Consider the following 230686-nt stretch of genomic DNA (forward strand, 5'->3'; position numbering starts at 1 on the left):
CCGGAGACGACCACTGTCACTCAACAGCCGGGTGATGCTGTTTGTCGCGATGGCTATCGGTTTCAGTTTACTGATGATCGGTTATCTCGTGCTGAATGAAGTAGAGCGCCATTTTGCTGAACAGGATGCCGACGAGTTGGTGGTGATTACTCGTGCTGTTGAAGACGCTCTACAATCGGCGAAAGATCAGGACTCGGCACCGGAGGGCGCCCTTGCGCGAGCTGTTTCTGGTCACCATGGTGTCTACTTTCAAGTGTGGGATGATGCGGGACGTTTGGTCTATGGTCCTGAGGAGGGTGGACCTTCGCCACAAGAAAACACCTATTCTCCTGTGAGCCGTATTCAGGTAGACAATCTTTATACCTGGCAAACTGATGGCAAAACCTACCGTGGCACTATCACGCATACCCGCATTGAAGACCAGAATTATCGCATCGTTGCTGCTATCGATATGGATTTCCATATCCACTTTCTGGAAAATTTTCGGCGCAGTTTGTGGATGATTATGGTGCTGGCAGGCGCGGTGACTCTCTTGGCGGCCTGGTATGGCGTGCACCAGGGGCACGCGCCCTTGCGCGAGCTGAGTGCGACAATGAGTGATATTCAGGCGGATCGCCTTCATGTGCGTCTAGACCCTAACACCGTTCCCCGGGAACTGCAAAACCTTGTCTGTTCCTTTAATCATATGATTGGCCGCTTGGAAGACAGCTTCGTTCGACTATCCTATTTCTCCGCCGATATTGCCCATGAATTGCGCACGCCTTTGACCAACCTGATCACCCAGACCCAGGTGGGTTTGGGTAAGTCCAGAAGCCTGGAAGAATATCGCGAACTGCTCTACTCGAATCTTGAAGAACAGGAGCGCCTGACCAAAATGGTCAACGACATGCTCTGGCTGGCCCAGAGCGAACACGGCCTGCTCAAGCCTGTCTGGGAACCGCTGGATCTGGCTCGGGAAGTGCGCGAGCTGTTCGATTTTTTCGAGGCCCTGGCGGAGGAAAAGCACATCCAATTGGTGTTGGAAGGAAAGGCACCGATTATACAAGGTGACCGCGCTATGCTGCGTCGCGCATTGTCCAATCTGCTGTCCAATGCAATACGCCACACACCAGTGGGAAGAAGTGTGCTGATCCGTCTGGATTCATCGGGCGAGGGTAGGGCGTTACTCAGCGTACAGAATCCGGGGCCAGAAATTCCAGCCGAGCATTTGCTCAGGATTTTCGACCGGTTTTACCGGGTCGATCCTTCCCGGCAACGCCAAAGCGAAGGTGCTGGCTTGGGGCTGGCTATCGTCAAGTCCATAGTCGAGGCCCATGAAGGAAACATCGCGGTGATCTCCGAACGCGGCGTCACGCGCTTCACGATCAGTTTACCCAGCATGGCTGATGTAGAGGTGAGTGCTACGGGAGAAAGTGATGAGTCAATTGACCATCGGTAAACTGGCACAAGCAGCTCGGGTCAGTGTCGAAACTATTCGTTATTACGAACGCCTCGGGCTTATCGAACAGCCGCTAAAGCCAGCTTAAGGATACCGCACCAACCCAAAAGCCACTCTGAAGCGGGTCTTCTTCATGAAATGAGCCCAAGAGCTAGGATCCACTTTGTAAGAAATCGATAATCTGTTGGCGCCTAGAGAATCGCATTGTCCGGCGTCGCCGTGAAGATCAGGATGATCATGCTGGTGTATCTCAACCAGTCCAATGTACAAACGCAAGAGGAGTGCGATGCGTGAGGTTGCTCCGACAGAAGATACGCACCGTAATGCCATTCTGCACGGCCCCGGACTGCGGGTACGACTGGTTATGAGAGCAGCTCAATGGAGGCAGAAGGATATCCCGTGTGCCGACAGGAGCCGTGTTGTCAGGAATGCCAACAAACCAGTCACACACTTGACTCTATAGCTACCATAGGGATTACCATTGAGACTAATTATCATTAGCAACAAATCAAATTGAGATCCCATTAATGCAGGAACACTGGATATACCGTTTTATAAGCCCGAAGCTATTTGTTTTGAATGTCTCAGTACTGCTGCTGGGCTTATCGTGTTTGCTTCCAGCGACCAGTCAGGCCGAGATGAGTGATGACGGCTCGGCTCAGATGCGTCAATTGGCACAGCTGGCCGAATACATTGCTGTGGATTACGTGGAAGCCGTCAGGGATGGGCAGGTAGTCAATGACGGTGAGTATCAGGAAATGCTGGAGTTCTCCCAGCTCATTGTGACGAATATTTCTGAGATTCAAGATAAATCAGCCGACGCTGGCGACCTGACAGGCCAGGCCAAGGCTTTACAGGCAGCCATCCAGAACAAACAGGCTATTGAAACAATTCGGCAAATGAGCGGCAGCCTGCGGGGTACGTTGTTGGCACTGATGCCGCAGTCGTCCCTGCCGGATCATCTGTTGTCGAAAGCGACCGTCAAAGGGTTGTATGAGAGCCAGTGCGCTTCTTGCCATGGCGCAGCCGGTGGGGGCGATGGTGTGATGGCCGAACAGCTGGAGCCCGCTCCAACCGATTTCACCAGCAAAGAGCGAGCCTTGAACCGGTCACTTCTGGGCCTGTACGACGCCATATCCAATGGCATAGCCGATACCGCAATGCCGGCATTTACCCAACTGACGGAAGAGCAACGCTGGTCGCTGGCGTTCCACGTCGGCGGATTGGCATTTCAATCCGGCGCTGAGGTTACAGGCGAGGCACCTGGCGTCACCTTGTCACAGATGGTTAACCACACGCCGGCGCAACTCGCTGCAGAACACCCGGATATGACGCAGAAGGGGATCGAACGGCTGCGCGCAAAGCCAGAACTGTTATTCCAGGAATCGACCAATCCTCTGAAAATCACCCGCGACCAACTGCTGCTAGCACAAGAGGCACACCAGCGCGGCGATTATCAGACAGCACAAGCACTGGCGGTCAGCGCTTATCTGGATGGCTTTGAATTGGTCGAAAACAGCCTGGATGCGCAGGATAAAGCACTCCGCCAGACGCTCGAAGCCGATATGATGGCGATAAGACAATTATTGAAGCAGGCACAGCCCCCGGGCGAGGTGGAAAGCGCTGTGGGCCGGACGCTGGCAAGGTTGGATGATGCGGATCGATTGCTTTCGGAATCTACCTTGTCCAATGCGACCCTGTTCAGTGCCAGCTTGGTGATCCTGTTGCGGGAGGGGCTTGAAGCCCTGCTCGTGGTCATTGCCCTGGTTACTGTGCTGGTGCGAACCGGTCGGCGTGACGGACTTCGGTATGTGCATTTGGGTTGGGTAACGGCATTGGTGGCCGGAGTTGCGACCTGGGCTGCCGCGCAGTCCCTGGTCAGTATCAGCGGTGCCAGTCGCGAAGTCATGGAAGGTGTTGCGGCCCTATTGGCGGCGGTCGTGTTGCTCTATGTCGGCATCTGGATGCACAGTAAAACCCATGCTACCCAGTGGCAGGCCTATATCCAGCAGCACATCAACTCCCACCTGACTGCGGGTACCCTGTGGGGCCTTGCGCTGCTGGCATTTATTGCGGTTTATCGTGAAGTCTTTGAAACGGTCTTGTTTTATCAGGCGCTGCTGACCCAGGCTGCAGCCGCTCAATATTCATCCGTATTCAGCGGCTTTGTAGCCGGTACTGCTTTCTTGGCCGTATTGGCCTGGTTGCTGGTGCGTTATTCAGTGAAATTACCCATTGCCAGATTCTTTTCCGTCACCACCTACCTGTTGCTGGCCCTGGCGTTTATCCTCATGGGTAAGGCGATGTCGGCACTTCAGGAAGCGGACCTTATCGGTATTACCCCATTGCCTGTCAGTTTTGAATTCGATTGGGTCGGCGTCAAATCCACCTGGCAGGGGATCCTGGCGCAATTGTCGGTACTGGTGGTTTTCCTGGTCTTTCTGGGGTTGGCGAGAAGGCAGCGGAAAAATGCCCCTGTTGCAGAACGTTCAGGAGAGTTTTTGGAACCGGGTGTCACCCGCTCGAAACCGGAGTAGCCGACAAATTCCGCAATATGCCGCACTGCTCGACTGTCCGACGGTTTGAACAGCTGCGGCGCAGCATTCTCAGTTGCTCGTTCAGTTTGGTGAGTTCCTGGATACGCGCCTCCACCTGCTCGATATGCCTATCCATCATCCGATTCACATCATCACATTGCGCGCCTGGAGAACGGTTTAAAGCCAAAAGCTGCCGGATCTCCGGCAAACTGAGATCCAGGCTGCGACAGTGTTTGATGAACAGCAATTGCTCAACGGCAGCTTCATCGTACAGGCGAAAATTGCCTTCACTCCGTTCAGCAGAGGCAATCAAATGTTCCTTTTCATAATGCCGGATGGTTTGCACGGAGCAGCCAGTCACTTTCGACAGTTCGCCGATTTTCATTTATTCAATCTCTGCGCTTGACTCTATAGTTAATATAGAGTTTAAGCTGTACGTCGTGAATAGTACAAGGGCTTTTTATGACAAACACATGCCGCGACAATTGTCATAGTGACGCGATGAAGAACACTCCCCAGACTGCTGAAGTACACGATGCTACTCATGGCGGCTTTGTCAGTGAGTATCTTGTCCCCAAGATGGACTGCCCTTCTGAAGAAGGCATGATCCGTATGGCGTTGGACAGTGTGGAACCTAAAATCGCATTGGAATTCGATGCCCCCGAGAGAAAGGTGCGGGTCTTTCATGGGGACAACGCTGACGCCATTGAGGAGCGAATGCGCGCACTCGGCTTGGGTGCGACGTTGGAAAGCACAATGCCTGTCGCCAGAGATGACCTCGCCCGAGCACAGGCGTCCGCAAAACAGGAGGCACAAACAGAAGCTGGCATTCTCAAGTGGCTACTTGCCATCAACGGCATCATGTTCGTCATTGAAATCACTGTCGGCTGGTGGGCGCAATCCACTGGCTTGATCGCGGATTCGTTGGACATGTTTGCGGATGCCGCCGTTTACGGCGTGGCGCTGTATGCCGTAGGGCACAGTGTGCGGGTGAAGCTGCGCGCAGCCCATTTTTCCGGCTGGCTTCAGATCATTCTTGCCCTAGGCGCTTTGGGCGAGGTGGTAAGGCGATTAGTATTTGGTAGTGAACCGGTTTCCACTTTGATGATGAGCTTCGGGCTTGTTGCCTTGGCGGCCAATGTGACCTGTCTGCTGTTGATTGCCAGGAGCCGGGATAGCGGCGCACATATGAAAGCCAGTTGGATATTCTCTGCCAATGACGTAATTGCGAATCTAGGTGTCATCCTAGCCGGTGGATTGGTAGCCTGGACTGGCTCACGTTATCCCGACTTGGTGATTGGCCTGATCATCGGTTTGATTGTGCTGAATGGTGCACGCCGTATTTTGCAGCTCAAGTCCTGAATAAGAAAAGGTGATGAAGAGTCCACGATCCACCTATATTCCTGCTTTGAAGTATCATGCTCTAACCCGTTATTACGACTGGGTGGCTTCCTTGACTACGCGAGAGAAAATTTTCAAAACGGCGTTGGTCAATCAAGCTGCTCCGTTAGCGGGGAAACACTTACTGGATGTGGGCTGCGGCACGGGAACCCTAACTCAAATGTTTGCCGAAAGAGAACCGTCGCTGACTATTACTGGTCTGGATGCAGACTCTGGAGCACTCGAACTAGCCAAAACCAAGTTTGCTTCAATGGATCAGCGTGTGAGTTTGTGGCAGGGTTTCGCACAAGATATGCCCTTCGAAACAGCGACGTTTGACGTTGCAGTGTCGAGCTTGTTTTTTCACCACTTGACACGACTGCAGAAGCTCGATGTCTTAAAGCAAATCCATCGGGTCCTTAAACCTGGTGGCAGTTTACTCGTTGCTGATTGGGGAAAGCCTTCGTCATCGATTCAGCGAATGCTATTTCTGCTGGTTCAGTGCCTTGATGGTTTTGAAACCACACGAGACAATGTCAAGGGTGTGTTACCCTTTTTGATAGAGGAAGCGGGCTTTGTTGTGGTTGGTAGTAAAGATTGTGTAGCAACGCCTTTAGGTACTATCCAGTTCATTCAGGCGAAAGCACATTTAACATGAATAAGCATTTTAACAGTGGGTTTTCAGATACTCGCCATGTCAGGTTAGTTCGGCTGATACAGGATTTTGCGCGCCTTAACCCAAAATGCTAACATATTCCACTTATTCCATTGTCATTGGGTTTATATTCGGTTTATGAGTCGAAAAGCACTGTCTTATCTGCTGTTAGTCTTGATTGCATTGCAATCAGTGACAGCTATGGCAGATGTGCATCCCGTTGATTATTCAGACTCCGTCCAGTTTTCCTCTGATTTCACCGATGGCTCATCATCGGGAATACTGGATAGCTCGATCGCTGATCCCGCAGAGCAAAATACCCCGCCTGACGACCTGTTTCATTGTCATCACCATGGCTGCCATTGCCGTGTCTATTTATCCGGCAACCTGACTCACTCAAACTTTTTGCACAAACTTTCGTTGCACAACGACTATCATGCCATCATCCCCGAGGCCCCATCCTCGTCGCTGTACCGCCCTCCAATCGCCTGATTTTACTGATTAAGTTTTTCCTGTGTTGCCGTTATCGCTGCAATGCGCGGTTTGAATTATCTTAAATAAGTAGGATCTACCACATGTTACCAATACGTTCTGCGCCTGGTTCTGGCGCATGGGAGCGGCGGAATATCAGAAACCGCTGCATTCTGTTCAGTTTACTATTTTTTATTTTTTCTTCGGGGCTTAATGCGGCTCCTGGTGACCTAACAATCACGCTGACCAATGCAGTGCAGCGTTCCTTGTCGCAAAACCCTTCTCTAAACATTTTTCCCTACCGCTATGCCGCCCTTCAAGGTCAGGCAGAAACGGCCCGGTTACGGCCGGCGTATGAGCTGGGTTTTGATGCTGAAAATGTTGGTGGCACTGGGGATTTCAGCGGCGCAGATAGTGCTGAGCTAACCATTGCGCTGTCTTCAGTCATCGAAATGGGGGATAAGCGCGCGGCACGGCAAGGCGTGGTATCCCACAGTCGGTCGGTGCTCAATGCCAGCCGACAGGTGGAATCCCTGGCCTTATTGGGCGAAGTCACCCGTCGCTATGTCGATGTGCTGGCCGCACAGGAGCAGGTCACCCTGGCTGCTGAGGCCGCTCAATTGGCAAACGAGAGCTTACACATTGTGAAAAAGCGGGCTACGGCGGGGGCGACACCCGAGGCGGAGGTCAAACGGGCACAGGCCGCTGCCGAGCAAGCGAAGCTCGCTTTGCTTTCGGAGCAGCAACGGCTGGCTTATTTGAAAGTGTCGTTGTCTGCTCTATGGGGAGTGACTACACCTGACTTTGCCAGGGTGCGAGGTGATTTATTCCAGTTTGACGAGGACGTCGCCTTTGAGATGCTATACGCCAAAGTGGAAAAAAATCCGGCGATCGAAATATTCGCAGCAGAGTCCCGCCTCAAAGAAGCGGAATTACGCCTTGCCCAAACCCAATCCAGCGCCGATATCAGTTGGTCGGTGGGTGTTCGTCGAATGCAGGAAACCGATGACACCGCATTGGTGGCAGGCTTCAGCATGCCGTTGTTTTCCGGCCAACGAAATACCGGCGCTGTGTCGACTGCGCTGGCCGAAAAAAATCAGGTGTTCGCAGAGCGCGACGTAATGCTGCTGGATTTACACACTCAGCTGTTCCGCGCCTATCACAACCGCAAACAAGCCATTGTCGCGGTAAAAGCACTCCGTACCGCCATCATTCCCGCCCTTGAGCAGGCCCTGGTAGACACTCAGGTGGCCTATCAACGCGGTCGCTACGGGTATCTCGACTATGTCAGCGCGCGGCAGGAATTATTGAGCGCCAGGCGTACCCAGATCGAAGCGGCGGCAGCCGCTTTAACCTATGGCGCAGAAATTGAGCAACTGACAGCAGAGCCCCTGGCCTTGACTCAGTATGGCGAAGACAACACATTTTCAGGATCATCACGATGAAATTAAAAACTCATTTTAACAAACCCATCACCCATCTTCTTGGCTGTTGCTTCCTTATCGCGCTGCTATCCGGGCAAGCGCTTGCCGAAACAGGTCGCGGAGAGGAAGCAGAGCACGGCGAAGAAGGCCACATTGAACTGACTCAGCAGCAGATACAACATTCGGGCATTACGCTGGCAACCGTGACTTCTGGCACCATCCGCGATGTATTGCCGGTATACGGCGTCGTCGCCACCAACGCAGAGCGCGTACAATCAGTGACCGCACGCTTTGACGGTGTTATTCGGGAAGTTAAAAAAAGTGTTGGTGATCCGGTTCGTAAGGGCGAAACCCTGTTGACCGTAGAAGCCAACGAAAGCCTGAAAACCTATTCGATAGTTTCGGCACTCAATGGCGTTATTACACAGCGCAACGCTAACCCTGGCGAACAAACCAGCGATGCCCCGCTATTGGAGCTGAAGGATTTTTCCACGGTCTGGGTAGAGCTGTCGATTTTTCCAAAGGATGTTGCTCAGGTTCAATCAGGGCAGAAAGTTCGCATTCTCAGCCTCGATTCGAGCCAAACCGCAGAGGGAAATATCATCTATATTGCGCCACTTGGCCAAGGTAGCAATCAGGCCATTACGGCGCGCGTTTTGATCGACAACCCAAACGGCACCTGGAAACCGGGTCTGTTTGTCAACGCACAAATCACCCGCGCCGAAATTAATACTCCCGTGGTGATTCGCAACGAAGCCCTGCAAATCGTCGACGACAATCCCGTTGTTTTTGTTCGGGGAAAGGAGGGTTTTGAACCACGCACGGTAACCTTGGGACGCACCGACGGCGAGCTAAGCGAAGTGGTGTCCGGCCTGTCCGCAGATGAAGTGTATGTCAGCAACAACAGTTTTATTTTGAAAGCGGAATTGGGTAAAGGGGAGGTTGGCGATGATGATTAATCACTTCCTGAAAGACATTCTGCATTCCATCGGCCGGAACAGCATTTTCATTGCCGCTCATCGAAGGAGTGTCTGATGATCGATAAACTGATTCAATTTTCCATCGCACGCCGTTGGCTGGTTATGTTTCTGGTGCTGGTAACTGGTGCCCTGGGTGTCTGGAACTATCAGCACCTACCCATCGACGCGGTACCCGATATCACCAATGTCCAGGTGCAAATCAATACCGAAGCTCCCGGCTACTCACCGCTGGAAGTGGAGCAACGCATTACGTACTTGGTGGAACTGGCGATCACAGGGCTGCCCCACGTGGAGAGTACACGTTCGGTATCACGCTATGCTCTGTCCCAAGTGACCGTGGTGTTTGAAAAAGGCACGGACATTTACTTTGCCCGCAATCTTATCAACGAGCGCTTGCAGCAGGCAAAAAGCGAGATGCCTTCAGGAATCGGTCCGGTGATGGGGCCCGTTGCCACAGGACTCGGTGAAATCTTTCACTATGCAGTGCATGCGAAACCGGGCACCTTGCAAGAAAATGGTGAGCCCTATGATGCGACGGCCTTACGTACCTTACAGGATTGGGTGATCCGTCCGCAGTTACGCCTGGTTCCCGGCGTCACCGAAGTCAATACCATTGGCGGCTTCGAGAAGCAGTTCCACATCACGCCGGAACCTTCAAGACTGCTGGCCTACCAGCTCAGCTTTGATGATTTAGTAGCGGCACTGGAGAAAAACAACGCTAATATCGGTGCTGGCTATATTGAAAAAAATGGTGAGCAATATTTAATCCGCGCCCCCGGACAGGTGGCTGACATTCCTGCGATCGAAAAAATCATCGTCGCTCGTCGAGCCGGGTTACCCATTACCGTGGCTGATGTGGCCGAGGTCGGATTCGGCAAAGAGTTGCGCACAGGTGCCGCTACTCGCGATGGTGAGGAGACTGTATTGGGTACCGCCGTCATGCTGCTGGGAGGTAATAGTCGGACGGTTTCCCAGGATGTGTCGGCCAAGTTGTTGGAGATCAATAAGACGCTGCCCGAGGGCGTAATTGCAGAGCCGGTTTATAACCGTACGGTACTGGTTGATAAAACCATTGCCACGGTGCAGGCCAATCTGGCCGAAGGGGCGGTATTGGTTGTCGTCGTACTTTTGGTCATGCTGGGCAACGTCCGGGCGGCCTTACTCACAGCAATGGTGATCCCATTGTCGATGTTGATGTTGATGACGGGCATGGTGCAAACCAAGGTCAGCGCCAATCTGATGAGTTTGGGCGCACTCGATTTTGGTTTGATTGTGGATGGGGCGGTGATCATTGTCGAAAACTGTATCTTGCGCTTGGCTGGGCGACAGCATCATCTTGGGCGAACCTTAAAACTGGATGAGCGTTTTCAAACGGTGTTTGCGGCCACCCGCGAGGTTTTTGCGCCGAGTTTGATCAGCGTGTTAGTGGTAATTTTGGTGAACTTACCCATCCTGGCTTTGACGGGCGTGGAAGGCAAAATGTTTACGCCCATGGCTATGGCGGTGATCATGGCCTTGCTGTCTGCACTGGTGCTGTCACTCACCTTTGTGCCTGCGGCCGTCGCGCTGTTTATGACGGGGCATATCGAGGAGAAGGACAATTTTATTGTTCGCCACTCCAAACGGTTTTACGCCCCGGTTTTGGCGTGGGCGCTAAAGTTTCGCGTTCTCGTATTGTCTGCGGCCCTGATCTTTGTGGTTTTGGTCGGCGCACTGGCCACGCGGATGGGGACGGAATTTATCCCTAATCTGGATGAGGGCGATATTGCCGTCCAGGCACTGCGAATACCCGGCACCAGTCTCACTCAATCCCTGGATATGCAGTTTCAACTGGAAAAAGCGGTTCTGGAAATCCCTGAAGTCAAAACCTACTTCGCGCGCGTCGGCACGGCCGAAGTTGCCAGTGACCCCATGGGGCCCAACATTTCCGATGGCTATGTCATGCTCAGGGATCGCAGTGAATGGCCCGATCCTGATAAAACCAAAGCGCAGCTGTTGGAAGAAATTGGTGAGAAACTGACGTTGTTGCCGGGAAATGCCTATGAGATCAGCCAGCCGATCCAACTGCGCTTCAATGAATTGATTTCTGGTGTGCGATCAGACCTCGGGATCAAGGTGTTCGGCGATGATTTGGACCAGCTGCTTAAATCGGGCAGCGAAATCGCAGCGGTATTGAACGGTATTGAGGGCGCCGAAGAGGTTAAGGTCGAGCAGGTGTCCGGCTTGCCTATTCTGTCCATTAATGCCGACCGTTCAGCCATGTATCGCTATGGCTTGAATGTCGCCGATGTGCAGGACGTAGTCGCCGCCGCCACGGGTGGTGAGGAAGCCGGCCTGATCTTTGAGGGTGATCAACGTTTCTCGATAGTGGTGCGGGTAGCCGAACGCGTAAGGGGAGATTTGCGCGCGTTGGAACGTTTGCCCATACCGCTGCCAGACGGCGGCTACGTGCCACTGCGGGAAGTGGCTAGTCTCACGCTGGCCCCTGGACCTAATCAGATCTCTCGTGAAAACGGCAAGCGGCGGTTGGTAGTCAGCGCCAATGTTCGCGGTCGTGATTTGGGTGGCTTTGTGGCCGAAGTTCAGGACAAAGTTGCGCAACAGGTGAAATTGCCTCCCGGCTATTGGCTGGAGTACGGAGGTACTTTTGAGCAACTGCAATCGGCCTCGCAGCGGTTGAGCCTGCTTGTCCCCGTCACTTTGGTGATGATTTTTGCATTGCTGATGATGACCTTTGGTTCGGCAAAAGATGCGGCATTAGTCTTCAGTGGCGTACCGCTGGCGCTGACTGGTGGCGTTATCGCCTTGTGGTTGCGAGATATCCCTTTATCCATCACCGCTGGCGTTGGGTTTATTACTTTGTGCGGTGTATCGGTGCTGACGGGGGTCATGATGGTGTCGGCATTTCGGGATGAGCTCAGTCGCGGAGAATCAGTCGAGCAGGCGATTCTGGGCGGCGCCATGTTGAGATTGCGGCCGATATTGATGGTCGCTCTGGTGGCCGCATTAGGTTTCCTGCCGATGGCACTCAATACCAGTACTGGAGCCGAAGTCCAGAGGCCACTGGCCACGGTCGTTATCGGCGGCATTATCTCTTCCACGTTACTTACGCTATTGGTGCTTCCCGGATTGTATCGACTGGCCTGGCGAAGGCCAAAAGCGATTGATGACAATGGCGACACGATAGCTCAGTAACGCCTTCTGGATTGCGGCATAGAACCCTTTGTCGCGATCCCTCTGATAGCAAAAACGACACTTTTTGGGAGTATTTACATGAAACAAATTACCGCGTTTATTCACCATGTTCGATCAGCCGATGTCATTGAAGCACTGCGTGACGCAGGCTACAAAAACATATCGCTGCTCGACATCAAGGGGACCTTAAAGCCTTTAGGCGAGCAGGAGCTGGCGTATTCGTCCGAAGCTGGTGTGGTTATCTCGGAAGTGCAGTTATCACTGGTTTGTGAGGACAACCAGATGGAAGAGGTGACATCCATCATTCGCAAAACCGGGAAAATCGGACCCAACATATCCGGTTGGGTATACGTCACCCCTGTCGAGCAAGCGTTGCCTATTGGAGGAAAAGAAAATTAACTTCATGGCGAACTCCAACCGGACAAACACCTTTTGTGGTTGGCTAGGTCTTTCCGGTTTGATATTACTGATGGATCAGGCAAGTAAGTGTGCCGTTGAGCGTACGATAGAGTACGCAGAGCGAGTGGAGATTAACTCAGTTCTTAATATCGTGCACATGATGAACCCTGGCGCTGCATTCAGCTTGCTAGCTGATGCTGGTGGCTGGCAACGCTATTTCTTTATTGCATTAGCATCTGGCGTATCAGTTTGGTTGGTTTGGACAATGCGGCAGTGTCCAAACCGGCTTGAAGCGGCGAGCTATTCGTTGGTGCTTGGTGGTGCATTGGGCAACATGGTTGATCGTGTATGGCGAGGATCGGTAGTGGACTTTCTTGATTTTCACTGGAGCAATTCTCATTGGCCAGCATTCAATCTGGCTGATACAGCGATATTCATAGGGGTATGTATTTTGATTGTTGGTACCATAGGCCGTAGAAATGATCCAGCCCATGATGGGTGAGATAGCAGCAACCGTAATAACAACGAAGAAATGAGGTAAGTAGGAACACGTTCCATCATGAAATAGTGGAGCGTGTGGTTTCATCTATTAACTTCGAAATAGTCTCCGCTCTCGCCGGTGCTTGCGGAGAACATCTCTCTTAACCATGCCCATAGGTGTGGGCATTCTTGTGCATGTGGTCCGGGTGTTCGAATTCCAGTGTCGAATGACGTATGTTGAATTCCTGCGCCAGAGCCTGTTTTATCCTGTACTTGATATTCTCAAGCTGATCCCATGCACTTTCCTCGATAATCACATGAGCCTCCAGCGAGGCATCGTGTTCGCCCATCTGCCAAAAATGCACATGGTGAAGGTCGATAACGCCTTCGATGTTGGACAGGGCAACAATGACGGCATCGGTATCGATGTCCACCGGGCTACCCAACATGAGTGTTCTGATGGTACCGCCGATTTCTGTCAGACCCAGGTAGAGAATGTAGCCCGCGATGCCGATGGTGATGGCAGGATCAACCCAGCGCATGTCGAAGAGTAAAATAAGGGTTCCGCCAATGACCACGGCGACCGACGCCAGTGCATCCGACAGATTGTGAAGAAACAGTGCGCGGATATTGATGCTGTCTTTCTGCATCGAATAGGTAAGCAACGCTGTCAAGGCGTCCACGGCCAGAGCGATACCTCCAAGCCCGACGACCCACCAGCCCTTTACCTCTGGAGGATCGATTATCCGCATGCCACCTTCGTAAATCAGGTAGAACCCGATAATGATCAAGGTAGTGTAATTGATGAGGGCTGCAACGATTTCAATGCGTCCGTAGCCAAAGGTCATCCTTGCGTCAGCCGGGCGGCGCGCAATTTTTTGCGCTAAGAACGCGATGACGAGTGATGCCATGTCAGAGAAGTTATGTAAAGCGTCGGCGATAAGGGCGAGACTGCCGGCAAAGATACCGCCCCCAATCTGAGCCAGGGTCAGGATCCCGTTCGCCCAGATGGCGATGGCAACGCGTTTATCCTTGATCTCGGGGGCCATATGCACATGGTCGTGGCTCATTTGGTTAACCACGTTTGGTGTCTATGTATAAAAAAGCATCTGCTGTATTCGGCTTACTCTGTGCCTGGTCGCCTGTGCCTTGGCGACTTTGTGGATTTTGGGCCATTGGCTACTCATCCTTTTTGACAGTTTTCAGGAATTCCGCAAGGCTGTCTTCGGCCGCTTTTTTGTTCGGGAATGGCCCGATATTTTGACCTTCACGGGTTAAAAAATACCAGTCACTGTTGATGGCGTGGATACGATGTGTTCGAAAGTGTGGAGCTTCCTTCGGGTCATCTTTTCGTTGCTTGGGTGGATCACTCATAATCTTGTCCTGTCGTCATAACCCTGCACAGTAAAGCCATCCAAAACGGCTTGAACTGACTGTACAAGGTCATGAGCCACAGCTCCTGTTGGAGATGAATCATCAGGCGCAGAGGGAGCGAAAGCTGAAATGGAACCCCCGCTCGCCTGAAGAGGGCGGGTTTTTTTCTCAGACAACCGTATCGTCCTCGGCACCGTCTTCAATCCGGATTGCACGATTGACATCGCTGATAAAAATACGACCATCGCCGCGCAGTCCGGTATGCGCCTCGCTTTTCAGTACCCGTACGACCTCGTCCACGTACTGATCGTGACAGACGATTTCCACTTTCACGTGCTTGACAAAATCCCCCGCGCCATCGATCGGGTTGGCGGCGCTGGTATTGACTTTGCTGCGGCCGAAGCCGACAACGTGGGCGACGCTCATGCCGGTGACGCCCTGCACACGGTGCAGGGCCAGGGTCACGGCTTCCAGTTTGTGGTGTTTGATATAGGCTTTGATCTCTTGCATGACAATCACTCCGGGTTAATGGGATTCGCTCATATCAGCGGGTTTGTCGGCAAACCAGTGATACAGGGCGGGTATAACCAATAGGGTCAGGATGGTGGCGGTCACCAGGCCGCCGACCACGACGGTGGCCAGTGGTCGCTGCACTTCGCTGCCGGTGCCGGTGGCGAACAGCAGCGGGAACAGCCCCAGGGCAGTAGTGACGGCGGTCATGATCACCGCCCGCAGCCTTGCGCAGGCCGCCCGCACACTGGCTTCGGCAATGGAGACCCCGTCCTTGACCAGTTCATTCAGGTAACTCACCAACACCAGGCCATTTTCCAGGGCGATACCAAACAGGGCGATAAATCCTACTGAAGCCGGCACCGAGAGGCTCTGACCACTCAGCCAGAGGGCGACGATACCGCCCACCAGCGCCAACGGGATATTGAGCATGATCAGCAGGGCGTTGCGCAGGGATCTGAAGTTGACAAACAGCATCAGGAACACCAGCGCCAGGGTAATGGGCACAACGATCATCAGACGTTTGTTGGCCTGCTGCTGGAGTTCGAACTGCCCACCCCATTTGAGAAAATAGCCCGGCGGCAAATCCACTTGCTGCTTGATAGCGGCATCGGCCTCGGCCACGAAGGAACCGATGTCCCGGTCGCGGACATTGGTCTGGATGGTGATAAAGCGCTGATTGTTTTCCCGGGTGATCTGGCGCGGCCCCACCACTTCCTCAATGGCTGCCAGTTCCTCCAGGGGAATGCGCTGCCCGGCGGCGTTCTTGATAATGAGCTGCCCGATGACATCGGCCCGGTTGCGCGCGGGCTCTTCAAGGCGCACATAGATATCAAAGCGGCGGATGCCCTCGAACACCTGTCCGGCCTCGCTGCCGCCCACGGCGACGCTCAGGGTGCGCTGCACGTCGCTGACATTGAGGCCATAACGGGCAATAGCCTCCCGGTTCAACGAAATGCGCAATTGCGGCGTACCGCCGATTTGGTCGCGTTGAACATCCTGAGCGCCCTGCACGGTGCGCATCACCTTTTCTATAGCCTGTGCTTTCTCGACCAGCACATCCAGGTCATCGCCAAACAGCTTGGCGGCCAGTTCGGCCTTGGTGCCGGTGAGCAGTTCATCCACAGCGGCAGCAATGGGCTGGGTGAAGTTGAATTGCGCGCCGGGGAAATCCGCGAATTTCTCGCTCATGGCCGCATACAAGCCATCCAGCGTCTCCGCGCTTTGCCATTGGTCCTGGGGCTTGAGAGCGACAAAAATCTCCGCGTTGTTCACCGGATCGGCGTGGGCGCCGACTTCACCCCGACCAATGCGCGACACCACCTGGGTGACCTCCGGAAACGCTGCCATCAATTGCCGCTCGAATACGCCAATCGTCGTCTCGGCTTTTTCCAGCGAAATGGACGGCGCCATGGTGGCGCGGATCAGCAAATCCCCTTCATTAAAGCGGGGCACAAATTCCGAGCCCAGCCGCGGGGCGACAGCAACGCCGATGAGCAGGACCACTGCCGCTAGGGTCACGGCAATCCAGCGGCGTGCCACCATGGCCTCCACCAGAGGTTGGTAGCCTTTTAGCAGCAAACTGACAATGTCCTTGCGAGGTTTGTCGGGGTCTGTCTCGGGGCGCTTCATCAGCAGGGAGGAGGCCACCGGTGCCACGATCAGGGCAAAGAACAGGGATCCGAGCATGGCCACCGCTACGGTATAGGCCAGTGGCCGGAAGGTCGCCCCTTCCACCCCCTGCAAGGTGAACAGCGGCAGGAACACAATGATGATGATGCTGATGGCAAACAGAATCGGGCGCGCCACTGACTGGCAGGCCCGCGCCACCAGGTGCAGGCGCGATTCGTCCGGGGAGGATTCGCGCAACATTCGGTCGATATTCTCCACCACGACCACCGCACCATCCACCATCATGCCGATGGCGATGGCAATCCCGCCCAGCGACATCAGGTTGGCGGAGATGTCGAAGAATTTCATGGCGAGAAAGGTGAAGCCGACGGAGAACGGAATCGACAGCGCCACCACCAGGCTAGGTCTGAACCCGCCCATAAACGCCAACAGCACCAGCGCCACCAGAATAATGCCTTGCAGTAGTGCATTGATAACGGTACTGACAGCCGCCTTGACCAGGGTCGCCTGGTCATAATAGGGCTGCACCTCGATACCTTCCGGCAGGTTGGCATTGATGGTGGCCAGCTCCTCCTTGACGGCGCCGATCACCTGGGAGGTATTGCTGCCAATGAGCTTCAATACCATGCCCACGACCACTTCGCCTTCGCCGTCCTTGCTGGTGAGCCCGCGGCGGATTTCACCGCCGATGTCCAGTTCGCCCAACTGGTGCAGGTAGACGGGTGTACCGTCGATGGTTTTCACCACAATGTTGCGCAGGGCTTCAAGATCCGTGGCCAGACCCACCGATCGCACGATGTACTCCTCATCGTTTTTGACGATGAACTGGGCCCCGGCGTTGGCATTGTTGGCCTCGATGCGCTCCTTGATGTCGGGCAGCGACACGTCGTAGCGGATCAGCGCGTCGGGGTCGATACGCACCTGGAACTGCTTGACCTCACCGCCGATGGAAAGAACTTCGGTAACGCCCTTTACCGTCTGCAGGTTGAACTTGACGATCCAGTCCTGGATCTCCCGCAACTCGGTGTTGCTGTATTGCCCGCTGGTGTCCTCCAGCACGTAGAACAGAATCTGGCCGAGTCCTGTCGTGATGGGGCCCATCACCGGTTCGCCGAAACCGTCGGGAATAGCCTCCCGGGCCACCTGTAGTCGTTCCCCCACCAGCTGGCGGGCGAAGTAAATATCGGTGCCATCCTCGAAGTAGATATTGACCACCGACAAGCCGAAGTTGGAGATCGACCGCACATGATCCAGTTGCGGCAGGCCATTCATGGCGCTTTCGATGGGGTAGGTGACGTATTTCTCCACCTCCTCCGGCGCCAGGCCTTCGGTTTCCACAAAGACCTGCACCAACGCCGGTGAAATATCCGGGTAGGCGTCAACCGGCAGGGTGCGATAGGCGAAGTAACCGCCGATAAGCATCGCCAGAGAGATCACGACCACTAACAGTCGGTTCTCCAGCGCAAAACGAATAAGAGTATGCATACTGTGCTCCCGCGATTAGTGGTTGTGACCGGATTCGAATTCACTTTTCTGTAGCTGGGCCTTGAGCACGAAGCCACCCTTGGCGACATAGCGTTCACCCGCGTCGAGGCCCGCCAATATCTCCACCGCGTCGCTGTCACCGCGACCGAGCTTGGCCGGACGGGGTTCCCAGCTGCCGTCGTGCTGAACGAATATTGTGGGTTGGCCCTCCAGGTCGATAACGGCGGTTCTAGGTGCCACCACCTCTGCAGGAAATTCTCCCAGGGTAATCTGGCCTTCAATGAACATTCCCGGCTTCCAATCATTGTCAGGATTGGCCAGGAAGACCCGCGCCAGGCCTGTGCGGGTGGCCTCGTCTACCAGCGGCGCCACATAGTCCAGGCTGGTCTCCACGGGTGCAGGGCCATGGCTGGTAGTGATTCGCACCGGCTGTCCGGTTTTTACCAGCGGCACCTGCTTGGGATAGAGGGCAATATCCACCCACAGGGTGGACAGGTTCGCGACCACAAAAGCGGTATCGTCGGGCGCCAGGTGTTCTCCCAGGGTGACGTGGCGTTTGATAACCACGCCGTCGATCAGGGATTTCAGCTGAAAGCGAGACAGGGTCTCGGAGCTCTCGGCCACGGCGAGCACATCGCCGGCCTTGACCCGGTCACCGGTTTTTGCCTGTACCTCGACGATCTTTGCCGCAAAGCGGGGCGTGATATGGGCCACGGCCTCCTCGTTGAGTTTCACCTCGCCGGGCAGCGAGACCTGTTGGCGAATCACACCGGCTTCAGCAGTGTCGATTTCACCACCAAAGTCCCGTAGCAGGTCGGCGCTAAAAGTCAGCTCGGGCTCTTCGTCTTCATGGCCTTCATGACCGGCTTCTTCGGCATGGTCGCCTTCATCTTCAGCGTGATCTTCCCCGGCATGTTCCTCTTCCGAGTGTTGCTTTTCATCTGCGTGCTGAGCGCCTTCTTCGGTGTGAGCGCCTTGATCTGATGGGGCGGCGATTGCGCTTTGAGATGCCATGGCAGCAAGCAGCAAGCCGCCCATTAAATAATTCAGTAACTTGTTCATTGTGATTCATCCTGTGGCGAAAGAGACGCTTTATCATCGATGCTGTCCAGCGTGGGCAGGCGCAGATTGGACCGGAAATCATTGGCCGCGCCGGTGGGGTAGAGTGACTGACGCTCCCCCGTGAGCGGCTGGCCGGTCAAGGTCTCCAGGGTGATAAGGGTTTGGTGAAAATCGGTGGCGGCGGCAACGGCCTCGGTTTCGAAGGACAGCAGCTGGCGCCGGGCTTCCACCAGTTCCAGATAGGAAAAACGCCCGTCGCCGTAGCCTTCCTGAATCAGCGCCAATGCCTGCTGTGCCTCGGGCAGTATCTGTTCACGCAGCAGGGTAACCCGCTCACGGGCCTGTTCCAGTTGGGCGAAGGCATTGCGCAGTTCCGTGAAAACCTTCACCCGGGTGGCTTTCTCTTCGAGATCCAGTTTCGCCAGATCCTCCCGCGCGGCCCTGATGTCGCCCTGGTTGCGGTTAGAGACGCCAAGAGGCATGGAAAACGAAAAAACCACACCCGTATCGCCGGTTCCCTCGACCCGTCTGATGCCCGCGCCGACTTCGATGTCCTGCCGGCCCCGGGCAATGGCTAGGTCCAGTTCGGCCTGGCGCAGTCTTTCCAGGGTTATAAACTGTTGCAGCTGCGGGGCCCGCTCCAGTTGGAGTTGGACGCTGGCAAACTCAGGCGTCGGCGCTAACGCGAAGAGTTCGGCCTCTACATCACCAAAATCCGCCGAGGTTTCGCCCCACAGGCTCGCCAGGCGCCGCTTGGCATTGCCAAGGCGCACGGTGAGATTGCTCACCGCCAGCTTGGCCTGCATCAGATCCGTGCGGGCACGGCTCAGTTCGGCCCGGCTGGCGCTGCCAGCGTCAAACCGCCTTTGGGCGACGTTTTCTGCGGCGCTGGTAAAGTCCACGACTTGCCGGGCAAAGGCCAGCAGGCGCTGGGTTTGCGCCACTTCCAGGTAACGGCTGGCCGCCGCCGACAGTGCGTCGAGGCGGGCCAGTTCGTAATCGCGCTCGAGGGTTTGGCGACGCCACTGGCCGACATCCCGGCGCAGAGGGCGCTTGCCGCCCATCTCAATGACCTGGCTAAGCGCCAGGGTGGTTTCCATGGCGTCGGTGCCCGAGAACTCGCCGTTACCGGCGATATTTTCGACATCGAGGGAGACCTGTGGATTGGGTCGGAACCCGGCCTGGAGGGCCCGCGCCTCGGCCGCGCGAATATCGTAGGGATACATCGCCAATTCGGGGTTATCACTGAGGACCCGGGCGAAGGCCTCGGGTAGGGTCAGTGTTGCCGGGTCGCGGTCAGCGGCCTGGATAAGCCCAGATAAGCTTACCAGCGCGCCGCAAATTAGCAGGCGCGTTGTCCGGATTATCAGGCTTCGGCCTGAATCCGGGGACAAACGGAATAGCATGAACATGAATTACCTCACGTAAAGATTTTTGAAAAATCCTGGCGCCGGTCAATTGACCGGAAAGTGAGGTTAGGCTATGGGCGGACGGAGGATCGCAGCGATGGAGGGAGAGGGGTGGTCGACGGTATAGCGTAGTGTGACCTGGTTAGATGAGGCAGTCGGCAGCGTGGGCAGCGGCATGGACAGCAGCATATGAGAGCCATGGCAATGGCAGGAGTGGCAATGGCCGGGCGGTGTGTTGTGGTCTGATCCCGGTGACGGGTCTGTCGCTTGGGTTGAACCGTCTCCCCCGGACATATCCGCCAACTCATGGGGTTGGTGATCCGAATGGATGGGCAATACATCAGCGGCGATGGATAGTGATTGCACTACCATCAAGACCGCAAACAGTATTAGCGTCCAGTTTTTTGCCATTCGGTTATCTAGCGACTCGGTTAGAAGGAGATCCGAAGTCTAACATAAGTCAAGGTTCGATCAACTCAGGCCATTGTCCGAAATAGAGTTTCGCCAGCTGGGGGGGTAGGTTGCCCAAAGGCTGGTCTCGTTTTTTTTGGTTTGGACCTTGTACATCGCATCCGACTAGTTGCGACGATCTTTTTGTCATGTGTTCCATCATTTGGTAGCTGTATCAAACCCCTCGTGGAGGGAACCGATCAGCGGGCAGGTGACATTGTCCTTCTGGGTGCAGCACTCCTCGACGAGTTGGTCGAGCACGCCTTCAATTTGCTGAAGACTGCGGATCTTGTCTCGCACGTTGCCCAGCTTGCGCTCGCCCAGTGCTTTGGCCTCGTCGCAATGGGTGCCGTCTTCGAGTTTCAGCAGTTCTCCGATTTCCTCCAGACTGAATCCCAGCCATCGCGCCCTGCGGATGAATCGAAGCCGTGCCAGCGCGTCCTCGTCGTAGCGGCGAATCCCGCCTAAGGGCTTCTCAGGCTCTGTCATCAGCCCCAGCCGCTGGTAGTAGCGAATAGTTTCGACGTTTATCTCTGCGGCCTTGGCCAGACTGCCGATGGTCATGGATGTGTTTTGAGAACCGGACACGTTGCTTGACTCCGTAGTCGACTACGGAGATAAGCTTGCCACAGTGGTGAATAAAACAACAGGAGGTTTGCCCATGCCTGAATCCAAACCGGGACGCGGTTCGTTGCTTGCCGGGGGTGTCGCAGCCTTGCTGGCCTCTGCCTGTTGCCTGGTACCGTTGGTGTTGGTGGTGCTGGGGTTTTCCGGCGCCTGGATCGGTAATTTAACCGCATTGGAACCCTATCGTCCCTGGTTTCTGGGCGCTGCCCTGGTGGCCATGGTGTTGGCCTGGCGCCAGATATACCGGCCCACCAGGGCTTGTGAACCCGGCGATGTGTGCGCTGCACCCAGGGTGCATGGCGTTTACAAAGCCGCCTTCTGGTTCGTAGCGTTACTGATCGCCATCGCTGCGGTGTTCCCCTATGTCCTACCCCTGTTTTACTGAGAGGTCCGCAACATGAAAAAGTCCTTACTTGTAAGTTCACTGTTTGCCCTGTTCAGTCTACCCCTCTGGGGCGCGGAGCAGACCGTCACGCTGGATGTGCCCGGTATGACCTGCGCCGCCTGCCCGATCACCGTAATGACTGCGCTCAAGCGGGTTGACGGTGTCAGGCAGGTCGATGTCAGCTTCGAGCAGCGCGAAGCCAGGGTCACCTTCGAGGACACGCAAACCTCCGTTACAGAGTTGACGGAGGCCACGGCCAATGCCGGTTATCCATCTACCCTCAAACAAAGCTCGGCAGATCAGAAGTAATGAGATTGTAGGGTAATTTTCGGATAGGAAACCGTCATGAGTGAAGCGCAAGCGATTCACATTGCTGTCATCGGTACCGGCGGTGCCGCCATGGCCGCGGCACTGAAAGCGACGGAACGCGGCGCCCGGGTAACCGTGATCGAGCGAGCCACCCTTGGTGGCACCTGCGTGAATACCGGTTGCGTGCCATCCAAGACGATGATCCGAGCGGCGAAGATCGCGCACTTGCGACGCCAAAGTCCCTTTGACGAGGGCATTGATGTCTGGGCGCCAACTGTGGATCGTGGCAAATTGCTGGAACAACAGCAGGGATTGGTGGAAGCACTGCGCGAGGCCAAGTATGCCAGTATTCTACGTGACAACCCGGCCATTACCCTGATCCAGGGAACAGCGCAATTCGTGACGGCCAATGCGCTCGACGTCACCACCACGGAGGGCGAAGTGCGGCGGATCAAATTTGATCGGGCATTTATCGGCACGGGTGCGCGGCCGGCGATCCCACCCATTGCGGGGTTGGCCGATACGCCGTACCTGACTTCCACCTCCGCCTTGTCGCTATCCATCATCCCAGAGCGCCTGCTGGTGATCGGGGGATCAGCGGTGGCATTGGAGCTTGCCCAGGCCTTTGCGCGGCTGGGCAGTCATGTAACCATCCTGGCGCGTAGCCGGTTGCTATCCCGTGACGATCCGGCTGTAGGCGATGTTATTCGGAAGGCCTTTGAGCAGGAAGGCATTCGGGTATTGCTGCGGACCCAGGCCAGCCGGGTCGATTACGCCGATGGAGAGTTCATACTGGATACCAATGCCGGGGAATTGCGAGCAGAGCAGTTGTTGATCGCCACCGGACGCACACCCAATACCGAACGGTTGGGTCTGGAACAGATTGGCGTGAAGACAGTGCGTGGCGCGATTCAGGTGGATGGGCGAATGCAAACCAACGTGCCAGGCATCTATGCGGCGGGCGATTGCACCGATCACCCCCAGTTCGTCTATGTGGCCGCCGCCGGGGGCAGCCGGGCCGGGGTCAACATGAGCGGCGGCGACGCTCTGCTTGACCTCAGCGCCATGCCGGCGGTGATTTTTACCGATCCGCAGGTGGCGACCGTTGGCTTGACGGAAGAACAGGCGACCACGCAGGGGTTGCAGGTCGATACTCGCGTGCTCAGTTTGGACAGCGTGCCGCGCGCCTTGGTGAATTTCGACACCCAAGGCTTTATCAAAATGGTGGCCGAACAGGATTCAGGCCGCTTGCTGGGAGTGCAGGCAGTTGCCGCCGAGGCTGGAGAACTGATCCAGACGGCAGTAATGGTGATGCGGGCCAATATGACCGTGCAGGAAATGGCTGAAGAGCTGTTTCCCTACCTGACCATGGTGGAAGGGCTCAAGCTCTGCGCCCAGACTTTTACCACGGATGTGACTCAATTGTCCTGTTGCGCCGGGTAAGGCTGCGTTCCCGGCTCAGTCGGCATTCCTGATCAGGCGCGGCAGCCAGCGCAGATATGCGACCATGCCGAACAACTCGACCAGGGATTGGAAGACGATGACAACGATGGCGGCACGCCAGGGCTCCGGCAGTGACAGCGCCAGCGGCAGCATGACGAAGGAGTTGCGGGTACCAAAGCTGAAGGTGAGGGTACGGCCGATAGTGGGCGTGAACCCGAATAGCTCACTGAGCCCCTTGCCGATAATGGCGGCGGCAATCAGGTAAAGCACAAAAACCACAAGCGCCGACCACAGCAGGGCGCCACTGTCGATCACCAGGCTGACCTGGGAGCCGGCAATCAGAAACACCACCAGTGCCAGCAACGGCACGGGCAGCCACCCAAGCCAGTCCACCAGTGTTTGCGCGCGCGGGTGCTTTTCCGTCAACTGTTCGGTTAACCAGGCCAGGATCAGTGGGGTGACAATCAATCCGAAGAAGGCTGGCAGCAAGTGGCTGCCGACCGCCAGCTCAATGGCGATATTGCCCATGAAAAGCCAGATATAAACGGGTAGCAAAATGAGCTGCACAATCAGCAGTACCAGCAGCACGCCGAGACGAATAGCGGGATCATCCGGTATCAGCCACAACAGAAGACCAACGACCACCGGTATCAGGATAAAATTGCCCGTCAGCAAAGCGGCCAGAAAGCGGCGATCACGAAATGCCGACCTGAGATGTATCAGTGGTACCTGAGTGAAAGTGGTATACAGAAGAACACCTAGGGCCGGCCAAAGCAACACTTCCCAATGACGGGTCTGCTCTGGTGACATCCAGCCGATGGCCATGCCGACCAGGATGGCAACCAGATAAATCCAGACCTGATATCGCTCCAGTTGTTCGCGCATTTAAAGCTGTTCCTGCTGTTTTTCGAGGGCACGATAGTATCATTGGTGCGCAATGAGCTCCCGGGACACGCCCTAAGGGCTTCGGCAGACTCATCGAAAGGACTGAAATCTCTTTAGGCGGTGTCGGGAGAGATACGGTAAAATGGCCAGTGCCAGCATTTCACCTTTTTGCCGGCTAGTAGAGGGGAGGGTGTCCCTAAAGGGTTGTTGGTTTTTCCCCAGTTTGGCAGGTTCTGACCCTGTTGAGCGGGGTCACGGATGTAAGGTTAGTAGAACCTAAAGAAGCTGGTCAATTGCTCATGGACATACTGAGATATTTCGAGAGGGTAGAAAGCTATAGTCTTTAGCTTTGGTAATAGGTGTGGTGTAGCTTGAAATGTTTATTAGAAGGCATGCTTTAGATTTCTTCACATTACTCAGATTTGTATCCCAGTTGTATCCCAGAATTTCTATCTAGGTTGTGGGGTATAAAATAATCCGTTGCGTTTATGTAAGGGGGGGATGGTACCAGAGGCCGGACTCGAACCGGCACACCATTGCTGGCGGGAGATTTTGAATCTCCTGTGTCTACCAATTTCACCACTCTGGCACTGCTTAGATTTTACTATTTTCCCTTGGGATACAAAATCGCTTGAGAATTTTGAATCCCCTGTGTCTACCAATTTCACCACTCCGGCAGAGAGTGCGGGTGCCGCAGGGCAGCCCGTGGAGAGGGCGCGATTATAGCAACCCGCGCTGTTCCTGCAATGATTTTCCTTAACCTTCAGGCGGTTTGCGGGTAGACTTCGCCCGGCTTGTGCGGATTGACGCGCGGGCATGGGTGGCGCCTCCGGGGCCGACATTCTGAGTATCGAAGGAGAAAAGAGCATGGCAATGAAATTGGTCAAGAAGACGGACGAGTACAGCATTTTCCAGCGTGGTGACGAGCGCTACGCAGTGAAAGATGCCAACCGCAAGCCGGTCAACGGCGAGGAAAAAGTGCGGATTCTGTCTGCTGAAGGCCTGGTGAAAGCGCCGGCACCGAAGCCGGTGGAAGCACCCGCAGAGGAAGCAACCGAAGAAGCGACCGAGGAAGCGACTGCCGAGGCAGACGCACCCGCGGCGGAAGGCGATGCCGAAGCCTGAGCGTCCACTCGGAGCAGGGAGCCGGCTTGAGGCCGGCTTTTTTTTCGATGCAACTTGACGAATTCCACTACGCACTGCCACCGGAGCTGATCGCCCAGTATCCGCTGCAGGACCGCAGCGCGAGCCGCTTGCTGGCGCTTGACGGCGCTTCCGGGGCCACGCGTCACCTGGCGTTTACGGATGTGCCCGGCTGCCTGCAGCCCGGTGACCTGCTGGTATTCAATAATACGCGGGTGATTCCGGCGCGGCTCTGGGGGCAGAAAGCTACCGGAGGCCGGGTGGAAATACTCATCGAGCGTGTTACCGGTGAGCATACGGCGCTGGCCCATATTCGCAGCAGCAAGTCGCCCAGGCCCGGGGGGGTGATCCACCTTTCCGCCCAGCCCGGTGAGGCCCCCGGCCCACTGCAGCTTACGGTAACCGGACGGGACGGGGCTCTGTTCAAGCTGTTATCGCCGCCGGGCGTTCCGCTGCACGCCATACTGGCAGATATCGGCCATATGCCCTTGCCGCCCTATATAGAGAGGGCCGATGAGGTCGCCGACCAGGAGCGCTATCAGACAGTTTACGCGGAGCGCGCCGGTGCCGTTGCCGCGCCCACGGCGGGCCTGCACTTTACGCAGGCTCTGCTTGAGCAGCTTGACGCCGCGGGTATCGAGCGCGGCACGGTCACGCTGCATGTGGGGGCCGGCACGTTTCAGCCGGTAAGAGTCGACAACATCCGCGACCATCACATGCACGCCGAGTACCTGGAAGTGGATGCCGACTTGTGCGCTGCGGTGGAGGCGACCCGCGCCCGCGGCGGCCGCGTGGTGGCGGTGGGCACAACAGCGGTACGTTCGCTGGAGTCTGCCGCCTGCGGTCACGGCCGGGTGGCACCGCAAACCGGCGACACCCAAATCTTCATTTATCCCGGTTACCGCTTTCAGGTCGTTGACGCCATGATCACCAACTTTCATTTGCCGGAGTCGACGCTGTTGATGCTGGTCAGCGCTTTTTCCGGCCGCGAGGCGATTCTCGCCGCCTACCGCGAGGCGATTGAGCAGCGCTACCGGTTTTTCAGTTACGGGGATGCCATGTTCCTGACGCCTCAGCCCGATGCCGTGGGGCCACGATGAGCCGCGAGTGCCATATGCAGTTTGAACAGCTGGGCACCGATGGCGCAGCGCGCCGCGGGCGTCTCACCTTCCCGCGTGGCACCGTGGAAACACCGGCATTCATGCCGGTGGGCACTTACGGTACCGTCAAGGGCATGCTGCCGCGCGATATTCACGCGGTGGGCGCCGAGATCATTCTGGGCAACACGTTTCACCTCTGGCTGCGGCCGGGCACCGACATCATTGAGCAGCACGGTGACCTGCACGACTTCATGGGCTGGAATGGGCCCATCCTCACGGATTCAGGCGGCTTCCAGGTGTTCAGTCTGGGCGCCATGCGCAAGATTTCCGAGCAGGGGGTGCGTTTTCAGTCGCCGGTGGACGGATCCAAAGTGTTTCTCGATCCGGAAACCTCGATGGCCATCCAGCGCAAGCTGGGTTCCGATATTGTGATGATCTTTGACGAGTGCACACCGTATCCGGCAACGGAGGCGGAGGCGCGTGCGTCCATGGAGCTCTCCTTACGCTGGGCGCAGCGCAGCCGCGCCGCACATGGCGCTAGCGCAGCTGCCCTGTTCGGCATTGTTCAGGGGGGGATGTACGAGAGCCTGCGCGCCGAATCCCTGGCCGGGCTGGAGGCCATCGGTTTCGACGGTTACGCCATCGGCGGGCTTTCGGTCGGGGAACCCAAGGAGGATATGATCGCGGTGCTTGAGGCCCTGCAGTACAGCCTGCCGGCGCATAAACCGCGGTACCTCATGGGTGTGGGCACACCCTCCGACTTGCTGCAGGGCGTGCTACGCGGCGTGGACATGTTTGACTGCGTGATGCCCACCCGCAACGCACGCAACGGTTTCATTTTCACCTCCCGGGGTGTGCTCAAGCTGCGCAATGCGCGGCACAAAACCAGCACCTTGCCGCTGGATGAGCACTGCGATTGCTACACCTGCCAGAACTTTTCCCGCGCCTACCTGCACCACCTCGACAAGTGCAATGAGATACTCGGCTCGCAGCTCAACACCCTGCACAATTTGCGGTATTACCAGAACCACATGGCCGGCATTCGCGCCGCAATTGAGCAGGGCCGGCTGGCGGAGTTTGCAGCTGACTTTTACGCGGGGCAGGCCGAGGGTGTTTAGTTCGTGAGCACGTCCGCGCAGCTGTTTGAGCGGTTGCGGCAGGCCTTGCCCATGCTGCGCGCGCCCTGGGCCGGCAGTGGGCGTCAGGCGGGCGTGCTGGTGGCGCTGACCGACGAGGAGAATCCCCGTGTGCTGCTGGGCAGGCGCGCCCTGCATTTGCCTCTGCACCCGGGTGAAATCGCTTTTCCCGGTGGCAAGCGGGAAGTGCACGATGCCGGCCCCTGGGATACCGCCCTGCGCGAGGCCTTCGAGGAGGTGGCGTGCCCGCCGGAAGCGGTGTGCCCTCTGGGGGAGTTGCCGCCCCTGCTCACGCGCAGCGGTTATACCATTCATCCCTGTGTGGCGATAATTCCTGCCTCGCTGACACTGCGCGCGGACCCCGGTGAAGTTGCCGAGCTGATATTGCCGCGGCTGGATTGTTTTACCAACCCTGCAGGCTGGCACGTACGCTATATGAACGAACCCACCAGCGGTCAGGCATTGCCGGTGCCACATTTTCGCCTGCCGCATGATACGGTATGGGGCACATCGGCCCGCGCACTGTTGCTACTGGTCAACCTGGGCCTGCAGGCAGAGCTGGATGTGTCGGCATTCAAGGAGAATTTGGAATGAAGTACAGCCTCGATGGGCAGTCGGTAACGCTGGTAGGCGCCGGGCACTTTATTGCGCCCAATGCGGCCGTTATTGGTGATGTCACCCTGCACGAGAACAGCAGTGTGTGGTTTAGCTGTGTGCTGCGCGGTGACGCGGAGCGCATTGAAGTGGGCGCCGGCAGCAACATTCAGGACGGCGCCGTGCTACACGCGGACCCGGGATTCCCGACGGTCGTCGGCGCCAACGTTACCGTTGGCCACAAGGCCATGCTGCACGGTTGCACGATCGGCGATGGGGCGCTGGTGGGTATCGGTGCTATCGTGCTCAACGGGGCGAAAGTGGGGCGGAACTGCCTGATAGGCGCGGGAGCGCTGGTAACGGAAGGTATGGAAATACCGGATGGCAGCTTGGTACTGGGTGCGCCGGCGAAAGTGAAACGGCAGTTTTCCGCCGACGAGCAGGCGGCGGTGGGCCTCAATGCCGAACATTATGTGCAGAATGCGGCGCGTTTCCTGCGCGGCCTGCAGGAGCAGGCGTGATGGCGCAGGACGAACCCGCGTCGCCCTGCATTTCGGTCTGTTTGCTGGATGAGAACGACATTTGCCTGGGCTGCTATCGCAGCGCCGATGAAATTACCGACTGGTTCATGGCCAGCCCGCAGCAGAAGCGCGACATGCTGCTGCGCGCTGCAGACCGGCGTCTGGCGGACGATAAGCCGCAGTTGCGCTAGTCAGTCAATGTCGGGTTTTGCCTTTGGCGTCAACGGCTGAAGCGAGCACCGACTGCACCACGTTGCCCTGCAACTCCAGAATCTCCAGCCGGTAACCGGCGATCGCCAGACAGGCGTTGCCGGCAGGGAATGACTCCAGGTATTCCAGAATCAGACCACTCAGGGTCTTGGGTCCGTCGGTGGGCAGGTCCCAGTCCAGCGCCTTGTTGACGTCGCGCAGGTTGGCGTTGCCCGCAATGATATAGCTGCCGTCGCGTTGGGCGAAAATGCTGTCCCCGGTGTCGCTCATGCGCGATGTGAATTCGCCGACGATCTCTTCGAGAATATCTTCCAGGGCGACAATGCCCATCACTTCGCCGTATTCGTCCACCACAATCGCCAGGCGCAGCTTGTTCTTCTGGAAGTGCAGCAATTGCGTGTGCAGGGGCGTACTTTCGGGGATGAAGTAGGAGTCGTCCATTTCCCGCTCCAGGGCACCCCGGTCCAGACCGTGCTTGTCGATCACCCGGCTGAGGTTGCGCAGGTGCAGCACGCCGACAATATTGTTGATGTCGTCGCGCCATACGGGGAGGCGGGTGTGCGTGGAGGCCTGCAGGCAACGCAGGATCTCGTCGTCGCTGTCGTCGAGGTCGATGCCGTAGACGTCATTGCGCGGCACCATCACATCATCGACCGAGACCTCCTCCAGATCGAGAATGTTCAGCAGCATGCCGCGGTGGCGCGGCGGAATCAGCGCACCCGCCTCGGTGACGATGGTACGCAATTCCTCGGAGGACACATGCTCTTCTTTGGCGGCCCCCGCGTCGACTCCGAGCAGGCGCAGCAGGCCATTGGTCACACCGTTCACCAGCCACACTACCGGGTACATGGCCTTCATCAGGGGCAGCAGAATGACGCTGGCAGGGAAGGCGACGCGTTCCGGGTAGAGCGCGGCGATGGTCTTGGGCGTGATTTCGGCGAACACCAGTATCACCAGGGTCAGGCAGATGGTGGCGATGGCGATGCCGGCGTCGCCCCACAGGCGTATGGCGATAACCGTGGCGATAGCCGAGGCAAGGATGTTGACCAGATTGTTGCCGATCAGGATCAGGCCGATCAGGCGATCAGGTCGTTCCAGCAATTTGCTGGCACGACGCGCGCCGCGATGCCTCTGTTTCCTGAGGTGCTTCAGCCGGTAACGGTTGAGGGACATCATGCCGGTTTCCGAGCTGGAAAAGAAACCAGACAAAAGAATGAGAACAACCAGAATGGAGGACAGGAGACCCAGCGGGGCTTCGTTCAAAGCGGGGGCGAACCTTTGGCGTGAGCGGACTGATCATCTTGAAGAAAAAGACAGTTCGGGGCAACCCCTGTGGTTCATTGAGCCGGCACGGGGATTATCCGCGTTGCAGGAGCAGTTCCAGAACCAGTTTGGAGCCGAGAAAAGCCAGCATCAGCAGCAGGAAGCCGCCAATGGTGAAGCGCGCTGCGGTCTGGCTGCGCCAGCCGAGTTGGTAGCGGCCCCAGAGAAGCGTGGAGTAGATGACCCAGGCGACCAGCGTCAGCACGGTTTTGTGCACCAGGTGCTGGGCAAAGAAATCGTCGACGAAGAGGAAACCGGTGGCAATGGCCACGGTGAGTAGTACAACCCCCATCCACACCAGCTCAAAAAGCATGGTTTCCATGAGTTGCAGCGGTGGCAGGAAACTGACGATGCCGGTGGCGCGGTGCTGTTTCAGTTGCCGGTCCTGTATCGCGACCAGTACGGCCTGCACCGCGGCGAGGGTCAGCACCGCATAGGCCAGAATGGAGGACGCAATATGCAGCAGCAGGCCGTGGCCGAGTGCCTCGGGTGTGCTGCCGGTCTGCGGTGCAAAGGCCGAAATCAGCACTGTGGAGGCGGACAGGGGCAGCAGCACAATCAGCAGATTCTGCAGCGGCCAGCGCACCAGCCAGGAGATGCAGGCAAGGTTGATGACAAACGAGATCAGCGCGAGGATGCGGTAGAGGCCCAGGTGCACGCTGTGCTCGTCGAAAATGCTCGACCACGCCACCAGGGCGTGGCAGACCAGCGCAATGGCGCCCAGCGCGATGACCGAGGTGCTGAGGCGCGGCTTGCGCTGCAGGATGTGCATCAGGTGCAGCCCCGCGGCTGCCAGGTAGAGCAGCGCGGCAGCAATGGCGAGCAGTGGCAGTGGCATGGTTGGGGCTTGGACCCGGGTGGCGTATACTGCGCTCCTTTGTACCGATTTGTCCGGCCATTGGCAATAGTGGCCGCTTGCTGCCGAGAGTTCCGCTGATGTTCGAGAGTCTGTCCGATCGCCTGTCCCAGAGTTTGCGCGCCATTACTGGCAAGGCGCGCCTGACCGAGGACAACATTCAGGAAACGCTGCGCGAAGTGCGCATGGCGCTGCTGGAAGCTGACGTTGCGCTGCCCGTGGTCAAGGATTTTGTTGAGGCGGTGAAGCAACGCGCGCTGGGGCAGGAGGTCAGCAAGAGCCTGAGTCCGGGCCAGGCGTTCCTGCGCATCGTGCAGGCAGAGCTGGAAGCGGTGATGGGCACCGCCAACGAAGGGCTGAACCTCGCCACGCAGCCGCCGGCAATCATTCTGATGGCCGGCCTGCAGGGGGCGGGCAAGACCACTTCGGTCGCCAAGCTGGCGCGTCTGCTCAAGGAGCGCGACAAGAAATCGGTCACCGTGGTGAGCGCCGACGTGTATCGCCCGGCGGCGATCAAGCAGCTGGAGACCCTGGCGGCGGAGGTCGGTGTCGACTTCTTTCCCAGCGAGGCTCAGCAGGCGCCGGTGGACATCGCTCGCGCCGCCATGGAGCATGCCCGCATCCGTTTCAGCGATGTGCTGATTGTGGATACCGCGGGCCGCCTGGCGGTCGACGAGGCCATGATGGCCGAGATCGCTGAACTGCACAGGGTAACGCAGCCGGTGGAAACCCTGTTCGTGGTCGACGCCATGACCGGGCAGGATGCGGCCAACACGGCGAAGGCGTTTGGCGAGGCGCTGCCACTCACGGGCGTGATTCTGACCAAAGTCGATGCAGACACCCGTGGTGGCGCCGCGCTGTCGGTGCGCACCATCACCGGCAAGCCGATCAAGTTCCTGGGGGTGGGTGAGAAAACCCAGGCGTTGGACCCCTTCCACCCGGACCGGTTGGCATCGCGTATTCTCGGCATGGGCGATGTGCTCTCGCTGATCGAGGAGGCGGAGCAGAAGGTCGACAAGCAGAAAGCCGAGCGGCTCGCGCGCAAGGTGAAGAAGGGCGGTCGTTTCGACCTGGAAGATTTCCGCGATCAGCTGCAGCAGATGAACAACATGGGCGGCATCACCGGCATGCTCGACAAATTGCCGGGTATGGGCAACATGGCCCAGATGGCGCAGCAGAACCTCGACATGAAGATGTTTGCGCGCATGGAGGCCATGATCAACTCCATGACGGTGAAGGAGCGGCGCAACCCGGACCTGATTGCGGGTTCGCGCAAGCGCCGCATCTGCCTGGGTTCGGGCACCCAGGTGCAGGACCTCAATCGCCTGCTCAAGCAGCACAAGCAAATGCAGAAAATGATGAAAAAGATGAAGGGTGGCGGCATGGAGCGCATGATGCGCGGCCTCGGTGGCATGATGCCGCCGGGCGGCGGCGGTGGGGGCGGCTTCCCCTTCCGGTAAGCCCGCAGAATCCTTGAAAAATTCCGCTGTGCGGGGCTTTCAAAACCTGCCGAAGTTCCGTATGATACGCCACCTTTGCGGCCGTAGTGCCGGTGTTTGTCGTGGATGAGGCGGCAGGTTAGCCGCAGATCCCGACTCATTTTCAGGAAATTACGGAATATGGTAACAATTCGTCTTTCTCGTGGTGGTGCCAAGAAGCGCCCTTTCTATCATCTGACGGTGACCGACAGCCGCAAGTCACGCGACGGTCGTTTCATCGAGCGCGTGGGCTTCTTCAACCCGGTCGCCCGTGGTCAGGAAGTGCGTCTCAATGTCGACGCCGAGCGTGTGGCGTTCTGGCAGAGCCAGGGTGCGCAGCTGTCCGAGCGCGTGGCCAAGCTGGTCAAGGAAGCGGGCGCAGCAGCAGCGGCCTGAGCCAGCGTCGCCGGGCATGAGTGAGGCCGCTGAGCGCCTGGTCATCGGCCGTATAACCGGCTGTTATGGCATCAAGGGCTGGGTACGGATTCACTCATACACTGAGCCGATGGAGAATTTCCTCGAGTTCAGCGGGTTCAAGGTGCAGCGGCGCGGCGCGTATGAAACCATCGAGTTCGATGGCGGGCGCAGGCAGGGCAAGGGGCTGGTGGCTCATATTCGCGGTGTTGATGATCGCGATCTTGCCGAGAGCTTCCAGGGGTTGGAGGTGAGCGTAGCCAGCAACGCGTTGCCCGAGCTCGAAGATGGCGATTACTACTGGCACCAGCTGCAGGGTTTGCAGGTGTGGTGTCATACGGATAACGGACAGGTGTTGCTCGGCGCAGTCGACTACCTGATCGAGACCGGAGCAAACGATGTGCTGGTGGTGAAGCCCTGTGAGGGCAGTATCGACCAGCGGGAACGGCTCATTCCCTGGCTGCCCGGCACTACGGTGCGGCAGGTGGACGAGGAGTCGGGACGGATCGAGGTGGACTGGTTCCCGGAAGATTAGGAGCTGTTCACAGGAGGCGGGTGGCACACATGCATATTGCTTTGGTGAGCCTGTTTCCGGAGATGTTCAACGCGGTCAGCGAGCACGGTATCACCGGGCGCGCGGTGCAGCAGGGGCTGGTGGGCCTGAGCCACAGCAACCCCAGGGACTTCACCGAAGACCGCCACCGCACGGTGGACGATCGCCCGTTTGGCGGCGGCCCCGGCATGGTGATGAAAGTGGCGCCTCTCGAGCAGGCGATTCGCGCTGCCAGGGCGCAGGCGAAGCAGCCAGCGCGGGTGATTTATCTGTCTCCCCAGGGGCGCAGGTTTGATCATCGCAAGGCGGTCAGCCTGGCGCGGGAGTCCGCCCTGGTGTTGATTGCGGGGCGCTATGAAGGCGTTGACGAGCGCCTGATTGAGCGCGAGGTCGACGAGGAGTTATCCATCGGCGATTACGTGCTCTCCGGTGGCGAGCTGGCGGCCATGGTAGTCATGGACGCGGTGATCCGGCAGTTGCCGGGTGTGTTGGGCCACGCGCTGTCGGCGCAGGAGGATTCCTTCGCCGACGGACTGCTGGATTGCCCGCATTACACCCGCCCGGAGAACTACCGGGAGCAGGCGGTACCGGAGGTTTTGTTGAGCGGCGATCACGAACGGATTCGTCGCTGGCGTCTCAAGCAGGCGCTGGGTCGCACGCTGGAGCGGCGCCCGGATCTGCTCGAGGGCAGGGCCCTGACGGCCGAGGAACAGGAATTGCTGGCACTGTACTGCCAGGAACGGGATTTGAGTTGATTCGCTAGCTGTGAAGCTACGCACGGTAAATGACAGGAGCGCACCATGAGCACCAACAAGATTATCTCTCAGCTTGACGCTGAACAGATGCAAAAAGATCTGCCCGAGTTCAGCCCCGGTGACACGGTGGTGGTGCAGGTAAAAGTGAAGGAAGGCAACCGCGAGCGTCTGCAGGCGTTCGAGGGCGTGTGCATCGCCAAGCGCAGCCGCGGCCTGAACTCTGCCTTCACCGTGCGCAAGATCTCCCACGGTGTGGGCGTCGAGCGTACCTTCCAGGCTTACAGCCCCCTGGTGGACAGTGTGACCGTCAAGCGTCGCGGTGACGTGCGTCAGGCCAAGCTGTACTACCTGCGCGAACTGTCCGGTAAAGCGGCTCGTATCAAGGAAAAGCTGACAGCCAAATAAGGCGTGCAAGCAGCAGCGAAAGCGGCCCACCTGGCCGCTTTTTTTGTGCCTGCGTATCCGGCAGTTCTGTGCCGTGGCAAACGGTGCTAGGCTAGCGGCCCATGCGTGCCCAGCCTGATTCACTCGACCCAGCCATTGAGCAATACCTCGATGCGCTGTGGTTGGAGAAAGGCCTGAGTGGCAATACCCTGGACGCCTACCGCCGTGACCTCGGGCACTATCAGCAGTGGCTTGCGGGCCGCAAGGCGAGGCTCCTCGAAGCCGATCGCGTCGACTTGCAGGCCTACCTCGCCGCACGCCTCGGCAAGGGGCAATCACCGCGGTCGACAGCGCGTTTCATGTCCTGCGCGCGCGGATTCTATCGCTACCTGCTGCGCGAAGGGCGCCTCGACGCGGACCCGACACTGGATATCGACAGTCCGCAGCTGGGGCGCCCGTTGCCCAAGTCGTTGTCGGAACAGGATGTGGAGCGCCTGTTGGCGGCGCCGGATACCGGTGATGCCCTGGAGTTTCGCGACCGCGCCATGCTGGAGCTGCTTTATGCCTGCGGTTTGCGGGTGTCGGAGCTGACCGGGTTACAGCTGGTGCAGATCAGCCTGAACCAGGGCGTGCTACGGGTATTTGGCAAGGGCAGCAAGGAGCGGCTGGTACCCATGGGGGAGGAAGCGTTGAGCTGGTTACAGCGTTTTCTGGTGGGCCCGCGGCAGGAACTGCTCAGGGGTGTGCCCAGCGAGGCCGTGTTTCCCAGCCGTCGCGGCAGTATGATGACTCGCCAAGCCTTCTGGTATCGTATTAAAATCTACGCGCGGCGTGCCGGGATCAGTAAACCGCTATCGCCGCACACGCTGCGTCACGCGTTTGCCACGCACCTGCTGAACCACGGCGCAGACCTGCGTGTGGTGCAGATGTTGCTGGGGCACAGCGACCTGACCACAACCCAGATTTACACCCACGTCGCCCGGCAGCGCATGCAGGAACTGCACGCCCGGCATCACCCGCGCGGGTGAACAAGCCGTGTGGAACTTGTCATAAGCGGTGTGTTCCAAACTGCCGCGGCACCACGAACTCCGGCGGCAGAGGCCGCCCGTAACCGAGGAATGTTCATGATCAACCGAGTCCTAACTGTTCTGCTGGCCTGCCTGTTTGCGGGTGCTGTTGTGTCCGCCAGAGCTGCCGACCCCGTGCCTGCGGACGTAGCGGACTCCCTGCGCCAGATGCTGGAAAGCCCGGCCGATGGGCTCAAGGTGGCGACGATTGAACCCAGTGAAATCGAGGGCATGTACGCGGTACAGCTGGTCGACGGTCCGCTGGTTTACGCCAACCGTACGGGTCAGTTCTTTATTGTGGGCGACCTGTTCACGGTGGGGCCTGCGGGTTATGTGAACCTCGCGGAAAAGCGCCGTGATGGCGAACGCGCCGAGCGGCTCGCAACGCTCTCGCCCGCCGACATGATCATATTCCCGGCCAAGGGGGAAACGCGGTCCCATATCACGGTGTTCACCGATGTCACTTGTTTCTACTGCCAGAAGCTGCACCGCGAAGTGCCGGAACTGAACAAGCGCGGCGTGGAGGTGCGCTACCTCGCCTACCCGCGTTCCGGGCTGGCCTCCGAGGGGTATCGCAAGCTGGCAACGGCGTGGTGTGCAAACGACCGCGCCGATGCCCTCACGCGTCTGAAAAACGGCGAGTCAGTCACCGAGAACGTGTGTCAGGGTTCACCTGTGGCTGACCAGTACCAGCTCGGCCAGTCGATGGGCGTGCGCGGTACGCCGGCCATTATCACGGCCAGCGGCCAGATGATTCCCGGTTACCAGCCGGCGGACGAGCTGATGGGTACGCTCGGCCTGCAATAGCGCGCAGCCGGCGTGTTTAGCCGGCTCCCTCCGTTGACAGCCACGGGTGTACTCAGTACTGTTTGCCACCTTTTTAGTTTGCAGCCCGTAATGGGCTGCCCAACCGAGTCCCTGTGCAGTGGAAGACCAGTTTCAGCGCATTCAGCGCTTGCCCCCCTATGTGTTCAACATTATCGGTGAACTGAAGCAGCAGGCGCGTGCGGCAGGTGAAGACATCATTGATTTCGGTATGGGCAATCCCGATCAGCCAACGCCTTCGCACATCGTCGACAAGCTGGTAGAAACAGCGCGCCGCGGCGACACCCACCGCTATTCCCAGTCCAAGGGCATACCGCGCCTGCGCAAGGCTATCTGCGACTGGTATCAGCGCCGCTACGACGTGACGCTGGACCCGAGCACCGAGGCGATTGTTACCCTGGGGTCCAAAGAGGGCCTGGCACACCTGGCGCTCGCCACCACGGGCCCGGGCGATGCGATTCTGGTGCCGAATCCAGCTTATCCCATCCACCCCTACGGTTTCGTGATCTCGGGCGCGGATATCCGCCACGTGCCGATGGGCGACGAAAACAGTTTCTTCGACGAGCTGGAGAACGCCATCCGCAACAGCTGGCCACGGCCCAAGATGCTGGTGCTGAGTTTTCCCTCCAACCCTACCGGGCAGGTGGTGGAGCTGGAGTTTTTTGAGCGTGTTATCGCTGTTGCCCGTGAACACCAGATCTGGGTGGTGCAGGACCTCGCCTACGCCGATCTCTGCTACGACGGCTACGTCGCGCCGTCGATTCTGCAGGTAGAGGGCGCACGAGAAGTGGCGGTGGAATTCTTCAGTATGTCCAAGAGTTACAACATGCCGGGTTGGCGGGTGGGCTTCTGCTGCGGCAACAAGCAGTTGGTCGGTGCGCTGGGGCGCATGAAGTCCTACCTCGACTATGGGATGTTCACGCCCATCCAGGTGGCGGCGATTGCGGCGCTGGAGGGTGACCAGACCTGTGTGCAGGAAATCACTGCCATGTATAAAGCGCGCCGTGATGTGCTGTGCAGCGGCCTCAATGCACTGGGTTGGCCGGTCACGCCGCCCCGGGCGACCATGTTTGTCTGGGCACGCATTCCTGACTTCTATCAGGCTATGGGGTCGCTGGAATTCAGCAAGAAGCTGTTGCAGGAGGCGCAGGTGGCGGTGTCGCCGGGCGTCGGTTTTGGTGAATACGGTGAGGGCTACGTACGTTTTGGCCTGATTGAAAATGAACACCGCACGCGTCAGGCCCTGCGTAATATCAAGCGCATGTTTCGCGCCGATGGCCACGTGGGAACGGTGTGACGATGCATCATGAAGGAACAGGGGGAACTCCAGTGCAACCCGTGAGAATCGGAATCTGCGGCCTGGGTACAGTAGGCGGCGGCACCTTCAACCTGCTGCAGGAAAACGCCGAGGCGATCGCTGCGCGCGCGCAGGCGCCTCTGGCCGTTGTGCACATTGGTGCGCGGCGCGACAATCCTGCCTGCGATACCGGCAGTGTGCGAGTCAGCCGGGACATTTTCGATGTTGTGGCCGACCCGGACGTTGACGTGCTGGTGGAATTGATCGGCGGCACGACGGTTGCCCGTGAGCTGGTGGAAGCGGCCATCCGCGCCGGCAAGCACGTGGTAACGGCCAACAAGGCGCTCATCGCCGAACACGGCAATGCGCTGTTTGCGCTGGCGGCGGAGCACAACGTTGCAGTGCGCTATGAAGCCGCGGTTGCCGGTGGTATCCCTATCATCAAGGCGCTGCGCGAGGGCCTGGCGGGCAACCATATCGAGTGGCTGGCAGGCATCATCAACGGTACGGGCAACTTCATTCTCAGCGAGATGCGCGAGCACCGTCGGGAGTTTTCCGATGTGCTGGCGGAGGCGCAGGCCCTGGGTTACGCCGAGGCAGACCCTACCTTCGATGTGGAGGGCATTGATGCCGCGCACAAACTGGTGATTCTTGCCTCCATTGCCTTCGGCATCCCGCTGCAGTTTGCGTCCGTGTACACCGAGGGCATTACGCGCCTCACGCCCCAGGATCTGGATTACGCCGAAGAGCTGGGGTATCGGGTGAAGCACCTGGGTATTGCCAAACAGGGGCCGAGCGGGGTGGAGTTACGCGTGCACCCCACGCTGATTCCCGAAGACCGTCTGCTGGCCAACGTCAATGGTGTCAAAAACGCCGTGTTGGTCGAGGGCAGCGCGGTCGGCCCCACGCTCTATTATGGTGCGGGTGCGGGCGGCAAACCCACCGCGTCGGCAGTCGTGGCGGATCTGGTGGATCTGGCGCGCGACCTCAGCGCCGGCCAGGTGAGTCGGGTACCGTCCCTGTCGTTCTCCAATGAAACGCTGCGCGATCTGCCGATTGTGCCGATGGCCGAAGTGGAAACACCCTGGTACCTGCGTATGGAGGCGGAGGACCGCACCGGCGTGTTGTCGCGCATCGCGACCATCTTCAGCGACCACGGTATAAGCATCGAGGCCCTGATCCAGAAGGCGCCGGCGGCGGGGCAGGCGACGGTCCCGCTGATCGTGCTGACCAATCGCGCGGCACAGGGCCGCGTGGACGCGGCCGTGGCAGAAATCGAGGCGCTGGACACGATCACCGGTCAGGTGGTCAGGATCCGGGTCGAGCCGCTGGACGGCTAACAGGAGCGAACATGCAATACATCAGCACCCGGGGCCAGGCCCCCGCCCTGAACTTCGAAGAGGTCCTGCTGACCGGTCTGGCCTCTGATGGCGGCCTGTACGTGCCGGCAACACTGCCGAGGTTCAGCCGCGACGAGATCGCCGCCATGGCGGGCATGGACTATCCGCAGCTGGCGCAGCGCATCATCGAACCGTTCGTGGGTGACTGCATTACACGCGAGGATCTGCGCGAGATTATCGCCGATACCTACGCGGTGTTTCGCCATGGTGCAGTCGCCCCGCTGGTGCAGATTGGCCACAATCAATGGGTGCTGGAACTGTTCCACGGGCCCACGCTGGCTTTCAAGGACTTCGCGCTGCAGCTGCTGGGGCGCCTGCTGGACTACGTGCTGGAACGTCGCCACCAAAAAGTGGTGATCATGGGGGCAACCTCCGGAGACACCGGTTCCGCGGCTATCGAAGGCTGCAAACGCTGCAAGAATATCGACATTTTCATCCTGCACCCGCACGACCGCGTATCCGAAGTGCAGCGGCGGCAGATGACCACGGTGGTGGGTGACAACATTCACAACATCGCCGTGCAGGGCAACTTCGATGACTGCCAGGCCATGGTCAAGGCCAGTTTCGGTGACCGCATTTTCCTGCCGGAAGACCGCCACCTGGTGGCCGTCAACTCGATCAACTGGGCGCGCATCATGGCGCAGATCGTGTATTACTTCTATGCAGCGGTTGCCTTGGGCGGTCCGGCGCGGCCCGTGGCGTTTTCGGTGCCGACGGGCAACTTCGGTGATATTTTTGCCGGCTACCTGGCCCACCAGATGGGCCTGCCTGTTGCGCAGCTGATCATCGCCACCAACCGCAACGACGTGCTGCACCGGGTGATGACCACCGCCACCTACGGCCGGCAGTCGCTGGAGCACACCCTGTCGCCAAGTATGGATATCACCGTATCCAGCAATTTCGAACGCCTGCTGTTTGATTTGTACGACCGTGATGGCGCTACCGTGGCTGCCATGATGCGAGACTTCGATCGCGGCGATATACATTTCTCGGATACCGCGATGCAGCGCGCCCGCGCCCTGTTTTCCAGCTATCGTGTGCCCGACGAGGAAACCTGTGCGCAAATTGCCGCCGTGTGGCAGGATTCCGAGTATCTGCTCGACCCGCACAGCGCGATCGGGGTGAAGGCAGCGCTGGCCTCGGGCATCGGTGACGGCATTCCGGTGGTGACTCTCGCCACTGCGCACCCGGCCAAGTTCCCACAGGCGATTCAGCGCGCGGTGGTGGGTTGTGAACCACCTTTGCCGTTGCATCTCTCTGACCTGTTTGACCGCACAGAGCGCTTTGAAGTGCTGCCCTGCGACCTGGCCGCCGTGCAGGCCTTCATGGCGAACAACCTCGGCGCCTGAGCGCCCACCGGATGATTCGACGGGTTGTTCGCCGCGCGCCGGAAGCGGTGCCGCTGCTCTCCTCGGGTGAATTGTCGCCGCTGTTGGCGCGGGTGTACGCCAACCGCGGCGTCAGGCAATCTGCCGAGTTGCAGATGTCCCTGCGGGAGCTGCTGCCACCGGACACGCTGACGGGAGCCGACGCGGCAGCGCACCTGCTGGCCGACGCGCTCGCCACCGGACGGCGACTACTGGTCATCGGTGATTTCGACGCTGACGGCGCAACCAGCACGGCACTGGCACTCGGCGCGTTGCGCGCGCTCGGTGCCGCGCATGTTGACTATCTGGTACCCAACCGTTTCGAGTACGGTTACGGCCTCACTCCCGAAATCGTAGCGCTCGCGGCGGACCGACAGCCGGACCTGATCATCACCGTGGACAATGGCATTGCCAGCATTGACGGCGTGCTGGCGGCGCGCGCGCTGGGTATTGCCACGCTGGTCACCGATCATCACCTGGCAGGCAGCGAGCTGCCGGCCGCAGAGGTCATCGTCAATCCGAACCAGCCGGGTTGTAGCTTCGCCAGCAAGGCACTGGCCGGCGTTGGCGTGATCTTCTACGTCATGCTGGCGCTGCGCGCCGAGCTGCGCCGTCGCGGCTGGTTTCAACAACAGGCGCTGCCCGAACCGAACCTGGCCGAGTATCTGGACCTGGTGGCGCTGGGCACCGTGGCCGATGTGGTGCCACTGGATCGCAACAACCGTATTCTGGTGGCCGCGGGGTTGCAGCGTATTCGACGCGGCCAGGCGCGTCCGGGCGTTCTCGCCCTGCTGGAGGTGGCCGGCCGCGACCCCGGCAATGCCGTGGCCTCAGACCTGGGTTTCACGGTGGGGCCGCGTCTCAATGCCGCCGGACGGCTGGATGACATGTCTATCGGCATCGAATGCCTGCTGGCGCCCGGTCGAGCGGTTGCCAATGACTATGCGGGCCGCTTGCAGCGCTTGAATGAAGAGCGCCGCAGCATAGAACAGGGCATGCAGGAGGAAGCGCTGGCACTGTTGGAGGGCCTGGGGCCTATGTCCCATGAGGGCGATGTGCCGGCGGGCATTACGCTTTATGAACCCGGCTGGCACCAGGGTGTGATTGGGATTCTCGCCTCGCGAGTGAAGGAGCGCCTGCACCGGCCGACTGTGGTGTTTGCCGACGCCGGCGCCGGTAGCGACGACCTGAAGGGGTCCGCGCGGTCGATTCAGGGCATACATGTACGCGATGTCCTGGATGCCATCGCAACGCGCCATCCGGGACTGCTCACCCGCTTTGGCGGCCACGCCATGGCCGCCGGCCTCACCTTGCCACGGGCTCACTATGCCGCTTTCGCGGCGGCTTTCGTGGCGGAAGTTGAGCGACACGGGCGCGACCTCGACCTGGAGGCGGTGTTGGAGTCCGATGGCGAACTCGACGCGGCGGAGTTTGATCTTTCGCTCGCTGAAACCCTGCGCCTGGGTGGGCCCTGGGGGCAGCACTTTCCGGAACCGCTGTTCGATGGCCGGTTCCGTATCGTGCAGCAACGGCTGGTGGGGGGTAAACACCTCAAGCTGGTGCTTGGCCGGCCGGGGTCGAGCGACGTATTCGACGCCATCGCCTTCAACGTGGACCTGGACCTGTGGCCGGACGAGAGCAGGGAATGGGTGCATGCCGCTTTCCGGCTGGATGTAAACGCCTTCCGCGGGCGGCGTACCTTGCAGCTCATGATCGAGCAGCTGGAGGCGCTGTAGCCTGTTTTTCCTCGCTACGGTACACTGCGCGCCTTTTCCCGCAGGACTCGCTCACCATGTTAGAGATCAACCCGCTGTTACAGACCCTCAAGGATATCGAGGCACGCACCGCCGTGCTGAGGGGGTATCTTTGACTTCGATACCCGCAAGGAGCGTCTCGCCGAAGTAGAGCTGGAGCTCGCCGAACCCAGCGTATGGGACAAGCCTGAGCGCGCGCAGGAGCTGGGCCGTGAGCGCGCCGCGCTGGAGAAAATCGTCTCCACCATTGAACACCTTGACGGTGCTACCGGTGATGCCGCCGACCTGCTGGAACTGGCAGCGGTGGAAGATGACGAGGGAACGGTCGCCGAAGTGCGTGCCGATATCGAAGCGCTGGTTAAACAGTTGGAGCAGCTGGAGTTCCGGCGCATGTTCTCCGGCGAAATGGACCCCAACAACGCCTACCTGGATGTCCAGTCCGGCTCTGGCGGCACGGAGGCTCAGGACTGGGCGGAAATACTGCTGCGCATGTACCTGCGCTGGGGCGAAGCGAGCGGCTTCAAAACCGACCTGATCGAAGTGTCGGCCGGGGAAGTGGCCGGCATCAAGAGCGCGACGATTCATTTTGAGGGTGAGTACGCCTTCGGCTGGTTGCGCACGGAAACCGGTGTGCACCGTCTGGTGCGCAAATCACCCTTCGATTCCGGCAACCGGCGGCACACGTCATTCGTGTCGGTATTCGTGGCGCCTGAAATCGATGACGATATCGAAATCGATATCAACCCCGCGGACTTGCGCGTCGATACCTACCGCTCCAGCGGCGCGGGTGGTCAGCACGTGAACAAGACCGATTCCGCCGTCCGTATCACGCACAACCCGAGCGGTGTTGTGGTGTCCTGCCAGACCGAGCGCTCGCAGCACCAGAACCGGGACCGGGCGATGAAGATGTTGCGCGCCAAACTGTACGAGCTGGAGATGCACAAGCGCAGCGAGGCCAAGCAGGCCACCGAAGACAGCAAGGCCGATATCGGCTGGGGCAGCCAGATCCGCTCCTACGTACTGGACCAGTCGCGTATCAAGGACTTGCGCACCGGCGTGGAGACGAGCAATACCCAGGCTGTGCTGGACGGGGATATCGATCTGTTTATCGAAGCCTCATTGAAGAAAGGGCTGTAGGACACCATTATGAAAGAGCAGGATCAGGCCGTGCGCGGCCCGGACGAGGAGAACAAGCTGGTCGCCGAGCGGCGCGGCAAGCTGCGACAGCTGCGCACGCAGCGCAACGCCTTCCCCAACGATTTCCGGCGCACGGGCTGGGCGGCTGACCTGCAGCGCGAATACGGCGCGAGCAGCAAGGAGCAGCTCGAAGAGGACGACCAGCGCTTCGCTGTTGCCGGGCGTTTGATTCGCAACCGCGGCGCGTTTCTGCTGATTCAGGATGGCTCCGGCCAGATCCAGCTGTACCTCAACCGCAAGGGCCTCGACGAGGCGACCCTGGCCGAGATCAAGAGCTGGGACCTGGGGGATATCGTCTGTGCCGAAGGGCCCGTGCACAAGTCGGGCAAGGGCGACCTGTACATCAACATGAACAGCGCGCGCCTGCTGACCAAGGCCCTGCGCCCGCTGCCGGACAAATACCACGGCCTGTCAGACCAGGAGCTGCGCTACCGTCAGCGTTATGTGGACCTGATTGTGAACGCCGAGTCCCGCGCCGTGTTTACCCTGCGTTCGCGCATTGTGCGCTTCATCCGCGACTACATGGACGGGCGCGGTTTCATGGAGGTGGAAACCCCCATGATGCAGGTGATTCCGGGCGGTGCCGCGGCCAAGCCCTTCGTCACCCATCACAATGCGCTGGACCTGGATATGTACCTGCGTATCGCACCAGAGCTGTACCTCAAGCGCCTGGTGGTGGGCGGGTTCGAGCAGGTGTATGAAATCAATCGCAACTTCCGCAATGAAGGGCTGTCGACCCGGCACAACCCTGAATTCACCATGCTCGAGTTCTACTGGGCCTACGCCGACTACCGCGATGCCATGGACCTCACCGAGGACATGCTGCGGCAGCTCACGGCCAGCGTGCTGGGTGATACGCGGGTGGTCTACCAGGGCTCGGAGTACGACTTCTCGCGGCCCTTCCAGCGCATGACGGTGTTCGACGCCATTCTCAGCCACAACCCCGGTATGCACGCCGAAGCGCTGGCGGATGAGCATGGTGCGCGCGCCATTGCCGAGGAACTGGGTATCCCGCTCAAGCCGAGCTGGGGGCTGGGCAAGGTGCAAATCGAGATCTTCGAGAAAACCGTTGAGCACCGGCTGGACCAGCCGACCTTTATCACCGCTTATCCCACCGAGGTCTCGCCGCTTGCCCGGCGCAGCGATGCCGACCCCTTCGTCACCGATCGCTTCGAGTTTTTCGTCGGCGGACGCGAGATCGCCAATGGCTTTTCGGAACTGAATGACGCCGAGGACCAGGCGGAACGTTTCCGCGCCCAGGTCGCAGAGAAAGATGCCGGTGATGAAGAGGCCATGCATTACGATGCGGATTACATTCGGGCACTGGAGTACGGCATGCCACCAACCGCGGGTGAAGGTATCGGCATTGATCGGCTGGTCATGCTGCTGACCGATGCGCCTTCCATTCGCGATGTATTGCTGTTTCCGCACCTGCGCCCGGAATGAGGCCAGCCCTACCTGCCTGCGCCTTAGCGGTGTTCATGCCGCGGTGTTACACTGATGCCCTGAGGCTCAGTGCGAGGGTATTCCCGTGAGTAATCTGCCGGCGTCGCTGTTGTTGGCGAGTGTAATGCTTGGCTTAGCGGCCTGCGCCACCGTGCCGGAAGCGGCCGATCCGCCGCAGCAGGCGCCAGTGGCTGAGACCGGCGTGGCGGCGGCCCCCGCCCCGGAGCTCACCCTGAACCTGCCCTCCCAGTCCGAGTGTGCCTGTGCCACGCCCGCCAGCCGCGATTACACTTTTCTTGAGCGGGGCTATCGTGCCTTGAGTGAAGGGGACGCCGTTGCCGCGCTGCAGCATTTCCAGCGCTACAAGCGGCTGGAGGTGGAGCCCGCCGCGCAGTGGGAGGCGGATATCGCCATTGCCTATCTGGGTATGCTGCCTGATAGCCCGTTCTACGACCATGACGCGGCTGAGGCGACCTTCCGCAGGCTGGTGGCGCAGCTCACCGCGGAAATGCAGGTGCACCCTACCGCGCTGCTCATGCGCGACTCACTGGCCGCTTTCGCGCTGCTCAACCGGCACATCTCCGATCTGGAAAGCAGCAACGCTACGCTGCGTGAAGATCTGCAGAAACGCGAGGAGGCTATCAAGCGTTTGCGTGAGCTGACGCTGGGGCCTTCGCGGGCAGTTCAACCGTAAACGCAGAGCCCACACCGGGCGTGCTTTCCACGCTGATATGCCCGCCCATCAGCTCGCAGTACTCCCGGCAAATCGCCAGCCCCAGCCCCGTGCCGCCATAATTGGCACTGATAGCATTTTCGGCCTGCACGAAGGCATCGAATATACGCGCCTGCTGCGCGGCGTCCATGCCGATGCCGGTATCGCGCACCGTAAACTGCCACCAGTCCTGCCCATCGCGGTGGGAGGGCGCCGCCGTGAGGTGCACGTCCCCATTGCGGGTGAACTTGCAGGCGTTGCTCAGCAGGTTGAGGAAGATTTGCCGGAAGCGGGTGGCGTCGTTATGCAGTGGTGGCAGGGTGGTCCAGTCCGGCACATACAAGCGATTGTGGCGGTCGCGTAGCAGCGGGGTCATGGCATCGCACACCTGCTGCAGGATATCGCCTGTCGCGAAGGTCTCCAGATGCAGGGTCATCTTCCCGGTTTCGATTTTCGACAGGTCGAGAATGTCGTTGATCAGGGCCAGTAGCTGGCGCCCTGAGCGTACGATTTTCTCCAGGTCGCTGTGGAACTGCTCGCGGTCCACCTCGCCGGGGTCCCCCAGCTCATCCTGCAACATTTCGCTGTAGCCAATAATAGCGTTGAGTGGTGTGCGCAACTCATGGCTGACATTGGCGAGGAAGCGGCTCTTGGCCGCGTTGGCATCGTCGGCGTCGTCCTTGGCCTGACGTACATCCTCGATGGCCCGGCGCAACTTGTCTGACATGTCGTTGAAGGCCTTCGCCAGGTCGCCCAGTTCGCCGCGGTCGTCGAAGTCATCGATGCGGTAGTCCAGGTCTCCCATGCCGAGGCGCTGGGTGCCGCGCTTGAGCCGCTTCAGGGAGCGCTTGGTGTAGCGCAGCAGGAAGAAGCCGAGTAACGCGGTGAGAAAAATGGTGGCGATAAAACCGATTACCGTAATGCGGTCGGTGAGGGCAATGGTGCGATCGATAATGGTAGAGCGCTGTGCGGCGATAAACGCCTGGCGCTGCTCCAGCTGGCGCAGGTGCTCAAGCGTTTCCACGAAGGGTAGCGGGTCGTCGATATCGCTATCGAAATCGGGGTTGTTGAAGTTGCGATAGAAGGCCAGCCAGCTGTCCAGCAGGTAGCGGCTGGCCTGTTGCAGGCGCTCATACTGGGGCCGTGTGACTTCGCTGGTCAGTGCGCCGAGTTCGCTGAGTTTGCTGTCGATGGTGGCGATATCCGTTTCCGCATCCACCAGTTCTTCGCTGTCCAGCATGTCGCCGGTGGTTTCGCGCAGGGTTTCCAGCACCAGAATCTGCTGGCGCTGGTTTTCCAGCAACTGTGCCGCATCTGTCGACAGCTGTGCCGCGGTGACCGAACTGCGGTAGGCGAGCATGCTCTCCTGCCGCGCATAACTCCCCCAGAAATGTGTTCCCACGTTGATCGAGAACAGCACGAGGATGGTGCAGAGGGAAAGCGTGAGGCGGCGACGCAGACTCATGCGGGCAACAACCGGCGGATTTTGCTCAGCAGGTCGGGGAAGTCGATCGGCTTGGTCGCGTAGTCATCGCAGCCCGCGGCCAGGGCGCTTTGTCGGTCGGTCTCCATGGCGTGCGCGGTCAGGGCGATGATGGGGATATCCTTGAGCGCCGGGTTCTGGCGTGCCGCGCGGCAGGCACTCCAGCCGTCCATCACCGGCAGGTTCATATCCATCAGCACCAGCGCGGGTTGTGCGCTGGCCATAAGCTGCAGGGCCTGCACGCCATCGGCGGCGGTGATCACGCTGAGCCCGGCGCGGGTCAGCCGCCGGCTCAGCATCTCACAGTTGATTTCATTGTCTTCAACCAGCAGGATCGGCGCCTGTTCAGCCATCACGGTATTCCTCGATGCGGTGCACCAACACAGTCTGGTCCAGGCCGCGGGCCTCCAGCTCGCGGCGGTCGCTCAGCGTGTAGCGGCCGCTAAGCTTGACCGCGGTGCTGTCTGATATGAGTATTTCGCCGCCCCGGCAATGGTCTTCAATGCGCGAGGTGACATTCATGGGGTGGCCGACAAAGCCGTATTTGCTGCGCCGCTCGGAGCCGATGTTGCCGGCGATCACCGCGCCGGTATTGAGGGCGATGCCGGTGGCGAGAGCGGGCAGGCCGGCGGCAGCGTTGTCGGCGTTGATGCCCTGCATGGCGGCCTGCATGGCCAGGGCACAGCGGACCGCGCGGTCGGCGTCGTCATCGCGCCGTTGGGGGGCGCCGAATACCGCCAGAATGGCATCGCCGATGAACTCATCGATGGTGCCGTTGTGCGCCATGATGATGTCCGTCATGGCGCCGAGGTAGCGATTCAGCATGGCGACCACTTCTGCCGGGCCGAGGTGCTCACTGAGGCTGGTAAAACCGCGAATATCCGACATCATGATGGTCACTTCGCGCAGGTCGCCGCCCAGCTCCAGGCCCTCCGGGCGCTCCAGAATGTCGGTGACGATCTCATCGGACAGGTAGCGCCCGAAGGTGGCGCGGATGAATTTCTCATTGCGTTCAAGCTGCTGCCGGTACTGCTCCTCACGGTCGTGCCAGCGTTTGCGCTCAATGCCCGCCTTGATCCGCGCCTGCAGCAGTACCGGGTTGAAGGGCTTGAACAGGTAGTCGTCGGCGCCGGCCTCGATGCAGGCAATGATGCCGTCCATGTCTTGGCTGCCCGATATGACGATAACCGGTGTGGCGCGCCAGTCGGGGTTGGCTTTGATGCGCCGCAACACTTCGCGGCCGTCCATGTCGGGCATCATCAGGTCGAGGAGTACGACGTCGACATCCGATTCCGCCAGCGCGCGCAGCGCCTCGGCACCGCTGGCGGCGGTCACCACCAGATGGCCGGAGCGGGACAGGTAGCGGGCCACCAGCTCGCGGTTTTCCGCCAGGTCGTCCACGGCAAGTATGAAGCCGGGTTCTGCCGCCATGGCCGGTGCGCGTTGCGCCGCAATTCCGCTGGCTGCGCCCACGCTGGCGTTCTCGGTCGCTTTCAGGAGCCGCGTGAGGCTGTCGTTCAGCGCCGGCTGTTGCGCACCGATATCCTCCTGCAGCATTTCCGCATAGCCGCGCATGGCAGAGATGGTGTTCATCAGGTCGTGGTGGGTGCTTGGCGCTGCCAGCTGTTCTTCCAACGTGATGGCCAGGCTGAAAATACGCTGCAGATCCTCCAGCGCGGAGGGCGGCATGTCCTCACCACTGGCGCTGGCGAGCGCGCGCAGGTCGGTAACAGCGCCGCGCACAAGGTGGCTCCAGAGGTCGGGCGAGTCTGTGCTGTTGTTGCTCACGTGGCGCGGGTTCCAGGTCGCATAGTGGCCTGCAGTATAGCGATGCGCGGATTAGTGTGGAAATCAGACTTTCATTCGTTATATAAGAAGGGCGGGGTGTGTCGGTACCGTGTAGTAATTGCCCTGACAGGTGTGTTTGCCGTGACACTTGAGGTAGTATGTGGTCATGGCTTCAGGGACAGGCTTTGCATGAGGCAGGAATAACAAGCATGTTGCAGCAAGTAGAAATATTTCAGGGGCTCTCGCGAGAGGAACTGGACGCACTGGCCAGCAGCAGTACCAGCCGGTCATTTCCGAAGAATACTGTCGTGATCCACGAAAATGATCCGGCGGATTCGCTGTTCGTGATCGAAAGCGGCAAGGTCAAGGTCTACTGCAGCGACAAGAATGGCAAAGAGTTCATCATGAACACCCAGGGCGCCGGCGATTATTTTGGTGAACTGGCGCTGCTTGATGACTCACTGCGGTCGGCGTCTGTGCGCACAGTAGAGAAGTGCTCCTTCTGCATCATCTTCAAAGAAGACTTCAACCGCGTGCTTGATGAGCACCCGAGTATTGCGCGCAAGCTCATCAGCAACCTGGCCCAGCGTGTGCGCAAACTCACCGCCGACGTCAAGAGCCTGGCCCTGCAGGATGTGTATGGCCGCGTCGCCAATGTGCTGATGGACCTGTCCGAAGAGCGCGGCGATGGCACCCTGTTCATTCCGGAAAAACTCACCCAGCAGGATATTGCGGATCGGGTGGGGGCTTCACGGGAGATGGTGGCGCGCATTCTGAAGGACCTCACCATCGGCGAATACATTCGTTTCGAAGGCCGCCACATCATCATCAACACCCGGCTTCCCGCCAAGTACTGAACTCGCTGGCGTTACCGCTTCGCGAGTACCTGCAGCCGCAACTCGCCCCGCGCCAGCCGGGCGTCCAGTTGAGAGCCCTCCTGCACCTTGGTTGCATCGCGCACAACAGCGCCGTGTTCGTCACGCAGAATACTGTAGCCACGGCTCAGGGTGGCCAGCGGGCTGACTGAATCCAGCAATTGGGAGAGGTGGCCGAGGCGTGACGCCGCGCCGCGCAGCTGCTGGTGCACCCCGCGCTGCAGCCGCTGCTCCAGCTGCGTCACCTGATTATTCAATGTGTGCAGGCGCGCTTCGGGTGAGCGCGCCCGGATGCGGTGCTCCAGCACGGCCAGCCGCCCGTGTTGCTCGCGCAAATGCCCGCGTTGGGCCCGCAGCAGGCGCTGTTCCACCTCGTCCAGCCGTTGCGCTTGTTCACGCAGCAGCTGGCCCGGGTGGCGCAGGCGCTGCCGCAGGTGATGCAGGTCGCGCTCGGCCCGCTCCAGGCGCAGGCGCATGCGCCCGGCCATGGCTTGTTCCAGTCGATCCAGCAGCGCGGCGCGCTCGCGCTGGTCGGGGCTCAACAGCTCCGCCGCGGCAGAGGGTGTGGGGGCGCGCTGGTCCGCCACCATATCGGCGATGCTGATATCGACTTCGTGGCCCACTGCGCTCACCACGGGCAGCGCGCTGGCGGCAATGGCCCGCGCAACCACTTCTTCATTGAATGCCCACAGATCCTCCAGCGAACCGCCGCCGCGGGTCACCAGCAGGGCGTCGAAGTGCGCCTCGCCCGCCGCCTGCCAGCGATTGGCGCGCGCCAGGGCGGCGGCAATCTCACCGGCCGCGGCCTCTCCCTGCACCGCCACCGGCAGCAGCAGAACCCGCATACCGGGGCAGCGCCGTCGCAGCACGGTGAGCACGTCGTGAATGGCGGCGCCGGTGGCCGAGGTAATCACGCCCAGCGTGCGTACCTCTTCGGGCAGGGCACGCTTGCGTTCTGCCGCAAACAATCCTTCGGCCTGCAGCTTATCGCGCAGGCGCTCGAATGCCGCCTGCAGCGCGCCTGCTCCCGCGTGCTCCAGGTGCTCCACAATCAGCTGGAATTCGCCGCGACCCTCATACAGCGAAACCCTGCAGCGCAGCCGGATGGCCATACCATTGGCGGGTTTTACCCGCATGTGCTGGTTGCGATTGCGGAACATGGCGCAGCGCACCTGGGCGCCGCTGTCCTTGAGGGAGAAATACCAGTGGCCTGAGGAGGGGGCGGCGAAATTGCTGATTTCGCCTTCAACCCACACGTAGTCAAAGTGGCTTTCCAGCAGGCGCCGCGCTTCCCGGTTCAGCTGGCCAACGGTCAGCGTGGGCGGATTGCCGGAAGTAGGGTGTTGCAGCACGGACTTTGGTTTACCTGTAGTGGCCAGAAGATTTATAATTGCATGTTTAGCTGCTACCCGCCAGCCGGAGATTCCCATGTTGCGTATCGCCCAGGAAGCCCTCACTTTCGATGACGTATTGCTGCTGCCCGGGTACTCCGATGTCATCCCCAGTGATGTGTCGTTGCGTACCCGGCTCACCCGCGGCATCGAGCTGAATATACCGCTGGTGTCGGCGGCCATGGACACAGTGACCGAAGCGCGCCTGGCCATTGCCCTGGCGCAGGAAGGCGGCATCGGCATTATCCACAAGAGTATGACTATTGCGGAGCAGGCCGAGCAGGTGCGCCGCGTGAAGAAGTTCGAGAGCGGCGTGGTCAAGGATCCTATCACCATCCAGCAGAACGCCTCGCTGGCGGAGCTGCGGGAGCTGACCAACGCGCACGGCTTCTCCGGGGTACCCGTGCTCAATGGCAAGGACCTTGTGGGTATCGTGACGCGCCGAGATACCCGCTTCGAGTCCGACCCCACCAAATCGGTGTCCGAGCTGATGACGCCCAAGGACAAACTGGTCACGGTTCGCGAGGGGGCCAGCTCCGAACAGGTCCAGCGCCTGCTGCACCACCACCGTATCGAGAAGATTCTCGTGGTCAACGAGCACTTTGACCTGCGTGGCATGATCACGGTCAAGGATTTCGACAAGGCCGAGAGCTTCCCCATGGCCTGCAAGGACTCCTACGGGCAATTGCGGGTCGGCGCCTCCGTGGGTACCAGCCCCGATACCGGCGATCGCGTTGCGGCGTTGATGCGGGCGGGGGTTGATGTGTTGGTGGTGGACACCGCGCACGGCCATTCGCACAACGTGATCGAGCGCGTGCGCCAGATCAAGGCCGATTACCCGTCGGTGCAGGTGATTGGTGGCAATATCGCCACTGCCGCCGCCGCGCTGGCACTCGCGCAGGCAGGTGCCGACGGGGTGAAGGTGGGCATCGGCCCGGGCTCCATTTGCACCACGCGCATTGTGACCGGCACCGGGGTGCCGCAAATCAGCGCCATTTCCAATGTGGTTGCGGCACTGGCGGAGCACGATGTGCCTGTGATTGCCGATGGCGGTATCCGGTTCTCTGGCGACATCGCCAAAGCGCTGGTGGCCGGTGCCCACGCGGTGATGATGGGCAGCATGTTCGCCGGCACGGAAGAGGCGCCGGGTGAGGTGGAGCTTTACCAGGGGCGTACGTACAAGGCGTACCGCGGCATGGGCTCACTGGGCGCCATGTCGCGCACCCAGGGGTCCTCCGACCGCTACTTCCAGGATGCCGGCAAAGGTGCGGAGAAGCTCGTGCCGGAAGGTATCGAGGGCCGCGTACCCTACAAGGGCCCGGTGTCCGCGATTATTCACCAGTTGATGGGCGGTGTGCGTTCCGCCATGGGCTACACCGGCAGCCCCACCATCGACGACATGCGCACCCGCCCCGAGTTTGTGCGGGTGACTGCCGCAGGCATGTCGGAAAGCCACGTGCACGACGTCTCGATCACCAAGGAAGCGCCGAATTACCCGGTGCGCTAGGGCCCAACCGCAATGACAGCAGATATTCACGCCAGCCGGATCCTCATCCTGGATTTCGGGTCCCAGTACACCCAGCTGATTGCGCGTCGCGTGCGGGAGGTGGGTGTATACAGCGAAATCCGCGCCTTCGACATGAGCGAAAGCGAGATCCGCGAGTTTGCGCCCAGCGGCGTCATCCTGTCCGGCGGCCCGGAATCGGTGCCCTCCCCGGGCTCGCCGCGGGCGCCGGCATGCGTGTTCGAGCTGGGTGTGCCGGTGTTGGGCATCTGCTACGGCATGCAGACCATGGCCGAGCAGTTTGGCGGGCAGGTGAGCGCCTCGCCGACCAGTGAGTTTGGCTACGCACAGATTCGCCTGGTGACCCAGGCAGGCCTGTTTCACGACATCCGGGATCACTTCGACAGCGCCGGTAACAGCCTGCTGGATGTGTGGATGAGCCACGGCGACAAGGTCATTGAGTTACCACCGGACTTCGAACTGGTGGCGGCCACCGACAGTTGCCCGATTGCCGGCATGGCACACCGCAGCAAGCCGTTCTACGGCATCCAATTTCACCCGGAAGTGACCCATACCCTGCAGGGCAAGCGCATATTCGAGCACTTCGTGCTGGAGCTGTGTGGTTGCGCAGCGCTGTGGACGCCGGCCAATATTGTCGATGATGCGATCGCGCGCGTGCGGGATACCGTGGGCAGTGGCAAGGTACTGCTGGGCCTGTCGGGTGGTGTGGATTCCTCGGTCGTGGCGGCGCTGTTGCACCGCGCCATCGGCGACCAGTTAACCTGTGTGTTTGTCGACAATGGTCTCCTGCGCCTGAACGAAGGCGACCAGGTTATGGAGATGTTTGCGCGCAACATGGGCGTGAAAGTCATCCGCGTGAATGCGGAGGACCTGTTCCTCGGCAAGCTTGCCGGCGAGGCGGATCCGGAGGCCAAGCGCAAGATCATCGGTAACACCTTTATCGAGGTGTTCGACGATGAGGCTACCAAGCTCAAGGATGTGAACTGGCTGGCCCAGGGCACTATCTACCCAGACGTGATTGAATCTGCCGGTGCGAAAACCGGTAAGGCTCATGTGATCAAGTCACACCACAACGTAGGTGGCCTTCCGGACGACATGGCGATGGAGCTGGTGGAGCCCCTGCGTGAGTTGTTCAAGGATGAAGTGCGACGCATTGGCTTGGAACTAGGCCTGCCTTACGACATGGTCTACCGTCACCCCTTCCCGGGCCCCGGCCTCGGCGTGCGGATTCTGGGCGAAGTGAAAAAGGAATACGCCGAGCTGCTGCGCCGCGCCGATGCCATTTTTATTGAAGAGCTGCACCGCGCGGACTGGTACCACAAAACCAGCCAGGCCTTTGCCGTGTTCCTGCCGGTGAAATCCGTGGGCGTGGTGGGGGATGGTCGCCGCTATGAATGGGTGATTGCCCTGCGTGCAGTGGAAACCGTGGATTTCATGACAGCGCGCTGGGCGCATTTGCCCTATGAGTTGCTGGAGACCGTGTCCAACCGGATTATCAATGAGATATCCGGGGTTTCGCGGGTGACCTACGATGTGAGCAGCAAGCCGCCGGCGACGATTGAGTGGGAGTGACCGGCACGTAAAGGCAATGTCTGGCACTGGTTGGCATCTGCGGGTAGAGAGTTCACCTGTTTGCCAGATCAGCTCGCCATCGGTTGCGCGTTGCGAGGCAGCAATTGACGCTGTAATAGCTTTTGGTTTTCTTGCCTTTTATACCAAGTCATCTATGCTGACTTTCAGCACATTGGCATTAGCTCTATATGCATCTACGCGATCTTCACGCTTGGCCGGTCTCAATCTACGCGATGTACGGCTGTGACAGCCCTGTAGCATCATCCAGCATTTCAGCCTTTTCGATTAATGCCCGGTAGTCGGCAATTGGTGCCTCTGCATACTCAGGCACGCCATTGCTCTCAATGATTTGTATGCTCATTTGTAGATACCTCCAAGTGGGTCAACATCCAACACAAGAACCGTGACCTGCTCGCTTTCAATTCGGTTATTGAGTGATTTGGGAACCGAGTCTTTTCTCGCCAACACCGCCCCCGGCAAATGCGCTATGCTGAGACGATGGCACCCCGGGGGAGCAGTCATGGAAACAGGCAAGACCCTGCGCGGCGGCGCCCATCTGGTATTTGATGCCGTCGACGGCGTTACCCATATCGTCGAGGGCATGTACCGCAACATCGCCGCTGGGGCATGGCCCCTGGGCGAGGCCCCGGAGGGCTCCGCGCCGGGGATTGCCGGTTTTGTGCATCGCGCCATCCGCAAGGTCAACGGGGTCTCCCGCAGCGGCCTCGATATCGCCTTGCGACGGTTTTCGTCGCAGCTGGACAGCCTGGCACCGCCGGGTCCCAACCGCGAGGCGATCATCGCCGCGCTGAATGGTGTCTGCGGCGATCACCTGGCGCGAACCGGCAATCCGCTGGCCATTCCAATGCGGTTGCGGGTCGGCCTGCCCGGGCAGGGCGACTGCAGCGGAAAACCGGGCGGTCGGCTGCTGATCGCCGTCCACGGCCTGAGCATGAACGACCGGGAGTGGACCTGGCAGAATCACAACCACATTGAGACCCTGGCCCGCCAGCAGGGCTTCACCCCGGTCTATGTCACCTACAACTCGGGGAAACATATTTCTTGGAACGGGCGGGAGCTGTCCGCGGCGCTCGCCGCATTGGTGGCCAGCTGGCCCGGACCGGTGCAGTCCATTACCTTCGTGGGTTTCAGCATGGGCGGGCTGGTGGCGCGCAGTGCCATGCACGTGGCGCAAGAGGAAGCACAGGGCTGGCTGGAACGGGTCGACAAGGCCGTGTACATCGGCACACCGCACCATGGCGCGGTGATGGAACGGGGTGGTTTCTGGCTGCAGAAAATACTCACCTACAGCCCCTATACCGCGCCATTTGCGCTACTTGGCAGAATTCGTAGCGACGGCATTACCGATCTGCGTCACGGCAACCTGCGCGACGACGACTGGCAACATCACGACGCACACAGCGACAACGCCGACTACCGGGTCCCCACGCCGCTGCCGCGGAACATCGAGCACTTTGCCATCGCCGCAACCCTGTCAAAAAAATCCGGGGAGCGAGCTGGCCGATTGCTGGGCGACGGCCTCGTACATCCCTCGAGCGCAACGGGGAGGCACGGCAACCCACAGTACGATCTTGCCCTGGAACCCGACCACACGCAGATTCTCTATGACCTCAGTCACCTGGCAATGCTGCGCGATCCACGGGTCACGGACCAGCTGACGGCATGGCTGGGCAAGGTGCACTAGCGTCCTGCCCCCGACCAGAGCACGGCGTGCGGTGAAAACACCAATGGACACTGAGAATCAGGTCCGGATTCGCTGCCTGCTGCCCCTCGATAGGGGTCTGGCGCTATTTCTGGCAGCGTGATTGCCTGACCGTCATTTACTTGGCACTCTATATCCATTGGTAACTGGCGCAAGGGGGGGCCATGCTTCAGCGTATCAAGCACTTCATGAACACAGTGTCCACCAACTGGTCCGGCGATCCTGCGGCTCGGGGAGCGGCAAAGATGACCGCCGGCGCAGTCCTGGTCGCCGAGGGGCTGTTCGGCACCATCCGCGGCGTGACCGATGGCCGCAATGGCAAAAAGGGCGGGCTGTTCGGCGGCATTTTCGGCGTTGTCTTCGGGCTCATGTTCATGGGCGCCGGCAACCTGACGGCACCGGATGAATTGACCGATGGGGTGGAAACGCAAGGCACCATTGTCGAGGTGGAAGAGGGCCGAAACAGCGACGGCGAGACGATGTATGCGCCTCGCTACCGCTATACCGTGGATGGGCAGGAATACCAGTTCACCTCGTCGGTACGCTCCAGCGGCCGCCCCACCATCGGCAAATCGGTGGACATCCTCTATTCCGCAAGCAATCCTGCCAATGCCTATCGTACCGACGGAATCGACGGCAAGTTTCACCTGATATTCGTTGGCGCAGGGGGCATGGTGGTACTGTTGTCACTGTTCAGTCTGCTGGTGAGTGTGGCGCTGATCGTCTTCGGTGTCTGGCTATTCATCGGCGGCCGGCGCGACCGGCGTGAGGCGGGGGCCAGCAGCGGATTTTTCTCCGACCTGATCTCTCTGGCGCAGCGTGCGCGCGCAGGGGCAGTGGATATCGAGCAGACCGCAGCCGGCCAAAAAGGCACCGGCCAAGGCGGGGCGAGCCTGCTTGAAACGGCTTCGGTTGCGACAAATGCCGCGTCGGCTCCGGCTGGAGCCGCGGCGAAGGCCAATGATGCGGCCAGTGTCTCAGCCGCTCCGCCCGACGCCGCCATGCGGCACAATGCGCCACCACCCACCGCTCCTCCCGAGGGCTGGTATCCCGACCCCGAACAGTCGGGCAGGTTGCGCTGGTGGGACGGTGTTCAGTGGACAGCGCACAGGAGGGATGCGTAGTGCCTCGTTGCGCCCGTTGCCAAGAAGCCGCACTTGGCGTTCAGAAGTTGACATTCCAACATTCTCCGGCTGACTAGATACTCAAATCAATTCCAAACTGTTTGACTACCTGTGCAAAAAGCCAGAAACAAATAGCTGTAGTTAGTGCGCTGGCCACTAAAGCGCCCCAGAATCCGAAGCGCGATAGTAACGACGGAAAGACCAGAAACATAGGGAGCGTAGGAACCACATACCAGAATGTGTACCAGGCGTGGTTGGAGACTTTCTCAGTTGAGCCGGTTTCGACCTGAAGCCAGATCAGCGCAAGAATGGTGACCAGGGGCAAGGCGGCGACTAGTGCGCCCAGCTTATCACTGCGTCTCGCGATTTCTGAAACCAGAACAACGACAAATGCTGTCGTTAAATATTTAGTGACCAGCCAGCCCATTCCCATCGCGTACCCCTGTAATTCCCCCACTTTTAACCGTCCGTTTGAGTAGAGGGTTATGCAGCCTGTAGCAGCCGGGCTGGAGGTATCCCTCCGGTTGAATCGCTCAATACAGGCGCAGGTAGATGGCGCTCGTGAGTGGTGTGGCCAAATGCATGCCCATAAACAAGGGCAGGCTCTCGTTGCCTGGCGACGCCATACTGACTTGACTCCAACATCTGTGGTGCCGAAGTCTCGTACCATGAAGCAATCAGTGCTGGCCGGGAACATCTATTCTGAGCAATGGAGTACATTTTTGCATCTTGCATCTTGCATCTTGCGCAATACGCAATACGCAATACGCAATATTTCTATACATTAACCGCGAACTCAGAAGGAAAACTGGGAATTGATCAAGAGCATCAGGCACAAAGGGCTGAACAAATTCTTCAACAGCGGTGGCAACGATACCCGGGGCATTAATTCTGACCATGCGGACAAGTGACGCGACCAGATGGCCGCCTTGGACTCCGCTAAGGACATTGCGGATATGGATCTACCGGGGTGGCGCCTGCACCCTTTAAAGGGGAAGGATAAAGGTCGGCACGCTATCTAGGTCAGCGGCAACTGGCGAATGACTTTCGAGTTTGAGAACGGCGATGCGTTTGTCGTGGATTATGAGGATTATCACTGATGGCTAAAATTACAGTACACCCAGGCGGTTTCATCAAGCGTAACTATATAGATGAGCTGGGCCTCACGGCCACCGAATTGGCGGATGCGCTGGAAGTGTCAGAGTCCGCCTTGAGCCGTCTGGTTCATGAAAAGATCGACTTGTCGCCGGCCCTGGCGGTGAAGGTGAGCAAGGTGCTGGGGCGCTCGGCGGAGAGTTGGATGGCGATGCAAACCAATCACACACTGGCAAGATGTCAGGCTGAATTGGAGCAATGGACACCGACCAAGCAGGTGACTGCTGAAGGCCTGGTTGCTGTAAAAGGCGGCAAGTCAAAAGCCAGGCGCAAGGCTGCGGCGAAGACAGCGACGGCCTAGCGAACTGCTGTCCATGACGAGGCGTAAAATAGCATGGCTCAGGGTTCGAATCCCTCGCTCTCCGCCATACCCCTCTGATTTTATTGAATTAATTTCTTTTTTCTGCCGCCATGGGACCATTTTCGGACCACACGCTCAGTAATTCCCAATCGCTCCGACACAAATTGCGCCAACCCGGTCGCATCTGCGGAGATCCACTTGCCGTAATGGTCATCGACCAAGCGCGTACTGGTATGACACCGGTCCGGCGTCGCGGCTCCACAGGCTGTCCTTGGCGTGGCCGATGGTAGTTAGCCAGGAAGGGCCTTGGTTGTCGGTGTCAGGCTAGCAGTGAGCTGCCAGAACACCCCGTACCGTGTCTTTATCAAGCTCCGAACCAAAGACCAAGCTGATTGGCTGGGCGATTCGGGGACAGCCGTATCGAGGGTTGCGGCGGGGATTCAAAAACAGCGAGCAAAAGCCGAGAAGGGCACGATCCTGTGTTGATAGATTGGGTACTCTTTGTCTGGACCGTCTGTGGATGATCAGATGTTGTTTTAGAATCAGGTTTTCAGCAATGACTGTTCGGCTGCCGCGTGGCCGCAGCAGCTTAGCCAGAGTGATGAGCATTTGAACACGTAGGTAAATGACGTCTCTCATGTCGTCTGAGCGGAATAGTGATCGGTGAAAGCGGCAAAAGCTAACCTTCTGATACTATTGTTGAATTTGTATTTCGCCATGCACAGGCATCAAAAATAGCATCAAATGGTGTAGAATTCGATGATGTGTGTCTAGCATCGGAGAAGAAATGATGAGAACCACAGTTACTATCGACGACCAGTTAATGTCCGAGGCACAGCGGATTACCGGGGTAGTTGAAAAAGCGGCCCTGGTACGCGAAGGTCTCAAGGCTCTTATCGAGCGTGAAAGTTCGCGTCGACTAGCGAAGCTAGGCGCTACTGATCCGGAACTAAAGTCTGTGCCCCGTAGACGTACATGATTTTAGTCGATACATCGGTCTGGATTGACCATCTGCGGTCTGGCGATAAAATGCTGGCGCACTTGCTGGAGAATACTCAAGTACTAGCCCACCCATTCGTTATCGGTGAGTTGGCCTGTGGTAATTTGAGTAATCGAGCGGAAGTTCTAGCGTTGCTGGCGGATCTTCCGAAGGTGGCGACGGCGACAGATGAGGAAGTATTATTTTTTATTGAACAACACCAATTGATGGGGCGCGGAGTAGGGTATATAGATGCGCACCTGCTTTCGTCAACGTTTCTGGGCGTTCCAGCAAAAATTTGGACGCGGGATAAGCGGTTGGCGGCACTTGCCGTCGAATTGGATAAGGCTTATCGGTAGTGGCCAGCAGGTCGGAAAAAATTTGGCACTCAATAGCATGTCGCTATTCCAGTGATCGTTGCTCGAGAATGGCTGTGTCAGATATCACCATGACGTAGCAGCCTGGATTTTGGGACCACCATGGGACCACCCTCACGCCTTTTGATGCCCCCTAATGCCGCGCTCATTTTTTAGCTCTCTGATTTACAAGGCATTAGGAGGCATGGCGAGGCGTAAAATAGCATGGCTCAGGGTTCGAATCCCTCGGTGCCAGAGGGTTGGTAGGTGATCCAGGGGTAATAGTTTAGAGAAATATCTGAGCATGGTATTTGTCATAGTGTCGCCGTCTATCAGGAAAGTAAGTCATTGAATACAAGAGATAAAAAGTGTTCGTTGATAATAGAGTGGGAGGAACCGGCACTGCCAGGGAATGTCTGGCACTGGCTGGCAACAGCAGGCATTTCACCTTGTATCTGATTATTCGACCAGCTAGAAAATAAGTGATGATATCCATCTCCTTGTGCGGGATACCGATAATATCAATGCCTTCACCTCCAATCAGATAGAAGACAACATGCTCGCCCTGTGGAAAGCTGTAATAGCCTTCAGCCACATCGGTGCGGTGTTTGCCCAGTTGCGGGCTCTCGGCTAAACAGCCAAAGCGTTTTTCGAGTGCTTTCAGGTAAGTATTACGTTGGCGTTTACCCTATTGCCGCTCTATATATCGGTTGATGTTTCTCAAGTCATCCTGAGCCCTCGGGGTGACTCTTAATCCGGGCATCAGGCTTCGTTATCCAGACCGTTGATCAGTGTGTCCATTGTGAAATTATCTATGAACTCACTGGCTCTGGCTCTGGCCTGGTCAGCGCCCTGGGCCAAATGACTTCGTAATGCGTCAAGTTTGCTTTTGCGCTCTTCCATTGCGCGCAGGGCATCCCGGACAACTTCACTGGCGGAGCCGTAACGCCCTACTGGCAATCTCATTCTTGATGTAAACTTCCCAGTGCTCGCCAAGGCTAAGACTTGTCGTTGCCATATCGCTCTCCGGGTATTCATAATTAGCAGATATGAATATATCAACCTGGGAAGAGAGGCAACCGGCGTTAATTCGTCAGTTTTTCGAGTGATTGGGAAAAACTACTGAGCATGGTATTACCGTGTGCATCAACTATTAACGGAGTCAAAGACAAAAATCTAGAAGAGGAGTTTGACGTGTCAACATTATTCCCCCCAAAATTTGCAGCAATTGCATTAGCTATTTTTTCTATCACAACATTTTCGTTGAGTGCATTTGCCGTCAATCCGCAGTGTTATAAAAAGATTGAAGGCATTTCACTGGACCAAAGCATTGGGGAGATTACGAATACGCTGCAGCAATTAGGGCTTCACGACATTACCTGTAAGCAAAGATCGAAGATGCCTTGTGCCGCCCAAAAAAGGCAAATGCTGACTTATGCTACAAATGACCAAGGTTTTCTGCATAAGGTTGGCGATAAGGCCGCCAAACTGACATTTGACAAGGCCGGTAATCCAAGAACATTTTCTTATAGATACTACACAGAAGCGCCTGCCTCTTTACAAGCCTATGACGAAAGCAGAAGCTGGGAAGGTTGGACATATAAAGATACTATCAAAGCGCGTATTAACGAATATTGCAAAAACACGCAACCTGAAGGTATGAGGGTCGGATGTAAATATAGTAGCGCACTTTCGATTGATGTCATTATTGGCGACCCGCGTAGTAAAGATTGCATGTATAAATTCGAAGCTGTTTATAGCGCTCCAAGAGGAAAATCTCAGGCACCGGCCGCGCACGAAATCAGGGAAACAATAACGCTTGTCAAATAGGTGGCGTGGTGATGCACAATCTTAAAATACGTGTATGTAAGTTTTTTTGCTGCTGACCAACCGGCCGTTTTAGCGCGACGAGTTCGCCTGCAAACCAGTCACGCTTTGCGATCCAGCTCGCGATCGCACACCGGAAGGGGCGTGAAAGGGTTTTCGACTTTTAAGGGCCAGATTGCCGGGAGCTTGGTTGATAATCTGGTTAGCCGGCACCCTGCATCGTTCGCACTGCTTCCGTGGTGAGTGCCTCTCCACCAATGCCCCAGCTACCACTATCGATTTCCACTATATTGACCCAGGTGACGCTGCGTAGTGCCTTACCCTCAATGCTCACCATCACGTCGGTAATTTTCTCGATGATCTCGCGCTTGTGCCCTTCGTTGAAAACATCCTTTATGACCTGTACTTGTACTAGCGGCATGGTAGCTCTCCTTTGCATGCGTTCTGATTGAATCCCGAGCGTAATCACTGCTCTGGGTCGACAAACAGTCACTGAGTGCGCCGCCGCTGCGAGCTCGCCGCCTACGGCCATACGGTGACCAAACTAGGTGGCGTCGAGTAGAACATCGCCAGGGCATTGAGCTCACTTCGAAGATAACGACTCCAGCTGCGGGCGCATCAAGTCCCAAGATGGCGCGGAATTTGATGAGCATAGACAGAAGGATTTCCAACGGATGGAAGCGAGATCCGGTGGTCACGTCGAAGTCCAGATCGGCGTGGTAAACCCGGTGCAAGCGTCACAGGGGCGGCACCGCGTACATGAGCCGACCCGCAGGTCGGGACGACACAGCAGACGGGCCGTTCCCGTGAGCACGGCTGTGGGATGCGCTTGTGCAGGGTCTGGCTCTTGTGTAACTTTCGCCCCTTTAGAATCCTCCCCACGAGACAAGAATAGCGCCCCTCCATGACAGATACCCAGACCAGCAAGATCGATGACCTGACAAGCCGGTTCAGGGAGCTTCACCGACTTAATCTGGGTCATTATGATTCCTATGCGAAGCTCTACTCTGACTACCTGAGAACAGGTACACGTTTTTTTGACATGCCTACCGGTATCGTTAGTCGCATCAGTGACGGGCAGTACGTCATCCTCGCCGTCGAACCCGAAACCATGAATCTCGCTTCCGGCGATGCCATGGCGCTGGGCGATACCTATTGCTCTGTGGTCGTCGACAGGGATATGACTGTGGCAGTGTCCCACGCCGGACTGGACGCCGCACTGTGCGGGCATCCGGCCTACAGGGAGATGCAACTGGAGGCGTATCTTGCGACCCCTATCCGGGTTAACGGAGAGATCTACGGAACCTTGAATTTCTCCTCGCCCCAAGCGCGCAAATTCCCCTTTGACGAAACTGACGTCGAACTCGTTGAATTGATGGCCGGTCGGATCGGCCAGATCATCGAACAGGACCAGCTGGACCGTGAGCGACAGACTGCCATATGCCAACTGCGTGAGAATACAGAGCTGTTCGAGAGTGCGTTCGAGCATGCTGCGATCGGCATGGCCCTGGTAAGCCTGGAAGGCCGCTGGCTGCGTGTCAACAATGCGGCTATTGAACTTCTGGGGTACAGCGAAACCGAACTGCTTACCAATGACTTCCAGACACTCACCCACCCGGATGATCTCGACAAAGATCTGGGATTGCTGCGTGAAATGCTGTCGGGGGAACGCGACACCTATCGTATGGAAAAGCGATACTTTCACAAGAACCGGCAGGAAATCTGTGCTCTGTTGAGTGTTTCCATGGTCCGCGACGAAAACGGCAAGCCGGAGTATTTTGTTTCCCAGATTCAGGACATCAGCGCCCAGAAGCGTGCCGAGGCCGAGTTACAGCAACGACAGAAACAGCTGGAAGCGCTGAATGACCGTCTGGAGCAGCTATCCACAACGGACCCTCTGACCCAACTCAACAATCGACGCGCGCTGGAGGAGCGATTGCATGAAGAGTTGTCCCGCAGCAAGCGAACCGGGGATCCGCTATCGCTGTTGATCGTCGATGTGGACCACTTCAAACGCTATAACGATACCCATGGCCACCCGGAAGGCGATCAGGCCCTGCGCGCACTCGCCGCCGCTCTCAGTGACGTTTCGCGGACGAACGACACCGTCGCTCGACTGGGCGGGGAAGAGTTTGTGCTGCTATTACCACATACCGATGCCAGCGGGTGTTGCGCCGTGGCAAGGCGACTGGCACAGCTGGTCAGTCGCCTGGAAGGTTTGCGGGTAGCCATAACGGTGAGCACCGGCGGGGTAACGCTGGTGCCTGATATCGGGTCGATTCGCATACCCACAGCGGATGCCCTGATGAGGCGGGCAGACAAGGCATTGTACAGGGCCAAGCAAGAAGGCAGAAATCGCCATTGCCAGGCGCCTTAGCGGCCCCTCGCCGGCGTCGTCAGTGCAGCGCTATGGAGTACCCCCTGTTCTGGGGCGCGCCAGTTAGCCGTGATATTCTGCGCGGAAATTTGCATACAGGAGGGCGGGCCTTGCTCAAGTGTGAAATTATGGAACCCAATGGTAGTGCCGATGCGGCGGTGATATGGCTGCATGGGTTAGGGGCCAGCGGTCACGATTTCGTTCCGGTGGTGCCCCATCTGGGATTACCGAACGGTCACGGTGTACGTTTTGTTTTCCCGCATGCCCCTGAGATACCCATTACAATCAATGGTGGAATGGTGATGCCGGCGTGGTACGACATATTCGCCATGTCGATAGAGCGCGAGATTGACCTGGAGCAGATAGAATCATCGTCCGCTTCCGTTCGGGAATTGATTCAGCGAGAACTGGATGCAGGTATCGCGAGTGAGCGGATCGTGCTTGCCGGTTTCAGTCAGGGAGGTGCTGTCGCCTATCATACGGCGCTGTCCTATGCACAACCGCTGGGCGGATTACTGGCGCTGTCTACCTACTTCGCCACCGCCAGAGAGGTGAGCCTCTCGGACGCAAACAAGGCGCTGCCCATTGAGATTTTCCATGGCACCCGGGATCCCATGGTGCCGGAAACAATGGGCCACACCGCGAGCCAGATCCTGCAAAGCATGGGCTTCGCTCCAAGGTACCGCAGCTATCCCATGCAACACGAAGTGTGCATGGAAGAAATTGAGGATATCGGGCGCAGCCTCAGTGAGTGGTTGCAGCGGGTATAAGCAGCATTGCAACGACTCAGGTCTGAGTTGCGTGAGTCGAGGCGAAAGCCCGTTGGCACCGAGCCCGCTGACTATGCCGGATGCAGTTTATGGCATTACCAGCAAGTCACACTCCAGCTCGTCAAGCACCTTTTCGGCGGCATTGTTGTTCAACATTGCCGAAAGACCTGAGCGGGCCGATGTGCCCATCACCACCATACCCGCGTTGATTTCGCTGGCCGTTTTGATAATGGCGTCGTGCGGCTCATCCATCACGATGTGCACGCGCTCAGCCGGCACGTCGCAGGCGCGTATCAAGGAGCCCCTGTCAGGACGGGTCGCGAGGTCTTTGTAGGCGCTGATATAATGCACTTCGGTGTCAGTCTGTTCGAAAAACTCCCGGCACATATCCAGTATCTTCTGGTTCAGCGTGCGATAGGCGTCTTGATCACCGCGCGTATCCAGGGCAGCCAGAATGATGTCCGCCTTGTTGCTCCCATCGCCCTTGACCAGCAGTACCGGACAACTGCACTCACGTATGAGCGTCCAGTCCGATGTCCTCTTCAGACGGCGCTGTGCGGTAGAGTGCCGGTGGGAGGATTTCACCACGCCATCCACGTTGTGCCGCTCGGCGGCGTTGACTACTGCACGATACCAGTCTTTCTGCCACTCAACCTCAATGGCTACGGGTATGCCCTTATCTCGCAGTGGTTGAACGGCGGCCGTCAAAACATGCTCTTGTCCGGCAATTCGCTTTTCAATCTCGGCGTCCTGGCCTTCACCTCGCGGTAGTTCCCCGTGAATGCAGCAGTACACCCGCAGTTCGGTATCGGTATTTTCGGCAATGTCGATCATTCGTGACAGTGCGGGCTGCTGTTCTTGTGTGGGGTCATATACGACAAGATAGTGGGTGGTACTCATGTGAAACCTCGCTTTCTCCAACCGGGTGTATTGAGGTCATCAGCGCGCCTTTTTGCTGGTTTATCGACAGCGTGTGACCAGATTGCGGAGCGGTTTCGAGGGCCCGAACCTGAACACAGGGAGGCTGCCAAGGTGCCCGCTCGCCAATCGTTACTGTTTTCGCACAGGCGGCGGCGAGTGTCATCAATAGATTGAAAATGAATGCGGTTTAGGCGACATAGGTCAATTCAGGCAGGCATTGACTGTGTTCAGATGCGCACACTTCGGGCCTCGCCCTACCGTAAACCGTATTCGAGTCAGGAATCATGATGAAAATGTGTCATTTGCGCAGTCGACGTGCCCAGTCGCGCGTCCGGCGGTCTGTTGTCTGCAGTAGTGTGGTTCGAACTGTGGTGGGTAGTCTGTTGGCGCTCATCCTTGTGGCATGCAGCGCCCTTGCCACTGCCGCCGAATCCACTATCGGAGGGTTCACACGGCACCCGGTAGGGTACCTGGCCCTGGCTATTTTTACAGTCGCCTATATCTTCGTTATGCTCGAAGAGAAGCTGCACTTGCGCAAGTGTAAACCGGTGCTGCTGGCCGCAGGCCTTATCTGGTTCCTCGTGGCAGGCTTTGCGGCGCTGAAAGGCGATACGGAAAGCGCCAATGCCGCCCTTCAGCACAACCTGCTGGAATACTCAGAGCTGTTGTTGTTTCTGCTGGTGGCGATGACCTATATCAACGCCATGGAGGAGCGCCAGTTATTCGATGCGCTCCGCAGCTGGCTGGTCAGCAAAGGGTTCAGTTACTTGAGTCTTTTCTGGATTACTGGCGTGCTGGCATTCTTTATATCCCCCGTGGCTGACAACCTCACAACCGCCCTGCTGATGTGCGCGGTGCTGCTGAAGGTGGGGGAAAAGAGCCCGCGTTTCATCAGCCTGGGTTGCATCAACATCGTGATTGCGGCCAATGCAGGCGGCGCCTTTTCGCCATTCGGCGACATTACCACGCTTATGGTGTGGCAAAAGGGCATGATTGAATTCACCGAGTTCTTCAGGCTGTTCATTCCGTCCGCCGTTAATTTTCTGGTACCGGCCGTGATAATGAGCTTTGCCATCCCCCGGGAGCCACCGCAGGACGCGATCGAGCCAATCGTCATGAAACGGGGCGCCCGCCGGACCGTGGCGCTTTTTCTTCTCACGATTACCACCGCCGTAGTGGGGCACAACTTCCTGCATCTTCCGGCCGTGGTCGGCATGATGATGGGCCTCGCCTACCTTCAGTTGCTGGGCTACTACCTGCGCCTCAGTTTCAAGCGCGGTGTTGCAAAAGAGCGGGCATGGGCTGAGGCACAGAAGAACACACGTTTGCTGGAGAGGCTCGACAAGGCCGTGCCGTTCGACGTGTTCAATCCGATGGCCCGGACCGAATGGGACACACTTCTGTTCTTCTACGGCGTAGTGCTTAGCGTAGGTGGCCTTGGCTATATCGGCTACCTCGCTGAGGTGTCGCAAGTTCTCTACACGGGTTGGAGCATAACCGGAGCCAATGTTGCGGTCGGTATTATCTCGGCCGTTGTAGACAATATTCCGGTGATGTTTGCAGTTCTTTCCATGGAGCCTGAAATGTCTCATGGGCAGTGGCTGCTGGTTACGCTCACGGCAGGTGTCGGTGGCTCCATGTTGTCGATCGGTTCAGCGGCGGGTGTTGCGCTGATGGGGCAGGCGCGGGGATATTACACCCTTGTGTCGCACCTGCGTTGGACACCCGTTATCGTGGTCGGCTATGTCGCCGCGATAGCAGCGCATATGTGGCTGAATGCAGAACTCTTCTAAGAAACGTGCTTTTTGTACCAGTTGGCCTTCGCGATTCGAACGCGAATTTTGTAGAATAGGGTCCGGAGGTGCAAGTCAATGAAATCCGTGGATGAAAGCCAACGTCTCAGGGAACTGCTTTTGTATCGCGTTATGGATACGTCTGCCGAGAGAGTTTTTGATAGCCTGACAGAGATAGCGTCGACAATCTGTGAGGCGCCCATCAGTCTCATCAGTTTGGTGGATGACTCTCGCCAGTGGTTTAAGTCCCGCGTGGGCCTTTCTGCGACAGAAACTCCTCGTGAGCATGCATTCTGCGCTCATGCACTCGACAGGCGTGACCTTCTTGTTGTTGAAGATGCAACTCAGGACGAGCGCTTCCGCAACAATCCACTTGTGGTTAATGACCCGGGTATTCGCTTCTATGCCGGTGCGCCGCTTGAAATGGCGAGCGGGGCTACGCTTGGAACGTTATGCGTTATTGATCGCGTACCGCGCCAATTGACGGACGTGCAGCGGCGGTCTCTGGAAGTCCTGCGCGACGCCGTGGTTGCTCAGCTCGAACTGCGCCGCTACCGAATTGAGATGCAGTCTTTGCAGTCACTTGTCCCGATTTGTGCCTGGTGTCGTGAAGTCAGGGTGAGTGATTCCTCCTCGCCCGAGAGCTGGGTGCCTCTTCACGATTTCGTCGCCGACGCAACACCTGTGACGCACACCATCTGTCCTGCGTGCAGCAAACGTGAGAGTGGAGTAACGCCTTAGGTCGCCGCAATGCAGAAACTGATTCCGCAGCTTAGCTGCTGGCACTCTGTCGCCTTATAAAGGCGTTATCCGGGATCAAGCCTTCATGAGCAAAGTTTCGCAAACGCTGCAGCAAGTAGTCCGAAACTACCACTCCAGCCCTTACAAGCAGAACATCGTCGATGTTGTAGATGTCATGCGCTAGCTCAGCGCCCTCAGGCAGCACGTCCAGGCTCACGTTTGTGATGGTTTGATGTTCTTCATCTTCCTCGTTGACTGTCTCAAGTGCCGCAAGCACTTTCCCATCAAAATGGCTCGTGTTTGCTCTGAGCATCTCAAGGACCTGGGCGCCTTCATGTCCCTGGGAGAAGAGCATCTCCTGCTCATTGATCAGCCGGAGAATCCTCGCACCCAGTGGAATTGCTGCGCCATGAATCCGTTGGTGTTCAGGGTAGCCGGATCCGTCGAAATTCTTGTACTGCAGCGCAATGGCTTCTGCGACACAATCCAGCCGCGGGACTTGCCTGACGAGGTTGGCGCCAACATCGACCTGGTTGTGAATATGCGCCATATCGCTTTCCAGGGGGGCGGCGCCCTGGGTTATCCTGCTCATCACATCCTGGGGTAAAGACAACATGCCTATATTGCCCAGCAGGGCGGCTGTTTCTGCTTCCCAGGTGTCGGTAATTCCAAGAGCCTGACATATCCTGGTTGCAATTCGTCGCCGCTCAGTAGCTCGGCCAAACACGACTGGGTTAGCCATTGCCAGGACTTCAACGAGAATACTGACGCTGCCATTCACGGTATTCTCGAGGAGTACGCGCTCGGCCCTATCAATTTCGAACTTGCGTTCAGCATCCCTCATGGCTTTCTTGAGCTCGGAAAGAGAAATCGGCTTGGTAAGCAGCTTGAACACGTCCGCCTCGTTAACCGCCGCGATAGCTGTGTCCTTGCTCGCATATCCGGTCAGCATCATCCGCACTGAGTGTGGGGACAGTTCCTTCAGTTTCTTCAGGAAATCCAACCCGTCGATTTCAGGCATGTTGAGGTCGCTTGTGACCACGGAAAAGCTGTCGTCCTCGCGCAATATGTCGAACGCTTCAGCTGCGCTTGTTGCAGTAACGACCTCACTTTCTGCGGCGAATACGTTGCGATAGAAAACCAGCAAACTTTCTTCATCGTCAACAAACAGTAGTTTTGTCTTCATTGTTCTGAAACCTGTAGGTAGTGGATCTAGTGCCAACAACAGCGGGTTGCTGATCAATCTGTCTTTTGGTTGTCGAGCACATCACGCAACCGTTTAGCCAAATCACAGCGTCTATAAGGTTTTGCAAGGATTTCCACCGCCCCGGGAGCGATGAAAAACTTTGGGGCTGTCCTAGATAACTAGCCCATTTCGTTCCTAACCCATTGAGTTAACTGCTTTAATTGGCTCTTTGGGTCACTGTTATTAAATCGCCACTCACACTCCTTCAAAAACAAGGGAAAATGCTCCCGTGGCACCCCGTTGAATCGGCGTAAATGACGCTTCGCTTGATTCCAGAAATTCTCTATACCGTTTATATGATTCTGCTTATCTGCAAACAGCTCACTATGGTTAATACGGTAGTGCTTAAACTCTGAGACATCCAGAGCGTTGTAGCTACGGAATGTGTCAGTGTAAACAATGCTATCTGGCTTCACCTTTTGCCTGATAATCGGTAGTAATGTGTCGGCTTTGGCGTTGGGTATAACAACCGTGTAAACCTTGCCATGCCGCTTTAACAGGCCAAATACGGGTACTTTGCCTAACGCGCCTCGACCCCGTTTACCTTTACGCCTGCCACCAAAATAACTCTCGTCTGCTTCCACCTCACCTTCCAGTAATTCCAGATGTTCACTGTGTTCATAAATGAGTTGTCGCAGGCGATGAAAATAGTAGCTGGCTGTCGTTTTGTTAACCCCAACCAACTGGGCTGCCGTTCGTGCTGTTGTCCCCGCAACAAACAGCTCAATTAAACGTGATTGTTTGTACCAACTCAGCCTGCTCTTTCTCATCCAGCCATCCTAGATAATCTCTGTTATCTAGGACAGCCCCAAAACTTTTCCGTATAACCGGAGGTGAGAAGCACCTTGATGCCCGGCCTCTCTCGCTGCGCGATCTCGGCCAGTCGGTCACCGCCCATGCCTCCTGGCATTACCATATCCGAGAACACCGCATTTATATCCGGGTCGTCGTTCAGCATGGCGAGAGCCTCCTCGCCGGATCTTGCACTCCGTACGCGGTAGCCCATGGATGTAATCAGATTGATTGCGTGCTCTCTGACCAGATCGTCGTCTTCAACAATCAGAATGCACTCGTCACCACTCGTTGCAATGTCGTTCTGGTCTTCAAGTGACTCCGGCAGTGTCATACTGCTTGTGGCTCGTGGTACGTATAGGGATATGGTTGTTCCTTTTCCGGGCTCTGAGTCGATGGTGATGTGACCGCCTGTCTGCTTGATGAACCCGTACACCATGCTCAGCCCCAGCCCGCTGCCCTTGCCAACGATTTTGGTGGTAAAGAAGGGCTCGAAAACCTTGCTTATTACCTCCTCATGCATGCCTGAGCCCGTATCGGCGACGGAGATTTTCACGTAGCAACCACTCGTCACCTCCTTGTTCAGACGTGCGTATTCCTCGTCGAGCACCTCGTTGGACGTTTCGATTGTGATTCTGCCTTCCCCCTGAATGGAGTCTCTCGCGTTGACCACGAGGTTTAGCAGGGCGGACTCGAGCTGTGCGGGGTCGGCGTTAGCAAGCCAAAGGTCATCATGCGTTACGATTTCTAGCTGGATGTTCTCCTCAACGGAGCGGCGCAGGAGCATGTTCATGGAGCCGAGCATGTCTTCAACGCTTATGACCTGAGGCTCCAGAGGTTGTTTTCGAGCAAACGCGAGAAGTCTTGCAACCATCTCGCTACCACGCTCTGCCGCAGAGACAATCATTTCCGCGAATGCGCAGGACTGATGGTCCTCCTTTTCCTGCAGGTATTCCACGAGGAGCTCAGAGTTGCCGAGTATCACCGTCAGCAGATTATTGAAGTCATGAGCGACACCGCCAGTGAGCTGGCCAACTGCTTCAAGCTTTTGTGATTGGCGTAGATGCGCGGCGAGTTCATTTCGCTCTGTCAGGTCCGCCATGCTGATAAGTGCTCTGATTGGCTCTCCGTCCGCATTGCGAATAAGGTAGCCGCGATCAACGACTGATAGCCATTTATCGTTCGAGCCCTTGAACCGGTAGTCGCATTTCCAGCGAGTCTGTTCGTCTGAAAGGAATTCGTGGTAGCTGGACAGTACCCGATCCTTATCGTCGCAGTGAATGCGTGCTATCCATTCCGCTTCGCGAGTCAGGTCACCTGTTTTGAGTCCCATCAATTTCACGCCCTGTTCGTTCCACCAGACGATGTCCGAAACCAGATCCACGTCTCTTACAACGTCCTGGGTGGCAGAGGCCAGCATTTGAAAACGCTCTTCACTCTTTCGAAGCGTTTCTTCAGCCTCCTTACGGTCGGAGATGTCACGCTGCACAGAGACAAAGTGAGTGTAGTGTCCGGAATCGTCCGCCAGCGGCACTATGTCCATTTCAAACCACAGAGGCGATCCAGACTTCGTATAGTTAATGATCTCGCTGCGCACTGGGGAAAAATTCTCAAGTGCACGGCGAATGCGACGGAGCTCCGCGCGGTCCGATAGCTCTCCCTGCAGTATCCGTGGCGTACTTCCAAGAACTTCTTCGCGTGTATACCCGGTTATCCGTGCAAAAGCGTCGTTGACGTAAAGTATTCTTGGACCGGCCGGCGCATCGATAGGATTTGCTTCCGTAATCAGGAGAACATCATTGATCCGCGACGTTGCTGCCTCGAGCAATCGCAGCGTTTCAATATTTGCGTGTTCCTGTGTGACGTCTCGGAAGTGTATGGCCATGCCATCGTCGATTGCGTGTGCTGAGCCGGCAATCCAAATTCCGATTGGATCCAGATATTCCTGAAAGCAGATCGGAGCATCGTTTTCTGAAGAAGCTTCCAGCTTGCGCCTTAGCCTGGATTCCTGCGAGACTGGAATAGCATCCCACAGGTGTTTGCCGACGTAGCTCTCGCTGACGTTGCCGAACAATTGTGTGAAGTCGGAATTTACGAAAGTCAGCCGATGCCCGTGATCGATGGTCAGGAAGACCGTGTCCATACCGTCTACGATCTTTCTGAGCCTGCGAGCCGCACGTACTTCTTTCTCGCTTTGCGCCTGGGAAGAAATTTGTGAAGGCGCGCCGGCATGTGTTTCAGGTGGTAGGCGCCGGGCCCATGCTTCGACCCAGGCGGGAATATGGTCGCCCTCCATCGGCTTCGCTATGTGATAGCCTTGCACGAGATTGCAGTTCAACCCGCTGACAAACTCCATTGCTTTCTGGTCTTCAACGCCTTCGGCGGTTGTCTGTAATCCGAGGTTTTTGCCAAGTTCGATAACGGATTGCACAACCATTCTCGCTTCCGCAGACCGCCCGGAAGCAATGACAAATGATTTGTCGACCTTGATTTCGGAAAAGGGCAAACGGACAAGCTGCGCCATTGAGGAGTAGCCAGTCCCGAAGTCATCCATGGAGAGAAGAAACCCCTTCATGCGCAGGCGTGTCATAAGCTCCAGCGAAGTCGTTGGGTCCTCCATGGCGCTGGTTTCGGTTAACTCAAGGATGACACGCGATGTTGAAACACCGGCTTTGGCGCAGTGCGCCGCGAGTCTGTCAGCGAAGTCTATATCGCGCAGGTTCCTGGCTGATATATTGATGGAGATTCGCACATCGCCACCGCACTGATCCCACAGTTGCTCGTGGGATTTGTACCAGGCTAGCGCGTTTGTGAAGATATAACCTGTCAGATGGTCCATCAGGTGACATTCTTCGGCGACATGAAGGAATCGGTCCGGCAGTAGTGGGCCATAGGTTGGATGGCGCCAGCGGACGAGTGTTTCGAAACCCCTGATATTCCCGGATTTGCAGTCGATCTTGGGCTGGTAGACCAGGAAGAACTCGCGGTTGCGAATGCCGTCCACGATATCACGGTGTTTTATCGGTAGTCCTTGATCTACCGCTTTGCTCTCCAGCATGGCGCCCTGACTTGTTCTATTCGTTAGCAGCGCATTGAGCTGCTCCTTTCGATAGGGCTTCGTCAATTTTCCAATGATGCGCAGGCCATGTTCTTCTGCCGCAAGCGCGGCGGCATCAAGCAGGCGCTCATCGAGGCCGCTTACGAGAATGACCTTTGCCTCGCAACTCACTTCGGGGAGTCGTCGCAGCACTTCCACGCCGTCCATACCCGGCATTATCAAGTCAATGGCGACATACTCTGGACCATCACGCTCAATAGCGTGAAGGAATTCACTCGCTTGTGTAAAAACTTTCGCTGAGAGTCCAGATGCATCCGCCAGACGCGCGAGGGTCAAGGCGACATCCCGGTCATCATCGAGTATGAAAATGTACTCGTGGGGATCACCGACATCGATCACTCGCCCGGCTTCGCAATTGTCAACCGGGTCAAAGTAATTGTGCTCATGCAAACTGTTCATTTCTCCATCACCATTTACGCAAAAGGTGCATGTTTGCGACCTCGTCCAGAGACTTCCCGCAACCGCCGTTTGCCGCTTGTGTGGGCGTTGCTGTTCATGGCGGTTGGGTTCAACGGCCCCGATCGGTACTGTGTTACCGCGCCCGGGTCGCTCCTTTGATGACCGGAGTGGTTCGGGCGGCCCTGTAAGATGCTGCACAGGTTGCGGAGAGCGACCCTGTAGCATTATTTTTGGATGAGGATCGCTCGGAGTAAGGCTCGCAACTCAGCGATGAGCAAGAAATACAGGCACGATTGGAGCGCGCGGACGGTTGAAGGCGGCGAACCCAGTTTCTAGTAAGCCAGGTCAGGGCCCTGTTGTGGCGTCCGACGACACTCTAGTACGTATCAGGAATACTAGTTTTTTTTGCAATCGCTCGATATCAGGGATTCCCTGAATTTCTCCGGCGCTCACCTGTCCGTCCGTAGTCGAGGTCAGCTATCGATCAAGCCCACGCGTATGCTGTGGCGAGTAAGTTCCGCGACAGAGCGTAGCTCAAGTTTGTCCATAATATGCTTTCGGTGGGATTCTATGGTTTTAGCGCTCAGATGTAGCTGCTCGGCGATCTCCCGCGTTGGGTGGCCCAGTGCAATGAGCCTCAGTACCTGCTCCTCACGCGTACTCAGTCTGGCCTGTTCGTTGCGCGCGGTGAGCTTCGACTCGAGGCGCCGGCACATGAATGTTTTTCCCGAAAAAACCGTGTGGATTGCATCTCGCAGCTCCTCAATGGCAGCTTCCTTGAGCAGATAGGCACGCGCCCCCGCGTCGAATGCCTGCCGGACGAAGTGTGTTTGTGAGTGCATGGATACAACAATAACCGCGGGTTTCGAGGATAGCCGTTGGGTTTCCTTTATGGCTGTTAACCCGTGTATCTTGGGTAACTGGAGGTCGATCACCAGGATGTCCGGGTTGGTGCGCCGGGTCTCTGTGATGGCGGATTCTCCGTTTGCGGCCTCAGCAACCACCTTGAAGCCATCAACCGAGTGTAGGTAGGCCACAATCGCACTCCGCAACATTTGATGGTCGTCGGCCACTACGATGGTAATATCTTTCATTCGACAGCCTCGTTGTGTAATGGCGTGTTCATCGTGACTTCCGTGCCGCCTTCAATCGGCGCACGTATCTCCAGGCGACCACCAAGACTTTCCAGTGTATTTTCACAACTCAGTAAACCGTAGCCTCTCGCTGCTTTTCGATTGCGGAGCGAATCGATGTTGAGGCCGCGCCCGTTGTCGCGGATGGTAATGCACAAGCTGCTTCCGTTGTGTTCAACTTCCAGCTCTACTGTAGACGCTTCTGCGTGCTTGACCACGTTCACCAGAATTTCACGAGTACACCGAAACAAGCTGGAAGCATGATCCCTGTCAAGGCTGGGCGGGGTATCACATTTGAATACCGCGTCAATCTCATACTCAGACATCAACTCCTGGAGTAGTTCCTGCAGAGAGTTCTGGAAGCTTCCACCCTGATGCACGGATGAAGCAACCCCTGACGTAATCGACCGGGTAGTTTCAATAGCCTGGTCCAGGATGTCTTTCATTTCCTCCAGCATGCCAGTGTGGGAAAGATCTTTGGTCAGTTTTGACTCAAGCAGATCCAGCTTGATCCGCGACAGAGCCAGATTCTGCCCGAGGTTATCGTGAACCAGGCGCGCGGTTTCGGCACGAAACTCATCTTCTTTTCTGTTGGCACGAACGGCGAGCTCTCTGAGCTGTAGCCTTCCACGTTCAATCTCTTTCAGGCGTGAGCTTCTGTCGTCAGTGCTGGCGCCAAGAATCAGGCTTGCAGCGGTATTGACCAGAAGATAGAGGCAAAGCCCGGCGGCGAACTCCTGCGAGGATACAGCAGAAAAATACACGGTTTCATTCAACGCGCCTACACTGGCAAAAGTCGCTACGACGACGTTGCAAACCGCTGCAAAAACGGAGCCGAACCTTGCGGCCGCCCAGAACAGGCCCGGCGTAACAAGGTAGATGCTCGCCGGATGTGTTGTGATCTCGAATACAAACACGGCGGCGGATATACCGATTATGAATACGGCGAGAGCGAACGCTTCGACATATCGCCGGGGTGGCGCGATCCGACCTGAAAAGAAAAGCCAGGCCGACACGACAGCGGGAGTGACGATAATTATGCCGGAGGCTTGTACTAATGCCCATTGCGCGAAATCTACCGGGAAATCTGCTGTTGTATTTGCTGTGCGCATCAAGGCCGGCGCAACCGCGAAAACGGTTGGCAGCAGAAGGCCTGCGACAAGTACAAAATATGTCGCGCGCCTGAGGGCTGTTTGTGTATGCGAACAATAGTGCCTCAGTAGTGCCGCACCAACGAGCCCCTCGAGCGTTTTTGACGCGGCAATAACCAGCGCCATCGAAAGTGGCGACGCGTAGACGATGAATTCCACTCCCAGCTGAACGCAGAAAATGGCCGGAACGAGCACCCACCACTCGCGTTTCGAGGCGAGTAGCAGTCCTGCCCAGTAAACACCCGCTGCGAGATACATGAACGGGAGGTCGTTTCGCAGGGAGTATATGCCAAGAACGATCGCTGCCAATATGGCATAGCCAGCTGCGGTTAACGCCACAAAATGCCAGCGGATTTTTTCCTGTGCGGATTCGTCAGGAAGCCAGTCGAGGACGCAGGGAAATTCCTGCTGGTCGACGAAAGCTTCGGGTATCACTCTTGCCATAACGCGCCTCCAGCGGAATTACGCAATGGTTCCCCGGCCCACCTGGTTCCCTGCTCGCGCACTTCTTCAGTGCCAGCTGCGGGCTTTCAGCTACCTTCAGGTTCACTGTTGTTTTGCGCGCTGCTCTTGCTATCGGTACAGCTTGCGACACGATTTTTGCCGTCTTTTTTTGCCTGATACAGCGCCTTGTCTGCGAGGCCCAAAAGCTCTGCTTCAGTAACGTCCGTATCAGCTTGCGCCGTACCTGCGCTACAGGTTACGTGCAGCGTCTCGCCGGACGCCAACGTGAACTGGTGTTCGCGCAGCGCGGTGATGAAGCGATCGACGGCGAGAAGTCCCTGGGTTTCATCACACTCAGGCATGACAATGATGAACTCCTCGCCACCGAAGCGCCCTATGGTATCGGAGTCGCGGCTCAAAGTGTTCAACAGGGCGCCCACTCCGCGCAATACATCGTCGCCTGCCAAGTGGCCGTGGGTATCATTGACAACCTTGAAATCATCAATATCAATCATGGCAACCGTCAAGGGTATATCATAGCGTTCCGCGCGCTTTAGCTCCTCGCGCAGCGTATCGAGTGCATAGCTGCGACGGAATGTGCCGGTCAAAGGGTCTGCGACCGCGAGTGCTTCCAGCTGCGCGGTACGCTCTTTTACTTTCTCCTCCAGCCTGATATTCGCTTCAAGAATATCTTCACGCGCTACACGCAGTTCTTCATTGGCCGCGACGAGGCGGGCACGGCTGGGAATGTTGATTGCAATGGGCAGCAAACGCCAGGCTACGATAGCGGTGATGGCCGACACCACGCCAGTCGATATCTTTGCCAGGCCCTCGATAAAGTAGTACCCATGCCAGACATTGATTAGTGAGATCAGGTGCGTTACGCCGCAGAGGAAGATGAAGGCAGCAAACATGAGGAAGACGCGGTCAAAAGTGAGATCTTCACGTTTTCTCACCAGCCTGATCAGTACTGCGGGAATGGCGAAATAGGCAAGCGTGGTGAGTGTGTCGCCACCCACGTGAAGAAACAGCAGATCCCACCGCCAAAGCAGACAATGGCCGTGGGGCATCAGGCTGCCGTCAAGCACGCGTTGCAGCAATTCCATTTGACTACTCCCGGATCTTTTGTCGAACCATATACGCGAAGGGTTCAGCCGTGCGGTCGATTCCAGCGGGCACACGGGCTTCCCATCGTGCGTAACCCTTAACTCCAAAATAGCACGGCACAGGTGAATTGCGAGAAATGAAGACTGTGAAATGCTTTCGCTTGCGCATGGCATCTGCGGCGCTGGTCACGCGTTCACGCCGTTTGCGAATTTCTGCTAGCATGCGCCTCTCCTTCTTGAGAGATTCATCGTTTAAATGAACCACTCCTGGCCAATTTATTACAAGAATACTGGATGCCTCACCATGCCTGACAGTTCGCCGTTATTACGCCGTGTGTATGTATTCCTTCACCGAGTGTTAAGGGTGTCGGCACCCCTGTTACTCGCTGCGTGCACGGATGGCAACGACGCGGTCTTCGAGCCTGGGCCCTATGCAGATGAGGCTCTGTGGCTCTGCAAACCGGGGATTGCTCAAGACCGTTGTCTGGAGCTCGACCAGACCATTACGTATGTCTACGAAGATGGCAACAGGGCAGTGTTTCAGCACGAACCCGTGGTCGATGCACCGTTTGATTGCTTCTACGTGTACCCCACGGTCGACTTGAGGGAGGAGCCGGGCAATACGCTGGATCTCACCGACGACGCGCTCATGCTGCGCCCGCTCTACAACCAGGCAGCACGCTTCACGGAGTTGTGTAACGTGTATGCACCGAAATACCGGCAAATGACCATTGGAAGCTATGGGGTAGAGAACGCGTTTGAAAGTGAGTATTTTGCGTTGGGGTATGCCGATATCGAGGAGGCGTTTGACCAGTACCTGCTGGAGAACCCGTCGCGCAACTTCGTGCTCATGGGGCACTCGCAGGGCTCCCATGTTCTGCTTCGACTACTGGAAAATCGTTTCGAAAATGATGCAGCGCTGCGCTCACGGCTCATCTCTGCTCTGGTGGTGGGGCCAACCGGCGCGCTTGACGTGCCCGCAGGCGAACTTGTTGGCGGCACGTTCCAGAACCTGCCGCTGTGCAACCACGCCACAGACACAGGCTGCATTGTCGCCTTCGATAGTGCCGCGGCGGGGGGGGAGCGGCCTGCTCCGTCGTCCCCCAGGCCTTGTGTGAATCCATCGGTTCTGGCTGGCGAGCCGGGTATAGCGGCAAACACAATCTACAACGATGAAGAGGGCATCCCGTTCCCGGAAGGTGTGGAAACGAACTGGATTGGCTACCCCGGGCTATACAGCATGTCCTGCGAAGCCGACGGATTTCTGGGTATCGACACCGCACCCGGTCGATCCACTCCGTTCACGCCCCAGCTGATACAGGCGTTTCTCGGCTCCAGCACCCTGCACCTGGCAGACTATACCTTTGCAATCGGCGACCTGCTGCGGCTGGTCGAGGTACAGGCGGATAATCACTAAGCGGTTTTTCGATGTACCCTGGATGAGTTCCTCGGCACCAAGCAGCACAATATCCATGCTCGCGGTGGGAATGGAAGCGACAATGCTTCGAGAAATCGCACATCGTAGCGGTTATTCAAAGGGTGCGGTCGCTCGCCTTCAGCTGATCGATAATGCGCTGGTCTCTCGCGTACACATCGCGGCGGAACACCACGTCATTGCCTACCGCGAACGCGGTGAAGTAAACGAGGTACACCGGCACGGGTTCTTTCAGGTACGCGGTGACGGTCTCGCCGGATTCGAACAAACGGTCCATCTCGGGTAGGTAACGGCTCTTGTCGTGTTGCAGCACCCATTCGATCAGCTTGCGTGGCTCGGCTAGGCGGATACAGCCGGAGGAAAATGTGCGCTCCGTTTTGTTAAACAGGGCTTTGTCTGGCGTATCGTGTAAATACACACTGTGCTGATTGGGCAACATGAATTTCACTTTCCCCAGCGCATTCTTGTCACCCGGGAGCTGGCGCAAGCTGAACTGTCCGGGGCGCACGCTTTGCCAGTCGACGTCACTCACCGGGACAAACGCTTCGCTGCCCGCCAGTCGCGCTTCATATCCTGCCGCTGCCAATGGTGCCGGATCCTGGCGTAACAGTGGCAGCTTGTCTTTCACAGCAATGCTGTACGGCACATTCCAGTAGGGGAAAAACACCAGATACTGCATTTCCTCGGTGAAGATGGGGGTTTCGCGATACGGTCGGCCAACAATGATGTCCATGGCCAGCGCTTCGCTGTTGTTCTCAATGACGCGCATCTGAAATGCTGCGATATTCACCCGGATGTACGTGGAGGGAGTGTCTCTTGGCAGCCATCGCCAGCGTTCGAGATTGGCATCCAGGCGCTCAATCCAGGAAAAACGCGTCGCATTGAGAACCTGCAGTGTGGCGGCGCCGACGATTCCATCGGCTTCCAGCCCCGCCGCGCGCTGGAAAGTGGCAACGGACTGTTGCAGCGCTTCGTCAAACGTACCGGAGTGTGCGCCTGGCCCCAATAGCCGTGCCTGCAGCTGCTCCACGCGCGCCCCGGTCGCGCCGCGCTTGAGGGCGGGGCCCGCCTCTACGGTTTCGCTGTTGGTGTCGTCTGCCGCTGCGAGAGTGGCCCGCTTCTCCACCAGTGCCCAGTATTCAGGGGTTTGCGGCCACAGTGCGTGCAGCACACTCGCCAGGTCGCCGCCTTCTTCAAGCAGAGTGTGTAGCACGGTAACGGGATCAATGGACTCTCGTTCAAGGTACCACTCGTCATCCACTTCCTCGACGGCTCCGCGATAGCGGTCCCGTACCTGTGACAGGAAAGCATCGGTAAAGAGCAGCTCCAGCATCGGCTCTGGCACCGTGCCTGAGGTGATCTCTGCGTAGTGATAGTGATCGAGGGGCAGACCGTGCTCGCTGGAGCGTGCAATCTCTTTTGCCAGATCGGTGCGCAGGGCGGCGAGCGGCCCATCGGCGAACCAGAGGAATTGATGGTGGTGCGCGCCGTAGACCGTGACAATTTCCGTCATGTTACGCAGTGGGCCCGGCTCACCGGCCCGGCCCGCTTCGCTCAGGCGTTCGACCTCCATGCGCAGGTCATCAGCGCCCTGTGCAAATGCGGACTGTGCGCTGCCAATTAGGCACAGAGTGAGCAATAGGAGAGTGCTTGAAATGACCGGAAATCGTGTTCTCATGGGGTGACGTTATCACACTCCGACGCCGGGGCAGGGGCAAAGGACGCCGGGCAGGCGCGCAACCGGTAGCAGCGAGCGGGCCTGCACAGTTTCCTGTTCTCGGCCATTGCTCGCCGTTCAGCCCGCATGCCTCTGCACGACCCTGGTGTTGTCCGTGAGCCCTGATGCAGGGTAGAGCACAATGCTGTCACCGGCTTCAAGACCATCTACTACTTCAGCGATGATGCCATTAGTGCGGCCGATAGTGACCGGCGTCAGTCGCGTTTTGCCATTGCTGACCTTGAATACGGCCCAGTCCGAAGCGCTGCGGAACAGCGCACTCGCTGGCACGGTCAACGCCGAGTTGTCCTCCCATATGATGATCCGCACCTCGACCCGGTAGCCGTGTCCCAGTGCTTTCCGCGCTTCTGCCGGGTCAGTGAAGCGAATAATGGTGTTGACGCGCTGCTCTTCGACGCCGAGCGCGGAGAACTTGGTAAAACCCAGAGGGTCGATACGCTCGACCACGCCGTTCAGGGTTGTCGGCCCACCCCAGTCTTCCAGAATCACACGGTCCCCGGGCGATACCTTCACGGCATCTGTAGAGAGCAATTCAACGACCACCTCCAGGTCACTTTCGATGTTGCCGATTTCAAGAATGGCCGTCCCTGCCGGCAGGGTGGTTTCACTCTCCTGCAGCACGCGCAATACACGGCCGGTTGCCGGCGCGTACAGCGGAATGGTTTCGCGTGCTGTGACCATCGCATTGCCCGGAGCCTCACCACCCTGAAAGCTGATGAGGCTCGCGCGCGCATTGGCAAGCTGTGCTTCACGCATGGCAATGGTGGCCTCGGCTGTGCCCAATTGCGCCTCGGCTGTGCGCGCCTCGCGCACAGCGCGATCCAGTTCCGCTTCACTGACCATGGCTTCACCGCGCAGACGCCGAATGCGTTGCAGATCGGTTCTGGCAAGATCGCTGTCGGCAGCGGCCTTGTTCAATTCGGCGCGCGCAAGGCGTAATGCAGCTTCCGCTGCAGTGACTTCGGTTCGCGCCTGCTCCCGCGTGCGCGCGTTGAGTGATTCCGGGTTGCTAGGCAACATTTGTGCGACGATGGTTTCGTTGTGTATGACCTCATCCCCGGGCAGTACTTCCACTCGTTGCAGGCGACCGGCCAGCGGCGTCGAGAGTACGTACGCATCGTGGACCCGGGTACGGCCTTCTTCGTCGATAGTGACCCGCATGGTGCCCCGTATGACTTCCCCCATATCCACCATTACGGGGCGCGGCCAGAAAGCAAACGCCAGCGCCAACACCAGTACGGTAGCTGTTGTCAGGCTGATGACGGTTCTGGAGTGCTTTCTGGTCATGGCTCTATTCTCTCGCTTTGAGCGCGGATGTGATGTCGCCTGTATCAATATCCCGCTTCACCAGCCAGCCCGAAAGGGTTGCTGCTGACAGCACCGCGAGCGCGGCTGCGCCGTAGCCGGCTGCGGGAACCTGTGCAGGAATCTGGTAGAGGTCGGTACTAAACCCGGCTGCAACGGCAAACGAGAGGTGGTAGCCGAGTACGGAACCAACGGGCAAAGCGATCAATGTGACCACCGCGAGTTCGCCCAGCAGCACGAAGGCGACCTCGTTGCGGGAAAAGCCAATCACTCGCAAGCTAGCCAGATCTCGCGCACGTTCTGCGTAGGCGATGCGTGCGGCGTTGTAGACGATACCGAAGGTGATGATTCCGGCGACGGCCAGCATGATATAACGCATTGAACCTGCACCCTCATCCATCTGCTCCTGCAGTGCGCCCTTAGCGTCCTGCTTGAGGCTGACCCCTGCGACTGTGGGCATATCCTTCAGTGTGCTGTAAACCGTATTCTGCTGCGCGCTGTCGATACGCAAATAGGCGCCGGACATGCGGTTGGGTTCTCCCAGGGCGCGGTTGAGCGATTCCATATCCATATAGGCTGGCGCACCGAGCAGGGTTTGTGCAATGCCGGCAACGGGAATCTCCAGGGTTGGTCGTCGGCCCTCACGTACCGCAATCGTCAATACGTCACCGGCCCTGACGTTGAGAATGTTCGCCAGCGGCTCTGCCAGAATAACGCCACCGGGTTGCAAGTGAATCGTGTTCATTGAGCGGTCCACGGCTCGATAGAGCCTCGGATCGGGCGGCAAACCGCTGATGGCACCGAGGTGCCGTGCCCGACCGTACTGTAAAACGGCAGATACATAACGTATGGGCTGCACATCTACCACGCCCGCAATATTGCCCAGGTTGGTGACGTTCGTGGTGGACAGTGGCTCATTGAATGTGACGCTGACATCGCTCTGGTCTACCACATTGAAAGTCAAATCAATGGCCTGGTTGAAACCACTCATGATACCTACCATGGCGACCGAAAGCCCCATGCCAGCGGCGATGCCGGCAACGGCGCCGGCCATGCGGCCAGGCTGCCGAGTCAGGCGTCGAACCACCATCCGGCTGGGCTGGTCAAGCGTGGATTGTATCGAGCGTGCCAGCTTACCGAGTGGCTTGTAATGAGGCGGGGCGGGAGGCTGCATGGCCGAGGCGGGTGTCAGGCTGAAAACGCGGCGCAGCACCAGCAAACCGCCGGCAGAGGCCGCGCCCACGCTCACGGTGAAGCCAGTGATGAATGATCCTGGCTCAAGCTGGAAAATCAGAAAGGGAAACTTGAAATACAGCAGGTAGACGTCAACCAGTGCCCGGCCAGCCAGAATGCCCAGCAGACAACCTACAATCGCGCCGCCCGCGGCGATCGCCAGTATCAGTTTGAAATAGTGTATGCCTGTTTCAAGGTTGGTATAGCCAAACGCTTTTATCAGGCCGATCTGACCGCGCTCAGCCTCTACCATGCGCGATACGACGATGTAGAGCAGGAACGCTGCGACCGCAAGAAAAATAGGAGGAACCGCGGCCCCTGTAGCTCGCAGGCCCGCTATTTCTTCAGTGACAAAGCGGTTGGATGTGTGGTCCTCCAGACAGTAGGCACCGAATCCCCCATAGGGATCAAGCAGGCGATCCACAGCATCAATGACTCGCCTGGTTTGACCGTCGCGTCCTATGGACAGCAGTGCTTCGTTAAAAGCGCCATCCAGGTCGTACGCTGCAGCGAGGGATTGCGTGCTCATCCAGATCACAGCATAGCGCGCATCATCGGACATCAGCTCGCCGGGCGCGGTGGTGTACAGGAACTCCGGGGCTTGCGCCAGACCCACGATACGCAGCGTGTGTCGCGCCCCATTCATTGTCACGTCAAGGGGTTCGCCCGGCTGCAGCCCGTGCGCGTCGGCGAAGCCCTTGAGCAGCATCACCTCATCAAGGCGCTCTCTGGCCGGAGCGCGTCCGGCACTCAGGTAGAAGTCGTTCAGGCGGGGTGTGTGGAACTCCGGGATGGAGATAGCCTGTGCGCGCAACGGTATTTCCAGCCCGGGAAGGTCAATAAGCGCGTGCCCCGTAATACGCCCCTCTACAGTGCTTACGCCCGGAATGGCTGCCAGTTCCGCCAGCAGGTGTTGGGGCGCTCGTTTTACCGGGGCGAAGATGTCGGCGAGACGGTAGCGTTCGTAATAGGCACGGCGCGTTTCCTCCAGAGACGTAATCAGCCCCGACATCATCACCAGCAACAGCACACCCACAGCAATAACTGCGCCTATCGCCATCGCCTGCCCCTTGATGCGCCAGAGGTCCCTGAACAGCTTGCGATCCAGTGGACTCATGCGTGCGCTACCACTCGATGTCCTGCGGATCGCGCTTGTTGCTGTTGACGCGGACCTCCCGGATCTGGCCGTCAGCGAAATAGATGACCCGGTCGGCCATGGCAGCTGTGGCCGCGGCATGTGTCACAATCAATACGGTCGCACCCAGTGCCTCATTGACATTTTTAAGGACCTGCAGCACGGCGCGACCTGTGGTGCTGTCCAGGGCACCGGTGGGCTCATCGCAAAACAGCACATTGGGTTGCTTGGCCACTGCGCGCGCGATGGCTACGCGCTGTTGTTCACCTCCGGAGAGCTGGCTCGGGAAACTGTCACCGCGCTTGCCCAGCCCCACCAGTTCCAGGGCGTCGGCGGGATTCATCGGGCTGGCAGCGATTTCCGTCACCAGTTCGATGTTTTCGTAAGCCGTCAGGCTGGGCATGAGGTTGTAGAACTGAAACACGAAGCCCACATGGTCGCGACGATAGCGGGTGAGCTGTGCATCGGTCATCGTTGAGAGGTTCTGCTCCTGAAACATCACGTCGCCGTCGCTTGCCCGGTCAAGACCGCCGAGAATGTTCAGTAGCGTCGACTTGCCGCTACCGGAGGGCCCCAGCAGCACGACCAGTTCACCGGCTGGAATCTCGACATCAACGCCACGCAGGGCGTGCACCTGGGCCGCTCCCTCGCCATACACTTTTGTCAGCGCTCGTGTAGTGAAAGCCTTTAGCGGCCCATTGTTCCCTGTTTGGCACATGGCGTTCGGTTCTGGGGTCTGGGGTCTGGGGTTTGGGAAAGCACGGTGGCCTGGTTGCTAGCCCGTCAGGGGGGGCGCTGAAAACCATGGTAGCCCGAAACACGTGAATGCACTAATGCTGTACCAGGGAAGAACTGGCAGGAGCTTCTCCAGCCCCGCAGTCTGCGCATGTGAGGATCAATCCACCGTGTTGCGTTGCTGCTGGTGTACAAAATTTCGCTTGGATAGCAGTGACGCAACGATGACGCCCAGCGTGACGATGGCAATCATGAGCGTGGAGAGCGCGTTGATCTCCGGGCTGACGCCGAGGCGCACCGCGGAGAAAATCTTGATGGGGAGCGTGGTCGCGGATGGACCGGTAGTGAACGATGCGATCACCAGGTCGTCCAGCGACAGGGTGAAGGCGAGCAACCATCCCGAGATCACTGCGGGCGCAATAATGGGTAAGGTGACGAGCCGGAACGCCCCCCAGGGTGAGCAGCCGAGGTCCAGCGCGGCTTCTTCCAGTGAGCGGTCAAAGGCCACCAGGCGGGAAGAGACGACTACCGACACATAGCACATGGAAAATGTGGTGTGGGCGAGCACAATCGTCAGTACGCCGCGCTCCAGCCCAATACCGATAAACAGTAACAACAGCGACAGGCCTGTGATTACCTCTGGCATCACCAAAGGCGCGTAAATCATGCCGGAAAAAAGGGTTCTACCCAGAAAGCGTCCGCCCCGTACCAGCGCGTATGCCGCCAGTGTTCCCAGTACAGTGGCAAGGGTGGAAGAGAAGACGGCGACTTTGAACGTTACCCACGCGGCGTCCAGAAATGCCTGGTTGTTCAGCAGCTCTCCATACCATTTGGTAGAGAAACCGGTCCACACGGTGACCAGGCGGCTCTCATTGAAGCTGTACACCACCAGTATGACCATGGGTAAGTAGAGAAAGGCGAAGCCCAGGGTCAATGAGGTGATGTTGAACCCGCTCAGGCGCATCAGCTCTCTGCCTCCTGTTGTTTCTGCTGGTTTTGCTGAAACAGCACAATCGGAATGATCAGGATCAGCACAAGCACCACAGCAACGGCGGAAGCCACTGGCCAGTCGCGGTTATTGAAGAACTCTTCCCACAACACCTTGCCGATCATCAATGTGCCTGAGCCACCCAGCAGTGAAGGGATCACAAATTCACCCAGCGTGGGAATGAACACCAGGAAGCAGCCGGCAACAATGCCATTGCGTGACAAGGGCACGGTAACCAGCCAGAACGCTTTGGCGCGGGAACAGCCAAGGTCCTCGGCGGCCTCTATCAGCGAATTGTCGAGTCGGTGCAGGGCGGCGTAAATGGGCAGAATCATGAACGGGATATAGGTGTAGACAATACCGATATACACGGCAATTTTCGTATTAAGGAGAATCAGCGGTTCGCTGATCACGCCCAGGCCCAACAGCAATTGGTTCAGGTAGCCTTCCTGGCTGAGAATACCCATCCAGGAATACACCCTGATCAGGAAACTGGTCCAGAAGGGCAGAATCACCAACATCATGAGGGTGGCGCGCCATTGCTCCGGCGTGCGCGCCATGGCGTAGGCAATGGGATAGCCAATCAGCAGCGTCAGCAGAGTGGATGTAGCGGCAATCTTCAGGCTGGAGAGATACGCTTTCCAGTACAGGTCATCTGTAGTGAGAAACGTGAAATTCTCAAAGTCCAGTTGCGACAGGAAAGCACCTATCCCTTCATTCCAGCTGAACTGGGGCAGGTAGGGTGGACGTGCCATGGCCACGTCGGAAAGCGATATCTTGAGGACAATGGCAAAAGGTACGAGGAACAGGCCGAGGAGCCACAGGTAGGGTATGAGGGCGACAACGACTCTCTTCATCACGCTTCCAGTAACACGCCTGCATTGGCCGCCCAGGACAGCCAGACCTGGTCATCCCAGGTAAATCCCCGGTTTTCGATACGTCGTGTATTGGCGGCTTGCGCTTTGAGTATACGCCCCCCGGCCACCTCAACATGATAGGTACTGATATTGCCCAGATAGGCGATATCATGAACCCTGCCCTGAATGGTGTTCTCCGCACCCGCAGGAGGCTCAGCTGAAATATGCATCTTCTCGGGTCGGATGGCCAGAAAGACCTTCTGGGCGGTAGCGAAGGGCTGCTCTGATGACGCCACAAGCGGTGCAAAACCCTCGGCCCAGTGCAGCTTGTAACAGGTGGGGCCGCAGGGGTGGACGGCACCTTCAATGATGTTCACATCCCCGATGAAGTCAGCGACGTAAACGCAATTGGGTGCCTCGTAAATTGCCGAAGGGGTCGCCACTTGAATCAGCTCGCCTTCGTCCATTACTGCAACGCGGCTCGCCACCGTCATGGCTTCCTCCTGGTCATGAGTGACGATGACGAAAGTTGTGCCGGTTTTTTCCTGAATATCCATCAGCTCGAACTGGGTATCCTGGCGCAGTTTTTTGTCCAGCGCCCCCATCGGTTCATCGAGCAGTAGCAGTCTGGGCGCTTTCGCCAAACTTCTGGCCAGCGCCACACGCTGACGCTGGCCACCCGAAATCTGGTGCGGTTTGCGCCGCGCGAAGCGTTCCAGTCTGGTGAGTTTGAGCATTTCCTCCACACGCGCGCGAAGTGCGTCCTTCGGCATCGCCGCGCGCCGCAGGCCAAAGGCAATGTTGTCCCACACGTTGAGGTGCGGAAACAGAGCGTAGGACTGGAACATCATATTCACGGCGCGCTTGTTGGGAGGGACTGGCACAATATCCTGCCCCGCCAGTTCTATCTGCCCGGAGCTGGGGTCTTCAAACCCCGCGAGCATGCGCATCATCGTGGTCTTACCGCAGCCGGAAGGGCCCAGCAGCGCGAAAAACTCGTGTTCGTAAATGTCGAGCGTCAGGTTGCGTACGGCTGTGAAATCGCCGAATTGCTTGGTGACGTTGCTGAACCGGATCAGAGGTTTCGCAGTTGGATCGTCCCAGGGTGCAAAAACGGTTTGTAGCACGGTGCCCTCGTCAGCGAATGGCAAAAGCCGGCGCGTTGCCACGTGCCGGCGTGCAGGGCCTGATCAAGTACCCGACTTGACCCGGGTCCACAGGCGCGTGACCGTCCGCTGTACCTTGGCAGGGTAGGGCGTCGTGATATAGAGATTCTCCAGCGTCGCGGCATCCGGGTATATAGCGGTATCGTCTATCACGTCGGGCACCAGGAACGCCTGGCTGGCGAGATTGCCGTTGGCATAGAACACGTAGTTCGAAGCCTGCGCCATGTTCTCTGCGTCCATGATGAAGTTGAGGAATGTGTGCGCGCCCTCCGGGTTGGGGGCGTCCACGGGAATCGCCATCTGGTCGAACCACATCAAGGCGCCTTCGCTGGGGGCGTGATAGACGATCTCTACGCCGGCATCAGCTTCTGCGGCACGGTCGCGAGCCTGGAGAATGTCGCCGGACCAGCCAAAGGCAACGCAGATGTCGCCGTTGGCGAGTGCATTGATATATTCGGAACTGTGGAATTTCTGCACATGGGGCCGAACCGCCATCAGCAGTGGTTCGACCTTGGCGATCACTTCCGGGTCATGGCTATCCGGGTCCTCGCCGATATAGGCGAGCGCAGCGGGAATCACCTCGGCGGGCGCATCCAGAAAGTGCACGCCACAGGAGGCGAGTCGCGCCATGTTTTCCGGCTTGAAAATGAGATCCAGGGAGTTGATGGGGGCGTCCTCACCCAGTACCTCCGCAACCCTTTTCACATTCACTCCCAGGCCTGTGGTTCCCCACATGTAATTCACAGAGTATTCGTTACCGGGGTCGTAGCGTGCCGTGCGCTTTTCGATAACGTCCCACAGGTTCGCGCTGTTGGTCAGTTTTGTCGGGTCCAGTTTCTGGAAGGCGCCTACGGCAATCTGGCGTTGCAGAAATGTACCCGACGGTACGACCACGTCGTACCCCGATCCGCCCGCCAACATTTTGGTTTCCAGCACTTCGTTGGAGTCGAAGACATCGTAGATGAGTTTCAGCCCGGTCTCTTCCTCGAACTTGGCCAAGAGCTCCTCGTCAATGTAGTCGGACCAGTTGTAAACACGAACCTCGTCGGCTGCTGTGACTGCTGTCGCAAGGGCGAACAGGCAGGCGGCGCCCAGTATCTTGCCTTTCATGTTTGATGCTCCGGAAGGTGGGATCGCCCGAGTATCTACCGGTCTTTGCGATTTGATCAAGTGTTTCCGCTGTTCCAGAGTTTGTTTTATTTCTGCTTCGCTCCATTGCCGGCCACACGAGGAAACGAAACAGTCGGGTCGCGCACCATGCCTGTGCACACGTTACGGCGCGCCGCACGAATTTGATGCGTTGAATCAGTGCCGATCGAGAGCAGGCTGCGGGTGAAAACAAGGTGGAGCGTGGTCAACCTCTGCACTTTCAGGGCTTCTGGCGTGTTTTTCGGTAGATTGGCATAAAACTCGCAATGTATTTTCCACGGGTCGGGCTTCGCAGGCTGATGCCCGACGACCGCGAGTTCCGGGACGACCCGGACGGCCCACCCGCCGCTGACCGTGTCTGGACGACCAGATGATTTCTGTGGACAGGCGAGGTTGTCTCTATGTCAGTGACACCGAACACCCATCAAGCATTCCAGTCGCTACCGGTCGTGAACATCGCGGGCTTGAGCTCTGCCAGCGTAAACAGCCGCATGCGAGCAGCACAGGAACTCGGAAATGCCGCGCGCGCTGCCGGCTTTCTGTACATAACGGGCCACGGAATCGCTCCTGAGATCATTCAGCGTTTCCGCCAGCGCGCGGCCGAGTTCTTCGCCCAGAGCCAGGCCGTCAAGATGGCGAGTTATATCGGACATTCCCGCAATCACAGCGGCTATGTACCTGAGGGTGAAGAACAGCTCTATGGCACCGCGTTGCCAGATCGCAAGGAAGCCTACGATCTGAACTACGATATGCTCGAACCCGCTCATGAGCGCCCGATGCTGGGACCAAACCAGTGGCCAGATATGCCCGGTTTCAAGCCTGACGTGCAGGCTTATTACAACGCGGCCTTTGCACTGGGAAAGCGCCTTTTTCGCGGGTTTGCTTTGGCTCTTGGGCTGCCGGAAGACCGCTTTACCCGCCTCGTCACGAGGCCACCTACACAACTGCGCCTCATTCATTATCCCCATGATCCATGCCCGGACGCTGCAGCGGCCGGCATCGGCGCCCATACAGACTACGAGTGTTTCACGATTCTGTTGCCGACGGCGCCGGGTCTGGAAGTCATGAACGGCGCGGGGCAATGGATCGACGTGCCGCTGCGTGAGAATGCATTCGTCATCAACATAGGCGATATGTTGGAAATACTCAGCAATGGCGAGTTGATCGCCACTGCACACCGGGTGCGGAAGGTGGCTGAAGAGCGCTATGCGTTCCCGATGTTCTGCAACGTCGATTACGACGTGGAGATCAGGCCCCTGCCGGAGCTGTTGCATGCAGGAAGTCCTCCGCGCTACGCGCCGCAAATTTGCGGTGAACACCTGTTTGCACAAACTGCACAGACCTTCGCCTACTTGAAGCGGCGTCTCGAGACCGGCGAGCTTGTGCTGCCCAAAGGCAGCCTCGGCCTGTCCAGCTTTGGTCCCAAAGTGCGAGCGCAGCCATGACACTGGCAGAGTTGCTTGAGAAATACCCACGGGAGCCCTCCAGCGGCGTACCGGACTGGATGCTGGGCTGTTTTCGCCGACGTTGCATAAGCTTTGCCAACGGCGAGTCGGACGAGCAGACCATCGTGTACTGGTTCCAGAGTCGGAATTTCACCATCGACCTGCGTCTGCCGCGGTTGCAGGAGCAGGTGCGTGCCGCACCGCTGGGGCAATACAGTAAACGCGAAATTGCGGCTCGAGCGAACTACGAGGGCTGGCGGGCACCGTGTGTATGGAGCGGTGAAGAGATGGAATGGCATCCCGGCGAGTCATTGCAGGTGACCGACCGGTGGCCCGAACCTGCTGAACTCAAGAGGATCGGCAACTGCATGATCGAGTTTGCCCCCAGTGGTGCCTATGTCGAGGATTGGCGGCTGCAGCCGTCGGCACCCGGGCCATTTTTGGGCCTGCAGCTGTTGCAGGAGTACGACGAGGGTATCGGTCGGTGGTCAACCCGTGGCGGCGGATTGATCATATGCGGCGACCATGCGGCACAGGTGTTGGGTCGGCCAGCCAGCATTCCCGCAGGCGCGGCAACCTTGCAGGAACGTGCGGTAGGCGCGCTGGGTGATACGCAGACGTTGCGCGCGCTACTCGATTTCGAGACCTCGGTTGCTGTCGGTTCTGTCGCCGGTGGGTACACGGTGGTTCACAGCACCTGCCCCGAGCGCAGAGGGCAACCACTCCTCGAGTCAGGCACGTTTGCCTGGGCGCAGGACAGCGAAGAGCTTGAGCATGAGTTTTACCACGATGGACGGCGGTGCCTGCGACGCTACGCGGTTGATGTGATTGACCCACAGCGGAGCTTTTCCGTCAAAACCGCGGCCAATCCCGCATCCGATAACTGGTTTGCGCGCGAGTCAGCCACACTCCGGCGCTATGCTGAGGTTCTTGTATGACCCGCTACAGGGCACGCGCTGCCGGTTTTCTGCCGTTGGCACTGGCAGGCGACAGGCTCCCTGAACGCTGGAGAGGCACCCATGCAATGCTGGTGCCGGCGGGCCCGGAGTGGGTGGCGCTGGACTATGCCGCGGTCATGGCCAGCCGAGGTCAGATCCAGCATCTTTTTGGCCCCGCAGACAGCTGGCCGGCAGAGACAATGAGCCTGGAAGAGGATCGTGCCGACCTCATCTGGCATGAGCAGGAATTTGTGACGCAGCGCTCGTTTGCTTATCACCTCCTCACCCACGATGGCAGCGACTGCCTGGGCTGCCTGTATCTGTACCCCACGGCGAGCCAGGATCACGATGCAGAAGCCTACCTCTGGACACACGCCACCCTGCCTGCAGATGAGGCCTCCCGGATTGAGGATGAGGTGGTTGCCTGGGTAGACCGGGATTGGCCGTTTCGTGCGGTGGCGTGGCCCGGGAGGTTCATCGCGTTTGATGCCTGGGCAGAGGCCGGCATACCCAATTACTACGCGAGCACCCGTATGGCGGCAGTTCCGCCTGTCAGCGGCGCTTGATTCTTGTTGTACACATCCCCTCGAGGAGATCGACCATGAAACGAATCTATCGCTCAATCGCAGTACCGCTGTTAACAGCCACGCTCTGCTTCTCGGCAGGATGGGCACAAGCCGAGGAGCGGCGCACACAGTTTTCCCTCGCCTGGTCCATCTACGTAGGGTTCATGCCCTGGGCCTATATGGACGAGGCTGGCATCATGGACAAGTGGGCAAAGAAGTACGGTATTGAAGTGGATCTCGTGCAGATCAACGACTATATCGAGGCTATCAACATGTACACGGTGGGTGAGTTCGACGGCGCAACCATGACCAACATGGATATGCTGACAATCCCTTCCGCTTCCGGTGTTGACACCACGGCGCTGATTACCGGCGATTTTTCCAACGGCAATGATGCGGTTGTGCTGAAGGGCCGCGACAGCATGCAGGACATCAAGGGCATGGAGGTTTATCTACTGGAACTCTCCGTATCCCACTACGCCCTCGCTCGCGCACTGGAGATGGCTGGTCTCAGCGAGCGCGACGTCACGCTGATCAATACATCGGACGCCGATATCGCCACCACGTTCAAAAACAGCGAGGTGCAGGCTGTCACCCTCTGGAATCCACAGCTACAAATGGCCATGCAGGAACCCAATGCGGTAAAGGTGTTTGATTCCAGCCAGATTCCCGGTGAGATTCTTGACGTGATGGGCGTCAATTCGGCAACGCTGAAGAAATACCCCGAACTCGGTAAGGCGGTAACCGGCGCGTGGTTCGAGACGGTGGGCATCATGCTGGGTGACACACCACAGGCAATCGAAGCGAAAACCTATATGGGTGAGAATTCGGGCACGGACCTCGAAGGGTATGAAATGCAGTTGGCCGCCACCCACATGTTCAAGACGCCGCAGGACAAGCTGGACTACCTGACCACGACGCGCGTGCGTGAGACCATGGACTTCGTGACGCAGTTCACCTTCAAGCACGGTTTGCTGGGTGCGGGCGCGGCGTCCCCCGATGTTATCGGCATTGAATTGCCGGACGGTTCTATCTGGGGCAACGAGGCCAACGTGAAGATGCGTTTTGACCACCAGTTTGTACGCATGGCGGCGGAAGGTACGCTGTAGAGTCGTACGCACCAGTGCCGGCTACACGGTCGGCACTGGTTCCTCGCTGCGCGATCCCTCCAGCATGGCGGCTACCAGCACCATGACGCCACCAACGATTTCAAACAACTGTAGTTGTGTTTGCATGATGATTGCAGTGGATGCCACCGCGACCACGAGCTCGGCAACGATGATAATGGAAGATCGCCCGGCATCCATTTGAGTGACGCCCCACTGAGTCCCGGCGGTAATCAACGTCAGCCAGAGGCCTCCATAGACCACCGCCCAGACCGCTGCCTGGGGGGAGGGCAGGCTGGCCGCGGATACGACAAGCAGGGAAGAAATGCCGATCATGGCGGTACAGCCGATGAACATGGCGGCTACCTTGCTCATCACCGGTATGTCCTGGGTGAAGCGAAACAGGATGTTGGTGGCGGCAAGCCCCATGCCGGAGCCCAGTGCGAGCAGGTCGATCCAGGTGATGCCTGTCCATGAGGTATGCGCGACATCCAGTATGATGAATGCGCCGGACAAACACAGCACAACGGCGAGCAGGCGCACGGCATCCACTCGCTCACCGAGGAACAGACGTCCACCCAGTACACTCCATACCGGTAACAGGTAGAAGAGAATCATCACGCGGATAACGTCGCCGTGATAGATGGCTGTCTGGAACGAGGCATTGGCAAAGCCGCCGGCCAGTGCAACCAGTGCCATCAGTTGCAACTTGTGTTGCCATTGGCGGCGTTGCCGATAGAGCCATGGCAGCAACAGCAGGGCCCCCGCACCGAATGCGATGAACACCAGGTGCAAGCCGTCCAGGCCCTGGTCGCTGAGCGCCTTGATTGGCAGCCATGTCAGGCCCCACCCAGCTGAACTGAGGAAAAGCACCAGTGCGGCAAATCGCGTATTCATGCAGAGATCGTTACCGAAGTCATGGAAAAGAAGCAGGCCTGAGCGCTCAACGGAACAATCTCGTCCACAGAGCCTGCAAGGGGGTGATCGTCGCCACCAGCAAGGCGCCGGCAAGCAGGCCAAAGCAACCGTCAGCCAAGGTGTTTACAAGCACCTGAGCAACACCGGTAAAGCCCTCTGTGTACGCCATGATGGCGGCGTGCACCGGCGGCAGCCCGTGCGTGAGAATGCCGCCGCCAACCAGGAACATGGCGGTGGTGCCGAGTACCGAGAGTGTGCGCATCAGGTGCGGTGCAAGCCAGAGAATGCCGTGGCCGGTTTTTTGCGCCAGCGCGCTCTCGCGTCCACTTAAATACAGGCCGCCGTCATCCAGTTTGACGATGCCGGCTACAAGCCCGTATACGCCAACCGTTATCATGATGGCGACGACAGAGAGCACCAGGAATTGCATGCCGATGGCCTCGGCAGCGACCGTTCCCAGGGTAATCGCAATGATTTCCGCGGACAGAATGAAGTCGGTGCGAATCGCGCCTTTGATCTTCTTTTGCTCAACCGCGCGCAAGTCTACCTGCGGATCTTTCAGGGCGGCGCGCAGGGCTTGCGCGTGCGCCTCTTGCTCATTGCGGTGCAGAAAGCGGTGCGCGATTTTTTCGAAGCCCTCGAAACAGAGGAATGCACCGCCCAGCATCAGCAGCGGCGTAATCAGCCACGGCGCGAAAAAACTGATTGCCACTGCTGCAGGCACGAGAATGGCTTTGTTGACCAGTGACCCCTTGGCCACGGCCCATACCACGGGCAATTCACGTGCGGGCCGAACACCGGCCACCTGTTGCGCATTCAGCGCGAGGTCATCTCCCAGCACCCCGGCGGTTTTTTTGGTCGCCGTTTTGGTCATCAGGGAAACATCGTCCAGGATCGTGGCGATGTCATCGATCAGCGCGAGCAGACTGCTTCCGGCCATGGTGCACGGCCTCCCCGGCCCAACGATAAGATCAGGTGCCCAGTCTAGCGGAAATCGCTACCTGCAGAAATGCATCAGTGTTGTGAAAGTGGCCGGCCTAGCGATTCCCGGAGAGGATTTCACGCCCCTTAAGCCAGACCCTGAGCTCTGCCTCTGGCATCGGGCGTGCATATAAATACCCCTGCACAATATCGCAGCCGAGCGCACGCAGCATCTCCAGTGTCGCTTCGTCTTCCACGCCTTCCGCAACCACATCGAGGCCGAAGAGGTGACCAATATCAATAATGATCCTGACCAGGTTCTGATCCTGGGTGTCTTCCAGCAGGCGTATAACAAAAGAGCGGTCAATCTTGATTTCGGTCGCCGGAATCTCCTTGAAATACGATAGCGATGAAAAGCCGGTGCCGAAGTCGTCAATCGACAGCCCGAGGCCGAGCTCCCGCAGCTGTGCGAGGTTATCGAACCCTGCTTCCTTGTCCTCGATCACGGCGCCCTCGGTGATTTCCACCGTGATCGTGGCAGGATCCGCCCCCCAGATGGCGAGTGCACTCTGCATCATGTTAGGCAGGTCGGGGTTGCTGACCAGGTCCGCGGACAGGTTGATGGCCAGTGGTAGCGAAAAATCATCCCGCCACTCACGTTGGTAACGCAGGGCGCGGTTCACCACCCAGCGGGTCAGTTCGTAGCTGCGCCCGGACGCATAGGCCAGCGCGACCAGTTCCTCCGGCGGCACGAAACCGTGGTCGGGAAGCTGCCAGCGGATCAGTGCCTCGGCGCCGAAGACCTTGCCGCTGCGCAGGTCTATCTTGGGCTGGAAATACAATTCAAAGGCGTTGTCGTAGAGAGCCTCTGCAAAGCGTTGCTCCAGGGGCATGCTTGTCTGGTTTGCGATGGGCTCCTGAATCGCTTCGTCAATTTGCAGCAACTTGCCCTGACGTGTCTGTACCAGGCTGCTTTCGGCACGCGCCAGCATGGCGAGCGCACCTTGTGCTGTCGCTCGGGTAACTGCGAGACCCAGGCGCAATTCGACCGGCAGGATGTCGTCGTCGATATTGAGCGACTCCTCAAGCGTGCGCTGCACACGGTTGACCGCCAGGGCGATAAAGGCCGGGTTTGCGAGTCGGGGCAGCAGGAAGGCGTACGTCTTGTTGGATATCCGGTAGACGTTGTCGGGCAGTTTGCTGAGGTCCTGCAACTGTGTGTAGGCCTCCAGCAGGAGGTGGTCGCCGATGGCATAGCCGTGGCGGTGGTTGATAACGCGCAGGTTGCTCAGGTCCACGAGCAGCAGCCCGGCGTGTTCCCCGTGCTCACCGGACAGCGCAATCGCCGCGTCCAGTGCGGCGATGAACAGGTGCCTCTCAACGACCGGTGGCGTAGATGTCACAACAGGCCCGCTAGAGGTGAATGCTGTTCATGTCGATGCCATAGGCGCCAGGCTCCAGGCTGTTGACAATATCCAGGGGTTGCCCGCTGCTATCTTCCGTTTCATGCAGCAGGTCCACCATGCGTATGCTGTTCAGGGGTTGCTTGTCGGCATCCAGCACCACCATGATGCGGGGGCGCAAGCGGCGCGTGCGGTACTCAGCGACCACGACAGCCACTTCACCGGAGGACAGCTCGATGAGTGTGCCTGCGGGGTAGATGCCAACCGCCTGGATAAACTCTTCAACCAGTTCCGCCTGGAAATCGATATCCTTCACGTCGTACAGCATCTTGATGGCGGCGGAAGGGGACGTTGCGCGGGCGTAGCTGCGATGACTGGTGATCGCATCGTAGCAATCCACGATGCCTGCGATGCGGGCGAATATCGGAATGTCGTCGCCGGCAAGGCCTTGCGGATAGCCGGAACCGTTGTGGCGTTCATGATGATGCGCCACCATGGCCAACACGTCGGTATTCATGAGGCCGGTTTCGGCCATCATATCCACGCCATGGCGCACGTGCTCGCGCAGCGCGTTGAGCTCCTCGGTGCTCAGTGCGTGGTCGCTGTGCAACAGCGCCGGGTCTACGCGCAGTTTGCCCACGTCGAACAGCAGGCCGCCTATCGCCAGCGAGCGCAGGTCGGAACGTGGCAGGCCCAACTGGCGACCCAGCGCCACGCCCCAGATGGATGCGCCGAGAGAGTGTTGGTAGGTGTACTTGTCCTGTTCTTTGAGACGCGCGAGCCAGATGCAGGCGTCCGGATTGCGCGAAATACTGTCGATCATCGGCTCAACGGAGCGCTTCACGCGCACCACATCAACTGCGGCACCGTCACGCGCGTTCTGGAACACCTCCTCCAGCCCCTGCGAAAGCTGGTGTACGGCGTCCTCCGCGCGCGGGTATTCCTCTGCCCACTCGGCGCTATCGGTGTAGTTGACCAGGCGCCGCGTGGGAAACATGGCCTCCCGCGAGAGCCGTGGCCGCTGCACGCGCCGTTTGCGCTGCAGGGCGTAATCGACGTGTCGGCTTTTTTCGATGTCGACGAACACGTACTGACAGTGGCGTCGTAGCCCACGAATGTCCTCTTCCGAGGTGATGCGAAAGCCCTGCAGGATAAACGGGGTTTCCAGCCATGGCCGATCAAGGCCCGAGACGTACATGCCCGGCTTCAGGTCGGCAACCATTACTTTAACGACTTCTATCATTACGCTCGCAGATCAATCGGGTTGTTTTTTATCCTAGTACGGCGCCGTTTCCGTTGCTACGCGCACGATGCCGGAAGCTCCCCGTAGTTTAGCCTGCCATCCCTCCATGGTGGTGCAGTGGTTTACTTATCGGCCCGATCATGGCGCTTGGGCGCCCTCGCCGCAAGTCGAATTCCATCGGCGAATTTCATTTTTTGGTACGTTGCTACATCACCAGCAGTGTTGCGAGAAACAGCATCAGGCCCATTCCGAGTACGTCGGTAAAGGTGGTGAGAAAAATGCTGCTGGCCATCGCGGGGTCGGCGCCGAAGCGGCGCAGGGTGAGCGGCACGACAACCCCGAAAATACCGCTGCCGACACAGGCGCCCACCATGGCCACAAGGATGACCAGTGCCAGCAAGGCAGGGTGTTCGGTGCCGGTGCTGGCTGCGTAGACCCACATGGCGGCGGCCGCGACTACGCCTACGCACAGTCCGTTGAGCGCTCCGAGGGTGATTTCCTTGCGCAGCAGGTTGCGCACGGGATAGTCGGCAAGCTCCCCCAGGGTGAGGCCGCGCAGGGTGATCGCCAGCGCCTGGCAACCGGTATTGCCGCTCTGGCCCGCCAGCACGGGCAGGAAGGCTGCCAGCGCAACAATACGCGTAATGGTGTCCTCGAACATGCCGACAACGAATGCGGCCGCAAATGCGGTCAGCAGGTTCACCTGCAGCCAGGGGTGGCGCATTTTGAATGCCTGCCATATCGGGGTATGGGTGCGTTCCTCCCTGTCCACACCGACCATGCTGCCGGTCTGCGCGCTGATTTCCGTGGCCAGGTGTTCAAACAGCCGCCAGCCCATGACCAGGCCGAGCAGAGTGCCCTCGTCCGAGACCACCGGGTACAGGCGGTGGCGCCGGTTCAGCGCGGACTGCATGGCTTCGCTCATGGAGGTATCCGGGCGGAACGCAAACGGCGACGCCGTCATAACTTCCTGCAGTGTTTGGCCGGGTCGCGACAGTAACAGATCGCGCATGGCGACAACGCCAATCAGGCGCTGTTCGCTATCGACCACATAGAGGTAGGTAATGCCACCCTCGGGCAGCGCGTGCACCAGATAGTCGAGCGCCCCGGCAACGGTGGTTTCCGGGCCGAGAAAGCCAACGGCGGGTTCCATCAGCATTTCCACATTGCCGTGCAGGCCCGCGGCGAGGGCCTGGGGCTCGGTTGCTGCTGTCGGGCCGGGAGGTGCACTGGGCGTGGTCTCTGGCGCAGTTCTGTCATCGTTCATGTCAGGCAGCCTCTCGGGTAGGTGTGGTGTTCCGGTGGGTTGAGGACAGGGAGAGTGTAAGCGTTTTCTCACCGGCGTGTATGCACAGGGGCTTGGGTGCGCGGCGGGCCATGCAGCTGGCCAACGAAAAACCCCCGCGGCAGGCGGGGGTCGGCAGGCAGCGCAAAGGCTGCGCAGGCGGGAAGGGCGGGCGTTAGGCCCGCCGGTTCAGGTATCAGGCAACGCGCTTGCGGAACTCCAGTTCCGGGAAGCCGGCGTCGACAGACTCGCGCATCTTGTCGTAGTAGACGTTGGCGCCACCGAAATAGATCAATACACGCGGAGCCTTATCCTCCAGGTTGGCGCCCATCATCCAGGAGTTCACCTTGTCGCCCTGGGCCATCAAGGTCTGCTCATGGATCTCGGCGGTATGCGCAGTCCAGGCGTCTTCGGCATCGGGGCGGGGTTCGAAGACGTCATAGCCTTCCTTCTCCATCTTCTCGATGCAGTCCTTGATCCAGATGGCGTTCTGCTCGATAGAGGTGGGCAGGTTGGCAAACGGCGCCTGGGGCCCGGTGACCACAAACATGTTGGGGAAGTCGGCGACGCACACGCCCATGATCGATTTCGATACCTTCTGCCACTTCTCACGCAGCGTCTGGCCGCTCTCCCCACGGATGGGGAAGGCTTCCAGTGCGCCGGTGTAGGCCTTGAAGCCCGTGGCCAGCACGATGATGTCGAACTCGTGGTGCCCCTGGCTTGTGGTGACACCGGTTTCCGTGATTTCGACAATCGGTTCGCGCTCGGCAATGTCGACCAGGTGCACGTTGTCCCGGCTGTAGGCTTCGAGGTAGCCATGGTCCAGCGGTGGGCGCTTGGCAAACAGTGGGTATTCGCCGGGTTTAGGCACCAGGATATCGGCCACCTCCGGGTCTTCAATACGTTCCCGCATTTTGTTGATGATGAATTCGGAGGCCCACAGGTTGGCGTCCGGATCGCCCAGCAGGTCTTCAAAGGTTTCGAATACCCAGCGGAAGCTGCCGGTCCATTTTTCCTCGAATATCCGCTGGCGTTCCTCCGGCGACGTTTCCACGGCCAGACGGCCCTCGGCGGTGTCGAAGGCCATGCCGAAAATGTGGTTGCGGCACTTGGCCACGATTTCGTCGTAGTTTTCCTTGATTTCCTTCTCCCACTCCGGGGTCATCGGGCGCTGCATGGCGGGGAGGATGAAGTTGGGAGTGCGGTGGAACACGGTCACGCTTTTCGCGGTTTGCGCCATGACCGGGAGCATCTGCACCGTGGTGGCACCGGCACCGATGATGCCCACGCGCTTGCCTGCGTAGTCGAGCCCTTCGGGCCAGCGTGACGAGTGGAAAAGCGGCCCCTTGAAACTGTCCATGCCCTTGATTTTCGGAATCACGGGCTCGGAAATCATGCCCATACCGCTGATGAAGTACTTGCAGGTAAATGTCTCACCGCTGCCGGTGGTCACTTGCCACAGGCCGCTGTCTTTCTGGTAGGCGGCTTCGACGATTTCGGTGTTGAGCTGAATGTGCGGCCACATGTCGCACTTGTCGGCCACGAAACGCATGTAGTCGTGCGTTTCTTTCCAGTCGGGATAGCGGCGCGTCCACGACCACTCCTGCAGCAATTCCTTGGAAAACGTAAGGCAGTAGTAATAGCTTTCGCTGTCGGTCATGGCGCCAGGGTAGCGGTTCCAGGTCCAGGTGCCGCCAATGTCGGACGCGCGGTCGAATACGCGAATGGAGAGGCCTGCCTCCCGCAGATAGTGAATCAGTGCGAGACCGGCAAAGCCGGCACCAACCGCAATGGCGTCAAAATCAGGTTGCTGCTGGGTGCTCATAGCTGTGTTCCTCATCTTATAAAAATAATAGCGCTTAATGTAGCCGGTTGTTCCGCGCTGCCGCCAGTGCCCTGTCACGGTTAACAGTGGCGTGCCTGACGGGCGCGCCGCGGGCGTCAGTCTGCCCTGGCGCGCGCCGGAACAGTATACTTGCTAGATGCAAACAATCAAGTTGCCCGCGACAGGTTATTGATCGCCATGAACACGGTCGCCGTGAATTCGGTCGCCGTGAATTCGGTCGCCATGAATGTGGTCGCCGTGAACACGGCAATACTGTGATAGGGGGGCGTCGCAGCGCCTTGGAAGGGTTGCGCTGTGGCCCTGCTCAGCGCTGGGCCGGGTCCTGTGCGGCCAGCAGCACGGTCCACGGGCGCCCCACCAGGCCAGACAGGTCAGTCAAGTCTGCCTCTGCCATCACGCGCGCCAGCCCGGCGCTGTCCAGCTGCACCACGGAACGGCCGCCGCCGGGAAACTCCAGCTGTACGGCACAAGCGGCCTCGCCGTCGTGGGTGGGCGTGAGCTGCACGGCGCGCACGCGGGCGAGCGTATCACTCACGCAGCGGGTGGGCCGGTAAACACGATATCGGAACAGGTCAGCATGGCAGGCGCGGGTCGAAAAACCAGATAGAGGTTCCAGCTTTGCAAATCGGCGACGGCCTCTTCCAGCGGGCGCTCGGGAAATTCGCGGCGCGCAATGCTCTGCAGGTCCTCGCCTTCACGCGGGTAGGTCCAGGGTCTTACTGGTGTGATGGTTGTATTCATGTTCTGGCTCCTGGGGCGTTTCAAGCTGCGACCTGGCGGCGACCGGCCACGAGCTGGCCGGGACGGGCCTGGGTGTAACCGCCCGCAGCGGCGTAGGTCGTGACGCCGTTGACAAACACCTGCTCTACACCAATGGCGTGTCGCAGGTAGCGGTAGCCTTCACCCGGCAGGTCCTCAACGGCGATCTCCGGGCCGCGGTCAATGCGTTCGGGGTCGAAGAGCACCAGGTCGGCAGCCTGCCCGGGGCGTATGCGTCCACGATCGCTGAGCCCCCAGTTGTCCGCGATCTGGCCGGTCAGTTTATACACGGCCTGCTCCAGCGTCAGCGCGCCGGCGTCACGGACGAAACGGCTGAACAGGTACCCGGTGTCGCCATAAGTTGCGAAGCGCGTGACGTGGGCGCCGCCATCGCCCGAGCCGATTTGTACCAGCGGGTCACTGATTGGCCCGGAGATGCGCGAAATATTGTCGTGGCCCACGGAGACCGCGCTGAAGCGCGTTCGCAGCTGTTCCTCTACTGCGAGGTCGAGCATAAGCTCCACCGGGTCGCAACCGCGCTCCTCGGCGATATCCTTGAGGCGCCTGCCCTCCAGAGCCTTGTTGCCAGGCAGGTGGCAGCGGCTGACCAGAAAGTCAGGGAAATGCACCTCCATGGCGATCGGATGCATGCCATCGTAGGCCTCATCCACCAGTTGCCGCCGTATCTCGGGGTCCTGGAAGTCGCGCAGCGTTTCTCCGGCGGGTTTCAGGATGGTCGCCCACCATGTGGGGCGCGAGCTGAAAACCGAGGTGGGGACATCGAACTCGAAACTGACATCAATCGGCCGGGTTTGCATTTGTGGTACCACTCGCGCACCGTTTGCGACCTGCAATCGCACCCGGTCCAGCGCCCGGGGTACCAGGTCGGGGGTGGCGTTGGAGTCGAACAGCGGCGAGAACGTTACGGTAATGCTGTGGCGCCGCGATAGATCGCCCAGAATGTCAATCCGGGTGCACAACAAGTCCGGGTCCCAGAACTCCGGCACCACCTGCATCACGGCGCCATATTCACCGAGTACCGCGCACAGCGCATCCAATTCTTCCGGTGCGGCCAGGCGGCAGGGTACCGGGCGATGTTCGTGGTCGATGTCCACCCAGCTTGTGCTCAGGCCGATGGCACCTGCGTCCAGGCATTGTCGCAACAGCTGCTGCATGCCTTCGATCTCCTCCGCGCTGGCGCAGCGCTCACGCGCCGCATCACCCATCACCCACAGGCGCAGCATGCTGTGGCCGGCCAGTGTGGCCACATTGATACCCAGGTTATCCCGAAAGGTGGCGAGGTACTCTGCGAAGGTCTCCCAGTTCCATTGCATGCCGGCGTCAAACGCGGCTGCGGGCATTTCCTCGATCTGGCGGAACACGGCGCCCACGAATGCGCGGTGCTCGGCGCGCACCGGCGCCATGGTCAGCGAACAGTTGCCGTTGATCACCGTGGTAACGCCATGCTCCAGGGAGGGCGTGGCCAACCCGTCCCAGGTGATCTGCGCATCGAAATGGGTGTGAGAATCGATGAAGCCGGGAGCAAGGGCGCGCCCCTGTGCATCAATTACGGTGGCGGCGTCGCCGTCCAGTCGTGTGCCCACGGCCATGATCTTGCCGTCCTGCACGGCAACATCGCCGCGATACGCGGGGCTGCCGCTGCCGTCGCAGACGAGGGCGTTGGTTATTTTCAGCTGGTACATACAAGGGCCTCCTTGGGGGCTGAAAACTGTAGGCTGCGCGCATCGCGGCGACCATATCAAATAGCCCAGACTACATGGACGATTGCCCTGATATCCGTGATTGCACGATCCTGGTCCATGCGGGTTCCCCTCGCCTGTGGCGTGGGTGCGGGTTAGGATGAGCGCTGGCAATGGCAGGAGGGTCAAGCCCCCGTGACGGATGATGCTGGTATCGCGCCCGATGCACTGGTGTCACTCGCCCGTGCTCTGGTGGCTGCCCTGCTGTCGGAGGATGCGGAGCTCGCTTTCGTCGAGGAAACGCGTCAGTTTGTTGATCAGCTGGGTGATACGCTCACCCTGCCGGTAACGGAAATGATCAGCATAGACCAGCTGGACCAGTCGGCGCGCCGTGAGTTGCTGGACGTCACCCTGGCCGAGCTGGGCCTGACCCTTGATACCCTGGACTGGCAGGCCGAACCGGTGCTTGCCCGTGATTTCCAGAATCGTATCTGGTCGCATCTTTACCAGCGTTTTCTTACCGCGCACCAGGTTGTGAGCAGCCACATTGAGCTGCCCGCGGCGCCCGCCGAGGAATACCCGCGTCCGCTGTTCAGCCCACCGGACTCCTGGTTGTTGCTGTTCGCGGAGCGCGGCGCCTGTCGCCTGCTGCACGCGGGTGGGGAGATTGTGCTGGGGAGCAATGGCCCGGCCCTGTTGCTGTTGCCGCCGGAGTCCGACGTTGTGCTACAGCGCATTTCCGGCGCGGGCAGCTGCAGTGTGTTCAGCAGCGCATTCTTTCCCCCGCAGCGCTGGATGCCGTGGTTGCTGGAGGACGACACTGTCACGCCGCCGCAACCGCTGCAGGTTTCCGAGCCGCGTATCGCGGGTTATTTTGCGGAATCGTTTCGCCGCATTATCGATATTGCGCACGCTGGCGGCCGGCAGGGCAGGGCCTTGCACCTTAATCTGCTCGAGCACATGCTCCTGTTGCGCGAAGAACTGGTGCCCCGCGACGATACAACCCGCCTCGACCGTCGTGTCCTGGCGGCGCGGGATTTCCTGTTGGCCCACTATCAGGAAAAAACCACCGTGGAGCAGGTTGCCAGGGCAGCGGGTGCCGCGCCCTCTACACTCACGGCCCTGTTCAAAAGCCAGATGGGTGAGAACATCATGCGCTGGCGGGACCAGCTGCGTATGGGACGCGCGCGCGAGCTTTTGCAGGGTACTGAATTGCCGATCAAGGTGATCGCCGCGGAAGTGGGGTATGACGACCCAATGTTCTTTTCGCGCCGTTTCAAGCAATTGACGGGATGGTCGCCGTCCCAGCTGCGCGGGGGCAGCAACCGGTGAACCTGCGCCGAGGTGCAGGAAATAGTGCAGCCTCTCCGGCTTATCCTCCATTCCACATCGCCGCACGCTGTTCTTCAATGGAGGCAATAACGACAACAGCAACACCTTCAGGGACTTCGCATGACCGACGTACCGAGTTACACAGCCAATCAACGCCTGCTGGACCCGCGCCGGCTCGGCACCACAACCATGCTCAGCAGCACCTCCAAATACCTCAACCACCCGCGTCTGCGGCACTGGGTGGCGGTGGAGTCGCTGCGCCGCAACGGTCCGGATATGGATCATTACGGTGGGCCGCTGGAGATCATTGATATCTTCCGCGAGCTGGACGATGTCGACGAGATCAATAGGCTTTTCAAAGAGGCCCGGGCACGCGACAGTGCGCTCGATGCCTGGTTTGAAGCGCGTTTCCTCATCCCGCATGATTTGCAGGCACTCGCGGAGCTGCCCGAAGGCACGCTGGGCCGCGAGTATCAGAAAATGCTGGCCGAGCAGGGTCTGCAGGCGGACTTCCTGCCCTTCGAAAGCACGGCCACGGATTACGACTACTTCCATCGCCGTCACAGCCAGACCCACGATATAGAGCACCTGGTGATAGGCTACCGCTACGACCCGTTGGGAGAGTTTGCCCTGATCGCCGCGCGTACAACCAACCTGCTCAAGGCACTGGGGCAGGAACTGGGCGAGCACCTCTCGGTGGTCTCCACCCTGTTGGTGGCAACCGGCATGTCGCGTTTCGGCTGCCATTACCCGCACCTGCTGCCTTCATTGTACAAGGCGCTGGGGGAGGGCAATCGTATCGGGGAGGCATTGAACACACCCCTGTTCATGCCTCGCTATGAGGACATGTTCGAGTGGCCGCTCGAAGACGTACGCGAGCATTTCGGCGTGGTACACGGTCCTGAGTTCGAAGACACCATGTGGTCGCTGGGGGAGTATTTCGACGCAGCGTGAAGCGCCGCGGCCGCGCTGCGCACGGTAAACCACCGTGCGCGGTTTGTTGTGCGCCGTCGTTGTGCAATAATCTTGCCGCCTTTCCTGCTGCGATAATAATGATGATGCGATCTCTTCTGCGGTTTCCGTTTGTGGTTTTCCCGTTCCTGCTGCCTGCCCAGTCCGCCTGGGCGGCGGACATCAGCGCCGCCAACACCGCGTGGATGTTGACGGCCACGGCACTTGTTCTGTTTATGACACTCCCCGGGCTGTCGCTGTTCTACGGTGGCCTGGTGCGGGTGCGCAACGTGCTGTCTGTTTTGATGCAGTGCTTTGCCCTCACGGCCTTGATGTCGCTGCTCTGGTTTGTCGCCGGTTATTCACTGGCGTTTGGTTCATCCGGCGTGGAGCAGGGGCCGTGGCTTGGTGACCTGGGAAACCTGTTTCTGGCCGCCGTATCCATGGAGAGTAATTCGGGTGATATTCCCGAGTCGCTTTTTGTCATGTTCCAAATGACCTTTGCGGTAATTACCCCGGCGTTGATCGTCGGCGGGTTTGCGGAACGCATACGGTTTTCTGCCATGCTGGTGTTCAGTGCCGCCTGGATGCTGCTGGTTTACGCACCGGTTTGTCACTGGGTGTGGGGCGGTGGCTGGCTCGGTTCCATGGGGCTGCAGGATTTTGCCGGTGGCACTGTGGTGCATATCACGGCGGCGGTGGCGGCGCTGGTTGCCGCGCTGATGTTGGGGCCGCGCCGCGGTTTTGGCAGTGTTGCCATGCCGCCGCACAACCTGACCATGACCGTGACCGGTGCAGGCATGCTCTGGGTAGGCTGGTTCGGCTTCAATGCCGGCTCCGCGGTGGCCGCCGACGGCAGCGCCGCCATGGCGATGCTGGTGACCCATTTGTCGGCCGCCTGTGGCTCACTGGCGTGGATGACCATGGAGTGGATCCGCCACGGCAAGCCTTCGGTGCTGGGTATCGTCACCGGTATGGTAGCGGGCCTCGGCACTATCACGCCGGCCTCGGGTTCGGTCGGCCCGGCCGCTGCGGTGGTCATCGGCCTGAGTGCCGGTATCATCTGTTATTATGCCACCCTCACCCTGAAGAACCGGCTGAAAATTGACGACAGCCTCGACGTATTCCCGGTCCACGGGGTGGGTGGCATTCTGGGTACCTTGCTGGCGGGTGTTTTCTGTTCGCCCAATCTGGGTATATTCAGCGGCAACGGTTTCTCCGAGGGCATCAGTTCCATCGGCGGTCAGTTGGCGGTGCAGGCCACCGGCGTTGTGGCGACGTTCGCTTACACGGCAATTGTGAGTTATATCCTGTTCAAGCTCGTAGACCGGGTTATTGGCCTGCGGGTCGACGCGGAGCAGGAAACCGTGGGCCTCGACCTCGTGCTGCATGACGAACGCGGCTACGATCTGTAGCTGAGCACCAGCCGGACTGCGGCCCTTGTCGCAGCCCGGCTGGCGCACACATCAGGTCCTCTGCGGGGTAAGGTGTTGCAAAAGGAAGGCCGTTTCGTCGCGGGCAACCTCGCTGAACAGTGGTTCCACATACACGCCGAAGTGCCCGCAGTCGTAACTGGCAATCTCCGCATTGGGGGCCAGCGCCGCGGCCTCGCGAATGGTCGCAGGTGAGATGAAAGCGTCGCGTTCCGCGATGGTGTAATGAATTGGGCAGCGAATATTCCCCGCCTGCTTCCCCGGCTTGTAGCTTGCCAGTTGAAACACAAAACGTGCCGCCACACGGTTGCGCCAGCCTGAGTCCGCTGGCGTGATGCTGGCGATGCCGGCGGCGGCGCCGGGCGAGGTCATGGCGGCATCGTCGTCGGGGTCGCCGATGGCCTGAATGTAGTGCGGCGAGAGCCCGAGGGCGCCGCGCAGGCTGTCCTTCAGCGCCGCGTAAAGTAGCCCGAGGGTTTTTTGCAGGGGCACTTTCTGCTGTGGCTTTTCGGCCCAGCAGAAGGGGATCTGTGCGACCACGGCAGCGATGCGGTGGTCGCGGGCAGCCACCGCCTGTACGTGAGCGCCGCCGAACGAGGTGCCCCACAGCCCGATTCTCTCCGGATCTATGCCCGGTTGCTGGCGCAAGGTGGCCACCGCCGCGTCCCAGTCCTGCAACTGGTGTTTGACACTGAGCAGCTGCCGCGGCTCGCCGGCGCTGGCACCGAAATGGCGGTAGTCAAACAGCAATACCGCGATACCCGCCGCAGCGAAGGCTTCGGCGTAGGCGTCCAGGCGCTGGTCGCGCACGGCGGTAAAACCGTGTGCCATCACCACCCCGGGCGCCGGCCCGGTAGTGTCGGGGCGATAGAACCAGGCAGCGCAGCTGTCGTCGCCGCTGTTGAATGTCAGGTCGCTGCGCGTGAAGGTACTCATGCCGCGCGCGCCTTTTCTGCAGTGGCGTCCACCAGCGTCGCTGGCGGCTGGCCGCTCTGGCGTCGTTTCATGCCGGCCTCTATTTCCTTGTCCAGCCGTCCCACGTAATGATCAAAGTGCAGCTGAATGGTGTGCCGTGGGCTGGGGTAGTAGTCCCGCAGATAGAAGGCTTCATCCGCCGCAATCATGGCCTCCATCTCATTTTCGGAGGGCGGGGCGTAGTCGCCTTTCAGGTAGGGCACGACCCAGCGCGCCTGTTGCTCCGCAAAATTGACCAGGGTGGGTAGCGACTGCGCCAGGCCCATATAGATCAGGTTGGGTACACCGGGTATCAGCATCCGCTTGAACAGGCGCGGTGGCTGGTTGTCCTCGCTGGCCGTGAACTGCGGCTGGTCAAAGAAGGGGAAGCTGATTTTGTAGCCGGTGCACCAGACGATCACGTCGAATTCGTCGCTGCTGCCATCGGTGAAGTGGACGGTGTGGCCATCCAGTCGCTCAATGCCCGGGCGCGCATTGATGTCGCCAGAGCCGGCACGCTGCAGGAATTCGCCCGAGACCGTGCCATGGGCTTCCCAGGGCTGGTAGGTGGGCTGTGGCAGACCGTAGTCGCGGGGATTGCCAATCTGCTGCTTGACCACGCGGCTCATCAGCCAGTGCTGGATCTTGCGCGGCACCCAGGCGGGAAGCATGTTCTTGTCACCGGGCTTGCCGTTGATGTACTTGGGAAACACCCATACGCCGCGGCGCATGGAAATGTGCAGGGTGCTGGCCATGTAACGCATCGACAACTCTGAGGCGATATCCATCGCCGAGTTCCCGGAGCCCACCACCAGCACGCGTTTGTCGCGCATATCGATAGGATCGAAGGGCGTATTGTAGCTGTGGGCGTGGATTTGCTCGCCGGCGAAGTGGCCGGGATAAGCGGGTTCCGGCCAGCGCGGGTCCCAGTGATGACCGTTGGCTACCAGCAGCACATCGTAGCGGCGAGTTTCGCCGTCGCTTGTGGTGACCGACCAGTGGCCATCGGCTTCCCGGTGCGCCCGCTCGACGCGCGTGTTGAAGGTGATGGTGTCGCGCAGGCCGAAATGATCTGTGTAGTCGTTAAGGTAATCGAAAATCTCGCTGTGGTGCGGGTAGTCCGGCCAGTTTTCCGGCACCGGGTATTCCTGCATACCCATGCGAAACTTTGACGTATCGATATGCAGACTCTGGTAGCAGGCCGACATACCGTTGGGGTTGCGGTAGTACCAATTGCCCCCGATATTGTCAGATGCCTCGAAGCAGTCATAGGCTATGCCTCCTTCCTTGAGGCGCTTGATGGTGGTGATTCCGCTGGGGCCGGCGCCAATCACACAGCACAATGGGCCGCTGTTATCGGTGGGGCGAAAACCGTTGCTCATGTTACTTTCTCCGTGGGTTTGGCGACCGCTTAGGGCCGGCTGGATTGTCGGGTTGACTGCTGTCGAGCAGATGCTCCAGCGCCGGTTTGAAGTCACCCAGCACCTGCGGCAGTGGGTTTTCTGCCAGTGCCTGCTGTAGCTGGGGCAAGCTATGCGCCGGTTGGCTTGCCAGGAACTGGTTGAGCAGTGTCTGGTGCCCCCCTGCGCGGGCTGCGGCCCTCAGGTAATTGCCGCTGACCGCGGCGCCCAGCGCCAGCTGGTTAACGCTGTAGTAGAGCTCGAGTGCCCTGCCGGGGGAAAACCCGCGCCGGCCAAGCACGGTTATCAGTTGTTCCAGGTAGCGCGCTTCGATGTCACCGAACACTCCACCCTGCATGATCTGGCTGAGCAGCTCTGGCCAGTCGAGGGCGGTCTGGCAGGTGCTGCGGGCATGTTCGCGCAGAATGTCCTGCCAGGATTGGCCGCGATCGATAATGGGCTGCAGTTGCCCCTTGCGCTCCGTAACCAGGCGCAACAGGTGTTCTCTTCCCTCCACATAGCCATAGAGTGTTGCTACGCCAACCTTCAGGTGGCGGGCAACCGTCGCCATGTCGAGGTTGCCGGGCGCTATGGCGCAGGCCGTGTCGACGATAGCCTCCAGCGTCAAGCTGCGCGGCCTTCCGCGGCGTGGTGAGCTGGCATTTCTGGGTGAGGCGTTCATGCAGGGAATATTATCGAACTGGTTTCGGAAAAGAAATTGGCGGCGCAGGCTCGCGGTTCAGTGTGTTGGGCGAACCGGCCCTGTTTGCGCTTGCGTGGCGTTCCTGTGCTAGGGTTGGGCCCGTTGCTGATGAAAAGCGAGGTCAGGTTTTGCTCAACAGGCTGCAACGCGCGCTGGGACTGCAGACCATCCCGGCGGTGTTCTTCACCTCTGCCGCTGTGGCCGCCCTGTTTGTGGCGTTGGCGATTCCCTTTGATGCAGAGGTGGGTCAGGGTTTTGGCGCCGTTACCGCCTGGGTGGCACGCCATTTGGGCTGGTTCTACATTCTGTCTGTGAGCGTGCTGCTGGCGTTCCTCATTTTTCTCGCGGTCAGCCGCTACGGCACTATTCGCCTGGGCAGTGACGACGCCTGCCCTGACTATTCCAATCTTACCTGGTTCACCATGCTCTTTGCCGCGGGGATTGGCACCATCCTCATGTTCTGGGGCGTAGCGGAGCCGATATCGCATTTTGCCCAGCCGCCGTTTTCCGGTGTGGAGCCCGAAAGCGAGCGTGCAGCGCGTGATGCAATGACCGTGGCGATGTACCACTTCGGCCTGCACACCTGGACCATCTTCGCCCTGCCGGGGTTGGCAATTGGCTACTTCGCCTACCGGCATGATCTGCCGATGCGCATCAGCAGCCTGTTCTACCCGCTGCTGGGGGAGCGCATCTACGGCCCCCTGGGTGCCGCCGTGGACGTTGTCGCGGTGCTGGGCACGCTGTTTGGTGTGGCGACTTCGCTGGGCCTGGGCACACTGCAGTTGAACAGTGGTCTCGCCTATCTGTTTCAGGTGCCCAAGACGGGTTGGGTACAGGTGGCGATCATTGCCTGTATCACCGGTGTTGCAGCCACTTCGGTGGCGCTGGGCCTGGACAAGGGCATAAGGCGGCTTTCGCAGGCTAATATTGTGCTGTCGATTGTGTTGATTGTCTTTGTTGCCGTTGTCGGGCCGACCGTTTTTATTGCCGAGGGTATGGTGCAGACGCTGGGTGATTACCTGGATGCCTTGCCCTGGCTGGCATTCTGGACCCAGGCGTTTTCGGAGTCGGATTGGCAGCGGCAGTGGACACTCTTCTATTGGGCCTGGACCATCTCGTGGGCGCCTTACGTCGGTATCTTCATCGCGCGCATTTCCCGTGGCCGTACCATCCGCGAATTTGTTGCGGGGGTGTTGCTGGCGCCCACGCTGTTCACGCTGGTGTGGTTTGGGGTATTTGGCCTGGCGGCAATCGATGTTGCCATGAGCGGCAAGGTGGAGCTGGCAGCACAGGTGCAGGATGATCCTTCGGTAGCGATCTTTGCTTTTCTCTCCGTGTTTCCGCTTGCAGAACTTGCGTCGGCCCTGAGTGTGATCATTATCATTATTTTCTTCACCACTTCGTCGGACTCGGCTTCGCTGGTCATTGATCTGCTGACGCGTCGCGACGATCAACCGTCGCTGGTCCGCCAGCGGGTATTCTGGGCCCTGGCACAGGGTGGCATTGCCGGCACGCTGCTGCTTGCGGGAGGGCTGGAAGCTTTGCAGAACGTGATTACCGCTCTGGGCCTGCCGTTCTGTGTGTTGTTGATTTTCATGGCGCTTTCACTACTGCGCGCGCTGCATGCTGATTACCGCGGCTACAGCGTGGGTGAACTGGTCTACGGAAGGGCCTATCCGCAGGTCGACGCAGCGCCGTCATCGCAGCAGGAGAAGGACGATGTACCGTAATATTCTATTGGCTATTGATGTGGAGGATGAGGAAGAGGCAGAGCGCGCGCTGCGCGAGGGGAGTCGGTTGCTGGCTGAGGGTGGCAGCCTGCATCTGGCAACCGTGTTCGACCCCGGTGGCGCCAGCTTTTTCCCCCACGTGGCGGCCGACGCCTCGGAAGATATTGAGCAGCGCGCCCGCGACAGCTTGAGTGCCCTGGCAGAGAAACACCTGGCCTTCAACTCGGGTGCCACGTTGCACGTATTGGCGGGTAGCCCCGGAGAAAAGCTGGTAGCGCTGGCAGCCAGCATCGAAGCGGATTTGATACTGCTGGTGTCACGGGGAGCGGGTGGTCGCTGGCCGCTGCGGCGGGCTACGGTGGAGTGCGTCGCGGTCAGCGCACCCTGTGCCGTGTTGGTGTTGCCGGCGCCAGTGAAGGAGCCCCAGGAGGGCGGTGAATCCTGAGCGGGCTTGCCGTTGGGGCTGGAGGCCAGCTCACGGGGCGTTCATAATGCGCGGCTGGCAGCGATGCAACGAGTGAATATATGGGAGTCGGCGGCAAACTGGATGCCCGGTTCGAGCAGGCGCTCGCGCTACATCAGGCAGGTGATTTGCAGGAGGCGCAGAAGCGCTACCGGCAGATTCTGCGCAAAAACCCCAGGCACGCGCACGCGGTTCACCTGCTGGGCTTGATTGAGCTGCAGTGCGGCCGAGCCGGAGAGGCGGTGCGGCAAATTGACCGGGCAATTGCCATGAATGCCGCCAACCCGGCGTTTCATTCCAACCGGGCCAATGCCCTGCAGCAGCTCGGTGAGTGGGAGGCAGCGGTGTCCGGCTACGATGCGGCGCTCAAACTCAAGCCCGACTATGCCGAAGCCGTGTTCAATCGCGCCAGCGCGCTGCAGAAACTGGGTCAATACGGCGACGCACTCGCCGGGTTCAAACGTGCCGCCGCCATGGCCCCCCGCGATGCCGATATCGTCATTGGCCAGGCGGCTGTGCTTCAGGCTCTCGGCCGTCACGCGGAGGCACTGGCCGCCGTGGAGCGTGCTCTGTTGCTGAACCCCGGGTCAGCCAGTGTCTGGTGTCATCGCGGCAATATACTGCACGTTCTGGGCGAACCTGAGGCCGCCGAGTCGAGTTTCGGGCGGGCGCTGGCATTTCAGCCTGATTTGGCCGTGGCGCATGCCAATCGAGGTCACTTGCATCAGGAAATGGGCGATTTTCCCGCGGCCATCAACGACTACCAACGCGCGCTGGCGGCAGGCACTGCGGGGTCCGAATTCGAGTATCTGCGCGGCGCCGTGTTGCAGGCGCGCCTCAGCCTCTGTGACTGGGAGGGCATTGAGGAGGACATCGGGAAATTGCTGCGGGATGTGGCAGACGGGCAGCTGGCGAGTGCGCCGTTTCCACTGCTCACGCTTACCGATGATCCCGGCCTGCAATGCCGTCTCGCCAGCGCGTGGTGCGCGCAGCGCATACGCGCTCGGTCCGCTGCGGAGTTCCTGCCGCCACCGGGCCCGGGCGAACGTATACGTCTCGGGTATTTCTCGGCGGATTTTCGCGCCCATGCCACGGCCTACTTGATTGCCGGGCTGTTTGAGGCGCACGACCGCCAGCGTTTTGAACTGATCGCGTTTTCCTACGGGCCGCCCGTGCAGGACGCCATGCGCAACCGCCTGGAGGCGGCGTTTGATCAGTTCCTGGATGTGCGCGAGCTGGGTGACGAAGGGATTGCCCGTCGCGCCCGCGAACTGGGCGTCGATGTGGCCATCGACCTCAAGGGCTACACCCGCGACCAGCGCGTGGATATCTTTGCCTGGCGGGCGGCGCCGGTGCAGGTGAGTTACCTTGGCTATCCGGGCACGCTGGGTTGTCCTCATATCGACTATCTTGTGGCGGATTCCGTGTTGATACCCGCCGCCCTGCGCCCCCACTACACCGAGCGCATCGTCTACATGCCCGAAAGTTACCAGTGCAATGACAGCCAGCGGCCGGTCGCGCAGGCAACCGCAGCGCGCGAGGACCTGGGCTTGCCAGCGGATGCACTGGTGTTTGCCGCCTTCAATACTCTTTTCAAGCTGACCCCTCAAGTGTTTCACGCCTGGGTAAGGATTCTCGAGGCCGTTCCGGGGAGTGTGCTCTGGTTGCTCGAAGGCCCCGCCGAGGCAAGGGTCAACCTGCAGCGTGAGGCGCAGCGCGCCGGGCTCGACCCGTCACGGCTGGTGTTTGCGCCACGGGTGCCGCTGGCGGAACATCTGGCCCGGCACCGCGCTGCCGATCTGTTTCTCGATACATTTCCCTGCAACGCCCACACCACCGCCAGCGATGCCCTGTGGATGGGGCTCCCGCTGGTGACGTGCAGCGGGCAAAGCTTTGCCAGCCGCGTGGCCGCCAGCCTCCTGCAGGCCGTGGGCCTGCCCGAGCTGATTACCACGGGCATGGACGAGTACACGGCCCTGGCCATCGCGCTGGCAGGCGATGCCCCGCGCCGCGATCGGCTGCGCACAACACTGGCTGACGCGCGCCACAAGGCCGCCTTGTTCGACGCGACGACCTGCGCGCGTCATCTCGAGCAGGCCTACACACGCATGGTGGACCTGCGGCGCCGCGGCGCCACGCCAGAGGATATTTACCTTGAGTCGTAAGAAAGCAAAGGCAGCCCTGCCACCGGCACTTCAGGCCCGCTACCGCGAGGCAGTGTCGCTGCACCAGGCCGGCCAGCCTGCGCGCGCCAGCGCGCTCTACGCCGAGGTGCTCAAGGTCAGGCCGCGTCACTTCGACAGCCTGCACCTGCGTGGCGTAGCGGCATTGCAGCTGGGCGATACCGAGCGCGGTATCGGCTGGCTGGAAGCGGCTATCAAAGTCGACGGGAGTGTGGCGCCGGCGCACTTCAATCTGGGCAATGCGCGCCTCGGTGTGGGCCAGCTGGAGGCCGCCATCGGCTGTTTTGACCGCGCCCTGGCGCTGAAGCCGGATTACGCGCAGGCCTGGATCAACCGCGGCAACGCATTACTCGACCTGCGCCGATTGCCGCAGGCGCTGGATAGCTACGACCGCGCGTTGGCGTGCAAGGCGGATTACGTCGATGCCTGGTACAACCGCGGCAACGCACTGCTTGATCTCGGTCGTCCGGCAGATGCGCTGGCGAGCTATGACCGTGCGCTGGCTCTGGATGCGGGCCACAGCCAGGCCTGGTGCAATCGTGGTAAAGCGCTCGCCGACCGGCAGGCGTTGAGCGCCGCGGCGGAAAGCTATGCCCGTGCGCTGGCCCTGCGGCCCGGCTATCCTTTCCTTTTTGGCACCTGGTTACACACCTGCATGAAAGTGTGCGACTGGGCCGCATATACCGAGAGCGCCGCGCGCCTGCAGCAGGGTATTGTGGCGGGTGACGCAGTGTCACCCCCTTTTCCCGTCCTGGCCGTGCTCGACTCACCCGCGCTGCAACAGCAGGCGGCGGCGTGTTACGCGCAGGCACGCTACCCGCGCTCTGCCGCGCTGGGTGAGTTTTCGGCGCCTGCTCCTGATGGGCGCATACGCGTGGGCTACTACTCTGCGGATTTTCGCGAACACGCCACCACGCATCTGTTGCTGGAGACGCTGGAGTCTCACGATGCGGCGCGTTTCGAGTGCTACGGCTTCGGGTTTGGCCCCGTCGCCACGGACGCCATGAGCGAACGAATTACCGGGGCGTTCCACCGTTTCATTGATGTCAACGACATGACCGACCTGCAGGTGGCGGCGCTTTCGCGAGAGTGGGGCATTGATATCGCCGTGGACCTCAAGGGCTATACCCGCGACTCCCGTCCCGGGCTCTTCGCAGCGGGATGCGCGCCCGTGCAGGTAAACTACCTCGGTTACCCCGGTACCATGGCGTCGGGTTATCACGACTACATTCTCGCTGATGCAACGGTTATTCCCCCGGCTCACCGTGCCTGGTATACCGAACAGGTTGTCTACCTCCCAGGCTGCTATCAGGCCAACGACTCCCGCCGCGCGCTGGTGGCTGATACGGCTGACCGCATGGCGCAGGGGCTGCCGCAACACGGTTTTGTATTCTGTTGTTTTAACAACAACTACAAGATACTGCCGACCACTTTTGCCTGCTGGATGCGCATCCTGCAGGCGGTGGAGGGCAGTGTGTTGTGGTTGCTCGAGGACAACAGCGCGGCCTCTGCACAGCTGCGAGAGGCCGCGCATGGTCATGGCGTGGACCCGGAGCGGCTGGTGTTCGCACCACGAACAGATCCCGCTGCACATTTGGCGCGCCACGGCGCTGCGGACCTGTTTCTCGATACCTGGCCCTGCAACGCACACACCACGGCCAGCGATGCGCTCTGGGCCGGACTGCCCCTGCTGACCTTGCAGGGTGAGTCATTTGCCGGGCGCGTAGCAGCCAGCTTGCTGCGCGCGCTGCAACTGCCGGAATTGATCGCCACGACCGTGGAGGATTACGAACAGTGCGCCATTGCCATGGCCGGCAATCCCGCCGGCCTCGCCCGCTTACGCGAGCGACTGATCAGTCAGAAGGGCCAGAGCGCGCTGTTTGACGGGCGCGCCATGGCACGCAATCTGGAAGCAGCCTATGGTGCGATGTATGAACGCCACCGCGCCGGGCTTGCGCCAACGCCTCTGGCGGTAGACGCGCAGGGGCACTGTGAGCCCGTGGCTGGGGGCGCCGATGCCAATGCATGAACATCAGCACTGGATGGAGCAGGCGCTGTTACTGGCGGATCGCGCTGCGGAGAAGGGCGAGGTGCCCGTGGGCGCGCTGGTTGTGCGCGACGGACACGTCCTCGGGCGCGGCTGGAACCGCGTGATTGGCGATGCTGACCCCACCGCCCACGCGGAAATTATTGCCCTGCGCGACGCGGCAGGCACCGAGGGCAACTACCGTCTGCCGGGCGCGACGCTCTACGTCACGCTGGAACCCTGCAGCATGTGCGCCGGTGCGCTGGTGCATGCGCGCATTGCGTTGCTGGTGTTTGCCGCCCGCGAGCCACGAGCCGGTGTTGTCTGTAGCCAGTGTGCGCTGCTGGAGTCACCCTGGTACAACCACCGGGTGACCTGGGAGGAGGGTGTGCTCGCCGAGGAGTCCAGCCGTCGTCTACAGGCGTTTTTCCGCGCCCGGCGCTCATAGCGCCAGAAAACGCTCCCCGCGCAACGCCGTCGGCAGGAAGTTCATCGGGTCCAGCGGCTGACCAGGCTGGTTGGCCGACATGTCTTTCCACTGCAGGATACTGTAGTAGTGGCGGATATTCTGCACGAAGCTCGCCGCTTCGCCGCCCCGCGCATAGCCGTAGCGCGTGGTGCGATAGTGCTCGCGCTTCTGCAGCAGGGGCAGGGTCTCGAGCACATCACTCCACAGATGCGGATCGCCGCCGCGTTGCTCGGTGAGCACTCTCGCGTCTTCCAGATGCGCGAGGCCGATATTATAGGCGGCCAGAGCGAGCCAGGTGCGGTCGGGTTCGCTGATGTCTGCGGGCAGGCGTCGGCGGATATTTTTCAGGTAGCGCGCTCCGCCGCGCAGGCTCTGTAGCGGGTCCAGCCGGTCCTTCACGCCCATTTCCCGCGCCGTCGGGCGGGTGAGCATCATCATGCCGCGCACACCCGTCGGTGACGTAGCCTCCGGGTCCCAGTGCGACTCCTGATAGGCGATCGCCGCCAGCAGGTGCCAGTCGAGCTTGTACTCTTCGGCTACCTGTCGAATCAGGTCCGCATAGGCGGGCAACTTGCTGCGGATATTGCGTGCGAACACGTGTGACCCCACACGAGACAGCACGGTGTTGTGCCCGAAATGCTGCTCGCGCAGTTGCTCCAGGCGTCCATCCTCCTGTAACTCGGCCAGAAAGGCATCGGCGCGGTCAACCAGGGCGTTGTAGTCATCACCCGGTGGGAAGTACCACACCATGTCCTGTTCGCTGCCAAGGTTGAAGGCGACATCCAGGCGCGAGTACAGGCTTTGCTGCATGCGGAACTCGTTGGAGTCGATGACCGCAATGTCTGCCGAGCCGCTGTCGACCCGCTCCAGCAGTTCCATGGTGTCGGCACCGCGCACGGCTTCCCAGCTCAGTTCGGGCCAGGCCGCCGACTGCAGGTCACGCAGGGTCTGTTCGTGGCTGCTGCCGGCGAGCACGATCAGGTGCAGTCCCTCGATATCGTCCAGTCCCGACGGTTTGCGCTTGCCCGTGCGGTACACCACCCGGGGCACCAGGCTGGCGTAGGGCATGGAGTGATTGAACTGTGCACTGCGCGCGTCGGTAAGGCTGAGGCCGGCAGCGGCGATGTGGGCTTCACGGCGCTGCAAGCGGCGAAAAATGCCACTCAGGCTATAGGCGGTATCCATCTGCAGGCTGACTCCGAGTTCATCGGCGAACAGCTGGGCCAGGTCGTGCTCAAATCCGGCGGCGCCTCCCTTGTCGAGGTAGAACGTGGTGGGGCTGTTGCGGCTCACCACGACCAGCTCGCCATCGACAAGCACCTGTCGCAGCGCGTCGCCGCGCGAGCAGCCGGCGAGCAGGGCGAGGGCGACGAGGCCCATGAGCAACAGGGGTCGGTGCGGGGTCATGGCTGGATTCTAGCGCCATGTTGGCCGGGCGAATAGCGCCGGGAAACTCTACAAAGCATAGACATGGGTCGGATCCGGGGTGACTGCGGGGCTTTATCACTCATTCAGGGTATTTGAACCCGGCGGCTTCAGGGTAATCTAGGGGAAATTCGAAGAAGTCGGAGAAACGCCATGACCCTGCCCGCTACCCCGCTGACCCACCGCCCGCCACTGCGTGCCCAGGATATCTACGACCGTGTGCTGGCGCTGGGCGATATGCTGCGTAAAAACGCTCCGCAGGCGCGCGAGCAACGGATGGTGCCGCAAGAGAATATCGACGCCCTGCGCGACGCGGGCTTTTTCCTCGCCTTGCAGCCGCGCAAGTGGGGCGGTCACGAAGTGGACCCGCAGGACTTTTTCCGCATGCACCTGGCGATTGCCGAGAATTGCATGTCCACGGCCTGGGCGTCCGGTATTGTTGCGGTGCACGCGTTCCAGATCGCGCTGATGGATGAACGTGCCCAGACCGATGTCTGGGGCGAGGACGTACATGTGCGCGCGTCGTCATCCTACGCCCCCATGGGCAAGGTCACCGCCGTGGACGGGGGCTTCCGCTTCAGCGGTCGCTGGGGCTGGAGCAGTGGCAGTGACCACTGCACCTGGGCGCTGCTGGGTGGCATCGATCCTGAAGGGGGCTTCCGTACCTTCCTGGTGCCGCGTACTGACTATCGCATCGAAGACACCTGGCACGTGATGGGCCTGCAGGGCACGGGCTCCAAGGATATCGTGGTGGAGGATGCGTTTGTGCCCGAGTACCGCACACACAAGGCGGTGGATGGCTTCCTCGGCACCAACCCCGGTGTCAATGCGGACAGCGCGCCATTGTATCGTCTGCCCTGGGCCCAGCTGTTTGTGCGTGTGGTCTCCACACCGGCGATCGGCGCAGCCCGCGACGCGCTCGACCTGTATCGTCAGATGGTGGTGGGCAAGGCCAGCGGTGACGTGACCAAGCTCGCCGCAGACACCGGCACCCAGGAACGGATTGCCGCCGCAATCACCAGCATCGATGAAATGGAGGCGATCCTGTTCCGCAACTTCGATCGCATGATGGCCCAGGTGACAGCCGGGGAGGAAGTGCCGGTGTTGGAGCGCATCAAGTACCGTTATCAGGCATCGCTGGTTATCGAGCGCTGTATGGCCGTGATCGACAGCCTGTTTTCCTCGGCTGGTGGCAGCTCGGTGTTCCTCGGCAGTGAAATCCAGCAACGCTTCCTCGATATCCACACCGCGCGGGCCCACGTGGCCAACAACCCCACGTCGTTCGGCCGCAATCTTGGCGCCGTACTGCTGGGTGCCGACAGCACGGACTTCTTCGTCTAGCGGGCGTCGGCACTGGCGCAGGGAGTGAATTTACCCGCCGATTGGCGGTGACTCCCTGCGGGCTAATCCCGTACAATGGCGGGCTTTCAGAAAGCCTCTCCCGGAGCCCGCCCCAGCATGCTGATATTGCGTGGAACCTCGGCCCTGTCCCCTTTCCGCCGGGACAAGCTGACGCAGAAACTAGCCGCCATCGACCCTGCCATTCGCCTGCATGGCGGTTACTTTGTCCACTTCGCACAGCTTGGCGATGAGCTTTCCCCTGAACGTGAAGCACTGCTGAAACAACTACTCGGTGAGGTGCCGGAAACCCCTGCGGCGCCGCAACAGGGCGAGTTGCTGCTGGTGGTGCCCCGCCCGGGAACCATTTCACCCTGGTCGAGCAAGGCCACGGACATTGCCCACAATTGCGGCTTTGCCGAGCTGCGCCGGCTGGAGCGCGGTGTTGCCTGGTACCTGACCCTGCCGGCGGGGTTGCCGGCGGCCAGCCACACTGCGGTGCAGGCATTGCTGCACGACCGCATGACGGAAAGCGTGCTGCCCAGCCTGGAGGCGGCCAGCGCCCTGTTCCGCGAGCAGTCGCCGGCCGCGTTGTCAACGGTGGATATCCTGCAGGGTGGCCGCGCAGCGCTGGAGACCGCCGATGCCAACCTCGGGCTCGCCCTCGCGGATGACGAAATCGACTATCTGGTACAGGCGTTTACCGGCCTAGGCCGCAACCCCAGTGATGTCGAGCTGATGATGTTTGCGCAGGCCAACTCCGAGCACTGTCGCCACAAGATCTTCAATGCCAGCTGGACGATTGACGGGGTAGAGCAGGATCACTCGCTGTTCGGCATGATTCGCAATACCTATGCCTGCGGCGGCGAGGGCGTACTTTCCGCCTATTCCGATAACGCCGCGGTCGTGGCCGGCCATCACGCGGGGCGCTTCTACCCGGACCCGCAAACGGCGGAATACGGTTTTTCCCAGGAACCTGTGCACCTCCTGATGAAGGTGGAGACGCACAATCACCCCACAGCGATTGCACCGTTCCCGGGCGCCGGCACTGGCGCCGGTGGCGAAATTCGCGACGAAGGCGCGGTGGGGCGCGGATCCAAGCCGAAGGTAGGGCTGACCGGTTTTTCCGTGTCCAACCTGCAAATCCCGGGGTATATCCAGCCCTGGGAGTCGGATTACGGCAAACCCACGCGCATTGTGTCAGCGCTGGACATCATGCTGGAAGGCCCCATCGGTGGCGCCGCCTTCAACAATGAATTCGGCCGTCCCAATCTCTGCGGCTACTTTCGCAGCTTCGAGCTGGATGTGCCCGGTGTGTCCGGCGTTGAGCGGCGCGGATACCACAAGCCCATCATGATCGCGGGTGGCTACGGCAACATCCGGGAAGAGCACGTGCAGAAGGGTGACTTCGCCCCCGGAGCGCAACTGATTGTGCTCGGCGGCCCGGCCATGCTGATTGGTCTGGGTGGCGGCGCAGCTTCCTCCATGGCCAGCGGTGCCAGTGCAGAGGACCTCGACTTCGCTTCGGTACAGCGCCAGAACCCGGAAATGGAGCGCCGCTGTCAGGAAGTGATCGACCGTTGCTGGCAGCTGGGCGCTGAAAACCCGATCGCCTTTATCCACGATGTGGGGGCAGGCGGCCTGTCCAACGCGCTGCCCGAGCTGGTCAAGGATGGCGGCCGCGGTGGCCGCTTTGCGCTGCGCAACGTGCCCAACGATGAGCCCGGCATGGCGCCACTCGAGATCTGGAGTAACGAGTCACAGGAGCGCTACGTACTGGCGGTTGAGCCGGCACAGCTGCAGCGCTTTGAGGATATCTGCCGGCGCGAGCGCTGCCCCTATGCGGTGGTTGGTGAGGCCACGGCGGAGCAACACCTGACGCTGGAAGACAGCCATTTCGGCAATGCGCCGGTGGATCTGCCCATGTCTGTACTCTTTGGCAAACCGCCGAAAATGCAGCGCGAGGTGACCCGACACCCGTTGTCGCTGCCGCCCCTGACCCTGGATATGCCCGTGCGCGAAGCGGTGGAGCGTGTGCTGCAACTGCCGGCGGTGGCGAGTAAACAGTTCCTCATTACCATTGGCGACCGCACAGTGACCGGTATGGTGGCGCGCGATCAGATGGTGGGCCCCTGGCAGGTGCCCGTGGCGGACTGCGCGGTCACGACGGTGTCCTATGACAGCGTGTTGGGCGAAGCCATGGCCATGGGCGAACGCAGCCCGCTGGCACTGGTGGACGGGCCGGCGTCCGGACGCATGGCGATCGCTGAAGCCATCACCAACCTGTGTGCGGCGCCCGTGGCGGCACTGGCGGATATCCGTCTCTCCGCCAACTGGATGTGTGCTGCCGGTTACGGTCGTGAAGACGAAGTGCTGTTCGACACGGTGCGCGCCGTGGGTATGGAGCTGTGCCCCGCACTGGGTATTACGATCCCGGTGGGCAAGGACTCGATGTCCATGCGCACCACCTGGCAGGCGGACGGCGAGCAGCGCGCAGTCACGGCGCCGGTGTCACTGGTGGTGTCCGCTTTTGCGCCGGTCACTGACGTGCGTCTTGCCCTGACCCCGGAATTGTCGACCGACGCCGATGCTGAACTGTGGCTGCTGGACCTGGGCCGCGGTGCGGGCCGTCTCGGAGGGTCCGCGCTGGCACAGGTCTACGGCCAGGTGGGTGAGGATGTTCCGGACATCGACCGGCCCGCGGATCTGGCGGCGTTTTTTGCGCTGGTGCAGGCGTTGCTGCAGGCCGGCAAACTGCTCGCCTATCACGATCGCTCTGACGGCGGTCTTCTCACCACGGTGCTGGAAATGGCCTTTGCGGGCCGCTGCGGCCTGGAGCTGGACCTCGCGTTCCTTGCCGGCACGCCGCTGCAGCAGTTGTTTGCCGAAGAGGCGGGCGCTGTGCTGCAGGTTGCGGCCGGGCACGTGGCGGCGCTGCGCAAGCAGGCTGCAGCGCTGGGCCTGGCGGATTGCCTGTTCCCGCTGGGGCGCGCGGTGCCGGGCGAGCGGGTGGTGATACGTTCCGCGGGGGATGTGGTGCTGGATGATCAGCGCAGCCGTCTGCAGGCGGTGTGGGCCCGCACCAGCTTCGAGATTGCCCGATTGCGCGATAACCCGGAGTGCGCGGAGGAAGAGTATCAGCGCGTGCTGGAGGAAGACCCGGGGCTGTCTGCGCACGCCACGTTCGATCCCGCCGAGGACATCGCGGCGCCCTACATCAATCGTGGGCTGCGGCCGCGCGTGGCGATTCTGCGCGAGCAGGGCGTCAACGGGCACGTCGAGATGGCGGCGGCCTTTCACCGGGCGGGTTTCACGCCGGTCGATGTGCACATGAGTGATCTGTTGGCGGGCAGGCGTGAGCTCGCCGAATTCAAGGGGCTGGCAGCCTGTGGCGGCTTCTCTTATGGCGATGTGCTGGGCGCCGGCGCCGGCTGGGCCAAGAGCATTCTCTTCAACAGCGCGCTGCGCGACCAGTTCGCCGCGTTCTTCGCGCGGGAAGACAGTTTCACCCTGGGTGTGTGTAACGGCTGCCAGATGGTTTCGGCGCTTGCGGAGCTGATTCCCGGCGCAGGCCATTGGCCGCGTTTTGTGCGTAATCGCTCCGAGCAGTTCGAGGCCCGCCTGGCGCTGGTGCGGGTGGAAGAGAGCCCCTCGGTGTTGCTCGCTGGCATGGCGGGCTCGCACCTGCCCATCGCTGTGGCCCATGGCGAGGGGCGCGCCGAATTCGCGCGGGCCGAGGGCGCAACGCAGTGTGACGCCGGGGGTGCTATCGCCCTGCGTTATCTGGAGAACGACCTGTCCGTGGCGCAGCGCTACCCCGCCAACCCCAATGGTTCGCCGCTGGGCATTGCGGGCCTGGCCAGTCTCGACGGGCGCGCAACGATCATGATGCCGCACCCGGAGCGGGTGTACCGGAGTGTGCAGCACTCGTGGGCACCAGCAGGTTGGGGTGAAGATGCGCCCTGGCTGCGCTTGTTCCGCAACGCCCGTCACTGGGTCGGCTGACGCGGCCCCTTGTGACCCCCCTTTGATTCCTTATAATGACCGACTTTCCATTCCCGGCAAGGGTGCGCGACGAGCGCACCGGCCGAGGCCCGGTCTCCTGTTAGAGCCTGATTATGTTGAATAAGTATCCATTGTGGAAATATCTCCTGGTGCTGGCGGTGCTGGCGATCGGCTTGCTCTATGCCGCACCCAACCTGTACGCGCCGGACCCGGCCCTGCAGATCACGGGGGAGAGCAGCGCCCAGATCATCGACGAGCGCACGCTCAGCCGCGTCACCGGCGCGCTGGAGGAGGCCGGCATTGAGCATTTTGGCGAAGTTATTGATCCGGGCGGCCGCAACGCGCTGGTGCGCCTCGGCGATGCGGAGCAGCAACTTATTGCGCAGGCGAGAGTGCAGCGCGCCCTGGGCGATGGCTTCATTGTGGCACTGAACCTGGCGCCGACCACGCCTGAATGGCTCAGCGACCTGGGCGGTCAGCCCATGAAGCTGGGTCTGGATTTGAGCGGCGGCGTGCACTTCAAGCTGGAGGTGGATGTGGATGCCGCGATGGAGCGGCGGCAGGAATTCTACGAAACCGCCATTCGCCGCGCACTGCGTGACGAGCGGATCCGGGGCATCGTCGGGCGTGAGGGAGATTTGTCGGTCACGGCGCGCCTGCGCAGCGAAGAAGACCGCGAGAGCGCGCGTACACTCATCGCTGATAATCACCCTGAACTGCTGCTGGAGCGCGGCGGGGAAGGCGAGAGCTGGACCATCACCGCTTCCATGACCGAGCAGATGCGCACGGAAATCGCCAATTACGCGGTGTCGCAGAACCTGACCACGCTGCGCAACCGGGTCAACGAACTGGGTGTGTCGGAGCCGCTGGTACAGCGCCAGGGCCAGAGTCGCATCGTGGTGGAACTGCCCGGCATTCAGGACACCGCGGAAGCGAAGCGGATTCTGGGCACGGTGGCAAATCTGGAATTCCGGCTGGTGGCGAACCTGGATGCGCCGGAGTCGGAAAAGCAGCGCTTTGAATACCGCAGCGAAGACCGCGCCGGCTCCTTCGAGTGGCTGGAGCGCGACATCATCATTACCGGTGAGCGCGTGGCGAACGCCCAGGCCAGCTTCGACGAGAATGGCCGCCCCAACGTGCAGATCAGCCTCGATGGCGAGGGTGGCACGCTGATGTCCCGTGCCACGCGCAACAACGTCAAGCGGCGCATGGGTGTGCTGTTTATCGAACGCAAGTTCCGCACCCGCTACGAGCTGCAGGAGGATGGCAGCGAGAAAGCCGTGCAGATCCCCTACGACGAACGCAAGTTGCTTACCGCACCGGTGATTCAGTCTGCGCTCGGCGCCCAGTTCCAGATTACCGGGCTGGACAGCCCGCTGGAGGCTTCCGAGCTGGCCCTGATGCTGCGCGCCGGGGCGCTTGCGGCGCCGATCTCCTTTGTCGAGGAGCGCACGGTGGGCCCTTCGCTGGGCGCCGAGAACATCCGCCTGGGTGTGAAGTCGGTGCAGTTCGGCCTGGCACTGGTGGTGTTGTTCATGATTCTCTATTACCGCGTGTTCGGTGTTATTGCCGTGGTCGCCCTCGCCGCCAACCTTATATTGCTGGTGGCATTCATGTCGCTGATCGGCGCCACACTCACCTTGCCCGGCATTGCGGGTATCGTGCTCACGGTGGGTATGGCGGTGGATGCCAACGTGCTTATCTTCTCGCGAATACGTGAGGAATTGCGCGATGGGCGCTCGCCGCAGATGGCCATTCACTCGGGCTACGATGCCGCGCTGTCGACCATTCTCGACGCCAACATCACCACACTGATCGTGGCGGTTATTCTCTATGCAGTGGGCACCGGTCCGGTCAAGGGCTTTGCGGTCACGCTGTCGGTGGGCATTGTCACGTCGATGTTCACGGCCATCGTCGGTACGCGGGCGCTGGTGAACCTGTACTACGGTGGGCGCAAGGTGAGAACCCTGTCCATCGGGGGAGTTTGAGTATGAAAGTGATCAACTTCATGGGCCAGCGCAAGCTCGCTATGGCCGTCTCCGCGGTGCTGCTGCTGACCGCGATTTTCAGTCTCTCCACGCGGCAGCTGAGCTGGGGGCTGGACTTTACCGGCGGCACCCTGGTTGAGGTGCACTACAGTGAATCTGCCGATCTGAAGGCGATCCGCTCCACCCTTGACGGTGGCGGCTATGCCGGCTCCATTGTGGTCAGCTTTGGTACCGACCGCGATGTGCTGATTCGCCTGCCCCAGGGGCATGCCGACACCGACGGCACCGCATTGGTGCGGCTGCTGGAGGATACCTTTGAGGGGACCGTCGAATTGCGGCGCATTGAGTTTGTCGGCCCGCAGGTTGGCGACGAGCTGCGTGAGCAGGGTGGCCTCGCCATGCTCATGGCGCTGGGCATGGTCATGCTGTATATCGGTTTTCGCTTCCAGTTCAAGTTCGCTGTGGGCGCGGTGGCGGCACTGGCGCACGACGTCATCATCACGCTCGGCTTTTTTTCCATCATTGGCCTGGAGTTTGACCTCACGGTACTGGCGGCGCTGCTGGCGGTGATCGGCTACTCGCTGAACGACACCATCGTGGTGTCGGACCGGATTCGCGAGAACTTCCGCAAGCTGCGCAAGTCCGACCCGCTGGAGGTCATCAATATTTCCCTGTCGGAAACCCTGGGGCGCACGCTGGTCACCTCGTTGACCACGCTGCTGGTGCTGGTTTGCCTGGCGCTGCTCGGCGGCGAGATGATCAAGGGTTTCGCTATCGCCCTGTTGGTGGGCGTGGTGATCGGTACCTATTCTTCGGTATACGTTGCCGCGAGTGTGCTGGTGCTGATGGGAGTGAGCAAGGAAGACCTGATGCTGCCAGTGAAGGAAGGGGCGGAACAGGACGACCTGATGCCCTAGCGGTGCTCGCCTGCCGGGGCGTATGAAGCGCCCCGGTTATGCCAGCGATCATCGACACGCGGGGTGCCCACGAGGCAGTGACAGCGGTGCTGCCGCTGACCGGTGGTTTCTTATTTGCCCAGCAGGGGCCTGGTCGTTTGCAGCACGGCCTTGAAGCACTTCGGATTGCCGCAGACGATGTTGCCGGACTCCAGGTAGTTATCGGAGCCATTGATATCGGCGACCAGACCACCGGCTTCCCGCACCAGCAGGGCGCCCGCCGCCATGTCCCATTGCGCCAGGCCAATTTCCCAGAACGCATCCAAACGGCCGGCGGCCACATAGGCCAGGTCCAGTGATGCTGCGCCTGCCCGGCGAATACCCGCACACTGGCCGGCAAGCACTTCCAGGCTCTTGCTGTAGGCGCCCAGGTGCTGGTCGCAATGGTCCTTGAAGGGTATGCCTGTACCGAGTAGCGCGCCGTCCAGGGACGTGCGGCTGCTGACGCGGATGCGGCGGCCATTGAGCTGTGCGCCGCGGCCGCGGGAGGCGGTGAACTCTTCGCGGCGTACCGGGTCCACAATGACCGCGTGTTCCAGCTTGCCACGATACAGGCAGGCGATCGACACCGCGTAGTGCGGTATGCCGCGCAGGAAATTGGTGGTGCCGTCCAGCGGGTCAATCACCCAGCGGTATTCGGCGTTTTCGTCGCCGCTGAGGCCGCTCTCTTCACCCAGAATGGCGTGCTCGGGGTAGGCCTTGCGCAGGTGATAGATGATTTCGCGCTCGGCGTTGCGGTCCACGTCCGACACGAAGTCGTTGACGTTTTTCTCCTGCACATCAATCCGCTCGAGTTCGTCGGAGGCACGGACGATCTGTTCGCCGGCCTTGCGCGCGGCGCGCAGCGCGATTGTGACCATCGGTTGCATAGCGGTTTCCTGGGAGTGCGTGTTTTGGGGCGCGCGATTATAACAGCACATCAGGGCCTGATCCTACCGGCAATCTGCTACACTTGCGCGCTTTTACAGGCAGCGCGTGTGCGCATGATTGGGCCATGAATCTCGACAACATTCGTATCGTGCTGGTGAACACGTCGCATCCGGGCAACATCGGCGGTGTGGCCCGGGCGATGAAAAACATGGGGCTTTCGCGGTTAGTGCTGGTAGAGCCGCGCCAGTACCCGGATGAGCAGGCCACCTGGCGGGCAGCCGGTGCGCTGGACGTGCTGGAAGCGGCGGTGGTGTACCCAACACTGGATGAAGCCATTGCCGACTGCCAGTTCGTGGTGGGCACCAGCGCCCGTGAACGGCGCATACCCTGGCCTTTGCTGGACCCCCGGCGTTGTGCCGAGCAGGTTGCGGCTCGCGCGGGCGACGAGCAGGTTGCGTTGCTGTTCGGGCGTGAGGACCGTGGGCTGACCAACGACGAGCTGCAGCGCTGCAACCTGCACCTGCACATTCCGTCTGATCCGGCCTACAGCTCGCTGAACCTGGCGATGGCGGTGCAGATTGTCTGCTACGAACTGCGCATGCTGCACCTGGCAGGCAGCCTGCCCGCGGTCGCCGAGGACCAGTGGGACGCCCCGTTCAGTACCGCGCAAAACATGGAGCGCTTCTACGAGCACCTGGAAGAAACGCTGGTGGGTATCGGTTTCCTCGACCCCGCCGCACCCCGGCAGTTGATGGTGCGCCTGCGGCGGCTGTACGGACGCGTGCGGCTGGACGAAATGGAGCTGAACATCCTCCGCGGCATCCTCACCGAGACCCAGAAATACCTGCCTGATGCCGGCAGCGACCCCGGGCGCAGTGGCACGGACGGCGCCGCGGACAAAAGTTGATCAATTTGGTGGGTTATTGCATACTCGGCGCTTTACGCTATCGGGTATGGTCATGCGGCTGACAACCAAGGGACGCTATGCAGTGACGGCAATGCTGGATCTGGCTCTCCACGGACAGCAGGGGCCGGTAAGCCTCGCGGAAATTTCCGGCCGCCAGGCGATCTCACTTTCGTATCTGGAACAGTTGTTCGCGCGCCTGCGCCGGCGCGACCTGGTGAGTAGTGTGCGCGGCCCGGGCGGCGGCTATCGGCTGGGCCGTGAAAGTGAAGCGATTTATGTCGCGCAGATCATCGATGCGGTCGATGAGGCCGTCGACGCCACCGGCTGTGGCGGCAAGGCCGACTGCCAGCAGGGCGAGGTCTGCCTCACGCATCACCTGTGGCAGGACCTGAGCGACCAGATTCACGGCTTCCTCAGCCAGATCAGCCTGGCGACCCTGGTGGAGCGCCGCGAAGTGCGCCACATTTCCTCCCGGCAGGACGCCCGCGCGCGCGTGAACCCGGAGAGCCTGGTCGCCCTGCGGGAACTGTAATCCCGGCGTTGGCCCCTGGATGACCATGCAAGCACCTCTTTACTTCGATTATCTTGCCTCGACCCCGGTAGACCCGCGGGTTGCCGAGGCGATGGCTGGCTGCCTGACCCTGGAAGGCAATTTCGGTAATCCCGCTTCGCGCTCCCATGTTTACGGTTGGCGTGCCGAACAGGCGGTGGAGCAGGCACGGCGCGATCTCGCGGACCTGATCCACGCCGACCCGCGCGAGCTGGTATGGACGTCCGGTGCCACCGAGTCGGACAACCTGGCTATCAAGGGGGCTGCCGCACTGGCCGCCGACCGCCGTCATCTGGTGACCTCCCGCATTGAGCACAAGGCGGTGATTGACACCTGTGCCTGGCTGGAGCAACAGGGCTGGGAGGTGACCTGGCTGACGCCGGGGCCGGATGGCTTGACCAGCCCGGAGAGCGTGGCCGCTGCGGTGCGCCCCGACACGCTCATGGTAAGCATCATGCACGCCAACAATGAGCTGGGCACTGTCAACGACATCGCCGCCATCGGCGCCTGCGTGCGCGAGAACGGGGCGTTGTTTCATGTCGATGCGGCGCAGAGTGTGGGCAAAATCCCCCTCGATATGCGACAGCTGCCGGTTGATCTGCTGTCTATGTCGGCGCATAAATTCTATGGCCCCAAGGGCATCGGCGCGCTGTATGTCCGGCGCCAGCCAAGGGTGCAACTGCAGGCCCAGATCCACGGCGGCGGGCACGAGCGGGGCATGCGCTCAGGTACCCTGGCGACACATCAGATCGTCGGCATGGGCGAAGCGGCGCGCCTGGCCGCCGCCGAGCTGGCGGCGGAGAGCGAGCGTCTGCTTGCGCTGCGCGAGCGCCTGTGGCGCGGTGTGGCAGCCATTGGCGGCGTGCTGCTGAACGGCCACCCTGAGCGGCGCCTGCCGGGTGCCCTCAGCGTGAGTGTGGAGGGCGTGGAGGGTGAAACCCTGTTGATGGCCCTGCGCGAACTGGCGTTGTCCAGCGGCTCCGCCTGCAATTCCGAGAGCGTGGAGCCCTCCTACGTATTGCGTGCTATCGGTGTGCCGGATTCCCTGGCGCACAGCACCCTGCGCCTGTGCTGTGGCCGGTTTACCACCGGGGAGGATGTCGACCACGCCATCGCCCACCTGCAGGACGTTATCGGTCGCCTGCGTCAGCGCGTTTAGCGCGTGAAACCGGGCCGTAAAGCCCGTATAATTGCGCGGTTTTCACCTTGGGGCCCGCTGCCCCGAATCATTTTCTGGAATCTTTGGAGAAAGTCAGATGGCTGTTGAGCGTACCTTGTCTATCGTGAAGCCCGATGCTGTGGCAAAAAACGTAATTGGGCAGATTTATTCACGGTTCGAGTCCGCGGGCCTGCGCGTGGTTGCGGCAAAAATGCTGCGCCTGAGCGATGCCGTTGCCGGTGGTTTCTACGCCGAGCACAGCGAGCGTCCTTTCTTCCCCGCGCTGATCGAGTTCATGACCTCCGGCCCGGTCATGGTGCAGGTGCTGGAAGGCGAGAACGCCATTGCCCGCAACCGGGAGTTGATGGGTGCCACCAACCCGAAAGATGCGGACGCGGGCACCATTCGTGCCGACTTCGCCGAGTCCATCGATGCCAACGCCGTGCACGGTTCTGACTCCCCGGCAGCAGCCGAGCGGGAAATTGCCTATTTCTTCGCCGCCAGCGACCTCTGCGGTCGCGGCTGAGAACAGGCTGCAGGCCGGCTCATCATGAACGCCACCGTTATCGCCTCGTCTGACGCCCCCGGCAGGGTCAACCTGCTGGGCATGACGCAGTTGCAGCTGGAGCAATTCTTCCTTGATCTGGGGGAGAAGAAGTTCCGCGCGCAGCAGGTGATGAAATGGATACATCACGCGGGTGTTATCGACATCGAGGCGATGTCGAACCTGGGCAAGGCGCTGCGCGAAAAGCTGCAGCGGGTGGCCGAGGTGCGCCCGCCGGAGATTGTCAGCCAGCTGGATTCGGCCGACGGCACCCGTAAATGGGCGATTCGGGTGGGCGGTGGTGGCCTGGTAGAAGCCGTGCTGATTCCCGAAGGGGGCCGCGCCACGCTCTGTGTTTCGTCGCAGGTGGGTTGCAGCCTTGACTGCAGCTTCTGCTCCACGGGCAAGCAGGGCTTCGAGCGAGACCTCACCGCGGCAGAAATCATCGGCCAGGTATGGCTGGCCATAAAGTCCTACGATGCATTCCAGGCTGGCAACCGCCGCGTGGTCACCAATGTGGTCATGATGGGTATGGGCGAGCCCCTGCTGAATTTCGACAACGTGGTGGCGTCGATGGACCTGATGATGTCGGACCTCGGTTACGGTATCTCCAAGCGTCGCGTCACCCTGAGCACCTCTGGTGTGGTGCCGGCGCTGGACCGTCTGGCCAAAGTCAGCGAGGCGTCCCTGGCGATCTCTTTGCATGCCCCCAATGATGCGCTGCGCAACCAGCTGGTGCCCATCAATCGCAAGTACCCGATAGCAGAGCTGCTGCGCAGCGCGCGCGACTATATCGACGCGCAGGCCGACAGCAAACGCGTGGTGACTGTCGAGTACACCCTGATTGCCGGGGTCAACGACCAGCTCGAGCATGCGCGCGAATTGGCCCTGTTGCTGGCGGACTTCCCCTGCAAGGTCAATCTGATTCCCTTCAACAGCTTCCCCCAGTCGGATTATCAGCGCCCCAGCGGTAACGCGGTGTCGCGATTCTGGCAGGTGTTGGTAGATGCTGGGTACATTGTTACGGTGCGCACTACCCGTGGCGATGATATTGCAGCGGCCTGCGGCCAGTTGGTCGGGCAGGTTGTGGATCGCACCCGGCGCAGCGAGCGCTACCGGGCGGCCGGACAGGCCGCGGAGGTTGAAGCACGATGACAACGTTACCCCGGCGGGCCACCCGTCCGCTGCGCTTCACCTGGCTGCTGGCCGCATTGCTGCTTACCGGTTGTGTCACCACCACAGACAGCGTGTACACCAATCCGCCTTCCCCGGAAGACGCGCTGGAACGCCGGGTATCGCTGGCGCGCCAGTACATCGGCGAGCGCGATTGGGAGAATGCCAAGCGCAACCTGTCCCAGGCGGTGAAAATCGATGACCGCAATGCGGAGGTCTACGAGGCGTTTGCGCTGGTTTACCAGAGCACCGGCGAGAAGGAGCTGGCAGAGGAGAGCTTCGAAAAAGCCATTCGCCTGCAGCGCGATTTTTCCCGTGCGCGCAACAACTATGCCGCCTTCCTGTTTTCCGAGCAGCGCTATGCGGATGCCGAGAAGCAGCTGGATTATGTGGTAAAAGACACACTGTACAGCGCCCGGCCGCTGGCATTCGTGAACCTCGGCCTGTGCCAGTTGCAGCTGGGCAAGCGTCTGCAGGCGGAGGAATCCTTCAGTCGCGCCCTGTCGATGGATCGCGTCAACACGATTGCCTTACTGGAACTGGCGATTCTGAAGTACGAAGACGGCGACTATCGCGCTGCGGAACGTTACTACGGCACCTATCGCACGGCGGTGCGGCCACAAAGCCCGCGCGGCTTCTGGCTGGGCGTACGTCTTGCACGGGCCACGGGCGACAAAGACGGCGAAAGCAGCTATGCACTCGCCTTGAGCAGCCTGTACCCGCAGTCTCCCGAATTCCAGGAATACCAGCGGACGCTGAACAGTGGGCAGTAAGGAAACGCTCGAGCCAGCCCCCGTAGTACTGGCGCCCGGCGCACTGTTGCAGGCGGCGCGGCAGGCTCGCGGCTGGACGCCCGCCGAGGTCGCGGATCGCCTGCACTGGCTGCCGGAGGTTGTAGGCCTGCTGGAGCGGGATGCCTACGACCGCCTGCGCCGTCCTGCCTTTGCCCGTGGCTATATCGGCGCCTACGCGCGCCTGTTGGGCCTGAACGAAACGGACGTGCTCGCCGGCTTTGATCTGCACAGCCCCGATGCGGTGGCGCGCTCCGCAGGCCAGTGTCCGCGTCGGCTGCGCCCCCTGCAGCGCACCGGCGTGGGCATTGTTATTGGCCTCGCGGTGCTGGCGCTCCTGATTCTGGGTTTGTGGTGGACGCAGGTCGGCCACGCCGCCACCCATCACCTGTCTGGAGGATAAGCCCATGCACAAGCCTTCTCCCATTACCCGTCGCGTCAGCCGCCAGATCATGGTCGGCTCTGTGCCGGTGGGCGGTGATGCACCGATCAGTGTGCAGAGCATGACCAACACGGAAACCTGCGACGTCGACGCAACGGTGGCGCAGATTGTGGCGATTCAGGATGCCGGTGCAGACATCGTGCGCGTGTCGGTGCCGAGTATGGACGCCGCGGAAGCCTTTCGCGCTATCCGCGCCCGGGTCGATGTCCCGCTGGTGGCGGACATCCACTTTGATCACAAGATTGCGCTGAAAGTCGCGGAGTACGGTGTTGATTGCCTGCGTATCAACCCGGGCAACATCGGCAGCGACAAGAAAGTCCGAGCGGTCATCGACTGCGCCCGCGACAAAGGCATACCGATTCGTATCGGCGTCAACGCCGGGTCACTGGGCAAGGAACTGCAGCGCAAATACGGCGAGCCCACGGCCGAAGCGCTGGTTGAGTCCGCGTTGCATCACGTGGACATACTCGACCGCTTCAACTACCCGGACTTCAAGGTCAGCGTGAAGGCCTCGGAGGTGTTTATGGCGGTGGCTGCCTACCGCCTGCTGGCAAAGCAGATCGATCAGCCGCTGCACCTGGGTATCACCGAAGCCGGTGGATTGCGCGGTGGCACCGTGAAATCGGCGGTGGGCCTGGGCATGCTGTTGATGGACGGTATCGGCGACACCATCCGGGTGTCACTGGCCGCAGACCCGGTGGAAGAGGTCAAGGTCGGTTTTGAGATACTGAAAAGCCTCAAGCTGCGCGCCAATGGCATCAACTTCATTGCCTGCCCCAGCTGTTCGCGGCAGAACTTTGATGTCATCGCCACCATGAATACGCTGGAGCAGCGTCTGGAAGATATTCGCACGCCGATGGATGTGGCCGTGATCGGCTGTATCGTCAACGGGCCGGGTGAGGCGCGCGAGGCGGATGTGGGCCTCACCGGCGCCAGCCCCAGTAACCTGATTTATGTCGACGGCAAGCCGGATCACAAGGTCAGCAACCTGGACTTTGTGGACCATCTGGAGCAGGTCATTCGCCAGCGGGCCGCCTCTCTGGAAACCCAGCGGGCCGCCGCCGATGCGCAGTTGATCGCGCGATCCAAATAATGAATTTGCAGGAGCACAGGTGACAACGATTCGAGCCATCCGGGGGATGAACGACATTCTCCCGGATGAAACTGACCGCTGGCAGTATCTTGAGCGTACCGTGGCAGAGGTGCTGGCGAGCTATGGTTACGGTGAAATCCGTATGCCCATCGTCGAGCAGACGGCGCTGTTTCGCCGCTCTATCGGCGAAGTGACGGACATCGTCGAGAAGGAAATGTACAGCTTCGACGACCGCAATGGTGAAAGCCTCACCCTGCGGCCCGAAGGCACTGCCGGCTGTGTGCGCGCGGCAATTCAGAACAGCCTGTTGGGCACGGTCCAGCGGCTCTGGTATAGCGGCCCCATGTTTCGTTACGAGCGCCCGCAAAAGGGGCGCCAGCGGCAGTTCCACCAGATTGGAGCGGAAGTGTTCGGTGTGCCAACGCCGGACATCGACGCCGAGCTGATTCTTATGACCGCGCGCCTCTGGCGTGCCCTGGGCATCAATGAGCACGTGGAGTTGCAGCTGAACTCCATCGGCAGCAGCGCCGATCGCCAGGCGTTTCGCGCGGCGCTGGTGAGCTATCTGTCCGAGCATCAGGCGGATCTGGATGAAGACAGCCAGCGCAGGCTGCTGACCAACCCGTTGCGCATTCTGGATAGCAAGCACCCGGGTACCCGCGCCCTGCTGCAGCAGGCCCCGGTACTGACGGACTACCTGGACGATGAATCGAAGGCGGATTTCGCCCGCGTGTGCGAACTTCTGGATGCGGCGTCTGTCTCCTATGTCGTCAATCCCTCGCTGGTGCGCGGGCTGGACTACTACAACAGGACAGTGTTCGAATGGGTGACTGACAGGCTGGGTGCGCAGGGCACCGTGTGTGCCGGCGGTCGCTACGATGGCTTGGTACAGCAACTCGGTGGCAAGCCCGTCCCCGGCATCGGTTTTGCCATGGGCAAGGAGCGTCTGGTGCTGCTGCTGGAAGCCCTGGAGGCGTTGCCGGCAGCCCTGCCTGCGGCTGACGTGTACGTGGTCAACTCCGGGGGACGCGCGGAAATCGCGGCGTTTGCTGCACTCGAGAGCCTGCGCAGTGCGCTGCCCGGGCTGCGCATCGTGCAGCATACTGGCGGTGGCAGTTTCCGCAGCCAACTGAAAAAAGCCGACAAGAGCGGTGCCCGCTGGGCGCTGATCTGGGGCGACGATGAAGTGGCCGCTGCCACGGTCACCGTCAAGCCGCTGCGCGAGCAGGGCGAAGAGCAGGCGACGCTGCCCCTGGCAGATGTGCCCGCGTTCCTCTTGCGCAGTCGTACCCCCGACACCACAACGGAAGGAAGCTAGATCGTGGAACAATATCGTACAGAAGAAGAACAGGTAGAAGCACTGCGGCGCTGGTGGGACGAGAATGGCCGCTCCACCCTGGTCGCGATTGTGCTGGTGCTGGCGGGGACCTTCGCCTGGCAGGGCTGGCAGCGTTACGACGCGCAGCGTACGGCGAGTGCATCGGACCTGTATCAGCAAATGCTGGAGGCTGCCGCGCTGGCGCAGGAGGGTGCGGCGACGGCGGCACCGGTGTCGCAGCTGGCCACACAGCTGCGCAGGGACTTCGCCGGCACCAGCTATGCCCAGTTTGCGGCGCTGCACCAGGCGCGCGTCGCGGTAATCGCCGGGGATCTTGAGGCTGCCGAAGCGGATTTGCGCTGGGTGTTGGGCAAGGCTGATGGTGGCAGTGAGACCGCGCTGGTCGCGCAGTTGCGCCTGGCCCGGGTGGTTGCGGCGCAGGGCAATGTGGAGCAGGCGCTGGCACTGCTGGCGCCGGAAGCAATGGGCAAGCACCAGGCCGCTGCCGCTATGGCGCGGGGCGATGTGCTTGCCGGGGCCGGGCGTGCGGAAGAGGCGCTCGCCGCCTACCGCGAAGCGCAGGCGCTGGTGCAGACCTATCCCGCGCAGCTCAACCTGGAAACCCTGGCCGCCAAGCTGCAAAGCCTGGCCGCCGCTACGGCAGGGGATGACGCATGAGGGTTGCCGTAACACGCTGGAGTGTCTTGCTGCTTTGTATGCTGGCGCTGGGAGGCTGCAGCACTATCAAAGGCTGGTTCGAGATTGACGATGACGAAGATCCGCGCCAGCCCGTGGAGCTGGAAAAATTCGAACAAACGGTAAAAGCCAAGCGGCTCTGGTCCACCGGCGTGGGTGATGGGCAGGGCGACGGACTGTACCGAATCGAGCCGGTAATCGGTGACGGGCGCATTTATGCGGCGTCTGCCGATGGCGAAGTGAAGGCGCTGGACGTTACCAATGGTAGGCGCGTGTGGGATGCGGACCTGGAGCTGCCGGTTTCCGGCGGCGTGGGCCTGTACGAAAACAGCCTTTTTCTCGGGGCCAGCGACGGCTTTGTCATTCGCCTCGACGCCAGCAACGGTGACCTGGTCTGGCGCGCAGCGGTGACCGGCGAAGTGCTGGCCCCACCGCAGGGCAACGGCAAGGTGGTGGTTGCGCAGACCTACGACGGCAAGTTGCACGGCCTGGATTTCGCCACCGGTGAGCGGCTGTGGACGTACGACAGCAACATGCCGGTGCTGACCATTCGCGGCACCAGCACGCCCATTCTGCAGGGCAACCGCGTTATCGCCGGTTTCTCCAATGGCCGCGTAGTCGGCTTCGAGGCGGCGACCGGTGCGGTGGAGTGGGAGGCCCGGGTAGCCATTCCGCAGGGCCGTTCGGAGATCGAACGTATTGTCGATGTGGACGGTAGCATGGCGCTGCTCGGCAACGAGCTGTTTGCCTCCAGTTACCAGGGCTTTGTGGTGTCCATCGACATCAACACCGGGCGCAAGCTCTGGGAGCGCCCGGTTTCCTCGGTGTCCGGTGTTTCACAGGGGTTTGGCAACGTCTACGCCTCGGATGAAGACGGCACGGTCATAGCCTTCCTGCGCACCGGCCAGGGCCAGCGCTGGACCCAGGATGCGCTGGGCTGGCGCGGGCTCGGCCGGCCAGTACCGGTGAGCAGTTACCTGGCCGTGGCGGACTTCGAAGGCTACGTGCATCTGCTGTCCCAGGTGGATGGCAGTTTTGTGGGTCGCTTCCGGCCCGACAGCGATGGCGTGCGCGCCGACATGCTGAGTGACGGCAACGTGCTCTACGTGTTCGGTAACAGCGGCGATCTGCAAGCTTACGAACTCAGCTCCACCTCCAGGTAACCACGATGATTCCCGTAATTGCCCTGGTCGGCCGTCCCAATGTGGGCAAGTCGACCCTGTTCAACCAGCTCACCCGCAGCCGCGATGCGCTGGTCGCCGACCTTGCCGGGCTCACACGGGATCGCAAATATGGTGAGGCACGCATTGGTTCACGGCCTTTCATGGTCATCGACACCGGGGGTATCAGCGGCGATGAAATGGGCATCGAGGCGCAAATGGCCGGGCAGTCCCTGCTCGCCATTGAGGAATCCGACGCGGTGCTGTTCCTGGTTGATGCGCGGGAAGGCCTGAACCCGGCGGACCAGGCATTGGCCCGCCACCTGCGCCAGCGCAACAAGGCCTTCCACGTTATCGTCAACAAGATCGACGGTCTCAATGAGGACGTTGTGCTGGGTGACTTCTACGCCCTGGGTGTAGAGCAACTGCATGGCATTGCGGCGTCCCATGGCCGCGGTGTGCGTCAGATGATCGATGACGTGCTCGCCACGTTCCCGGAGGATACTGAAGAAGACGCGGCCGAGGTGGATCGTCGCGACAGCATTCGTGTCGCCATTGTCGGGCGGCCCAACGTGGGCAAGTCGACACTGGTCAATCGCTTGCTGGGGGAAGAGCGCGTGGTCGTTTACGACCAGCCGGGCACCACCCGCGACAGCGTGTATATCGATTACGAGCGTGATGGCCAGCGCTACACGCTTATCGACACGGCGGGCGTGCGGCGGCGCAAGAATGTGCGTGAGACGGTAGAGAAGTTCTCCATCGTCAAAACCCTCAAGGCGATTGATGACGCGCACGTGGTATTGCTGGTCATGGATGCGCACGAGGGCATTGTCGATCAGGACCTGCACCTGCTCGGTCACTGTATCGAGGCGGGCCGCGGCCTGGTGTTGACGGTGAACAAGTGGGACGGTATCGAAACCCACCAGCGGGACTGGATTCGCAATGAGCTCAGCCGGCGGCTGATATTTGCCGACTACGCCGATACCCATTTCATTTCTGCGCTGCATGGCACGGGGGTGGGGCACCTGTACAAGTCCATCCTCGGTGCGCACAGCTCGGCCACGCGCAAGCTGAACACCAATCAGCTGACACGCATTCTTGAAGGGGCCGTGTTTGACCATGCGCCACCGATGGTGAACGGTCGTCGCATCAAGCTGCGCTACGCCCACCCGGGTGGGCAGAACCCTCCGCTGATCGTGATACACGGCAACCAGACCGGTAGTGTGCCCAACAGTTACCAGCGCTACCTGGAAAAGGTGTTTCGTCGCGAGCTCAAGCTGAGCGGCACGCCCGTGCGCATTGAATTTCGCACCGGTGACAACCCGTTTGCGGACAAGCGCAACCAGCTTACGCAGCGTCAGGTGCAGCGCAAGCGGCGCCTGATGGCCCACGTGAAAAAGAACGAGAAGAAGAAAAAACGCTGACGCGGATGCCATGGGTAAACCGGATCTGGACAACCGTGCGACCATAGAAGGATTTGTCGACCGGTTCTATGCCCGGGTGCTTGCCGACCCCCGGCTTGCCCCCATTTTCCTTGACGTGGCGCAGATTGACCTAGACGTGCACTTGCCGCACATCAAGGACTACTGGTGCAAGCTGCTGCTCGGCGAGCAGCGCTATCGCCGCCACACCATGGCCATTCACCGCCGCCTGCATGCCAGGCAGCCGCTGCAGGCCGATGACTTCCAGCGCTGGCTGGCGTTATTTATTGCCACGGTGGATGCGGGTTATGCAGGGCCCCGTGCGCAGCGTGCCAAGCGTGTGGCGGCAGCCATCGCCGGTAATATGCAGCAGGGGCTCGATCCGGGCTGAACCCGGGTTCGGGCAGACTTGCGGTTTCCGGATTTGGTGTTATAGTTATGTATAACACTATAGCATTGAGGCGAAAGCCATGTTCACCCTGACTCCTGCTCGCTACCCCCGGCTGCATGCGTTGACCGCTCTGTGCAGGCCCAGCGCGGTGTTCAGCTTTTGCCTGCTGCTGGTTGCGCCGGCGCTGGTCAGTGCCGGGCAGGACCCGGACGTGCTGCGGGTCACCGGGTTCGATGTCCGCAACGTGGAAGTACAGGGTGGCGTTGATGTGGAGATCAGTCAGGGCGCCACCGCCGAGTTGCTGTTGCGGGGTAGCCCTGCCAGCTTGAGCCCCGAGCCTTTTCATGTGCGCGGTCAAACGCTGGTGCTGGGGGCAGCGGCGGGCAGCGGGAAGAGCGCGGGTGGTGTCGCGTTCAAACTGACCCTGCCGACACTGGATTCACTGCTGATCAGCGGGTCCGGCGATGTCTTTGTGCGCCCGTTGGAGGTTGCCAACTTTTCGTTGCGTGTGAATGGCAGCGGGGACGCGCATCTTTTTGCCCTGCACGCTGACACGGCGCGGATTGACATGCGTGGTGCGGGCGACGTACAGGTCGCTGAGCTCTCAGTGCAGGAGCTGCATCTGCGTTTGTCCGGTGCCGGCGACATTCAACTGGGGTCAGTGCAAACCGAATCATTGCAGGCGGTTCTCAATGGCGCGGGAGATATCGCGGTAGCCGATGCGGGGCGCAGCGCGGCGCTAGCCGTCACCGTGGTAGGCTCCGGCGATGTCAATTTCGCCGCGTTGGTGATGGACGAGGCGAACGTCACTGTGGTCGGGTCGGGCAGCGTGCGGCTGGGGCCCAGCGTGCGGCTGCAGGCCACCATCATGGGGAGCGGCGACATCACCTATGTCGGTGAGCCGGAAATTGACCAGAACGTGATTGGCTCCGGCCAGCTGCAGCAGGATTGAGCCGGTGCAGTGGCACGACGAGCAGCCCATCTACCGACAACTGCGCGACCTCGTTGTGGAGCGCATCCTGGACGGCTCGTTCGTGGAGGGCGAGGCCGTGCCGTCCGTGCGACAGGTGGCGAGCGACTATCGCATCAATCACCTCACGGTGGGCAAGGCCTACCAGGAGCTCGTGGAAACGGGCCTTTTGGAAAAGCGCCGTGGGCTGGGGATGTACGTGACCGTCGGCGCCCGGGCGGCACTGACCGCCGATGAGCAGGCACGCTTTTTCGCCAGGGAGTTGCCGGCATTTGTCGAGCGGGTGCGCAACCTGGGATTGGATGTTGAGCAGGTGGCCACGCGCCTGCTGCAAGAAGGAGAGGGGAAATGAGGAGTGTTGTAGAGGCCCGGGGGCTGCAGCGCCGGTTCGGCCAGCAGCAGGCGCTCGCCGGGGTCGACCTGCAGTTGGAGGCGGGTTCGGTGCTGGGTTTGATCGGGCCCAATGGCGCAGGGAAAACAACACTGCTGCGCTCGCTGTTGGGGCTCACCCGCTGCGAGGGCGAGCTGACGGTGCTAGGGGTGGACCCGCGGCGAGATCACGCGAGGCTGATGCAGGACGCCTGTTTTATCGCCGACACCGCAGTCCTGCCGCGCTGGATGCGGGTGGATGAACTGTTGGATTACACCGACGGTGTTCACTCACGCTTCAACCGGGCGCATGCCGTACGCCTGCTGGCGGGCACGGAGGTCGGTCTGCGGCGGCGTATCGGTGAACTCTCCAAGGGCATGACCGTGCAGCTGCACCTGGCGTTGGTCATGGCCATTGATGCACGGTTGTTGATTCTCGATGAGCCCACGCTGGGCCTGGATATCCTTTTCCGCAAACAGTTTTTCGAACAACTGCTGAACGATTACTTCGACGAGGAGCGCACCATCATCATCTCCACCCATCAGGTGGAGGAGGTGGAGAATATTCTTACCCACGTTATGTTCATGAACCGTGGGCGCGGTTTGCTCTGCGACTCCATGCTGGCATTGGAAGAGCGCTACGTGGAATTGCGTGCGGTCGGCGAGGCTGCTACCCGGGCGGCAGGTATCCCGCATCTTGGCCAGCGGCCTTTACTCGGCGGCAAGGCGCTCATTTATGAGGATGTGAACAGGGACTTGCTCGCGCCGTTGGGTGATTTGCGCACGCCGGCGCTGGCGGACCTGTTTGTGGCGAAGGTGGCTGAGGACAATGGGCATGAGTGATAGCAAAAGCCAACGCTGGTTCTCACTGGTGCAGCGCGAACTGCGCGAATACCGGGTTTCACTGGTCTGGACGCCGCTGGCGACTGCGGCACTGCTCTCGCTGTTGATGTTGGCAGGGCTGTTTGTCGCCAATCAGTTCAGTTATCTCGGCGAGGTTGTGCTCGATGCGATCACCCAGACGCCGGATACCGACGGCTTGAACCTGAATGTGCAGGTGTCTATCGACGAGAACGGCAATCGGGTAACGGAAATTGTCACGCAGAGCACGGAGGCCAACCCCTCTGCCGCTGAACCGCTGCGCCGCGACTATCAAGTCGCGCCGGCACCGGAGCTGGCGGACGAGCACTTCTGGCAGTTTTCCTCCGACTGGCGCTTCAACCCGGCCGCCCCCGGTGATGCGGCAGGTGACGCGCCTGACCCACCGTCCGACCCGATAGCCAGCCTGCATCCACTGCTCTACGGTATTCACGCCATCATGCTGCTGGTGCTGCTGCTGGTCACTGTGAACTATCTGCAGGGCTGCCTGTTTGTCGACCGCAAAGACCGCAGCATCCTGTTCTGGAAATCCATGCCGGTATCGGCCTGGGACGAGGTGCTGGCCAAGCTGTCGGTGGCATTGCTGGTGGCGCCCGCGCTGTTCATTGTGGCCTCCGTGCTGACGCAGTGGGCCATGTTGCTGGTCGCGCTGGTACTCTCCTCCCGGGTGCAGGTGGATGCGCTGGGCGTGGTGCTGGCGAACGTGCAGATCGGGCGTCTGTTGCTGGATCAGGTGCTCGGCTGGCTGGCCAGCGCGCTCTGGGTGCTGCCGCTCTATGCCTGGATCATGCTCGCCTCTGCCGGGGCGCGCCGTTCACCCGCACTGCTCGCCGCAACCCCTCTGGTGGTACTGGCCTTGCTCGAGGCGGTCCTGCTGGGCTCGCAGTTCTTTGTCGAAACGGTCTGGGCGCGTGTGCCCGCACTGGCGCCCGAGGGTGCCAGTGGCGGGTATTTCCTGCGAATTTTGCCCTGGCAGGGTGGCGGGTTGCTCGCCGTGGTTGCCGGCCTGCTGGTTGCCGGCCTGTTGCTGTGGGCCTGTGTGTGGCTGCGTCGCAACCGCTGGGAGTTGTGATCATGGTGCACTACGAATTCATGCAATGAATAGTAAAAATACTTTCTATTTATTTCAATTATGGGTGGCTGATGGCTAAGATGCGCTGCATACCCACTTCGCAAGACAGAGGCCAGCCATGTCAGACTACCTGAAAGACGTTGAATCCTTCGCTGCACTGCGCGCCGCGCAGGGTGGCACCTGGGACAATATTCACCCCGAGTACGCCGCGCGCATGAAGCACCAGAACCGCTTCCGCACCGGCCTGGACATTGCGCGCTACACGGCGGGCATCATGCGTCGCGACATGGCCGAGTACGATGCCGACAGCAGCCAGTACACGCAATCGCTGGGTTGCTGGCATGGCTTTATCGGTCAGCAGAAGCTGATTGCCATCAAGAAGCACCACGGCACTACCAACAAGCGCTACCTGTACCTGTCCGGCTGGATGATTGCTGCGCTGCGCAGTGAATTCGGGCCGCTGCCCGACCAGTCCATGCACGAGAAGACGTCTGTGCCGGCGCTGATTGAAGAGCTCTACACCTTCCTGCGCCAGGCAGATGCGCGCGAGCTCGGTCACCTCTACCACGACCTCGACGCGGCGCGTGCCGCCGGTGACGAGGTGCGGGAAAAGGCACTGGTACAGGCCATCGACAACTACGAAACACACGTGGTACCGATCATCGCCGACATCGACGCGGGCTTCGGTAACGAAGAGGCCACCTACCTGCTGGCCAAGCGGATGATCGAGGCGGGCGCTTGTGCCATCCAGATCGAAAACCAGGTGTCCGATGCCAAGCAGTGTGGACACCAGGACGGCAAGGTGACGGTGCCCCACGAAGACTTCCTCGCCAAGATCAACGCCGTGCGTTACGCCTTCCTCGAACTGGGTGTCGACGACGGTGTCATCGTGGCCCGCACCGACTCACTGGGTGCTGGCCTCACGCAGAAAATCCCTGTGTCTCGCGACCCGGGCGACCTCGCACACAAGTACAACGCCTTCCTGCAAACGGACGTTGTAGAGAGTGCCGAAGACGTGCGTGAAGGCGACGTCATCATCAAGCAGGACGGCAAGCTGGTGCGTCCGGTGCGCCTGCCCAATGGCCTCTACCGTTTCAAGGACGGCACCGGCGAGGCACGCTGCATACTCGACTGCATCACCAGCCTGCAAAGTGGCGCTGACCTGCTCTGGATCGAGACGGAAAAGCCGCACGTGGGCCAGATCGGTGCCATGGTGGACGAGATCCGCAAGGTCATCCCCAACGCCAAGCTGGTGTACAACAACTCTCCGTCCTTCAACTGGACGCTGAACTTCCGCCAGCAGGTGTTCGATGCCTGGACTACCGAGGGCAAGGATGTGTCGGCTTACCAGCGCGACAAACTGATGAGCGCCGAATACGACGCCACGGACCTGGGCCAGGAAGCGGATCGCCGCATCCAGACCTTCCAGGCAGACGCGGCGCGTGAAGCGGGGATTTTCCACCACCTCATCACGCTGCCCACCTACCACACGGCGGCGCTGTCTACCGACAACCTGGCCAAGGGGTACTTCGGAGAAGAGGGCATGCTGGCCTACGTGGAGGGTGTACAGCGCAAGGAAATCCGCCAGGGCATCGCCTGCGTCAAGCACCAGGACATGGCCGGCTCCAACATGGGTGACGACCACAAGGAGTATTTTGCCGGTGAAGCCGCGCTCAAGGCCGGTGGCAAAGACAACACCATGAACCAGTTCGGCTGAGCGTAGGGCCGAACACACTCACGACCCGAAAGGGTCGTCCACGGAGCGGGCCGGCTGGGTAAACCAGCGCGGCCCGTTTTCCGTCATGTAGAAGTGGTCTTCAAGGCGCACGCCAAACGCACCCGGCACACAGATCATCGGCTCATTGCTGAAGCACATGCCGGGCGCCAGCGGCGTGCTGTTGTCGCGCACCAGGTAGGGCCACTCGTGAATGTCCAGGCCGATGCCGTGGCCGGTACGGTGCGGCAGGCCGGGTAGCTGGTAGTCCGGGCTGAGGCCACCTGCGGCCAGTACAGCGCGTGCGGCGTCATCCACACTGCCGCAACTGGCACCAATCTGCGCCGCCTCGAAGGCCGCCTGTTGCGCGGCTTTTTCCAGGTTCCAGATCTCACGCTGTTGCGTGTTGGGTTCACCCAGCACGTAGCTGCGCGTGATATCGGAAATATAGCCGTGCAGCTGGCAGCCGGTGTCGATCAACACCATATCGCCCTCGTCCAGTGCCTTGGGCTGTGCAACACCGTGCGGGAACGCGCTGTCCGGACCAAACAGCACAATGCAGAAATACGAACCGGCGGGTGCCCCCACACGCTTGTGCGCCTCGTGGATGAACGCGGTCACCTCGGCGGTGGTAATGCCCGGGCGCAGGATGCGTGCCACCGCGCGGTGCACCTCCAGTGTCATATCCTTGGCGCGCTGCATCAGGGCCAGCTCCGCCGCTGATTTCTGCATGCGACAGCCGGCGGTAATCGGCGTGGCACTTTGCACGCGGCACTGCGGTGCAGCCTGTTGCAGGCCATCGACGATGAAGAACGGTGCGGATTCATCTACGCCCAGCGTAGTGACGTGCATGTCTTCCAGCAGCTGTGCACAGAGCCGGTAGGGGCTTTCATGCTCTTCCCAGCAGTGCACCTCACCCGCCACCCGCAGAAAGCCCTGCAGCGTGCCCAGCTCAAAGGCCGGCGCGATATACCGCGGCTCGCCCTGCGCCGGAATCAAGGCCCCCACCATGCGCTCGCTGGGCGACCAGCGCGTACCGGTGAAATACAGCAGGTTGGTGCCGGCATTCAGGTACAGGGCATCCAGCCCGGCAGCCTGCATCAGCTGTTGCGCCCGCTGCAGCCGCGCCGCAAACTCCGCGTTGCCGATGGGTTCTGCGCCGGCGCTCATATCCTGTAGCCGGGCGAGTTCAGTGGCGGTGTCTGAGCCGCCGATACCTCGAGTCATGGTGTCTCCTCATTGGCGTGAGCGGGGTGGTCGTTTATGCTCACCGCAATGGGTGGGATCATAACTGCAGGGCATGCAGGGGGAAAGGGCGATGCGTTGGACCGAGATTGATCAGCAGTTGTGCTCCGTGGCGCGCGCGCTGTCGGTGGTGGGTGAGCGCTGGACACTGCTTATCCTGCGCGATGCCTTCCTGGGTACGCGGCGCTTCGAGCAGTTTCAGCACAACCTCGGCATCACGCGGCATCGGCTCTCCGAGCGCCTCAGCAAACTGGTGGAACAGGGGGTACTGGTGAAGGTGCCCTATAACGAGCGGCCCCTGCGTCACGAGTACCGTCTTACGCGCAAGGGGCTGGGCCTGTATCCGGTTCTCATGAGCCTCGCCCGCTGGGGCGACGACTGGATGACAGGAGAGGAGGGCGTTACCCTGCAGTACGTGCACCGCAGTTGCGGCAAGGTCACTCGGCCGTTGCTGGCCTGCAGTGAGTGTGGTGAACCGCTGCGCCCCGAGGGTGTGATGCCGCAGCCCGGCCCCTCGTTGCAGGTGATTGCCGATGATCTTGCGAAGGAGGGGCGCCGCAATGTGCCGATTCCCGAGCTGATCGGTCGTTCGCGGCCGCAGGAGTGAAACAGCTTGCGTGGAAGCGCTGAACCTCAAAGTAGATTCGGTGAAATTGTAACATTTCTGTTTGCTTCAACTTTCGGGGTAAGCAGCTAGACTCTTGGCATACCCATAAAAACAGAAGGACGCTTGCCATGACCCCTTTCCGCAAAACACTGCTCGCCGCCGCTATCGTCGCTGCACTGCCCGTAACCGCGTTCGCTCAGCTGGAGGAAGTGGTGGTGACAGCGACCAAACGCGAGGTTTCGGCGCAGGACCTCCCGTTTTCCATTAACGCCCAGTCTGAGGCTGACATCCGCCGTCTGGGTGCAACCACGCTGGAGGACCTTTCGCGCAATGTGGCGGGTTTGGCAATCCAGAACCTCGGCCCGGGCCAGAGCCAGGTGTCCATTCGTGGCGTATCGGCAGGCCAGGTGGTTCGCGACCAGCCGGGGGTTAAGGAGCAGGTGGGGGTTTACCTCGACGAGACAGTGATCTCGCTGTCGCTGTTCACGCCCGATCTCGATCTGTACGACTTGAACCGTGTGGAGACCCTGCGCGGCCCGCAGGGCACCCTGTTCGGTTCGGGCTCTGTGGGTGGGACCATTCGTTTTATCACCAACCAGCCTGATTTTGAAACACTTGAAGGGTCTGTCGAAGCCAACCTGAATACCATAGAAGACGGTGATATGGGTGGCCACTTCAAAGGCATGATCAATATCCCCATGAATGATCGCGCCGCTTTGCGCGTCGTTGGCTATGGCACAGAGTATGGCGGCTGGGTAGATGCCCTGCGTGAAGGCGGGGGCATCAGCGAAGACGTTAACAGCGGCGGGCGCTATGGCGGCCGTATAGCGCTTGCTCTGCAGCCTACAGACAACCTCACCATCACACCACGCGTGGTTTTCCAGAAAATTGAAACCGACGGTTTCAACCGCGAAGAGGTGTACAACCTGTTTGCCAACCCTTACACCACTACCCGTCCACCCGTGCAACTCGCCGAGCGTCAGCAGTACCTCCGTCTTGATGAGGCGTTCGAAGACGAGACGATGATCGCTGATCTGGTGGTCAACTGGAGCCTGGACGCGGTCGACGTGACCTATGCCGGTAGCTACGTCGATCGCGAGATTCTCGCCAGCCGCGATGCCAGTGCGCTCTCTGGCTCGGTGTCGGTTGATCTCGGGTTTCCCGAGTCGGCGGTGCTGCTGCCTTCGAATCTGCGCGATACCACCGATTTGCAGCAAACGACTCACGAATTGCGTTTCGCGTCCAATAGCGATGGCGCCTTCAATTGGGTGTTCGGCGGTTTCTATTCCGACGTCGAGCGTACCTATGCGCAGCGCCTGCCGACGCCGGGGTACGACGTGGTGACCGACCAGGTGCTGGGCGCGGGCACAGCGGAGGCTGTCAGCAACGGCTATGGGCCGGATTCACCCTACAATTCCGATTTGCCCTATGATATTGAGCAAACCGCGCTGTTTGGTGAGGTCAGCTACGATGTCACCGAGCGCTTGAACGTCACGCTGGGCGGGCGCTACTACGATTTTGAGGAGGAGCGTCGTTTCACCACGGGGGGGCTGTTCTCCAATGGTGACGACCAGGTCGACTCCACATCATCGGATGGCTTCAATCCGCGCCTGCTCGTCAGCTACGATGTCAGCGACGATATGACCGTTAACGCCCAGGCCTCGCAGGGTTTTCGCCTCGGTGGCGTCAATGACCCGCTCAACGTACCGCTGTGCGATGCGGGTGACCTGCAAACCTTCGGCAACTTTCAGTCCTATGAAGATGAAACACTCTGGAACTACGAGTTGGGCTTCAAGAGCGAGTTCGAACGGGTGCGCTTCAACGCGGCCATCTTCTATACCGACATCGAGGACTTGCAGGTAACCCTGGACGCCGGTTCCTGTTCGTCGCGGATCAGCTTCAACGTGCCCGAGGCGCACACCCTGGGTGTCGAATGGGAGCTGGTGGCCTACCCATCGGAGCTGCTGATGCTGACGCTGTCCGGTAGCGTGCTGGAGGCCGAATTCGATTCCACCGTGGTCGACAGCGAAGGCAACGTGCTGGGCGGTGTGGAGGACGGCAACAGGTTGGCTTCGGTGCCTGAATTCCAGGTTTCCGCCTCTGCAACCTATACCTTCCCGGTTGATGCCTTCGGTTCCGATGAGATGTATGTATCCGCTGTGCTGCAGCATGTCGGTGATCGCTTCACCCAACCCAGCGACCAGGTTGAAGGGGCGGGGAACTTTGTTTCCGGCCTGCCCTTCGGCGGCGCGACGGGCAACGAGGTTACCGCGGTGGACCTTGAATTGGATGCTTACGAGCAGCTGAACCTGAGTGCGGGTATCATCTGGAGCACGTTTGAAGCGGTGGTGTATGTAAATAACGTTACCGACGAAAATGCCCAGCTCTCGTTCGATCGCGAGCGTGGTGGTCGCGCACGTCTCGCTTTCCGCAACAACCAGCCTCGTACCGTGGGTATCACACTGCGCAAGTTCTTCTAAGGTCGACAGCGGTGCCTCGGTAACGAGGCGCCGCCACCTCGATGCCCCGGACGGAGCATTGCGCCGGCTCACGGGATAGTGTCTCCTTATCCGCAGGATTCCGTGTTTAAGGATGGTGGGTGGCGCAAAGAGGCAACAAATGGTCACAGTTCGCAGCCGGCGGCAGCTATGTCGACCGGGACGACGACCTCGTGCCTGCCTCACTGGTCGACCGGGACTGGGAGCCACGGCCACGCAATATGCCGGCCTCGGCCGCGGAGCTGGCCGAGCGCGGCTACGACCCCGACACCTGGGTGATAAATACAGAGCCCGAGCCCGAGCCCGAACCAGAGCCTGAACCAGAGCCTGAACCAGAGCCTGAACCAGAGCCTGAACCAGAGCCTGAACCAGAGCCTGAACCAGAGCCTGAACCAGAACCAGAACCAGAACCAGAACCAGAACCAGAACCAGAACCAGAACCTGAACCAGAACCTGAACCAGAACCAGAGCCAGAGCCAGAGCCAGAGCCCAGGCAGGAGCCGGTTGCGCCCGCGGTGCCTCGTGTCACTGCAGGGCAAAAGCTTTCATGGGCCCTGTTTGCGTCAACGCTGGTGATAGGCGGGCTGGTCTACGGCTATCTGGTGCAGCAGCGCGAGGCGCTGCGTGCGGAATTCATCGCCCTGGAGCAACGCCGGGCAGATGTGGTGTCGCGAGAGGATCTGCTGTTGCAGGAGCGACTTGCCCGCGTTGTGGCGGATGGCAACGCCAGATTGGAGCGCGACCTTGAGCAGCTGCGCGATGAAAATCGCGAGTTATCCGCGATGATCGAGCAGCTTGAGGCGGGGCTGTCTCAGCGCGGGTCAGTGGTGGGAAGTTCGGCGAGTGCGGATGCTGGCGAGGCTGCAAATGCTGCAGGTGCTGGCGTCACACGCGAACCGGTCGGTACTGAACCCGAGGTGTCCGCGCCGCCGCAGGCGCTCGATGAGGCCACCCCGGCTGCGGCGTCAGGCGGCGCGTGGTTTGTCAATTTCGGTTCTTATGTGCAGCGCACCATTGCCGAGCGGTGGGCGCAGCGACTTGAGCGCGACGGCGGCAATGCGGTTGCGGAGCGCGTGGTGATTCAACCGGCCACGGTGTCCGGACAGGATCTGTTTCGGGTACGGGTTATTGGGCTGGAATCTCAGCAGCAGGCGCGTGGTATTGCCGCAACTCTGGAGGCCCGCTACGGCCTGGCACGGCTGTGGGTTGGGCGCAGCGAACCGGGCTAGTCGGCCAACGCCACACTGGCGTCAGGGGCCATCGCGGCTTGCAGGTGTTCCAGGCGGCTGAGTAATGCCCGGTTGGATGCCTGAATCGCCTCTACCTGCGTGATCAGCTGTTGTTGCGTGTCTTCCAGTGCATACAGAGCGGGCAGGGTGCTCGCGGGCTCGGCGCGCGGCGCCGGCACCTCGGTGTGTATGGGGGGCTCAGTGGCCGCCACTATTGGCTGGGACGACTCTGCTGCCGGTGGCGCTTTGGGTTCCGTGGCCAGAAAACCGTGGCCTGCCGCCGCGGTTGTCACCAGCAACGCACCGAACAGCGTCCAGGTCATCCAGCTGCGCACGGCGGGTCGTGCAGCGCTGCCGGTTGCGGGGCGCCGCAGCGAGCGTGCGGTTTTACCTGCGGGGGCAGGGCGGCGCAGGTCGCTGCGCAGCCAGAGGTTGCCGTTTGTGGACGGGGCCTCCGGGGCATTGCGGCGCCGCGCTAGACGCTGATGCATACCCGCCCCCGGCCCTGTGCCTTCGCGTGGTACAGGTGTGTGTCGGCGCGCTGCATCAATGCTTTGTCGTCATCACCGGGGAGCAGGTCGGCCACGCCGATACTCAGGCGCGGCAGCACCCCACCGGCGCGGGTGGAGAGCCCCACGGTGACGTGCTCTACCGTCTCGCGTATTTTGCGTGCTACGTCTGCTGCGCCACTGAGCCCTGTGCGTGGCAGCAGGATGGCGAACTCGTCCCCGCCGAGGCGAAACAGGAGGTCTGATTCGCGCACACAGCCGCGAAACGACTCGGCCAGGCGACACAGCACTTCGTCTCCTACGAGGTGACCAAGCTGGTCGTTGATGTCCTTGAAGTGGTCGATGTCGATAATCATCAACGACAGCGCACTGCCATGGCGCTTGGCCAGCAGGAGCTCGTGGCTCAGGCGCTCGTCCATTGCCCGGCGATTCAACAGCCCGGTGAGCCCATCGTGCAGGGCCGTAACCTGGGCGTGGGCCAGCTGTTGCGCAAGGCGCACTGCGCGCGCCAGGCCGCCAAGGGCGCGCTCCAGCAGCGTTAATTCGGCTTCGCTGAAGCGCTGGCGACGTGACAGGGTCACTGCGCCGAGTGTTTTTCCGTCGATATCCAGTTGGTAGAGTGCGCGGTGGTGGCGCTGCTCACCGAAGATGAGCTCCTGCTGATCGCCAGCGGCGGTAAACCCCAGGCTGTCGGCGAGCCCGCAGCGGCTGGCCCAGCGGTGAAAGCGCTCCAGCAAGACGTTCTGGTCTGCTTCACCGATCAGGGTATCGAACAGCCCCAGCATCTGTTCGGCGGCCTCGATGTCCGCCATCGGCGCGGCCAGAGGCGTGGCGGGAGACGTCGCCAGGTTGGCGGCGCGGTCGCTGACAAGGGTGAACGGCGATCTGTCGGTCATGGCGTCAATGCTCGAGTGAAGGTCCATCGAGCAGGTATAAGCAATTGCCGTGCCAATAATTACTTATCGGATTTTGCAGGGATTTGCGTATTTTTTGCCTAATTTGGCGTGTTTTCGGCGAATAAAGTGCAGGCCGTGACATGCCATAGAGTGCCGTTTACGTGGCGACCGGCAAGAAGGTGCCGGCCAGGCAGTCAAATAATTGACGTTATTGGGGGTGTTCGGCTCAGGCTTTACCCAGGCTTTGACTGTCTCTGGTGCTGTCTGCCCCGCCGGTACCCGAGTACAACCGCGGATCGCCGTCTTGCTGGCGCAATACACGCAGGGCACTGCGGGTGTGCTCTGCCAGCCGGTCTATCAGCAGGCCGTTGGCCGCGTTGAGCTCGGTGCACTGCTCGCCAAGTGCAATCAGGCGCGCCTGCAAGCCGCGATTTTCCGTACTGTTGTCGAGCTCGGCGATCTGGCGCGAGAGAGAGCCCTCAGCGCGGCGTGATGAAGAGCCCTCAGCGCGGCCTAGTGAAGAGCCTTCAGCGTGGCTTGGTAAGGAGCCCTCAGCGCGGCTTAGTGAAGAGCCCTCAGCCGACTCGGCTGCCGCAGTGGGCCGTTGCTGCTGCAGACTGGAAAGCGCGTGGATTGCCGCATCCTTCGCCCGGGCGGCGCTTTCTATCTGTTGCGCATCGGCGCCGCGCAGCGCCTGCTGCTCGGCTTCAAGGTGGGTAAGTACGTTTTCCAGCGCCGTGATTTCGGCGCGCAGCGCCTGCGCCAGCTGTTCACCGGCGGTCACGGTCAGGACAGGTCCTGCTCGGCCTGCAGCAGGTTGTTCACGATGCGCTCCAGGTCGACTTTGTAGCTGCCGTCGCTGATGGCGGCGCGCAGTTGTTCCACGCGTTCCATGTTGGCATCGGGCACGTCGGCCAACTGGTTTTCCAGCTGCAGCATGTCTGTTGCCATGCGTGTGATGGTCACCGCGTCGGCTTCAACAACAGGCTTGCTGCTGCTGGCAGCACCGCTGCGTCCAGCTTGTTCCACGCCGCCCGTGCGCGCATCACCGCCGGCGCGCGACGGTTTGATGTTGGCATTGTTGTCGATTGGGTCCATGGCAGTGTCACACAGTCAGTGAATGGCGGGCACTCGCGGGTGCCTTGATAGGTATAGCGGCAGCAGCGCAGAAAAGTTTAGCACAAGCGTGATCTCGTCGCGCTCACGGGATGTGCACGCTGCCATCGGCGCTGACGATGCCTTCCACTCGCCGGCCGGACGCCAGATTGGTGACCAGCAGGCGGTCTCCCGCGGCGGCATTGGCCATGGCGCGGCCCTGCATGGTCACTTGCAGGCCCTCACTGCCGGCGATCAGTGTCACCGTCTGCCCCCGGGCGATCAACTGGGGCGGTCGCAACTGGCTGTGCCGCAGGGTGGAGCCGGCGCTTGCCGGGCGGACCAATTCGAGGCCGATCGCCTGTTGCGGGTCCAGGATCACGGCGTCGGTGGCGTTGGTAATGGTGCGTTCCACCAGGATGAGGTCGCGCTCGCTAATCACCGTGCCGCGGGGCAGGTTGTCGGTGAGTACCGGCAGCGTGGCGCGGGTGCTGACGTCCAGGCGCACATACAGGGTCCAGGCGCTGGGCTGGGCGCAGCGCACGCCCACACTTACCGGGCCCAGCACGCTGGCGTTGGGGCTACTGAACGTTTCCAGTGGCTCGCTGCAGGCCTGCAGTCGCAGGCGTGAGTCCAGCGGCCGCGCGGTGATTTCCAGGTCGCGGTAGCCCTGTGCCTGGGCGGCATCGGTGGCCGCGCGGGTGGCAGCCGCCACGACGTCTTCGAGTGGGTGCAGGGTTTCGGCACGCGCAGCGGCGTTGCCGAGCAGGGCGGGCATGGCCATGGCTGCAAGCAGAAGAAACGCAGTGGCGCGCCGGAAAATTGACATGATGTCTCCGAAAAGTACGGTCGGTGAGATTCAAAGCAGGAACCATGCCACTTGCTGGCGGCGACACGCGGAACGCGGAGGGCGGCAATTCTTGCCGCTCAGGCGGCAAGGGGGCTGTCGGAACCGCTTCAGTGACGCTCGGGAAATACCATAACATATTGTTTTTGTTGGCTATTTATCAGTTGGCACGGTTCCTGATAGGTATCTCCTGCACATGTAGTACGCACAGGGCACAGAGGAGCAATTGAGCATGAGTTTTACCGACCGGGTATTTGGCGTGAGTGGGCAGGCGATGGCCCTGCGCTCACAGCGGCTGGAGCTGATTGCGGCGAACCTGGCAAACCAGGATACGCCTGGCTATAAGGCCCGTGACATCGATTTTGCCGCGGCCATGCAGGCGGCAACGACAGGCGGGCTGCGCCGCACCCATGCCCGCCATCTCGATGCCAACGGCGGCATGAACGGCGCGGACCAGCCCCTGCTGTATCGGGTGCCGAACCAGCCCTCACTGGACGGCAACACCGTGGATGCGCAGCGCGAGCACGCCGAGTTCATGGATAACGCCATCCGCTACCAGGCCAGCCTGACCATTCTGGACAGCCGCATCAAGTCCACCCAGCGCGCAATCCGGGGCGAATAAGCATGAGCCTGTTCAACATCATGGCGGTATCCGCCTCGGCGCTCGAAGCACAAAGCGTGCGGCTCAACACCATCTCCAGCAACCTGGCCAACTCCCAGGTGGTCAGCAGCACACCGGAAGGGGCCTACCAGGCGCGCTACCCGGTTTTCCAGACCATGCTGCAGGACAGCTTTGGCGGTAGTGATGGTGAGGCTGCTGGTGTGCGTGTTGCCGAGATCTACCAGTCGCAGTTGCCGCCGCGGCAGGAGTTCTCGCCTTCGCACCCGCTGGCCAATGAAGAGGGCTACATCTACCGCTCGAATATCAACCCGGTGGATGAAATGGCCAATATGATTTCCGCCTCACGCTCCTACCAGAGCAGCATCGAGGCCATGAACACGGCCAAGCAACTGATCCAGCGCACCATCACGCTGGGCCGATAATCACAGAGGATTGCACAGATGAGCACGCTTGCCGGCATTAACGAACTGTTTCCACAGCCAGAAGCGACCCAGCGCCAGAGCAGCTCGGTCGAGGATATGGGCTCCGAGGAATTCCTCACACTGATGGTGGCGCAGCTGAAGAACCAGGATCCGACCAAGCCGCTGGACAACATGGACTTCATGGGCCAGCTGGCGCAGTTTGGCACCGTATCCGGCATTCAGGACCTGAACAGCGGTTTCGGCGGGCTGGCATCGGCAATGACTGGCAGCCAGGCGCTGCAGGCGGCCAACCTGGTGGGCCGCGATGTGGTGACGGAAGGCAATGTGGGCCTGTTGCGGGAAGTCGCCGCAAGCGGTGAAGGCGAAGATGCCGAGCCCGCGCTGGCTCTCGATGCCACGGTCGCCTTCGACGGCAGTGCCACATCGGCAACGCTGTTTGTGCAGGATATGAGTGGTCGGCTGGTGTACAGCGCCGCTCTGCCGCCCGGCGTGGATTCCGACTTTCGGGTGCAGTGGGATGGCCGCGATGGCAGTGGCGAGCAGTTGGAGGCGGGCCAGTATCGCGTCTCCGTGGAAGCGCTGATAGGTGGTGTGTCTACCACCGTGCCGGTGTACGCCCACCAGCGCGTGGAGTCCGTGGCGATTGCCGCCGGTTCCGGCGATGTTGCCCTTAATCTGGGCAATGGCCAAACCGTGGGCATGAGCGCGGTCAAGAGCATTTTATAACGGTGTGCACCCGGTGGGGTGCGCGCCAGACAGTGTGTTGAGCCAGGAGAAAGACAATGGCCTTTGCTACAGCAATTTCGGGCATTAACGCTGCAAGTGCAGACCTCAATGTCATCAGTAACAACATCGCCAATGCCTCAACGGTGGGCTACAAGACATCCCGTGCGGAATTCGCGGACGTCTTTGCCACCAGCCTGCTCGGCGCCGGGGGCAATGCCATCGGCAAGGGCGTGAGCCTGTCGGCGGTGACACAGGAGTTCGGCCAGGGCAACATCAGCTTCACCGATAACGCCCTGGACCTGGCCATCAGCGGTGGCGGTTTCTACCAGTTGAGTGTGGACGGCGCGCTGCAGTACACCCGTGCGGGTAACTTCAAGGTGGATCGCGAGGGCTTCGTGGTGAGCAATGCGGGCTCGCGCCTGCAGGGCTTTCAGGTGAACGCCGCGGGCGACGTGACCGGCCAGCTGGGTGACATTCAGATCGACACCTCCCTGCTGGACCCGAACCCGACCGGGCTGGTGGACCTCACCTCCAACCTGGATTCGCGTGAAGTGCCACCTACAGTGCCCTTTGGCGGCCCGTTTGATGCTTTTGCCGCGCCACCAACGGCACCGGATCCAAGCTCTTTCAACGCCACCACGTCCACCACGGTGTACGACGGCCTGGGTAACCCGCATGTACTGAGCCTCTACTTCGTCAAGACCGCCACACCCAACGAGTGGGAGGTTCACTCTTTGGTCGACGGGGTGACAACGTCCGGCCCGGATACACTGACCTTCCAGTCCAATGGTCAGTTCGATCCACTGACCCTGCCGGTGGAAGTGAGTATCACCGGCTGGCAGCCGCTGAACTCGGCGGGCGTGGGCACGGGTGCCGACCCGCAGGACATCACCGTATCGCTCTCTGATACCACGCAGTTCGGTACGCCATTCGCGGTGAGCAGCGTGGTTCAGGACGGCTTCTCCGCCGGCCAGCTGCGCGGGCTGGAGATTGACTCCACGGGTATCGCTTTTGCCCGCTTCACCAACGGCGAGTCGCGCGCACTCGCGCAGATTGCCCTGGCCAACTTCAATAACCCCAACGGCCTGCAGCCCATTGGCGACACCAACTGGGTGGAAACTTTCGCTTCCGGGCCCTCGAATGTGGGAGCACCGGGTACCTCCGGGCTCGGGGTAATCCAGTCGGCGGCGCTGGAGGAATCCAACGTGGAAATTACCGCGCAGCTGGTGGACCTGATCATTGCCCAGCGCAACTTCCAGGCCAATGCGCAGGTGATTCAGGCGGAAGACGCGGTCACCCAGACCGTGATCAACCTGCGTTAAGCCACGCCGAGCCTGACTGATGGACCACTTCGTCTACATCGCCGCCTCCGGTGCCCAGGAAATGATGCTGGCGCAGGCCGCCAACAGCCACAACCTGGCCAATGCCTCAACGCCCGGCTTCAAGGCCGACATGGTGAGTGCGGAAAGCCGCTACCTCGACGGTGTGGGCGCCGACAGCCGCGTGTACACCATCGAGAAGCGCAAGGGTACGGACCTGGCACCGGGCAGCCTCGAGCAAACCGGGCGTGACCTGGACGTGGCCATTGTCGGCGAGGGCTGGATGGCGGTACAGGCACCGGATGGCACCGAGGCGCTCACCCGGCGCGGTGACCTGCGGGTGGACGCGTTCGGTCAATTGCTCAACGGCGCGGGGCAGCCGGTACTCGGCGAGCGCGGGCCCATAGCACTGCCCCCCTTCAGCTCGCTGACCGTCGGCGCCGACGGCACGGTGTCCATTGTGCCACTGGGCGAGCAGATCAATGCGGTGGCCGTGCTCGACCGCATCAAGCTGGTGAACCCGCCGGCGGAGCAAATCGACAAAGGCGCGGACGGGCTGCTGCGCCTGGATGACGGGCTGGCCTCCGAACCCGCCGCGGACGTGCGGCTGGCCTCGGGCATGCTGGAATCCAGCAACGTCAACCCGGTGTCGGCGATGGTCCAGATGATCGAGCTGTCCCGGCAATATGAAATGCATGTGCGCATGATGTCCACCGCCGAAGAGCTGGACACAGCGTCAACTCAATTAATGCGACTCGAATAAGGAATTCAGGCCATGTCACAGTCACTGTGGATTTCCAAGACCGGCCTAGACGCGCAGCAGACGCGCATGTCGACCATTGCCAACAACCTGGCTAACGTCGGCACCACCGGTTTCAAGCGCAGCCGCGCCATCTTCGAAGACCTGGTGTACCAGAATGTGCGTCAGGTCGGCGCCCAGTCGTCGCAGGACACGCTGCTGCCCTCGGGCCTGCAGATCGGTACCGGCACCCGGGTGGTGGCTACGGAGAAGCTCTTTACCCAGGGCAACCTGACCAAAACCGACAACTCACTGGACCTGGCCATTCAGGGTCGCGGCTTTTTCGAGATCCTGCTGCCGGACGGCACCCAGGGCTACACCCGCGACGGCTCCCTGCAAATCAACGACCAGGGCATTGTGGTGACTTCCGCCGGCTACCAGCTGCAACCGCCGATCACCATCCCCCAGAACGCCACCTCCATCAGCATTGGTGGCGACGGCACGGTCTCGGTGACGGTGCCGGGCAGTGCCGCGGTGAGTCAGGTGGGCAACATCCAGCTGACGGATTTTATCAACCCTGCCGGCCTGCAGGCCCGCGGCGAAAACCTGCTGGTGGAATCCGGCGCCAGCGGTGCGCCGCAGCCTGGCAATCCGGGTATCAACGGCCTGGGCACGGTGGTGCAGGGCTATGTGGAAAGCTCCAACGTCAATGTGGTGGAAGAGTTGGTGAACATGATTGAAACCCAGCGCGCCTACGAGATGAACTCCAAGGCCATCTCCACCGCTGACCAGATGCTCCAGTTCGTCTCCAACAACCTGTAAGAGGTGACTGTGTACGCTTCCTTCAAGTGTGTGCTGCTGGCAGCTGCCCTGTGGGCCCTGGCCGGCTGTGGCGGGGTGCCCGAGAAGAGCCACGAGCTGTATGGCCCGGTGGACCCGATAGACTACTCGCAGCTGCCGCAACCCCCCGGCAATGGCGGTGTGTTCCTGCCCTCCAGTGGCCTGGCGCTGTTCACCGATACCCGCGCGGTGCAGGTAGGGGATATTGTCAGCGTGGTGTTGGTGGAAGCCACGACCGGCAGCAAGAGCAGCGACACCGAGCTGGATAAGAGCAGTGAAATCAACCTCACCAGCCCCACCGTGTTCGGTCAGCCGGTGACCGTGAATGGTCGCTATAACCTGGGCGTGGACATCAACGGTGCCAGCGCTTTCTCCGGGGAAGCGGCGCTGGGTCAGAGCAATAGCCTGCGCGGCGCCATCGCGGTGCAGGTGGCGCAGGTGTTGCCGAACGGGAACCTGTATATCCAGGGCGAGAAGTGGATCAATATCAACCAGGGCGATGAGTACATTCGCCTGCGCGGCATTATCCGCCCCGAAGACCTGAGCCCGACCAACACCATTTCCTCTACCCTGATTGCCGACGCGCGCATTTCCTATAGCGGCACCGGCGTCAGCCAGGAAACCAACACGCCCGGGTGGCTCACCCGGTTCTTTATGAGCCCCCTGGTTCCTTTCTGAGGCACGCTGATGCTAACGCTACTCTGGACTCGTCTTTCTCCGCTGTTGCTCGCGCTGCTGCTGTCCACGTCCGCCAGCGCCGAGCGCATCAAGGATATCGCCAGCGTCAACGGCGTGCGCAGCAACCAGCTGATCGGTTACGGCCTGGTGGTGGGCCTGGACGGCAGTGGCGACCAGACCATTCAGGCGCCGTTTACCATCCAGAGCCTGAAAAGCATGCTGGCGGAACTGGGGGTGAATATTCCGGCCAATGTGAACCCACAGCTGACCAACGTGGCGGCAGTGATGGTGCACGCTGACCTGCCGGCCTTTGCCAAGCCGGGGCAGACCATTGACGTGACGGTGTCGTCACTGGGCAACGCCAAAAGCCTGCGCGGCGGCACCTTGCTGATGACGCCCCTGAAAGCGGTGAATGGCGAGACCTACGCCCTCGCGCAGGGCTCCCTGCTGGTCAGCGGCTTCGGTGCGGAAGGCGCGGATGGCTCGCGGGTGACGGTGAACGCCACCAGCTCCGGTCGTATACCCAACGGTGCCACCGTCGAGCGTACGGTCGACAGCCCCTTTGCCACCGCGCCCACGCTGATCATGAACCTGAATTCCGCGGACTTCACCACCGCCCAGCGCGTGGCCGGGTCCATCAATGCGGCGTTGGGCGTGGGTACCGCACAGCCGCTGGACGCCGTGTCGATTGAGGTGCAGGCACCCACCGACCAGGCGGATCGGGTGGCGTTCCTGTCGATTGTGGAGAACCTGCAGGTCGACCCGGCCGCGGCGCCCGCCCGGGTGGTGGTCAACTCGCGCAGCGGCACGATTGTAATTGGCAGCGAGGTGCGGGTGGAGACAGCCGCTGTGGCGCACGGCAATCTGGTGGTCACGGTGTCGGAAGACATCGGCGTGAGCCAGCCGGGTGCGTTCTCGCGCGTGGGTGAAACGGTGGTCGCACCGGACTCGGAAGTGGCCGCGGAACAGGAGGATGCGCGCATGTTCCTGCTGGATGCCGGTATCACGTTGCAGGAACTGGTAACGGCGGTGAACCGTGTGGGCGCCGCCCCGGGTGACCTCATCGCGATTCTGGAAGCACTGCAGCAGGCAGGTGCCCTGCGTGCCCAGTTGATTGTGATCTAGGCGCTCATCATGCAGGCGGCACAGGCTTCCCTCTACCACGACTTCAGCGGCCTCGCTGCCCTGCGCCGCGATGCCCGCAACGATGCGGCATCCGCGGTGGAGCCGGTGGCGCGGCAGTTCGAAGCGATTTTCGTGCAGCAGATGCTGAAATCCATGCGCGATGCCACGCCCGAAGGCGGGCTGTTCAACAGCAGCCAGCTGAAGAGCTGGCAGCAGATGTTCGACCAGCAGCTGTCGGTGGACCTTGCGGATCACGGCGGCCTGGGTTTGGCCCAGGTGCTGGTGGAGCAGCTGCAGGCGGCGGGCGCGGTAAGTGACGCTGCGGAATCCGGGGGCACGCAGGCTGTGGTGCCGCCGCAGGGTGGTCAGCAGGGCCTGGCGCTGCCGACGGGCCGCTACAACAGCACACCGGCTGCCAGCGCGGCGCTCGCTGCCGAACCTGCTTCTACCCACGTGTCACGGCCGCAGCCATCCCCGGCGCAGCCGCCACTGGCCGCTGCCGGCGGGCCGCCCGCCGCACCGAAGCCGCCGGAAGATTTCGTGCGCGAACTGTGGCCCCTGGCCAAGCCCGCGGCGGCGGAGCTGGGTGTGGACCCGGCGGTGCTGATTGCGCAGGCGGCGCTGGAGACGGGTTGGGGCCAGCGCGCGCTGCCCGCTGCCGCCGGTAGCAGCCACAACCTGTTCAATATCAAGGCCGGGCGCGGCTGGCAGGGGCCTGTGACCAGTGTGCAAACCGTAGAGTACGACGGGGCGGCGGCCCGCCTTGAGCGCGCGGCCTTTCGCGTGTACGACTCCCCGGCGGATTCCTTTGCCGATTATGTCGACCTGATTCGCAGTGCCCCCCGCTACCAGGACGCGCTGGCCAGCGCCGCCGAGCCCGAGGCCTACCTGCGTGAACTGCAGGCCGCAGGCTATGCCACCGACCCGGCCTATGCGGACAAAATCCTGGCGATCCTGCAGCGCGGCACCGTGGCAGACACCGTGGCGGAGCTAAAGAATTCCGCGCAGCTGCCGCCAACACAATCTGACATGCGGCCTGAGGCCGCTTGAACCCTGACCGAGGCTCACCGTGGCAGATCTGCTGAACATTGGGACTTCTGCGCTGCTGTCACTGCAGCGGGCGCTGTCGACGACCGGCCAGAATATCGCCAACGTGAATACCGCTGGCTACAGCCGGCAGCGGGTGGATTTTGCCACGCTGCCGCCCGAGGCGACCGGTGCGGGATTCCTGGGCACCGGGGTCAAGGTGGACTCCATCACCCGCAGTTACGACCAGTTTCTTGCCCAGGACGTACGCAGTCGCAGCTCCTCCAGCGCCGGATTCAGCACCCTGAGCGGCCTGACTTCCCGCATCGACAACCTGCTGGCGGATCCTTCCGTGGGTATTGCCCCCGGCATTGAGGGCTTCTTCGGCGCCCTGCAGGATGTGGCGAACAACCCGGGTTCCATTCCCGAGCGCAAGGTGCTGTTGGGCGAGGCCAGTGAGCTGGCGGGGCGCTTTCAGGCCCTGGACACCCAGCTGCGCAGCCTCAACAGTGAAGTCAGCCAGCGCATCACCACTACGGTGAAGGACATCAATGCCCTGGCCAGCAACATTGCCTCTCTCAACGAGCAGGTAGTGCGCGCCACCACGGCCACCGGCGGCCAGCCACCAAACGACCTATTGGACGCGCGTGACCAGGCCATCAACCGCCTCGCGGAAAAAGTGGGTGTCACCACCGTCACGCAGGAAGACGGCGCCGTCAACGTGCTGGTGGGCAATGGCCAGGCGCTGGTGGTAGGCTTTACCGCCAGTGAGCTGCAGACCTTTCGCGACCCCTTCGACGCCACGCGGGTGAATGTGGGTATCGCCGGCCTCGCCTCCAGCACCGACATTGGCCGCTTCCTCACGGGCGGTGAGTTGGGGGCGGCGCTGTCGTTCCGCGGCGGTGTGCTGGATAGCACCCGCAATGAGCTCGGCCTGCTGGCGGCCGGCATTGCAGCCACCTTCAACGAACAGCACAGCCGCGGCATGGACCTGAATGGCCAGCTCGGCGGCAACTTTTTCCGCCCGCTGGAGCCCGCCGTTGCCGCTTCCTCTGGCAACACCGGTGCGGCCACCGTCAGCGCCAGCCTGGGTGACGTGAGCGCGCTCACCGGCGCCGACTACCGCATCAGTTTTGATGGCGCCCAGTGGACCCTGCGCAACGAGCAGACCGGCGCCAGCCAGACCGGTGCCGGCCCCACATTTACCGTGGACGGTGTCGACATTGCCATCAGCGGCACACCAGCGGCGGGTGACAGCTTCCTCATCCAGCCTGTGGGCCAGGGCGCCAACCTGTTCGCGCTGGAAATCACCAACGCGGCTGATTTCGCCGCCGCCAGCCCCGTGCGCAGCAGTGCCGGTAGCGCGAACCTCGGCGACGCCAACCTGTCGGCGGTGTCCGTGGATGATGCCGCCGGCCTGCCGCTGGGCGGTGCCATCACGCTGACCTTCAACCCGGATGCGCTGGGCGTGGGCGTGCCTGGCTACGATGTGGCCGGTAGTGCCGGTGGCCCCATTGCCTACAACCCGGCCACTGACAGCGGCGGCATCGCCGTGACCCTCGGCGGCTTGAGCTTCGAGCTGGGCGGCACGCCCGCCGCTGGCGACACGCTGACTATCGCCAACAACACCGATGGCAGCGGCGACAACCGCAATGCGCTGGCCCTCGGCGCCCTGCAAACCGCGCAAACCCTGGATAGCGGCACCGCCAGCTATCAGGACAGCTATGCCGGCCTGGTGGCGGATGTCGCCGTGAGCAGCCGGCAGGCCAGCGCCGCCGCCGATGCCGAGTCGACGCTGCTGCAGCAGGCGATTTCCGCCCGCGACAGTGTGCAGGGGGTCAACCTGGATGAAGAAGCCGCAGACCTGTTGCGCTTCCAGCAGGCCTATCAGGCCGCAGCGCAGGTGATTTCCGTGGCGGACACCGTGTTCCAGACCCTGCTCAACGCCACGCGTCGCTAACTCCGGAGCTCCCCATGCGCCTGTCAACCGCCCAGATTTTCCAGCAGGGAATCAGCAACATCCTGAACCAGCAGGCACAGCTGCAGAAAACCCAGCAGCAGCTGGCCAGCGGCCTGCGGGTGACCACTCCGGCGGACGACCCCATTGCCGCCGTGCAGATTCTGGACCTGACTGAAGATCTGTCCCAGCTCGACCAGTTTCAGCGTAACGGCAACCTCGCCGAGGGGCAGATTGCCCTGGCCGACACCGTGCTGCAGGACGTGACAGACGTGCTGCAGCGCGTGCGCGAACTCACCGTGCAGGCCAACAACGCCACCCAGACCCCGGAAACCCGCCGCGCCATTGCCACGGAAATGGAAGGGCGCCTGGATGAGCTGGTCAGCCTGGCCAACACCCGCGATGCCAATGGCGAGTTCGTGTTTGCCGGCTTTCAGGCCCAGACCCAGCCCTTCAGCCGCAGCGGTGGGGATGTGGTGTACAACGGCGATGAAGGGCAGCGCTTCCTGCAGGTGGCACCCAACACACAACTGGCGGTGCGTGATTCCGGTCGCGCCGTGTTCATGGATATCCCCGCCGGCAACGGCAGCTTCGACATTCGCGCTACTGCGGGCAACGCCGGCACCGCGGTGGTGGACGCCAGCAGTGCGGCGGCTAACTATCAGCGCGATGCCTATACCATCACCTTCAGTCAGGCGACGCCGGCCGACCCTGTCACCTTCGAAGTGACCGACAGCAGTGCGGCGGTGGTGGCCAGCGGCCCCTACGAATCCGGCGCGAGCATCGCCTTCAACGGTGCCAGCGTGACCTTTGAGGGCACCCCGGCGGACGGCGACAGCTTCACGGTGCCCGCCGCACCGCGCCAGGATGTGTTCAGCAGCGTGCAGAACATTATCGACAGCCTGAAGTCCTCCACTACCGGCCCGGCGGCGTCGGCGGCGGTGAATAACGCGGTGGCCAGCGGCCTGGGCAACCTCGACCAGGCCCTGGGCCGCATGCTGGAGCAGCAGGCGGACCTTGGCGTGCGTCTGAACCGCATAGACAGCCTGCGGGAAAGCAATGATGCCTTCACCCTGCAGCTGCAGGAAACCTTGTCGGAAGTGCGCGACCTGGACGTCACCGAGGCCATCAGCCGGCTGAACCTGCAGCTGGTGGCCCTGCAGGTAGCCCAGCAGAGCTATGTGCGCATTCAGGGCCTGTCCCTGTTCAATTTCCTGTAGTAAAAAAACCTGACACTTGCCCTAAAGTTCCTTCAAAACCGTCCGCTAACTCTTTTGAGCGGGGAGTTCTCTCCCCGGGCCGATGGACGGTGACCAGCGACGACTCCACAGGGGAAGCCGGCGCGAAACGAGAAGGAATGAAACCATGCCTCAGATTATCAATACCAATATTCCCTCGCTGACTGCTCAGCGTAACCTCAACAGCTCCCAGAACGATGTGGCCACCTCGCTGCAGCGTTTGTCCTCCGGCCTGCGTATCAACAGTGCCAAGGACGATGCCGCTGGCCTGGCCATCTCCGAGCGTTTTACCACGCAGATCCGCGGCCTGAACCAGGCAATCCGTAACGCCAACGACGGTATCTCCCTGGCGCAGACGGCTGAAGGCGCGCTGGGCGAGGTCTCCTCCAACCTGCAGCGTATCCGCGAACTGGCGGTACAGTCTGCCAACGCCACCAACTCCGATTCCGACCGCGCGGCACTGAACCAGGAAGTGCAGCAGCGCCTGGCGGAAATCGACCGCGTTGCCAGCCAGACCTCCTTCAACGGCCGCAACGTGCTCGACGGCAGCTTCGGTAGCGCCCTGTTCCAGGTGGGTGCCAATGTGGGCGAGACGATTGGTCTGAACCTGAGCACCAGCATCCGTACAGCGGATGTGGGCGCCGTGGCAACGGCGACTTCGGTCGATCTGGATACGTTGATTGCCGAAGGAACTACCGCAGTAACGGGTTCAGCTGCCACCTACACGTTCGACGCGACGAACCTGATCGGTGACTACAGCACGGTGCCTGCAGTGGCGGGCACGGACACGGTCGATTTCTCTACCGGCACGGTAAACGCCGCCGATGAGGTCGTCGTAAACGGCGTCACCTTCACTTTTGCCGACTCCGCGGGAGCGAGCACGGTTGACTCTGCGACTGACGTGACGGTTAACGTTGACTTCGGTGGCGGTGCAACCCAACAAGATGCTGTTGACGCCTTCGTCGCTGCCTTTTCACTCGCGGTTACTGACGCCGGCACCGTCGGCACGGGTACAGCACTGAGTGGCCTTAGTGCAACCAACGCAGGTGGCACGTCGCTGACAGCGACTATCGCGGATACCGCAGCTGGCTTGGCGGCTACCGTAGGCCGGACAGTGACAGCGACAGATGCGACAGTAACGCAGGATGTTACCGGGTCTGATGCCGATACTTCTGCAAACAATACCTTTACCGTCACCGATCCGGAAAGCAACGTGCTGACGGTCACGCTCGACAGCAACATCACGTCAGCTGGTGATCTGATCACCGCTATTCAGGGTCAGACTGGCTACGGTGCCGCCACGTTTACGGTTGCCGCCGGTACGGGTAGTGAGGTCGTCTTTACAGATGCTTCCAATGCTGCCGGTAGCTTCGCCATTGGTGGTGCCGATGCAGCGCTGGTAACGGACGAACTGGTCGCCAGTGAAGCCGGTGTCGCCGATGTTGCCGGTACCCCCGCAACATCGCTGACTCTTGCCGCGAGTGAGCTGACCTTCCAGTTTGGCGATGCAGACCCCCTCGCGGTTGCGGCGGGCACCTACTCCGATGTGCAGTCCTTTGTTAACGCCGTCAACGTCGCGCTTGCGGGCAACGCCTCAGCGTCCGTGGACGACAACAACGTGCTGACCATCACTTCGGGTGAAGACATCGAGGTTGCCGGTGCGCAAGCCGGTACAGTGTTTACGGCAACCTCGGCCACCGCGGCGGGTAGCCTGGATGACGTAAGCGTACTGACGGTTGCAGACGCGAACTCGACCATCCAACGCATTGATTCGGCACTGACGTCTGCCGCCGACCTGCGTAGCACCTTTGGTGCCATCCAGAACCGCCTGGAGTCCACCATCTCCAACCTGAGCACGACCACGGAAAACCTGAGTGCATCCCGCAGCCGTATCCTGGACGCCGATTTCGCGGCGGAAACGGCGGCTCTGGCACGCGCCCAGATTCTCCAGCAGGCGGGTATCTCCGTACTGGCGCAGGCTAACGCCCAGCCCCAGAACGTGCTGGCCCTGCTGCAGTAAGCGGCAATACGAACGCCGTGATGAAGAAATCCGGCCGCGGGGGCGAGGGAGTTGACTCTCTCGCCCTTTGCGGTTCGGGGGCTTCCCCGGCAGTTGTGGTGAAGAGGTAGAGATTATGGCTAATCCGGTGGCGCCATCACCTCCAGTAGTATCACTTCCGGTGGCTGCGAAGTCCGCCTCGCAAGCTGTTGAGCGGCAAGAGCCGGTCGCAGGCGGCAAGGCTGTTCCCGCTGTTGCCGCCCGGGAGACGTCATCCTCGCCCCCTGCGGACCTTGCGCAGGCAACCCAGGATATTTCCGCCTACATTCAGACAGTGAACCGGTCGTTGCAAATCTCCGTGGAACAAGATCTCGGTACAACGGTCATTACTGTGATTGACAAGGCAACGGAAGAGGTTGTGCGGCAGATTCCTTCGGAAGAAATCCTTTCCCTGGCCCGCTTCCTGTCCCAGCAGCAGGAAGAACTGGGTGGGTCTGGCATGCCGGTGAAAGGCTTGTTGATGGACAGTGAGGGGTGATCCCGCTCGCGGGGAGTTTTTTGGCATTATTTTTGCTTTATTAGTACATCAGCACAGACGTGCAGGTGGAGACGAGAGGTTGTAAATGGTATCAGTGACAGGCGTTGGCTCTGGCCTTGATATCGAGTCGCTGGTGAGTCAGCTGTTGACGGCGGAACGCGCGCCCGCTGAAACGCGGCTGGCGAGACGCGAAGCAACGCTGACCAGCGAGCTTTCTGCGTTCGGCACCTTGAAGGGTTTGCTGGCAGGTTTGCAGGGCCGCGCGAGCGCCTTGAAAAATGTGTCCACGTTTTCCCAACGCTCGGCGCAAAGCTCCAACGCCGAAGCCGTAGGGGTTTCTGCGGCGGCCAATTCGGCGGTCGGCACCTACTCGTTGGCGGTCAGCGCCAGGGCCAGCGCGCAGACACTGGCCTCCGGCTCGTTCGCCGCGAAAGACAGCGCAATCGGCGAGGGCACGCTCAATATTCGTTTCGGCTCCATTGCCGCGACGCCGGTTGACCCGGGTCCGCAGACGGTGACAAGTTTCAGTGAAAACACTGAACGCACCGGTGCGAGCATCACCATCGATAGCAGCAACAACACTCTGGAAGGTGTGCGGGACGCCATTAACGATGCGGACATCGGTATTAGCGCATCCGTGGTGAAAGACGGCGAGAGCTTTCGCCTGCTTCTGACCGGGCCGGACACCGGTGCGGCCAACGGCATTGAAATCTCTGTAGACGACCAGGGAGATACAAACGACCTGGACGCGCAGGGTTTGTCGCGACTGGCGTTTAACACGGATGCTGCGAATCTTACCCAAACGCGCGCCGCAGAAGACGCGCAATTCACGCTGAACGGCCTGGCCCTCAGCAGCGCCAGCAATACGGTCACGGATGTTATTGAGGGCGTGACATTAACGCTGGGCGCGGTCACCGAACAGGATGCGACCATTACTGTCAGTGAAAACCGCGCCGCCGTGCGTTCCTCGGTCGAGCAACTGGTGACGGCCTACAACAGCTTTATTACCAGTGCGGCAAGCCTGACTCGCTATGATCCTGCGACGCAGCTGGCCGGCCCACTGCAAGGTGATTCCGGCACCCGGGCGATCATCAGCCAAGTGCGCTCGGCGCTGACGGCAAGCATTCAGGGTGCAGATGGCCCCTACGGCTCACTGGCGGAACTGGGTATTACGACGGGTGACGATGGTACGCTGTCAATCGATAGCGAACGGCTCGATGACGTGCTGGCGGATGGGCTGGGGAATTTCGGCGACCTGTTCAGCCGGACTGAGGGCAACGGTATAGCCCAGCGGCTGGATACTCTGCTGGGCGGGTTCCTTGGCAGCACAGGCCTCATTGAGTCGCGTGAGGATGGGCTGGAAACCCGAATCGAGTTCATCAACACGGACCGTGAAGACCTGAACCAGCGCCTGGAAACACTGGAGGCGCGCTACCGTGCCCAGTTCAACGCGCTCGACGGCCTGCTGGCACAGCTCAATAGCACGGGTTCATTTGTGGCAGAGCAGCTGGCCAACATTCCGTTGCCCAGCGACCGTTTCTCTAACTAACAACCGACAGGTACTGCGACATGAATTCCAGACAAGCGCTGAACGCTTACAGCAAAGTGGGCGTGCAGAGCGGCGTAACCGACGCCTCGCCACACCAGTTGATCAGCATGTTGATTGCCGGCGCGCAGGACCGCATCGCAGAAGCGCGAGGTGCCATGGAGCGCCAGCAGGTCGCCCGCCAAGGGGAGCTTGTGGGCAAGGCGATCAGTATTGTCGACAACCTGCGCGTGAGCCTGGATCACAACAAGGGTGGAGAGCTGGCCGGGAACTTGGGAGACCTCTACGACTATATGCAGCGGCGCCTGGTGGAAGCCAATGCAACCTCCGACCCCGCTATCCTGGCAGAAGTGCACGGCCTTCTGGGTACGGTGCGTGAGGGTTGGGAAGCGATTCCGGCCGAGTTTCGTCACTCCGCCACATGATTGTGAACTTCCCCACGGATCGTGCCCGTAACGCTGAGCCCGATACCGATATGGCACTGCCCCAGTACCAGCGCCTGGCCCGGGTCCTGACCCTGACCCAGGACATGGTCGCCCTCGCCGAAGCGGGCGACTGGGATGCCGTGGCCGCCCGCGAGCAGGACCGCCGCGACGATCTGGCGCGCTGTTTCAAAGAGGCCGTTTCCACCGAGCACGCGGAACTGGTCGCCGAAGCACTGGCGGCCATCCTCCATCTCAACGAAGAAATGATGGCCCACCTGAGCAAGGCGCGCGATGCGGTATTGCAGCAGGGTGTCGCACAGGTGCGCACGCGCTCGGCGATCGGCCACTATGAGCGGGTGAAGTCACAACCCTGACCCAAGCCTTCGGCAGGGGCGTTCCGTCCCCCGCACCCTGTGTTATCGTAATGCTTTTGCGGAGCATTGGGCATGAGCAGCAAGAACGCCGGCAACGGCCTTGTCTATAGCGATAACATAGCGCTGTCCTGGAAGCCCGTTGACTACGAGCCGGAGCAGACCCACCTGGCCATGGTCAACGCGTCCAACGAGAGTTTCCTGCGTGCCGTGTCTGCGGTGGGCGATGGGCTCAATACCAAGGACGACACGGACGCGCCGCCCGGCATTCAGCAGGACATTGCCCGGCTCGACCTGAAGCTGAACCTGGTGCTCGATCTGGTCAGCGCGCTGGTGTACCACGAGCTGGATATCCCGCCGGTGAGCGCGGTGCAGGTGTCTGCCGAGCAGGTAAGCTGGAAAGGCGAGGGCCCCCCGGCGGGCGCACGCATTTTTCTGGAACTGTATATTCAACGCGGCTTGCCCAAACCACTGTGTTGCTATGGTGAAGTCATCAGCAGCCCGGAAGAATTGGCGGCCGGTAGCAACACGGTGCGCTTCGTTGGCCTGGCGGGCGCCGCCCGGGTGTGGCTGGAAAAGCTCATCTTCCGTCATCACCGCCGTGAGGTCGCCTACCGCCGTGCCCATAGCGGGGATTAATCGCGCTTTTCGCCGTCAATAAGTTGACAGGTCATCCTCGGCTGCGCAGACTCTGCGCCGTTGGCTGTTCTTCATTTTCCCTGTCTAACTGGATTCATGCAGTTGTCACAGTACCCTGACAATTCGACCCCTATCGTCGGCCCCAGTGCGGCCATGCATGCGATTCGCCGGCTGGTGGCGCAGGTGGCGGGCAGTGATGCCACGGTCCTCATTCTGGGTGAATCCGGTACTGGCAAGGAAGTGGTTGCCCGCGGCATTCATAGCGCCTCGCCGCGCGCCCAGGGGCCGTTTGTGCCGGTGAACTGCGGTGCCATTCCGGCGGAGCTGCTGGAGTCCGAGTTGTTCGGGCATGAAAAGGGCGCATTCACCGGCGCCATCAGCACCCGTCGTGGCCGTTTTGAACTGGCAGCGGGCGGCACACTGTTTCTGGATGAGATCGGCGACATGCCACTGCCCATGCAGGTGAAGCTGCTGCGGGTATTGCAGGAGCGCTGTTTTGAACGGGTGGGCAGTGCCAGTTCGCAGCCCACCGACGTGCGGGTGATTGCCGCCACCCACCAGGATCTTGAGCAGCGCGTTGAGGATGGCCGTTTCCGCGCCGACCTCTACTACCGCCTCAATGTGTTTCCGATTGACGTGCCGGCGTTGCGGGCCCGGCCGGAAGATGTGCCGGTGCTGGTGCAGCACTTTCTGGCCCAGTTGGCGCGTGAACAGCGTGACAGCGTGGCGATTGCGGCGGATGCCATGGCTGCCCTGCAGCAGTACGCGTGGCCGGGCAATGTGCGTGAACTGAACAATCTGGTGGAGCGTTTGGCCATCCTGTTTCCCGGTGCTGAGGTGGGTTTTGCCGACCTGCCGCCGAAGTTCTGCGAAGGCTTCGACCCCACTCAACCGCCCCCGGCGCCCGCGCATATTGTCGAGGGTGAAGCGCCGGACAACGGCGAGCCTCGTGCGCCGGCCCCTGGTGTGTCCCGCGAAGTGCCGGTAGCCGCCTCACAGGCTGAAACCCTGAAACTGGGCCCGGACGGCCTGGACCTCAAGCAGCACCTTGCGGACACCGAGCGCACCCTGCTGCTGCAGGCGCTGGAGCGTAGTGGCTGGGTGGTTGCGCGCGCGGCGCAGTTGCTCGGCTTGCAGCGCACCACCCTGGTGGAGAAGATGCGCAAGTTTGAATTGCAGCGCGATTCGGTGCCGTCAGATTCCTGACGCCGACCGCTGGCAGGCCTTCCGGTTTTATTTCTAAGCTGTTGAAAAATCAATGAATTACACTTTGGGCATGGCTCTTGCTTTCACTGCCGCAATGGCGTGATAGCGCTCGGTGGAACTCGATCATGCAGCAGGCAGTACCCCTCGAAAAACACGACCTGGAAGCGGCTTTTCGCAGTCTTGCCGAGGTCTCACATCAACTGGATGCCTCCTACCGCGACCTCGAATCGCGGGTAGCGCGCCTCAACGAGGAGCTCGCGGCGTCGCGCTCGGCGCGGCTGGATGAGTTGGCCGAGAAGGAGCGTCTGCTGGAGCGGCTGGCATCCCTGATGGCCATGCTGCCGGGCGGTGTCTTACTGATTGACGAGCGCCAGCAGGTGCGGGACGCCAACCCGGAAGCGGTGGCGCTGTTTGGCGAGCCGCTGCTGGGGGAGGACTGGCCCGCCGTGCAGGCGCGCATACGCGAGCGCGAGCCGGAGCGGCATCTCTCGCTGCACAGCCGCCATCTGGCGCAGCAGGGCGAAACGCTGGTGCTGGTGACCGACACCACCGAACTGCACGACCTGCAAGCGCAGGTGGGCCGCGAACAGCGCCTGAGCGCGTTGGGTGAAATGGCGGCGCGGCTGGCGCACCAGATTCGCACGCCTCTGTCGTCCACCACGCTGTATCTGGCGCAACTGCGCCGGCCGGACCTCGCGGTAGCGCAGCGGGAACGTATTTGCGACCGGCTCGCCGAGCGCTTGGTGCATATGGAAGGCTTGATAGAAAGCATGCTGGGTTTTGTGCGCGGTGCGCCCCCACGCACGGAGCTGATCTGCCTGCAGGACGTACTCGGTGACTTTCAGGCGCATGTGCAGGCGCGGCTGCAGGCCGCCGGCGCCACGCTGTCGGTGACGCCGGTGGATCGCACTCTGGCCCTGCGCGGTGATCGCGACGCACTGGCCGGCGCGCTCGCCAATCTGGTGGTGAATGCTATTGAGGCCGGCGGTGCGGCGGTCCATGTGGATGTATGGGCGGGCGCCCTGAATCGCGAGCGCATGCTGTTGCGGGTACGGGACAATGGCCCCGGCGTGGCACAGGAGCTGCGCGAACGTATTTTCGACCCCTTCTTCACCACCCGTTCCACCGGCACCGGCCTGGGCCTGGCGGTGGTGGCGCGCACGGTGAACGAGTTGGGGGGCGAGATCCGCCTGGGCGACAGTCCGCAGGGTGGCGCCGAATTCATTCTGGAATTTCCGGTCGCAGAAGGAGAGGGTTGACTGTGGGAGCCGCGTTGAAAGTTCTGGTGGTTGAAGACGATAGCACGCTGCGGGAAGCGCTGTGTGACACCATCGAGTACGGGGGCTACCGCGTGTGGAGCGCCTGTGACGGCGCAGCGGCATTGCAGCAGCTGGAGCGCCAGCCGGTCGACCTGATCATCAGCGACGTGCAGATGGCCGGGATGGACGGCGAGCGCTTGTTACGCGAGGTGCGCGCCCGCAGCCCGGAGCTGCCGTTTGTCATGATCACTGCCCACGGCTCGGTGCAGCATGCGGTGTCTGCGATGCGCGATGGCGCAACCGATTATCTGTTAAAGCCCTTCGCCGCGGAAGTGCTGCTGGAAATGCTGGCCCGCTTTGAACCGGTACCGGAACCGGCTGTGGCCATGGTGGCGGAAGACCCCGCCATGCAACGGGTGTGTCGCCTGGCAGAGCGCCTGGCGCACAGCGATGCCACGGTGTTGGTCACCGGTGAATCCGGCACCGGCAAGGAAGTGATTGCGCGTTACCTGCACGCCTGTTCCAGCCGTGCCGAGCGGCCCATGGTTGCCATCAACTGCGCCGCCATTCCCGAGAACATGCTGGAATCCATGCTGTTTGGTTATGAAAAGGGTGCCTACACCGGCGCTCACCAGTCGCGCCCCGGCAAATTCGAACAGGCCAACGGCGGCACACTGCTGCTGGATGAAATCTCCGAGATGGACCTGGGCCTGCAGGCCAAGCTGTTGCGCGTGCTGCAGGAACGTGAGGTGGAGCGCCTGGGCGGCAACAAGGTGATCGCGCTGGATGTGCGGGTGATTGCCACCAGTAACCGCAACCTTGCTGAAGCCGTTGCCGCTGGCCGGTTCCGGGAAGACCTCTACTACCGCCTGAGTGTTGTTCCGCTGGAGGTGCCCGCCCTGCGCGATCGCCCGGCGGATATCCTGCCGCTGGCACAGCGCTTCCTGCAGCGTTACGCGCCACCGCGCAGTGGGCTCGCTTTCAGCAAGGCCGCCCTGCAGCGCCTCGCTGCGCACAACTGGCGCGGCAACGTGCGGGAACTTGAAAACTGCGTGCAGCGTGCCAGCCTGCTGGCACCGGGGCCGGAGATCGGTCCGGACGATATCGACTTCGTTGCGGCCATGGTGCCTGCCGCTGCACCGTCTGCGGCACTGACTGCTGCACCCGCCGCGGTGGAAGCCACAGCGCCGCCAGAGCCGCAGCTGGAGGGCGACCTGAAAGAGCGCGAGCGCGAGCTCATCGTGGCCGCGCTGTCGGCGGTGGATGGCAATCGCAAAGAAGCTGCGGAGCGCCTGGGCATCAGCCCGCGCACGCTGCGCTACAAACTGGCGCGCTTCCGTGAACTGGGGTTGGCCGTACCCCGCGCACATTGAGAGAGGACAGGCTATGAGCGAAATGGCAATCAACCAGGTGCTGGCACAGATGCGCAGCATGGCCGCGGAGGCGGGCAGCGAATCTGCCGCGGCTGCCGGCGGTGCCGATTTTTCCAGCTTCATGAAACAGTCCATCGACGACGTCAACCAGGCGATGCAGAGTTCCCGCGAGATGGCCACGGCCTTCGAGGCGGGTGACCCGGGTGTGTCGCTGGCGGAGTTGATGGTGACGGCGCAGAAAGCCAGCCTGGAATTCCAGGCGCTGAGCGAGGTGCGCAACAAATTGCTCACCGCCTACCGCGAAGTCATGAGTATGCAGGTCTGAGCCCTGCTGGTTTATCATGTGCCCTGAGGAGTGAGTTGATCCATGGCAGAGAATAGCGGCGGACTAGTCGCGCGTTTCAACGGTTACAGTCGGCAGCCCATTTCCCGCCAGCTGGCGTTGCTGGTGGGGCTGGCGGCCAGCATTGCGTTGGGCATTGGCCTGGTGCAATGGGTGTTGACGCCCGAATACAAGCCCCTGTTCGGCAGCATGGCCGCCGAGGACACCACAGCGGCCATGTCCACGCTGGATGCCAACGGCATCGACTACCGGCTCGACAATCGCACCGGCATGGTCACCGTGGCCTCCGACCAGGTGCACCGTGCGCGGCTCTTGCTGGCAACCGAGGGCTTCCCGCGCTCCGGCGACATCGGCTTCGACAAGATTTATCAGGAGCAGGAGATTGGCGTCAGCAGCTTTATGGAGCAGGCGCGTTATCACCGTTCCCTGGAACAGGAGCTGTCTCGCACCATCAGCGCTCTGGATGGTGTGCGCGGTGCCCGTGTGCACCTGGCCATGGCCAAACAGAGCGCTTTCCTGCGCCAGCGAGAGCAGCCGGCCGCCTCGGTCGTGTTGCACCTGTACGGTGGCCAGGTGCTGTCTGACCGGCAGTTGGCGGGCATCGTGCACCTGGTGTCCGCCAGTGTGCCCAACCTGCAACCGGAGTCCGTCTCCGTGGTTGACCAGCAGGGCCGGCTGTTGTCGACGCAGGGCAACCCCGATGATTTCGGCTACAGCAAGGAACAGTTCCAGATGGCACAGCAGCTGGAGCAGCGCTACAGCCAGCGGATCGTCGATATTCTGGAGCCCATTCTGGGGCCCGGGCGTGTGCACGCGCAGGTGTCGGCGGACATAGACTTCACCCGCATCGAGCGCACCAGCGAGGTGTACGCGCCGGATACGGTATTGCGCAGCGAGCAAACCTCGGAGGAGATGACCACCCGGATGCTGGAGGGCGGTGTGCCGGGTACGCTGGCCAACCAGCCACCGGAAGACCCGGACGTGCTGGCCCAACCGCCAGAGGCCGGGCTGGTGGAGAACACGGCGCCAACGCGGTCTACTCGCCGCGAAACGCGCAACTATGAAATGGACAAGACCATCAGCCACATTCGCGAAACGCCGGGTACGCTGCAAAAGCTGTCCATAGCGCTGGTCCTGGACCACGTGGAAACCACCGCCGAGGACGGCTCGGTGGAACGGGCGCCGCTGGCACCGGAGCGGGTGGACGAGATTACCCGCCTGGCGCGGGAGGCCGTTGGCTTCAGCGAAGAACGCGGTGATACCGTGAGTGTGATCAATGCGTCCTTCGTGGAGCCGCCCGCCCTGGAAGCGCCACCGGAGCCTTCGCTGCTCGAGGAAGACTGGCTGTGGCGTGTGCTGAAAGGCCTGGGCGTGGCGGCTGGGTTGGCGGCGCTGCTGTTCTTCGTGCTGCGCCCCCTGATGCAGTTTTCAGTGGCGCCGGTGCCGGCGGCAATCGGTCCCTCGGGGCAGCGGGCCCTGGGCAACGACGGCTACGGTGATGCGGGATATGCCCAGGGTGGTGGTGAACTGATGAGCGACGACCAGGTGACACTGGCCGGCGACCGACGCGGCCTGCCTGGCAACACCGGGTACCAGCAGCAATTACAAATGGCGCGCAATGTGGCCGAGGGCGAGCCGGCGCGGGCGGCACATGTGATGAAACAGTGGGTGGCGGGCGATGGCTGATGCCGCAGGAGCAGGTTTGAGCGGCGCGCAGCGCGCGGCGGTATTCCTGTTGGGGGTGGGCGAGGAGTCGGCCACCGCCATCATGCGCCACATGGAGCCGCGTGAAGTGCAGCGCATTGGCGAGGCCATGGCCTCCCTGTCGTCTATCTCCAATGAGCAGGTGGAGGCGGTGCTGGCGGCGTTCCACGAAGACGCCAGTGCGCTGAACCCGCTGGGGCTGGGTGCCTCGGAATTTACCCGGCGTGTGCTGACCAACGCCCTCGGGGAAAGCAAGGCGCGCTCCATGCTGGCGAAAGTGATGCCGGGCAAGCAGCAGACCTCCGGCATTGAAGCGCTGAAGTGGATGGACCCGGGTGCGGTGGCAGAGCTGCTGGAGGACGAGCACCCGCAAATCATTGCCATTGTGCTGGCCTCGCTGGACGAGGATCAGTCGGCTCAGGTGCTGGTCAATATCCCCGAGCCCGTGCGCAGCGAGGCGCTGCTGCGCGTGGCGCGCTTGCAGGTGATTGATCCGGCGGCGATGGAAGAGCTGGATAAAGTGCTGGAAAAGCAGCTGGGCAAGGTACGCAAGACGCCGCCGCGCTCAGTCAACGGCATGACCAGTGCGGCGGCCATTCTCAACAACATCAAGGCGGATATCGAGTCCGAGTTGCTCGGCTCGCTCAAGGAGGCCGATGCCGACCTCGGTGAGAAAGTGAGTGAACTGATGTTCGTGTTTGACAACCTCACGGAGCTGGATGACCGCGGCATGCAGCGCCTGATTCGGGAAATCGCGGTCGACAGCCTGGTGATTGCCCTGAAAGGCGTTGATGACCAGCTGCAGGACAAGTTTTTCAACAACATGTCGTCGCGCGCTGCGGATATGCTGCGTGAGGACCTCGAGGCCAAGGGCCCGGTCAAGCTGGCGGAAGTAGAGGCCGCGCAGAAGGAAATTCTCGCCGTGGCGAGCCGCCTGTCAGATGAGGGCGAGATCACCCTGGGCAAAGGGGGCGACGATTTTGTCTGACGCTGGTCGCCCGCGCAGCTGGCAACCGCCACCGCTGCGGGACGCGGCGCCTGCAGCGGCGGCGCCGCCGGACACCGCGGCGATCGCCGAGCGCGCGCGTGCCGAGGGCTATGCCGCGGGTCATGCCGAGGGACTGGCCGCGGGGCGAGCCAAAGCCGAAGCCACGGCAAATGAACTGGCAGCCCTGCTGCAGAGCATGGCAACGCCATTTCGCCAGCAGGAATCCGGTTTGCTGCGCGAACTCTCCGAGCTGGTGGTACGGGTGGCGACCGCGGTGGTCGGGCGCGAACTGGAAACCTCGTCGGGCACCGTCGATGCGGTGCTGGCCGAGGCGTTGGAACTGCTTGAAGCGGTGGAGGGGCCGGTTGACGTGCATCTGCATCCCGCTGATGCTGCGCTGGTGCGTGAGTGGCTGGCGGACAACCTGCCCAAGCTGGCGGTCACCTTGCATACGGATGCGGCCCTGCTGCGCGGCGGTTGCCGCGTGGCCACCGCGGAAAGTTACGTCGACGCCTCCACTGAGCGCCGTCTCGACGATGTGGTGCGCGCGCTGCGCGAGAGTCGCGGCGCAGTCGGCGGAGCGGAGTCTTGAGCGCGACAGAACAGCTGGGTGTTGAACGGGCGGCTCGCCTGCGGCAGCAGATCAGCAGCCTCGGAGCACGGGTGCAGGCCAACACGCCGATCCGCGAAGGTCGGTTGGTGCGCATGGTCGGTACGCGGCTGGAGGTGGCCGGGTGTACCGGCGCAGTGGGCAGCCGCTGCAGTATCCAGGCGGAGGAAGAGCGCAGCGTGGAGGCCGAGGTTGTGGGGTTCTCCGAAGGGCGCCTGATTCTCATGCCGGAGGGCAATCTGCACGGCGTGATGCTCGGTGCACGGGTGCGCCCGCTGGGCTTCAGCCACCGTGTCGGGGTAGACGAGCATCTGCTGGGCCGGGTGATCAATGGTGCCGGGCATCTGCTGGATGGCGGCCCCACCGTGATGTTTCGCGACTACGCGCCCCTGCGCGGCCCCTCCATCAACCCCCTGGCGCGCGGTTCGGTGCGCGAACCCCTGGACGTGGGTGTACAGGCGATCAATGCCCTGGCGACCATCGGCCGTGGGCAGCGCCTCGGCCTGTTCGCGGGGAGCGGCGTCGGCAAGAGCACCCTGCTGGGCATGATGACACGACACACCGCGGCCGATGTGATTGTGGTGGGGCTGGTCGGTGAGCGTGGACGTGAGGTCCGCGAGTTCGTGGATGAAATTCTGGGGCCGGAAGGGCTGAGCCGTGCCGTAGTGGTGGCGACCCCCGCCGACGATCCACCGCTGATGCGGGTGCACGGCGCCTGGCGGGCCACGGCCATTGCCGAACATTTCCGCCGCCAGGGCAAGAACGTCCTGTTATTGCTGGACTCCCTGACCCGCTTTGCCCAGGCCCAGCGTGAGATCGGCCTCGCCGCCGGTGAGCCGCCGGTGGCCAAGGGTTATCCGCCATCGGTGTTCTCGCTGCTGCCGGCGCTGGTTGAGCGCGCGGGCAACACGCAGGAGGGTTCGATCACCGCCATCTATACCGTGCTGGTGGAGGGTGATGACCTGGCCGATCCGATCGCCGATTCCGCGCGCGCCATTCTCGATGGCCACATCGTGCTCTCGCGCCAGCTGGCGGACTCGGGACTGTTTCCGGCGTTTGATATCGAAGCGTCCATCAGCCGCTCCATGGTCAACGTGGTGGACCCCGCCCAGCTGCAGCTGGCACGCCAGCTCAAGGAGTTGTATGCTGTGTGGCGGGAGAATCGCGACCTGATAACCATCGGTGCCTACGAGCGGGGCACCGACCCGGCCATCGACAGGGCGCTGAGCGCGATTGGCCCACTGCGAGCGCTGATAAGCCAACCCTGGAACGAGAAACGGGATATGCAACACAGCCTCAACGCCATGCTTGAAACCGCCCGTGCCGCCGGCCTCGGAGGCCAGTCATGAGCGCGGTAGACAAGCTCGACAAGGTCGTTACCGTGGCCCGCGCTGATCAGGCCGGCGCGGCGCGCAACCTGCAGGAACAGCAGGCCCACCACAGCCGCAATAACGACCAGCTCAACCAGTTGCAGCGCTTTGCCGACGAATACGAGCAGCAACTGCGCGACATGTCGGCCTCCGGAATGGCGGCCGCGCAGCTGCAGGACTACCGCCAGTTTCTTTCCAATCTGAACGATGCTATTCGCCTGCAACTGAGCACGGTCGCCGAGAGCACCGAGAAGCTCCAGCAACAGCGCGACGACTGGATGCAGAAGTCCTTGCAGACCTCCACCCTGGAAGACTTCGTCGCGCGTCGACGCATCGTCGCCAAAGACCACGCCGAACGCCTGGAACAGCGCGCTGTTGACGAGCGCTTCAACGCCGGTTTTGTGCCACCCGGGCAAGAACCGCCGGGTACTGGCACGTAAATTGCTTTTTCTCCCCTGACACGGGAGACCCACCATGATTACGGTACTGCAAACTCTGCCTGTCGCCAGCTCGGACGCCAACGTTGCGCCCGGGAATACGGCGCAGGACGGGGCTGAAAATGGATTTTCGCAGTTGTTTGCCGCCGCGAGAGCAGGCGCTTCCGACCGGCCGGCCGGCGGCGGCAATACCTCGCGCGATGGCAAGGGCGGCAATGCGGCGTCGTCCGGCGGCAGTGGTTTGCCGCCGGCGTCGGGCAATACCCCGGGCGTTGCAGGGGGCGAGGCTGGTTCGGGCGTCTGGCAACCCTTCACGCTTGCTCTCGAGGGGCTTGCTGAACCCGCCCCGGATGCTGCGGCCGCTGCTGCGGATGCGGCGCTACCCAGCCCCCTGACCGTCTCGACGGAAGCAGCGGCAGCTGAAAGCGTTGTGGGCGCCTCCCCGGTGACACCGCTAACGCTCGCCGAGACAACAGCCGGCGCGGTTGCCAATTCCCTGGCCCTGCCTGATACCGGGGTACTTACCACCGGCGTAGCGGCCACCGGCAGTGCGAGGCTGACAGGGGAAACGGCTGCCGGTGCTCTGCCAGTGACCTCCGGTGAGTTCGCTGAAGGGCCCGCCAAGGCCGGACAAGCCACCTTGCAAGCAGGTGCTCCATCAGCTGGGCAAGCTGCTGCGCAAGCGGCCACCGCACGTGCGGAGGCACTGACGGCCGCAGAACCAACCGCGGCCAGCACGGAGGAAGCCGGCATGCTGGCGGCCGCCGAGCGCCTGCGTGGCGAGGAAGCCACTGCCCTGCAGGCGGCGCGCCAGCGCGCACCGGAGGGTGGCCTTGAACCGCTGCGTGCGGCATTGGCTGCGGGAGGTGGCGAGTCCGCGCCCCCCACGACAGCGCTGAGCGCTACCCAGGGCGCCAACGCCACGGCGGACACGTCCGCCCCCACGGCGCCACGCACACCCGCGCACCTGGCCATGACCCATGCGCCACAGGACGCCGAATTCGCCGGCGAACTGGCCAACCGCCTGCAGGTCTTTGCCCGCAACGGGGGCCACGAGGCGACGCTACAGCTGCATCCGGCGGATCTGGGCCGTTTGCAGGTCTCCATCACCACCGAGGGTGACCAGGCCCGCGTGGTGTTTGTGGCGGATTCCGCAGCCGCTCGGGATGCCATCGAACAGTCCATGCCGCGGCTGCGTGAAATGCTCGCCCAGAGCGGCCTGCAACTCTCCCACAGCGACGTTTCCGGCCAGTTCCAGGGCGGTGCCGACAGCCAGCGTGATGCCCCCGGCCTGCCGCGCACGGCAGGTACGGACGGCCTGGCTGACGGAGCCGTGCCCGGCACGGCCGAACCCGGCGCTGCGCTCGCGTCCACCGGCGTTCGTCTGGTCGACTACTACATTTAACTTCCCCCGATTTTCAGTCTAGTATGCCTGCAGGCTGCCCCGGCAGCCACGCGGGCGCGGGGTGTCAAAATACTGGCACTCGCCGCACACTCTGCGCCTTAACATTCTGTATCTAATAGATTTTTTTATTCTGGTATAGCTTTTGCTTTCAGGGATGTTGCTGACATTTGGCGGCATTCGGCAGGGCTGCCGGTCAGTTGCGAGGAGCAAGCATGGCTGCAAAAGACGATCTCAATCTCGGCAAGGGTAATGGCGCGGACGATGCCGGCAAGGCATCCGGTGGTGGCAAGGGCAAACTGATCGCCATCATCGCGGTGGTTGTGGTGTTGCTCGGTGGTGGTGCCGGGGCAGCCTTCATGCTGCTGGGTAGCAATGACGAGGCCGCCGCCGATGTGGCCGGTGCCGAGCCCGCGGCACCCAAGGAAGAGGAGCGCGAAGCGGTCTACATGCCGCTGGAGAAATTTCTGGTCAACTTCGACCACAAGGGCGGCATGCGCTATATCCAGACCGACATTCAGCTGATGGCCTATGCACCGGAAGTGCTGGAAAAAGCCCAGCGCAACACGCCCGCCGTGCGCAATCGCCTGATCATGTTGCTCAGCGACCAGGATTTCGACGCGTTACGCACGGTAGAAGGCAAGGAGGCACTGCGTCAGGACGTGTTGAACGCCGTGAATGAAGTGCTCAAGATGTCCGGCCCGGATTCAGTGCAGGACGTTTATTTCACCTCCTTTGTGCTGCAGTAGGTAGCGTATGGCTGGCAGCGATCTGCTTTCGGAAGGCGAACTGGATGCACTGACTGGCGACGGCACCGCAGCGAGCGGTGGCTATCGTGCCTTCGACTTCACCGCCCGCGAGCAATCGCTGCTCAACCAGCTGACGCTGCTGCCACCGCTGCAGGAGCGACACGCCGAACAACTGGCACACGGCCTTGAGGACGTGTTCAGTAGTGAGTTCGAGGTAAGCGCTGCGGGATTGCGCGTGCTCGCCTGTGAAGAAGTACTGGTATCCCTGGCGGAAAGCGTGGCGGTCACCACGCTCGATTTGCCGCCGCTGGCGGGGCATTGCCATGTGGTGTGCCCCGCACCGTTATTGTCTCAGTTGGTCAATGATTATTTCGGCGGAGTCCGTGGCGACAGCGTTGCCAACGTGCAGCGCGCCACGCTCACGCCCAGTGAACTGCGGCTGGCGGAACGTGTGGCCGAGCAGGTGGTTGCTGCGCTGGTGGCCGCCTGGGCCGACAAGTTGCCGCTGGAACCTGGCCCGCTCCTCACCGTCCCGCATGTCGACGCCATTGCGTCGCTGCCGCGCGCCGACAAGCTGGTGCAGATGGTGTTTGCAGTGAGCTTGAACGAGCTGACATCCGAGGTGGCCCTGTTGTTGCCGTTTGCGGCGCTGGAGCCCTGGAAACAGCGCTTCAGTGCGCCGCGCAAGTCTGCCACCGAGGAAGTCGGGCAGGGTTGGGGGCCGCATCTGCGGCGCGAACTGCCCGCGGTCAAGGTGGATGTGGCCGTGATGCTTGCCAGCCGCGAGCTGACTCTGGGTGAAGTACTGAGTCTGAAGGTGGGCTCGGTGATCGACCTGGCCGTGCCGGATGAAGTCGACCTCTGCGTGGAAGGCGTGCGCCTGGCCAGTGGACGCTATGGCGCCTACGAGGGCCAAAAGGCCATAAAGATCACAGGTTTTGTCGGCCCCGACGGGCCGACGGGCAAAAGCACAGGATAGAAGCATGAGCGAACAGGACGAACAGGGCACGGGCGAACCGTCAGGCGAGGCACTGCAACAGCTTTCGCCGGGCGCAGCCGGGGGCACGGGTGGCGAGATCAACTTTGATCTGCTACTCGATGTACCGGTGACGTTGTCGGTGGAAATTGGGCGCACGCGGATGTCCATCAAGGACCTGCTGGCGTTGAATCAGGGGGCGTTAGTGGAACTGGACCGCGAGGTCAATGCACCGCTGGACCTGATGGTCAACGGCACACTGATCGCGCGTGGCGAAGTGGTAGAACTGGAAGGACGCTTCGGCCTGCGCCTGATTGACGTGGTCAGCCCCTCCGAACGACTGAAGAAAGTCCGGTGAAAAGTCCGGAACTGTTCAGCGCAGGTTATCTGGTGCAGGTGCTTGGCTCACTGCTGCTGGTATTTTGCTGCATTCTCGGCATGCTCTACCTGATGCGTCGCTTCAGCCGCGGCGGCAGCGGCAGCAGCGCGCGGCTGGCGGTGTTGGCCAGCGCCAGTGTGGGCAGCCGCGAGCGTGTGGTGCTGTTGCGCGCCGGTGAGGAACAGATTCTGCTCGGTGTGGCCCCCGGCAGTGTGAGAACACTGCATGTGTTTGCGGAGCCGGTGATCGTCGAAGCCGCCAGCACACCCCAGCGCCCCGACTTCGCCACCATCCTCAACAGCGTCAACCCGCTTGGGCCACGCAAATGAGCGCGCCGCTGCGTACCGCTTGCGCGGCGCTGGCTGTGTTGCTGGGCGTGCTGCTGCTGCCGGGCCTGGCGCAGGCCCAGGCGAGCATTCCGCTGGTGTCGGTCAACCCCACGCCGGGGGGTGGCAGCAACTACTCCATGAACATCCAGATCCTGCTGCTGATGACGGTGCTCACGCTGTTGCCGGCGGCGCTGATCACCATGACCTCGTTCACCCGGATTCTCATCGTGCTGGCCATTCTGCGCCAGGCGCTGGGCACGGCGCAGACGCCTTCCAACCAGATCATTCTCGGCCTCGCCCTGTTTCTCAGCCTGTTCATCATGGCGCCGGTATTCGATGTGGCCTACCAGAATGCCCTGTTGCCCTACATGAACGAGACCATCGACTTCGACCAGGCGCTGGCGGCGGCGCGAGGCCCGTTCCGTGAGTTCATGTTCGGCCAGACGCGCGAAAACGACCTGATGTTGTTTGCCGAGCTGGGAGGCTACGGGCCCTTCCAGACGCCGGATGATGTGCCGATGGTGGTGTTGTTGCCCTCGTTTCTGACCAGCGAATTGAAAACCGCCTTCCAGATCGGTTTCCTGCTGTTTGTGCCGTTTTTGATCATCGACCTGGTGGTGGCCTCCGTGCTGATGTCAATGGGTATGCTGATGCTGTCGCCGATGCTGGTATCGCTGCCCTTTAAACTCATGCTGTTTGTGCTGATCGACGGCTGGACGCTGGTGGCGTCCACCCTGGTCAACAGTTTCGTGGTGTAGGAGGCGCTGTGTCCCCGGAAACAGTACTGGATGTCGGCATGGATGCGTTGTGGCTGGCGGTGCTGCTGGCGGCGCCGCTGCTCTTGTCTGCCCTCGCGGTGGGCCTGCTGATCGGTATTTTCCAGGCGGCGACACAAATCCAGGAAATGACTCTGAGCTTCATTCCCAAACTGATCGCGCTGGTGGTGGCGCTGTTTGTCGCCGGTCCCTGGATGCTGCAGGTGGCCATCACCTTTACCCAGCGCCTTTACACCGAGATCCCGGGGATGTTGGGGTGAGTGGCCTGCCGCTCGATATCGATCAGGTGCTGGCCGCCATGCAGCTCTACTACTGGCCGTTCCTGCGTGTGTCAGCACTCATGCTGGTGGCACCGATATTCAGCGCCGCCAATGTCACCGTGCGTGTACGCGTGCTTTTGGCAGTATTGATAGCCGCGCTGGTGGCACCGCTGATGCCGGTGGCGCCCGTGACAGATCCGCTCAGCGGTGCGGGAATTCTGCTTGCCGCGCGAGAGGTGGCGATTGGTGCCGCCATGGGTTTCGTGATGCAAATGGTATTTGCCTCGGTGGTGGTGGCGGGGGAGACCCTGGCCATGAGCATGGGCCTGGGTTTTGCCATGTCGGTTGACCCACAGAACGGCGTACAGGTGCCGGTGGTCAGCCAGTTTAATACTATCCTCTCCATTCTGCTGTTTCTGGCGATCGACGGTCACCTGTTACTGCTCTCGGCGTTCGGCGACAGCCTGGTGCTGTTGCCGCCCGGGCAGCCGGGATTTGACCCCGGTACCTTTGCCAACCTGGCGGGATTGGGTGGTGGCATTTTCGCCAGCGCGCTGGTGCTCGCGTTGCCGGCGCTGACCGCCGTGCTGATGACCAATATAGCGCTGGGTGTGATCACTCGAGCCGCGCCGCAGTTGAATATCTTCGCGGTCGGCTTTCCAGTCACCATTCTGGTCGGCTTCACTTTTCTACTGCTCGGTATGCCGGCATTTATCGCGGCCATGCGCCGTTTTCTGGAAGCCGGCATTGAACAGACGCTGATGGTGTTCTGATGGCAGACGAGCAGCAGTCCGGTCAGGAGCGCACAGAAGAACCCACCGAGCGCCGCAAACAGGAAGCGCGGCGCAAGGGGCAGGTGCCGCGCTCCAAGGAACTCAACACGACCATCACGCTACTGGCCGCCGCCGCCAGCCTGTTGACCCTCGGCCCGGCCATGGTGGACGGCCTGTTTCGCTTGGCCGCGGAGGCGTTTGCGGCAGACCGGGAGCTGGCGTTCAACGCGGTGCACCTGCCGGTACACTTCATGCACATGATGTCCTCAGCGGTAGTGTTGCTGGCGCCTTTCCTGCTCGTGTCGCTGGTGGCCGCCTTCGCCGGGCCGCTGTTGATGGGGGGCTGGGCGTTCTCCGCTGAATCGATGACCTTCAGCTTCGACAAGATCAACCCGGTCAAGGGGCTGGCGCGCGTGTTCTCGCTCAAGGGCCTGTTGGAACTGGCCAAGGCGCTGATCAAGTTCCTGCTCATTCTGGCGGTGACCTTTGCCCTGTTCGGCCTGCTGCAGCGGGACATCCTCCAGCTCAGCAGCCTGTCGCCCGGTGCTGCCAGCCAGTCGACGGCGGCCCTGCTGGCCTGGAGCCTGCTGCTGCTTAGCGCCTCCATGGCACTGATTGCCCTGTTCGACGTGCCCTTCGAACTGTGGGACTTCCACCGCAAGTTGCGTATGACGCGGCAGGAAATACGCGACGAGATGAAAGAGACCGACGGTCGGCCCGAGATCAAGCAGCGCATCCGCACGCTGCAGCGCGAGGTCTCCCAGCGGCGCATGATGGCCGATGTGCCCACCGCCGATGTGGTCATCACCAACCCTACGCACTACGCAGTCGCCATTGCCTACAGTGCCGAGGGCAGCGGCGCACCGCGGGTGGTGGCCAAGGGGCGCGACCTGATCGCGCTGCACATCCGCAGCGTGGCCGGTGCGCACCAGGTGCCGATGTACGAAGCGCCCCTGTTGGCGCGGGCACTGTATGCCTCCACGGACATCGGAGCGGAAATCCCGCGCGGGCTGTATCTGGCTGTGGCCCGAGTGCTGGCCTACCTGTTCCAGTTGCGTCGCGCGGGGCCCACGGACTACGTACCACGCCCCACGGCACTGGAAATTCCCCCGGAGTATGAAGACCTGATGAACGAGGATGCCACCGATGGCGAATGACAACGCCGCCGCAGTAGCGCCGGGCGCCCCGGGGTTGTCCTGGCAGACTGTACTGACTGGTGCCGGCACGCCAATTGTGCTGATGCTGATGCTGGTGATGATCGTATTACCGCTGGCGCCGTTGGTACTCGACCTGTTGTTCACCTTCAATATCGCCCTGGCAATTATTGTGCTGATGGCCGCGGTGTATTCCTCGCGACCGCTGGATTTCGCGTCCTTCCCCACGGTGCTGTTGATTGCGACCCTGTTGCGCTTGGGCCTGAACGTGGCATCCACCCGGGTGGTTCTGCTTGAAGGGCACACCGGTACCGCCGCTGCGGGCCGGGTGATTGAAGCCTTCGGTGAATTCGTGGTGGGCGGCAGCTACGCGGTGGGTCTGGTGCTGTTTACCATTCTCGTGGTCATCAACTTCGTGGTGGTGACCAAGGGTGCAGGGCGGATTTCGGAAGTCACCGCGCGCTTTACCCTGGACGCCATGCCCGGCAAGCAGATGGCGATTGACGCCGACCTGAATGCCGGCCTGATCAGTCAGGACGAGGCCCTGCGCCGTCGCGAGGAAGTGTCGCAGGAGGCCGATTTCTACGGGGCCATGGACGGTGCCAGCAAGTTCGTGCGCGGCGACGCCATAGCCGGCATTCTCATTCTGCTGATCAACGTGCTCGGCGGTATCGCCATTGGCATGCTGCAGCACAACCTGAGTGCCACGGATGCGGCGCAGAACTACACCCTGCTGACCATTGGCGATGGCCTGGTGGCGCAAATTCCCTCCATGCTGCTCTCCACGGCGGCGGCGATCATCGTCACCCGCGTGTCCAGCGCCCAGGACATGGGGGCCGAGGTGACACTGCAGCTCACCTCCAACCCGCGTATTCTCTTTGTGGCCGCGGGTATTATCGGCCTCATCGGTTTCGTGCCAGGCATGCCCGGCGTGGTCTTCGTACCGATCGCCGCATTGCTGGGTGTCATGGGCTATCTGCGCTGGCAGTCACAGCAGGTGGGCGCAGTGGAACCTGAGCCGGTGCGACCCGAGCGCAGCCCGGAAAATACGGAGCTTAGCTGGGATGACGTGGCCGAGGTGGATGAAATCGGCCTGGAGGTGGGCTACCGGCTCATTTCCCTGGTTGATCGCAACCAGGGTGGTGATCTGCTCAGTCGTATCAAGGGCGTGCGTAAAAAGCTGTCTCAAGAGCTGGGTTTCCTGGTGCATTCCGTGCACATACGCGACAACCTCGACCTGTCTCCCAATGCCTACCGCATCAGCCTGCACGACGTGGTGGTGGGGGAGGGCGAGGTATTTCCCGGCCGTGAGCTGGCCATCAACCCGGGGCAGACGTTTGGCGACCTCGAGGGTGTGGCCACGCGCGACCCGACATTCGGTCTGGATGCCGTGTGGATCGATCCGGGCCAGCGCGGCGACGCCCAGACCAAGGGCTATACCGTGGTCGACAGCAGCACCGTTATCGCCACCCACCTGAGCCAGCTGCTGAAGAACCACGCACGCGAGCTGATTGGCCAGGACGGCGTGCAGCAGCTGCTGGACAAACTGGCCCGCTCCTCGCCCAAGCTGGTGGAAAACCTGGTACCGAGTGCCATGTCGCTGGGCGAGATGACGCGGGTATTGCAGAACCTGCTGGAGGAGGGGATTCCGGTGCGTGATATGCGCACAATCGCCGAAGCTTTGGCGGATCAGTCGGGCAAGGGTCAGGATTCTGACGCTTTGACCGCTAAAGTCCGCATTGCCCTGGGCCCCTCCATCTTCCAGAACATCAATGGCACCGCGGATGAGATGTCGGTGATGGCGCTGGACTCGAAACTGGAACAGATCTTGCTGGGTTCTATTCATCAAGGTGCGGGCGGGCTTGAGCCGTCCCTGCTGGACAGTGTGATTCGCCAAGTGCTGGAGGCGTCCGCGAAGCTGGAAGCCGAAGGCAAGAACCCCGTGCTGCTGGTGGCGGGCAATATCCGCTTGTTCCTGTCGCGATTGCTGCGTGGACGCATGGCGAATTTCTACATACTGGCCTACGACGAGATACCGTCGACCAAGACGATCAAGGTGGTTGCCACCATCGGCGGTAGTGCCGGTGCCCTACAGGGAGCGAAATGATGAACATACGACGATTCAATGCCCGGGACAGCCGCAGCGCGTTGGCGCTGGTGCGCGAAGAGCTCGGCGCGGAGGCGGTGATCTTGAGCAACCGTCGCGTTGCCGATGGTGTTGAAGTGGTGGCGGCCTGCAACCTGGAAGCGGTGGAACAGGCTGCAGCGGTCAGCGAACAGCCCGCTGCTGTGGTGGCGCCACCGGTCGAGAACGAACTCGGCATGGCGCAGTTGCAGAACGAACTGGCCAACCTGCGCTCTCTGCTGGAAACCGAGCTGCAGCAGCGCAACTGGCGCGACAGCGCCGCCAAGGCACCGGTTCGCGCCACGCTCAACCAGCGGCTGGCGCGGATGGGTTTCTCCCGCGCGCTTAGCGAAGGCATTACCGATGCCCTGCCGGCCAGCGGTGGGCTGGAGGCGCTCTGGCAGCGCACCCTGGCCGCGCTCGAGGCGCGCCTGCTCACCCTGCCGGACGGCCTGCCCGGTGGCACCCGCGTGGTGGCCTGCGTGGGCACCACCGGCGTGGGGAAAACCTCCACCATCGCAAAGCTGGCGGGCCGCGCGGTACTCAGTCACGGCCGCGAACAGGTGGGACTGATTACCATGGACCAGTACCGCATAGGCGGCCAGGAGCAGCTGGCGACCTTCGCGACACTGCTGGATGTGCCGCTGCAGAGCGTCAGCGACGGCCCCGAGCTCTATGCCGCGCTGCGCGACTTCCGCAATCGTCGCCACATTTTTGTCGACACCGCCGGCATGGGCCAGCGCGACCCCCGCCTGCTGCAACAGATCGAGGTGCTGCGCCACAGCCCCATCCCGGTGACGGTGCTGGGCGTACTGTCAGCCTCTGTCGGTGTGGCGCCCACACGCGAGCTGGTGCATTCCCTTGGAAGGCAGGGCTTGAGCGGTGCTATCATCACCAAGCTGGACGAGGCAGCGGGTGTGGGTGGTACTCTGGACACTCTGATCCGCGCCCAGTTGCCGGTGGCGTATACCAGCAGCGGGCAACGCGTGCCGGACGACCTGCAGCCAGCCAGGGCAGGGGAGCTGATTGCCCTGGCAGCAGATTGGCTGCGACAGCGGCGGCGAGCGGATGCGGTGCCGTCCTCACGGGCTGGCATGACAGCCATGGCAAGTTGAATGAACAACAGGAAAACCTGACATGGGCGAACAGGCCCCCACGAATGTTATTGCAGTAACCAGTGGTAAAGGGGGGGTGGGCAAGACCAACGTCTCCGTGAACCTTGCTGCGGCACTCGCCCGTCAGGGGCAATCAGTCCTGTTATTCGACGCCGACCTCAGCCTGGCTAACGTCGATGTCGCCTTGGGCCTGCGCCCGAAGTGGGATATCAGCCATGTGCTGTCCGGCGAGAAAACGTTGCAGGAAATTCTTCTTCCCGGGCCCGGCGGCATTACCGTGGTGCCCGCGAGTTCCGGGGTAGCGCGCATGGCCAATCTGGCGCCAGCCGAGCAGGCGGGGCTGGTGCAGGCCTTCAGTGAGCTGGAACAACCGGTGGATACGCTGATCGTGGACACCGGCGCTGGCATCGACCCCACCGTGCTGACCTTCACCAGCGCCTGTCAGCGCGTGATTGTGGTGGTCTGCGACGAACCCACCTCGCTGACCGACGCCTATGCCCTGATCAAGGTGCTCAACCGGGACTGTGGCGTCAAACGCTTCGACATCCTGGCCAATATGATGGACTCCGAGTGGCAGGGCCGGCAGCTGCTGGCCAAGCTGTGTAATGTCACCGATACCTACCTCGACGTGAATGTGCGCTGGCTGGGCAGCGTGCCGCGAGATGAATACCTGCGCAAGGCGGTACAGGCACAGCGCGCAGTGGTGCTGGAGTACCCGCGCTCGTCTTCGGCGCGTGCCCTGCTCGAGATTGCCGCGCGCATCAGTGCGGAGCCGCCGCAGCCCATGGGCGGCGGGATGGCATTCTTCATTGAGCGTATGCTTGCCGCCAGGGAAAAAACAGGCTGACGCCGGCTCATGGATCGCACAGCCGCCTATCAACACGTAGCGCAGACCGGTGTCGATGCGCTCGTGCGCGAGTATTTGCCACTGGTCAAGCAGATAGCCCTGCGCCTGGCGGCAAAACTGCCGGCCAGTATCGAGCTGGACGACTTGATGCAGGCGGGGCTTATCGGCCTGCTGCAGGCGCGTGAGCAGCACGACCCGGAACAGGGGGCGAGCTTTGCCACTTACGCCGGCATACGCATCAAGGGCGCCATGCTGGATGAGCTGCGCGGCAGCGACTGGCTGCCACGCAGTGTGCAGAGCAACCTGAGCCGGGTGGCGCAGGCCATCAACAGCGTGAGCCTGCGCGAAGGCAGGCCGGCCCGGGAGGCGGAAATCGCCGAGGAGCTGTCGCTGTCGCTGGCCGAGTACCAGAGCCTGGCGGGGGAACTGGCCTGTGCCCGCATGTGCCAGCTGGATGATGATGTCGCCCTGTCCGCCGGGGATGAGCAGGTCGACCCTCTGCGCCAGGTGGGCGAGGCGGGCTTTCATGAGGCGTTGCAGCAGGCGGTGGCGCAACTTCCGGAAAAAGAACAATTGATGATGTCGCTGTATTATGGCGATGGCTTGAACCTGAAAGAAATCGGCCTCGTGCTCGGTGTCTCCGAGTCGCGGGTATCACAGTTGCACGGTCAGGCGGTAGCCCGCCTGCGTGTAGCCCTCGAAGCGTGGAAAGAGTGAGGAGAGGCTAGTGGCTGGGAAGCCCGGTTCGCGCGTGTCCTTCGACATGCTTACCCTGCTGGGTGTTACCCTGGCGGTGGGCGTGATTGTGGTCGGCAACATGCTGGAGGGCGGTGAGGTCGGTGCCCTCATGCAGCTCACCGCCTTCATGATTGTCGCGGGGGGTACCCTGGGTGCGGTAATGGTGCAAACACCCCTCGCCGACTTCGCGCTGGCCTTGCAGCGCCTGCGCTGGATTGTATTCCCGCCGAAGTTCCCGCGCGAGGCGCTGATGGAGGAGGTGCTGGGCTGGAGCCGCACCGCACGCCGTGATGGCCTGCTGGCGCTGGAAAAGCTCACTGCCGGTGGCACCGACGCCTTCGTCAACAAGGGCCTGGGCCTGTTGGTGGACGGCTTTGATCCGGATGTAATTCGCGGGGTGCTTGAGGTGCAGGTCGACAACGCCCACGTGCGCGAGGCCCGTGCGGCGCGTGTATACGAAGCCATGGGCGGCTACTCGCCAACCATCGGTATTCTCGGCGCCGTGCTCGGCCTTATCCACGTCATGCAGAACCTGTCAGACCCGGAAGAGCTGGGCGCGGGCATTGCGGTGGCTTTTGTTGCCACCATCTACGGGGTCGGCTTTGCCAACCTGTTTTTCCTGCCCATTGCCAACAAACTGAAATCGATCGCGGCGGAGCAGCTGCAGTACCAGGAGATGGTGATTGACGGTATCGTCATGATTGCCGATGGCGACAACCCGCGCGCGATCAGCAGCAAGCTTGAAGGGTATTTGCAATAGCTTATGCGCCGCCGCCGTCCGCCCGAGATATCCGATAGCCAGGACCGCTGGCTGGTGTCGTATGCGGACTTTATCACCCTGTTGTTCGCCTTTTTCGTGGTGATGTACTCCCTGTCCACGGCCAATGAGGGCAGCTACCGGGTGTTGTCCGACTCGATTGTTACCGCGTTTGGCGCTCCCCAGCGTTCATTGGATCCGATCCAGGTCGGCGAGCTGGTGCGCAGCTCGGTGCCGGCGGAACAGGTGCCGGCGAACCTGGCGCAGAACTCCATTTCCGTGCCGCTGCGCGTGCCGTCTGGCACGGATGAGGCAGAGCAGGGCGGCGCCGACCTCAATGCCCTGGCGGGCACCCTGAGCGGTGAGGTGGAAAGCGAACTAGCCTCCCAGCAAGTGCGTGTAGCCGTGGACGATGCCTGGGTGGAGCTGGAAATCGATTCAACGTTGTTGTTTCCCAGCGGTAGCGGCGTACTCCTGGCGCGCGCGGTGCCTGTGCTGAGCCGTATTGCCGGCGTACTGGCTCCCATCCCCAACCGCGTACGCGTGGAGGGCTATACCGACAACGTGCCCATCCGCAATGACCTTTTTCCCTCCAATTGGGAATTGTCCGCCGCGCGGGCGTCCTCGGTGGTGCGCCTGTTCGAAAGCAGCGGCATTGATCCCGCGCGCCTCTCTGCGGTAGCCTTTGGGGAGCAGAATCCGTCGGCAAGCAATGAGACCGAAGCCGGAAGAGCCGAAAACCGGCGCGTGGTATTGGTGGTGCTGGCGCTGAACACAGGCGTTAACGACGAGCGAACGCAGGCCCGCTAGCCCGGGGCTGCGGTCAGCGGGAGGTCCCATGGTAGAGCCGGTGGACGACCGGGGGCTTACCCCCCTGACGCGGATACGCCCGGTCAAGCGCGACGACAAGCCGCGCAAGCAACCCGCACAACCCGCTGCAGAGGATGAGGCGCCGCCGGCGCCACAAACCTCGCAGCGTAAAAAACGTCTCGGCGGAAATATCGATGAGCGCGCCTAGTCAGTGATTATCGGCGAGTAACATGCCCTGTTTCTGCACCACGTGGCGGATGAGTTCTTCCTGCTGGTCGGTGTCCTCGCGAAATTCTACCCGCGTCCAATAGCCCTGACCGTTGGCAACCGGCTCTGGCGCCGCGACAACCTTCCCCAGGAGATGCAGGGGGGCGTGCGATGGCAGCAGGCGGATCTCGATCGTCACGGCCGTATTCTCCGGCAGCAGCTCGCGCGCCTCAAAGGCAATACCCGTGCCGCTCAGGTTGACCTGCATATGCTGGTAGGACACCGGCCCCGTGCTGCTTTCTGCCTCACCGGCAAGTGAGCCCAGAACGGAGATCTTGCGATTGAGCAGGCCGAGCGCCCGCGCGACGTCGGGGTCGGCCGACCACACGCGATTGATAGTCTGGTTCAGCTCGCGGTCGATCTCGGCGAGTATGGCGCCTGCGGCGAGCTCAACTCCAACCCCACGCGAATCCTCGTCCTCGCTGCCGGCGTCTACGCGGTAGTGCAGCAGAATTTCATCGTTTATCCGGTAGTACTTTCTGCGCTCAACGCTGGGTGTTGTCATGGTCTGTGGTCCGCATGCAATAGTGATCCGGCTCAGCGCCCCGCACCAACGCCGAGTATGTCCAGAATTTCCGGGTTGCCTTCAAGGATGCTGTCCAGGCCAGTCTCCGACGCGCTTTCAGCCCCCTGGCGGATAACCAGCTCTACGCGGCGGTTGAGTGCGCGCCCGGCAGGGTTATCGTTGAAGGTAAAGGGCCGCGTGTCGGCGTAACCGACGACCACAATACGCTCGTCCGAGAGCACGCCACCTTCCAGCAACTCATGGGTGACCGACAGCGCGCGGGTAGCTGACAGCTCCCAGTTGGAGCGGAACTGGCCGCCGCTGATGGGCACGTCATCGGTGTGCCCCTCTACGGAAATCTTGCCGGGAATGGTCGCCAGCGCGTCCCGCAGCCGCACCATGACCGGCAGAAAATCCTGGTTCAGTACGGCTGATCCAGAGGGGAAAGAGCCGTTTTCCCGAATGCGTACCACAATAGAGCGCTGGTTGGTTTCGATGTCCACCTTGCCGGTATTCAGCTCTTCCTGCAGGATCTCGCGCAACTCGTCTGCGTCCTGCTGCGTTTCCAGCAGCAGGGATTCAATCTCCTGCTGCACAATTTCCCGCGCCTCATCGTCGCTGAGGTCGCGCGGCGGGGCGTCCGGGTTGCCCACTTCCAGCGAAGGCCTGGTGGTGTCCGCCGTGACCTGCTGGATGGTATCCACAGGGCTCGGGTCCGGTTTGCCGGGGCTGAACTCCTGGGCGATGATGCTGGTGCCTTTCGGGATGTCCTCCACCTTCACCTGTTGTTGCACACCGAAGGCGTTTTTCATTGAGCCGGCAATCTGTTTGTACTTCTGCACATCCATCTCGGAAAACGACAGCAACAGGACGAAGAACCACATCAACAGGGACATGAGGTCGGCGAAGGTCGCCATCCACATGGGCGCGCCCGGTTTGGACTCTTCTTCTTCCTCGAAGTCGATCATGCCGCTTCGGCTTCCTTGTTGCGCTCCTTGGGCTCCAGGTAGGCTTTCAGCATGGATTCGATAATGCGCGGGTTCTGGCCTTCCTGAATCGCGAGCACGCCGTCGATGCACATGGCTTTAATGCGTCCTTCCTGGGCCTTGCGCAGGTCCAGTTTGTCGGCAATGGGAATGGCGACCATGTTGGCGAGCACCGCGCCATAGAGAGTGGTGAGCAGGGCTACGGCCATGGCGGGGCCGATGGATTTGGGGTCATCCATGGAGGAGAGCATTTGCACCAGGCCGATGAGGGTACCGATCATGCCCATCGCCGGGGCGACATCGCCGGTGGCAGAGAACACCTTGGAGCCCCATTTGTGGCGATCGATGGTCTGCTGCAAGTCCTTGCTCATGACGGCACTCACCACCTCGCGGTTGTTGCCGTCGATCAGCATGCGCACGCCATCGCGCAGGAACTCGTTGTTGATCTCCGCGTTTTCCAACGCCAGCATGCCTTCCTTGCGGGCGATTGTGGCCAGCTCAACCACTTGTGTGATGAGGTCTTCAGGTTCATCCAGCTTGAACATGAAGGCCCGCGCTGCCACCTTGAAGGCGCCGAAGAACTGACCGAGCGTGAATTTCATCATCACGACGAGTGCAGTGCCACCGAGCACGATGAGAATGGAGGGGACGTTCATGAAGATGATCGGCGAGCCACCGGTGATGATCGCCGCCATCACCACACCCATGGCGCCCACCAATCCAAGCAGTGTTGCCAGATCCATAAAGCCGTATCTCCGAGGTCTTCTGGAGGCGAACCGCCTCAATTCCGTTTGTAACGCCAAGCTCGCTGTGCAACAGGAGTATACAGACAACCTTCGTGGTGCGTCAGCACCCTGCGATGCGGCCTGACCGGCTTTCATGCTACATTCGAGCTATTCTGTACGGTAAGGCGTTGTCGTGGAAGAAATCCAGCTGGCCCTGACCGCCGCCCGCACCGACCAGAAGAACTTTGGCCTGTGGCTGAAGAACTGGCAGGTGGGGCAAACCCTCTCGGCGCTGGTTTCGGGACAGCGTCCCACGGGAGAGTTGGTGCTGCGGGTCGGTGGGCTGCAAATTACCGCAACGGCGGATATTCCGGTGCAGCAGGGCGCGCGTTTGTTGCTGGAAGTGCGCCAGCTGCAGCCGCAGGCCGTGTTGCGCATTATCGGCAACCCCGCCAGTGCTGCGGCGGCGGAGCCCGGCGGGAATGTGCGTCTGCTGGGTGCGGCCGCGCCGGGCGTGGAGACGGTCAATGCACTCGCACGCGTGGTCAGCCTGCTGCAGCCCGCCGAAGGCGCGGTGCGCACTCTGCCGGCAGAGAGCCTGCCACTGGTGCGGCAGGTGTTGCGGGGGGTGAGCAGTGCAACTCAGTTGGCAAGCCCGGCCGGCGTGCGCGCTGCCGTCGCCGCCTCGGGCACGTTCAGTGAGGCGCAGCTGATGCACACGGCGAGCAGGCCGCCAGGCGCTGCACCGCCTCCCGCCGACATGAAAACCAGCCTTGCCCGGGTGCTGGCGCAGGTTGATGCACGCCTTGAACAGGTCAATGCCATCCCCACGCGCGCCACCGATGCCGCCGCGCTGCTCGGGCTGCGCCAGGAGCTTGAAACAGCACTCACCGCCATCACCACGAATCAACTGGCATCGTTGCCAGCCGACACGGGCAGCGTACGCAGCTGGGTGTTTAGCCTGCCTTTCCTGTGGCAGGATGAACCCAGGCAACTGCAATTGCGGCTTGAGCGCGAAGCGCAGCAAGGCGAAGAGGCGGATGGGCAGGAGCGCTGGCGGCTGCAGCTGAATATCGAATTACCGCGGCTTGGTGCACTGGCGGTGGAGGCGCGGCTGGCGCAGGGGCAGTTGGCGGTGGAAGTGATCAGTGAGCAGCCAGCGGTGCGCACTCTGGTGCAGGCGAGTGGTGGACTGCTCGAGAAAGCGCTGGCGAACCGGGGGCTGACGCTCACCGGGTTGGTCAGCCGCGCACCGAGCACGGTATCCGATGTGCCCGATGCGCCGTCCTCTGCTCTGGACGTGCGCGCATGAGTGATACACGCGACAACCTGCCGCCGGCGCGCGCCGCCGCCTTGCGCTACACCGGCATCGGTGCGCCCACCGTTGTAGCGAGCGGTGAGGGCGTTCTCGCAGAGCGTATTCGCGCCCTGGCCAGCGAGCGCGATATTCCCCTGTACGAGAATCAGAAGCTGGTCGAGCTGCTCTGCCAGATACCGGTAGGTGACGAAATACCAGAAAGTCTTTATATTGCAGTCGCTGAGATTCTCGCTTTTGTTTATTATCTGGACATCGCGCTCGACGAAAGCGTGTAACGAGAAACGCCGAACGGAAACAAGTATGCAGCGCACAGAAGCTCTTACACGTCTTACACTTCGCCTGGCCCGCATGGCGGAGGGCAACAGCGACACGATTGACGAAGCTCTGGCGCGCATCAGACGCCTGATTCACGACAACGCCGATGGACGCGAACTGGCTGCTGCGTCCGACCAGCTGGCCAAGGTGGTGATGGCGGTCACCGGTGATTCCCCCGACAACGGCAGCACATTGCCGGCCACACACGACCTCTCCGGTCTGTCCTCCATCATCAAGGCCATGCCGCTGCGCACAGAAGATCACCAGCGGATGACCGATCTGGTGCGCAAGATTTCCGGCGAAACTTCACAGGGCGCGCGCCAGCAGGCATTGGGTGAACTGCTCGCATCAGCCACCGAAGCGCTGAAAGAAGTGGCGGCGCGGCAATCACGTTCCGAGGGCGGCGTGCGCGGCCTGTTCAAGCGTCGCGCCAGCGACAGCGCCGACTACGACCATTTCCTCGAGTTGTTCACCAATCTTGTACATAGGTTGGTGGACCATATCGACGTCATCAACGGCTCCCAGGTGCGTAGCAAGGCCCTGCGCGACGCGCTGCCGGATATCACCGTGGTAGACCAGGCACAGGCGCTGATGCGCGAAGTCACCCGCGAAATGGACAGTATCGACAGTCGCATTCGCCAGGAGCGCCTGCAAACCAGCGACTTCCTCGACACCCTGCGCGAGCGCCTCGGCGGCTTTGAAGAACTGGTGGTGGATGTCACCCGGGGCGGTGAGCGCTCTGTGGAACGGTCCGAATCACTGCAAACACAGGTTGCGGCCGACGTGGATGTGCTGGGCACAGCCAGCCGCAGTGGCGACCTGGAAACCATGCGCAAGGCGTTCGAGGAGACCCTGCAGAATATTTCGCAGCACATGGCGGAGCACGTGGACGCGGAGCGCCAGCAACACCGGGAGGCGCAGGAAAAAGTCGATGCGCTGTCCGAACAGTTGACACGGCTGGAAACCGAGGCCGAAGTGCTGCGCACGGAGATCCGTAACAAAACCGACCTGGCGATAAAGGACCAACTCACGGGCGTATACAATCGCAACGGCTTTGACGAGCGCGCGGCCGAATTGTTCGCGCGCTGGGAGCGCAACGCGGCGAAGCTTTCCATCGTGTTCGTCGACTGCAACAAGTTCAAGCACATCAACGATACCTACGGCCACGCCGCGGGTGACCTCGTGTTGGTCAAGGTCGCGGACATATTGCAGTCCCGTGCTCGTGTGACCGATGTGGTGTGCCGGTTTGGCGGTGACGAGTTCGTGATTCTGCTGCCGGACACGGGTATCGATGGCGCCGAGACCTACGCTGTCAGCGCGTTCAATGAGGTGCTGGATGCCGGCTTCAATGACAACGGCAAACCACTGGATGTGTCGATTTCACTGGGTATCACTGCTATCAAGGAAGGGGATACGCTGGAAATCGCACTGGCGCGCGCCGATGAAGCCATGTACGAGGCCAAGGGCAAAGAGGGCGTGCGGGTCGCCAAGAAGCCCTGAGCCGCACTAGAACCGCTTTGCCGATCGGTTGAAGTGTCTGCGGAACCTATCGGGGTTCCGCAATGAACACCGGAATCTTGCGCTCCGTCTTCGCCTGGTAGTCGTCGTAGGGCGGGTAGGCGGCAACGCTCGCTGCCCACAGCCGGGCGCGCTCGTCCTCGTCGGTCACCTCGCGCACGCGCATGTCGAACACCTCTGTTTTATCGCGTATCTGCACGTTGGGGTTGGCCCTGAGGTTCGCCACCCAGGCCGGGTTCTGCGGTTGACCGCCCATGGAACCGATCAGCACATAGTTGCCGTCCACCTCCACGCGCATCAGAGGAATCTTGCGAATGCCGCCGCTCTTGTGCCCGGTATGCGTGACCAGAATGCAGGGCATGCCGGTGTCGAGCAGCGTGGTGCCTTCGGTGCCACCGCTGCCTTCGTAAAGCTCAACGTGTTCGCGCACCCAGTCGAGTTTCGGCGGGATATACTCTTGCATGTGCAGGACTCCTGAAAGAGACTCTTTATTGAGCCACCACAATACAGGTAATCGCTCGGGCGGTAAAAGCGTCGCTTGGGCCGCGGACAAAGGAATCAGGTGTGCAGGAAACGAAAAGAATTGCCTTGTTGATCGACTGTGACAACGTCAGTCACACCGCGATCGAGGGTGTGCTGCAGGAGCTGGCAAAACACGGCACGGTCAACGTGCGTCACGCCCACGGTAACTGGAACAGCCCCTCTCTGTCCGGCTGGGCGGAAAAGCTTCACCCTCATGCCATTCGCCCCATGCAGCAGTTTGCCTATACCAAGGGCAAGAATGCGACTGATTCGGCGATGATTATCGATGCCATGGACCTGCTCTACAGTGGCAATGTGAATGCCTTCGCGCTCATGACCAGCGACAGTGACTTCACCCCACTGGTGCTGCGCATTCTCGAGAATGGCTTTCCGGTGTATGGTTTTGGCGAAAGGAAAACGCCGCTGCCTTTTGTCGACTCCTGCTCGCCCTTCATCTACATCGAGAACCTGCTGGCCGCCGGTGACGACAAGACGGAAAGCGACAAGGTGCCAGCGAGGAAGGGCAGGGCGCAGTTGCGCCAGGACACAGCGCTGGTGAAGCTGCTCAGAACGGCGGTAGAGCAAGCGTCGGATGATGACGGCTGGGCCAATATGGGGATGGTGGCGAGCTATATTTCCAACAACAACAGTTCGTTTTCCTCAATCAACTATGGCTACAAGAAGATCAGCGACCTGATTCGCACCACGGAGTTGTTCCAGATAGAGATGAGAAACGGGACGGCGATGTATGTGCGCGACCCGAAGGGGTGAGTCGTCGCATGAGCTATACACAGCTTGAAGCGACGTGTTGGATGCTGATTACCGGGTAGGTTCAGGGATGGATGCAAAGATCATTGTGGCGCTGGTAGTGATCATCGCGGTGGCCGCCCATGTGGTTCTCTACCGTTGGGTAAAATTCAAGATTCAGGAGGGCGTGATTCTGCAGTTTCTGCGCGACGCGCGGGAGGAGGGCGCGCCGGATCATCATCATGTCGATGCCATTGCCGCTCACACAGGACTGTCGGTGGCGCGTGTTAAGACGGTGTGTGAGAAGAGCAAGCAGGTTCTCCCCGATCCGGCGGTTGCGCATAGCTGGCGTGGCTTACCGCTATAGCTTCCCGGCTTGAGTTAACTCAACGGTAATAGCTTTTCCAAGAATCTAGTCCCTCCGGTATATCCGCAGCCGTGTGTGTGTCGTACGCGCGCATACGCAAGTCTTTGCCCTCGCCAAGCGCATCCAGGTATTCTTCGGTTGCGATGTAGTAGAAGAAAGCAAACACGCGCTCTGCAATTTTCCATGCACCCTCATGGCGGGCATAGTGATCGGTATAGCGGATCGCGGCGAGCATTGGCTTGCCTTTGCGGTTCATTTCCGCGTGCGACAACACCGTGCCCGTTGCTACGTCGGGATCATCGCCAAAACTGATTATCTTGTCGTGGGTAAAGTGGTTGCTTGGCCCTAGTACCTCAAAACGGCCGCGAAACATCGCCACCACCTCATCTCGACCGTGTGCGTCCATCACTCCATCGAGGGAGCGTACCCGCACATCCGGCGTGAACAACTGCGGCATGCCAGCAATGTCGCGGTCATCCATGACAAGCCCATAGCGTGCGACCAGCGCGTAAATTTCCTCGCGATCCTCCAGCCTTTGTATTCTTTGCAACATGGCGCTCAAGTCTGTCATGGTGAAATGTCCCTTGCCTCACGGTTTGTGTTACCTGCAGCGCGATGCGTTTGCAGGCTCGGTGCTGTATCGGTTCGACGAGGCGGTGAATTCACGCCAGGCGAGGTTCATTGGGGTGCCACCAGGCTTCATTCAAAACAGCTTGAACTTGCAGCTCTGGCGGAATGTGCTCGCGTCCGATGGCCGCATCGGCCGACTGATGTGCGTGGTAGATTCGCGCCTCCTGGTAGCTCAGCGGAATGCCGGTCGACTGGGTAGCGTCCAGGGTCTCCTGTATTGCCTCCGACATCTCGATGTCCTCACGCAGCACGAGGCTGGGTCGCGCACCCGCGTCTTCGGTCCACATATCCGGCCCGTTTTTCGCGGTTGAGCCCCAATCCGGTGCCATGGTCCAGGTTTCGACAATGCACTGGTCAGGCCCGTCTGGCCAGAACTGGATGGGGGGAATCACGAACTGATTCAGTGGCATGACGAGATTCGGGAACACGCTGTAGGACTGCGTGCAGGTTCTGGCGATCTCTCCTGCGCTGCTAATTTCCGGCCACCTGGATTGCCATGCAGGGTTTGCGTGTCCCGCCGGAATCGGTGCGACCATCCTGCTGTGCCCTCCCGGGTAGAAAGTATTCACGTTGCGCCGCGAATCGAGCACTGGCGCAACTGTGCGGCCGTGAATGCTGGGCACATGGTAGACCTCCAGATTGGCCTCCATGGCAATTTTCCAGTTGCATCGCACGGTGAAGCGGTCTCTTCGCGACAAGCGGCAGTTTTCCAGGTCAAATTCGGCCCATTCGTCCACGAGTGCACCGAGGCACTCCCGCAGACTTGGTGTGTGAAGGTCGAAGTTAACGAAAATCAGCTTGCCCAGGCGCTCACAGCGCAAGCGCCGCAAGCCGCTGGCGCTCATGTCGAGATCGCGAAAATCACGCGCGTCACGCACCGCCAGCAATTGTCCGTCATGGGCATAACTCCAGCCGTGATAGGGGCAGGTAAAACGCTTCTTTTTGCCCTTGTTCGCCATGGCGACCGGTGCACCCCGATGGCTGCAGCGGTTGAGCAAGGCATTCACGCTGCCATCTTCTGTATGTACCAGCACGACCGGCAGTCCCGCCATGTCCCAGCGGTGGAAGTCGCCGGGTTCAGGCATCTCGTCGAGATGCCCGGCCAATAGCCACGTCTTGCGGAACATGACTTGCCGCTCAAGCTCGTAGAACCCCGCATCGGTGTAGCGTGCGGAGGGTATTGGCGGCAGGGCGGGAAAGTTTGTCGGCGGGGTGTCCCGCGCTGCCTCGTAGTCCATCAACTGGTGCAGACGCTGAGTATCAATGGGCATTTACAGCCTCCTGTTTTGCGCTTGGTGCGTCACTGCTCTTGACAACGCGGTTCTCCGGCAGTGGATATTCTTGCCTGCCGCCGCTCGAACTCGTGGTGACACAGCAGGTAGGCGTGTTGCCGTGTGGCATGTCATTCTTGATCGCACTCCGGCGTTGCAGAACGGGTGGACGCAGATAGCCGGGAATCGGGAACCCCGTTCCCACAGGGTCACCAACTTTGCGTCACGGTGCGGCTGTTAACCGGAGCAGACAGGCCGTGAGAGTTTACCGAGAGCTCAGCGGCAAGCTGCAGCAGCGCCGCAACGGTATGCTCGGCAAGCTCAAGACGATCCTCCACGGTTGAGCTTCTGCCAGTCCCGGGCAACCGGTAGCCGCTTTTGTCTACGTACTCGGCAAACGCTTTTACGCGCCTGCCCCAGTCCTCCCGGGGTACAAAGCGGCGAATATCCAGTAGGAGAAACAATGCTCCGTTGCTGAACCAGGGTGCGTCGCGCTCTCCCGCCATGAGCCCCCCCGCGAGTGCTGAGAGCATCTCTGCAGCCACCATCAGACCAAAACCCTTGTGCCCTGCAGAGGCCCCGCCCAGTGGGCGCAATGCTGCGAGGCCGTCCAGAAACGACTGCGGATCATCCGTGCTGCTGCCGTTCTGGGCGATCACCCAGTCCGGATTTAAACGGCCACCCGCGTTGGCTACCTCGCGGATACGGGAGCCTGCCACCTGTGATGTCGCAAAGTCGACAATCACATGCTGGGCAAGGCTGCCGCAGGTCGGGATACCAAAAGCGATCGGGTTTGGTGCCAGCACGCGGTGGGCACCGTCTGCGCCGGCGACGTTGAGTGCGCCCCCGCCGGTGTTGGCGAAGGCAAGGAAAGCAGCATCCGCGTCGCAGGCGCGCTCGGCCCATTCTCCCAGTCGTCCCAGATGGGTGCCGTCAGCGATTCCCACAGCGGCAATGCCATGGTTCTGCATTAGCCCAACACCCAGATCTACGGCGAGCCTACCGGTTAATTGGCCAAAGGTGCCACCGCCGTCGACCCAGGCCATACTGTCGCTGATAGCGTTGGTTTGGGGCTCGGCGCCTACCTTGATAACGCCCGCTGCCGCCATCTGGCAGTACAGGGGCAGCAGGCCAACGCCGTGTGTGGGTACGCCGCGGACGTCGGCAAGGGTCAATGATTGCGCGACCCTCAGTGCCGTCTCACCCGGCGTATCGATGGCCTTCAGGATGTCCGTAGCGATCGCCATAATCTGTGTTTTGTTAACGTTCATGGCACTCCCGGATGCATTGCTAAACTTGCTTGACGCGAGCAAGAATGTAGTCCACCTTACCTCTCCTGGCAAGCCAAAACACATAATACGGCGGTAGCATGGTCGATATGACCCGTTGTCAGCGCAGTGCCTGTACGCTTGAGGCGCATTTTTGTGCTGTTCGGCATGCTGCTTGGTGCGCTGCACAGGTGGAATTTTTCTGCGGTGGGACGTTTACCCCAGAAGCGATGTGGGCTGAGGTTCACGCGTAATTGAATGGCGCCGCTGGCCAAGGAGTATTCTAGATGACCCCCGAAGAGCTCCATGCTCATCTGCAGCATGTGTATTTCGACAATGTCGACACAGCCAACCCCGCTGGCGCCGTGCTCGCTTTTACCCGTGATATGCACTGGCAGCACACCCAGGTCTGGCCACACGACGGCCACGATTCACGGCATACGGATCATCTGCACGGGCGCGCTGCATTGCTCGAGTTTATGCAGACCAGGGTGAAGGAAATGCAGGTCATCCGCATCAGACACCGGGTCGACGAAGTGATCGTGCAGGGCGATCGCGGTGCTTTCCGCGCCAGCGTGCTGGACCCCTCCGGCCGCAGCCTGGGTTTTTTGGGTTGGATTGAGCTATCAGATGGCTTGATACACCGCTATCTGGTGGTGCCTGAAGATTCCTCACGGTAAGGCCTGCGGTGGAATCTGCTGTGCTTTCTCAGAGTAACAACTTGTATAAAGAATCGACTGGTGACTTGCTTGAATAAAAAAGACCTGAACAACGCGGCTCTTGGTGAGGACGGCTACCCATCGGCCCGCAGAGCATGGGCCGTTACGCTGCTGCTGACGATTGCGTTTGTTTTTTCGTTTATTGATCGGCAGATTCTCAATCTGCTCGTCGGGCCTATTCAGGAGGATCTGAATCTCACGGACACGCAAGTCAGCCTGCTTCAGGGGTTTGCTTTCGTGTCCACCTACGTACTGCTCAGTGTGCCTATTGGGCGTCTGGTGGACACCCGGCGCCGGGTGTCGATTCTGGCTGGCGGTATTGCTTTCTGGAGTCTGGCGACTGCCGCATGTGGCGCAGCTAAAAGCTTTGGCGGCTTGTTTATCGCGCGAGCTGGAGTCGGTATGGGGGAGGCGACACTGACGCCCGCGAGCTGGTCTCTGTTGGCTGATTATTTTCCGCCCAAACGACGCATACTGCCCTTCAGTATCTTCCTCACCGGGCCTTATCTCGGTGCCGGTATCGCCATGATACTTGGTGGCCTTGTTATGGAGGCGCTGCTGGCCCACGACGATTTGCAGCTCCCCTTGCTGGGTTCGGTTGCGGCGTGGCAAGCCACCTTCATGGTCGTGGCCGCGCCGGGTTTGCTGCTCTCTGTGATTGTATTTTTTGTGCGCGAGCCGGCGCGGAAAGGCTTGGCGACCGCGACGCCAGTTGCGGCTCCACTTCGTGAAATTGTTTCCTGGGTGCGCGCAAACGGACGGATTTATACTGCCTTGATGCTGGGCATACCCTGCGTCACCCTCGTGCTCTATGGCCTGCAGGCTTGGATTCCGACCTATTTGTTGCGAGTGCAGGAGATGAGCCTGGTGGAAGCCGGCACGCAGTACGGTGTCATCGCCCTGGTCAGCGGTTCGCTGGGCGTGTTGTCAGGCCCGGTGGCGGGCAATTTTCTTTTGCGCCGTGGCTACTACGATTTCCAGCTGCGGGTCGCGATGATATCTCTGCTGCTGATCGCACCTTCCTTGATTGGTCTGGCGTTGGCACCAACGCAGGGCAGCGCCCTGATGTGTATTGCGGTGGTCAGCTTTCTTGTGCCTATGCCGTTGGCGTTAGTGGCTACGTGTATCCAGAGTGTTACTCCGAACCAAATGCGCGGCGTTCTGGTCGGGACTCACGTGGTCACGGTGAACGTGATTGGGTTGGCTTTGGGGCCGACCTTGGTTGCTTTTTGCACTGACTATATTTTTGCCGATCGGCAGGCGGTGGGGTATTCGCTGGCCCTGGTTGGCACCGCAGCCTGCGGGATAGGACTGGTGCTCATCGGGCGCGCACTGAAGCCCTTGAGCGTAATGCTGAAACGCCAGGAGCGCTCGGTCACCTCCTGAGCCGCGTCTTTGGACCTCGGTCACCGAGACTCCTTTTTTCCGACGCCTCTGGGTTGCCATGCCCTTTGCTATCGGGTACGCTCCATTAAATTGCTTGATGCAAACAAATATAATGAATAGGAGCTTTGCTGTGCAGCTTGAACAGCGGTGTTTGGCGTATGATGGCTCAGGCGGTTGCGTTGCTGCGGGTGGGTTATCACCTTTTTTGCGCAGAGCGTGGGCCGGAATCAGGGACGCCGGCGTATGACGCACGAATATTCCCCCACGCCACTGGTGAGGCAGGCAGGCTCCCTTAGTCTTTACGACATATTCAACGAAACGGCATCGCGCAGGCCCGACGCGCGCTCGTTGGTGGATCGCACGCAGGCCTACACCTACCGTCAGACCCATGATCGCGTGACAGCGATTGCGGCAGCTTTGCTCGACAGGGGTATCCGGCAGGGTGATCGAATCGCCGTTTTGGCGGAGAACTGTATAGGATATATCGAGCTCCACCTTGCAGCAGCCAGGTTGGGAGCCATTGTGGCCTGCCAGAACTGGAGGCTGACCCCGCAAGAAATCCGCCAGTGTCTAGAGCTGGTGTCGCCATCGTTGCTCGTGTACTCGTCGCGCTTTGTCGATACCGCCGATGCACTCCTGCAGGACATGCCCTTGGATTCAGTCTGTCTGCAGGTCGGCATTGATTCTTGGGTGAAGAAAAGCCGGGACGCCGTGGCCCCGCCAGAAATCGATGCTGAGTCCGGCCTACTCATTTTGTATACAAGCGGCACCACAGGGCCCGCCAAAGCAGCACTGATAAGCCAGCGCGCGCTGATTGCACGAATGAACCTGCTGCGCACCGATCTGGACGTAACGCGTGATGACGGGTTTATCGCCTGGTCCCCCATGTTTCACATGGGGGGGTCCGAGCACAGTCTGTCGACTTTGCTGATCGGTGGCACGGTGTTTGTGGCCGATGGCTTTGACGTTGACTACATTGCGCAGGTGATCGGCAAGGAAAAACTGGGTTGGCTGTTGCTGGTTCCTGCGACCATTGATCGGCTGATCGACGCGCTTGACTGCCAAGATGTTACGCCAGTCGGCGTAAAGCGTGTCGGCGCGATGGCGGATCTGATTCCCAAGAAACAGCTGGCGAGGATCAGCGCTCGCCTCAATTCGCCTTTTCTCAACACGTTTGGTGCGACAGAGACGGGTATTGCACCTGCTTCAGGGCACGCGATTCCGGCTGGCGTTGAACCTGAAAAGCTCTCAAAGCAGCTCAACTCGAACTGTGCGTTCCGACTGGTTGACGACGCAGGCAACGATGTACCGGCGGGTAACGTGGGAGAGGCGGCTGTGAAAGGACCAACTCTCTTTAGCGGCTACTGGGGTGACGAGAAGGCCAACGCCAAGGATTTTTTCGATGGCTGGTTTCGCATGGGAGATCTGTTTACGCAGAACGCCGATGGATCCTTGGATTTTTACGGCAGGGCAAAGTACCTCATAAAATCTGGCGGTGAGAACATTTATCCGGTCGAAATAGAAACGATTCTGCTCGCGGATCACAGGGTGCTGGAAGCTGTAGTCGTGTCCTCGCGTGATGAGAAATGGGGAGAGGTACCCGTCGCCGTTATCGCAACTGATCAAGCTCACGATTCAGGATTATTGGAAGATTTGCTGGCAGCTTGTCGCGCACAACTCGCCAGTTACAAATGCCCGAAAGAAATTCTCGTTATTCCTTTGGAGAAGCTTGGTCGTAATACAAGCGGAAAAGTCGTCAGAAACGAATTGGAGAGAATGCTAAAGGTAGAAGGCATGATCAACTAACCAGTTGGCATGCTACCCGATAAATTAATCGGCAGGTCCCAAGGAGGTGTTTTTGATACTACAAACGATGGCTCTTGAGCAATAGAGGTTTTCACCAAAACACGGCGTAATACGTTGTGACAGTATCTGAAATAAAATAAGGATTATCGCTATGAAATTTACTTCGAAGACTAAGTTGGCATTGGCTATTGCACCCATACTCGTTTCTACCTCGGTCTACGCTGCCGAGAGAAGCGGAGCGCTGGAGGAGGTGGTGGTTACGGCGCGAAAGAAAGAGGAATCGCTGCAGGACATCCCACTATCGGTTACCGCCGTCACTGGGCAGTCCATGCGTGAGACCATGGTCAGCAGCATGGAAGATGCTCAGCAGGGTATGGCCAACGTCAACTTTGCCGTCAGGCTGGGTTCGGCAGTACCAACCATACGTGGCGTAGGTTTTTCCATTTTGAATAATGGCACAACTGCGAACGTTGCGATGCATGTCAATGGCGTCTATATCGGTAGGCCAATGGCAGTCGCTTCCAGTTTTTTTGATGTATCAAGGCTTGAAGTTGTGCGCGGACCACAGGGCACGCTCTACGGACGTAATGCAACAGGTGGCGCCGTCAATATTATCACCAACTCACCTACTGAGGAGTTGTCGGGATACATCGACGCTAGCCTTGGCAACTATGATTCCGCAACTGTAGAGGCAGCTATCAGCGGCCCTGTGGTGAAAGACAAGGTACTGGCACGAATTGCACTGCGTACAGACCGTCATGACGGCTGGGGCACCAACCTGTTTACCGGGAACGATGTGGATGCTCAGGATCTCCAGGCGTTTCGCTCCACTGTCCGATTTTTAGTATCCGATGAATGGACTGTGGACTGGGTAGCCGAAAAGTACCACCAAAACGATAGTATGTACGGCATGAAATTTAATGGCAGTACCAACCCGGACGCCGAATTGGCAGGTGTTTTGCTCGGTGGAGAGGCCTTTCCAGTGGGCAGCCGTGACGTCAACACAGAACGGGATATTTTGAACAAACGTGACATTTTTGCTACCGATGTCACGGCGACTTGGGTTGGTGAAGAGCTGACTTTCAAGTCCATCAGTGCCTACCGGGACACCAAGGTTAACGTTGAGTCTGATATTGATGCGACCAACGTTGTAGTGTTTTCAGGACCGAACCGCGAGGAAGACGCAGAGCAATATAGCCAAGAGTTTCAGCTCTCCTATGACAGCGACAAACTGAGCTGGCTTGCCGGTGCATTTTACTTCAACGAATCCAACGATATAGCTACAGTCGCTAGAGATGGGTATTTCTTGCCGAACAGTTCGGCGCCGTTCTATCCGCCAGCCGACGGCGTAGGCTCAACCCTGTTCTTTGTGAACGGAGCTAACGTGGAAACAACATCCTATGCTGTTTTCGGCGAAGCAACCTACAACTTCTCAGACGCTTGGTCAGCCACCGCTGGCGTTCGATACACCTATGAGGAGGTCGAAATCACTGACGAGTATTCTCCCCTGCGCACAGCATTGCGAGACTGTAATGCACTCGAGTGCGACCTGGACTTCGACAACGTCTCGCCACGGCTTATCCTGCAATACCGACCAACGGACGACTGGATGCTGTATGCAAGCGTCTCTGACGGGTTCAAGAGTGGCGGTTTCTCGGTGGGTGCAAAGAGCCCCTCGTTTGATGAGGAGACGATCAGGAGTATCGAGCTGGGTGCCAAGGCCACACTCATGAACGAACGCCTGCAATTGGCTGTGACGGGGTTTGATTACGACTACGACGACTTGCAGGTAACCAAGGTGCTTGACGCCAGTGCACTCACTGAAAATGCGGCAACCGCGTCGATTCAGGGCCTCGAACTTGAGGCGAAGCTGCTCATGACGGAAAGGTTCCAGGTTGACGTTGCGGTTGGTGTGCTCGACGCGGAGTTTGACGAATTCGAGTCGCAAAACCCGAGTTTCCCCGGCACCCCACCTCAGAATCTCGCGGGGAACCAGCTTCCGCAGGCGCCTGATTTGAGCGTTACCGTGGCCGCAGAATACAGCTGGGACGTGGGGTTGGGTGATCTAACGCTGCGCGGCGAAATGGTCCATTCCGACGACTATTACCTGACCAGTTTCAATGAAAATCCCGACTATCAGGAGTCCTATGAGATGTATAACGTGTTCCTGAACTACAATCATCCCAGCGGGGTGCGGGTCGGCGCGTTTATGCGCAACGCCAGTGATGAACTGGTGAAGTCATCCGGTTATACAACGATTGTCGCTTTGGGGACGCCGTCATTCACAAGCTACCTGCCGCCGAAAACCTACGGTGTTAGCATCGGCTACACGTTCTAGTATTGAGTAGGTAATTGCCGCTGAAATCACCCGCAATGCAGGTGATTTCAGCGCCGGTTGTTTGGTGAAGTGCATGCACAATATTCGGAGCGGGTAATGGGTAGAGTTGAAGGAAAAGTTGCGATTGTTACCGGGGCTGCAGGAGGGCTGGGTGAGGCAATTGTGCGCAGATTGTTGGCAGAAGGTGCCACAGTAGTTGCCACGGATATCAATGAGCAGAGTTTAAGCAAGTATCAGGAAGCAGTCGGCGAGCGCTGCATGACCCAGTGTCACGATGTCGCCAGCGAGAGTTCGTGGAAAGAAGTGATGGAGAAGACGCTTGCCAGGTACGGCAGGCTTGACGTGCTGGTGAATAACGCCGGCATAGTGATAGCCGGCTCGGTTGAGGAAACCTCGCTAGAGGATTTTCGGCGGGTACAGCAGGTGCATAGCGAAGGCACGTTTCTAGGTTGCAAATTCGCCTTGCCGGCCATGAGAGGGACGGGCGCGGGGAGCGGGTCAATCATCAACATGTCATCTGTCACTGCAATTGGCGGGTTCCCTTACGTATTCGCTTATGCCGCGGCCAAGGGCGCAATACGCTCCATGACCAAATCGATCGCGGCGGGCACGTCTGCAGTTGGCGAGCCGATACGCTGCAACTCAATTCACCCGGGGCGAATCGAGACACCGATGGTGCGTGCCTGTAGAGAAGAACGCGAGTTGCTGTCCGGAAACGAGGCCGTGGAAGAGGGCAACCCGTCAGGCCATCCGGACGACATCGCGCATGCCGTTGTTTATCTGGCTTCGGATGAGTCGGTATGGATGAACGGGTCCGAGATGGTAATCGACAACGGAGCAACCATCACCGATGGGAGCGTCAAGCGGCGCGTGCAACACTGAAGCCTTGGCGCAATGCGGCCGCCGCTAAACCAAACGCAGTGTAATGTGCTCTCCCCGGAACTCAATGGTATCCCCGTCGCGCATCTGCCGGCGTTTGCGCGTTTCCACCTCGCCGTTCACGCGAACCTGGCCGTCACCAATAAGTAGCTTGGCCTCGCCACCGGTCGTCACCAGCCCCTCGAACTTGAGGATTTTATAGAGCTCTACCGGTTCACGCGTGATATCGATGGTTCTCATTGGCTGTGCCTGCGTCTGCTAGCGGTGGTGGAACGAGTTTTGTCGATTCTGTCAGGCGGCCTTCGCCTCCGCGCGCGCACGGTCGACAAGGTATTCGTCGTAGGTGCCCTGGAAGTCGATCAGGCTGTTGTCCTTGATTTCCACGATACGGGTTGCCAGGGACGACACGAACTGCCGGTCGTGGCTGACGAAGATCAGCGTGCCATCGTAGTTGGCCAGGGCTTTGTTCAGCGCCTCGATGGATTCCATATCCATGTGGTTGGTGGGCTCGTCCATGATGAGCACATTGATATCCATCATCATCAACTTGCCGAACATCAGGCGGTTTTTCTCGCCGCCGGAGCAGACGCTGGCTTTCTTGTTGGCATCGTCTGCTGTGAACAGCAGGCGGCCGAGCATGCCGCGTACGGCGAGATCGTCGTGCCGGGGCATGCGCCACTGGGTCATCCATTCGAAGATGGTGAGGTCGCCTTCGAAGTCAGCGCTGCTGTCCTGCGGGCAGTAGCCGATGGCCGCGTTTTCCGACCATTTGACTTCACCGCGGTTAGCGCTGATTTCTTCAATCAGGCAGCGCAAAAAGGTGGTTTTACCCGCGCCGTTTTCGCCGATAACTGCGAGCCGTGCGCCGGCCTCCAGAATCATCTGGCCACCGCTGAACAGCGGGCCGTCGTCGAACCCGTGAGCGAGATTCTCAAGCACCAGCGCCTGGCGATGCAGCTTCTTGTGTTGTTTGAAGGTGATGTAGGGGGAGACCCGGCTGGACGGTTTGATCTCGTCCAGCTTGATCTTCTCCATTTTCTTGGCGCGGGAGCTGGCCTGTTTCGCCTTGGAGGCGTTGGCTGAGAAGCGGTTCACAAAGCTCTGCAATTCCTCCAGCTCCGCGGTCTTTTTCGCGTTGCCGGCCTGCAACTGGTCCTGTATCAACGTGGACGCGGCCACGAAGGCTTCGTAGTTGCCCGGGTAGATGCGCAGCTCACCGTAGTCGATATCCGCCATGTGGGTGCACACCGCGTTCAGGAAGTGGCGATCGTGGGAAATGATGATCATGGTGCTCTTGCGCTGGTTCAGCACCCCGGCCAGCCAGTTGATGCTGTGGATGTCCAGGTTGTTGGTCGGTTCATCCAGCAGCAGGATGTCCGGGTCCGCAAAGAGTGCCTGGGCGAGCAATACACGCAGCTTCCAGCCCGGCGCTACCTGCTTCATCAAACCGAAGTGCAGGGATTCCTCGATGCCCGCTTCCAGCAGCAGTTCGCCAGCGCGGCTCTCGGCGGTATAGCCGTCCATCTCCGCGAACTGGACTTCCAGTTCGGCCACGCGCATGCCATCGTCTTCGCTCATTTCCGGCAGCGCGTAAATGCGCTCGCGCTCCTGCTTCACTTTCCACAGTGCCGCGTCGCCCATGATGACAGCGTCTACCACGCTGTAGTTTTCGAAGGCGAACTGGTCCTGACTCAATATACCCAGGGAGCAACCCGGTTCAACCGACACGTTGCCGGCAGTGGGGGTGAGTGCGCCACTCAGAATTTTCATGAACGTGGACTTGCCGCAGCCGTTGGCCCCGATCAGGCCGTAGCGGTTGCCGTTGCCAAATTTGGCCGAAATGTTTTCAAACAGCGGCTTGGCACCGAACTGCATGGTGATGTTCGCGGTGGTAATCAAGAGCGTATTCCTGCGAGCGAGCGAATGGGGCGTGGATGTGCCGGCGTGGTCGTGGTGGTGTGGCCACAGTGGCGGCGTGAGCGGGGCGGCACTATACGGGCTTGGGCCTTGAGTGTCGAGGGCGCTGGCTGTTATCCGGCATTGTGCACAATGTAGGCACGTATGCGGCACCAGGCAGCAACGGCCTCGGGCACCTGCTCATTCACCAGCCCGTGCCAGCCCTGAATCATCCCCGGCCAACTTTCCATCGTGGCCTCCACGCCACAGCGCAGCGCGTTGACCGCGAGCCTCGCGGCACCATTGCCCACGGTATCGAACTGGCCGATTTGCAGATAAAGCGGCGGCAGGCCGGTGAGGTCGGCGAAGGCCGGTGACACGCGCGGGTCGTCCAGGGCGATTTTCCCCGCCACGTAGTCCCGCCCCCGGTTGCGGACCCACTCGGGGGTCAGGAACGGGTCTCCCCGCTCGCCGGTTTCTTCCGACACCGACAGATCGAACCATCCGGTCAGTGACACAAAGCACGCTGGCATGGGCAGCCCGGCATCGCGCAGGCGCAGCAACAGGCCCACGGCGAGGCTGCCGCCACAGGACTCGCCGATCAGAACAATGTTCTGCGGCTCGACGCCGGATTCCACCAACCCGCAATAGGCGTTAAAGCAATCGTCGTGGGCGGCGGGGTAGGGGTGCTCCGGCGCCAGCCGGTAATCCGGCATGACGACCCGGCAATCGGTGTGCCGGGCAATCATTTCTGCGTAGAAATGGTACTCGTCCAGCGGGGTGGAAACGAAGGCGCCGCCGTGGCAGTGAAAGGCCACCCGGTGATTGCTGTGGGCTTCCAGTGCGTAGTCTCCGCAGCGAACCCCGCCGTATTCCAGCAGCCGGACTTGCAGGTGCTTGCTGACGGGCCGGCTGTGGAAGGGAGCGAACATCGCGCGTACGGCGAGATAGTCGGCGGCGGGGTCGGCGAAATCGGGCGGTATGGCGTCGATGATGGCGCGTAGTTCCTTACTGGCAGGCATGGCGTTTCCCTTCGGCGGCGTAGTTTGACGGGCTGACGATTGGCGTTGTCACCAGATGATTGTCCGCAACGGACTGCCACACGACCCCCCGCGATAATGACGCGGGGTCTGGAGTGTCGGTATACTCCGGCGATGATTCCATTATCCATACTCGATGTTACCGCTGTTCCCGAGGGCAGCACCACCGCGCAGGCGCTAGAGAACGCCCGGGACCTGGCGCAGCATGCGGAGCGCCTGGGGTATCACCGCCTGTGGGTTGCCGAGCATCACAACATGCAGAGCATCGCCAGCGCAGCCACCTCCATCGTCATTGCACACCTGGCCAACGCGACCACCTCAATCCGCCTGGGGTCGGGCGGTATCATGTTGCCCAACCATGCCCCGCTGGTTATCGCCGAACAGTTCGGCACACTGGCAACACTGTTTCCCGGCCGTATCGATCTGGGACTGGGACGCGCACCAGGCACCGATCAGGTTACTGCACGTGCTTTGCGGCGCAATTTGAGTGGCAGCGTGGACGACTTTCCCAACGATGTGCTGGAGCTGCAACACTATTTAAAGCCGGCGCAGCCGGGCCAGGCTGTGGTGGCCACACCCGGTGCTGGTACCGAAGTGCCGCTGTGGATTCTAGGGTCCAGCCTGTATGGCGCAGGGCTGGCGGCGATGCTGGGCCTGCCGTTCGCGTTTGCGTCCCACTTCGCCCCCGCGCACATGGAGCAGGCGATAGACATCTACCGGGAACAATTCCAGCCCTCTGCGCAGTTGGACAAACCTTACATTATGCTCGGCTACAACGTGTTCGCCGCAGATACCGACGAGGAAGCACAGCTACTGCAAACGTCGATGATGCAAACCTTTGTGCGTCTGTGGCGGGGTACACCGGGTAAAATGCCGCCGCCCCAGGCGGGCTATTGGGACACCTTGGGCCCGCAGGAACAGCAGATGTTGGGCGCCATGCTGCGCTGCTCGGCCGTGGGTGCCCCGGATACCGTGGCGACCGCCATGCACGCGTTTGTCGCCTCTACCGGGGCCGACGAGCTGATGCTGATGTCCTCCATCCACGACCATCAGAAGCGGCTGCGCTCTTTTGAGCTGGCGGCAGCGGCGATCGGCTAGTATTCCCTGCCGGCAGGGATGCCTCAATGCACAGTCTTCTATGGCGCCTTATTGCAATCACGGCCCTGTTGCTGGCGGCGGTGGGCATACTACTGCCCATTATGCCCACCGTGCCCTTCCTGCTGGTCGCCACTTGGGCCGCCTCCCGCGGCTGGCCGGAACTCAATGACTGGCTGCTCAATCACCCCGAATACGGGCCGCATATCAGTGCCTGGCAGGAGAACGGTGCGGTGTCACGCCGTGCCAAATGGTTGGCGACGGTCATGCTCGGCGGCAGCACCAGCATATTGTGGCTATCCAGTGCGCCGACAGTGCTTGCCGCGGGTATCAGCACGGTGTTCGTCGTCGTGCTGACGTGGTTGTGGTGGCGGCCGGAGCCGTGAGCGATACATCTGGTCCATCTGGAGGCTCGTGGTTGCAGCGTTTTGGTTACCGCCTGGTGCATTCGCGCCATGCCCTGTGGGGGCTCACGCTGGCGTCATTTCTGGAATCCACCGTAGTGCCCATTCCCTTGGAAGCGCTGTTGATCCCGCTTATGCAGGCCAGGCGCCGGCAGCTCTTCCTGTTGGCTGCGCTGGCCTTGCTCGGCTGTTTGCTGGGCGCCAGTGTCGGGTATGGTGCCGGCTTGTGGCTTTTCGACGCGTTCGGTGATCAGCTGCTTGAGTGGTTTGCCAACCCGGCGCAGTTTGAACGCGCACGCACGGCCATGGCGGACCACGGCTTCTGGTTTGTTTTAAGCGTGGGCGTAACGCCGGTGCCTTTCCAGACCGCAATGCTGGTCGCCGGCGCCACCGGTTACTCCTTCGCGCTGTTTATGCTGGCCTCTGCGCTGGCGCGGGGACTGCGCTACTTCGGGCTCGCCCTGCTGGTTTACTGGGCGGGTGATCAGGCTGAGGCGTTATTCCGCCGGCATACTCGCTGGGTTGCTGTGGCTGTTTTGGTGCTGGTAGTTGCGGTTTTTCTACTGGTTTGAGCGCGGCGGCCAACGAAAGTTGAGCACTATGCATTGCGAGCCGCCTCCATTCCCGCCGCTCGTCTACACCCCCACCGGCTCCCGATACGCATCAATGCTCGGGCAGGAACACACCAGGTTGCGGTCGCCGTACACATTGTCTACCCGGTTCACCGGTGGCCAGTACTTGCGCTGACGCAGGGAGGGCAGGGGGTAGGCAGCCTGTTCCCGCGTGTAGGCGTGCTCCCAATGCTCGGCCGTCACGTCCTGCAGGGTATGCGGGGCGTTGCGCAGGGGGTTGTCGGTGGCGTCCAGGCGGCCTTCCTCCACCGCGCGAATCTCCTCGCGGATGGCGATCATGGCGTCGCAGAAGCGGTCCAGCTCGGCGAGTGATTCCGATTCAGTCGGCTCAATCATCAGTGTGCCCGCAACCGGGAACGACATGGTGGGTGCGTGGAAGCCGAAGTCCACCAGGCGCTTGGCAATGTCCTCTTCAGAAATACCGCTGGCTTCTTTGAGCGGGCGGATGTCGACAATGCACTCGTGTGCCACCGTGCCATTGCGCCCGGTATAGAGCACCGGGTAGTGGCTCTGCAGACGGTGGGAGATGTAGTTGGCGCTGAGGATCGCCACGCGTGTGGCCTGGGTGAGGCCTGCAGCGCCCATGAGCGCAATGTAGGCCCAACTGATAGGCAGAATGGAGGCGCTGCCCCAGGGGGCGGCGGACACCACGTCGTTGCTCTCCGGCAGGCCCGGCAGCGGCACCACCGGGTGCGACGGCAGGAAAGGCTGCAGGTGTGCGCCCACGCCGATGGGGCCCATACCGGGGCCGCCACCACCGTGCGGAATACAGAAAGTTTTGTGCAGGTTCAGGTGCGACACGTCAGCGCCGAACTTGCCGGGTGAAGCGAGCCCCACCAGTGCGTTGAGGTTGGCGCCGTCCACGTACACCTGCCCGCCATGACGGTGCACGATATCGCACACATCGACCACGGTTTCTTCGAACACACCGTGGGTGGAGGGGTAGGTGATCATGATCGCTGCGAGTTCGTTACTGTACTGTTCGGCGCGGGCTGTGAGGTCGTTGAGGTCAACGTTGCCGTCGGCATCACAATCCACAATGACTACCCGCATGCCGGCCAGCGCGGCGCTGGCGGGGTTGGTGCCGTGGGCAGAGGAGGGGATCAGGCAGACGTCGCGCTGGTCGTCGCCGCGGCTCTCGTGGTAGCGGCGAATCGCCAGCAGCCCGGCGTACTCCCCCTGCGAGCCGGCGTTGGGTTGCAGCGAAATGGCATCGTAACCGGTGCATTCCTTGAGCATGTGCTCCAGCTCCGCGAGCATCTCGCGGTAGCCCTCGGTCTGATCGGCCGGGGCGAACGGGTGGATGCCGGCGAATTCGGCCCAGGTCACGGGCAGCATTTCGGTGGTGGCGTTGAGCTTCATGGTGCAGCTGCCCAGCGGAATCATGGCCTGGTTGAGGGCGATGTCGCGGGTTTCCAGCCGGCGCATGTAGCGCAGCATCTCCGTTTCCGAGTGGTAGTCGTTGAACAGTGGGTGCTGCAGATAGTCCACGCTGCGCTGCAGTGGCTGGGGTATCGCCGTGGCCGGAGCGGCCTGATCCCGACAGGGTGTTCCCGCCGCTTTGCCCGTGATGGCTGCCAGCAGCTGGTCGACATCTTCCGCCGTGGTGGTCTCGTCCAGGGCAATGCCCAGTTTGTGGGTGCCGATAATGCGCAGGTTCATGCCCGCCGCCAGCGCGCGCTCGACAATGGCCTGCTGCTGGTCACCCACGTTCAGGGTGAGTGTGTCGAAGTAGGCCGTGTTCTCCGCCGTCATGCCGGCTGCCTGCAGGCCGGTAGCCAGCAGCCCGGTGAGGTAGTGCACACGTTCGGCGATGCGCCGCAGGCCCACCGGCCCGTGATACATGGCATAAAAGGCGGCCATGATGGAGAGCAGCGCCTGGGCCGTACAGATGTTGCTGGTGGCCTTCTCCCGGCGGATGTGCTGTTCGCGGGTCTGCATGGCCATGCGCAGGGCTTCGTTGCCGTGGCAGTCGATAGACACACCGATAATACGCCCGGGGGTGGAGCGCTTGTAGGCGTCGCGAGTGGCAAAGAAGGCTGCGTGCGGGCCGCCGAAACCCATGGGAACGCCAAAGCGCTGCGAATTGCCCACGACCACATCGGCGCCCTGGGCACCGGGTGACTTCAGCAGCAGCAGCGACATAAGGTCGGCGGCCACGGTCACCAAGGTGCCGGCAGCATGCGCTTTCGCAATCAGCGGTTCCAGGTCATGCACATGGCCGTAGGTGCCGGGGTACTGCAGCAGCAGGCCGAAGGCCTCTGTGCTGCCCGCGAGTTGGGCGGGGTCACCGACCACCACCTCGATATCCAGCGCCTCGGCGCGGGTGCGCACCACGGCAATGGTTTGTGGGTGGCAATCTTCGGCGACGATAAACGTGCTACTGCGGTTTTTCTTGTTGACCCGCTGCATAAGGGTCATGGCCTCCGCCGCGGCGGTGCCTTCGTCCAGCATGGAGGCATTGGCCAGTTCCATGCCGGTCAGGTCCATGATGGTCTGCTGGAAGGTGAGCAGGGCTTCAAGACGACCCTGGGATATCTCCGGCTGGTAGGGTGTATACGCGGTGTACCAACCCGGGTTTTCCAGCACATTGCGCTGGATGACTGCGGGGGTATAGGTGTCGTGGTAGCCAGTGCCGATGTAGGATTTGAGCACACGGTTCTTGCCGGCAATGGCACGCAGACGCGCCAGCACGGCCTGCTCGGTTTGCGGCGCGGCCAGGTCCATGGGCGCTTGGTTGCGGATGCGCGCGGGCACGGTGGCGTCAATCAGGGCGTCGAGGCTGTCGAAGCCGAGCAGGCGCGCCATCTCCGCCTGCTGCGCCGGCGTGGGCCCGATATGGCGCCCAACGAATTCCTGAGAGTGTTCCAGTTCGGACAGCGAAAGACGAGTCATGGCAGCTCCGGGGCGGGCGTGGCAGCAGGGTGTCAGGGAAGGCGCGAATGGTAGCAGCAGGGCCCCCGAGCGGCAATATTCTGTACCCCTTGTGACCAGTCTGGCACACTGCCCGACAACTTCGTACGCGCCGCGATCAGGAGACCGCATGGAACAGGTAAATCCCGAGACTCTGGGCCTCAATGCGGCACAGCTGGCGCGCATTGGCGAGCATTTACGTGGCCGCTACCTGGAACCCGGCAAACTGCCGGGCAGCGTCACCCTGGTGGCCCGTTACGGCCGCGTGGGCCTGCTCGACGTGGCGGGGCTCAGTGACATCGAACGCGATACGCCGATGAGCGTGGATACCATTTTCCGCATCTACTCCATGAGCAAGCCGATCACCTCGGTGGCGCTGATGATGCTGTACGAGCGCGGCCTGTTTTCGCTGGATGACCCTGTACACCGCTTTATCCCCGAGTGGCGTGAGCTGGCGGTGCGCACGGCGGGTGCTTTCCCGCTGTTTGCCACGCAACCCTGCGCGCGGCCCATGACCATCCGCGATCTGTTGCGGCACACCTCGGGCCTCACCTACGACTTCCTGCGTGAGAGCAACCTGGACTACGCCTACCGCAAGCTCCAGATCGGCAACCCGGCCCCGGGCTATACGCTCAGGCACATGATCGAGCAGCTGGCGCAGCTGCCGCTGGAGTTTTCCCCGGGGACCCGCTGGAACTACTCCCTGGCGACCGATGTGCTGGGTTACCTGATCGAGGTGATCAGCGGCCAGTCATTACCGGACTATTTGCAGGAACACCTGTTCGGTCCGTTGGGTATGGTCGATACCGCCTTCAATATAGCGCCGGACAAGGTGCACCGGCTCGCCTCCTGCTACGAGCGTGATGCCGCGAAAAAACTGGTCTGCAACGACGACGGCCAGGACAGCCGGTTCCGCGACCGGGTGTTCTACTCCGGCGGTGGCGGACTGTTGTCTACCGTTGGTGACTACTTCCGTTTCTGCCAGATGTTGCTGCAGGGCGGCACGCTGGATGGGGTGCGCATTCTGGGCTCGCGCACGCTGGAGTACATGACGGCCAATCACCTGCCCGGGGACGTGGACCTGGAGCAATTCGCCATGGGCAGCTTCAGTGAAACCGAGTACGAGGGTGTGGGTTTCGGGTTGGGTTTTGCCAACAAGATTGACCCGGTAAAGAACGGCAACCTGGCCTCACTGGGCAGCTTCTTCTGGGGCGGCTTGGCCAGCACCCTTTTCTGGGTCGACCCGGAAGAGGAGCTGGTGGTGATCTTCATGACCCAGCTTATGCCGTCGAGCACCTTCAACCTGCGCGGACAGCTGGAGTCGATGGTCTACGCTGCGCTGGACTGAGCGGCGCGGGCTGCGCTAGTCTCCGGGTCTGCATAACAATAATCTGACCCTGGAGGTTTGCATGATATTGCAGCGCCCCGTGCTTTACCTGTCATTACTGGCGGGCCTTGTGGCCTGTTCCGATGGCACCGATACCGTACCGGTCACCCCGCCTCCCGAGCCGCCACCGCCGATCAGTATCGATACCCCCAACGCTGACCGCTGCGAGATGCTGGATGCGGAGAACTGCATGTTCCCCTGGCCCAGCGATGTGTTCACGGTGGCTGATGAGAGCCTGGAGACCGGGCGTCGGGTAAACCTCAATCAGGAATCGCTACCGGCCAATCGGCGCGGTGATCGCGTGGACCCCGCGGAATGGAACCGCAACGACGGCTTTTCCCCCTCGCAGATGATTCTCGCGCAGGTGCCGGGCGTGGATCTGGCGCAGACCGGCGCGCCGTCGATCAGCGATCTCGCGCAGTCGCTGGAGGTTGATTCGCCGGTTGTGGTGATTCGCGCCAGCACCGGTGAACAGCACCTGGTGTTTGCGGAGCTGGATGCCAACACCGACGACCCCGCCGAGCAGACCTTTATTATCCGCCCCATGGTGCAGTTCGAGCGGGGGGAGCGTTACATTGTGGCGCTGCGCAACCTGCGCGACAGCGCCGGTGAGGTGCTGGAGGCGCCGGAAGTGTTCCGCGCGTTTCGCGATGACACGCTGACCGACAACGAGGACATCGAGGCGCGTCGCCCGGCCATGGACGCGCTGTTCAGTACGCTCGAAGACGCCGGTGTTGAGCGCAGCGAGCTGTATCTGGCCTGGGACTTCACCGTGGCCAGTGCCCGCAACATCACCGAGCGCCTGCTGCACATTCGCGACGAAGCCTTTGCGGACCTCGGTGCCGCCGCGCCGGATTACGTTATTGATACCCTCACTGATTTCGCACCCTGCGACCCCGACGGCTGCACCGATGGCCAGGATGAGCAGATCGCACGAGAAATCGCCGGCACGTTCTTCATTCCCAACTTCCTCGACTCCGACGAAGGCGCACCGGGCTCGGCGTTCTACTACGCCACACCCGATGACGGCCTGCCGGATCGCCTGAATGGCGACAACCTGTTTGCGGCCAATTTCGTTTGCCGTATCCCCCGCTCGGTGGCCGAAGACTTCGAAGCGCCACCCAAGGCACAGGCGCGCCCATCTTTGTACGGGCACGGCCTGCTGGGGAGTGCCAATGAGGCGCGCGGTGGCACACGGCAGAACGTCGATATTATGGCGCTGGACCACCAGATGATGTTCTGCGCCACCGACTGGGCGGGTTTTGCCAGCGCCGATGTGCCGTTTGCGATTCAGGTACTGCAGGACTTCAGCCTCATGCAGGCCTTCTTCGACCGGCAACAGCAGGGCCTGCTGAACTTCATGTTCCTGGCCCGGCTGTTGAAGAGCGACGCGGGCTTCGCGGCCGACCCAGCCTTCCAGGCGGCGGGCCAGCCGGTATTTGACAACAGCACGGTGTACTACGATGGCAACAGCCAGGGCGGTATTCTCGGCGGCGCGCTGATGGCGGTTATTCAGGATGTGACGCGCGGCGTGCTGGGTGTGCCGGGTATGTCTTACAGTTTCCTGCTGCGGCGCAGCGTGGACTTCAACGCCTTTACGCCGTTTTTCAGCGGTAGCGGTACCGGCGAAGACGGCGGTGGCTATCCGAGCGTGAAAGACCAGAGCTTCCTGCTGTCCATGGCGCAACTGCTGTGGGATCGCGCCGAGTCCAGCGGCTATGTTGTGCACATTGAGCGCGACCCGCTGCCCAATACGCCGGTGCATTCGGTGTTGCTGCAAGTGGCCTACGGTGACCACCAGGTGAGCATGTGGTCGGCGGAGTTCATGGCGCGCAGTATCGGTGCGCACCTGCGTATTCCCGCGCTGGAGACCGGGCGTCACCCGGACAGTAATCCCTATGTGGGCCTCGAGCCCGTGCCTGCAGGTGATTTTACCGGCTCGGTGTTGACCCTGTGGGACGACGGCCCGGTAGGCGCTGGCGCGCTTGAGGGAGGCACCGCACCGCCACCCATCACCAACACCCCGCCGGTGGAGCCTGATTTTGGCAACGACCCCCACAGCTTGCCGCGGCGCGAGCCTGCGGCGCAGGCACAGAAATCCGCCTTCCTGAGGCCGGAGGGCGAGGGCCGGTTCGTCGACACCTGTGCGCCGGAACAAGCCTGCTTCACCAACGGCTACAATCCCGGGGGCTGATCCTGCCACGCGGCGCGCGCGGCCGGTGAGGTTCAGGTCGCGCGGGTTGCAGGGTCGCTGTAGTCGACGGCAGCAATCACGTAGTGTTGTTCGCCGCCGGGGCTGTGCAGGCTGACCTCATCATCCAGGCGCTTCCCGAGCAGGCTGCGGGCCAGGGGAGAATCCATGCTCAGCTTGCCGGCAGCGAGATCGAACTCGTCGGGGCCCACGATGCGGTAGCAACGTTCCCTGCCGGCTTCGTCCTCCAGGGTGACCCAGGCACCAAAAAACACTTTTTCGGTGTCCGCGGGTATGCGGTCGACCACGTTGAGCTCCTCCAGCCGCTTACTGAGAAAGCGCACCCGCGAGTCGATTTCGCGCAGCCGGCGTTTACCGTAGATGTAATCCCCGTTTTCCGAGCGGTCGCCGTTTTTTGCCGCCTCGTGTACCACGTCAGTGACCTGCGGGCGCTCCACTTTCCATAACTGATGCAGTTCCGCGCGCAGCACCGCCTCCCCCTGCGGGGTGATATAGGGCGACCCCCGGCGGCGGGGTGGGCGGTAGCGACTCATGGTGCGTATTCTAACGGCGCGAGTTTCACTACACTAGCGGGCAGTCCCTGTTTGCCAAGGAGAATCGAACGATGAAAGCCTGCTTGTTTGCCGCCCTCATGGCCGTCGGTGCCCACTCCGCGTTTGCCGCGTGCCTGAATGTGCAGGGAAACCTGCAGCAGGGTGGCCTTATCTGGGGCCAGGCGGCGCCGGGTACGCCAGTGCTGCTCGACGGTGCCGCGCTGGACGTGCTGGATGACGGCACGTTCATCGCCGGCTTTAGTCGTGACGCCGATTCCAGCGCGGTGCTGCAGGTGGGAGATTGCCGGCAGGAACTGGCCATCGCCCCCCGGGAATACAATATTCAGCGGGTAGAGGGTGTGCCCCAGCGCACGGTAACGCCGCCGCCGGAGCAGCTGGCGCGTATCGCCCGCGAACGGGAGCTGGTGAATGCCGCCAAGGCCAGGCAGCTGCGGCGCCCGGATCTGCTGGCCGGTGTGCTGGCGGGCTTTCGCTGGCCGGTGGAGGGGCGCATTTCCGGTGTGTACGGCAGCCAGCGGGTGTACAACGGCCAGCCCGGTAGCCCGCATTACGGCGTAGACGTGGCCGTGCCCACCGGCACGATTGTGCGGGCCCCGGCGGCCGGGGTGGTGACGCTGGCAGAACCGGACCTGTTTTACTCCGGCGGAACCATTATCCTCGATCACGGTTACAGGCTCTCCTCATCCTTCCTGCACCTGAGCAAAGTACGGGTTGCGGTGGGCGACGCGATTGCCCCCGGTGACATTATCGGCGAGGTGGGTGCCACCGGCCGTGCCACCGGGCCGCACCTGGACTGGCGCATGTCCTGGCGCAGCGCCCGCATCGACCCGCAGCTGCTGGTGCCGCCCATGCGCCTGCCCGAGGCAGGCAACACTCCCTAGCTGCATGACCCTCGCCGGGCACCCCTCGCCGGGCGCCCCTGGCCGGGCGCCCCTGGCCGGCAGCGCTGTGGCGTCGGATCTGCCCCGCAGGGGGCCGGCCAACGGCATGTTATGGCTGGGAAAAATCCGTATAATGCAGGCCCTTTGCATTCCTCAGGACCTGTCATGATCGACGAGAAACTGCTGAGTATTCTGGTGTGTCCGGTAACCAAGGCCCCGCTGGAGTACGACAAGGAAAAAGACGAGCTGATCTGCAAGGCCAGTGGCCTGGCGTACCCCGTACGCGACGGTATTCCGGTTATGCTGGAAAGCGAGGCGCGACAGCTCAGCGCTGACGAGAAACTGGGGTAAGGCATGTCTGAGACGATATTCGGCAAGATTGTCAGTGGCGAGATTCCCGCGGAGTTGCTCTACGAAGACGAGCACTGCATCGCCATCAACGACATTAACCCGCAGGCGCCGGTGCATGTGCTGGTGATTCCAAAGAAGGGTATTCCCCGCCTGGTCGATGCTGCGGCAGACGACCAGGCGCTGCTGGGCCACCTGCTGCTGGCTGCGGGCAAAGTGGCAGAACAGCTGGGCGTGGCGGAGGCCTTTCGCCTGATCGTCAACAACGGTGCCGGCGCGGGCCAGACCGTATTCCACCTGCACCTGCATATTCTGGCGGGTCGCGGGTTTGCTGAAGGACAGATGGCAGGGTTCCAATGAAAACAGGCGACATACGCGAAGCATTCCTGGCCTATTTTGAGGCGCAGGACCACACGAGGGTGCCCAGCAGTTCGCTGGTGCCGGGCAACGACCCCACGCTGCTGTTCACCAATGCGGGCATGAACCAGTTCAAGGATACGTTCCTGGGCACGGAGCCGCGCTCTTATGTGCGCGCCACCAGCAGCCAGCGCTGCGTGCGAGCCGGCGGCAAGCACAACGACCTCGAAAACGTGGGCTACACCGCGCGCCACCACACCTTCTTCGAGATGCTCGGCAACTTCAGTTTTGGTGACTACTTCAAGCGTGAGGCCATCCAGTTCGCCTGGCACTTTCTCACCGAGACCCTGGGCCTGCCCGCCGAGCGGTTGTGGGTGACCGTGCATGTGTCCGACGATGAAGCCGCCGATATCTGGCTGAAGGAGATGGGCGTCAGCGCTGAGCGTTTCTCGCGCCTGGATGAAGACAACTTCTGGCAGATGGGCGACACCGGCCCCTGCGGCCCCTGTTCGGAAATCTTCTACGACCACGGCCCGCACGTGCCCGGCGGCCCCCCTGGCAGCGAAGGCGACGATCTCGACCGCTATATCGAGATCTGGAACCTGGTGTTCATGCAATTCAATCGCGATGCCAGCGGTGAACTGCACCCGCTGCCCAAGCCCTCGGTGGATACCGGCATGGGCCTGGAGCGTATCGCCGCGGTTAAGCAGGGCGTGCACAGCAACTATGAGATCGACCTGTTCCAGGCGCTGATCCGCGCGGCGGCGAAGCTGCTGGACGTGTCGGATCTTGAGCACAATTCGCTGCGCGTCATTGCCGACCACATTCGCTCCTGCGCATTCCTGATTGTTGATGGCGTGCTGCCGGGCAACGAAGGCCGCGGCTACGTGTTGCGCCGCATCATTCGCCGCGCCATCCGCCACGGCAACAAGCTGGGCGCCACCGCGCCGTTTTTCCATCAGCTTGTGGCTACGCTGGCCACAGAGATGGGCGACGCCTATCCCGAGCTGGTCAAGCTGCAGCCGCAGGTGGAAAAGGCGCTGCTGGCCGAAGAGGAGCAGTTCGCCAAGACGCTGGACAACGGCCTGCAGATTCTGCAGGACGCGTTGGCCGGCATCAGCGGTGGCGCCATCCCCGGCGACGTCGTGTTCAAACTGTATGACACCTACGGCTTCCCGGTTGACCTGACCAACGACATCGCCCGCGAGCGCGGCCTGGAATTGGATATGGCCGGTTATGAGGAAGCAATGGCGGCACAGCGCAGCCGGTCCCAGGAAGGCGGCAGTTTCAAGGTGGATTACAACGCGGTGCTCACGCTGGAAGGCAGCACCGAGTTTACCGGCTACGACAGCGTGGAAGGCGAGGGCAGGGTGACCGCGCTGCTGTGCGACGGCGCCGCCGTCGACGCCCTGCAGGCCGATCAGCAGGGGGTTGTGGTGCTCGATTGCACGCCGTTCTACGGCGAGTCCGGCGGTCAGGCCGGCGACACCGGCTATTTGCAGGCCGATGGCGTGCGGCTTGAAGTCACCGATACCACCAAGGCACAGAGTCAGCACCTGCATCATGTGACGGTGCTGCAAGGCAGCGTCAAGGTGGGTGACCGCCTGCAAGCCAGCGTTGACGCCAGCGTGCGCCAGCGCACACGCCTCAACCACTCGGCAACGCACCTCATGCACGCGGCGCTGCGCCGTGTGCTGGGCGAGCACGTCACACAGAAAGGCTCGCTGGTGGATTCCGAGCGCCTGCGCTTCGACTTCTCCCACTTCGAGGCGGTCACGCCTGCGGAACTGGCCGAAATCGCCGCCCAGGTGAACGCGCAGATTCGCGCCAACACCCCGGTTTCTACTCGACTCATGTCCATGGATGCAGCCATCGAAGCCGGCGCCATGGCGCTATTCGGCGAGAAATACGGCGACGAAGTGCGCGTGTTGAGCATGGGGGAGGCGGACTACTCGGTGGAACTCTGCGGAGGCACCCACGTTGACCGTACTGGCGATATCGGCGTGTTTCGCATTCTGTCGGAATCCGGTATTGCCTCTGGTGTGCGCCGTATCGAGGCTGTCACCGGCGCCGGTGCGCTGGAGGCCATTGCCCACACCGAGGCGCAGCTGGATGCCGTGTGTGAAGTGGTCAAAGCCGGGCGCGACGCCGTGGCAGCCCGCGTCGGCGCCCTGCGCAACGAGAACCGCGAGCTGGAAAAGGAGCTGGCACGGCTGAAACAGAAGCTCGCCACCTCCGCCGGCGGTGACCTGACGGCGCAGGCGGTCGACGTGGGCGGTATCAAGGTGCTGGCTGCCAATGTGGAGGGCGCCGATGCCAAGTCACTGCGCGACACGCTCGACCAGGTCAAGAACAAGCTGGGCAGCGCCGTGGTGCTGCTCGCGGCGGTGGATGGCGACAAAGTGGCGTTGGCTGCCGGTGTCAGCAAAGACCTGACCGACCGTGTCAGCGCCGGCAACCTGATGCGCGAATTCGCCGGGCGCCTGGGCGGCAAGGGCGGCGGTCGTCCGGACATGGCCCAGGGCGGTGGCAGCGAGGTGGCCGGCCTGCCGGCAGCACTGGGTGCGGTAGCGGACTGGGTGGCAGACGCACTGGCCCAGAACGCCTGATATGGGTTTGATTGTGCAGAAGTTCGGCGGCACGTCCGTCGGCAGCGTCGAGCGTATTGCCCAGGTAGCGGATAAAGTCGCGCGCTTTCGCAGTGACGGCCATCAGGTGGTGGTGGTGGTTTCCGCCATGAGCGGCGAAACCAACCGGCTGCTGGGCCTGGCGCACGAGCTGCAAGAGCCGCCCCTGGCGCGGGAATTGGACGTGCTGCTGGCTACCGGCGAACAGGTGACCACCGCGCTGCTGAGCATGGCGCTCAATCGGCGTGGCGTGGCCGCCAAATCCTACACCGGCAGCCAGGTGCGCATTCTTACCGATGGTGCACACACCAAGGCGCGTATTCGCGATATCGATGACAGCCGCCTGCAGGCCGACCTTGCCGCGGGCTTTGTGCTTGTGGTGGCCGGTTTCCAGGGCGTGGACGAGCAGGGCAATATCACCACCCTGGGGCGCGGCGGTTCCGACACCACGGCCGTCGCCCTGGCCGCGGCCCTGAAGGCTGACGAGTGTCAGATCTACACCGATGTGGATGGCGTGTACACCACCGACCCCCGTGTGGTTGACGATGCGCGACGGCTCGACCGCATCACCTTCGAGGAAATGCTGGAAATGGCCAGCATGGGCTCCAAGGTGTTGCAGATTCGTTCGGTGGAATTCGCCGGCAAATACAAGGTGCCACTGCGGGTGCTGCACAGCTTCAAGGAAGGCCCCGGTACCCTGATAACCCTGGAGGACGCATCCGTGATGGAAACGCCGACAATCGCCGGCATCGCCTTCAATCGCGATGAGGCCAAGCTCACCATTCTCGGCGTGCCGGATATGCCCGGAGTGGCCTATCGTATATTGGGGCCGATTGGCGACGCCAATATCGAGGTGGACGTGATTCTGCAGAACGTGGCGGAAGACAACAGCACCGACCTCACTTTCACTGTGGGCCGTGCGGACCTGCCGCGGGCGCAGGCTGTTCTGGAGCAGGTGGCGGCAGAGCTCAATGCGCGTGAGGTGCGCGTGGACAGCCGCATCGCCAAAGTGTCGATTGTCGGCGTGGGCATGCGCTCGCACGCCGGGGTCGCCAGCACCATGTTCCGTGCGCTCTCGGAAATGGGCATCAACATCCAGATGATCACGACATCCGAAATCAAGATTTCGGTGATCATCGAGGAAAAATTCATGGAACTGGCGGTGCGCGCGCTGCACACCGCCTTTGAACTCGACCAGGCACCTGCCGGCGATATTGCAAACTGATACAAACCGGTAGTTGCGTTTTCAACGTTCTCGGCTAACACTAAGTATTCAGCAGCGCATGGTTAGCGCCGCCCGCAGTGTGTTAGCGGGCGCCAGGAGGCAAGGAGTTATGCTCATACTGACCCGCCGGGTGGGTGAATCACTGATGGTTGGCGATGACATCACGATCACCGTGTTGGGCGTCAAGGGCAATCAGGTGCGCATCGGGGTAAACGCCCCGAAAGATGTCGCAGTCCACCGCGAAGAAATCTACAATCGTATCCAGGAGGGTGATGTGGAAACTGCCCCGGAGGACGATTCCCGGGACTAACCCGCACCCCGTGTTCTCGTGCACAGGAGTGCTGCCCCCATGACGCGTTATTCCCGTCCGTTAGCCGCGCTGGCATTGTGTTTTGTCGCCGGCTGCCAAAGCCCGGACCCCCAACCTGCAGGCGAAGCCAGCACCCAGCCACCCTCAGCGTCACACTACGACGTGGAAATCATCCGCAGCAGCTTCGGCGTGCCGCACATCACCGCCGGTGACTTCGCCAGCCTGGGGTACGGTGAGGGTTATGCCGCCGCGGAAGATCACATCTGCAATATCGGTCACTCATTGCTCACCGCACGCGGTGAACTGGCCCGCTACCTGGGCGCCGGGGCCGACAATGCGAACGTGGCCAGTGACGCCGTTGTCGCGGCGCTGGGTATACAGTCCCACGCCGTGGCCGCGCTCTCCCGTCAGGACAGTGACAACCGCGCCTGGCTGCGCGGTTACGCCGATGGCTACAATCGTTATCTGGCTGAACACCCGGAACAGCGCGTAGGGTCCTGGTGTGATGGTGCTGCCTGGTTGCAGCCCATTGCCGATACCGACCTCATGGCGCGTATGGTGCTGGTGGCGCAAACTGTGCCACGGATGGCGGATGCACTGATGGCCGCGCAGCCCCCGGGGAAGACACCCATGGCGGCGCACGCGGTCAGTGATCGGCGCCTGGCTCGGGCCGCGGACGCCGCGAGCTTGCAGGGCATGGGGTCCAATGCCTGGGCTTTCGGCAAGGAGCGCACGGCAAATGGTCGTGGGCTGCTGCTGGGAAACCCTCACTATCCCTGGTATGGCGATAACCGGTTCTGGGAAAAACACCTGACTATTCCCGGCCAGTTGGACGTTTACGGCGGGCATCTACTGGGTGCTCCCGGGGTCGCCATTGGTTTTAATCGCCATGTGGCCTGGAGCCATACGGTGTCCGCCAGCCAGCGGCTGGTGTTCTACAAACTGGAGCTGGTGCCCGGCAAGCCCACCGTCTATCGCTATGACGGCGAAGAGCGCGCCATGCGCGAGGTCGCGGTGTCGGTTCCGGTAGCGCAGGCGGACGGCAGCCTGCAGGCGCAAGACCATACCCTGTATTTCAGTCACTATGGCCCGTTGCTGACCCTGCCGGGTATGCCCTGGACCGCCAGCACGGCTTTCACTGTGCGCGACGCCAATGCCGACAATAGCCACCTGCTTGCGCAGTGGCGCGACATGAATCTGGCGACCAGCATGGACAGCTTCATCGACGCGCACCGGCGCTGGAACGCGATGCCGTGGGTGAACACCATCGCCGCGAGTGCAGACGGCCGCGCCGTGTACCTGGATAACTCTACGGTGGGACGACTGAGCGACGAGGCCATTGCCCTGTGGCGCCGGCAGTTGATCGACGACCCGCTAACGGCAGACGTCTATGAGAAAAAGGGTTTTGTCCTGCTCAACGGCAGTGACAGCCGCTACGAGTGGGTACAGGATGGCGCCGCGCCGCTGGCCGGCACCGAGCCCTTCGAGCGCCGGCCGCTGCTGGAGCGCGCAGACTACGTGTTCAACGCCAACGACAGCTACTGGCTAACCAATGCCAGTGCGCCCCTCACCGGGTATTCGCCCTTGTACGGGCCTGAGGCCAGCGCGCGCAGCCTGCGCACCCGCATGAACGTGCAATTGATCGAAGAGGGCGAATTCACGATCGAGCGCATACAAAGCCTGCTCTTCGAGAACGAGAGCCTGGCGGCCTTGTTACTGGTCCCGCCGCTGTTGCAGGCCTGCGAGGACACAGTCGACCTGGCCGATGCCTGCGCCGCCCTGCGCGGCTTCAACGGGCGGTTCGACCTGGATAGCAAGGGTGCAGTGCTGTTCCGGGAGTGGCTGGCAGCCTATGCCTATGAGGATGGCATGCGTCAGGGAGATCTGTTCGCGGTGCCCTTCGATGCCGCTGCTCCGCTCACCACGCCGCATACACTGGCTGACAGCGAACTGGCATTGCAAAAACTTGCACATGCCGCGGCGGTGTTGACCTCTGCGGGCTACGCCCTCGACGCGCCCCTGCGCGAGGGCCAGTTTGCCTATCGCGGCGAGCGCGGCATTCCCATCCACGGCGGCAACCGCTATGAAGGCGTGGCAAACCTGATGGTGTCGGATATACCTGAGCATCCCGTTGCCATGCTGAGCCCAACGCGGATTGACGGCAGCGAATTGCTCACCGACGCCGGCTACCCCGTGGTTCACGGCAGCAGTTTCGTACTGACCGTCGGCTACGAAGACGACGGCCCCGTGGCGGAGGCACTGCTGACCTACAGCCAGTCGGGTGACCCCGCTTCGCCGCACTTCACGGACCAGACCGAGCTCTACCGTGACAAGCAGTTTCGACCGGTGCGTTTTCAACGCAAGGATGTAGAGGCCGATGTGCAGTCGCGCATTACGCTGACCGCACCCAGATAGTGGTCGTGATAGGTCAGCAGGACTTTGAATTTACGGTCAGTGTGGTATGATGCGCGCCGTTCCTGAGGGGTGCCAACGCGCAGCAATCACCCGGGAGCGGTCTGTACGGAGAGGTGGCCGAGTGGCTGAAGGCGCGCCCCTGCTAAGGGCGTATAGGGTAAAACCTATCGAGGGTTCGAATCCCTCTCTCTCCGCCATATCCCTTTATAAATCAATAAGTTACATGCGGAATATTCAAAAACCCGCCATAAAACCCGCCATTATCGAAATGCTTGAAAATTGAGCGAATCTGCCTCGATGAAGGCTATT

The 230686-nt window shown here is 60.8% G+C and carries 217 protein-coding genes and 2 tRNA genes; 151 read left to right on the forward strand and 68 right to left on the reverse strand.

Annotation, left to right across the window (positions count from 1 at the left end):
• Positions 1 to 34 precede the first annotated feature (34 nt).
• The 3 genes from G533_RS0102730 (at position 35) to G533_RS20230 (ending at position 3975) form a co-directional block, all read left to right on the forward strand.
• Positions 35 to 1438, forward strand: a complete 1404-nt coding sequence (locus G533_RS0102730; protein ID WP_022960203.1) for a heavy metal sensor histidine kinase — start codon at positions 35 to 37, stop codon at positions 1436 to 1438.
• Entirely contained in the window at positions 1416 to 1526 is a 111-nt protein-coding gene (locus G533_RS25440) for a MerR family DNA-binding transcriptional regulator (protein WP_231580283.1), read from the forward strand. Before G533_RS0102730 ends, G533_RS25440 begins: the two co-directional genes overlap by 23 nt.
• Positions 1527 to 1965: 439 nt before the next feature.
• Positions 1966 to 3975 (forward strand): cytochrome c/FTR1 family iron permease, encoded by a 2010-nt coding sequence (locus G533_RS20230; protein ID WP_240472349.1) that lies wholly within the window; start codon positions 1966 to 1968, stop codon positions 3973 to 3975.
• On the opposite strand, the gene cadR is transcribed toward G533_RS20230, so the two are convergent.
• Positions 3953 to 4360 (reverse strand): Cd(II)/Pb(II)-responsive transcriptional regulator, encoded by a 408-nt coding sequence (gene cadR / locus G533_RS0102740; protein WP_027948650.1) that lies wholly within the window; start codon positions 4358 to 4360, stop codon positions 3953 to 3955. The genes G533_RS20230 and cadR overlap by 23 nt on opposite strands.
• A gap of 116 nt (positions 4361 to 4476) precedes the next feature.
• Here cadR and G533_RS0102745 point away from each other — a divergent pair, with 116 nt between their 5' ends.
• From G533_RS0102745 to lspA, 8 genes are all read left to right on the forward strand, one after another.
• Positions 4477 to 5337, forward strand: a complete 861-nt coding sequence (locus tag G533_RS0102745; RefSeq protein ID WP_240472350.1) for a cation efflux transmembrane domain-containing protein — start codon at positions 4477 to 4479, stop codon at positions 5335 to 5337.
• Positions 5338 to 5350: 13 nt separating this feature from the next.
• Positions 5351 to 6013, forward strand: a complete 663-nt coding sequence (locus G533_RS0102750) for a class I SAM-dependent methyltransferase (protein ID WP_027948652.1) — start codon at positions 5351 to 5353, stop codon at positions 6011 to 6013.
• A 135-nt stretch (positions 6014 to 6148) separates the two neighbouring features.
• Positions 6149 to 6502, forward strand: a complete 354-nt coding sequence (locus G533_RS23800; protein WP_084638760.1) for a hypothetical protein — start codon at positions 6149 to 6151, stop codon at positions 6500 to 6502.
• Positions 6503 to 6585: 83 nt separating this feature from the next.
• Positions 6586 to 7926, forward strand: a complete 1341-nt coding sequence (locus G533_RS0102755; protein WP_027948653.1) for a TolC family protein — start codon at positions 6586 to 6588, stop codon at positions 7924 to 7926.
• Positions 7923 to 8864 (forward strand): efflux RND transporter periplasmic adaptor subunit, encoded by a 942-nt coding sequence (locus tag G533_RS0102760; RefSeq protein ID WP_027948654.1) that lies wholly within the window; start codon positions 7923 to 7925, stop codon positions 8862 to 8864. Before G533_RS0102755 ends, G533_RS0102760 begins: the two co-directional genes overlap by 4 nt.
• Before the next feature lie 75 nt (positions 8865 to 8939).
• Positions 8940 to 12080, forward strand: a complete 3141-nt coding sequence (locus G533_RS0102765; RefSeq protein ID WP_027948655.1) for an efflux RND transporter permease subunit — start codon at positions 8940 to 8942, stop codon at positions 12078 to 12080.
• A gap of 78 nt (positions 12081 to 12158) precedes the next feature.
• Positions 12159 to 12479, forward strand: coding sequence for a P-II family nitrogen regulator (locus G533_RS0102770; protein WP_027948656.1), 321 nt, complete (start codon positions 12159 to 12161; stop codon positions 12477 to 12479).
• A complete protein-coding gene (gene lspA / locus G533_RS23805; protein WP_240472351.1) occupies positions 12460 to 12981 on the forward strand; it encodes a signal peptidase II in 522 nt (173 codons plus the stop codon). Before G533_RS0102770 ends, lspA begins: the two co-directional genes overlap by 20 nt.
• Before the next feature lie 139 nt (positions 12982 to 13120).
• Here the strand turns inward: lspA and G533_RS0102775 are convergent, their stop codons facing one another.
• The 7 genes from G533_RS0102775 to merR form a co-directional block, all read right to left on the reverse strand.
• A complete protein-coding gene (locus G533_RS0102775; RefSeq protein WP_027948657.1) occupies positions 13121 to 14029 on the reverse strand; it encodes a cation diffusion facilitator family transporter in 909 nt (302 codons plus the stop codon).
• Positions 14030 to 14138: 109 nt separating this feature from the next.
• Positions 14139 to 14333 carry a DUF6316 family protein gene (locus G533_RS20235; RefSeq protein ID WP_035526224.1) on the reverse strand — a complete coding sequence of 65 codons (195 nt, stop codon included), beginning with the start codon at positions 14331 to 14333 and terminating at the stop codon, positions 14139 to 14141.
• Between the two features lie 168 nt (positions 14334 to 14501).
• On the reverse strand, positions 14502 to 14843 hold the full coding sequence (locus G533_RS0102785) for a P-II family nitrogen regulator (protein ID WP_027948658.1): 342 nt from the start codon (positions 14841 to 14843) through the stop codon (positions 14502 to 14504).
• A 15-nt stretch (positions 14844 to 14858) separates the two neighbouring features.
• Positions 14859 to 17960 carry an efflux RND transporter permease subunit gene (locus G533_RS0102790; RefSeq protein WP_027948659.1) on the reverse strand — a complete coding sequence of 1034 codons (3102 nt, stop codon included), beginning with the start codon at positions 17958 to 17960 and terminating at the stop codon, positions 14859 to 14861.
• 15 nt (positions 17961 to 17975) lie between these two features.
• Entirely contained in the window at positions 17976 to 19022 is a 1047-nt protein-coding gene (locus tag G533_RS20240; protein WP_051229910.1) for an efflux RND transporter periplasmic adaptor subunit, read from the reverse strand.
• Complete coding sequence (locus tag G533_RS0102800; RefSeq protein ID WP_027948660.1) at positions 19019 to 20434, reverse strand: TolC family protein; 1416 nt, start codon at positions 20432 to 20434, stop codon at positions 19019 to 19021. Before G533_RS0102800 ends, G533_RS20240 begins: the two co-directional genes overlap by 4 nt.
• 606 nt (positions 20435 to 21040) lie before the next feature.
• Positions 21041 to 21469: a mercury resistance transcriptional regulator MerR gene (merR, locus tag G533_RS0102805; protein ID WP_441316828.1), complete on the reverse strand. Its 429-nt coding sequence runs from the start codon at positions 21467 to 21469 to the stop codon at positions 21041 to 21043.
• Between the two features lie 73 nt (positions 21470 to 21542).
• Here merR and merT point away from each other — a divergent pair, with 73 nt between their 5' ends.
• From merT to merA, 3 genes are read left to right on the forward strand one after another with little or no spacing between them, the layout of a single operon-like run.
• A complete protein-coding gene (gene merT / locus G533_RS0102810; protein WP_022960220.1) occupies positions 21543 to 21893 on the forward strand; it encodes a mercuric ion transporter MerT in 351 nt (116 codons plus the stop codon).
• A 12-nt stretch (positions 21894 to 21905) separates the two neighbouring features.
• The gene (merP, locus tag G533_RS25305) at positions 21906 to 22202 is read left to right on the forward strand and encodes a mercury resistance system periplasmic binding protein MerP (RefSeq protein ID WP_022960221.1); all 297 of its coding nucleotides are present in this window, start codon (positions 21906 to 21908) and stop codon (positions 22200 to 22202) included.
• A 36-nt stretch (positions 22203 to 22238) separates the two neighbouring features.
• Positions 22239 to 23645: a mercury(II) reductase gene (gene merA / locus G533_RS0102820; RefSeq protein WP_022960222.1), complete on the forward strand. Its 1407-nt coding sequence runs from the start codon at positions 22239 to 22241 to the stop codon at positions 23643 to 23645.
• A gap of 15 nt (positions 23646 to 23660) precedes the next feature.
• Here the strand turns inward: merA and G533_RS0102825 are convergent, their stop codons facing one another.
• Both G533_RS0102825 and G533_RS0102830 read right to left on the reverse strand, forming a co-directional pair.
• Entirely contained in the window at positions 23661 to 24530 is an 870-nt protein-coding gene (locus G533_RS0102825; protein ID WP_027948662.1) for a bile acid:sodium symporter, read from the reverse strand.
• Between the two features lie 502 nt (positions 24531 to 25032).
• A tRNA-Leu gene (locus G533_RS0102830) sits at positions 25033 to 25119 on the reverse strand.
• Positions 25120 to 25397: 278 nt separating this feature from the next.
• Between G533_RS0102830 and G533_RS0102835 the strand changes: the two genes are divergently transcribed.
• From G533_RS0102835 to G533_RS0102860, 6 genes are read left to right on the forward strand one after another with little or no spacing between them, the layout of a single operon-like run.
• Positions 25398 to 25655, forward strand: a complete 258-nt coding sequence (locus G533_RS0102835; protein ID WP_027948663.1) for a hypothetical protein — start codon at positions 25398 to 25400, stop codon at positions 25653 to 25655.
• 47 nt (positions 25656 to 25702) lie between these two features.
• Complete coding sequence (queA, locus tag G533_RS0102840; RefSeq protein WP_027948664.1) at positions 25703 to 26773, forward strand: tRNA preQ1(34) S-adenosylmethionine ribosyltransferase-isomerase QueA; 1071 nt, start codon at positions 25703 to 25705, stop codon at positions 26771 to 26773.
• Positions 26774 to 26787: 14 nt separating this feature from the next.
• The gene (tgt, locus tag G533_RS0102845; protein ID WP_027948665.1) at positions 26788 to 27891 is read left to right on the forward strand and encodes a tRNA guanosine(34) transglycosylase Tgt; all 1104 of its coding nucleotides are present in this window, start codon (positions 26788 to 26790) and stop codon (positions 27889 to 27891) included.
• Positions 27892 to 27894: 3 nt separating this feature from the next.
• Positions 27895 to 28503: an NUDIX hydrolase gene (locus G533_RS20245; protein WP_051229911.1), complete on the forward strand. Its 609-nt coding sequence runs from the start codon at positions 27895 to 27897 to the stop codon at positions 28501 to 28503.
• Complete coding sequence (locus tag G533_RS0102855; RefSeq protein WP_027948666.1) at positions 28500 to 29024, forward strand: gamma carbonic anhydrase family protein; 525 nt, start codon at positions 28500 to 28502, stop codon at positions 29022 to 29024. Before G533_RS20245 ends, G533_RS0102855 begins: the two co-directional genes overlap by 4 nt.
• Complete coding sequence (locus G533_RS0102860) at positions 29024 to 29215, forward strand: DUF1289 domain-containing protein (RefSeq protein WP_027948667.1); 192 nt, start codon at positions 29024 to 29026, stop codon at positions 29213 to 29215. The genes G533_RS0102855 and G533_RS0102860 overlap by 1 nt, the downstream gene beginning before the upstream one ends.
• Positions 29216 to 29219: 4 nt before the next feature.
• On the opposite strand, the gene G533_RS0102865 is transcribed toward G533_RS0102860, so the two are convergent.
• Positions 29220 to 30497 (reverse strand): HlyC/CorC family transporter, encoded by a 1278-nt coding sequence (locus tag G533_RS0102865; RefSeq protein ID WP_027948668.1) that lies wholly within the window; start codon positions 30495 to 30497, stop codon positions 29220 to 29222.
• 94 nt (positions 30498 to 30591) lie between these two features.
• Positions 30592 to 31395 (reverse strand): cytochrome C assembly family protein, encoded by an 804-nt coding sequence (locus tag G533_RS0102870; protein ID WP_035526227.1) that lies wholly within the window; start codon positions 31393 to 31395, stop codon positions 30592 to 30594.
• Positions 31396 to 31493: 98 nt separating this feature from the next.
• Here G533_RS0102870 and ffh point away from each other — a divergent pair, with 98 nt between their 5' ends.
• The 14 genes from ffh to G533_RS0102945 all read left to right on the forward strand — a co-directional run bounded on the left by ffh (position 31494) and on the right by G533_RS0102945 (position 46044).
• Positions 31494 to 32873, forward strand: a complete 1380-nt coding sequence (gene ffh, locus G533_RS0102875; protein ID WP_027948670.1) for a signal recognition particle protein — start codon at positions 31494 to 31496, stop codon at positions 32871 to 32873.
• 159 nt (positions 32874 to 33032) lie between these two features.
• Positions 33033 to 33287, forward strand: a complete 255-nt coding sequence (gene rpsP / locus G533_RS0102880) for a 30S ribosomal protein S16 (protein WP_027948671.1) — start codon at positions 33033 to 33035, stop codon at positions 33285 to 33287.
• Positions 33288 to 33303: 16 nt separating this feature from the next.
• Positions 33304 to 33840: a ribosome maturation factor RimM gene (gene rimM / locus G533_RS0102885; protein WP_027948672.1), complete on the forward strand. Its 537-nt coding sequence runs from the start codon at positions 33304 to 33306 to the stop codon at positions 33838 to 33840.
• A gap of 29 nt (positions 33841 to 33869) precedes the next feature.
• Positions 33870 to 34613, forward strand: coding sequence for a tRNA (guanosine(37)-N1)-methyltransferase TrmD (gene trmD, locus G533_RS0102890; RefSeq protein WP_144079769.1), 744 nt, complete (start codon positions 33870 to 33872; stop codon positions 34611 to 34613).
• A gap of 45 nt (positions 34614 to 34658) precedes the next feature.
• On the forward strand, positions 34659 to 35018 hold the full coding sequence (gene rplS, locus G533_RS0102895; RefSeq protein ID WP_027948674.1) for a 50S ribosomal protein L19: 360 nt from the start codon (positions 34659 to 34661) through the stop codon (positions 35016 to 35018).
• A 101-nt stretch (positions 35019 to 35119) separates the two neighbouring features.
• Entirely contained in the window at positions 35120 to 36025 is a 906-nt protein-coding gene (gene xerD, locus G533_RS0102900) for a site-specific tyrosine recombinase XerD (RefSeq protein ID WP_027948675.1), read from the forward strand.
• A gap of 96 nt (positions 36026 to 36121) precedes the next feature.
• Positions 36122 to 36871 (forward strand): DsbC family protein, encoded by a 750-nt coding sequence (locus G533_RS0102905; RefSeq protein WP_144079770.1) that lies wholly within the window; start codon positions 36122 to 36124, stop codon positions 36869 to 36871.
• 118 nt (positions 36872 to 36989) lie between these two features.
• Entirely contained in the window at positions 36990 to 38186 is a 1197-nt protein-coding gene (alaC, locus tag G533_RS0102910) for an alanine transaminase (protein ID WP_027948677.1), read from the forward strand.
• 32 nt (positions 38187 to 38218) lie between these two features.
• Positions 38219 to 39526, forward strand: coding sequence for a homoserine dehydrogenase (locus G533_RS0102915; protein ID WP_027948678.1), 1308 nt, complete (start codon positions 38219 to 38221; stop codon positions 39524 to 39526).
• An 11-nt stretch (positions 39527 to 39537) separates the two neighbouring features.
• Complete coding sequence (thrC, locus tag G533_RS0102920; RefSeq protein ID WP_027948679.1) at positions 39538 to 40935, forward strand: threonine synthase; 1398 nt, start codon at positions 39538 to 39540, stop codon at positions 40933 to 40935.
• Between the two features lie 11 nt (positions 40936 to 40946).
• Entirely contained in the window at positions 40947 to 42689 is a 1743-nt protein-coding gene (gene recJ, locus G533_RS0102925) for a single-stranded-DNA-specific exonuclease RecJ (RefSeq protein ID WP_035526229.1), read from the forward strand.
• 56 nt (positions 42690 to 42745) lie between these two features.
• Positions 42746 to 43844 (forward strand): peptide chain release factor 2 gene (gene prfB, locus G533_RS0102935; RefSeq protein WP_144079771.1). Its coding sequence is split into 2 segments (ribosomal slippage): positions 42746 to 42820 and positions 42822 to 43844, totalling 1098 coding nucleotides; the frame shifts between segments, so codons are not numbered across the junction.
• Between the two features lie 9 nt (positions 43845 to 43853).
• Positions 43854 to 45350 (forward strand): lysine--tRNA ligase, encoded by a 1497-nt coding sequence (gene lysS, locus G533_RS0102940; protein ID WP_027948683.1) that lies wholly within the window; start codon positions 43854 to 43856, stop codon positions 45348 to 45350.
• Between the two features lie 85 nt (positions 45351 to 45435).
• Entirely contained in the window at positions 45436 to 46044 is a 609-nt protein-coding gene (locus G533_RS0102945; RefSeq protein ID WP_240472352.1) for a hypothetical protein, read from the forward strand.
• Here G533_RS0102945 and G533_RS0102950 read toward each other — a convergent pair.
• Genes G533_RS0102950 through G533_RS0102960 form a run of 3 tightly spaced genes read right to left on the reverse strand, consistent with a single transcriptional unit; the run spans position 45992 to position 49333 of the window.
• Positions 45992 to 47527 carry a sensor histidine kinase gene (locus G533_RS0102950; RefSeq protein WP_027948685.1) on the reverse strand — a complete coding sequence of 512 codons (1536 nt, stop codon included), beginning with the start codon at positions 47525 to 47527 and terminating at the stop codon, positions 45992 to 45994. The two genes, G533_RS0102945 and G533_RS0102950, sit on opposite strands and share 53 nt — an antisense overlap.
• Positions 47524 to 47898 (reverse strand): response regulator, encoded by a 375-nt coding sequence (locus G533_RS0102955; protein ID WP_027948686.1) that lies wholly within the window; start codon positions 47896 to 47898, stop codon positions 47524 to 47526. The genes G533_RS0102950 and G533_RS0102955 overlap by 4 nt, the downstream gene beginning before the upstream one ends.
• A complete protein-coding gene (locus G533_RS0102960) occupies positions 47891 to 49333 on the reverse strand; it encodes an adenylate/guanylate cyclase domain-containing protein (RefSeq protein WP_027948687.1) in 1443 nt (480 codons plus the stop codon). The genes G533_RS0102955 and G533_RS0102960 overlap by 8 nt, the downstream gene beginning before the upstream one ends.
• Positions 49334 to 49542: 209 nt before the next feature.
• Here G533_RS0102960 and G533_RS0102965 point away from each other — a divergent pair, with 209 nt between their 5' ends.
• Complete coding sequence (locus G533_RS0102965) at positions 49543 to 50190, forward strand: Crp/Fnr family transcriptional regulator (RefSeq protein WP_027948688.1); 648 nt, start codon at positions 49543 to 49545, stop codon at positions 50188 to 50190.
• An 11-nt stretch (positions 50191 to 50201) separates the two neighbouring features.
• On the opposite strand, the gene xseA is transcribed toward G533_RS0102965, so the two are convergent.
• Positions 50202 to 51560, reverse strand: a complete 1359-nt coding sequence (gene xseA / locus G533_RS0102970) for an exodeoxyribonuclease VII large subunit (RefSeq protein ID WP_027948689.1) — start codon at positions 51558 to 51560, stop codon at positions 50202 to 50204.
• Between the two features lie 76 nt (positions 51561 to 51636).
• Between xseA and guaB the strand changes: the two genes are divergently transcribed.
• Together guaB and guaA are read left to right on the forward strand one after the other, a co-directional pair.
• A complete protein-coding gene (guaB, locus tag G533_RS0102975; RefSeq protein ID WP_027948690.1) occupies positions 51637 to 53106 on the forward strand; it encodes an IMP dehydrogenase in 1470 nt (489 codons plus the stop codon).
• 12 nt (positions 53107 to 53118) lie between these two features.
• On the forward strand, positions 53119 to 54696 hold the full coding sequence (gene guaA, locus G533_RS0102980; protein WP_027948691.1) for a glutamine-hydrolyzing GMP synthase: 1578 nt from the start codon (positions 53119 to 53121) through the stop codon (positions 54694 to 54696).
• 226 nt (positions 54697 to 54922) lie between these two features.
• Here guaA and G533_RS25205 read toward each other — a convergent pair whose 3' ends face one another.
• The gene (locus G533_RS25205; RefSeq protein WP_276202558.1) at positions 54923 to 55057 is read right to left on the reverse strand and encodes a hypothetical protein; all 135 of its coding nucleotides are present in this window, start codon (positions 55055 to 55057) and stop codon (positions 54923 to 54925) included.
• Between the two features lie 159 nt (positions 55058 to 55216).
• Between G533_RS25205 and G533_RS0102990 the strand changes: the two genes are divergently transcribed.
• Positions 55217 to 56401 carry a lipase family alpha/beta hydrolase gene (locus tag G533_RS0102990; RefSeq protein ID WP_035526235.1) on the forward strand — a complete coding sequence of 395 codons (1185 nt, stop codon included), beginning with the start codon at positions 55217 to 55219 and terminating at the stop codon, positions 56399 to 56401.
• 182 nt (positions 56402 to 56583) lie between these two features.
• The gene (locus G533_RS24410; protein ID WP_027948693.1) at positions 56584 to 57543 is read left to right on the forward strand and encodes a DUF3592 domain-containing protein; all 960 of its coding nucleotides are present in this window, start codon (positions 56584 to 56586) and stop codon (positions 57541 to 57543) included.
• A 73-nt stretch (positions 57544 to 57616) separates the two neighbouring features.
• Here the strand turns inward: G533_RS24410 and G533_RS0103000 are convergent, their stop codons facing one another.
• Positions 57617 to 57976 (reverse strand): DUF3147 family protein, encoded by a 360-nt coding sequence (locus G533_RS0103000; RefSeq protein ID WP_240472353.1) that lies wholly within the window; start codon positions 57974 to 57976, stop codon positions 57617 to 57619.
• Between the two features lie 666 nt (positions 57977 to 58642).
• Between G533_RS0103000 and G533_RS23270 the strand changes: the two genes are divergently transcribed.
• From G533_RS23270 to G533_RS0103020, 3 genes are all read left to right on the forward strand, one after another.
• The gene (locus tag G533_RS23270) at positions 58643 to 58999 is read left to right on the forward strand and encodes a HigA family addiction module antitoxin (RefSeq protein WP_051229913.1); all 357 of its coding nucleotides are present in this window, start codon (positions 58643 to 58645) and stop codon (positions 58997 to 58999) included.
• Between the two features lie 790 nt (positions 59000 to 59789).
• Positions 59790 to 59978, forward strand: a complete 189-nt coding sequence (locus G533_RS20255) for a type II toxin-antitoxin system VapB family antitoxin (RefSeq protein WP_035526329.1) — start codon at positions 59790 to 59792, stop codon at positions 59976 to 59978.
• Positions 59975 to 60337 carry a type II toxin-antitoxin system VapC family toxin gene (locus G533_RS0103020; RefSeq protein ID WP_027948695.1) on the forward strand — a complete coding sequence of 121 codons (363 nt, stop codon included), beginning with the start codon at positions 59975 to 59977 and terminating at the stop codon, positions 60335 to 60337. Before G533_RS20255 ends, G533_RS0103020 begins: the two co-directional genes overlap by 4 nt.
• A gap of 283 nt (positions 60338 to 60620) precedes the next feature.
• On the opposite strand, the gene G533_RS25310 is transcribed toward G533_RS0103020, so the two are convergent.
• Together G533_RS25310 and G533_RS25270 are read right to left on the reverse strand one after the other, a co-directional pair.
• The gene (locus G533_RS25310) at positions 60621 to 60998 is read right to left on the reverse strand and encodes a type II toxin-antitoxin system RelE/ParE family toxin (protein WP_205622538.1); all 378 of its coding nucleotides are present in this window, start codon (positions 60996 to 60998) and stop codon (positions 60621 to 60623) included.
• Positions 60999 to 61096: 98 nt separating this feature from the next.
• Complete coding sequence (locus G533_RS25270; protein ID WP_338035392.1) at positions 61097 to 61372, reverse strand: type II toxin-antitoxin system ParD family antitoxin; 276 nt, start codon at positions 61370 to 61372, stop codon at positions 61097 to 61099.
• 156 nt (positions 61373 to 61528) lie between these two features.
• Here G533_RS25270 and G533_RS24415 point away from each other — a divergent pair, with 156 nt between their 5' ends.
• Positions 61529 to 62164, forward strand: a complete 636-nt coding sequence (locus tag G533_RS24415; protein WP_144079773.1) for a hypothetical protein — start codon at positions 61529 to 61531, stop codon at positions 62162 to 62164.
• Positions 62165 to 62363: 199 nt separating this feature from the next.
• Here the strand turns inward: G533_RS24415 and G533_RS0103035 are convergent, their stop codons facing one another.
• Complete coding sequence (locus tag G533_RS0103035; RefSeq protein WP_027948696.1) at positions 62364 to 62582, reverse strand: tautomerase family protein; 219 nt, start codon at positions 62580 to 62582, stop codon at positions 62364 to 62366.
• Between the two features lie 483 nt (positions 62583 to 63065).
• Here G533_RS0103035 and G533_RS23275 point away from each other — a divergent pair, with 483 nt between their 5' ends.
• Both G533_RS23275 and G533_RS0103045 read left to right on the forward strand, forming a co-directional pair.
• Positions 63066 to 64538, forward strand: coding sequence for a sensor domain-containing diguanylate cyclase (locus tag G533_RS23275; protein ID WP_051229914.1), 1473 nt, complete (start codon positions 63066 to 63068; stop codon positions 64536 to 64538).
• A gap of 110 nt (positions 64539 to 64648) precedes the next feature.
• On the forward strand, positions 64649 to 65308 hold the full coding sequence (locus tag G533_RS0103045) for an alpha/beta hydrolase (RefSeq protein ID WP_240472355.1): 660 nt from the start codon (positions 64649 to 64651) through the stop codon (positions 65306 to 65308).
• Between the two features lie 87 nt (positions 65309 to 65395).
• Here the strand turns inward: G533_RS0103045 and G533_RS0103050 are convergent, their stop codons facing one another.
• On the reverse strand, positions 65396 to 66208 hold the full coding sequence (locus G533_RS0103050; protein WP_027948699.1) for a universal stress protein: 813 nt from the start codon (positions 66206 to 66208) through the stop codon (positions 65396 to 65398).
• 404 nt (positions 66209 to 66612) lie between these two features.
• Between G533_RS0103050 and nhaD the strand changes: the two genes are divergently transcribed.
• Complete coding sequence (gene nhaD, locus G533_RS0103055; protein ID WP_240472356.1) at positions 66613 to 68022, forward strand: sodium:proton antiporter NhaD; 1410 nt, start codon at positions 66613 to 66615, stop codon at positions 68020 to 68022.
• A 78-nt stretch (positions 68023 to 68100) separates the two neighbouring features.
• The gene (locus G533_RS20270) at positions 68101 to 68763 is read left to right on the forward strand and encodes a GAF domain-containing protein (RefSeq protein WP_035526238.1); all 663 of its coding nucleotides are present in this window, start codon (positions 68101 to 68103) and stop codon (positions 68761 to 68763) included.
• A 31-nt stretch (positions 68764 to 68794) separates the two neighbouring features.
• On the opposite strand, the gene G533_RS0103065 is transcribed toward G533_RS20270, so the two are convergent.
• From G533_RS0103065 to G533_RS0103090, 6 genes are all read right to left on the reverse strand, one after another.
• Complete coding sequence (locus G533_RS0103065) at positions 68795 to 69949, reverse strand: HD domain-containing phosphohydrolase (protein WP_027948701.1); 1155 nt, start codon at positions 69947 to 69949, stop codon at positions 68795 to 68797.
• A gap of 179 nt (positions 69950 to 70128) precedes the next feature.
• Complete coding sequence (locus G533_RS0103070; protein ID WP_027948702.1) at positions 70129 to 70779, reverse strand: IS1595 family transposase; 651 nt, start codon at positions 70777 to 70779, stop codon at positions 70129 to 70131.
• Positions 70780 to 70802: 23 nt separating this feature from the next.
• Entirely contained in the window at positions 70803 to 74318 is a 3516-nt protein-coding gene (locus G533_RS23280) for an EAL domain-containing protein (RefSeq protein WP_051229915.1), read from the reverse strand.
• 473 nt (positions 74319 to 74791) lie between these two features.
• Positions 74792 to 75412 (reverse strand): response regulator, encoded by a 621-nt coding sequence (locus tag G533_RS0103080; RefSeq protein WP_027948703.1) that lies wholly within the window; start codon positions 75410 to 75412, stop codon positions 74792 to 74794.
• Positions 75409 to 77046, reverse strand: a complete 1638-nt coding sequence (locus tag G533_RS0103085) for a sensor histidine kinase (RefSeq protein ID WP_027948704.1) — start codon at positions 77044 to 77046, stop codon at positions 75409 to 75411. The genes G533_RS0103080 and G533_RS0103085 overlap by 4 nt, the downstream gene beginning before the upstream one ends.
• A gap of 86 nt (positions 77047 to 77132) precedes the next feature.
• Entirely contained in the window at positions 77133 to 78152 is a 1020-nt protein-coding gene (locus G533_RS0103090; RefSeq protein ID WP_027948705.1) for a GGDEF domain-containing protein, read from the reverse strand.
• 364 nt (positions 78153 to 78516) lie between these two features.
• Here G533_RS0103090 and G533_RS0103095 point away from each other — a divergent pair, with 364 nt between their 5' ends.
• Positions 78517 to 79569, forward strand: coding sequence for a DUF3089 domain-containing protein (locus G533_RS0103095; protein ID WP_027948706.1), 1053 nt, complete (start codon positions 78517 to 78519; stop codon positions 79567 to 79569).
• A 115-nt stretch (positions 79570 to 79684) separates the two neighbouring features.
• On the opposite strand, the gene G533_RS20280 is transcribed toward G533_RS0103095, so the two are convergent.
• The 8 genes from G533_RS20280 to G533_RS0103135 all read right to left on the reverse strand — a co-directional run bounded on the left by G533_RS20280 (position 79685) and on the right by G533_RS0103135 (position 89854).
• Complete coding sequence (locus tag G533_RS20280; RefSeq protein ID WP_158413389.1) at positions 79685 to 81160, reverse strand: L,D-transpeptidase family protein; 1476 nt, start codon at positions 81158 to 81160, stop codon at positions 79685 to 79687.
• Positions 81161 to 81382: 222 nt separating this feature from the next.
• Complete coding sequence (locus G533_RS0103105) at positions 81383 to 82612, reverse strand: efflux RND transporter periplasmic adaptor subunit (protein WP_027948707.1); 1230 nt, start codon at positions 82610 to 82612, stop codon at positions 81383 to 81385.
• A 4-nt stretch (positions 82613 to 82616) separates the two neighbouring features.
• Positions 82617 to 84980 (reverse strand): ABC transporter permease, encoded by a 2364-nt coding sequence (locus G533_RS0103110; protein WP_027948708.1) that lies wholly within the window; start codon positions 84978 to 84980, stop codon positions 82617 to 82619.
• A gap of 7 nt (positions 84981 to 84987) precedes the next feature.
• Positions 84988 to 85632 (reverse strand): ABC transporter ATP-binding protein, encoded by a 645-nt coding sequence (locus tag G533_RS0103115; protein ID WP_205622528.1) that lies wholly within the window; start codon positions 85630 to 85632, stop codon positions 84988 to 84990.
• Positions 85633 to 85893: 261 nt separating this feature from the next.
• A complete protein-coding gene (locus tag G533_RS0103120) occupies positions 85894 to 86697 on the reverse strand; it encodes an ABC transporter permease (RefSeq protein WP_205622529.1) in 804 nt (267 codons plus the stop codon).
• Complete coding sequence (locus G533_RS0103125; RefSeq protein WP_027948711.1) at positions 86697 to 87578, reverse strand: ABC transporter permease subunit; 882 nt, start codon at positions 87576 to 87578, stop codon at positions 86697 to 86699. Before G533_RS0103125 ends, G533_RS0103120 begins: the two co-directional genes overlap by 1 nt.
• Positions 87578 to 88705 carry an ABC transporter ATP-binding protein gene (locus G533_RS0103130; RefSeq protein WP_027948712.1) on the reverse strand — a complete coding sequence of 376 codons (1128 nt, stop codon included), beginning with the start codon at positions 88703 to 88705 and terminating at the stop codon, positions 87578 to 87580. The genes G533_RS0103125 and G533_RS0103130 overlap by 1 nt, the downstream gene beginning before the upstream one ends.
• A 63-nt stretch (positions 88706 to 88768) precedes the next feature.
• A complete protein-coding gene (locus tag G533_RS0103135; RefSeq protein ID WP_035526242.1) occupies positions 88769 to 89854 on the reverse strand; it encodes a polyamine ABC transporter substrate-binding protein in 1086 nt (361 codons plus the stop codon).
• A gap of 440 nt (positions 89855 to 90294) precedes the next feature.
• On the opposite strand from G533_RS0103135, the gene G533_RS0103140 reads away from it, so the two are divergent.
• Genes G533_RS0103140 through G533_RS0103155 form a run of 4 tightly spaced genes read left to right on the forward strand, consistent with a single transcriptional unit; the run spans position 90295 to position 93951 of the window.
• On the forward strand, positions 90295 to 91338 hold the full coding sequence (locus G533_RS0103140; protein ID WP_035526245.1) for an isopenicillin N synthase family dioxygenase: 1044 nt from the start codon (positions 90295 to 90297) through the stop codon (positions 91336 to 91338).
• Positions 91335 to 92276: a hypothetical protein gene (locus G533_RS0103145; protein WP_027948715.1), complete on the forward strand. Its 942-nt coding sequence runs from the start codon at positions 91335 to 91337 to the stop codon at positions 92274 to 92276. The genes G533_RS0103140 and G533_RS0103145 overlap by 4 nt, the downstream gene beginning before the upstream one ends.
• Positions 92273 to 92842, forward strand: a complete 570-nt coding sequence (locus tag G533_RS20285) for an N-acetyltransferase (protein WP_144079774.1) — start codon at positions 92273 to 92275, stop codon at positions 92840 to 92842. The genes G533_RS0103145 and G533_RS20285 overlap by 4 nt, the downstream gene beginning before the upstream one ends.
• 35 nt (positions 92843 to 92877) lie before the next feature.
• On the forward strand, positions 92878 to 93951 hold the full coding sequence (locus G533_RS0103155) for a putative urea ABC transporter substrate-binding protein (protein ID WP_027948716.1): 1074 nt from the start codon (positions 92878 to 92880) through the stop codon (positions 93949 to 93951).
• 21 nt (positions 93952 to 93972) lie between these two features.
• Here the strand turns inward: G533_RS0103155 and G533_RS0103160 are convergent, their stop codons facing one another.
• From G533_RS0103160 to G533_RS0103185, 6 genes are all read right to left on the reverse strand, one after another.
• Positions 93973 to 94845 carry a DMT family transporter gene (locus G533_RS0103160; protein WP_027948717.1) on the reverse strand — a complete coding sequence of 291 codons (873 nt, stop codon included), beginning with the start codon at positions 94843 to 94845 and terminating at the stop codon, positions 93973 to 93975.
• 46 nt (positions 94846 to 94891) lie between these two features.
• Positions 94892 to 95806: a DUF808 domain-containing protein gene (locus G533_RS0103165; RefSeq protein WP_027948718.1), complete on the reverse strand. Its 915-nt coding sequence runs from the start codon at positions 95804 to 95806 to the stop codon at positions 94892 to 94894.
• Positions 95807 to 95903: 97 nt separating this feature from the next.
• Entirely contained in the window at positions 95904 to 97190 is a 1287-nt protein-coding gene (locus G533_RS0103170; RefSeq protein ID WP_027948719.1) for a putative bifunctional diguanylate cyclase/phosphodiesterase, read from the reverse strand.
• A gap of 10 nt (positions 97191 to 97200) precedes the next feature.
• Positions 97201 to 98433: an HD-GYP domain-containing protein gene (locus tag G533_RS0103175; protein ID WP_035526248.1), complete on the reverse strand. Its 1233-nt coding sequence runs from the start codon at positions 98431 to 98433 to the stop codon at positions 97201 to 97203.
• A gap of 205 nt (positions 98434 to 98638) precedes the next feature.
• Entirely contained in the window at positions 98639 to 99700 is a 1062-nt protein-coding gene (locus G533_RS20290; RefSeq protein WP_051229918.1) for a magnesium transporter, read from the reverse strand.
• A gap of 214 nt (positions 99701 to 99914) precedes the next feature.
• Complete coding sequence (locus G533_RS0103185; RefSeq protein WP_027948721.1) at positions 99915 to 101543, reverse strand: flavin-containing monooxygenase; 1629 nt, start codon at positions 101541 to 101543, stop codon at positions 99915 to 99917.
• Between the two features lie 150 nt (positions 101544 to 101693).
• Here G533_RS0103185 and G533_RS25215 point away from each other — a divergent pair, with 150 nt between their 5' ends.
• Positions 101694 to 101822 (forward strand): hypothetical protein, encoded by a 129-nt coding sequence (locus G533_RS25215; protein ID WP_276202560.1) that lies wholly within the window; start codon positions 101694 to 101696, stop codon positions 101820 to 101822.
• Between the two features lie 46 nt (positions 101823 to 101868).
• Here G533_RS25215 and G533_RS0103195 read toward each other — a convergent pair whose 3' ends face one another.
• Genes G533_RS0103195 through G533_RS20295 form a run of 3 tightly spaced genes read right to left on the reverse strand, consistent with a single transcriptional unit; the run spans position 101869 to position 104026 of the window.
• Positions 101869 to 102099, reverse strand: a complete 231-nt coding sequence (locus G533_RS0103195; protein WP_027948722.1) for a hypothetical protein — start codon at positions 102097 to 102099, stop codon at positions 101869 to 101871.
• Positions 102096 to 102305: a hypothetical protein gene (locus tag G533_RS0103200; protein WP_027948723.1), complete on the reverse strand. Its 210-nt coding sequence runs from the start codon at positions 102303 to 102305 to the stop codon at positions 102096 to 102098. Before G533_RS0103200 ends, G533_RS0103195 begins: the two co-directional genes overlap by 4 nt.
• 20 nt (positions 102306 to 102325) lie before the next feature.
• The gene (locus G533_RS20295) at positions 102326 to 104026 is read right to left on the reverse strand and encodes an N-acyl-D-amino-acid deacylase family protein (RefSeq protein WP_035526250.1); all 1701 of its coding nucleotides are present in this window, start codon (positions 104024 to 104026) and stop codon (positions 102326 to 102328) included.
• A 192-nt stretch (positions 104027 to 104218) separates the two neighbouring features.
• On the opposite strand from G533_RS20295, the gene G533_RS23285 reads away from it, so the two are divergent.
• From G533_RS23285 to G533_RS0103220, 3 genes are all read left to right on the forward strand, one after another.
• A complete protein-coding gene (locus G533_RS23285) occupies positions 104219 to 105355 on the forward strand; it encodes a helix-turn-helix domain-containing protein (RefSeq protein ID WP_051229919.1) in 1137 nt (378 codons plus the stop codon).
• Positions 105356 to 105475: 120 nt separating this feature from the next.
• Positions 105476 to 106309, forward strand: coding sequence for a Coq4 family protein (locus tag G533_RS0103215; RefSeq protein WP_027948724.1), 834 nt, complete (start codon positions 105476 to 105478; stop codon positions 106307 to 106309).
• A gap of 104 nt (positions 106310 to 106413) precedes the next feature.
• The gene (locus tag G533_RS0103220; RefSeq protein WP_051229954.1) at positions 106414 to 107721 is read left to right on the forward strand and encodes an ammonium transporter; all 1308 of its coding nucleotides are present in this window, start codon (positions 106414 to 106416) and stop codon (positions 107719 to 107721) included.
• Between the two features lie 51 nt (positions 107722 to 107772).
• On the opposite strand, the gene G533_RS0103225 is transcribed toward G533_RS0103220, so the two are convergent.
• The 3 genes from G533_RS0103225 to G533_RS0103235 are packed head-to-tail and all read right to left on the reverse strand — an operon-like array spanning position 107773 to position 110721.
• Positions 107773 to 108675, reverse strand: a complete 903-nt coding sequence (locus G533_RS0103225) for an alpha/beta hydrolase (protein WP_027948726.1) — start codon at positions 108673 to 108675, stop codon at positions 107773 to 107775.
• Positions 108672 to 110075 carry a flavin-containing monooxygenase gene (locus G533_RS0103230; RefSeq protein WP_051229920.1) on the reverse strand — a complete coding sequence of 468 codons (1404 nt, stop codon included), beginning with the start codon at positions 110073 to 110075 and terminating at the stop codon, positions 108672 to 108674. Before G533_RS0103230 ends, G533_RS0103225 begins: the two co-directional genes overlap by 4 nt.
• Position 110076: 1 nt before the next feature.
• Positions 110077 to 110721 (reverse strand): TetR/AcrR family transcriptional regulator C-terminal domain-containing protein, encoded by a 645-nt coding sequence (locus G533_RS0103235; protein WP_027948728.1) that lies wholly within the window; start codon positions 110719 to 110721, stop codon positions 110077 to 110079.
• 203 nt (positions 110722 to 110924) lie between these two features.
• Here G533_RS0103235 and G533_RS0103240 point away from each other — a divergent pair, with 203 nt between their 5' ends.
• From G533_RS0103240 to tadA, 5 genes are all read left to right on the forward strand, one after another.
• Positions 110925 to 112526 carry a BCCT family transporter gene (locus G533_RS0103240; protein ID WP_027948729.1) on the forward strand — a complete coding sequence of 534 codons (1602 nt, stop codon included), beginning with the start codon at positions 110925 to 110927 and terminating at the stop codon, positions 112524 to 112526.
• Positions 112516 to 112971, forward strand: coding sequence for a universal stress protein (locus G533_RS0103245; RefSeq protein WP_027948730.1), 456 nt, complete (start codon positions 112516 to 112518; stop codon positions 112969 to 112971). Before G533_RS0103240 ends, G533_RS0103245 begins: the two co-directional genes overlap by 11 nt.
• 80 nt (positions 112972 to 113051) lie before the next feature.
• Complete coding sequence (locus tag G533_RS24420) at positions 113052 to 115154, forward strand: O-linked N-acetylglucosamine transferase, SPINDLY family protein (protein ID WP_035526253.1); 2103 nt, start codon at positions 113052 to 113054, stop codon at positions 115152 to 115154.
• A complete protein-coding gene (locus tag G533_RS20310; RefSeq protein WP_051229921.1) occupies positions 115144 to 117201 on the forward strand; it encodes an O-linked N-acetylglucosamine transferase, SPINDLY family protein in 2058 nt (685 codons plus the stop codon). The genes G533_RS24420 and G533_RS20310 overlap by 11 nt, the downstream gene beginning before the upstream one ends.
• Positions 117194 to 117646, forward strand: coding sequence for a tRNA adenosine(34) deaminase TadA (gene tadA / locus G533_RS0103260; RefSeq protein WP_027948731.1), 453 nt, complete (start codon positions 117194 to 117196; stop codon positions 117644 to 117646). Before G533_RS20310 ends, tadA begins: the two co-directional genes overlap by 8 nt.
• On the opposite strand, the gene mltF is transcribed toward tadA, so the two are convergent.
• Positions 117641 to 119074: a membrane-bound lytic murein transglycosylase MltF gene (gene mltF, locus G533_RS0103265; protein WP_027948732.1), complete on the reverse strand. Its 1434-nt coding sequence runs from the start codon at positions 119072 to 119074 to the stop codon at positions 117641 to 117643. The genes tadA and mltF overlap by 6 nt on opposite strands.
• A gap of 171 nt (positions 119075 to 119245) precedes the next feature.
• Here mltF and G533_RS0103270 point away from each other — a divergent pair, with 171 nt between their 5' ends.
• The 4 genes from G533_RS0103270 to secF all read left to right on the forward strand — a co-directional run bounded on the left by G533_RS0103270 (position 119246) and on the right by secF (position 127340).
• Positions 119246 to 120433: an acyl-CoA dehydrogenase family protein gene (locus tag G533_RS0103270; protein ID WP_051229922.1), complete on the forward strand. Its 1188-nt coding sequence runs from the start codon at positions 119246 to 119248 to the stop codon at positions 120431 to 120433.
• Positions 120434 to 120550: 117 nt separating this feature from the next.
• The gene (purL, locus tag G533_RS0103275; RefSeq protein ID WP_027948734.1) at positions 120551 to 124435 is read left to right on the forward strand and encodes a phosphoribosylformylglycinamidine synthase; all 3885 of its coding nucleotides are present in this window, start codon (positions 120551 to 120553) and stop codon (positions 124433 to 124435) included.
• 113 nt (positions 124436 to 124548) lie between these two features.
• Complete coding sequence (secD, locus tag G533_RS0103280) at positions 124549 to 126423, forward strand: protein translocase subunit SecD (protein WP_027948735.1); 1875 nt, start codon at positions 124549 to 124551, stop codon at positions 126421 to 126423.
• A gap of 2 nt (positions 126424 to 126425) precedes the next feature.
• Positions 126426 to 127340, forward strand: a complete 915-nt coding sequence (gene secF / locus G533_RS0103285; RefSeq protein ID WP_027948736.1) for a protein translocase subunit SecF — start codon at positions 126426 to 126428, stop codon at positions 127338 to 127340.
• Positions 127341 to 127450: 110 nt separating this feature from the next.
• On the opposite strand, the gene G533_RS0103290 is transcribed toward secF, so the two are convergent.
• Positions 127451 to 128248 (reverse strand): inositol monophosphatase family protein, encoded by a 798-nt coding sequence (locus G533_RS0103290; RefSeq protein ID WP_027948737.1) that lies wholly within the window; start codon positions 128246 to 128248, stop codon positions 127451 to 127453.
• A gap of 125 nt (positions 128249 to 128373) precedes the next feature.
• Between G533_RS0103290 and trmJ the strand changes: the two genes are divergently transcribed.
• From trmJ to G533_RS0103380, 18 genes are all read left to right on the forward strand, one after another.
• Positions 128374 to 129156, forward strand: coding sequence for a tRNA (cytosine(32)/uridine(32)-2'-O)-methyltransferase TrmJ (gene trmJ, locus G533_RS20315; RefSeq protein WP_051229923.1), 783 nt, complete (start codon positions 128374 to 128376; stop codon positions 129154 to 129156).
• Positions 129157 to 129208: 52 nt separating this feature from the next.
• Positions 129209 to 129688 (forward strand): Fe-S cluster assembly transcriptional regulator IscR, encoded by a 480-nt coding sequence (gene iscR, locus G533_RS0103300; RefSeq protein ID WP_027948738.1) that lies wholly within the window; start codon positions 129209 to 129211, stop codon positions 129686 to 129688.
• A 25-nt stretch (positions 129689 to 129713) separates the two neighbouring features.
• The gene (locus tag G533_RS20320) at positions 129714 to 130865 is read left to right on the forward strand and encodes an IscS subfamily cysteine desulfurase (protein WP_084638791.1); all 1152 of its coding nucleotides are present in this window, start codon (positions 129714 to 129716) and stop codon (positions 130863 to 130865) included.
• 97 nt (positions 130866 to 130962) lie between these two features.
• Positions 130963 to 131391 (forward strand): nucleoside-diphosphate kinase, encoded by a 429-nt coding sequence (gene ndk, locus G533_RS0103310; protein ID WP_027948739.1) that lies wholly within the window; start codon positions 130963 to 130965, stop codon positions 131389 to 131391.
• A gap of 24 nt (positions 131392 to 131415) precedes the next feature.
• The gene (gene rlmN, locus G533_RS0103315) at positions 131416 to 132564 is read left to right on the forward strand and encodes a dual-specificity RNA methyltransferase RlmN (RefSeq protein ID WP_035526257.1); all 1149 of its coding nucleotides are present in this window, start codon (positions 131416 to 131418) and stop codon (positions 132562 to 132564) included.
• Positions 132561 to 133355, forward strand: coding sequence for a type IV pilus biogenesis/stability protein PilW (gene pilW / locus G533_RS0103320; protein ID WP_051229925.1), 795 nt, complete (start codon positions 132561 to 132563; stop codon positions 133353 to 133355). Before rlmN ends, pilW begins: the two co-directional genes overlap by 4 nt.
• A complete protein-coding gene (locus tag G533_RS0103325) occupies positions 133345 to 133776 on the forward strand; it encodes a helix-turn-helix domain-containing protein (RefSeq protein ID WP_027948742.1) in 432 nt (143 codons plus the stop codon). The genes pilW and G533_RS0103325 overlap by 11 nt, the downstream gene beginning before the upstream one ends.
• 4 nt (positions 133777 to 133780) lie before the next feature.
• The gene (gene ispG, locus G533_RS0103330) at positions 133781 to 134908 is read left to right on the forward strand and encodes a flavodoxin-dependent (E)-4-hydroxy-3-methylbut-2-enyl-diphosphate synthase (RefSeq protein ID WP_027948743.1); all 1128 of its coding nucleotides are present in this window, start codon (positions 133781 to 133783) and stop codon (positions 134906 to 134908) included.
• A gap of 19 nt (positions 134909 to 134927) precedes the next feature.
• Complete coding sequence (hisS, locus tag G533_RS20325; protein WP_084638769.1) at positions 134928 to 136226, forward strand: histidine--tRNA ligase; 1299 nt, start codon at positions 134928 to 134930, stop codon at positions 136224 to 136226.
• 3 nt (positions 136227 to 136229) lie between these two features.
• Positions 136230 to 136904: a YfgM family protein gene (locus tag G533_RS0103340; protein ID WP_027948744.1), complete on the forward strand. Its 675-nt coding sequence runs from the start codon at positions 136230 to 136232 to the stop codon at positions 136902 to 136904.
• On the forward strand, positions 136901 to 138085 hold the full coding sequence (bamB, locus tag G533_RS0103345) for an outer membrane protein assembly factor BamB (protein WP_027948745.1): 1185 nt from the start codon (positions 136901 to 136903) through the stop codon (positions 138083 to 138085). The genes G533_RS0103340 and bamB overlap by 4 nt, the downstream gene beginning before the upstream one ends.
• Positions 138086 to 138090: 5 nt before the next feature.
• Entirely contained in the window at positions 138091 to 139506 is a 1416-nt protein-coding gene (der, locus tag G533_RS0103350) for a ribosome biogenesis GTPase Der (RefSeq protein WP_027948746.1), read from the forward strand.
• Between the two features lie 10 nt (positions 139507 to 139516).
• Complete coding sequence (locus G533_RS0103355) at positions 139517 to 139894, forward strand: group III truncated hemoglobin (RefSeq protein ID WP_027948747.1); 378 nt, start codon at positions 139517 to 139519, stop codon at positions 139892 to 139894.
• A gap of 79 nt (positions 139895 to 139973) precedes the next feature.
• Positions 139974 to 140846: a GIN domain-containing protein gene (locus G533_RS0103360; protein WP_027948748.1), complete on the forward strand. Its 873-nt coding sequence runs from the start codon at positions 139974 to 139976 to the stop codon at positions 140844 to 140846.
• Positions 140847 to 140850: 4 nt separating this feature from the next.
• Positions 140851 to 141216: a GntR family transcriptional regulator gene (locus G533_RS20330; protein WP_035526260.1), complete on the forward strand. Its 366-nt coding sequence runs from the start codon at positions 140851 to 140853 to the stop codon at positions 141214 to 141216.
• Positions 141213 to 142076 carry an ABC transporter ATP-binding protein gene (locus tag G533_RS0103370; RefSeq protein WP_027948749.1) on the forward strand — a complete coding sequence of 288 codons (864 nt, stop codon included), beginning with the start codon at positions 141213 to 141215 and terminating at the stop codon, positions 142074 to 142076. The genes G533_RS20330 and G533_RS0103370 overlap by 4 nt, the downstream gene beginning before the upstream one ends.
• Positions 142069 to 143184 (forward strand): hypothetical protein, encoded by a 1116-nt coding sequence (locus tag G533_RS0103375; RefSeq protein ID WP_027948750.1) that lies wholly within the window; start codon positions 142069 to 142071, stop codon positions 143182 to 143184. Before G533_RS0103370 ends, G533_RS0103375 begins: the two co-directional genes overlap by 8 nt.
• Positions 143185 to 143302: 118 nt before the next feature.
• Complete coding sequence (locus G533_RS0103380; RefSeq protein ID WP_027948751.1) at positions 143303 to 144901, forward strand: isocitrate lyase; 1599 nt, start codon at positions 143303 to 143305, stop codon at positions 144899 to 144901.
• An 18-nt stretch (positions 144902 to 144919) separates the two neighbouring features.
• On the opposite strand, the gene G533_RS0103385 is transcribed toward G533_RS0103380, so the two are convergent.
• A complete protein-coding gene (locus G533_RS0103385) occupies positions 144920 to 146125 on the reverse strand; it encodes a M24 family metallopeptidase (RefSeq protein WP_027948752.1) in 1206 nt (401 codons plus the stop codon).
• A gap of 91 nt (positions 146126 to 146216) precedes the next feature.
• Here G533_RS0103385 and G533_RS0103390 point away from each other — a divergent pair, with 91 nt between their 5' ends.
• From G533_RS0103390 to G533_RS24965, 3 genes are all read left to right on the forward strand, one after another.
• A complete protein-coding gene (locus G533_RS0103390) occupies positions 146217 to 146750 on the forward strand; it encodes a winged helix-turn-helix transcriptional regulator (protein WP_027948753.1) in 534 nt (177 codons plus the stop codon).
• Between the two features lie 128 nt (positions 146751 to 146878).
• A complete protein-coding gene (locus G533_RS0103395) occupies positions 146879 to 149230 on the forward strand; it encodes a TonB-dependent receptor (RefSeq protein WP_027948754.1) in 2352 nt (783 codons plus the stop codon).
• 533 nt (positions 149231 to 149763) lie between these two features.
• Positions 149764 to 150477: an SPOR domain-containing protein gene (locus G533_RS24965; protein WP_205622531.1), complete on the forward strand. Its 714-nt coding sequence runs from the start codon at positions 149764 to 149766 to the stop codon at positions 150475 to 150477.
• On the opposite strand, the gene G533_RS0103410 is transcribed toward G533_RS24965, so the two are convergent.
• The 5 genes from G533_RS0103410 to flgA all read right to left on the reverse strand — a co-directional run bounded on the left by G533_RS0103410 (position 150474) and on the right by flgA (position 153806).
• A complete protein-coding gene (locus G533_RS0103410) occupies positions 150474 to 150968 on the reverse strand; it encodes a hypothetical protein (protein WP_027948756.1) in 495 nt (164 codons plus the stop codon). The two genes, G533_RS24965 and G533_RS0103410, sit on opposite strands and share 4 nt — an antisense overlap.
• The gene (locus tag G533_RS0103415; protein ID WP_027948757.1) at positions 150953 to 151882 is read right to left on the reverse strand and encodes a GGDEF domain-containing protein; all 930 of its coding nucleotides are present in this window, start codon (positions 151880 to 151882) and stop codon (positions 150953 to 150955) included. Before G533_RS0103415 ends, G533_RS0103410 begins: the two co-directional genes overlap by 16 nt.
• A 226-nt stretch (positions 151883 to 152108) precedes the next feature.
• Entirely contained in the window at positions 152109 to 152666 is a 558-nt protein-coding gene (locus G533_RS0103420) for a flagellar protein FlgN (protein WP_027948758.1), read from the reverse strand.
• 2 nt (positions 152667 to 152668) lie between these two features.
• Positions 152669 to 152980, reverse strand: coding sequence for a flagellar biosynthesis anti-sigma factor FlgM (flgM, locus tag G533_RS0103425; RefSeq protein WP_027948759.1), 312 nt, complete (start codon positions 152978 to 152980; stop codon positions 152669 to 152671).
• 103 nt (positions 152981 to 153083) lie between these two features.
• Positions 153084 to 153806, reverse strand: a complete 723-nt coding sequence (gene flgA, locus G533_RS20340) for a flagellar basal body P-ring formation chaperone FlgA (protein WP_051229927.1) — start codon at positions 153804 to 153806, stop codon at positions 153084 to 153086.
• A gap of 250 nt (positions 153807 to 154056) precedes the next feature.
• Between flgA and flgB the strand changes: the two genes are divergently transcribed.
• The 42 genes from flgB to G533_RS0103640 all read left to right on the forward strand — a co-directional run bounded on the left by flgB (position 154057) and on the right by G533_RS0103640 (position 192722).
• The gene (gene flgB / locus G533_RS0103435) at positions 154057 to 154446 is read left to right on the forward strand and encodes a flagellar basal body rod protein FlgB (protein ID WP_240472357.1); all 390 of its coding nucleotides are present in this window, start codon (positions 154057 to 154059) and stop codon (positions 154444 to 154446) included.
• 2 nt (positions 154447 to 154448) lie between these two features.
• Complete coding sequence (gene flgC, locus G533_RS0103440) at positions 154449 to 154868, forward strand: flagellar basal body rod protein FlgC (protein ID WP_027948761.1); 420 nt, start codon at positions 154449 to 154451, stop codon at positions 154866 to 154868.
• Between the two features lie 18 nt (positions 154869 to 154886).
• The gene (locus tag G533_RS0103445) at positions 154887 to 155594 is read left to right on the forward strand and encodes a flagellar hook assembly protein FlgD (protein WP_027948762.1); all 708 of its coding nucleotides are present in this window, start codon (positions 154887 to 154889) and stop codon (positions 155592 to 155594) included.
• A 56-nt stretch (positions 155595 to 155650) separates the two neighbouring features.
• Positions 155651 to 156916, forward strand: a complete 1266-nt coding sequence (flgE, locus tag G533_RS0103450) for a flagellar hook protein FlgE (protein ID WP_027948763.1) — start codon at positions 155651 to 155653, stop codon at positions 156914 to 156916.
• Positions 156917 to 156935: 19 nt separating this feature from the next.
• Positions 156936 to 157676 (forward strand): flagellar basal-body rod protein FlgF, encoded by a 741-nt coding sequence (gene flgF, locus G533_RS0103455; RefSeq protein WP_027948764.1) that lies wholly within the window; start codon positions 156936 to 156938, stop codon positions 157674 to 157676.
• Positions 157677 to 157688: 12 nt separating this feature from the next.
• On the forward strand, positions 157689 to 158474 hold the full coding sequence (gene flgG, locus G533_RS0103460; RefSeq protein ID WP_027948765.1) for a flagellar basal-body rod protein FlgG: 786 nt from the start codon (positions 157689 to 157691) through the stop codon (positions 158472 to 158474).
• 9 nt (positions 158475 to 158483) lie between these two features.
• Positions 158484 to 159170, forward strand: coding sequence for a flagellar basal body L-ring protein FlgH (locus tag G533_RS0103465; RefSeq protein WP_035526264.1), 687 nt, complete (start codon positions 158484 to 158486; stop codon positions 159168 to 159170).
• Between the two features lie 9 nt (positions 159171 to 159179).
• Positions 159180 to 160295 carry a flagellar basal body P-ring protein FlgI gene (locus G533_RS0103470; RefSeq protein ID WP_027948767.1) on the forward strand — a complete coding sequence of 372 codons (1116 nt, stop codon included), beginning with the start codon at positions 159180 to 159182 and terminating at the stop codon, positions 160293 to 160295.
• A gap of 9 nt (positions 160296 to 160304) precedes the next feature.
• On the forward strand, positions 160305 to 161345 hold the full coding sequence (gene flgJ / locus G533_RS20345; RefSeq protein ID WP_035526266.1) for a flagellar assembly peptidoglycan hydrolase FlgJ: 1041 nt from the start codon (positions 160305 to 160307) through the stop codon (positions 161343 to 161345).
• A gap of 19 nt (positions 161346 to 161364) precedes the next feature.
• Positions 161365 to 163281, forward strand: a complete 1917-nt coding sequence (gene flgK / locus G533_RS0103480) for a flagellar hook-associated protein FlgK (RefSeq protein ID WP_027948768.1) — start codon at positions 161365 to 161367, stop codon at positions 163279 to 163281.
• 14 nt (positions 163282 to 163295) lie between these two features.
• Positions 163296 to 164498, forward strand: a complete 1203-nt coding sequence (gene flgL / locus G533_RS0103485; RefSeq protein WP_027948769.1) for a flagellar hook-associated protein FlgL — start codon at positions 163296 to 163298, stop codon at positions 164496 to 164498.
• Between the two features lie 145 nt (positions 164499 to 164643).
• Entirely contained in the window at positions 164644 to 166536 is a 1893-nt protein-coding gene (locus G533_RS0103490; RefSeq protein WP_027948770.1) for a flagellin N-terminal helical domain-containing protein, read from the forward strand.
• Positions 166537 to 166651: 115 nt separating this feature from the next.
• Complete coding sequence (locus tag G533_RS23295) at positions 166652 to 167053, forward strand: flagellar protein FlaG (protein ID WP_084638773.1); 402 nt, start codon at positions 166652 to 166654, stop codon at positions 167051 to 167053.
• A gap of 85 nt (positions 167054 to 167138) precedes the next feature.
• Positions 167139 to 168602: a flagellar filament capping protein FliD gene (gene fliD / locus G533_RS0103500; protein ID WP_027948771.1), complete on the forward strand. Its 1464-nt coding sequence runs from the start codon at positions 167139 to 167141 to the stop codon at positions 168600 to 168602.
• A 20-nt stretch (positions 168603 to 168622) separates the two neighbouring features.
• Positions 168623 to 169024, forward strand: coding sequence for a flagellar export chaperone FliS (gene fliS / locus G533_RS0103505; RefSeq protein WP_027948772.1), 402 nt, complete (start codon positions 168623 to 168625; stop codon positions 169022 to 169024).
• A complete protein-coding gene (locus G533_RS0103510; RefSeq protein WP_051229929.1) occupies positions 169021 to 169398 on the forward strand; it encodes a flagellar protein FliT in 378 nt (125 codons plus the stop codon). The genes fliS and G533_RS0103510 overlap by 4 nt, the downstream gene beginning before the upstream one ends.
• 72 nt (positions 169399 to 169470) lie before the next feature.
• Positions 169471 to 170034 carry a PilZ domain-containing protein gene (locus G533_RS0103515; protein ID WP_035526270.1) on the forward strand — a complete coding sequence of 188 codons (564 nt, stop codon included), beginning with the start codon at positions 169471 to 169473 and terminating at the stop codon, positions 170032 to 170034.
• A 102-nt stretch (positions 170035 to 170136) separates the two neighbouring features.
• On the forward strand, positions 170137 to 171240 hold the full coding sequence (locus tag G533_RS25220; RefSeq protein WP_276202562.1) for a sigma-54 interaction domain-containing protein: 1104 nt from the start codon (positions 170137 to 170139) through the stop codon (positions 171238 to 171240).
• 125 nt (positions 171241 to 171365) lie between these two features.
• Positions 171366 to 172499: a sensor histidine kinase gene (locus G533_RS20360; protein ID WP_051229931.1), complete on the forward strand. Its 1134-nt coding sequence runs from the start codon at positions 171366 to 171368 to the stop codon at positions 172497 to 172499.
• A gap of 2 nt (positions 172500 to 172501) precedes the next feature.
• Positions 172502 to 173872: a sigma-54-dependent transcriptional regulator gene (locus tag G533_RS0103530; RefSeq protein ID WP_035526273.1), complete on the forward strand. Its 1371-nt coding sequence runs from the start codon at positions 172502 to 172504 to the stop codon at positions 173870 to 173872.
• A 13-nt stretch (positions 173873 to 173885) separates the two neighbouring features.
• Positions 173886 to 174197 (forward strand): flagellar hook-basal body complex protein FliE, encoded by a 312-nt coding sequence (gene fliE, locus G533_RS0103535; RefSeq protein WP_027948776.1) that lies wholly within the window; start codon positions 173886 to 173888, stop codon positions 174195 to 174197.
• Positions 174198 to 174239: 42 nt separating this feature from the next.
• Positions 174240 to 175901: a flagellar basal-body MS-ring/collar protein FliF gene (gene fliF / locus G533_RS0103540; RefSeq protein WP_027948777.1), complete on the forward strand. Its 1662-nt coding sequence runs from the start codon at positions 174240 to 174242 to the stop codon at positions 175899 to 175901.
• Between the two features lie 16 nt (positions 175902 to 175917).
• Positions 175918 to 176907 (forward strand): flagellar motor switch protein FliG, encoded by a 990-nt coding sequence (gene fliG / locus G533_RS0103545; protein WP_240472358.1) that lies wholly within the window; start codon positions 175918 to 175920, stop codon positions 176905 to 176907.
• Positions 176900 to 177499: a FliH/SctL family protein gene (locus tag G533_RS20365; protein ID WP_035526278.1), complete on the forward strand. Its 600-nt coding sequence runs from the start codon at positions 176900 to 176902 to the stop codon at positions 177497 to 177499. Before fliG ends, G533_RS20365 begins: the two co-directional genes overlap by 8 nt.
• Positions 177496 to 178866: a FliI/YscN family ATPase gene (locus G533_RS20370; RefSeq protein WP_051229932.1), complete on the forward strand. Its 1371-nt coding sequence runs from the start codon at positions 177496 to 177498 to the stop codon at positions 178864 to 178866. Before G533_RS20365 ends, G533_RS20370 begins: the two co-directional genes overlap by 4 nt.
• Positions 178863 to 179327, forward strand: a complete 465-nt coding sequence (gene fliJ / locus G533_RS20375) for a flagellar export protein FliJ (protein WP_051229933.1) — start codon at positions 178863 to 178865, stop codon at positions 179325 to 179327. The genes G533_RS20370 and fliJ overlap by 4 nt, the downstream gene beginning before the upstream one ends.
• A gap of 34 nt (positions 179328 to 179361) precedes the next feature.
• On the forward strand, positions 179362 to 180729 hold the full coding sequence (locus tag G533_RS0103565) for a flagellar hook-length control protein FliK (protein ID WP_027948779.1): 1368 nt from the start codon (positions 179362 to 179364) through the stop codon (positions 180727 to 180729).
• Positions 180730 to 180941: 212 nt separating this feature from the next.
• Complete coding sequence (locus G533_RS0103570) at positions 180942 to 181475, forward strand: flagellar basal body-associated FliL family protein (RefSeq protein ID WP_027948780.1); 534 nt, start codon at positions 180942 to 180944, stop codon at positions 181473 to 181475.
• A gap of 7 nt (positions 181476 to 181482) precedes the next feature.
• On the forward strand, positions 181483 to 182454 hold the full coding sequence (locus G533_RS20380) for a flagellar motor switch protein FliM (RefSeq protein ID WP_051229934.1): 972 nt from the start codon (positions 181483 to 181485) through the stop codon (positions 182452 to 182454).
• A gap of 4 nt (positions 182455 to 182458) precedes the next feature.
• Positions 182459 to 182809 (forward strand): flagellar motor switch protein FliN, encoded by a 351-nt coding sequence (fliN, locus tag G533_RS20385; RefSeq protein WP_035526281.1) that lies wholly within the window; start codon positions 182459 to 182461, stop codon positions 182807 to 182809.
• Entirely contained in the window at positions 182806 to 183159 is a 354-nt protein-coding gene (gene fliO / locus G533_RS20390) for a flagellar biosynthetic protein FliO (protein WP_035526284.1), read from the forward strand. Before fliN ends, fliO begins: the two co-directional genes overlap by 4 nt.
• Entirely contained in the window at positions 183156 to 183917 is a 762-nt protein-coding gene (fliP, locus tag G533_RS0103590) for a flagellar type III secretion system pore protein FliP (RefSeq protein ID WP_035526287.1), read from the forward strand. The genes fliO and fliP overlap by 4 nt, the downstream gene beginning before the upstream one ends.
• An 8-nt stretch (positions 183918 to 183925) precedes the next feature.
• Positions 183926 to 184195, forward strand: a complete 270-nt coding sequence (fliQ, locus tag G533_RS0103595) for a flagellar biosynthesis protein FliQ (RefSeq protein WP_027948782.1) — start codon at positions 183926 to 183928, stop codon at positions 184193 to 184195.
• Complete coding sequence (gene fliR, locus G533_RS0103600) at positions 184192 to 184968, forward strand: flagellar biosynthetic protein FliR (protein ID WP_240472359.1); 777 nt, start codon at positions 184192 to 184194, stop codon at positions 184966 to 184968. The genes fliQ and fliR overlap by 4 nt, the downstream gene beginning before the upstream one ends.
• Positions 184968 to 186125, forward strand: a complete 1158-nt coding sequence (gene flhB / locus G533_RS0103605) for a flagellar biosynthesis protein FlhB (protein ID WP_027948784.1) — start codon at positions 184968 to 184970, stop codon at positions 186123 to 186125. The genes fliR and flhB overlap by 1 nt, the downstream gene beginning before the upstream one ends.
• An 82-nt stretch (positions 186126 to 186207) precedes the next feature.
• Positions 186208 to 188229 (forward strand): flagellar biosynthesis protein FlhA, encoded by a 2022-nt coding sequence (flhA, locus tag G533_RS0103610; RefSeq protein WP_276202563.1) that lies wholly within the window; start codon positions 186208 to 186210, stop codon positions 188227 to 188229.
• Positions 188229 to 189362, forward strand: a complete 1134-nt coding sequence (flhF, locus tag G533_RS0103615) for a flagellar biosynthesis GTPase FlhF (protein ID WP_051229935.1) — start codon at positions 188229 to 188231, stop codon at positions 189360 to 189362. The genes flhA and flhF overlap by 1 nt, the downstream gene beginning before the upstream one ends.
• Before the next feature lie 22 nt (positions 189363 to 189384).
• The gene (locus G533_RS0103620) at positions 189385 to 190209 is read left to right on the forward strand and encodes a MinD/ParA family protein (protein WP_027948787.1); all 825 of its coding nucleotides are present in this window, start codon (positions 189385 to 189387) and stop codon (positions 190207 to 190209) included.
• Between the two features lie 9 nt (positions 190210 to 190218).
• Positions 190219 to 190926 (forward strand): RNA polymerase sigma factor FliA, encoded by a 708-nt coding sequence (locus tag G533_RS0103625; RefSeq protein WP_027948788.1) that lies wholly within the window; start codon positions 190219 to 190221, stop codon positions 190924 to 190926.
• A 46-nt stretch (positions 190927 to 190972) separates the two neighbouring features.
• Positions 190973 to 191707, forward strand: coding sequence for a flagellar motor protein (locus tag G533_RS0103630; protein WP_035526387.1), 735 nt, complete (start codon positions 190973 to 190975; stop codon positions 191705 to 191707).
• 3 nt (positions 191708 to 191710) lie between these two features.
• The gene (gene motD / locus G533_RS20395; protein ID WP_035526291.1) at positions 191711 to 192514 is read left to right on the forward strand and encodes a flagellar motor protein MotD; all 804 of its coding nucleotides are present in this window, start codon (positions 191711 to 191713) and stop codon (positions 192512 to 192514) included.
• Positions 192515 to 192542: 28 nt separating this feature from the next.
• Positions 192543 to 192722 carry a hypothetical protein gene (locus G533_RS0103640; RefSeq protein ID WP_027948790.1) on the forward strand — a complete coding sequence of 60 codons (180 nt, stop codon included), beginning with the start codon at positions 192543 to 192545 and terminating at the stop codon, positions 192720 to 192722.
• Here G533_RS0103640 and G533_RS0103645 read toward each other — a convergent pair whose 3' ends face one another.
• The 3 genes from G533_RS0103645 to pomA are packed head-to-tail and all read right to left on the reverse strand — an operon-like array spanning position 192723 to position 195015.
• Positions 192723 to 193286, reverse strand: a complete 564-nt coding sequence (locus G533_RS0103645) for a PilZ domain-containing protein (RefSeq protein ID WP_027948791.1) — start codon at positions 193284 to 193286, stop codon at positions 192723 to 192725.
• Positions 193287 to 193318: 32 nt separating this feature from the next.
• Positions 193319 to 194254 (reverse strand): flagellar motor protein MotB, encoded by a 936-nt coding sequence (locus G533_RS0103650; RefSeq protein WP_027948792.1) that lies wholly within the window; start codon positions 194252 to 194254, stop codon positions 193319 to 193321.
• The gene (gene pomA / locus G533_RS0103655; protein WP_027948793.1) at positions 194251 to 195015 is read right to left on the reverse strand and encodes a flagellar motor protein PomA; all 765 of its coding nucleotides are present in this window, start codon (positions 195013 to 195015) and stop codon (positions 194251 to 194253) included. The genes G533_RS0103650 and pomA overlap by 4 nt, the downstream gene beginning before the upstream one ends.
• A gap of 175 nt (positions 195016 to 195190) precedes the next feature.
• Between pomA and fliK the strand changes: the two genes are divergently transcribed.
• From fliK to G533_RS0103670, 3 genes are read left to right on the forward strand one after another with little or no spacing between them, the layout of a single operon-like run.
• Entirely contained in the window at positions 195191 to 196309 is a 1119-nt protein-coding gene (gene fliK / locus G533_RS0103660; RefSeq protein ID WP_027948794.1) for a flagellar hook-length control protein FliK, read from the forward strand.
• A complete protein-coding gene (locus G533_RS0103665) occupies positions 196306 to 196590 on the forward strand; it encodes an EscU/YscU/HrcU family type III secretion system export apparatus switch protein (protein WP_027948795.1) in 285 nt (94 codons plus the stop codon). The genes fliK and G533_RS0103665 overlap by 4 nt, the downstream gene beginning before the upstream one ends.
• Before the next feature lie 25 nt (positions 196591 to 196615).
• Positions 196616 to 198130 (forward strand): GGDEF domain-containing protein, encoded by a 1515-nt coding sequence (locus G533_RS0103670; RefSeq protein ID WP_027948796.1) that lies wholly within the window; start codon positions 196616 to 196618, stop codon positions 198128 to 198130.
• Positions 198131 to 198176: 46 nt separating this feature from the next.
• Here G533_RS0103670 and G533_RS0103675 read toward each other — a convergent pair whose 3' ends face one another.
• Complete coding sequence (locus tag G533_RS0103675; protein WP_027948797.1) at positions 198177 to 198611, reverse strand: nitroreductase family deazaflavin-dependent oxidoreductase; 435 nt, start codon at positions 198609 to 198611, stop codon at positions 198177 to 198179.
• Positions 198612 to 198712: 101 nt separating this feature from the next.
• Here G533_RS0103675 and G533_RS0103680 point away from each other — a divergent pair, with 101 nt between their 5' ends.
• Together G533_RS0103680 and G533_RS0103685 are read left to right on the forward strand one after the other, a co-directional pair.
• Entirely contained in the window at positions 198713 to 199441 is a 729-nt protein-coding gene (locus tag G533_RS0103680; protein ID WP_027948798.1) for an NYN domain-containing protein, read from the forward strand.
• 67 nt (positions 199442 to 199508) lie between these two features.
• Complete coding sequence (locus G533_RS0103685; RefSeq protein WP_027948799.1) at positions 199509 to 199784, forward strand: hypothetical protein; 276 nt, start codon at positions 199509 to 199511, stop codon at positions 199782 to 199784.
• A 19-nt stretch (positions 199785 to 199803) separates the two neighbouring features.
• Here the strand turns inward: G533_RS0103685 and G533_RS0103690 are convergent, their stop codons facing one another.
• The 3 genes from G533_RS0103690 to G533_RS0103700 all read right to left on the reverse strand — a co-directional run bounded on the left by G533_RS0103690 (position 199804) and on the right by G533_RS0103700 (position 202956).
• Positions 199804 to 200355: a nuclear transport factor 2 family protein gene (locus G533_RS0103690; protein ID WP_027948800.1), complete on the reverse strand. Its 552-nt coding sequence runs from the start codon at positions 200353 to 200355 to the stop codon at positions 199804 to 199806.
• A 91-nt stretch (positions 200356 to 200446) separates the two neighbouring features.
• Entirely contained in the window at positions 200447 to 201685 is a 1239-nt protein-coding gene (locus G533_RS0103695; RefSeq protein ID WP_027948801.1) for an aromatic ring-hydroxylating oxygenase subunit alpha, read from the reverse strand.
• Between the two features lie 209 nt (positions 201686 to 201894).
• Complete coding sequence (locus tag G533_RS0103700) at positions 201895 to 202956, reverse strand: Ldh family oxidoreductase (RefSeq protein ID WP_027948802.1); 1062 nt, start codon at positions 202954 to 202956, stop codon at positions 201895 to 201897.
• A gap of 284 nt (positions 202957 to 203240) precedes the next feature.
• Here G533_RS0103700 and G533_RS0103705 point away from each other — a divergent pair, with 284 nt between their 5' ends.
• From G533_RS0103705 to G533_RS0103725, 5 genes are all read left to right on the forward strand, one after another.
• A complete protein-coding gene (locus G533_RS0103705; RefSeq protein WP_027948803.1) occupies positions 203241 to 203633 on the forward strand; it encodes a nuclear transport factor 2 family protein in 393 nt (130 codons plus the stop codon).
• 69 nt (positions 203634 to 203702) lie between these two features.
• Entirely contained in the window at positions 203703 to 205058 is a 1356-nt protein-coding gene (locus tag G533_RS0103710; protein WP_240472360.1) for a spinster family MFS transporter, read from the forward strand.
• A gap of 243 nt (positions 205059 to 205301) precedes the next feature.
• Entirely contained in the window at positions 205302 to 206864 is a 1563-nt protein-coding gene (locus G533_RS0103715; RefSeq protein WP_027948805.1) for a class I adenylate-forming enzyme family protein, read from the forward strand.
• Positions 206865 to 207015: 151 nt separating this feature from the next.
• Entirely contained in the window at positions 207016 to 209202 is a 2187-nt protein-coding gene (locus G533_RS0103720; RefSeq protein ID WP_027948806.1) for a TonB-dependent receptor, read from the forward strand.
• 96 nt (positions 209203 to 209298) lie between these two features.
• The gene (locus G533_RS0103725; RefSeq protein ID WP_027948807.1) at positions 209299 to 210084 is read left to right on the forward strand and encodes an SDR family oxidoreductase; all 786 of its coding nucleotides are present in this window, start codon (positions 209299 to 209301) and stop codon (positions 210082 to 210084) included.
• Between the two features lie 24 nt (positions 210085 to 210108).
• Here G533_RS0103725 and G533_RS0103730 read toward each other — a convergent pair whose 3' ends face one another.
• From G533_RS0103730 to G533_RS23300, 3 genes are all read right to left on the reverse strand, one after another.
• Positions 210109 to 210321 carry an RNA-binding S4 domain-containing protein gene (locus G533_RS0103730; RefSeq protein ID WP_027948808.1) on the reverse strand — a complete coding sequence of 71 codons (213 nt, stop codon included), beginning with the start codon at positions 210319 to 210321 and terminating at the stop codon, positions 210109 to 210111.
• Between the two features lie 51 nt (positions 210322 to 210372).
• Complete coding sequence (locus G533_RS0103735) at positions 210373 to 211980, reverse strand: ABC-F family ATPase (RefSeq protein WP_027948809.1); 1608 nt, start codon at positions 211978 to 211980, stop codon at positions 210373 to 210375.
• Positions 211981 to 212111: 131 nt separating this feature from the next.
• The gene (locus G533_RS23300) at positions 212112 to 212999 is read right to left on the reverse strand and encodes an alpha/beta hydrolase (RefSeq protein ID WP_051229936.1); all 888 of its coding nucleotides are present in this window, start codon (positions 212997 to 212999) and stop codon (positions 212112 to 212114) included.
• A gap of 132 nt (positions 213000 to 213131) precedes the next feature.
• Here G533_RS23300 and G533_RS0103745 point away from each other — a divergent pair, with 132 nt between their 5' ends.
• The 3 genes from G533_RS0103745 to G533_RS0103755 are packed head-to-tail and all read left to right on the forward strand — an operon-like array spanning position 213132 to position 215088.
• The gene (locus G533_RS0103745; protein ID WP_027948810.1) at positions 213132 to 214115 is read left to right on the forward strand and encodes an LLM class flavin-dependent oxidoreductase; all 984 of its coding nucleotides are present in this window, start codon (positions 213132 to 213134) and stop codon (positions 214113 to 214115) included.
• Between the two features lie 26 nt (positions 214116 to 214141).
• Positions 214142 to 214498 (forward strand): YbaN family protein, encoded by a 357-nt coding sequence (locus tag G533_RS0103750; RefSeq protein ID WP_027948811.1) that lies wholly within the window; start codon positions 214142 to 214144, stop codon positions 214496 to 214498.
• Positions 214499 to 214530: 32 nt separating this feature from the next.
• The gene (locus tag G533_RS0103755; RefSeq protein WP_027948812.1) at positions 214531 to 215088 is read left to right on the forward strand and encodes a YqaA family protein; all 558 of its coding nucleotides are present in this window, start codon (positions 214531 to 214533) and stop codon (positions 215086 to 215088) included.
• A gap of 63 nt (positions 215089 to 215151) precedes the next feature.
• On the opposite strand, the gene gcvP is transcribed toward G533_RS0103755, so the two are convergent.
• Positions 215152 to 218043, reverse strand: a complete 2892-nt coding sequence (gene gcvP, locus G533_RS0103760) for an aminomethyl-transferring glycine dehydrogenase (RefSeq protein ID WP_027948813.1) — start codon at positions 218041 to 218043, stop codon at positions 215152 to 215154.
• A gap of 148 nt (positions 218044 to 218191) precedes the next feature.
• Here gcvP and G533_RS0103765 point away from each other — a divergent pair, with 148 nt between their 5' ends.
• Positions 218192 to 219409, forward strand: a complete 1218-nt coding sequence (locus G533_RS0103765; RefSeq protein WP_027948814.1) for a serine hydrolase domain-containing protein — start codon at positions 218192 to 218194, stop codon at positions 219407 to 219409.
• 61 nt (positions 219410 to 219470) lie between these two features.
• Complete coding sequence (locus G533_RS20405) at positions 219471 to 221642, forward strand: hypothetical protein (protein ID WP_035526295.1); 2172 nt, start codon at positions 219471 to 219473, stop codon at positions 221640 to 221642.
• Positions 221643 to 221674: 32 nt separating this feature from the next.
• Here the strand turns inward: G533_RS20405 and greB are convergent, their stop codons facing one another.
• A complete protein-coding gene (gene greB / locus G533_RS0103775; protein WP_027948815.1) occupies positions 221675 to 222193 on the reverse strand; it encodes a transcription elongation factor GreB in 519 nt (172 codons plus the stop codon).
• A gap of 71 nt (positions 222194 to 222264) precedes the next feature.
• On the opposite strand from greB, the gene G533_RS0103780 reads away from it, so the two are divergent.
• From G533_RS0103780 to G533_RS0103815, 8 genes are all read left to right on the forward strand, one after another.
• Positions 222265 to 223095, forward strand: a complete 831-nt coding sequence (locus tag G533_RS0103780) for a M23 family metallopeptidase (RefSeq protein ID WP_035526297.1) — start codon at positions 222265 to 222267, stop codon at positions 223093 to 223095.
• 165 nt (positions 223096 to 223260) lie between these two features.
• Positions 223261 to 223446 (forward strand): Trm112 family protein, encoded by a 186-nt coding sequence (locus tag G533_RS0103785; protein ID WP_027948817.1) that lies wholly within the window; start codon positions 223261 to 223263, stop codon positions 223444 to 223446.
• 3 nt (positions 223447 to 223449) lie between these two features.
• Entirely contained in the window at positions 223450 to 223803 is a 354-nt protein-coding gene (locus G533_RS0103790) for a histidine triad nucleotide-binding protein (protein WP_027948818.1), read from the forward strand.
• Complete coding sequence (alaS, locus tag G533_RS0103795) at positions 223800 to 226409, forward strand: alanine--tRNA ligase (RefSeq protein ID WP_027948819.1); 2610 nt, start codon at positions 223800 to 223802, stop codon at positions 226407 to 226409. The genes G533_RS0103790 and alaS overlap by 4 nt, the downstream gene beginning before the upstream one ends.
• A gap of 1 nt (position 226410) precedes the next feature.
• Positions 226411 to 227652, forward strand: a complete 1242-nt coding sequence (locus G533_RS0103800; protein ID WP_027948820.1) for an aspartate kinase — start codon at positions 226411 to 226413, stop codon at positions 227650 to 227652.
• A gap of 109 nt (positions 227653 to 227761) precedes the next feature.
• Entirely contained in the window at positions 227762 to 227962 is a 201-nt protein-coding gene (gene csrA, locus G533_RS0103805) for a carbon storage regulator CsrA (RefSeq protein WP_027948821.1), read from the forward strand.
• A 39-nt stretch (positions 227963 to 228001) separates the two neighbouring features.
• Positions 228002 to 230377, forward strand: coding sequence for an acylase (locus tag G533_RS20410; protein WP_051229937.1), 2376 nt, complete (start codon positions 228002 to 228004; stop codon positions 230375 to 230377).
• A gap of 107 nt (positions 230378 to 230484) precedes the next feature.
• Positions 230485 to 230574: transfer RNA gene (locus G533_RS0103815), tRNA-Ser, on the forward strand.
• Positions 230575 to 230686: the final 112 nt, after the last annotated feature.

The sequence above is a fragment of the Haliea salexigens DSM 19537 genome (genome assembly GCF_000423125.1).
Lineage (GTDB): Bacteria > Pseudomonadota > Gammaproteobacteria > Pseudomonadales > Halieaceae > Haliea > Haliea salexigens.

Coding starts and splice junctions, on each gene's coding strand:
- G533_RS0102730 (WP_022960203.1), top strand. CDS start 35: ATGCTGTTTGTCGCGATGGCTATCGGTTTCAGTTTACTGATGATCGGT.
- G533_RS25440 (WP_231580283.1), top strand. CDS start 1,416: ATGAGTCAATTGACCATCGGTAAACTGGCACAAGCAGCTCGGGTCAGT.
- G533_RS20230 (WP_240472349.1), top strand. CDS start 1,966: ATGCAGGAACACTGGATATACCGTTTTATAAGCCCGAAGCTATTTGTT.
- cadR (WP_027948650.1), bottom strand. CDS start 4,360: ATGAAAATCGGCGAACTGTCGAAAGTGACTGGCTGCTCCGTGCAAACC.
- G533_RS0102745 (WP_240472350.1), top strand. CDS start 4,477: ATGAAGAACACTCCCCAGACTGCTGAAGTACACGATGCTACTCATGGC.
- G533_RS0102750 (WP_027948652.1), top strand. CDS start 5,351: ATGAAGAGTCCACGATCCACCTATATTCCTGCTTTGAAGTATCATGCT.
- G533_RS23800 (WP_084638760.1), top strand. CDS start 6,149: ATGAGTCGAAAAGCACTGTCTTATCTGCTGTTAGTCTTGATTGCATTG.
- G533_RS0102755 (WP_027948653.1), top strand. CDS start 6,586: ATGTTACCAATACGTTCTGCGCCTGGTTCTGGCGCATGGGAGCGGCGG.
- G533_RS0102760 (WP_027948654.1), top strand. CDS start 7,923: ATGAAATTAAAAACTCATTTTAACAAACCCATCACCCATCTTCTTGGC.
- G533_RS0102765 (WP_027948655.1), top strand. CDS start 8,940: ATGATCGATAAACTGATTCAATTTTCCATCGCACGCCGTTGGCTGGTT.
- G533_RS0102770 (WP_027948656.1), top strand. CDS start 12,159: ATGAAACAAATTACCGCGTTTATTCACCATGTTCGATCAGCCGATGTC.
- G533_RS0102775 (WP_027948657.1), bottom strand. CDS start 14,029: ATGAGCCACGACCATGTGCATATGGCCCCCGAGATCAAGGATAAACGC.
- G533_RS20235 (WP_035526224.1), bottom strand. CDS start 14,333: ATGAGTGATCCACCCAAGCAACGAAAAGATGACCCGAAGGAAGCTCCA.
- G533_RS0102785 (WP_027948658.1), bottom strand. CDS start 14,843: ATGCAAGAGATCAAAGCCTATATCAAACACCACAAACTGGAAGCCGTG.
- G533_RS0102790 (WP_027948659.1), bottom strand. CDS start 17,960: ATGCATACTCTTATTCGTTTTGCGCTGGAGAACCGACTGTTAGTGGTC.
- G533_RS20240 (WP_051229910.1), bottom strand. CDS start 19,022: ATGAACAAGTTACTGAATTATTTAATGGGCGGCTTGCTGCTTGCTGCC.
- G533_RS0102800 (WP_027948660.1), bottom strand. CDS start 20,434: ATGTTCATGCTATTCCGTTTGTCCCCGGATTCAGGCCGAAGCCTGATA.
- merT (WP_022960220.1), top strand. CDS start 21,543: ATGCCTGAATCCAAACCGGGACGCGGTTCGTTGCTTGCCGGGGGTGTC.
- merP (WP_022960221.1), top strand. CDS start 21,906: ATGAAAAAGTCCTTACTTGTAAGTTCACTGTTTGCCCTGTTCAGTCTA.
- merA (WP_022960222.1), top strand. CDS start 22,239: ATGAGTGAAGCGCAAGCGATTCACATTGCTGTCATCGGTACCGGCGGT.
- G533_RS0102825 (WP_027948662.1), bottom strand. CDS start 24,530: ATGCGCGAACAACTGGAGCGATATCAGGTCTGGATTTATCTGGTTGCC.
- G533_RS0102835 (WP_027948663.1), top strand. CDS start 25,398: ATGGCAATGAAATTGGTCAAGAAGACGGACGAGTACAGCATTTTCCAG.
- queA (WP_027948664.1), top strand. CDS start 25,703: ATGCAACTTGACGAATTCCACTACGCACTGCCACCGGAGCTGATCGCC.
- tgt (WP_027948665.1), top strand. CDS start 26,788: ATGCAGTTTGAACAGCTGGGCACCGATGGCGCAGCGCGCCGCGGGCGT.
- G533_RS0102855 (WP_027948666.1), top strand. CDS start 28,500: ATGAAGTACAGCCTCGATGGGCAGTCGGTAACGCTGGTAGGCGCCGGG.
- G533_RS0102860 (WP_027948667.1), top strand. CDS start 29,024: ATGGCGCAGGACGAACCCGCGTCGCCCTGCATTTCGGTCTGTTTGCTG.
- G533_RS0102870 (WP_035526227.1), bottom strand. CDS start 31,395: ATGCCACTGCCACTGCTCGCCATTGCTGCCGCGCTGCTCTACCTGGCA.
- ffh (WP_027948670.1), top strand. CDS start 31,494: ATGTTCGAGAGTCTGTCCGATCGCCTGTCCCAGAGTTTGCGCGCCATT.
- rpsP (WP_027948671.1), top strand. CDS start 33,033: ATGGTAACAATTCGTCTTTCTCGTGGTGGTGCCAAGAAGCGCCCTTTC.
- rimM (WP_027948672.1), top strand. CDS start 33,304: ATGAGTGAGGCCGCTGAGCGCCTGGTCATCGGCCGTATAACCGGCTGT.
- trmD (WP_144079769.1), top strand. CDS start 33,870: ATGCATATTGCTTTGGTGAGCCTGTTTCCGGAGATGTTCAACGCGGTC.
- rplS (WP_027948674.1), top strand. CDS start 34,659: ATGAGCACCAACAAGATTATCTCTCAGCTTGACGCTGAACAGATGCAA.
- xerD (WP_027948675.1), top strand. CDS start 35,120: ATGCGTGCCCAGCCTGATTCACTCGACCCAGCCATTGAGCAATACCTC.
- G533_RS0102905 (WP_144079770.1), top strand. CDS start 36,122: ATGATCAACCGAGTCCTAACTGTTCTGCTGGCCTGCCTGTTTGCGGGT.
- thrC (WP_027948679.1), top strand. CDS start 39,538: ATGCAATACATCAGCACCCGGGGCCAGGCCCCCGCCCTGAACTTCGAA.
- recJ (WP_035526229.1), top strand. CDS start 40,947: ATGATTCGACGGGTTGTTCGCCGCGCGCCGGAAGCGGTGCCGCTGCTC.
- lysS (WP_027948683.1), top strand. CDS start 43,854: ATGAAAGAGCAGGATCAGGCCGTGCGCGGCCCGGACGAGGAGAACAAG.
- G533_RS0102950 (WP_027948685.1), bottom strand. CDS start 47,527: ATGAGTCTGCGTCGCCGCCTCACGCTTTCCCTCTGCACCATCCTCGTG.
- G533_RS0102955 (WP_027948686.1), bottom strand. CDS start 47,898: ATGGCTGAACAGGCGCCGATCCTGCTGGTTGAAGACAATGAAATCAAC.
- G533_RS0102965 (WP_027948688.1), top strand. CDS start 49,543: ATGTTGCAGCAAGTAGAAATATTTCAGGGGCTCTCGCGAGAGGAACTG.
- guaB (WP_027948690.1), top strand. CDS start 51,637: ATGTTGCGTATCGCCCAGGAAGCCCTCACTTTCGATGACGTATTGCTG.
- guaA (WP_027948691.1), top strand. CDS start 53,119: ATGACAGCAGATATTCACGCCAGCCGGATCCTCATCCTGGATTTCGGG.
- G533_RS25205 (WP_276202558.1), bottom strand. CDS start 55,057: ATGAGCATACAAATCATTGAGAGCAATGGCGTGCCTGAGTATGCAGAG.
- G533_RS0102990 (WP_035526235.1), top strand. CDS start 55,217: ATGGAAACAGGCAAGACCCTGCGCGGCGGCGCCCATCTGGTATTTGAT.
- G533_RS24410 (WP_027948693.1), top strand. CDS start 56,584: ATGCTTCAGCGTATCAAGCACTTCATGAACACAGTGTCCACCAACTGG.
- G533_RS0103000 (WP_240472353.1), bottom strand. CDS start 57,976: ATGGGAATGGGCTGGCTGGTCACTAAATATTTAACGACAGCATTTGTC.
- G533_RS23270 (WP_051229913.1), top strand. CDS start 58,643: ATGGCTAAAATTACAGTACACCCAGGCGGTTTCATCAAGCGTAACTAT.
- G533_RS20255 (WP_035526329.1), top strand. CDS start 59,790: ATGAGAACCACAGTTACTATCGACGACCAGTTAATGTCCGAGGCACAG.
- G533_RS0103020 (WP_027948695.1), top strand. CDS start 59,975: ATGATTTTAGTCGATACATCGGTCTGGATTGACCATCTGCGGTCTGGC.
- G533_RS25270 (WP_338035392.1), bottom strand. CDS start 61,372: ATGAATACCCGGAGAGCGATATGGCAACGACAAGTCTTAGCCTTGGCG.
- G533_RS0103035 (WP_027948696.1), bottom strand. CDS start 62,582: ATGCCGCTAGTACAAGTACAGGTCATAAAGGATGTTTTCAACGAAGGG.
- G533_RS23275 (WP_051229914.1), top strand. CDS start 63,066: ATGACAGATACCCAGACCAGCAAGATCGATGACCTGACAAGCCGGTTC.
- G533_RS0103050 (WP_027948699.1), bottom strand. CDS start 66,208: ATGAGTACCACCCACTATCTTGTCGTATATGACCCCACACAAGAACAG.
- G533_RS20270 (WP_035526238.1), top strand. CDS start 68,101: ATGAAATCCGTGGATGAAAGCCAACGTCTCAGGGAACTGCTTTTGTAT.
- G533_RS0103065 (WP_027948701.1), bottom strand. CDS start 69,949: ATGAAGACAAAACTACTGTTTGTTGACGATGAAGAAAGTTTGCTGGTT.
- G533_RS0103070 (WP_027948702.1), bottom strand. CDS start 70,779: ATGAGAAAGAGCAGGCTGAGTTGGTACAAACAATCACGTTTAATTGAG.
- G533_RS23280 (WP_051229915.1), bottom strand. CDS start 74,318: ATGAACAGTTTGCATGAGCACAATTACTTTGACCCGGTTGACAATTGC.
- G533_RS0103080 (WP_027948703.1), bottom strand. CDS start 75,412: ATGAAAGATATTACCATCGTAGTGGCCGACGACCATCAAATGTTGCGG.
- G533_RS0103085 (WP_027948704.1), bottom strand. CDS start 77,046: ATGGCAAGAGTGATACCCGAAGCTTTCGTCGACCAGCAGGAATTTCCC.
- G533_RS0103090 (WP_027948705.1), bottom strand. CDS start 78,152: ATGGAATTGCTGCAACGCGTGCTTGACGGCAGCCTGATGCCCCACGGC.
- G533_RS20280 (WP_158413389.1), bottom strand. CDS start 81,160: ATGGAGGTCGAACGCCTGAGCGAAGCGGGCCGGGCCGGTGAGCCGGGC.
- G533_RS0103105 (WP_027948707.1), bottom strand. CDS start 82,612: ATGACCAGAAAGCACTCCAGAACCGTCATCAGCCTGACAACAGCTACC.
- G533_RS0103110 (WP_027948708.1), bottom strand. CDS start 84,980: ATGAGTCCACTGGATCGCAAGCTGTTCAGGGACCTCTGGCGCATCAAG.
- G533_RS0103120 (WP_205622529.1), bottom strand. CDS start 86,697: ATGCGCCTGAGCGGGTTCAACATCACCTCATTGACCCTGGGCTTCGCC.
- G533_RS0103125 (WP_027948711.1), bottom strand. CDS start 87,578: ATGAAGAGAGTCGTTGTCGCCCTCATACCCTACCTGTGGCTCCTCGGC.
- G533_RS0103135 (WP_035526242.1), bottom strand. CDS start 89,854: ATGAAAGGCAAGATACTGGGCGCCGCCTGCCTGTTCGCCCTTGCGACA.
- G533_RS0103140 (WP_035526245.1), top strand. CDS start 90,295: ATGTCAGTGACACCGAACACCCATCAAGCATTCCAGTCGCTACCGGTC.
- G533_RS0103145 (WP_027948715.1), top strand. CDS start 91,335: ATGACACTGGCAGAGTTGCTTGAGAAATACCCACGGGAGCCCTCCAGC.
- G533_RS20285 (WP_144079774.1), top strand. CDS start 92,273: ATGACCCGCTACAGGGCACGCGCTGCCGGTTTTCTGCCGTTGGCACTG.
- G533_RS0103155 (WP_027948716.1), top strand. CDS start 92,878: ATGAAACGAATCTATCGCTCAATCGCAGTACCGCTGTTAACAGCCACG.
- G533_RS0103160 (WP_027948717.1), bottom strand. CDS start 94,845: ATGAATACGCGATTTGCCGCACTGGTGCTTTTCCTCAGTTCAGCTGGG.
- G533_RS0103165 (WP_027948718.1), bottom strand. CDS start 95,806: ATGGCCGGAAGCAGTCTGCTCGCGCTGATCGATGACATCGCCACGATC.
- G533_RS0103175 (WP_035526248.1), bottom strand. CDS start 98,433: ATGATAGAAGTCGTTAAAGTAATGGTTGCCGACCTGAAGCCGGGCATG.
- G533_RS20290 (WP_051229918.1), bottom strand. CDS start 99,700: ATGAACGATGACAGAACTGCGCCAGAGACCACGCCCAGTGCACCTCCC.
- G533_RS0103185 (WP_027948721.1), bottom strand. CDS start 101,543: ATGAGCACCCAGCAGCAACCTGATTTTGACGCCATTGCGGTTGGTGCC.
- G533_RS0103200 (WP_027948723.1), bottom strand. CDS start 102,305: ATGAATACAACCATCACACCAGTAAGACCCTGGACCTACCCGCGTGAA.
- G533_RS20295 (WP_035526250.1), bottom strand. CDS start 104,026: ATGTACCAGCTGAAAATAACCAACGCCCTCGTCTGCGACGGCAGCGGC.
- G533_RS0103215 (WP_027948724.1), top strand. CDS start 105,476: ATGACCGACGTACCGAGTTACACAGCCAATCAACGCCTGCTGGACCCG.
- G533_RS0103220 (WP_051229954.1), top strand. CDS start 106,414: ATGCGATCTCTTCTGCGGTTTCCGTTTGTGGTTTTCCCGTTCCTGCTG.
- G533_RS0103225 (WP_027948726.1), bottom strand. CDS start 108,675: ATGAGTACCTTCACGCGCAGCGACCTGACATTCAACAGCGGCGACGAC.
- G533_RS0103230 (WP_051229920.1), bottom strand. CDS start 110,075: ATGAGCAACGGTTTTCGCCCCACCGATAACAGCGGCCCATTGTGCTGT.
- G533_RS0103245 (WP_027948730.1), top strand. CDS start 112,516: ATGTACCGTAATATTCTATTGGCTATTGATGTGGAGGATGAGGAAGAG.
- G533_RS24420 (WP_035526253.1), top strand. CDS start 113,052: ATGGGAGTCGGCGGCAAACTGGATGCCCGGTTCGAGCAGGCGCTCGCG.
- tadA (WP_027948731.1), top strand. CDS start 117,194: ATGCATGAACATCAGCACTGGATGGAGCAGGCGCTGTTACTGGCGGAT.
- mltF (WP_027948732.1), bottom strand. CDS start 119,074: ATGACCCCGCACCGACCCCTGTTGCTCATGGGCCTCGTCGCCCTCGCC.
- G533_RS0103270 (WP_051229922.1), top strand. CDS start 119,246: ATGACCCTGCCCGCTACCCCGCTGACCCACCGCCCGCCACTGCGTGCC.
- purL (WP_027948734.1), top strand. CDS start 120,551: ATGCTGATATTGCGTGGAACCTCGGCCCTGTCCCCTTTCCGCCGGGAC.
- secD (WP_027948735.1), top strand. CDS start 124,549: ATGTTGAATAAGTATCCATTGTGGAAATATCTCCTGGTGCTGGCGGTG.
- secF (WP_027948736.1), top strand. CDS start 126,426: ATGAAAGTGATCAACTTCATGGGCCAGCGCAAGCTCGCTATGGCCGTC.
- G533_RS0103290 (WP_027948737.1), bottom strand. CDS start 128,248: ATGCAACCGATGGTCACAATCGCGCTGCGCGCCGCGCGCAAGGCCGGC.
- trmJ (WP_051229923.1), top strand. CDS start 128,374: ATGAATCTCGACAACATTCGTATCGTGCTGGTGAACACGTCGCATCCG.
- iscR (WP_027948738.1), top strand. CDS start 129,209: ATGCGGCTGACAACCAAGGGACGCTATGCAGTGACGGCAATGCTGGAT.
- G533_RS20320 (WP_084638791.1), top strand. CDS start 129,714: ATGCAAGCACCTCTTTACTTCGATTATCTTGCCTCGACCCCGGTAGAC.
- ndk (WP_027948739.1), top strand. CDS start 130,963: ATGGCTGTTGAGCGTACCTTGTCTATCGTGAAGCCCGATGCTGTGGCA.
- rlmN (WP_035526257.1), top strand. CDS start 131,416: ATGAACGCCACCGTTATCGCCTCGTCTGACGCCCCCGGCAGGGTCAAC.
- pilW (WP_051229925.1), top strand. CDS start 132,561: ATGACAACGTTACCCCGGCGGGCCACCCGTCCGCTGCGCTTCACCTGG.
- ispG (WP_027948743.1), top strand. CDS start 133,781: ATGCACAAGCCTTCTCCCATTACCCGTCGCGTCAGCCGCCAGATCATG.
- bamB (WP_027948745.1), top strand. CDS start 136,901: ATGAGGGTTGCCGTAACACGCTGGAGTGTCTTGCTGCTTTGTATGCTG.
- der (WP_027948746.1), top strand. CDS start 138,091: ATGATTCCCGTAATTGCCCTGGTCGGCCGTCCCAATGTGGGCAAGTCG.
- G533_RS0103355 (WP_027948747.1), top strand. CDS start 139,517: ATGGGTAAACCGGATCTGGACAACCGTGCGACCATAGAAGGATTTGTC.
- G533_RS0103360 (WP_027948748.1), top strand. CDS start 139,974: ATGTTCACCCTGACTCCTGCTCGCTACCCCCGGCTGCATGCGTTGACC.
- G533_RS0103370 (WP_027948749.1), top strand. CDS start 141,213: ATGAGGAGTGTTGTAGAGGCCCGGGGGCTGCAGCGCCGGTTCGGCCAG.
- G533_RS0103375 (WP_027948750.1), top strand. CDS start 142,069: ATGAGTGATAGCAAAAGCCAACGCTGGTTCTCACTGGTGCAGCGCGAA.
- G533_RS0103380 (WP_027948751.1), top strand. CDS start 143,303: ATGTCAGACTACCTGAAAGACGTTGAATCCTTCGCTGCACTGCGCGCC.
- G533_RS0103385 (WP_027948752.1), bottom strand. CDS start 146,125: ATGACTCGAGGTATCGGCGGCTCAGACACCGCCACTGAACTCGCCCGG.
- G533_RS0103390 (WP_027948753.1), top strand. CDS start 146,217: ATGCGTTGGACCGAGATTGATCAGCAGTTGTGCTCCGTGGCGCGCGCG.
- G533_RS0103395 (WP_027948754.1), top strand. CDS start 146,879: ATGACCCCTTTCCGCAAAACACTGCTCGCCGCCGCTATCGTCGCTGCA.
- G533_RS0103410 (WP_027948756.1), bottom strand. CDS start 150,968: ATGCATCAGCGTCTAGCGCGGCGCCGCAATGCCCCGGAGGCCCCGTCC.
- G533_RS0103415 (WP_027948757.1), bottom strand. CDS start 151,882: ATGACCGACAGATCGCCGTTCACCCTTGTCAGCGACCGCGCCGCCAAC.
- flgM (WP_027948759.1), bottom strand. CDS start 152,980: ATGGACCCAATCGACAACAATGCCAACATCAAACCGTCGCGCGCCGGC.
- flgA (WP_051229927.1), bottom strand. CDS start 153,806: ATGTCAATTTTCCGGCGCGCCACTGCGTTTCTTCTGCTTGCAGCCATG.
- flgB (WP_240472357.1), top strand. CDS start 154,057: ATGAGTTTTACCGACCGGGTATTTGGCGTGAGTGGGCAGGCGATGGCC.
- flgC (WP_027948761.1), top strand. CDS start 154,449: ATGAGCCTGTTCAACATCATGGCGGTATCCGCCTCGGCGCTCGAAGCA.
- G533_RS0103445 (WP_027948762.1), top strand. CDS start 154,887: ATGAGCACGCTTGCCGGCATTAACGAACTGTTTCCACAGCCAGAAGCG.
- flgE (WP_027948763.1), top strand. CDS start 155,651: ATGGCCTTTGCTACAGCAATTTCGGGCATTAACGCTGCAAGTGCAGAC.
- flgF (WP_027948764.1), top strand. CDS start 156,936: ATGGACCACTTCGTCTACATCGCCGCCTCCGGTGCCCAGGAAATGATG.
- flgG (WP_027948765.1), top strand. CDS start 157,689: ATGTCACAGTCACTGTGGATTTCCAAGACCGGCCTAGACGCGCAGCAG.
- G533_RS0103470 (WP_027948767.1), top strand. CDS start 159,180: ATGCTAACGCTACTCTGGACTCGTCTTTCTCCGCTGTTGCTCGCGCTG.
- flgJ (WP_035526266.1), top strand. CDS start 160,305: ATGCAGGCGGCACAGGCTTCCCTCTACCACGACTTCAGCGGCCTCGCT.
- flgL (WP_027948769.1), top strand. CDS start 163,296: ATGCGCCTGTCAACCGCCCAGATTTTCCAGCAGGGAATCAGCAACATC.
- G533_RS0103490 (WP_027948770.1), top strand. CDS start 164,644: ATGCCTCAGATTATCAATACCAATATTCCCTCGCTGACTGCTCAGCGT.
- G533_RS23295 (WP_084638773.1), top strand. CDS start 166,652: ATGGCTAATCCGGTGGCGCCATCACCTCCAGTAGTATCACTTCCGGTG.
- fliD (WP_027948771.1), top strand. CDS start 167,139: ATGGTATCAGTGACAGGCGTTGGCTCTGGCCTTGATATCGAGTCGCTG.
- fliS (WP_027948772.1), top strand. CDS start 168,623: ATGAATTCCAGACAAGCGCTGAACGCTTACAGCAAAGTGGGCGTGCAG.
- G533_RS0103510 (WP_051229929.1), top strand. CDS start 169,021: ATGATTGTGAACTTCCCCACGGATCGTGCCCGTAACGCTGAGCCCGAT.
- G533_RS0103515 (WP_035526270.1), top strand. CDS start 169,471: ATGAGCAGCAAGAACGCCGGCAACGGCCTTGTCTATAGCGATAACATA.
- G533_RS20360 (WP_051229931.1), top strand. CDS start 171,366: ATGCAGCAGGCAGTACCCCTCGAAAAACACGACCTGGAAGCGGCTTTT.
- fliE (WP_027948776.1), top strand. CDS start 173,886: ATGAGCGAAATGGCAATCAACCAGGTGCTGGCACAGATGCGCAGCATG.
- fliF (WP_027948777.1), top strand. CDS start 174,240: ATGGCAGAGAATAGCGGCGGACTAGTCGCGCGTTTCAACGGTTACAGT.
- fliJ (WP_051229933.1), top strand. CDS start 178,863: ATGAGCGCGGTAGACAAGCTCGACAAGGTCGTTACCGTGGCCCGCGCT.
- G533_RS0103565 (WP_027948779.1), top strand. CDS start 179,362: ATGATTACGGTACTGCAAACTCTGCCTGTCGCCAGCTCGGACGCCAAC.
- G533_RS0103570 (WP_027948780.1), top strand. CDS start 180,942: ATGGCTGCAAAAGACGATCTCAATCTCGGCAAGGGTAATGGCGCGGAC.
- G533_RS20380 (WP_051229934.1), top strand. CDS start 181,483: ATGGCTGGCAGCGATCTGCTTTCGGAAGGCGAACTGGATGCACTGACT.
- fliN (WP_035526281.1), top strand. CDS start 182,459: ATGAGCGAACAGGACGAACAGGGCACGGGCGAACCGTCAGGCGAGGCA.
- fliP (WP_035526287.1), top strand. CDS start 183,156: ATGAGCGCGCCGCTGCGTACCGCTTGCGCGGCGCTGGCTGTGTTGCTG.
- flhB (WP_027948784.1), top strand. CDS start 184,968: ATGGCAGACGAGCAGCAGTCCGGTCAGGAGCGCACAGAAGAACCCACC.
- flhA (WP_276202563.1), top strand. CDS start 186,208: ATGCTGATGCTGGTGATGATCGTATTACCGCTGGCGCCGTTGGTACTC.
- flhF (WP_051229935.1), top strand. CDS start 188,229: ATGAACATACGACGATTCAATGCCCGGGACAGCCGCAGCGCGTTGGCG.
- G533_RS0103620 (WP_027948787.1), top strand. CDS start 189,385: ATGGGCGAACAGGCCCCCACGAATGTTATTGCAGTAACCAGTGGTAAA.
- G533_RS0103625 (WP_027948788.1), top strand. CDS start 190,219: ATGGATCGCACAGCCGCCTATCAACACGTAGCGCAGACCGGTGTCGAT.
- G533_RS0103630 (WP_035526387.1), top strand. CDS start 190,973: ATGCTTACCCTGCTGGGTGTTACCCTGGCGGTGGGCGTGATTGTGGTC.
- motD (WP_035526291.1), top strand. CDS start 191,711: ATGCGCCGCCGCCGTCCGCCCGAGATATCCGATAGCCAGGACCGCTGG.
- G533_RS0103640 (WP_027948790.1), top strand. CDS start 192,543: ATGGTAGAGCCGGTGGACGACCGGGGGCTTACCCCCCTGACGCGGATA.
- G533_RS0103645 (WP_027948791.1), bottom strand. CDS start 193,286: ATGACAACACCCAGCGTTGAGCGCAGAAAGTACTACCGGATAAACGAT.
- G533_RS0103650 (WP_027948792.1), bottom strand. CDS start 194,254: ATGATCGACTTCGAGGAAGAAGAAGAGTCCAAACCGGGCGCGCCCATG.
- pomA (WP_027948793.1), bottom strand. CDS start 195,015: ATGGATCTGGCAACACTGCTTGGATTGGTGGGCGCCATGGGTGTGGTG.
- G533_RS0103665 (WP_027948795.1), top strand. CDS start 196,306: ATGAGTGATACACGCGACAACCTGCCGCCGGCGCGCGCCGCCGCCTTG.
- G533_RS0103670 (WP_027948796.1), top strand. CDS start 196,616: ATGCAGCGCACAGAAGCTCTTACACGTCTTACACTTCGCCTGGCCCGC.
- G533_RS0103675 (WP_027948797.1), bottom strand. CDS start 198,611: ATGCAAGAGTATATCCCGCCGAAACTCGACTGGGTGCGCGAACACGTT.
- G533_RS0103685 (WP_027948799.1), top strand. CDS start 199,509: ATGGATGCAAAGATCATTGTGGCGCTGGTAGTGATCATCGCGGTGGCC.
- G533_RS0103690 (WP_027948800.1), bottom strand. CDS start 200,355: ATGACAGACTTGAGCGCCATGTTGCAAAGAATACAAAGGCTGGAGGAT.
- G533_RS0103695 (WP_027948801.1), bottom strand. CDS start 201,685: ATGCCCATTGATACTCAGCGTCTGCACCAGTTGATGGACTACGAGGCA.
- G533_RS0103700 (WP_027948802.1), bottom strand. CDS start 202,956: ATGAACGTTAACAAAACACAGATTATGGCGATCGCTACGGACATCCTG.
- G533_RS0103705 (WP_027948803.1), top strand. CDS start 203,241: ATGACCCCCGAAGAGCTCCATGCTCATCTGCAGCATGTGTATTTCGAC.
- G533_RS0103715 (WP_027948805.1), top strand. CDS start 205,302: ATGACGCACGAATATTCCCCCACGCCACTGGTGAGGCAGGCAGGCTCC.
- G533_RS0103720 (WP_027948806.1), top strand. CDS start 207,016: ATGAAATTTACTTCGAAGACTAAGTTGGCATTGGCTATTGCACCCATA.
- G533_RS0103725 (WP_027948807.1), top strand. CDS start 209,299: ATGGGTAGAGTTGAAGGAAAAGTTGCGATTGTTACCGGGGCTGCAGGA.
- G533_RS0103730 (WP_027948808.1), bottom strand. CDS start 210,321: ATGAGAACCATCGATATCACGCGTGAACCGGTAGAGCTCTATAAAATC.
- G533_RS23300 (WP_051229936.1), bottom strand. CDS start 212,999: ATGCCTGCCAGTAAGGAACTACGCGCCATCATCGACGCCATACCGCCC.
- G533_RS0103745 (WP_027948810.1), top strand. CDS start 213,132: ATGATTCCATTATCCATACTCGATGTTACCGCTGTTCCCGAGGGCAGC.
- G533_RS0103750 (WP_027948811.1), top strand. CDS start 214,142: ATGCACAGTCTTCTATGGCGCCTTATTGCAATCACGGCCCTGTTGCTG.
- gcvP (WP_027948813.1), bottom strand. CDS start 218,043: ATGACTCGTCTTTCGCTGTCCGAACTGGAACACTCTCAGGAATTCGTT.
- G533_RS0103765 (WP_027948814.1), top strand. CDS start 218,192: ATGGAACAGGTAAATCCCGAGACTCTGGGCCTCAATGCGGCACAGCTG.
- G533_RS20405 (WP_035526295.1), top strand. CDS start 219,471: ATGATATTGCAGCGCCCCGTGCTTTACCTGTCATTACTGGCGGGCCTT.
- greB (WP_027948815.1), bottom strand. CDS start 222,193: ATGAGTCGCTACCGCCCACCCCGCCGCCGGGGGTCGCCCTATATCACC.
- G533_RS0103780 (WP_035526297.1), top strand. CDS start 222,265: ATGAAAGCCTGCTTGTTTGCCGCCCTCATGGCCGTCGGTGCCCACTCC.
- G533_RS0103785 (WP_027948817.1), top strand. CDS start 223,261: ATGATCGACGAGAAACTGCTGAGTATTCTGGTGTGTCCGGTAACCAAG.
- G533_RS0103790 (WP_027948818.1), top strand. CDS start 223,450: ATGTCTGAGACGATATTCGGCAAGATTGTCAGTGGCGAGATTCCCGCG.
- alaS (WP_027948819.1), top strand. CDS start 223,800: ATGAAAACAGGCGACATACGCGAAGCATTCCTGGCCTATTTTGAGGCG.
- G533_RS0103800 (WP_027948820.1), top strand. CDS start 226,411: ATGGGTTTGATTGTGCAGAAGTTCGGCGGCACGTCCGTCGGCAGCGTC.
- csrA (WP_027948821.1), top strand. CDS start 227,762: ATGCTCATACTGACCCGCCGGGTGGGTGAATCACTGATGGTTGGCGAT.
- G533_RS20410 (WP_051229937.1), top strand. CDS start 228,002: ATGACGCGTTATTCCCGTCCGTTAGCCGCGCTGGCATTGTGTTTTGTC.